The sequence below is a fragment of the Aeromonas sp. S8(2024) genome (assembly GCF_041403085.1).
GTDB classification, from domain to species: domain Bacteria; phylum Pseudomonadota; class Gammaproteobacteria; order Enterobacterales; family Aeromonadaceae; genus Aeromonas; species Aeromonas dhakensis.
The window spans coordinates 1-190,359 of sequence record NZ_JBGLRF010000007.1 but is presented as its reverse complement, the minus strand read 5'-3'; the positions used below and the strand labels follow the sequence as shown (position 1 = coordinate 190,359).

The 190,359-nt window shown below is 63.6% G+C and carries 176 protein-coding genes, 1 tRNA gene, 1 rRNA gene, 3 pseudogenes and 2 riboswitches; of the genes and pseudogenes, 107 read left to right on the top strand and 74 right to left on the bottom strand.

Annotated features, from left to right (window positions below):
* Both rrf and ACB031_RS18120 read left to right on the top strand, forming a co-directional pair.
* Window positions 1-105: ribosomal RNA gene (gene rrf / locus ACB031_RS18125) — 5S ribosomal RNA — on the top strand; the annotation flags it as partial.
* A 98-nt stretch (window positions 106-203) separates the two neighbouring features.
* Window positions 204-280 (top strand) — tRNA-Asp (locus ACB031_RS18120).
* Between the two features lie 255 nt (window positions 281-535).
* On the opposite strand, the pseudogene ACB031_RS18115 reads toward ACB031_RS18120, so the two are convergent.
* From ACB031_RS18115 to ACB031_RS18085, 7 genes and pseudogenes are all read right to left on the bottom strand, one after another.
* Window positions 536-649, bottom strand: a pseudogene (locus ACB031_RS18115) (phosphoribosylaminoimidazole carboxylase); the annotation flags it as partial.
* Between the two features lie 286 nt (window positions 650-935).
* Window positions 936-1,848 (bottom strand): annotated as a pseudogene (locus tag ACB031_RS18110) (IS1595 family transposase).
* A 905-nt stretch (window positions 1,849-2,753) separates the two neighbouring features.
* A complete protein-coding gene (locus ACB031_RS18105; protein WP_005308002.1) occupies window positions 2,754-3,740 on the bottom strand; it encodes a YafY family protein in 987 nt (328 codons plus the stop codon).
* A gap of 304 nt (window positions 3,741-4,044) precedes the next feature.
* The gene (locus tag ACB031_RS18100; RefSeq protein ID WP_010635416.1) at window positions 4,045-4,431 is read right to left on the bottom strand and encodes a SirB2 family protein; all 387 of its coding nucleotides are present in this window, start codon (window positions 4,429-4,431) and stop codon (window positions 4,045-4,047) included.
* Window positions 4,428-6,284, bottom strand: coding sequence for a monovalent cation:proton antiporter-2 (CPA2) family protein (locus ACB031_RS18095; RefSeq protein WP_124250217.1), 1,857 nt, complete (start codon window positions 6,282-6,284; stop codon window positions 4,428-4,430). The genes ACB031_RS18100 and ACB031_RS18095 overlap by 4 nt, the downstream gene beginning before the upstream one ends.
* A 70-nt stretch (window positions 6,285-6,354) precedes the next feature.
* Window positions 6,355-6,954, bottom strand: coding sequence for an NAD(P)H-dependent oxidoreductase (locus ACB031_RS18090; RefSeq protein WP_208201505.1), 600 nt, complete (start codon window positions 6,952-6,954; stop codon window positions 6,355-6,357).
* A gap of 56 nt (window positions 6,955-7,010) precedes the next feature.
* Window positions 7,011-7,856, bottom strand: coding sequence for a LysR family transcriptional regulator (locus ACB031_RS18085; RefSeq protein WP_371140016.1), 846 nt, complete (start codon window positions 7,854-7,856; stop codon window positions 7,011-7,013).
* Between the two features lie 143 nt (window positions 7,857-7,999).
* Between ACB031_RS18085 and ACB031_RS18080 the strand changes: the two genes are divergently transcribed.
* The 6 genes from ACB031_RS18080 (at window position 8,000) to ACB031_RS18055 (ending at window position 16,026) form a co-directional block, all read left to right on the top strand.
* A complete protein-coding gene (locus ACB031_RS18080) occupies window positions 8,000-8,722 on the top strand; it encodes an SDR family oxidoreductase (RefSeq protein ID WP_336289746.1) in 723 nt (240 codons plus the stop codon).
* 87 nt (window positions 8,723-8,809) lie between these two features.
* Window positions 8,810-9,133, top strand: a complete 324-nt coding sequence (locus ACB031_RS18075) for a hypothetical protein (protein ID WP_371140015.1) — start codon at window positions 8,810-8,812, stop codon at window positions 9,131-9,133.
* 47 nt (window positions 9,134-9,180) lie between these two features.
* Window positions 9,181-9,612, top strand: coding sequence for a DUF411 domain-containing protein (locus ACB031_RS18070; protein WP_024942744.1), 432 nt, complete (start codon window positions 9,181-9,183; stop codon window positions 9,610-9,612).
* 224 nt (window positions 9,613-9,836) lie between these two features.
* Window positions 9,837-11,990 carry a S9 family peptidase gene (locus ACB031_RS18065; protein ID WP_043170638.1) on the top strand — a complete coding sequence of 718 codons (2,154 nt, stop codon included), beginning with the start codon at window positions 9,837-9,839 and terminating at the stop codon, window positions 11,988-11,990.
* Between the two features lie 415 nt (window positions 11,991-12,405).
* On the top strand, window positions 12,406-13,377 hold the full coding sequence (locus ACB031_RS18060) for a TAXI family TRAP transporter solute-binding subunit (protein WP_010635409.1): 972 nt from the start codon (window positions 12,406-12,408) through the stop codon (window positions 13,375-13,377).
* Between the two features lie 87 nt (window positions 13,378-13,464).
* Window positions 13,465-16,026, top strand: a complete 2,562-nt coding sequence (locus tag ACB031_RS18055; protein ID WP_371140014.1) for a TRAP transporter permease — start codon at window positions 13,465-13,467, stop codon at window positions 16,024-16,026.
* 316 nt (window positions 16,027-16,342) lie between these two features.
* Here ACB031_RS18055 and ACB031_RS18050 read toward each other — a convergent pair whose 3' ends face one another.
* Window positions 16,343-16,483 carry a hypothetical protein gene (locus ACB031_RS18050; RefSeq protein ID WP_010635406.1) on the bottom strand — a complete coding sequence of 47 codons (141 nt, stop codon included), beginning with the start codon at window positions 16,481-16,483 and terminating at the stop codon, window positions 16,343-16,345.
* 188 nt (window positions 16,484-16,671) lie between these two features.
* Between ACB031_RS18050 and ACB031_RS18045 the strand changes: the two genes are divergently transcribed.
* Complete coding sequence (locus ACB031_RS18045; protein ID WP_005308018.1) at window positions 16,672-17,298, top strand: lysoplasmalogenase; 627 nt, start codon at window positions 16,672-16,674, stop codon at window positions 17,296-17,298.
* A gap of 89 nt (window positions 17,299-17,387) precedes the next feature.
* On the opposite strand, the gene ACB031_RS18040 is transcribed toward ACB031_RS18045, so the two are convergent.
* Together ACB031_RS18040 and ACB031_RS18035 are read right to left on the bottom strand one after the other, a co-directional pair.
* Window positions 17,388-18,941, bottom strand: a complete 1,554-nt coding sequence (locus ACB031_RS18040) for a DHA2 family efflux MFS transporter permease subunit (protein WP_025202374.1) — start codon at window positions 18,939-18,941, stop codon at window positions 17,388-17,390.
* Window positions 18,941-19,993 carry an HlyD family secretion protein gene (locus ACB031_RS18035; protein ID WP_005308022.1) on the bottom strand — a complete coding sequence of 351 codons (1,053 nt, stop codon included), beginning with the start codon at window positions 19,991-19,993 and terminating at the stop codon, window positions 18,941-18,943. The genes ACB031_RS18040 and ACB031_RS18035 overlap by 1 nt, the downstream gene beginning before the upstream one ends.
* 96 nt (window positions 19,994-20,089) lie before the next feature.
* On the opposite strand from ACB031_RS18035, the gene ACB031_RS18030 reads away from it, so the two are divergent.
* A complete protein-coding gene (locus ACB031_RS18030; protein WP_208201511.1) occupies window positions 20,090-20,992 on the top strand; it encodes a LysR family transcriptional regulator in 903 nt (300 codons plus the stop codon).
* A 56-nt stretch (window positions 20,993-21,048) separates the two neighbouring features.
* Complete coding sequence (locus ACB031_RS18025; protein ID WP_005308027.1) at window positions 21,049-21,363, top strand: DUF2007 domain-containing protein; 315 nt, start codon at window positions 21,049-21,051, stop codon at window positions 21,361-21,363.
* Window positions 21,364-21,377: 14 nt separating this feature from the next.
* Here the strand turns inward: ACB031_RS18025 and ACB031_RS18020 are convergent, their stop codons facing one another.
* Entirely contained in the window at window positions 21,378-22,661 is a 1,284-nt protein-coding gene (locus ACB031_RS18020; RefSeq protein ID WP_319870330.1) for a dicarboxylate/amino acid:cation symporter, read from the bottom strand.
* A 208-nt stretch (window positions 22,662-22,869) separates the two neighbouring features.
* Here ACB031_RS18020 and ACB031_RS18015 point away from each other — a divergent pair, with 208 nt between their 5' ends.
* Both ACB031_RS18015 and ACB031_RS18010 read left to right on the top strand, forming a co-directional pair.
* Window positions 22,870-23,115 carry a YecH family metal-binding protein gene (locus ACB031_RS18015; RefSeq protein WP_017764705.1) on the top strand — a complete coding sequence of 82 codons (246 nt, stop codon included), beginning with the start codon at window positions 22,870-22,872 and terminating at the stop codon, window positions 23,113-23,115.
* 100 nt (window positions 23,116-23,215) lie between these two features.
* Window positions 23,216-23,815, top strand: a complete 600-nt coding sequence (locus ACB031_RS18010; protein ID WP_010635400.1) for a YhgN family NAAT transporter — start codon at window positions 23,216-23,218, stop codon at window positions 23,813-23,815.
* A gap of 105 nt (window positions 23,816-23,920) precedes the next feature.
* On the opposite strand, the gene ACB031_RS18005 is transcribed toward ACB031_RS18010, so the two are convergent.
* Window positions 23,921-24,889 (bottom strand): LysR substrate-binding domain-containing protein, encoded by a 969-nt coding sequence (locus ACB031_RS18005; RefSeq protein ID WP_017764704.1) that lies wholly within the window; start codon window positions 24,887-24,889, stop codon window positions 23,921-23,923.
* A 273-nt stretch (window positions 24,890-25,162) separates the two neighbouring features.
* Between ACB031_RS18005 and tatA the strand changes: the two genes are divergently transcribed.
* The 3 genes from tatA to ACB031_RS17990 all read left to right on the top strand — a co-directional run bounded on the left by tatA (window position 25,163) and on the right by ACB031_RS17990 (window position 27,279).
* Window positions 25,163-25,324 (top strand): twin-arginine translocase TatA/TatE family subunit, encoded by a 162-nt coding sequence (gene tatA, locus ACB031_RS18000; protein ID WP_005308036.1) that lies wholly within the window; start codon window positions 25,163-25,165, stop codon window positions 25,322-25,324.
* 14 nt (window positions 25,325-25,338) lie between these two features.
* Entirely contained in the window at window positions 25,339-25,641 is a 303-nt protein-coding gene (locus ACB031_RS17995; protein ID WP_010635398.1) for a YfcZ/YiiS family protein, read from the top strand.
* Between the two features lie 213 nt (window positions 25,642-25,854).
* Window positions 25,855-27,279, top strand: coding sequence for a lytic transglycosylase F (locus tag ACB031_RS17990; RefSeq protein WP_026141109.1), 1,425 nt, complete (start codon window positions 25,855-25,857; stop codon window positions 27,277-27,279).
* A gap of 7 nt (window positions 27,280-27,286) precedes the next feature.
* Here ACB031_RS17990 and ACB031_RS17985 read toward each other — a convergent pair whose 3' ends face one another.
* Window positions 27,287-27,433, bottom strand: a complete 147-nt coding sequence (locus ACB031_RS17985; RefSeq protein ID WP_005308040.1) for a hypothetical protein — start codon at window positions 27,431-27,433, stop codon at window positions 27,287-27,289.
* A gap of 77 nt (window positions 27,434-27,510) precedes the next feature.
* On the opposite strand from ACB031_RS17985, the gene ACB031_RS17980 reads away from it, so the two are divergent.
* Window positions 27,511-28,764, top strand: a complete 1,254-nt coding sequence (locus ACB031_RS17980; RefSeq protein WP_371140013.1) for a phospholipase D family protein — start codon at window positions 27,511-27,513, stop codon at window positions 28,762-28,764.
* A 476-nt stretch (window positions 28,765-29,240) separates the two neighbouring features.
* Here the strand turns inward: ACB031_RS17980 and ACB031_RS17975 are convergent, their stop codons facing one another.
* Entirely contained in the window at window positions 29,241-30,359 is a 1,119-nt protein-coding gene (locus ACB031_RS17975; protein WP_324054274.1) for a fatty acid desaturase, read from the bottom strand.
* 149 nt (window positions 30,360-30,508) lie between these two features.
* On the opposite strand from ACB031_RS17975, the gene fabR reads away from it, so the two are divergent.
* A complete protein-coding gene (gene fabR, locus ACB031_RS17970; protein ID WP_005308043.1) occupies window positions 30,509-31,129 on the top strand; it encodes an HTH-type transcriptional repressor FabR in 621 nt (206 codons plus the stop codon).
* Between the two features lie 20 nt (window positions 31,130-31,149).
* Window positions 31,150-31,515, top strand: coding sequence for a YijD family membrane protein (locus ACB031_RS17965; protein ID WP_005308044.1), 366 nt, complete (start codon window positions 31,150-31,152; stop codon window positions 31,513-31,515).
* 38 nt (window positions 31,516-31,553) lie between these two features.
* On the opposite strand, the gene ACB031_RS17960 is transcribed toward ACB031_RS17965, so the two are convergent.
* Together ACB031_RS17960 and rsmD are read right to left on the bottom strand one after the other, a co-directional pair.
* Window positions 31,554-31,865 carry a DUF1145 domain-containing protein gene (locus ACB031_RS17960; RefSeq protein WP_005308045.1) on the bottom strand — a complete coding sequence of 104 codons (312 nt, stop codon included), beginning with the start codon at window positions 31,863-31,865 and terminating at the stop codon, window positions 31,554-31,556.
* 121 nt (window positions 31,866-31,986) lie between these two features.
* The gene (gene rsmD / locus ACB031_RS17955; protein WP_371140012.1) at window positions 31,987-32,616 is read right to left on the bottom strand and encodes a 16S rRNA (guanine(966)-N(2))-methyltransferase RsmD; all 630 of its coding nucleotides are present in this window, start codon (window positions 32,614-32,616) and stop codon (window positions 31,987-31,989) included.
* Window positions 32,617-32,726: 110 nt separating this feature from the next.
* Between rsmD and ftsY the strand changes: the two genes are divergently transcribed.
* From ftsY to hutH, 10 genes are all read left to right on the top strand, one after another.
* Complete coding sequence (gene ftsY / locus ACB031_RS17950) at window positions 32,727-34,607, top strand: signal recognition particle-docking protein FtsY (protein WP_371140011.1); 1,881 nt, start codon at window positions 32,727-32,729, stop codon at window positions 34,605-34,607.
* Window positions 34,608-34,697: 90 nt separating this feature from the next.
* Window positions 34,698-35,366, top strand: a complete 669-nt coding sequence (gene ftsE / locus ACB031_RS17945) for a cell division ATP-binding protein FtsE (RefSeq protein WP_005308049.1) — start codon at window positions 34,698-34,700, stop codon at window positions 35,364-35,366.
* A complete protein-coding gene (ftsX, locus tag ACB031_RS17940) occupies window positions 35,366-36,322 on the top strand; it encodes a permease-like cell division protein FtsX (RefSeq protein WP_005308051.1) in 957 nt (318 codons plus the stop codon). The genes ftsE and ftsX overlap by 1 nt, the downstream gene beginning before the upstream one ends.
* A 451-nt stretch (window positions 36,323-36,773) precedes the next feature.
* Window positions 36,774-37,628, top strand: a complete 855-nt coding sequence (gene rpoH / locus ACB031_RS17935; protein ID WP_005308053.1) for an RNA polymerase sigma factor RpoH — start codon at window positions 36,774-36,776, stop codon at window positions 37,626-37,628.
* 197 nt (window positions 37,629-37,825) lie between these two features.
* Complete coding sequence (gene can, locus ACB031_RS17930; protein WP_005308055.1) at window positions 37,826-38,485, top strand: carbonate dehydratase; 660 nt, start codon at window positions 37,826-37,828, stop codon at window positions 38,483-38,485.
* A gap of 11 nt (window positions 38,486-38,496) precedes the next feature.
* Window positions 38,497-39,201 (top strand): histidine utilization repressor, encoded by a 705-nt coding sequence (gene hutC / locus ACB031_RS17925; protein ID WP_005308057.1) that lies wholly within the window; start codon window positions 38,497-38,499, stop codon window positions 39,199-39,201.
* Window positions 39,202-39,356: 155 nt separating this feature from the next.
* Window positions 39,357-40,592, top strand: a complete 1,236-nt coding sequence (gene hutI, locus ACB031_RS17920) for an imidazolonepropionase (protein ID WP_005308059.1) — start codon at window positions 39,357-39,359, stop codon at window positions 40,590-40,592.
* Window positions 40,585-41,523, top strand: a complete 939-nt coding sequence (gene hutG, locus ACB031_RS17915) for a formimidoylglutamase (protein WP_371140010.1) — start codon at window positions 40,585-40,587, stop codon at window positions 41,521-41,523. The genes hutI and hutG overlap by 8 nt, the downstream gene beginning before the upstream one ends.
* Window positions 41,524-41,568: 45 nt before the next feature.
* Window positions 41,569-43,278: a urocanate hydratase gene (gene hutU / locus ACB031_RS17910; protein ID WP_017778483.1), complete on the top strand. Its 1,710-nt coding sequence runs from the start codon at window positions 41,569-41,571 to the stop codon at window positions 43,276-43,278.
* 4 nt (window positions 43,279-43,282) lie between these two features.
* Window positions 43,283-44,815 (top strand): histidine ammonia-lyase, encoded by a 1,533-nt coding sequence (gene hutH, locus ACB031_RS17905; RefSeq protein WP_371140009.1) that lies wholly within the window; start codon window positions 43,283-43,285, stop codon window positions 44,813-44,815.
* Between the two features lie 73 nt (window positions 44,816-44,888).
* Here the strand turns inward: hutH and ACB031_RS17900 are convergent, their stop codons facing one another.
* A complete protein-coding gene (locus ACB031_RS17900; RefSeq protein ID WP_005308064.1) occupies window positions 44,889-45,986 on the bottom strand; it encodes a calcium:proton antiporter in 1,098 nt (365 codons plus the stop codon).
* A 208-nt stretch (window positions 45,987-46,194) separates the two neighbouring features.
* Window positions 46,195-47,730: an EAL domain-containing protein gene (locus tag ACB031_RS17895; protein ID WP_195877834.1), complete on the bottom strand. Its 1,536-nt coding sequence runs from the start codon at window positions 47,728-47,730 to the stop codon at window positions 46,195-46,197.
* Between the two features lie 546 nt (window positions 47,731-48,276).
* Between ACB031_RS17895 and ACB031_RS17890 the strand changes: the two genes are divergently transcribed.
* Window positions 48,277-50,205 (top strand): RNase E specificity factor CsrD, encoded by a 1,929-nt coding sequence (locus ACB031_RS17890; RefSeq protein ID WP_005308066.1) that lies wholly within the window; start codon window positions 48,277-48,279, stop codon window positions 50,203-50,205.
* An 89-nt stretch (window positions 50,206-50,294) separates the two neighbouring features.
* Here ACB031_RS17890 and ACB031_RS17885 read toward each other — a convergent pair whose 3' ends face one another.
* A complete protein-coding gene (locus tag ACB031_RS17885; RefSeq protein ID WP_371140008.1) occupies window positions 50,295-51,242 on the bottom strand; it encodes a 1-aminocyclopropane-1-carboxylate deaminase/D-cysteine desulfhydrase in 948 nt (315 codons plus the stop codon).
* A gap of 69 nt (window positions 51,243-51,311) precedes the next feature.
* On the opposite strand from ACB031_RS17885, the gene mshI reads away from it, so the two are divergent.
* The 26 genes from mshI to tldD all read left to right on the top strand — a co-directional run bounded on the left by mshI (window position 51,312) and on the right by tldD (window position 80,234).
* The gene (mshI, locus tag ACB031_RS17880; protein WP_226009138.1) at window positions 51,312-52,175 is read left to right on the top strand and encodes an MSHA fimbrial biogenesis protein MshI; all 864 of its coding nucleotides are present in this window, start codon (window positions 51,312-51,314) and stop codon (window positions 52,173-52,175) included.
* A gap of 100 nt (window positions 52,176-52,275) precedes the next feature.
* Window positions 52,276-52,869: a PilN domain-containing protein gene (locus tag ACB031_RS17875; RefSeq protein WP_371140007.1), complete on the top strand. Its 594-nt coding sequence runs from the start codon at window positions 52,276-52,278 to the stop codon at window positions 52,867-52,869.
* Complete coding sequence (locus ACB031_RS17870; RefSeq protein ID WP_042005497.1) at window positions 52,869-53,516, top strand: MSHA biogenesis protein MshJ; 648 nt, start codon at window positions 52,869-52,871, stop codon at window positions 53,514-53,516. The genes ACB031_RS17875 and ACB031_RS17870 overlap by 1 nt, the downstream gene beginning before the upstream one ends.
* On the top strand, window positions 53,509-53,835 hold the full coding sequence (locus tag ACB031_RS17865) for an MSHA biogenesis protein MshK (protein WP_005308073.1): 327 nt from the start codon (window positions 53,509-53,511) through the stop codon (window positions 53,833-53,835). The genes ACB031_RS17870 and ACB031_RS17865 overlap by 8 nt, the downstream gene beginning before the upstream one ends.
* 70 nt (window positions 53,836-53,905) lie before the next feature.
* The gene (gene mshL / locus ACB031_RS17860; RefSeq protein ID WP_371140006.1) at window positions 53,906-55,636 is read left to right on the top strand and encodes a pilus (MSHA type) biogenesis protein MshL; all 1,731 of its coding nucleotides are present in this window, start codon (window positions 53,906-53,908) and stop codon (window positions 55,634-55,636) included.
* 92 nt (window positions 55,637-55,728) lie between these two features.
* Window positions 55,729-56,619, top strand: coding sequence for an MSHA fimbrial biogenesis protein MshM (gene mshM / locus ACB031_RS17855; protein ID WP_371140005.1), 891 nt, complete (start codon window positions 55,729-55,731; stop codon window positions 56,617-56,619).
* The gene (locus ACB031_RS17850; protein ID WP_371140004.1) at window positions 56,616-57,725 is read left to right on the top strand and encodes a tetratricopeptide repeat protein; all 1,110 of its coding nucleotides are present in this window, start codon (window positions 56,616-56,618) and stop codon (window positions 57,723-57,725) included. Before mshM ends, ACB031_RS17850 begins: the two co-directional genes overlap by 4 nt.
* 32 nt (window positions 57,726-57,757) lie before the next feature.
* A complete protein-coding gene (mshE, locus tag ACB031_RS17845) occupies window positions 57,758-59,467 on the top strand; it encodes an MSHA fimbrial ATPase MshE (protein WP_017778493.1) in 1,710 nt (569 codons plus the stop codon).
* Between the two features lie 53 nt (window positions 59,468-59,520).
* Window positions 59,521-60,741, top strand: a complete 1,221-nt coding sequence (gene mshG, locus ACB031_RS17840) for an MSHA fimbrial biogenesis protein MshG (protein ID WP_010635376.1) — start codon at window positions 59,521-59,523, stop codon at window positions 60,739-60,741.
* A 76-nt stretch (window positions 60,742-60,817) separates the two neighbouring features.
* The gene (locus tag ACB031_RS17835) at window positions 60,818-61,279 is read left to right on the top strand and encodes a hypothetical protein (protein WP_324039802.1); all 462 of its coding nucleotides are present in this window, start codon (window positions 60,818-60,820) and stop codon (window positions 61,277-61,279) included.
* Window positions 61,280-61,357: 78 nt separating this feature from the next.
* A complete protein-coding gene (gene mshB / locus ACB031_RS17830) occupies window positions 61,358-62,029 on the top strand; it encodes an MSHA fimbrial major subunit MshB (protein WP_017783175.1) in 672 nt (223 codons plus the stop codon).
* 14 nt (window positions 62,030-62,043) lie between these two features.
* On the top strand, window positions 62,044-62,511 hold the full coding sequence (locus ACB031_RS17825; protein ID WP_005308091.1) for a prepilin-type N-terminal cleavage/methylation domain-containing protein: 468 nt from the start codon (window positions 62,044-62,046) through the stop codon (window positions 62,509-62,511).
* A 76-nt stretch (window positions 62,512-62,587) separates the two neighbouring features.
* Window positions 62,588-63,082 (top strand): type II secretion system protein, encoded by a 495-nt coding sequence (locus ACB031_RS17820; RefSeq protein WP_025202354.1) that lies wholly within the window; start codon window positions 62,588-62,590, stop codon window positions 63,080-63,082.
* Complete coding sequence (locus ACB031_RS17815) at window positions 63,069-63,629, top strand: prepilin-type N-terminal cleavage/methylation domain-containing protein (protein ID WP_005308094.1); 561 nt, start codon at window positions 63,069-63,071, stop codon at window positions 63,627-63,629. Before ACB031_RS17820 ends, ACB031_RS17815 begins: the two co-directional genes overlap by 14 nt.
* Window positions 63,629-64,459, top strand: a complete 831-nt coding sequence (locus tag ACB031_RS17810) for a PilW family protein (RefSeq protein WP_268037891.1) — start codon at window positions 63,629-63,631, stop codon at window positions 64,457-64,459. The genes ACB031_RS17815 and ACB031_RS17810 overlap by 1 nt, the downstream gene beginning before the upstream one ends.
* Window positions 64,449-64,919: an MSHA biogenesis protein MshP gene (locus ACB031_RS17805; protein ID WP_371140003.1), complete on the top strand. Its 471-nt coding sequence runs from the start codon at window positions 64,449-64,451 to the stop codon at window positions 64,917-64,919. Before ACB031_RS17810 ends, ACB031_RS17805 begins: the two co-directional genes overlap by 11 nt.
* On the top strand, window positions 64,919-68,560 hold the full coding sequence (locus tag ACB031_RS17800; RefSeq protein ID WP_371140002.1) for a DUF6701 domain-containing protein: 3,642 nt from the start codon (window positions 64,919-64,921) through the stop codon (window positions 68,558-68,560). Before ACB031_RS17805 ends, ACB031_RS17800 begins: the two co-directional genes overlap by 1 nt.
* 204 nt (window positions 68,561-68,764) lie before the next feature.
* A complete protein-coding gene (locus tag ACB031_RS17795; protein WP_005308111.1) occupies window positions 68,765-69,805 on the top strand; it encodes a rod shape-determining protein in 1,041 nt (346 codons plus the stop codon).
* Between the two features lie 42 nt (window positions 69,806-69,847).
* Entirely contained in the window at window positions 69,848-70,741 is an 894-nt protein-coding gene (mreC, locus tag ACB031_RS17790) for a rod shape-determining protein MreC (RefSeq protein WP_005308113.1), read from the top strand.
* The gene (mreD, locus tag ACB031_RS17785) at window positions 70,741-71,226 is read left to right on the top strand and encodes a rod shape-determining protein MreD (protein WP_005308115.1); all 486 of its coding nucleotides are present in this window, start codon (window positions 70,741-70,743) and stop codon (window positions 71,224-71,226) included. The genes mreC and mreD overlap by 1 nt, the downstream gene beginning before the upstream one ends.
* Before the next feature lie 51 nt (window positions 71,227-71,277).
* Window positions 71,278-71,865 carry a nucleoside triphosphate pyrophosphatase gene (locus tag ACB031_RS17780; protein ID WP_010635366.1) on the top strand — a complete coding sequence of 196 codons (588 nt, stop codon included), beginning with the start codon at window positions 71,278-71,280 and terminating at the stop codon, window positions 71,863-71,865.
* A 193-nt stretch (window positions 71,866-72,058) separates the two neighbouring features.
* Window positions 72,059-73,528, top strand: coding sequence for a ribonuclease G (rng, locus tag ACB031_RS17775; protein WP_371140001.1), 1,470 nt, complete (start codon window positions 72,059-72,061; stop codon window positions 73,526-73,528).
* On the top strand, window positions 73,529-77,431 hold the full coding sequence (locus tag ACB031_RS17770) for a YhdP family protein (RefSeq protein ID WP_371140000.1): 3,903 nt from the start codon (window positions 73,529-73,531) through the stop codon (window positions 77,429-77,431).
* A gap of 34 nt (window positions 77,432-77,465) precedes the next feature.
* Complete coding sequence (locus ACB031_RS17765) at window positions 77,466-77,786, top strand: Dabb family protein (RefSeq protein WP_005308123.1); 321 nt, start codon at window positions 77,466-77,468, stop codon at window positions 77,784-77,786.
* A 28-nt stretch (window positions 77,787-77,814) separates the two neighbouring features.
* The gene (locus ACB031_RS17760; protein WP_371139999.1) at window positions 77,815-78,636 is read left to right on the top strand and encodes a carbon-nitrogen hydrolase family protein; all 822 of its coding nucleotides are present in this window, start codon (window positions 77,815-77,817) and stop codon (window positions 78,634-78,636) included.
* A gap of 149 nt (window positions 78,637-78,785) precedes the next feature.
* Window positions 78,786-80,234 (top strand): metalloprotease TldD, encoded by a 1,449-nt coding sequence (gene tldD / locus ACB031_RS17755; RefSeq protein ID WP_371139998.1) that lies wholly within the window; start codon window positions 78,786-78,788, stop codon window positions 80,232-80,234.
* A 121-nt stretch (window positions 80,235-80,355) separates the two neighbouring features.
* Here the strand turns inward: tldD and ACB031_RS17750 are convergent, their stop codons facing one another.
* The 3 genes from ACB031_RS17750 to ACB031_RS17740 all read right to left on the bottom strand — a co-directional run bounded on the left by ACB031_RS17750 (window position 80,356) and on the right by ACB031_RS17740 (window position 82,888).
* Complete coding sequence (locus tag ACB031_RS17750) at window positions 80,356-80,559, bottom strand: hypothetical protein (protein WP_005308127.1); 204 nt, start codon at window positions 80,557-80,559, stop codon at window positions 80,356-80,358.
* A 160-nt stretch (window positions 80,560-80,719) separates the two neighbouring features.
* Window positions 80,720-81,436 (bottom strand): MarC family NAAT transporter, encoded by a 717-nt coding sequence (locus ACB031_RS17745; protein WP_371140019.1) that lies wholly within the window; start codon window positions 81,434-81,436, stop codon window positions 80,720-80,722.
* Between the two features lie 135 nt (window positions 81,437-81,571).
* Window positions 81,572-82,888 carry an MFS transporter gene (locus ACB031_RS17740; protein WP_017778512.1) on the bottom strand — a complete coding sequence of 439 codons (1,317 nt, stop codon included), beginning with the start codon at window positions 82,886-82,888 and terminating at the stop codon, window positions 81,572-81,574.
* 232 nt (window positions 82,889-83,120) lie between these two features.
* On the opposite strand from ACB031_RS17740, the gene ACB031_RS17735 reads away from it, so the two are divergent.
* On the top strand, window positions 83,121-83,795 hold the full coding sequence (locus tag ACB031_RS17735; RefSeq protein WP_017778513.1) for an ATPase: 675 nt from the start codon (window positions 83,121-83,123) through the stop codon (window positions 83,793-83,795).
* On the opposite strand, the gene ACB031_RS17730 is transcribed toward ACB031_RS17735, so the two are convergent.
* Genes ACB031_RS17730 through ACB031_RS17710 form a run of 5 tightly spaced genes read right to left on the bottom strand, consistent with a single transcriptional unit; the run spans window position 83,792 to window position 90,273 of the window.
* The gene (locus tag ACB031_RS17730; protein WP_017778514.1) at window positions 83,792-84,994 is read right to left on the bottom strand and encodes an HD-GYP domain-containing protein; all 1,203 of its coding nucleotides are present in this window, start codon (window positions 84,992-84,994) and stop codon (window positions 83,792-83,794) included. The genes ACB031_RS17735 and ACB031_RS17730 overlap by 4 nt on opposite strands.
* On the bottom strand, window positions 84,933-87,593 hold the full coding sequence (locus ACB031_RS17725) for a response regulator (RefSeq protein WP_017778515.1): 2,661 nt from the start codon (window positions 87,591-87,593) through the stop codon (window positions 84,933-84,935). The genes ACB031_RS17730 and ACB031_RS17725 overlap by 62 nt, the downstream gene beginning before the upstream one ends.
* Window positions 87,594-88,664, bottom strand: coding sequence for an ATP-binding SpoIIE family protein phosphatase (locus ACB031_RS17720; protein WP_017778516.1), 1,071 nt, complete (start codon window positions 88,662-88,664; stop codon window positions 87,594-87,596).
* Between the two features lie 5 nt (window positions 88,665-88,669).
* On the bottom strand, window positions 88,670-89,041 hold the full coding sequence (locus ACB031_RS17715; protein ID WP_017778517.1) for an anti-anti-sigma regulatory factor: 372 nt from the start codon (window positions 89,039-89,041) through the stop codon (window positions 88,670-88,672).
* An 11-nt stretch (window positions 89,042-89,052) separates the two neighbouring features.
* Entirely contained in the window at window positions 89,053-90,273 is a 1,221-nt protein-coding gene (locus ACB031_RS17710; protein ID WP_126880974.1) for a PAS domain-containing protein, read from the bottom strand.
* A gap of 139 nt (window positions 90,274-90,412) precedes the next feature.
* Between ACB031_RS17710 and ACB031_RS17705 the strand changes: the two genes are divergently transcribed.
* The gene (locus tag ACB031_RS17705) at window positions 90,413-91,105 is read left to right on the top strand and encodes an AraC family transcriptional regulator (RefSeq protein ID WP_126880975.1); all 693 of its coding nucleotides are present in this window, start codon (window positions 90,413-90,415) and stop codon (window positions 91,103-91,105) included.
* On the opposite strand, the gene ACB031_RS17700 is transcribed toward ACB031_RS17705, so the two are convergent.
* A complete protein-coding gene (locus tag ACB031_RS17700) occupies window positions 91,071-91,490 on the bottom strand; it encodes a nuclear transport factor 2 family protein (RefSeq protein WP_010635351.1) in 420 nt (139 codons plus the stop codon). The two genes, ACB031_RS17705 and ACB031_RS17700, sit on opposite strands and share 35 nt — an antisense overlap.
* A gap of 215 nt (window positions 91,491-91,705) precedes the next feature.
* On the opposite strand from ACB031_RS17700, the gene aphA reads away from it, so the two are divergent.
* Entirely contained in the window at window positions 91,706-92,416 is a 711-nt protein-coding gene (gene aphA, locus ACB031_RS17695; protein WP_024942699.1) for an acid phosphatase AphA, read from the top strand.
* 63 nt (window positions 92,417-92,479) lie between these two features.
* Here the strand turns inward: aphA and ACB031_RS17690 are convergent.
* Window positions 92,480-93,317 (bottom strand): annotated as a pseudogene (locus ACB031_RS17690) (neutral zinc metallopeptidase).
* Between the two features lie 107 nt (window positions 93,318-93,424).
* A complete protein-coding gene (locus ACB031_RS17685; RefSeq protein ID WP_005308154.1) occupies window positions 93,425-93,688 on the bottom strand; it encodes a hypothetical protein in 264 nt (87 codons plus the stop codon).
* A 173-nt stretch (window positions 93,689-93,861) separates the two neighbouring features.
* On the opposite strand from ACB031_RS17685, the gene ACB031_RS17680 reads away from it, so the two are divergent.
* Together ACB031_RS17680 and ACB031_RS17675 are read left to right on the top strand one after the other, a co-directional pair.
* Complete coding sequence (locus ACB031_RS17680; protein ID WP_213344095.1) at window positions 93,862-94,683, top strand: HDOD domain-containing protein; 822 nt, start codon at window positions 93,862-93,864, stop codon at window positions 94,681-94,683.
* A gap of 117 nt (window positions 94,684-94,800) precedes the next feature.
* A complete protein-coding gene (locus tag ACB031_RS17675; protein WP_005308158.1) occupies window positions 94,801-95,322 on the top strand; it encodes a GNAT family N-acetyltransferase in 522 nt (173 codons plus the stop codon).
* A 110-nt stretch (window positions 95,323-95,432) separates the two neighbouring features.
* Here the strand turns inward: ACB031_RS17675 and ACB031_RS17670 are convergent, their stop codons facing one another.
* Window positions 95,433-95,609: a hypothetical protein gene (locus tag ACB031_RS17670; protein ID WP_005308161.1), complete on the bottom strand. Its 177-nt coding sequence runs from the start codon at window positions 95,607-95,609 to the stop codon at window positions 95,433-95,435.
* A gap of 473 nt (window positions 95,610-96,082) precedes the next feature.
* The gene (locus tag ACB031_RS17665; RefSeq protein ID WP_005308162.1) at window positions 96,083-97,360 is read right to left on the bottom strand and encodes a sodium:proton antiporter; all 1,278 of its coding nucleotides are present in this window, start codon (window positions 97,358-97,360) and stop codon (window positions 96,083-96,085) included.
* Between the two features lie 203 nt (window positions 97,361-97,563).
* On the opposite strand from ACB031_RS17665, the gene metH reads away from it, so the two are divergent.
* Both metH and rimK read left to right on the top strand, forming a co-directional pair.
* Window positions 97,564-101,247, top strand: coding sequence for a methionine synthase (metH, locus tag ACB031_RS17660; RefSeq protein WP_371139997.1), 3,684 nt, complete (start codon window positions 97,564-97,566; stop codon window positions 101,245-101,247).
* 225 nt (window positions 101,248-101,472) lie between these two features.
* Window positions 101,473-102,369: a 30S ribosomal protein S6--L-glutamate ligase gene (gene rimK, locus ACB031_RS17655; RefSeq protein WP_005308166.1), complete on the top strand. Its 897-nt coding sequence runs from the start codon at window positions 101,473-101,475 to the stop codon at window positions 102,367-102,369.
* A gap of 233 nt (window positions 102,370-102,602) precedes the next feature.
* Here the strand turns inward: rimK and ACB031_RS17650 are convergent, their stop codons facing one another.
* Both ACB031_RS17650 and ACB031_RS17645 read right to left on the bottom strand, forming a co-directional pair.
* The gene (locus ACB031_RS17650; RefSeq protein ID WP_371139996.1) at window positions 102,603-103,838 is read right to left on the bottom strand and encodes a sensor histidine kinase; all 1,236 of its coding nucleotides are present in this window, start codon (window positions 103,836-103,838) and stop codon (window positions 102,603-102,605) included.
* Between the two features lie 43 nt (window positions 103,839-103,881).
* Window positions 103,882-104,550: a response regulator transcription factor gene (locus tag ACB031_RS17645; protein WP_010635346.1), complete on the bottom strand. Its 669-nt coding sequence runs from the start codon at window positions 104,548-104,550 to the stop codon at window positions 103,882-103,884.
* Between the two features lie 90 nt (window positions 104,551-104,640).
* Here ACB031_RS17645 and ACB031_RS17640 point away from each other — a divergent pair, with 90 nt between their 5' ends.
* From ACB031_RS17640 to ACB031_RS17630, 3 genes are all read left to right on the top strand, one after another.
* Window positions 104,641-105,057 carry a hypothetical protein gene (locus ACB031_RS17640; RefSeq protein WP_162516713.1) on the top strand — a complete coding sequence of 139 codons (417 nt, stop codon included), beginning with the start codon at window positions 104,641-104,643 and terminating at the stop codon, window positions 105,055-105,057.
* Window positions 105,058-105,142: 85 nt separating this feature from the next.
* Window positions 105,143-105,616, top strand: coding sequence for a hypothetical protein (locus ACB031_RS17635; RefSeq protein WP_216973733.1), 474 nt, complete (start codon window positions 105,143-105,145; stop codon window positions 105,614-105,616).
* Between the two features lie 259 nt (window positions 105,617-105,875).
* Entirely contained in the window at window positions 105,876-107,339 is a 1,464-nt protein-coding gene (locus ACB031_RS17630; RefSeq protein WP_201025869.1) for an aerolysin family beta-barrel pore-forming toxin, read from the top strand.
* A 258-nt stretch (window positions 107,340-107,597) separates the two neighbouring features.
* Here ACB031_RS17630 and ACB031_RS17625 read toward each other — a convergent pair whose 3' ends face one another.
* Entirely contained in the window at window positions 107,598-109,121 is a 1,524-nt protein-coding gene (locus tag ACB031_RS17625; protein WP_216973734.1) for an aryl-sulfate sulfotransferase, read from the bottom strand.
* 93 nt (window positions 109,122-109,214) lie between these two features.
* A riboswitch (TPP riboswitch) is annotated at window positions 109,215-109,328 on the top strand.
* Between the two features lie 262 nt (window positions 109,329-109,590).
* Here ACB031_RS17625 and thiC point away from each other — a divergent pair.
* The 7 genes from thiC to ACB031_RS17590 all read left to right on the top strand — a co-directional run bounded on the left by thiC (window position 109,591) and on the right by ACB031_RS17590 (window position 117,078).
* Window positions 109,591-111,633 carry a phosphomethylpyrimidine synthase ThiC gene (thiC, locus tag ACB031_RS17620; protein WP_371139995.1) on the top strand — a complete coding sequence of 681 codons (2,043 nt, stop codon included), beginning with the start codon at window positions 109,591-109,593 and terminating at the stop codon, window positions 111,631-111,633.
* Window positions 111,630-113,237: a thiamine phosphate synthase gene (gene thiE, locus ACB031_RS17615; RefSeq protein WP_371139994.1), complete on the top strand. Its 1,608-nt coding sequence runs from the start codon at window positions 111,630-111,632 to the stop codon at window positions 113,235-113,237. The genes thiC and thiE overlap by 4 nt, the downstream gene beginning before the upstream one ends.
* The gene (locus ACB031_RS17610) at window positions 113,227-114,003 is read left to right on the top strand and encodes a ThiF family adenylyltransferase (protein WP_371139993.1); all 777 of its coding nucleotides are present in this window, start codon (window positions 113,227-113,229) and stop codon (window positions 114,001-114,003) included. Before thiE ends, ACB031_RS17610 begins: the two co-directional genes overlap by 11 nt.
* Complete coding sequence (gene thiS, locus ACB031_RS17605) at window positions 114,000-114,206, top strand: sulfur carrier protein ThiS (RefSeq protein WP_371139992.1); 207 nt, start codon at window positions 114,000-114,002, stop codon at window positions 114,204-114,206. Before ACB031_RS17610 ends, thiS begins: the two co-directional genes overlap by 4 nt.
* 85 nt (window positions 114,207-114,291) lie before the next feature.
* Window positions 114,292-115,059 (top strand): thiazole synthase, encoded by a 768-nt coding sequence (locus ACB031_RS17600; RefSeq protein ID WP_371139991.1) that lies wholly within the window; start codon window positions 114,292-114,294, stop codon window positions 115,057-115,059.
* Window positions 115,056-116,204, top strand: coding sequence for a 2-iminoacetate synthase ThiH (gene thiH, locus ACB031_RS17595; protein ID WP_371139990.1), 1,149 nt, complete (start codon window positions 115,056-115,058; stop codon window positions 116,202-116,204). The genes ACB031_RS17600 and thiH overlap by 4 nt, the downstream gene beginning before the upstream one ends.
* A gap of 334 nt (window positions 116,205-116,538) precedes the next feature.
* Window positions 116,539-117,078: a transposase gene (locus tag ACB031_RS17590; protein WP_371139989.1), complete on the top strand. Its 540-nt coding sequence runs from the start codon at window positions 116,539-116,541 to the stop codon at window positions 117,076-117,078.
* Window positions 117,079-117,306: 228 nt separating this feature from the next.
* On the opposite strand, the gene ACB031_RS17585 is transcribed toward ACB031_RS17590, so the two are convergent.
* Window positions 117,307-117,723: a GNAT family N-acetyltransferase gene (locus ACB031_RS17585; protein ID WP_371139988.1), complete on the bottom strand. Its 417-nt coding sequence runs from the start codon at window positions 117,721-117,723 to the stop codon at window positions 117,307-117,309.
* A 22-nt stretch (window positions 117,724-117,745) separates the two neighbouring features.
* Window positions 117,746-118,381, bottom strand: coding sequence for a Vat family streptogramin A O-acetyltransferase (locus tag ACB031_RS17580; protein WP_371139987.1), 636 nt, complete (start codon window positions 118,379-118,381; stop codon window positions 117,746-117,748).
* 229 nt (window positions 118,382-118,610) lie between these two features.
* Here ACB031_RS17580 and ACB031_RS17575 point away from each other — a divergent pair, with 229 nt between their 5' ends.
* Complete coding sequence (locus ACB031_RS17575; RefSeq protein ID WP_019841013.1) at window positions 118,611-119,192, top strand: hypothetical protein; 582 nt, start codon at window positions 118,611-118,613, stop codon at window positions 119,190-119,192.
* A gap of 78 nt (window positions 119,193-119,270) precedes the next feature.
* Here ACB031_RS17575 and ACB031_RS17570 read toward each other — a convergent pair whose 3' ends face one another.
* Together ACB031_RS17570 and ACB031_RS17565 are read right to left on the bottom strand one after the other, a co-directional pair.
* Window positions 119,271-119,687 (bottom strand): N-acetyltransferase, encoded by a 417-nt coding sequence (locus tag ACB031_RS17570; RefSeq protein ID WP_139399553.1) that lies wholly within the window; start codon window positions 119,685-119,687, stop codon window positions 119,271-119,273.
* A 96-nt stretch (window positions 119,688-119,783) separates the two neighbouring features.
* Window positions 119,784-120,101 carry a hypothetical protein gene (locus ACB031_RS17565; protein WP_371139986.1) on the bottom strand — a complete coding sequence of 106 codons (318 nt, stop codon included), beginning with the start codon at window positions 120,099-120,101 and terminating at the stop codon, window positions 119,784-119,786.
* Between the two features lie 330 nt (window positions 120,102-120,431).
* On the opposite strand from ACB031_RS17565, the gene ACB031_RS17560 reads away from it, so the two are divergent.
* Both ACB031_RS17560 and ACB031_RS17555 read left to right on the top strand, forming a co-directional pair.
* A complete protein-coding gene (locus ACB031_RS17560; protein WP_371139985.1) occupies window positions 120,432-121,361 on the top strand; it encodes a GGDEF domain-containing protein in 930 nt (309 codons plus the stop codon).
* A 436-nt stretch (window positions 121,362-121,797) separates the two neighbouring features.
* Entirely contained in the window at window positions 121,798-123,072 is a 1,275-nt protein-coding gene (locus ACB031_RS17555; protein ID WP_024942174.1) for an amino acid permease, read from the top strand.
* 63 nt (window positions 123,073-123,135) lie between these two features.
* Here the strand turns inward: ACB031_RS17555 and ACB031_RS17550 are convergent, their stop codons facing one another.
* Window positions 123,136-123,774 carry an exopolysaccharide biosynthesis protein gene (locus ACB031_RS17550; RefSeq protein ID WP_043167020.1) on the bottom strand — a complete coding sequence of 213 codons (639 nt, stop codon included), beginning with the start codon at window positions 123,772-123,774 and terminating at the stop codon, window positions 123,136-123,138.
* Window positions 123,775-123,987: 213 nt separating this feature from the next.
* Between ACB031_RS17550 and ACB031_RS17545 the strand changes: the two genes are divergently transcribed.
* Entirely contained in the window at window positions 123,988-124,608 is a 621-nt protein-coding gene (locus ACB031_RS17545) for an outer membrane beta-barrel protein (RefSeq protein WP_371139984.1), read from the top strand.
* A 12-nt stretch (window positions 124,609-124,620) separates the two neighbouring features.
* A complete protein-coding gene (locus tag ACB031_RS17540; protein WP_371139983.1) occupies window positions 124,621-125,127 on the top strand; it encodes a GNAT family N-acetyltransferase in 507 nt (168 codons plus the stop codon).
* A gap of 4 nt (window positions 125,128-125,131) precedes the next feature.
* Here ACB031_RS17540 and ACB031_RS17535 read toward each other — a convergent pair whose 3' ends face one another.
* On the bottom strand, window positions 125,132-125,437 hold the full coding sequence (locus ACB031_RS17535; RefSeq protein WP_017764631.1) for a monooxygenase: 306 nt from the start codon (window positions 125,435-125,437) through the stop codon (window positions 125,132-125,134).
* A 121-nt stretch (window positions 125,438-125,558) separates the two neighbouring features.
* On the opposite strand from ACB031_RS17535, the gene ACB031_RS17530 reads away from it, so the two are divergent.
* Window positions 125,559-125,924: a winged helix-turn-helix transcriptional regulator gene (locus tag ACB031_RS17530; RefSeq protein ID WP_371139982.1), complete on the top strand. Its 366-nt coding sequence runs from the start codon at window positions 125,559-125,561 to the stop codon at window positions 125,922-125,924.
* On the opposite strand, the gene ACB031_RS17525 is transcribed toward ACB031_RS17530, so the two are convergent.
* The 7 genes from ACB031_RS17525 to ACB031_RS17495 form a co-directional block, all read right to left on the bottom strand.
* A complete protein-coding gene (locus ACB031_RS17525) occupies window positions 125,921-126,355 on the bottom strand; it encodes an N-acetyltransferase (RefSeq protein ID WP_371139981.1) in 435 nt (144 codons plus the stop codon). The two genes, ACB031_RS17530 and ACB031_RS17525, sit on opposite strands and share 4 nt — an antisense overlap.
* 125 nt (window positions 126,356-126,480) lie before the next feature.
* Window positions 126,481-127,053: a hypothetical protein gene (locus ACB031_RS17520; protein WP_371139980.1), complete on the bottom strand. Its 573-nt coding sequence runs from the start codon at window positions 127,051-127,053 to the stop codon at window positions 126,481-126,483.
* Window positions 127,054-127,180: 127 nt separating this feature from the next.
* Window positions 127,181-128,218, bottom strand: a complete 1,038-nt coding sequence (locus ACB031_RS17515; RefSeq protein WP_371139979.1) for an acyltransferase family protein — start codon at window positions 128,216-128,218, stop codon at window positions 127,181-127,183.
* A gap of 176 nt (window positions 128,219-128,394) precedes the next feature.
* Window positions 128,395-129,015, bottom strand: coding sequence for a PepSY-associated TM helix domain-containing protein (locus ACB031_RS17510; RefSeq protein ID WP_201989544.1), 621 nt, complete (start codon window positions 129,013-129,015; stop codon window positions 128,395-128,397).
* 65 nt (window positions 129,016-129,080) lie between these two features.
* A complete protein-coding gene (locus tag ACB031_RS17505; RefSeq protein WP_139752199.1) occupies window positions 129,081-131,123 on the bottom strand; it encodes a TonB-dependent siderophore receptor in 2,043 nt (680 codons plus the stop codon).
* Window positions 131,124-131,350: 227 nt separating this feature from the next.
* Complete coding sequence (locus ACB031_RS17500; protein ID WP_371139978.1) at window positions 131,351-132,262, bottom strand: ABC transporter substrate-binding protein; 912 nt, start codon at window positions 132,260-132,262, stop codon at window positions 131,351-131,353.
* A gap of 117 nt (window positions 132,263-132,379) precedes the next feature.
* Window positions 132,380-133,444, bottom strand: a complete 1,065-nt coding sequence (locus tag ACB031_RS17495; protein ID WP_371139977.1) for a porin — start codon at window positions 133,442-133,444, stop codon at window positions 132,380-132,382.
* 220 nt (window positions 133,445-133,664) lie between these two features.
* On the opposite strand from ACB031_RS17495, the gene glpX reads away from it, so the two are divergent.
* Together glpX and ACB031_RS17485 are read left to right on the top strand one after the other, a co-directional pair.
* Window positions 133,665-134,675, top strand: coding sequence for a class II fructose-bisphosphatase (gene glpX / locus ACB031_RS17490; RefSeq protein WP_005308234.1), 1,011 nt, complete (start codon window positions 133,665-133,667; stop codon window positions 134,673-134,675).
* A 166-nt stretch (window positions 134,676-134,841) separates the two neighbouring features.
* On the top strand, window positions 134,842-135,093 hold the full coding sequence (locus tag ACB031_RS17485; protein ID WP_371139976.1) for a YkgJ family cysteine cluster protein: 252 nt from the start codon (window positions 134,842-134,844) through the stop codon (window positions 135,091-135,093).
* Window positions 135,094-135,257: 164 nt separating this feature from the next.
* Here ACB031_RS17485 and ACB031_RS17480 read toward each other — a convergent pair whose 3' ends face one another.
* The 4 genes from ACB031_RS17480 to hemC are packed head-to-tail and all read right to left on the bottom strand — an operon-like array spanning window position 135,258 to window position 139,215.
* Window positions 135,258-136,421 carry a heme biosynthesis HemY N-terminal domain-containing protein gene (locus ACB031_RS17480; protein ID WP_371139975.1) on the bottom strand — a complete coding sequence of 388 codons (1,164 nt, stop codon included), beginning with the start codon at window positions 136,419-136,421 and terminating at the stop codon, window positions 135,258-135,260.
* A gap of 10 nt (window positions 136,422-136,431) precedes the next feature.
* Window positions 136,432-137,508 carry a uroporphyrinogen-III C-methyltransferase gene (locus ACB031_RS17475; protein ID WP_010635313.1) on the bottom strand — a complete coding sequence of 359 codons (1,077 nt, stop codon included), beginning with the start codon at window positions 137,506-137,508 and terminating at the stop codon, window positions 136,432-136,434.
* Window positions 137,505-138,239: a uroporphyrinogen-III synthase gene (locus ACB031_RS17470; protein WP_371140018.1), complete on the bottom strand. Its 735-nt coding sequence runs from the start codon at window positions 138,237-138,239 to the stop codon at window positions 137,505-137,507. Before ACB031_RS17470 ends, ACB031_RS17475 begins: the two co-directional genes overlap by 4 nt.
* Before the next feature lie 46 nt (window positions 138,240-138,285).
* Window positions 138,286-139,215: a hydroxymethylbilane synthase gene (hemC, locus tag ACB031_RS17465; RefSeq protein ID WP_010635311.1), complete on the bottom strand. Its 930-nt coding sequence runs from the start codon at window positions 139,213-139,215 to the stop codon at window positions 138,286-138,288.
* Window positions 139,216-139,537: 322 nt separating this feature from the next.
* On the opposite strand from hemC, the gene ACB031_RS17460 reads away from it, so the two are divergent.
* Entirely contained in the window at window positions 139,538-142,072 is a 2,535-nt protein-coding gene (locus ACB031_RS17460) for a class I adenylate cyclase (protein WP_010635310.1), read from the top strand.
* A 123-nt stretch (window positions 142,073-142,195) separates the two neighbouring features.
* Here ACB031_RS17460 and ACB031_RS17455 read toward each other — a convergent pair whose 3' ends face one another.
* Entirely contained in the window at window positions 142,196-142,849 is a 654-nt protein-coding gene (locus tag ACB031_RS17455; RefSeq protein ID WP_371139974.1) for an alpha/beta hydrolase, read from the bottom strand.
* Window positions 142,846-143,160 carry an iron donor protein CyaY gene (gene cyaY, locus ACB031_RS17450; protein WP_005308252.1) on the bottom strand — a complete coding sequence of 105 codons (315 nt, stop codon included), beginning with the start codon at window positions 143,158-143,160 and terminating at the stop codon, window positions 142,846-142,848. Before cyaY ends, ACB031_RS17455 begins: the two co-directional genes overlap by 4 nt.
* Before the next feature lie 73 nt (window positions 143,161-143,233).
* On the opposite strand from cyaY, the gene ACB031_RS17445 reads away from it, so the two are divergent.
* The 6 genes from ACB031_RS17445 (at window position 143,234) to ACB031_RS17420 (ending at window position 148,056) form a co-directional block, all read left to right on the top strand.
* Window positions 143,234-143,410 carry a lipoprotein gene (locus ACB031_RS17445; protein ID WP_017408874.1) on the top strand — a complete coding sequence of 59 codons (177 nt, stop codon included), beginning with the start codon at window positions 143,234-143,236 and terminating at the stop codon, window positions 143,408-143,410.
* A gap of 20 nt (window positions 143,411-143,430) precedes the next feature.
* Window positions 143,431-144,681, top strand: a complete 1,251-nt coding sequence (gene lysA / locus ACB031_RS17440; protein ID WP_371139973.1) for a diaminopimelate decarboxylase — start codon at window positions 143,431-143,433, stop codon at window positions 144,679-144,681.
* A 65-nt stretch (window positions 144,682-144,746) separates the two neighbouring features.
* Window positions 144,747-145,577: a diaminopimelate epimerase gene (gene dapF, locus ACB031_RS17435; RefSeq protein ID WP_005308255.1), complete on the top strand. Its 831-nt coding sequence runs from the start codon at window positions 144,747-144,749 to the stop codon at window positions 145,575-145,577.
* Window positions 145,578-145,656: 79 nt separating this feature from the next.
* Window positions 145,657-146,337 carry a DUF484 family protein gene (locus ACB031_RS17430; RefSeq protein WP_005308258.1) on the top strand — a complete coding sequence of 227 codons (681 nt, stop codon included), beginning with the start codon at window positions 145,657-145,659 and terminating at the stop codon, window positions 146,335-146,337.
* The gene (gene xerC / locus ACB031_RS17425; RefSeq protein ID WP_371139972.1) at window positions 146,330-147,307 is read left to right on the top strand and encodes a tyrosine recombinase XerC; all 978 of its coding nucleotides are present in this window, start codon (window positions 146,330-146,332) and stop codon (window positions 147,305-147,307) included. The genes ACB031_RS17430 and xerC overlap by 8 nt, the downstream gene beginning before the upstream one ends.
* 38 nt (window positions 147,308-147,345) lie before the next feature.
* Entirely contained in the window at window positions 147,346-148,056 is a 711-nt protein-coding gene (locus tag ACB031_RS17420) for an HAD-IA family hydrolase (RefSeq protein ID WP_371139971.1), read from the top strand.
* An 84-nt stretch (window positions 148,057-148,140) separates the two neighbouring features.
* On the opposite strand, the gene ACB031_RS17415 is transcribed toward ACB031_RS17420, so the two are convergent.
* Window positions 148,141-148,542 carry an STY0301 family protein gene (locus tag ACB031_RS17415; protein WP_371139970.1) on the bottom strand — a complete coding sequence of 134 codons (402 nt, stop codon included), beginning with the start codon at window positions 148,540-148,542 and terminating at the stop codon, window positions 148,141-148,143.
* 40 nt (window positions 148,543-148,582) lie between these two features.
* Window positions 148,583-150,109, bottom strand: a complete 1,527-nt coding sequence (locus tag ACB031_RS17410) for a mechanosensitive ion channel family protein (RefSeq protein WP_043171504.1) — start codon at window positions 150,107-150,109, stop codon at window positions 148,583-148,585.
* Between the two features lie 115 nt (window positions 150,110-150,224).
* On the opposite strand from ACB031_RS17410, the gene ACB031_RS17405 reads away from it, so the two are divergent.
* Window positions 150,225-150,638 carry a hypothetical protein gene (locus ACB031_RS17405; RefSeq protein ID WP_017783688.1) on the top strand — a complete coding sequence of 138 codons (414 nt, stop codon included), beginning with the start codon at window positions 150,225-150,227 and terminating at the stop codon, window positions 150,636-150,638.
* Window positions 150,639-150,647: 9 nt separating this feature from the next.
* On the opposite strand, the gene ACB031_RS17400 is transcribed toward ACB031_RS17405, so the two are convergent.
* From ACB031_RS17400 to ACB031_RS17390, 3 genes are all read right to left on the bottom strand, one after another.
* Window positions 150,648-151,418: a gamma-glutamyl-gamma-aminobutyrate hydrolase family protein gene (locus ACB031_RS17400; protein ID WP_206219338.1), complete on the bottom strand. Its 771-nt coding sequence runs from the start codon at window positions 151,416-151,418 to the stop codon at window positions 150,648-150,650.
* Window positions 151,419-151,779: 361 nt separating this feature from the next.
* On the bottom strand, window positions 151,780-152,589 hold the full coding sequence (gene yidA, locus ACB031_RS17395; protein ID WP_371139969.1) for a sugar-phosphatase: 810 nt from the start codon (window positions 152,587-152,589) through the stop codon (window positions 151,780-151,782).
* 113 nt (window positions 152,590-152,702) lie between these two features.
* Complete coding sequence (locus tag ACB031_RS17390) at window positions 152,703-154,373, bottom strand: DUF342 domain-containing protein (RefSeq protein WP_371139968.1); 1,671 nt, start codon at window positions 154,371-154,373, stop codon at window positions 152,703-152,705.
* Between the two features lie 249 nt (window positions 154,374-154,622).
* On the opposite strand from ACB031_RS17390, the gene ACB031_RS17385 reads away from it, so the two are divergent.
* The 3 genes from ACB031_RS17385 (at window position 154,623) to ACB031_RS17375 (ending at window position 157,678) form a co-directional block, all read left to right on the top strand.
* Complete coding sequence (locus ACB031_RS17385; RefSeq protein WP_362817127.1) at window positions 154,623-155,597, top strand: HlyD family efflux transporter periplasmic adaptor subunit; 975 nt, start codon at window positions 154,623-154,625, stop codon at window positions 155,595-155,597.
* Window positions 155,590-156,519, top strand: a complete 930-nt coding sequence (locus ACB031_RS17380) for an ABC transporter ATP-binding protein (RefSeq protein ID WP_123245759.1) — start codon at window positions 155,590-155,592, stop codon at window positions 156,517-156,519. Before ACB031_RS17385 ends, ACB031_RS17380 begins: the two co-directional genes overlap by 8 nt.
* 64 nt (window positions 156,520-156,583) lie before the next feature.
* A complete protein-coding gene (locus ACB031_RS17375) occupies window positions 156,584-157,678 on the top strand; it encodes an ABC transporter permease (RefSeq protein WP_099360393.1) in 1,095 nt (364 codons plus the stop codon).
* A gap of 77 nt (window positions 157,679-157,755) precedes the next feature.
* Here the strand turns inward: ACB031_RS17375 and ACB031_RS17370 are convergent, their stop codons facing one another.
* Both ACB031_RS17370 and ACB031_RS17365 read right to left on the bottom strand, forming a co-directional pair.
* Entirely contained in the window at window positions 157,756-158,901 is a 1,146-nt protein-coding gene (locus ACB031_RS17370) for a competence/damage-inducible protein A (RefSeq protein ID WP_371139967.1), read from the bottom strand.
* A gap of 58 nt (window positions 158,902-158,959) precedes the next feature.
* Window positions 158,960-160,198, bottom strand: a complete 1,239-nt coding sequence (locus tag ACB031_RS17365) for an HD-GYP domain-containing protein (protein ID WP_005308285.1) — start codon at window positions 160,196-160,198, stop codon at window positions 158,960-158,962.
* Between the two features lie 144 nt (window positions 160,199-160,342).
* Between ACB031_RS17365 and metA the strand changes: the two genes are divergently transcribed.
* Window positions 160,343-161,290: a homoserine O-succinyltransferase gene (metA, locus tag ACB031_RS17360; protein ID WP_005308287.1), complete on the top strand. Its 948-nt coding sequence runs from the start codon at window positions 160,343-160,345 to the stop codon at window positions 161,288-161,290.
* A 6-nt stretch (window positions 161,291-161,296) separates the two neighbouring features.
* Here metA and ACB031_RS17355 read toward each other — a convergent pair whose 3' ends face one another.
* On the bottom strand, window positions 161,297-161,809 hold the full coding sequence (locus tag ACB031_RS17355) for a cyclin-dependent kinase inhibitor 3 family protein (RefSeq protein ID WP_371139966.1): 513 nt from the start codon (window positions 161,807-161,809) through the stop codon (window positions 161,297-161,299).
* 149 nt (window positions 161,810-161,958) lie between these two features.
* Between ACB031_RS17355 and ACB031_RS17350 the strand changes: the two genes are divergently transcribed.
* Entirely contained in the window at window positions 161,959-162,429 is a 471-nt protein-coding gene (locus ACB031_RS17350; protein ID WP_005308292.1) for an Lrp/AsnC family transcriptional regulator, read from the top strand.
* Window positions 162,430-162,486: 57 nt separating this feature from the next.
* Here ACB031_RS17350 and ACB031_RS17345 read toward each other — a convergent pair whose 3' ends face one another.
* Complete coding sequence (locus ACB031_RS17345) at window positions 162,487-164,451, bottom strand: LTA synthase family protein (RefSeq protein WP_371139965.1); 1,965 nt, start codon at window positions 164,449-164,451, stop codon at window positions 162,487-162,489.
* A gap of 259 nt (window positions 164,452-164,710) precedes the next feature.
* Between ACB031_RS17345 and ACB031_RS17340 the strand changes: the two genes are divergently transcribed.
* From ACB031_RS17340 to ACB031_RS17330, 3 genes are all read left to right on the top strand, one after another.
* Entirely contained in the window at window positions 164,711-164,968 is a 258-nt protein-coding gene (locus ACB031_RS17340) for a DUF2442 domain-containing protein (protein ID WP_010635292.1), read from the top strand.
* A gap of 245 nt (window positions 164,969-165,213) precedes the next feature.
* Complete coding sequence (locus ACB031_RS17335) at window positions 165,214-167,181, top strand: TonB-dependent copper receptor (RefSeq protein ID WP_371139964.1); 1,968 nt, start codon at window positions 165,214-165,216, stop codon at window positions 167,179-167,181.
* Between the two features lie 125 nt (window positions 167,182-167,306).
* The gene (locus ACB031_RS17330) at window positions 167,307-168,923 is read left to right on the top strand and encodes an alpha-amylase family glycosyl hydrolase (protein ID WP_371139963.1); all 1,617 of its coding nucleotides are present in this window, start codon (window positions 167,307-167,309) and stop codon (window positions 168,921-168,923) included.
* Window positions 168,924-168,973: 50 nt separating this feature from the next.
* On the opposite strand, the gene ACB031_RS17325 is transcribed toward ACB031_RS17330, so the two are convergent.
* Both ACB031_RS17325 and ACB031_RS17320 read right to left on the bottom strand, forming a co-directional pair.
* Window positions 168,974-169,507, bottom strand: coding sequence for an MgtC/SapB family protein (locus ACB031_RS17325; RefSeq protein ID WP_005308304.1), 534 nt, complete (start codon window positions 169,505-169,507; stop codon window positions 168,974-168,976).
* Between the two features lie 24 nt (window positions 169,508-169,531).
* Window positions 169,532-170,974: a RimK family protein gene (locus tag ACB031_RS17320; RefSeq protein ID WP_371139962.1), complete on the bottom strand. Its 1,443-nt coding sequence runs from the start codon at window positions 170,972-170,974 to the stop codon at window positions 169,532-169,534.
* A gap of 186 nt (window positions 170,975-171,160) precedes the next feature.
* Between ACB031_RS17320 and ACB031_RS17315 the strand changes: the two genes are divergently transcribed.
* The 3 genes from ACB031_RS17315 to ACB031_RS17305 are packed head-to-tail and all read left to right on the top strand — an operon-like array spanning window position 171,161 to window position 172,685.
* Entirely contained in the window at window positions 171,161-171,619 is a 459-nt protein-coding gene (locus ACB031_RS17315; RefSeq protein WP_043170979.1) for a GNAT family N-acetyltransferase, read from the top strand.
* 17 nt (window positions 171,620-171,636) lie between these two features.
* The gene (locus tag ACB031_RS17310; RefSeq protein ID WP_216988753.1) at window positions 171,637-171,882 is read left to right on the top strand and encodes a DUF3624 domain-containing protein; all 246 of its coding nucleotides are present in this window, start codon (window positions 171,637-171,639) and stop codon (window positions 171,880-171,882) included.
* A gap of 56 nt (window positions 171,883-171,938) precedes the next feature.
* Complete coding sequence (locus tag ACB031_RS17305) at window positions 171,939-172,685, top strand: SDR family oxidoreductase (protein WP_017783634.1); 747 nt, start codon at window positions 171,939-171,941, stop codon at window positions 172,683-172,685.
* A gap of 60 nt (window positions 172,686-172,745) precedes the next feature.
* Here ACB031_RS17305 and ACB031_RS17300 read toward each other — a convergent pair whose 3' ends face one another.
* Entirely contained in the window at window positions 172,746-174,218 is a 1,473-nt protein-coding gene (locus ACB031_RS17300; protein WP_201885223.1) for a C69 family dipeptidase, read from the bottom strand.
* A gap of 465 nt (window positions 174,219-174,683) precedes the next feature.
* Here ACB031_RS17300 and ACB031_RS17295 point away from each other — a divergent pair, with 465 nt between their 5' ends.
* Together ACB031_RS17295 and ACB031_RS17290 are read left to right on the top strand one after the other, a co-directional pair.
* The gene (locus ACB031_RS17295; protein ID WP_005308316.1) at window positions 174,684-175,136 is read left to right on the top strand and encodes a hypothetical protein; all 453 of its coding nucleotides are present in this window, start codon (window positions 174,684-174,686) and stop codon (window positions 175,134-175,136) included.
* Between the two features lie 167 nt (window positions 175,137-175,303).
* Window positions 175,304-176,479, top strand: coding sequence for an iron-containing alcohol dehydrogenase (locus ACB031_RS17290; RefSeq protein ID WP_324043694.1), 1,176 nt, complete (start codon window positions 175,304-175,306; stop codon window positions 176,477-176,479).
* Window positions 176,480-176,618: 139 nt separating this feature from the next.
* Here the strand turns inward: ACB031_RS17290 and ACB031_RS17285 are convergent, their stop codons facing one another.
* The 3 genes from ACB031_RS17285 to ACB031_RS17275 all read right to left on the bottom strand — a co-directional run bounded on the left by ACB031_RS17285 (window position 176,619) and on the right by ACB031_RS17275 (window position 178,933).
* Window positions 176,619-177,248, bottom strand: coding sequence for a glutathione S-transferase family protein (locus ACB031_RS17285; protein WP_162518696.1), 630 nt, complete (start codon window positions 177,246-177,248; stop codon window positions 176,619-176,621).
* A gap of 109 nt (window positions 177,249-177,357) precedes the next feature.
* On the bottom strand, window positions 177,358-178,626 hold the full coding sequence (locus ACB031_RS17280) for an O-acetylhomoserine aminocarboxypropyltransferase/cysteine synthase family protein (RefSeq protein ID WP_017781004.1): 1,269 nt from the start codon (window positions 178,624-178,626) through the stop codon (window positions 177,358-177,360).
* Between the two features lie 130 nt (window positions 178,627-178,756).
* Window positions 178,757-178,933: a hypothetical protein gene (locus ACB031_RS17275; protein WP_017764594.1), complete on the bottom strand. Its 177-nt coding sequence runs from the start codon at window positions 178,931-178,933 to the stop codon at window positions 178,757-178,759.
* Window positions 178,934-179,033: 100 nt separating this feature from the next.
* On the opposite strand from ACB031_RS17275, the gene sgrR reads away from it, so the two are divergent.
* Genes sgrR through ACB031_RS17260 form a run of 3 tightly spaced genes read left to right on the top strand, consistent with a single transcriptional unit; the run spans window position 179,034 to window position 181,943 of the window.
* Entirely contained in the window at window positions 179,034-180,767 is a 1,734-nt protein-coding gene (gene sgrR / locus ACB031_RS17270) for an HTH-type transcriptional regulator SgrR (protein ID WP_371139961.1), read from the top strand.
* A 35-nt stretch (window positions 180,768-180,802) separates the two neighbouring features.
* Window positions 180,803-181,198: a thioesterase family protein gene (locus tag ACB031_RS17265; RefSeq protein ID WP_010635278.1), complete on the top strand. Its 396-nt coding sequence runs from the start codon at window positions 180,803-180,805 to the stop codon at window positions 181,196-181,198.
* Window positions 181,199-181,229: 31 nt separating this feature from the next.
* Complete coding sequence (locus ACB031_RS17260) at window positions 181,230-181,943, top strand: hypothetical protein (RefSeq protein ID WP_371139960.1); 714 nt, start codon at window positions 181,230-181,232, stop codon at window positions 181,941-181,943.
* 63 nt (window positions 181,944-182,006) lie between these two features.
* Here ACB031_RS17260 and ACB031_RS17255 read toward each other — a convergent pair whose 3' ends face one another.
* Window positions 182,007-182,750 (bottom strand): lipase secretion chaperone, encoded by a 744-nt coding sequence (locus ACB031_RS17255; RefSeq protein ID WP_371139959.1) that lies wholly within the window; start codon window positions 182,748-182,750, stop codon window positions 182,007-182,009.
* Window positions 182,747-183,658, bottom strand: coding sequence for a lipase family alpha/beta hydrolase (locus ACB031_RS17250; protein WP_371139958.1), 912 nt, complete (start codon window positions 183,656-183,658; stop codon window positions 182,747-182,749). Before ACB031_RS17250 ends, ACB031_RS17255 begins: the two co-directional genes overlap by 4 nt.
* 291 nt (window positions 183,659-183,949) lie before the next feature.
* On the opposite strand from ACB031_RS17250, the gene ACB031_RS17245 reads away from it, so the two are divergent.
* A complete protein-coding gene (locus tag ACB031_RS17245) occupies window positions 183,950-184,375 on the top strand; it encodes a hypothetical protein (RefSeq protein WP_371140017.1) in 426 nt (141 codons plus the stop codon).
* A gap of 21 nt (window positions 184,376-184,396) precedes the next feature.
* Entirely contained in the window at window positions 184,397-185,011 is a 615-nt protein-coding gene (locus tag ACB031_RS17240; RefSeq protein WP_371139957.1) for a superoxide dismutase, read from the top strand.
* A 56-nt stretch (window positions 185,012-185,067) separates the two neighbouring features.
* Here ACB031_RS17240 and ACB031_RS17235 read toward each other — a convergent pair whose 3' ends face one another.
* The 3 genes from ACB031_RS17235 to ACB031_RS17225 form a co-directional block, all read right to left on the bottom strand.
* Window positions 185,068-186,039 carry a vancomycin high temperature exclusion protein gene (locus ACB031_RS17235; RefSeq protein WP_017787416.1) on the bottom strand — a complete coding sequence of 324 codons (972 nt, stop codon included), beginning with the start codon at window positions 186,037-186,039 and terminating at the stop codon, window positions 185,068-185,070.
* A 166-nt stretch (window positions 186,040-186,205) separates the two neighbouring features.
* Window positions 186,206-188,953, bottom strand: coding sequence for a collagenase (locus ACB031_RS17230; RefSeq protein WP_258120266.1), 2,748 nt, complete (start codon window positions 188,951-188,953; stop codon window positions 186,206-186,208).
* Window positions 188,954-189,445: 492 nt separating this feature from the next.
* Complete coding sequence (locus tag ACB031_RS17225; protein WP_005308345.1) at window positions 189,446-189,769, bottom strand: hypothetical protein; 324 nt, start codon at window positions 189,767-189,769, stop codon at window positions 189,446-189,448.
* Between the two features lie 93 nt (window positions 189,770-189,862).
* Window positions 189,863-189,948, bottom strand: a riboswitch (cyclic di-GMP riboswitch).
* Window positions 189,949-190,359 lie beyond the last annotated feature (411 nt).

Genomic DNA, 190,359 nt, shown 5'->3' with positions numbered 1-190,359 from the left:
ATAGCGCAGTGGAACCACCTGACCCCATGCCGAACTCAGAAGTGAAACGCTGTAGCGCCGATGGTAGTGTGGCATTCGCCATGCGAGAGTAGGACACTGCCAGGCACCCAATTAAACGGTGATGTGCAAAATCACGTTACTGGCTGCGAGGATGACACCTCATAAAGAAGCGGCAAAAGCTTTAGCGAAAGCTAACCGAATGCGGAGCGGTAGTTCAGTCGGTTAGAATACCGGCCTGTCACGCCGGGGGTCGCGGGTTCGAGTCCCGTCCGCTCCGCCACTAAATTGAAAGGCCTTCCCTCACGGGAAGGCCTTTTTGCTATCTGGCTTTTGCAAACGGGATGAGGAAACAAGAGACAACCGCCAGGGCTGCGACTTGCCACTGGCAACTCGGTCCCTGTCTGTTGTCCTTTGTGCTTGAGCCGGACTCTGTCCGTCTCCCCGTCCGCTGTGCCACTAACAAGAAGCCCAGTCGACAGACTGGGCTTTTTTTCGTCTTATTTTCCCCGGATTACCTCTTTTCTCCTTACTCACTTCAGTAAAACACGCAGAGCCAGACGGTGGTCATGTCGGGATGGGTCCACTCGACCCTGTGCTTCTGGCGGGCAGGGATATTGATGTGATCCCCCGGACCCTGCTGGATCTGCTGCTATCTTTGTCTCTCTTGCCTGCAATGATATTAGGGGAGAAGGGCACTCCACTGAGTGTCCTGGAAGACTGCAGAGCGCCTCTATGCTCCGTCACGCATACGAAGTGCAGTTTGAATGCCTTAGTGCTTCTTTCAGGCCTTGAGAGAGGTCTTGTCGAAAGACTCAGTCAAGGCATGGGCGAGAGTGACGAGCAGCAGGAACAAGCGCAGGGAAGTGGCATGCACAACATCTGCAGCGTAAGTGATTTGATTGGGTTGCATCTAGTAAAAAGCGCAAAAAGAAAGGCTATGTCCCAATTACGTGTTGTATGGGGTGCCCTAGCGCCTCATGCAAACACATCTTGGTATTTACCTCCCTGCCGTAACGTTCCAGCATCCTGCGCCAGCCCAGATAATTCCTCAGGTAATGGGTCGCCACGCCATGGAATCGCTCCATCCACCCCTTCAACCGCCGGTGATATCCGTTCACATGCTGGATGTGGTATGCCCCGCGCTTGGCTGAAACTGGCATACACCCCTGCACCATCACTGCAGAGCACTGCATCGGGCGCGATGAGTGGCTGCAACACCGCTTTCACCGTCTGCGCATCCAGCCTTTCCAGCTGAAAGTCGGCTTGATGGCCCGCCCTGTCCTGCACCACCATCACCGGGATGTAATCCCGCCCGGTCCCCCGGGTGCGCCCTTTCCCGCCACGATGTCTTGCCGGGCGAGGCAACCCTCGCTGCCCCTTGAACGATTCGAGGAAGAAGGTTTCATCCACTTCCACGATGCCTTCTTCCCGTGTTGCCTGGTGGTTTGCCATCGCCTTCAGGAAGCGGTGACGCCACAAGAAGGCGGTGTTCTTGCAAACACCGCATCGGACGGCGGCCTGGCGGACAGTGAGCCCCTCAATGAGGGCCTGGGCGTAGTCCTCCCAATGCTCAGCCTTACGTAATCTGGCCAAAGGCGTCTTGGTGAGGAGGGAGCTGGTTCGCCGACACTGCTTGCAACGGTAACGACGCAGCCCACGGCTCCAGCCCCAGGGGGCTAGCTGGGTGGCATCCGCCTGACAGTGGGGACAGCCGCAGCATGTGGGTAACTGGGCATGGAGGGACGTAATCGGGTGTGGAGCGGCGAGCTCATGCTGAGCGACACGGCGCTGACGCAGAGTAAGTAATGGAAAGAGGGACAACAGGTGTTGGAAGGCTGGGGTATCCATGATGGAGGTCCTCATGGTGATGACCTACTTCCAGATTAGCCTTCCAACACATAATTGGGACAGCGCCAAAAGAAAAGGGGACGGCAGCTGCCGTCCCCTCGAGTCATTTCGTCCAGTCCCTGAACTGCAACGCTCCCTGCAATCCCTGACTTTATCCTGATCCTTCGGAATATCCCCTTCCCAATCCGTTGAGGTGTCCTGTGGCCATCCTAGCCTGGCAATCGATCCTGATTGCTGCACTCTCTCCATCCTGGAGGTGTCCGTTACCACATCCCGTGGTGTTCCTTGCGTCATCCTGACAGATAACCATCCGGGTTATCTCGCTTCATCCTGAAGCTGTCCTGCTCGCCTCCGGCGAGGTTCCTGTTCGTCCTGAAGAGCAACCATCCTGCTGCTCTGCCTCATCCCGAGGTGTCCTCAACCACGTCCCGCGGTGTCCTGTATTCCCTTTGATAACCATCCTGGCTATCGGCCTCATCCTGAGGTGTTCCCTGCCCACGTCCTGTGGTTTATTCCCTGCTTATGCGCTGCTTCTGCATCCTGCCGAATCAGCTTCGTCCTTGTGAGACCCATATTAAGGGAACCAGAGGGCAGAACAAGGGAGGATCCGGCGTTGTCGGCGTGATGGGAGCGCTTAAACGATCATGCTTGTGATAATAAATTCATATTAATCATGGTGTTAGTTTGTTTCATAGGAAAGCATAAGGATTCAAAGATGGCTTCGCGTACGGTTCGACACAGTGGCCTCTTACAGCGGCGATGGCTGATCTCTCACACGCAAAAACAGGGCGAAAACGATGGTAAAAACAGGCTCAATTCGGAGGGTAAGGCTTAAAAATTAGTTGAATAAATATGCTCAAAAAGAATACAAAAAGCCGGGCTTGGCCCGGCTTTTTGAGAAGGTGTCAGCTGACGCGGCTACCCGGTGTCGGATATGCCTTGCGCAAGGATTCTGGCGCCAGCACTTCCAGGTTCCCGCTCATGTTGTTGAGCCAGGTACGGAACTCCGGAGTGTCCTGCACCTCGGTTTCCACCACCACGCTGCGCTTGTCGTAACGGGTCATGCGCGGGTTGTGGCCGGGGATCTGGCCGTCGACCAGGGTTGGGCAGTTGGCATCGATGCGGCCGACGAAGCGGATCGGCCCGCTGACATCCTGGTACCCCTGATCGCGGATCAGTTTCTGGATATTGAAATCCTTCGGCTGGGTCGCGCTGAAGTTGGTCAGCTCCACGTTCTTGATGTGGTCGAACGGGATGCCGTAGACCTTGGGATCCAGCTCGGACAGGGTGCAGAGCAGGGTCGGCCCCTCCGCCTGGTTCAGAATGCCGAGCGGATTGATGCGGTCATAGCAGAGCCACACGGTGCGCTCCTTGATGACACGCTGGATCTCGGCGCTGAACTTGCGGCCACGCCACAGAGCATCGCGGATCAGGGTGCTGCGGCGGATCTCCGGGTTGCCGGCAAACGGACGCGGTGACTGGTGCACGCTTTCGAGCCAGCGTTCCGCCAGTTCGCTCTGGCTGTCACGGATCACCTGGCTGGCCTTGTCGACCAGTGGGTTCAATTCGGTCAGGACACTGGCGGGCAGCAGCTGGCTGGCCTGGTCGCTCCAGGTTTTCAGCGCCACTGCCAGCGACAGCGGCATGATGTTGGCAAAATCGTTGAGGCCATGGCGCTCGAAGCACCAGCCGTGTGGTTTGCTGCGTTCATCCGAGGTGAGATCGAACAACCCCATGCCGGACATCTCTTCCAGGTCCCGTTGCACGGTACGCAGACTGACATGAATGCCTTCTTCTTCCAGTTTTACCTGGAGTTGGCTGGCGGTCAGCTTGTAAGGGCGGTGCGGGATGCAACGCGCCAAGGTCAGTTGTCGTAACAGCTTCTTACTCATGGTGCATGCCTTCACTGGTTTAGCGTTGAGTGTATCCTAGCCATGCCTTGCGACAGTCTATGTCGCAAGTTTTGCTGCGACAACTGTCGCCATTTTCATACAAACCAAGCTAACTATATGATCACAAAAGAGAACGCTCTCTTTTCTGGCAGCAATTGAGGCTAAAAAATGATGAAAATTCGCCAAATGAAAGTGCTGTCTTACGGATTTGGTGCAGAAGAAAAAACAAAAATGATGGGTAAGCGCAGAATATGATGTGGAGGAGAGGGCTCTCCTCCACCGGGCGGGGATTTTTGCTGTCGGATCAGGCCAGCCAGGACCAGGCCGACTTGGTGATGGCGGCGCCCACCATGTAGCCGAATACCGCCAGAGCAGCGAGGCCGGCCACCAGCTTCTGGCTGCGCGCAGGGCGCTTGAGCGCCATGACGCCGAGGCCGATGTAAACCACCAGAGCGATCAGCTTGGCCATCAGCCAGGGTTGTTGGCCCGGGCTCATCTGCAGGGTCACCGCCAGCACTACCCCGAACAGCAACAGGAAGGTGTCGTTGACATGGGGCAGGATCTTCAGCCACTTCTGCTGCAGGCGGGCACTGCCCCCCAGGGCTAACAGCCAGCGATAGAGGAACAACAGCACGCTGACCAGCGCCAGCGTCATGTGCAGGTGTTTGAGCAGGGGGTAATAGGCAATCATATTGCTTCCTTGTCGTTGTCGGGCAGACCGCTGTTCCAGTTGTGGGCGTGAATGCGCTCCTGTCCTTCCTGATCGTCTTGCAGCAGATCGGAGAGGATGTCCCGGTATTGCAGGCTCTTGTTGATATAGGTGTGTTCGTCGTCCAGGTAGTTGACCTGCTCCCGCAGCAGCCAGTTGTCGTGCTGCTTGAAGGTCTGCCCGGCCCGCCAGGCCTGGTTGGCCCGAAAACCGAGCTGGGTCAGGGCTTCCACCCCCAGATCCACGGCGGAACCCAGGGTTTCCCGATACACGCTGCCCACGCCCTGGCGCAGGATCTCGTGAGCGTGGGGACGATCCTGGGCTCGCGCCAGTATCTTAAGGTGCGGGAAGTGTTTCTTCACCATTTCAATCACTTCGAGTGACGTCGCAGGGTCGTTGATGGAGAGCACCAGCAATTTAGCCTTGTGGGCACCGGCGGCGTGCAGCAGGTCGAGCCGGCTGGCATCCCCGTAGAACACCTGATAGCCATACTTGCGCAGCATCTCGATCTGGCTGGCATCCTGCTCAAGGATGGTGGTACCTATGCCGTGACCGTGCAGCAAGCGTCCCACGATCTGACCGAAGCGGCCGAAGCCGGCGATGATCACCGGGTGCTCCACCAGCTCCGGCTGCTCGTGCTGCGGGACCTCGCTCTGGTTGCGGTAGTCGAACCAGGGCTGGATCACCCGATCGTTGAGGATCAGCAGCAGCGGCGTCAGTGCCATGGAGAGCGCCACCACCAGGGTCAGCAGGGCGATGGTATTCCCTGGCAACACCCTGTTCTGGGCGGCGAACGAGAACAGCACGAAGGCGAACTCCCCCCCCTGAGCCAGCGCCAGCCCGAAGGTCCAGCGCTGGCTCGGCGAGATGCGGATGATGAAGCCAAGCGCCATCAACACCAGCCACTTGAGCAGCATCAGGCCGACCACCAGGGCCGGGATCAGCAGCGGATGTTCGGCAAACAGCCCGAAGTTGATGCCCGCCCCCACCGACATAAAGAAGAGGCCGAGCAGCAGCCCCTTGAACGGCTCTATGTCCGCCTCCAGTTCGTGGCGGTATTCGCTGTCCGCCAGCACCACCCCGGCGAGGAAGGAGCCGAGGGCGGGGGAGAGGCCTACCGATTCCATCAGCACGGCGATGGCGATCACCAGCAGCAGGGCGGCGGCGACGAAGATCTCCCGCATGTGGGACTGGGCGATGGCGCGAAACACCGGGCGCATCAGGTAATGACCCCCCAGCACGATGCCGGAGATGGCGGCCACCACCAGCAGGCCGTGTTGCCAACCGGCCAGCTCAGAGCTGCCACTGCTGGCCACCGGCGCGATGGCCAGCAGCGGCAGGATCGCCAGGATGGGGATGACGGCGATGTCCTGGAACAGCAGCACGGCGAAGGCGGAGCGGCCGCTCTCGCTCTGCATCAGTTTGCGCTCCTGCAGGCTCTGCAGCACGATGGCGGTGGAGGAGAGCGCCAGGATGAGGCCGATGGCCAGCCCCTGTTGCCAGGGCAGGCCAATGAGGTGGGCCACGCCGGTCAGGGCTGCCGTAGTGAGCAGCACTTGCAGGCCGCCGGTGCCGAGAATGGGCCCCTTCAGCTGCCACAGCAGCGCCGGCCTGAGCTCCAGCCCGACCAGAAACAGCATCAGCACCACTCCGAACTCGGCGAAGTGCATCACGTCTTTTTGCTCACCCACCAGCCCCAGCAGGAAGGGGCCTATGATGATCCCCGCCAGCAGGTAGCCGAGCACGGAGCCCAGCCCCCAGCGCTTGGCCAGCGGCACCGCGATCACCGCGGCGGAGAGGTAGATGAAGGCGTCGAACAGCAAACCGTGTCCCATCAGCGGATCCTCCGCGCCGTGGTGGAGGCCGATGAAGGCAGGCCGGGCTGGCGCCCGGATCGAGAGCGGGTCATGGGAGTACCTCCAGCAGATCGCGCAGATAGGGGGTGCCGCCGAGTTGTTCCGGGGTCAGCTGTTCGTCGCGCAGGGCGCACAGCAGCTGGCGATAGTCCTGGCCGCAGCGGCGCAGCGCCTCCGGGTCCCGGATCTTGTGAAAGGAGTGCAGCACGAACGGGGGCAGCCAGCTCATGCCACACAGCTGGGCCGTCTGCTGAAAGGGGAGCAGGAAGTCGAGCAGCGGGCGCTGGTTGTAGCCGGCGCTGCAGTAGGATTCGGGGGCACCACCGGTGGTGATGGCCGACAGCCACTGCTTGCCGTTGAGGGCGTGGGCTTCCGGGCCATAGGCGTAGCCGTACTCCAGCACCAGATCCATCCACTCCTTCATGATGGCGGGGCAGGAGTACCAGTAGAAGGGGTGCTGGAAGACGATGATGTCGTGTTCAGAGAGCAGGGCCTGCTCCCGCTTCACGTTGATGAACATGTCCGGGTAGTGCAGATAGAGGTCGTGCAGGGTGATGCCCTCCAGCCCGTCGATGGCCTGCAGCAGTTGCTTGTTGGCCCGGGAGCTCTGCAGCGCCGGGTGTGAGAAGATGACCAGAATGCGTTTCATGGGGTCCTGACCTGAAGAGGAGTGGATGCCGGCAAAAGATGCATTGCGCAGCGACGTTAGCAAGAAGCGCCGTAGCCCGCCAGCTCCGGGATCAGCTCGCGCAGCGCCGGATTGAGGGTCTGGTGGGCGGGATAGCAGAGGCCGATGCGCCGGAACATCCGGGGCCCGCTCACGGGCACGGTGCACAGACCCGCCTCGTCCTCCACCAGCCCGTCCGGCAGGAAGCTGATGCCGACCCCGGCCAGTACCAGCGCCATCACCAGCCCCTTGCTTTCGGCCTTGGCCACCAGATTGAGGGTGAGCCGATCACAGGCCAGCAGGCCTATGGTCTGCTGATGGGCCTCGCAGGGTGGGCACTCAATAAAATCATAATGTTGCAGCTCGGCCAGTTCGAGTTGCCGGCGGCCGGCGAGGGGATGGTCGCTTCGCACGCACAAGACATAGTCCTCCTCCCACAGCGGCAGAAAGATCTCGTCCTCCCGGCGCAGGGCATCCAGGGTCAGCCGACAGTCGGCAGGCGTCCCGTAATCGGAGAGGGTGAGATCCAGCTCGGGCAGCACCGCCTGCACCTGCTGCAGCAATCCCGCCAGCCGGCGCCGGCTGAGGTCCGGCATGATGGCAAGATTGAGCCGAGCACGCGTCGCCTTCTGGCGAAACAGCTCGGGCAGCCGACGGGCCTCCTCCACCAGCTTGACCGCGTGGGGATAGAGGTAGTGGGCCGGGTCCTTCGCCTCCACCCCCTTCTTGCCCCGAATGAACAGGCTGTCACCCAGGGTCTCTTCCAGCTGGCGCAGCCCCGCCGAGAGGGAGGGCTGGCTGACGTGGCAGCGTTCGGCCGCCGCCGTGATGTTCTTCTCTTCATAGATGGCGATGAAGAAACGCAGCAGTCTCAAATCCAGCATAAGCCCAACCATAGTTTTTTCAGATGATAACCAGCGGAAAACAATATTTATCACTGATGGATGCAGTGACTATAGTGATCCCGTTCCGTGCTGGCCAGCCGCTTGTTTGCTCAAACCGACTCTTGAATCAGAAGGAAAACATCATGTCCAAGCCTCTCATCGTGATCACCGGTGCCTCCGCCGGGATCGGTGCCGCCATCGCCCGCGCCTTCTCCGCTGCCGGCCATCCGCTGCTGCTGCTGGCCCGCCGGGTCGAGCCCATGCAGGCGCTGGGCCTGTCCGATACCCTCTGCATCGGGGTCGACGTGACCGACACCGCCGCCATGAAGGCCGCCATCCAGCAGGCCGAGGCGCAATTCGGTCCGGTCGGCTGCCTGGTCAACAACGCCGGCGTCATGCTGCTGGGCCAGGCCGACGTGCAGGACCCGGCCGAGTGGCAGCAGATGCTCAACATCAACGTGATGGGGGTGTTGAACGGTGTTCACGCCGTGCTGGCCGGGATGAAGGCGCGCCGCAGCGGCACCATCATCAACATCAGCTCCATCGCCGGTCGCAAAACCTTCCCGAACCATGCCGCCTACTGCGCCACCAAGTTCGCGGTGCACGCCCTGACCGAGAACATCCGGGAAGAGGTGGCCGATGTCGGCGTGCGGATGGTGACCATAGCCCCAGGCGCGGTGGAGACCGAGCTGCTCAGCCACACCACGGACGAGAGCATCAAGGCCGGCTACCACGACTGGAAGGATCAGATGGGCGGTGTCATTGCGCCCGAGGTGATCGCCGAGGCCGTGCTCTATGCCTGGAACCAGCCGGCCAATGTCTGCGTGCGCGAGATCGTGCTGGCGGCCACCCGTCAGCAACCTTGATGGGGGCTGACTGGAAGAGGGGGAGGGCTTGACCCTCCCCCTGGGCCAGGGGTTACCATAGGCCACCTTTCGTCAATGAGTCGTCTCATGGTTCTGACCCGTCGCCAACTCACTCGCGCCCGCCGCTGGCTCCCCCTGTGGAGTCTGCTGATGGTGCTGATGTCGTTTGGCAGCAGGGCGGCGACCGATCTCTGTACCCTGACGCCTCATTGCAGCCAGAGCGAACGCACCCTGGAGAAAGCCATGCCCTGCGGCAGCTTCACCTCGGCGCTCGCCATGACGGTGCTCAGCAGTGACAGCCTGACGGTTGCCATGCTGGAACCCGACGCCCCGGATTTCATCTCCCCTTCCCAGTTCATGCCGGATGTCCCGACCGACCGGCTGGAGCGTCCTCCCCGCACCCTGGCTTGAATCTGACCCCCGTTCCCGGGCATGTTTCATTCAATCTGAGGTGAGTTATGTACAAATCCCTGCTACTGGCCGTGCTGGCCGGTACCGTCAGCTTTTCTGCTCTCGCGGCCGAGAAGATGACCGTCTACAAATCCAAGTACTGCGGCTGCTGCCAGGCCTGGAACAAGCACATGGAAGAGAATGGCTTCGAGCTCGAGGTCATCGAAACCGAACAGCTTGCACCGGTCAAACAGCAGTACGGCATCACTCCGCAGCTGGCCTCCTGCCACACCGGCGTGGTCAACGGCTATGTGATCGAGGGACACGTGCCCGCCGCCGATGTGCAGAAACTGCTCAGGGAAAAACCGGCGATCCGCGGCCTGACCATTCCGGGCATGCCCCAGAGTGCTCCGGGCATGGATATTCCGGGTCAGCCCTATCAGGTGCTGAGCATCAGCAATGAGGGCGCGACCAGGGTCTGGTCGAGCTACCCCGGCTGATGAAGACTGGCCGTGAGCAGATACACTTCCATCATGTGAGGCACACCTGAGCGAGCCCGTGTCGCTCACGGTCAGGTATGGGGGCCGCCATCGCGAGATGGCGGCCCTTTTACATCCCGGCGCGGGAGAACTTGCAACTGAAGGCGACAAGGGGCAGATTGGTCCCCTGTCCAAGGAGCCAAGGCTCAGGTCCGCCAACCCTTTTAAAGCGCAAAGGATGCGACATGTTCACCTTTTCCCGAGGGCTTCTGCTGCTGGCTTGCCTGGCCGCCGTTCCCTGTTCATATGCCAATGATGAGTCCGCCATGCCCACACGCGACACCCAGATCCAGCCTCCCGTGGCCGCCAAACACCCCCATACCCTGAAAAAACACGGGGATACCCGGGTCGACAACTACTACTGGCTGCGCGATGACGAGCGCCAGAAACCCGAGGTGCTGGCCTACCTGGAGGCCGAAAACGCCTACACCGACGCCATGCTCAAACCGGTCAAGCCGCTGCGCGACCAGCTCTATCAGGAGATGGTGGCCCGCATTCCCCAGCAGGACGAGTCGGTGCCTTATGTGAAGAACGGCTATCGCTACCAGACCCGCTACGAGCCGGGCAAGGAGTACGCCATCTATTCACGTAGCAAAATTGGTGAAGAGGCTACAAGCCTGCTGCTGGACGGCAACCAGCGCGCCGAGGGCCACGAGTTCTACGCTCTGGGGGCGCTCGAGGTGAGCCGCAACAACCGCTGGCTGGCGGTGGCGGAAGATTTCCTCTCCCGCCGCCAGTACCAGATCCAGTTCTTCGATCTGGAGAGCGGCAAGTGGGCCGCCGACACGCTTCCGAACACCTCCGGCAATCTGGTGTGGGCCAACGACAGCAAGACGGTGTTCTACGTCCGCAAGCACCCCAAGACCCTGCTGCCCTACCAGGTCTATCGCCACGAGCTGGGCACGGATCCCGCCAAGGACACCCTGGTCTACGAGGAGAAGGACGACACCTTCTACGTGAGCCTCTATGCCACCACCTCGGAAGATTTCATCGTCATCGCCCTCTCCAGTACCACTACCGGCGAGGCGCGCCTCATTGATGCCAACGTGCCGACCCAGGCGCCGCGGTTGTTCCTGCCGCGCCAGGTGGATCACGAGTACAGCCTGGATCACTACCGCGGCCGCTTCTATGTGCGCTCCAACAAGGACGGCAAGAACTTCGGCCTGTACGAGACCAAAGAGAGCCCGGTGGAGCGCTGGAAGGCGGTGATCGCCCCCAATCCGGATGTGCTGCTGGAGAGCTATGCCCTGTTCAAGGAGTGGCTGGTGCTGGAGGAGCGCAGTCAGGGGCTGACCCGGCTGCGCCAGGTCAACTGGCAGAGCGGCGAGCAGAAGGAGATCGCCTTCGACGATCCCGCCTATGTCACCTGGCTTGCCTACAACCCGGAGCCGGACACCAGCGCCCTGCGCTATGGCTACTCCTCGATGACCACGCCGTCTTCCACCTACGAGCTCGACCTGAACAGCGGCAAGCGCACCCTGCTCAAGCAGCAGCCGGTGGCGGGCTTCAAGGCCGATCAATATGCCAGCGAGCGGCTCTGGATCACCGCCCGTGACGGCGTGGCCGTGCCGGTGTCGCTGGTCTATCGCAAGGACAAGTTCAAGAAGGAGGGGACCGGCGCAGGCACCAATCCGCTGCTGGTCTACGGCTATGGCTCCTATGGCGCCAGCATGGATCCGGACTTCAGCAGCGCCCGGCTGAGCCTGCTGGATCGCGGCTTCGTCTACGCCATCGCCCACATTCGTGGTGGCGAGGAGCTGGGCCGCCACTGGTATGAGGATGGCAAGCTGCTGAAGAAGCAGAACACCTTCAACGACTTCATCGACGTGACCGAGGCGCTGGTGGCGCAGGGCTATGGTGCCAGGGATCAGGTCTACGCCATGGGCGGCAGCGCCGGCGGCCTGCTGATGGGGGCCGTCATCAACCAGGCGCCCCAGCTCTATCGCGGCGTGGTGGCCCAGGTGCCCTTCGTCGACGTGGTCACCACCATGCTGGACGAGTCCATCCCCCTCACTACCGGTGAGTACGACGAGTGGGGCAACCCGAACCAGAAGCGCTACTACGACTACATGAAGGCCTACAGCCCCTACGATCAGGTCAAGGCGCAGGCCTACCCGAATCTGCTGGTCACCACCGGGTTGCACGATTCCCAGGTGCAGTATTGGGAGCCGGCCAAGTGGGTGGCCAAGCTGCGGGAGCTGAAGACGGATGATAACAAGTTGTTGCTGAGTACCGACATGGACGCCGGCCACGGCGGCAAGTCGGGCCGCTTCAAGGCCTACGAGGATATCGCGCTGGAGTTTGCGTTTATCCTGGATCTGGCCAAGCCAAAAGCATAAGTCACCAAGGTTGCAGCCCTTGCCAGACAAGGGCTGCAAAAGAATCTCCTTTCCCTCTTCCCGCCTGCCGTCCGGTAGCACAACCAATTAATCTTCGATCGGCAAATTAATGATCGGCTTCAAATTTCTGGCGACCGATATCCTTCATTTTGTGTTTTTGTTTGATTTATGTTGGCGCCGTGTGCTTAATCGATGCCGTTATAACTCTTTAATTGGCCCCCTCGGTGCCAATTATCTCTGGTTGGCATGAAGCCGACTGTCTCACCACAGGATGCTGGTGGCTTTTTGGGGAACGCTGGTCGTTCACCCATTTCCTCATCGCGAGGTCACGGACGACCGCCGACGCAGCACGGCGGTTTGTCTTGCATTCGCCCGTGGAACGGGCGAGCTGAATCAATCAAAAAGGATGAACAACATGAAAGGATTATCCCTGGCGTGTGCCTTGTCGGCAGCTCTGGTCGGTGTCTCGTTTGGTGGTCCGGTACAGGCGCAGGAGCGCTTCGTGACCATAGGTACCGGCGGTCAGACCGGTGTCTACTACGTGGCGGGTCAGTCCATCTGCCGCTTCCTCAACCGCGGCGCCGCCGATCACCAGATCAAGTGCAACGCCCCGGCCAGTGGCGGCGGTGTTGCCAACGTCAACGGCATCCGCTCCGGCGAGTTCAACTTCGGCATCATGCAGTCCGACCACCAGTACAAGGCGATGAAGGGCGTCGAGCCGTTCAAGGCCGAGGGTCCGATGGATGACATCCGCGCCGTCTTCTCCCTGCAGAGCGAAGTGTTCACCATCCTGGCCCGCAAGGACGCCAAGATTGCCGGCTTCGACGATCTGAAGGGCAAGCGCGTCAACATCGGCAACCCGGGCTCCGGCCAGCGCGACACCTTCGAAGAGATCATGGCCGTCAAGGGCTGGGACAAGTCCGTGTTCAGTCTGGTCTCCGAGCTCAAACCCGCCGAGCAGGCCTCTGCCCTGGGTGACAACAACATCGACGCCATGAGCTACTTCGTTGGCCACCCCAACGGTGCCATCCAGGAAGCCTCCACCACCACCGACACCGTGCTGGTGCCGGTGACCGGCCCCGAGATCGACAAGTTGCTGGCCGAGAAGAGCTACTACAGCAAGGCCGAGATCCCGGGTGGTCTGTACAAGGGCAGCCCGAACCCGACCCCGTCCATCGGTGGCAAGGCCGTACTCTCCACCAGCGCCAAGGCCGATCCGGAAGTGGTCTACCAGCTGGTCAAGTCCGTGTTCGACAACCTGGATCGCTTCAAGCGCCTGCACCCGGCCTTCGCCGACCTGAAGGAAGCCGACATGATCAAGGTGGGTCTCTCCGCCCCGCTGCATGAAGGCGCGGTGCGCTACTACAAGGAACGTGGCTGGATGTAATCCGGTTGCGGTTTCGGATGTGCCCCAGACTCGCTCCTCCCTCGGGGGGGCGAGTCTCATTTATTGCAGTACCAACAGAGCCACACTATGCAGCAAACACAACAACAAGAGGCGCTCTCGGCCGAGGAGCTGATCGCCCAGGATGTGGGAGCCCGCCTGCCGGTGGGCACCATGAGCTGGATCATCGCGGGTCTTGCGCTGATCTGGTCCCTGTTCCAGCTCTGGATCGCTTCGCCGCTGCCGTTCTCTCTCGGCATCGGTGTTCTCAACGACACTGAAACACGCTCGATTCACCTGGCTTTCGCCATCCTGCTCGCCTATCTGGTGTTCCCGGCCATGCGCAGCTCGCCGCGCGACCGGGTGCCGCTCGGTGACATCGCCCTTGGCCTCATCGGCGCCGCCGTCGCCAGCTACCTGTTCATCATGTATGAGCAGCTGGCCCAGCGCCCCGGCAACCTGACCACCATGGACTTCGTGGTCGCCTGTATCGGCATTCCGCTGCTGCTGGAAGCCGCCCGCCGTGCCCTCGGCCCGGCCCTGGCGGTGATCGCCATCGTCTTCCTGGCCTACAGCCTGGCCGGCCCCTGGATGCCCTCCCTGCTGGCCCACCGCGGGGTGAGCCTGCATGCGCTGGCCAACCACCAATGGATCACCACCGAAGGGGTGTTCGGCATCGCCCTCGGGGTCTCCACCAGCTTCGTCTTCCTGTTCGTGTTGTTTGGCGCCCTGCTCGAGCGTGCCGGTGCGGGCCACTACTTCATCCAGCTCGCCTTCAGCCTGCTCGGCCACCTGCGCGGCGGCCCGGCCAAGGCAGCCGTGGTGGCCTCTGCCCTGACCGGCGTCATCTCCGGCTCCTCCATCGCCAACGTGGTGACCACCGGCACCTTCACCATCCCCATGATGAAACGGGTCGGCTTCTCCAAGGAGAAGGCCGGCGCGGTGGAAGTGGCCTCCTCGGTCAACGGCCAGATCATGCCCCCGGTCATGGGCGCCGCCGCCTTCCTGATGGTGGAGTACGTCGGCATTCCCTATGTGGAGATCATCAAGCACGCCTTCCTGCCGGCGGCCATCTCCTACATCGCCCTGCTCTACATAGTGCACCTCGAGGCGCTCAAGCTCGGCATGCAGCCCATCGGCAACCGTCAGCCGCGCCCCTGGCTGCGTCGCCTGACCGGCTTCGCCTTCGGTGCCGCTCTCATCAGCGGCCTCTCCATGGCGGTCTACTATGGCTTGGGCTGGCTCAAGCCGGCGCTGGGCGACTACGCCCTGCCGGGGATCGGCGTGCTGCTGGCCGCCGCCTACCTGGGACTGCTGAAGATCGCCGCCAGCAACGAGCCGTTGCCGTCGGAAGATCCGGACAAGCCGCTGGACGAGCTGCCGGAAACCCGCGCCGTGCTGCTCTCCGGCCTGCACTTCCTGCTGCCGGTAGTGGTGCTGGTGTGGTGTCTGATGGTGGAGCGCCTCTCCCCGGGCCTGTCGGCCTTCTGGGGCTCGGTGATGCTGATCATCATACTGCTGACCCAGCGCCCGCTGCTGAACTGGCTGCGCACCGATGGCAAGCATGACTACGGCAGCTTCACCGACGGCGTGGTGGATCTGCGCGAGGGGCTGATCGCCGGTGCCCGCAACATGATCGGCATCGGCATCGCCACCGCCACCGCCGGCATCATAGTCGGGGCCGTCTCCCAGACCGGCGTCGGCCTGGTGCTGGCGGATCTGGTGGAGTTCCTCTCCATGGGCAACCTGCTGCTGATGCTGCTGCTGACCGCCCTGCTGAGCCTGATCCTCGGCATGGGCTTGCCCACCACCGCCAACTACATAGTGGTGTCGAGCCTGCTGGCGCCGGTAATCGTCACCCTGGGGCAGCAGAACGGCCTCATCGTGCCGCTTATCGCCGTGCACCTGTTCGTCTTCTACTTCGGCATCATGGCCGACGTGACCCCGCCGGTGGGGCTGGCCTCGTTCGCCGCGGCTGCCGTCTCCAAGGGCGACCCCATCAAGACCGGGATCACGGCGTTCTACTACAGCCTGCGCACCGCGGCACTGCCGTTCCTGTTCATCTTCAACACCGACCTGCTGCTCATCAACGTGGACTTCGCCCACGGCGTGCTGATCTTCATCGTGGCCACCATCGCCATGCTGATCTTCGCCGCCGCCACCCAGGGCTACTTCCTGGTGAAGAGCCGCTGGTACGAGAGCGTGCTGCTGCTGCTGGTGGCCTTCACCCTGTTCCGTCCCGGCTTCTGGATGGACATGCTGCACGACCCGTATCGCGACGCCGCGCCAGCCGAGCTGGCCCAGACCATGGGCCAGGTGGAGGCCGAGAGCACCCTGCGCCTGCGGATGGAAGGGGAAGATGCGGTGGGCAAGCTGCGCCGCTTCACCGTGCTGCTGCCGGTGCCGGATGGCGCGAGCGGTGAGGATCGTCTGGCCAAGCTGGGGATCCAGACCTATGAGCAGGACGGCAAGATCCTGATCGACAGCGTCACCTTCGGCAGCCAGGCCGCCGAGCTGGGGCTGGAGATGGATCAGCAGATCCTGAGCGTCAAGGCGCCCACCGAGCGCTGGCCCAAGGAGCTGATGTGGCTGCCGGGCTTCCTGCTGTTCGGTGCCGTGATCTGGCTGCAGCGGCGCCGTCAGGCACGCTGATCCCGCACCCAATAAAAACGGCGCCACGATGGCGCCGTTTTTATTTACCCCGTGTGGGGTTATTCCTGCGGAGCTTGCTTTTGCGGCAGGTTGAAAGGTTGTTGCTTCACCTGGCTCAGTTCCGGCTGCTCTCAGACTTATTCAACGCGGCACATCATGATATCTATACGGGCCGCGGGAGGGCTTATTCTTGCGGATCCTGCTCCTGCAGCAGGCTCAGGGTCTGTTGCTCCACCTGGCTCAATCCCAGCTGCTCGCAGGCCTGCTCAAAGCTGATTCCCAAGTGACACATCATGATGTCTGATACCGGGAGGGCTTATTCTTGCGGATCCTGCTCCTGCAGCAGGCTCAGGGTCTGTTGCTCCACCTGGCTCAATCCCAGCTGTTCGCAGGCTTGCTCAAAGCTGATTCCCAAGTGGCACATCATGATGTCGATGGCGGGCAGATAGTTTCTCATTGCTTCTTCCATGGTGATCCTCCGAACCCGTTCCTTATGCCCGAACCGGGTGTGCGGGACAATTAGACTTTAGGCGTAGAGTGCTCGTTTGCTGAGCGCCTCTGCCACTGGCCGGGGGAATTTGTTACTCTGCCTGTCAGCAAGAAGATGTTGCCGTATGACTGCGAGCGACACGTGAGGAGCAGGGCATGTTATTGAGTTTCTTGATCATCGCATCGGGCTGGTGGCACATTCGTGCGGCCTACGGCTCAGACTCCCGTCAGTTCTACATCAGCAAGCCGCTGACCATGCTGCTCATCATAGCGCTGGCGTTCGGCTATCAGGGCTATGACCACGACGGCTCCCACGCCTGGATCCTGCTCGGTCTCTGCCTGTCGCTGGCCGGCGACGTGCTGCTGATGTTGCCGAGCGATCGCTTCATCCAGGGGCTGGCGGCATTTCTTGTCGCGCACCTCTGCTACATCGTCGGCTTCGCCCAGGGGCCGCTGGTGCTGAACCTGGTGGATGGCCTGCTGTTGCTGCTGGTGGCCGGCATGGTGTTCGGCCTGTTGTGGGGCAAGCTCGGGGAGATGAAGATCCCCGTCTTCTGCTACATGTTGGTGATCATCGGCATGGCCTGGGTGGCCGCCGGTGCCTGGCACGCCTCCCTCACCGCCGGCAGCGCCGCCGCCCTGGTGGGGGCGCTGATGTTCCTGTTCTCCGACAGCATGCTGGCGCTGGACCGCTTCCGTCGCCCCTTCCCCCATGCCACCGCCTGGGTGATGAGCAGCTACTTCGCCGCCCAGTTCCTGATCGCCGCCTCGCTGGCGGGTTGACTGCGTCGGAGTTGTCTCCTCGCCAAGGGGAGTGTGCAGACAAAAAAACGGGCCTGCCGGCCCGTTTTGCTACTCCCTTCTCACTCTTTTCACGCCTCGACCGGTTCGGCATCCGGCGCCCTCGGGGCCGGCTGCTTGAGCAGCAGCATCAGGGCGCTAGCGATCAGCAGGAAGATACCCATCACGAAGAACACCTGGTTGTAGGCCATGATGGCCGCCTCGCGGCTGATGGTGTTCGACAGCATGGCCTGGGCCTGCAGACGGGCCAGCTCGGGGCCGGAGCCCTGGGCCATCATGCTCTGGGCCAGCTGCAACAGGTAGGCCTGTCCCTCTATGCTGGTGGCGGCCAGGGTACTGCCGATCTGGCTGACATGGGTGCGGGTGTCGTTGTCGATCAGGGTCGCGATGATGGCGATGCCGAAGGCGCCGCCCAGATTGCGCAGCACGTTGAGCAGGGTAGAGGAGGAGGGGATCTCGTCCGGCGTCAGGCTGGCGGTCGCCACCAGGGAGAGCGGCACCATGATGAAGGGCTGCCCCAGCGCCCGCACTATGAGCGACTGGATCAGCTGGGGCCCGGCGTAATCCGCACTCATGTTCATGTTCATGAAGCAGCTGACGGCGAACACCAGAAAGCCGAAGCTCACCAGATAGCGCGGATCTATCTTGTGGGTCAATTTGGGCACCAGTGGCAGCACCAGCAACTGCGGCAGCCCCATCCACATTAGCACCTCGCCGATTTCCAGGGCGTTGTAGTTGTGGATCTGGGTCATGTAGAGGGGCAGCACATAGATGGAGCCCATCAACGCCATGCCGAGCACCAGGTAGGCGAAGCAGGCCAGCGCGAAGCGCGGGTTGTGCAGCAGCCGCAGGTTGACCAGCGGGTGGCGGCGCAGCAGCTGGCTGATGACGAAGAACACCAGCGCCACTACCGAGATGACGGTGAGCCGCACGATGAAGCTGGAACCGAACCAGTCCTCCCGGTTGCCCTCTTCCAGCACCACTTCCAACAGGCCAAGCCCCACCGCCATGGTAAGGATGCCGATGAGATCCACCCGCTTGATCACCTCCCAGTCCACCGGCTTCTTGTCCAGCCCGTGGGCCAGCATGGCCATCACCAGCAGTCCCGGCGGCACGTTCAGGTAGAAGATGTAGTGCCAGGACATCTGTTCGGTCAGCCAGCCGCCCAGGGTCGGGCCGATGGCGGGGGCGAAGGTGGCGCACAGGCCGAACAGCGCCATGCCGGTGGCCCGCTTGTGCAGCGGCAGCAGACTGACGATGAGGGAGAAGGCCATCGGGATCAGCGCCCCGCCGGTGAAGCCCTGCAGCGCCCGAAAGACGATCATGCTGGTGAGGTTCCAGCTGAACGAGCAGAGCACGGAGGCGATGATGAAGGCGCCTGTGGTCCACAGCAGGTAGCGCCGCACACTCAAGCCCCGGCTCAGCCAGCCGCTCAACGGGATGGCGATCATCTCCGCCACCAGATAGGAGGTGGAGATCCAGGAGCTCTCGCTCAGGGTGGCCGACAGGGCCCCCTGAATGTCCTTCAGGGAGGCGTTGGTGATCTGGATGTCGAGGATGGCCATGAAGGCGCCGATGAGGCCCCCCATGACCGCGATCCAGTTGCGGCGTGGTATGGCGTCCATCAGTTGGCGGCGACCACGGGATCAGGGCTGCGGGTATCGACGATCACCTCGGTGGAGAGGCCAGGCAGCAGCTTGCCCGCCAGGGCGCCCGGATCCGGAATGCGGATCTTCACCGGTACTCGCTGCACGATCTTGGTGAAGTTGCCGGTGGCGTTCTCCGGCGGCAGCAGGGCGAACTTGGCGCCGGTGGCCGGCGCCAGGCTGTCGATGATCCCCTCGACCGGCTGATCCGGGTAGGCATCCAGGATCACCTCCACCTTCTGGCCGGGCTGCATGTGGAGCAGCTGGGTCTCCTTGAAGTTGGCCTCGACCCACACCTGCTGCAGCGGCACCAGGCTGGCCACCTGCATGCCGGACTGGACGTAGAGCCCCGCCCGCAGACTGCGCTTGCCAATGATGCCGTCGGCCGGTGCCCGCAGCTCGGTATAGGCAAGCTCCAGCTTGGCCTGTTCCAGCTGGGCGGCGCTCAATGCCAGCTTGGCCTGGTTCTGCTTGGCCTCGGCATCCAGCACCAGCAGCCGCTCGCGGGCGGCCTGCAGGGCCGCTTTGGCCTCCTGCTCCTGGGCCTGATTGACCTGCAGGCCGGCACGCACCTCGTCCAGGCTGTCCTGCGAACTGTAGTGGCGCTGGTTGAGCTGGCTGACGCGGCGCACCTGCTGCTGGGCCCGCACCTGTTCGGCATTGGCCGAGCTGACCTTGGCTTCCGCCTGGCGAATGAGGCTCAGCTGCTGGGTGCGGGTGGCGGCGAGATTTTCCGCCGTCGCCTGGTTGAGGCGCAGGTCGGCTTCGGCCTCGGCCACCTTGGTCTTGTACTCCCGGTCGTCGAGGCGGGCGATGAGCTGGCCGGCCTTCACCGGCTGGTTGTCGGTCACCAGCACTTCGCTGATGTAGCCGGAGAGCTTGGAGCCGATGCCGGTCACCTCGCTCTGCAGGTAGGCGTTGTCGGTGCTCTCGAAGTAGCGGCCGTGCAGATACCAGTAACCGGCAAACAGCAGGCCGAGCAGGGCCAGTATCATGGCGGCCAGCAGGGGGATCTTCTTGTGTTGACTCATGTGGGGGATTCCTGAACTTAAGAGAGGCAGGCTAACACTGGCCAACTGTTTCGATTAGTATCCATTTATGAGATATACAGTTTCACTGGTGCAACAATGGATCTGAACGCTGCATTGATTCTAGTGCGGATCGTCGACAAGGGTTCCTTCACGGCGGCCGCCCAGGAGCTGGGCATGACCAAGGCGACGGTGAGTCGGCGCATCGCCGAGCTGGAGCAGCGCCTCGGCGTGCGGCTGCTCTACCGCTCGACCCGCCAGCTCACCCTGACCGAGGCGGGCGAGCAGTACTATCTGCGCTGCAGCAAGGCGGTGGACGAGCTGGCCCAGGCCGAGCTGATGGTGAGCGCCAGCCAGCAGGAGGTGACTGGCACCCTCAAGCTGGCGGTGCCCATTGAGGCAGGGCAGCTGGTGGTAGGGCGACTGGTGGCGGAGTTTCTGCAGGCCTATCCCGGTCTGCAGGTGGAGCTGGAGCTGACCAATCGCATCGTGGATCCCATCAACGAGGGGCTGGATGCGATCGTGCGGATCGGCGACATGAGCGACTCGAACCTGGCAGCACGGCGGCTGTGGAGCAATGCCCGCCTGATCTGTGCCAGCCCGGCGTACCTGGCGCGCAGCCCCGGCATCACTCATCCCGAGGATCTGGTGCAACATGAACGGGTGGCGGTGACCAGCGGTTTTTTGGCCTCGCACTGGTGCTTCGAGCGGGATGACAAGGAGGTGCTGGTTGACCCTCCCTCCCGCTTTCGGGTTAATAATATAACCTGTGCCCGAGAGGCGGCGAAGGCCGGGCTGGGGCTCGCCTCTCTGCCCGCCATGCTCTGCCACGAGGAGCTGGCGAGCGGGACCTTGGTGTCCGTGCTGCCCGAGTGGCAGCAGCCCAGGGTACCCATTTACCTGCTGTTTCCGGAGCGGCGACTGATGCCGCGAAAATTGCGGGTGTTCATCGATTTCATCGTGGCCAAGGGGGCCGACTACGGCATAGACACCCTGCTGTAGCCGGCCAGAGTCGGTGCCGTGGTAACTGCATCGTGGGGGGATCTGAGGGGGAAGACATGGATCACTGGATCAATCTGTATCGGGCTTCCCATTCGCTGGAGGCCCACGCCCTGAAAGGGGCGCTGGAAGTGGAAGGGGTGCCGGTGCGGCTCAATGGCGAGGCGCTGTCGGGCGCCCTGGGCGAACTGCCGGTGGACATGCTGCAGGTGACCCTGATGGTGCGCGAGCAGGATCGCAGCAAGGCGGGACGGGTCATCGAACGCTATCAACAGCGTCAGGGCAACGGCTGGCTGTGCGGTCAGTGCGGGGAGGAGAACGGCGCCAACTTCGATGTCTGCTGGCGCTGTCACCACGATCCCCACGAAAATTAATCGCTCGCCCTGCCTCAGCGCAGGGTGAAGTCGATGTCCTCCCCCGCGCTGGCGTCGTGATAGGTCGTCAGATCCAGCTCCCGCTCGCTGCGGGCAATCAATACGGAAACCAGAATATCGCCGGAGACGTTGACCGTGGTGCGCGCCATGTCGAGGATCCGGTCGATCCCGGCGATCAGTGCCACCCCCTCCAGCGGCAGTCCCACTGCGGTCAGGGTCAGCGTCAGCAGCATCAGGCCGGTGCCCGGCGTGCCCGCTGTGCCGATACTGGCCAGGGTGGCGATGCTGATGATGGTCAGGTAATCCACCAGGTGCAGATCCACCCCGAAGGCCTGAGCCACGAACAGGGCGGTCACCCCCTGATAGAGGGCGGTACCGTCCATGTTGATGGTGGCGCCGATGGGCAACACCTTGGCGGTGATGGCGGGGGAGACCCCGAGCCGGCGCTCGGCGCAGGCCAGGCTGATGGGCAGGGTGCTGTTGCTGGAGCTGCTGGTGAAGGCCACCGCCTGGGCATCGACGATGCTCTTGAAGTAGTGCAGCGGATTGAGGCGGGCCAGCAGGATCAGCAGGCTGCTGTAGACGCCGAGCACGTGCAGCAGGCAGCCGAGGTAGACGGCGCCGATCACCTTGAGCAGCGGCAGCAGCAGGCTCATGCCGTACTTGCCGGTCATCCAGGCCATCAGGGCGCAGACACCGTAAGGGGCCAGCGCCATTACCATCTGGGTCAGCTTGAACATCCCCTCCGCCAGCGAGGTGAAGAAGAGGATGGCGGGGCGGCCGCGCCGACCGGTGGCGTTGAGGGCGAGGGCGAGGGCCACCGCGAACACGATCACCTGCAGGATCTTGCCATCCACCATGGCCTGCACCGGGTTGCGCGGCACCAGGTGGCTCAGCACGCTGGCCAGGGTGGGGGACTCCGTCATGCCGACCCGCTCATAGGGTCCCATATTGGCACCCATGCCGGGTTCCAGCAGCCAGCCCATCATCAGGCCGATGCAGATGGCGACAGCGGTGGAACAGAGGTAGAGGCCGATGGCCTTGCCGGCGATGCGGTCGAGGGCCTTGCCCTTGAGCAGCGAGGTGAGGCCGGCGATGACCGAACAGAAGATGAGGGGCACCATCAGCATCTGGATGGTGTTGACGAATAGCACGCCAATGGGTTTGAGCAGCAATGCCTGTTCGCTGAAAACGGCGCCGAGCCCGATCCCCGTTAGCATGCCGAGCAGGGTCTTCAACCAGAGCGGACGGCGGGTCCAGATCCGCCAGGGTTTGAAAGCCAGTCCATGGAACAGCATGACGCCAATGTCCTTATATTCGGTCTGCGGTGGCAAAAAGGGGCGTTAGTGTAGCCATCCCCTGCTCAGGTTGCCACATTATCGACAAAGCCGTGACCATCACCAGTGCGGGGGCAGGGAAATCGGCAATTTGTTGGCCTATATCAAGGTCGTCGGCAGTGGGGCAGGATTTAATAGGCATCAAATATGTCTATTCAAGAGGTTTGCAATGACTCAATCGGTACACGGTCACGAAGTGATGGAGATGATGTTGGCGCAGGGCGGCCAGTTCACCCGGGCCAGCCTCAAGCAGGCCATCGACGCACGCTTCGGGGCGGATGCCCGTTTCCACACCTGCAGCGCCAGCGAGATGGATGCCGAGGCCCTGATCGACTTCCTGGCCAAACGCGGCAAGTTCATCGAATCGGAGCAGGGTTTCCAGACCCGCGCCGACAAGATCTGCAACCACGGTTGATCCCCGCCGGCGAGCGCCTGCCGCGCTCGCCGAATCCCGCCGCCTTTGTTATATTCGCCCTCTTTCCCCTCCTCTGTTGAAGGCTTGGCCTGGGCGTTGTATGGATACTTTCTCCGCTGCCGTCATGTTGTTTCTGATCATGGATCCGCTGGGCAACCTGCCGGTCTTTCTGTCGATCCTCCGTCATATCGATCCCAAGCGACGCCGCAAGGTGATGATGCGGGAGCTGCTGTTCTCGCTGGTGATCATGATGGCCTTCCTGTTCGTCGGACAGCAGATCCTCAATTTCCTCAACCTGCGCCAGGAGGCGGTCAGCATCGCCGGCGGCATCATACTGTTCCTCATTGCCATCAAGATGATCTTCCCGAGTGAAGGGGGGGTGACCGGGCTGGCCGCGGGGGAGGAGCCCTTCTTGGTGCCCATGGCGATCCCCATGATTGCCGGCCCCTCGATCCTGGCCTCCTTGCTGTTGCTGGCCAACCAGGAGCCGACCCGGATGGCGGACTGGTCGCTGGCCCTGCTGATGGCTTGGGGCGCTAGCGCGGTGATCCTGATGTTCTACGAGGTCTTCAACAAGCTGCTGGGTGAGCGAGGACTCACCGCGGTGGAGCGTCTGATGGGCATGCTGCTGGTGATGATCTCGGTGCAGATGCTGCTCGACGGGGTGCATCACTACCTGGCGGTGACCGGTCAGAACTGATCGGCCGACAGGCCAATAGAAAAGACACGGGGCTCGACGAGCCCCGTTTTTTTGCCTGTGATCCGGCGTGGTGATCGTCAGGGTCTTGCGGCCCTGTGCCGACAATCAGGCCGGTTCGGCCGCTGTTGGCTCCAGCTTGCCCATGATCAGCGCCAGCAGAGTTTCCCGCAGCCAGCGGTGGCCAGGATCCTCCTCGTGGCGCTGATGCCAGATCAGCAAATGGGAGATGCTGTCCAGCGCGATGGGCAGCGGCAGCGGCACCAGCGGATAGACCTGGGTGGCGTGGCGGGCGTAGAGCCGGGAGAGGGTCACTATCATGTCCGAATGCATGCCCATCCGCAGCGCCGCCTCGAAGGAGGGCACGGTCGCCTCGATGCGGCGATAGAGATCCTGCTCCGCCAGCTTGTGATCCAGCATCCAGCGGTCCCTCCCTTCGCAATAGGTCTGCACGTGGGGATAGGCAAGGTAGCGGGTGAGATCCCACTCGGGTTCGTGCAGGGCGGGGTGGTCGTGCTGCACCAGGCAGGTCAGATCGTCGATGGCGAGCAGCCGCTGGCAGATGGCGTTGGGCAGGGTGTCGAGCCGAAAGTCAGAATTGATGCAGTTTTCCCGCACCGTGAAGGCGATGTCTACCTGGCCCTGGCTCATCTCGGTCAGACTGTTCTCGGTCCACTCCTCGTAGCGCAGCCGGATGCCGGGGGCCTGTCGTTTCAGCTCGCTCAGGTAGAGCGGGGCGAACAGGGTGAAGGCGCTGTCCATGCTGGCGATGACGAACTCCCGCTCGGTGGTGGTCGGGTCAAAATCCGGCGGCTGGATCAGGTTGTCCAGCGACAGCAGGATCGGCTGCAGTTGCTGCTGCAGGCTGAGGGCGCGTGCGGTGGGTTCCAGCCCGTAGGCCGAGCGCACGAACAGGGGATCGTCGAAGGTTTCCCGCAGCCGGCCGAGCGCCTTGCTGACGGCAGATTGGCTCAGATGCAGGCGACGGGCCGCCCGGCTGCCGTTTCGTTCCTCCAGCAAAACTTGCAGGATTATCAATAGATTGAGGTCGATACGCCCCAGCTGTTCCAGCAACATGATATGAATCCTCTTCAATTCTTAGATGAATTTATACCATTTGTTTTCATATCTAGGCGAACTTATGCTCGAAACGTCTCTCGCCTTCAATGGCGGCTGGTACAGGATGTAGTGGTTGAGGGGACAAGTAGCATCAAGCAATACGGCGGCCTTCGGGTCGCCGTATTTTTTGGTGATTTATTTGCAAACTTGCGCCTGTCTTGATTTTGCCCAACAATCTTTGCGCCTTCTTTTGATACAAACGATCGGTATCTATCAGTCAGGAGTATCCCTATGGGACTCGGTGGAATTCATATCTGGCATTTGTTGATCCTGCTCGTCGTCGTGGTCGTGGTGTTTGGCAGCAAACGCCTGGCCGGCGCCGGGGAAGATCTGGGCACCGCCATCAGGGATTTTCGTAAAGCCTTGCGTGACGATGAATCACAGCCGAAATAAGTGGGAGTTGAATGATGTCCGTAGAAGATAAAGTGGAATTGAACGAGACCTGTGACAGCTGCGGCTGCTTCGCCGAAATTGGCACCATCATCGGCGAGGGTGACGATGTGATGGAGCTGGTGATCGAGGCCGCCGAAGAGGCCGATGCCCGCGCCAAGCTGGCCGCCTACGAGGCGCTGGCCAAGCAGGTCACCGCCGAAGCCAAGAGCAGCAGCGAACTGAGCCAGGGCGCCAACGGCGTGATCCTGAAAGCCCGCCTGCAATTCACCTGCACCGCCGAAAAACTCATTTTCGAGATGCGTGCCCGCTCTATCTGAGCCCCCTGAAAACACGGCAGGCTTGCCTGCCGTGCTGACCCTTCTGCTGTGGGTCTGCGTTCTATAGTTAGTTATCCCACAGACGGTTTTGCCCGACGCGAGTCGGCCAACAGAAGGCGATCTCATCATGGTTCAGCGCAGGCTCTTCGCCACCCCTCTCCACGTCGCTCATCACCTCTTTGACCTGCCCGGACAGCCACTGGCGGTGACGCCATGAGGCGGCGCTGGCTCTGGAGCCTGCTCTTCCTGTGGGCGCTGCCGCTGCTGGCGGCGGATCTCAAGCCGCAGCGGCTGCCCCAGCCAGGGGATCTCGCCAGCATATTGCAAAAGAAAGAGCTGAGGGCCCTGGTGGTCTATGAGCGGGGTTTCTTCTTCCTCGACAAGGGGACCCAGCACGGCATCCTGGTCAACCAGCTGCAGGGGTTCGAGCGCTGGCTGAACCAGACCTATCTGGCCAAGGAGAAGATCAAGCTCAAGATCATCTACATCCCGGTGCGCCAGGACAAGCTGCTGGACTACCTCGCCGAAGGGCGGGGCGATCTGGTGGCCGCCAACATGACGGTGACGCCGACCCGGCGCGAACAGGTGACCTTCTCCAACCCGGTGATCGCCCCCATCGAAGAGTGGGTGGTGAGCCAGCACAGCCTGCCGACCTTCAACCGCATTACCCAGCTCTCAGGCCGGCGGGTCTGGGTGCGGGCCAGCTCCAGCTATTACGAGAGCCTGCGCCAGCTCAACTGGCTGTTTCGCGAGCTGGGGCTGCCCCCTGTCTATATCGAAACCGTGCCTGAATACCTGCAGGACGGGGATCTGCTGGAGATGGTGGCGGCCGGCATCATACCGCTCACCGTGACCGACAGCTTCAAGGGGCGGATCTGGCTCGGCATGATCAGCGGGCTGCGAGCCCACAAATTGATCCCGCTGCGGGACAACGGCCGCAGCGCCTGGGCCCTGCGCAACAACAGCCCAGAGCTGCTCAAGGCGGTCAACGACTATCTGGCCGATGCCGGCAAGCGCACTCTTTACAGCGACATGGCCCTGCGTCGCCTGCTGGCTCGCAACGACCAGATGAGCAACATACTGGCGCCGGATCCGCTGGGCCGGTTGTCGACCATCCGCAAGGTGCTGGAGCAGCAGGCCGACAAGTACCGGCTGGACTGGCTGATGCTGGCGGCGCTGGCCTACAAGGAGTCTGGCCTCAATGCCAATATCCGTTCCGAACGGGGGGCGGTGGGGATCATGCAGCTGTTGCCGAGTACCGGCAGCGAAGTGGGCATTCGCGGCGCCCGCCTCGCCAGCCTGGAGGGGAACGTGGAGGCGGCCTGCCGCTACATGCGGTTGATCCTCGACACCTATTTCAACGATCCCAAGCTGGACGTGCTCAACCGCCACCTGTTTGCACTGGCTGCCTACAATGCCGGCCCGAACCGGGTGCAGGCGCTCAGGGCCAAGGCCGAGGCCGCCGGGCTGGATCCCGACGTCTGGTTCGGCAACGTGGAGCAGCTGGTGGCCAACGAGGTGGGGCAGGGGCCCATCAACTATGTCAGCACCATCTACAAGTACTATGTGGCCTACCGCTTCAGTCTGCCCCAGCTGGAGGGCAAGGCGGCCGCCATCGAGGCGGTGGCCCAGCCCTGACGTCCGGCTAGTGCGATGGGGCGGGCGAGGTGAAAGGCTGCCAGGCCTGATCCCTGTGTTGCAGATACCAGGGGGTCAGCTGGCCGCTCGGCGAGGGATCCGGCTCACTGGCCTGCGGTCTGTGACTGATGGCGGGGCGATCCGTGAGTTCCATGGTAAATTCCTTCATCCTGTTGCTACGAGGCCCTTAGCCAGCGTTATGCCATTTCCTCATGACAGGCGGATGACGCCATGATCCCCGCTGAATTCGCCCTGATCGACCAGCCCGAGCTGGCGCTCAAGCTGCGCTGTCAGCTGATCCGCGGCGCCAGAAGCCGGATCCAGGCCCAGTACTACAGCTGGGAGGAGGACAGCAGCGGCAAGCTGCTGCTGTCGGAGCTGCTGCATGCCGCCAAACGCGGGGTGCGGGTGCAACTGCTCATTGATGACCTCTATGCCGGCGACAACCGCTTCCTGGAGATGGTGGCCCACCAGCCGGGCATCGAGATGCGTCTGTTCAATCCCTTCTGGTTGCGCGGCTGGCGGCCACTGACCCTGCTGCTGGAAGGGCTGCTCAGCTTTCGCCGCATCAATCACCGCATGCACAACAAGCTGCTGCTGGTGGATGGCAGCCAGGCGGTGATCGGTGGTCGCAATATCGGGGATCGTTACTTCGGACTCGGTGGTGCCCCCCAGTTCGTCGATCTGGATCTCGCCTGCCGCGGCCCGCTCTGCCAGCGGGTCGAGCAGGGGTTTGATCAATTCTGGCGCAGCCGCTGGAGCCACCCGATCCGCCGTCTGTTGCGCCGCCCGCTGCAACGGGCCGAGGTGCAGGTGGTGAACGACTTCCTGCTGACCCTGAACGAGCCGCAGATCGCGGCCGTCTATGACCTGCCGGCCAGCCTGTTCGATCCCGAGCCCATCCCCCTGCGCTGGCATGCCGGGCGGGCCGAGGTGTGGTTTGACCGCCCCGGCAAGGGGCTGGTATCCCGGCCCACCACGGCGCGCCTGCTCTGGCGCAAACTGGCCGACAATCAGGGCACATTGCGCCTGGTCACCCCCTATCTCATCCTGACCCGAGGTCTGCGCCGCCGACTCAGGCAGCAGCGTCAAGCGGGGGTGACCATCGACATCCTGACCAACTCCCTGGCCAGCACGGATGTGCCGCTGGTGTACGGCGCCTACCGTCGTCACCGCCCCTGGCTGATACGCCAGGGCATAGCGCTGTCGGAGCTGGAGGGGGCATCTCTCAGCCTGCACGCCAAGCTGATCCTGGTGGGGGAGGAGGAGGCACTGCTCGGCAGCTTCAATCTGGATCCGCGCTCCCTGCTGCTCAACACCGAGCTGGTGTTGCATCTGGCCTGCCCTGCGCTGTGCGCCGAGTTGCAGCAGTGGCTGACGACCTGGCAGCAGCGTTCATCCCACTCGGTGGCTGCCCCGCCCTCGACCCTGCGCCGCCTGCTGGCCAGGGTCAGCGACTGGTTGCCGTTGCAGCGCTGGTTGTGAGTGGATCACGGCTTGTGCGAGATCTCGCAAAGCCTTGTGCGCCTTCGAGGATAACGTTTGCCATCCAATGGCGATGGAGTGATTTATCGTATTGTTTTTAATCAGATTGTTTTCTGGTTGAAGTTGGATGAGCGGCAGATGCTTGCATAGATGGCCGAATATATCGGTTTTTTATTTTATTTATCTGCGTAATATTTCAACTGCAAGGACAACACGGCGGCTTGCCGTCGTGCGGAAGAGGGTCGTGAAGGGAATCGGTCGACTGGATCGCTCCAGCCGGAGCCTGCTTCAGATGGGTAGCGGAAACTCAGGAAGCAGGAGAGGAACCCGACGGGACCGGATTCCAATATGGAACATGCTATTTGCGAGGGGGTGACATGCGAGTGTCACCCCATTTTTTATGGCCTGCTGGCTGGGCTGAACAAAAAGACCGCCGATTGGCGGTCTTTTTGTTTGTGTCGTCTGACGGTCTATGATCAGGCGATGCCTGCCAGCAGGCGGCTCCAGTTGCGCTTGGCCACGGTGAAGGCATCGTGCAGGCTGCGATACTCCAGCTGCAGTTTCAGCTGATCGTAACGGGCCAGCGCCTTGCGCTTGCGCTGCTCCAGCAGGCGTTTGCGGCTGGCGTAGTAGTGCTGCAGCTGCTGGCTCAGCTTGTCGTACTCCTCCTGCAGCAGCGCCTGCCACAGCTCCCTGTCGTCCTGTCTGTGCAGCCTGGCCTGGGCCCGTTTCAGCTGCATCTCCAGCCTGGCCTGCTCGATCCGCTCTTCCGGGCAGGCGCGCAGATCCCGTGCCAGCCCGCACCAGGCGGCACTGCGGATCAGCCACTTGGTGGGATCGTACTGCCACCAGCGGATGCCGTTGCGATAGTCGTTCTCGAACAGGTGGTGGAAGTTGTGGTAGCCCTCGCCGAAGGTGAAGAAGGCCAGGATGCCGTTGTCCCGCGCGCTGTTGCGGTCGGTGAAGGGCTGGCTGCCCCAGATGTGGGCCAGCGAGTTGATGAAGAAGGTGGTGTGATGGGTCATCACCATGCGCAGCACTCCGGCCAGCAGCAACATACCGAGCAAATCGCCGTGGACGAGCCCAAGCAGCAGCGGGATGCCGATGTTGGTAGCCAGGGTCAGCGCCAGATAGTGCTTGTGCTGAAAAACGACGATGGGGTTGTTCTGCAGATCCCGCACATTGCTGTAGTCGTGATAGGTGTCACCCTGGTATTCACGCAGCATCCAGCCGATGTGAGAGTACCAGAAACCGCGTCCCGCACTGTAGGGATCCTGCTGGTTGTCATCCACATGGCGATGGTGGCGGCGATGGTCGGAAGACCAGTGCAGGGCCGAGTTTTGCAGGGCGAGAGCGCCGCCGATGGCGAAGATCCACTGCAGGATCGGGTGGGCCTTGTAGGCCTTGTGGGACCAGAGCCGGTGGTAGCCGGCGGTAATGGAGATGCCGCAATAGCAGAACAGCAGCAGGAAGCTGCCCCACTGCCAGAGGTCATAGCCATGGGTCATGCCGTACCAGGGCACGGCGATCAGTGCGGTCAGCCCGGAGAGGGCAAACAGCAGGGTGTTGGTCATGATGATCGGGGGGCGTTCCATCTCACTCGGTTCCTTTCAGCGAACAGCTGTGCGCTATTTTCCATGCAGCCGGAATTGGGGTCAATGGTAAAAAAGTAGGAGACAAACCTGATCCTGGCGCAGCCTTCGGGTTATCATTTGGCCTCGATAACCTGAAGGTGACTGTTTTCGTGGGTATTCGCGCGCAACAAAAAGAAAAAACCCGGCGTACTCTGATCGAGGCGGCGTTCAGCCAACTGTGCGCCAATCGCAGCTTTTCCAACCTCAGTCTGCGGGAAGTGGCGCGGGAGGCCGGCATTGCGCCCACCTCCTTCTATCGTCATTTTCGCGACATGGAGGAGCTGGGTCTGACCCTGGTGGATGAAGGCGGCCTGACCTTGCGCCAGTTGATGCGCCAGGCTCGTCAGCGCATTGCGGGTGGCGGCAGCGTCATCAGCACCTCGGTACAGACGTTCATGGAGTTCGTCGAGAACAACCCGAACATCTTCCGGCTGCTGCTGCGCGAGCGCTCCGGCACCTCTGCTGCATTTCGCCAGGCGGTGGCGCGGGAGATCCAGCATTTCATCGCCGAGCTGACCGACTACCTCGAAGCCACCACGGGGGCGCCGCGGGAAGAGGCCTACATCCAGGCCGAGGCCATGGTGACCATCGTCTTCAGTGCCGGTGCCGACGCCCTCGACATGACCAGCGAGGAGTGCCGGGCCCTGTCCGATCGCACCATCCGTCAGCTGCGCATGATCGCCATGGGCGCCGAGGTCCAGAACCAGAAGCGCCGTGAACCTCTCTCTTAAGTCAAAGGATGGACAGCTCCATGCATGACCAGAACACGATTCCGAAGAAACCCCTGCTGCTGGCCCTGCTCATCGGCATCTGTGGTGATGCCTCCCTGACGGTCTTGTCAGAGTCTGCGGTGCCCTTCTCCTTCTTCCCGATGATCGCCTTCGTGCTGGCCGCCTATCAGCTCTACCAGCACTACCGTCATGTCTCGCTGGAGGGCAACACCCCGGTCTGCATGCTGCTCAGCTTCTTCATCGGCGTGTTCGGCCATTCGGCGCTGGTCAAGGTGCAGTACCCAGAGCTTGGCAGCAACTTCTTCTCGCTGATCATGATGTTGTTGCTGCTGGCTGTGCTCTCCATCAAGCTCGGTATCAGCGTGGGGAAAAAAGAGAAGGAGTGACCAGCACTCCTTCCATCACCACCATGACAGAGCCGGGATTACCCAGCTTTGTTGTCTTCGCCGCGCCGCTTGGCATCGACGATGGCCTGCAGCCTGGCGCGGATCTCAACCATGCCGAACACCCCGAACACCAGCACCTGGGTGAACTCGAGCCGGCTCACCGCGAAGTAGGGCTTGCAGGCTGCCTTGACCATGCTGGCCTGCACCCAGTGCATCAGGATCACGATCACGCCGCACACCGGCAGGAAGCCGTTGAGCTTGCCCGGCAGCGGGGCGATCAGGCTGACCAGCACGCCGAACCAGAAGAACAGGATCAGACCCATCGCCAACAGATTAAACACCCGCTTCATCGTTTACCTCCCGCACATAGTGTTGATAGCAGGCCTGATTTGACCGGCCTGTTTGTCCTTGAGTCGTTGTCCAGATTGACGGGGAGGAGCTCTGTGCCCATCTTCCCCTGCCACCCGGCTGTTAAACCGCGGTGTCATTCTTGAGCTCCCGCAGATAGAGCTGGTAGCAGACCTGACCCGCTTGCTTGCCCTTGAGCAGTTGCCAGCTGGCCGGCAGCGGCAGATCGGCCATCTCCTTCTCCCGCTCCAGATAGATTAGGGCGTCAGGCGCCAGCCAGCCGCGCTGCTCCAGCAGCTCGCACACTTGGGGCAGCAGCTCGCGGCGAAAGGGGGGATCGAGAAACACCAGGTCGAACGGCGTGGCCGGCCCTTGCAGCCAGCTGACGGCATCGGCCTGGATCACCTGACCCTGGCTGCTGCCGAGGGTGGTCAGGTTCTTCTTGATCTGCTCGGCGGCGCCCCTGTCCATCTCGATCAGGGTGACCTGCTCGGCGTAACGCGACAGCGCCTCCAGCCCCAGGCCACCGCTGCCGGCGAACAGATCCAGGCAGCGGGTGCCGCGCACATGGGGAGCCAGCCAGTTGAAGATGGTCTCCTTGACGCGATCCGTGGTGGGTCTGAGTCCTTCCACATCCCTGACCGGCAGTTTGCGGCCTCGCCACTGGCCGCTGATGATTCTTACAAAACCCGATTTCCCCTGCGGGGTTGGGCTCTTGCTCGGGCCGTTACGGCTGGATTTCACTCTGGGCATCGCGTTTCGTCGTCAGAAAATAAAGTGATAGTATAAGGCGGTTCATTTTTATGCCGACCCGCCGAGGGACGGCTATCTTAGCAGTCAGCCTTTGATGTGAGTATTTTTAGATGGCAAAAGGTTTGTTTTCCTGGCTGGGTTTCGGCCGCAAGAAAGAAGAGGCTGAGGCTGTCCAACCACAGACACCGCAAGCCACCCCGACTACCGTTGAGCCCGAAGTCACGGCTCACCCGGCTCCCGTTTCCGAGACGACTGTTTCCGATAGTACGCCGGCCGTCGCTGCTGAAGTGCCCGCCAGCGCACAGAATTCCGTTTTGCACGATGATTGCTGCCCGCCTGCCGAGCTGGACGACCATGGTCCGCTAGTGGTGGAGGAGTGCGCCTCCGATCTGGAGCCGGTGATCGTCAATGAAGCCCTGATCGCCGAAGAGGAGCGCGCGGCTGCCGAGGCGCAAGCTGCCGAAGCTGCCCGGGTTGCGGCCGATCTCAAGGCAGCGGAAGAAGCTCGCCTTGCCGCAGCCGCTCAGGTTGCCGAAGAGGCTCGTATTGCCGCCGAAGTCCGCGCCGCAGAAGAGGCTCGCATTGCCGCCGAAGCCCGCGCCGCGCAAGAGGCCCGTATTGCCGCCGAAGCCCGCGCCGCAGAAGAGGCTCGCATTGCTGCCGAAGCCCGCGCTGCCGAAGAGGCTCGCATTGCTGCCGAAGCCCGCGCCGCAGAAGAGGCTCGCATTGCCGCCGAAGCCCGCGCCGCAGAAGAGGCTCGCGTTGCCGCCGAAGCCCGTGCGGCAGAAGAGGCTCGCATTGCCGCCGAAGCCCGCGCCGTGGAAGAGGCCCGTATCGCAGCCGAAGCCCGCGCCGCAGAAGAGGCTCGCCTTGCTGCCGAAGCCCGTGCCGCAGAAGAGGCTCGTATTGCCGCCGAAGCGCAGGCTGCCGAGGAAGCCCGGATCGCCAAAGAGGCCCAGCGGGCGGAAGATCTGCGCCTGGTGGCCGAGATGGAGGCTGAGGCTGCCGCACTGGCCGCACTGCCACTGGCAGCCAAGGTGGACGACGACACCCAGGACAAGCCGCAGCGGGAGGGCTTCTTCGCTCGCCTCAAGCGTAGTCTGGTGCGCACCAAGGAGAATATCGGTTCCGGCTTCTTCAGCCTGTTCCGAGGCAAGAAGATCGACGACGAGCTGTTCGAGGAGCTGGAGACCCAGCTGCTGACTGCGGATCTCGGCGTCGACACCACCACCCGTATCATCGAGGGGCTGGTGCAGCACGCGGATCGCAAGCAGCTCAAGGATGCCGAGGCGCTCTACGGCCTGCTCAAGCAGGACATGGGCGAGATGCTGGCCAAGGTCGAGCAGCCGCTGGTGATCGACACCGACAAGAAGCCTTACGTCATCCTGATGGTGGGCGTGAACGGGGTCGGCAAGACCACCACCATCGGCAAGCTGGCCAAGCAGTTCCAGGCCGAGGGCAAGAGTGTGATGCTGGCCGCTGGCGATACCTTCCGCGCTGCCGCCGTCGAGCAGTTGCAGGTGTGGGGTCAGCGCAACAACATCCCGGTGATTGCCCAGCACACCGGCGCCGACTCCGCCTCCGTCATCTATGATGCCATCGAGGCTGCCCGCTCGCGCGGGGCCGACGTGCTGATCGCCGATACCGCCGGCCGCCTGCAGAACAAGAGCAACCTGATGGAAGAGCTCAAGAAGGTGGTGCGGGTGATGAAGAAGCTGGACGATGCGGCGCCCCACGAAATCATGCTGACCCTGGACGCAGGCACCGGCCAGAACGCCCTGAGCCAGGCCAAGCTGTTCAGCGAGGCGGTGGGGCTGACCGGCATCACCCTCACCAAGCTGGATGGCACCGCCAAGGGCGGCGTCATCTTCGCGGTGGCCGACAAGTTCCAGATCCCGATCCGCTACATCGGGGTGGGCGAGGGGATCGACGATCTGCGTCCGTTCGTCGCCAACGACTTTATCGAGGCGCTTTTCAGTCGCGAGGAGTGAGTGTCTTCGCGATGAGCAAGCTCGGGCGCCGTGAGTTGAGCGCCCCCTGCCCCGACCCAGGTCGGGGCTTGTCACTGTCAGGGAACCGTTATGATCCGTTTTGACAAGGTCAGCAAGGTTTACAGCGGCGGCCATCAGGCGCTGCAGAAGGTCAGTTTTCATCTGCGCAAGGGGGAGATGGCCTTTCTGACCGGGCACTCGGGCGCAGGCAAGAGTACCCTCCTCAAACTCATCAGCGTAATGGAACGGCCGACCGACGGCCGCGTCTTCTTTCATGGCGATGACGTCAGCCATATCAAGCGGGGGGAGATCCCCTACGTGCGCCGCCAGATCGGCATGATCTTCCAGGATCACCGCCTGCTGATGGACAGAACCGTGTTCGACAACGTGGCGTTGCCGCTGGTGATCGACGGCTACAGCCATGGGGACATCAACAAGCGGGTGGCCGCTGCGCTCGACAAGGTGGGGCTGCTCGGCAAGGAGCGCTACCAGCCGCGCATGCTCTCCGGCGGTGAACAGCAGCGGGTCGGCATCGCCCGCGCCATCGTCAACAAACCGCCGCTGCTGCTGGCGGATGAGCCGACCGGCAACCTGGATCCCCAGCTCTCCATGGACATCATGCGGCTGTTCGAGGAGTTCAACCGCTTCGGCGTCTCCGTGCTGATTGCCACCCACGATCTGGGGCTGATTGCCCGCATGCGCTATCGCACCCTGACCCTCAAGGCGGGTCGCATGTATTCGTCCGGGGAGGAGCTCTGATGGCCATTCGTGCGCGTCACAAACAGCCGCCGCTGCGGCGTTTCATGATGTACTGGGTCGACCACGCCCGCCAGGCCTTTGCCAGTCTGGGGGAGCTGTGGCGGAATCCGCTCGCCTCGCTGATGACCCTGGCGGTGCTGGGGGTCAGCCTGGCGCTGCCCTCCTGCTTCCACGTGCTGCTGAAAAACGCCGAGGTGGTGGAGGGGAGCTGGCAGACCAGTTCCCAGATCTCCCTCTACCTGCGCAAGGATCTGCCCGAGCAGAACATCCTCGACATGAAGCAGCGGATCCTGCTCTATCCGGAGGTGGAGTCGGTCACCTACATGAGCCGGGATGAGGCGCTCAAGGAGTTTCGCGAGATCTCCGGCTTTGGCGATGCGCTCGACTACCTCGACAGCAACCCGCTGCCGCCGGTGTTGAGCGTGATCCCGGATCCGCGCTGGCAGAACCCGGAAGGGGCGGCCGAGCTGCTCAACAAGCTGAGCAACGAAGACGGGGTCGAGCAGGGCAAGCTGGATCTGCAGTGGCTGACCCGGCTGCAGGGGATCATGAACCTGCTGCGCCACACCATCACCGGCATCGCCGTGCTGCTGCTCTCCGCGGTATTGCTGATTGTCGGCAACACCCTGCGCCTGAATATCCTCAATCAGCGTTCCGAGATCGAAGTGCTCAAGCTGGTGGGGGCGACCGATGCCTTTATCCATCGTCCCTTCCTTTATACCGGCATCTGGTTCGGGGTTATTGGCGGCATGCTGGCCTGGTGGCTGACCGAGGTGATGGTGATCTGGAGCGAAGGGGTGGTGAAGGAGCTGGCGGGTCTCTACAACAGCAACTTCCGGCTGGTGGGCATGGGAGCGGTGGACGGGATCAACCTGATCCTGCTGGGGGCCCTGCTGGGGCTGATCGCCTCCTGGTTTTCGGTCCATCGCCACATTCGCGACATCGAACCGTCCTGATTAATTTATCAGCGTTTCAAAGCGCTGGATTTTGCGACCTGGATCAAGTAAAAGAGTGGCCGTTTCTGGCACGGCCACCGTTCTGGGAGTAATCTGGATAGCACCAGTCTTCAGGATCTTCTCTGGATCCTGTGAACCTTCTGATTTATAAGCAGTCTACAATTGCGAAGAATTTATACGGGTGTGGCCCCTATGCCTTGCTCGTCTGACTTGGCAAGCATGTGAAGGTTGCGAGCTCCGCAACAATGGACTTAGCATGCTACTTTTCGGGGGTCCTTCATTGTGACCCCCTTTTTTTGACTGTTCATTCATGATTCATCCTGCCGGCCTAAGATAATTCCGGTTCAGACATGCCCGCCATGTTTGATGCAGGCCGCAGAATGGCGTCCGGTCAGTAGACAGGCCCTCTCAGGGTGTTAGACTGATTCGATTGAAAAGTAAGAGGTAGAACATGGGAACTTCATTGCAGCGCACTATGGCTCTGATTCCGCAAGGTAGTCTGGAAGGCTATATCCAGGCAGTAAACTCGATTCCGGTGCTGAGCGCAGAGGAAGAGCGTGAGCTGGCTGAGCGTTTGCAGCAGGAAGGCGATCTCGAGGCTGCCCGTCAGCTGGTTATGTCGCACCTGCGTTTTGTCGTTCACGTCGCCAAGAGTTATGCCGGTTACGGTCTGCCCCAGGCCGATCTGGTGCAGGAAGGCAACATAGGCCTGATGAAGGCGGTCAAGCGCTTCGACCCGAGCGTCGGCGTGCGTCTGGTCTCCTTCGCGGTGCACTGGATCAAGGCCGAAATCCACGAATACGTGCTGCGCAACTGGCGCATGGTCAAGGTGGCAACCACCAAGGCCCAGCGCAAGCTCTTCTTCAACCTGCGCAAATCCAAGAAGCGTCTCGGCTGGCTGAACCACGAAGAGGTGCAGGCCGTGGCTGCCGACCTCGGCGTCTCCGCCGCCGACGTCACCGAGATGGAAGCGCGCATGAGCAACTACGATCAGGCGTTCGATCTGGTCGGTGATGAGGACGAAGAGGGCGGTTTCGCGCCGGTCCACTATCTGGAGGACAAATCCTCCGATCTGGCGGCCACCATCGAGAACGACAACTGGGACGATCATGCGACCCGTCGCCTGAGTTCGGCCCTGGCCACCCTGGATGAGCGCAGCCAGCACATCATCCGTGCCCGCTGGCTGGACGACGACAGCAAGACTACCCTGCAGGAGCTGGCCGATACCTACGGCGTCTCCGCCGAGCGGGTGCGTCAGCTTGAGAAGAATGCCCTCAAGAAGCTGAAGGATGCGATGGAAGCGTAATCCTGTGCGCCGGGCGGGTTCGTCAGCTTGAGCAGCACGCGCCCAGGCAGCTGAAAGATACGATGGAGGCCTGAGCCTCCTGATGAAAACAGGGCCTGATGGCCCTGTTTTTGTTTGGCGGAGATCTGGTCGGCCTTGCCTTGGTTACCCTTGTGTATGGTATGTTGCCGCCACTGCCACAGTAGGGAGAGCAGATAGTGAAACTCTTGAACGACTTGTTTACCAACAACCGCGAGTGGGCGGAACGGATCAAGGCTGAGGATCCCGAATTCTTTGCTACCCTCTCCGCCCAGCAGGCCCCCGAATACCTCTGGATCGGCTGCTCCGACAGCCGGGTACCCGCCAACCAGCTGATGGGGCTGCTGCCGGGGGACGTATTCGTCCACCGCAACGTCGCCAACCTGGTGGTACACACCGACTTCAACTGCCTCTCGGTGCTGCAATATGCGGTCGAGGTGCTCAAGGTGAAGCACATCATCGTCTGCGGCCATTACGGCTGCGGCGGCGTCAAGGCGGCGATGCAGAACCAGGAGCTGGGGCTCATCGACAACTGGCTGCGCAACATCAAGGATGTCTACTTCAAGTATCGCGAGCAGCTGGATGCCATCGAGGATGAGCACGAGCGCTTCGACTACCTGTGCGAGCTGAACGTGGCCGAGCAGGTGGCCAACGTCTGCCACACCACCATCATCCAGAACGCCTGGCGCAAGGGGCAGGAGCTGGCGGTGCACGGCTGGATCTACGGCATCAAGGACGGTCTGCTGCACGATCTCGATCTCTGCATCAGCGGGCCTGAGCAGATCCCGGACGTCTATCGCGCCTGGCCGGACATGCGTCCGCCCCACCGCCGTCGCTGAGGAGCATTCCGTTGGCACCGGCTCTCTATCTGCAGATCAAGCAGCACATCCTGGACGGGATCCGCGAACGCCACTATCAGGCGGGCGACCGGATCCCGACCGAGGCCGCCCTGTGCGAGCAGTTCACCGTGAGCCGGATGACGGTCAACAAGGCGCTGCGCGAATTGGTGGCCGAGGGCTGGCTGGTGCGCACCGCCGGCTCCGGCAGTTTCGTGGCGGATCGGCGCACCGAGTCGCCGCTGCTGGCCATTCGCAACATCGCCGACGAGATCGCCGAGCGGGGCAGCGAGTACAGCGGCCGGGTGATCCGGCTGCAGCGCCAGGCCGCCGACGAGAAGGTGGCGGTGCAACTGGGGCTGCGGGTCGGGGCGCCCATCTTTCACAGCCTCATCGTCCATCAGGCCGACGGTGAGCCGCTGCAGCTGGAGGAGCGCTTCGTCGATGCGGAGCGGCTGCCGGAGTACGGCGAGCAGGATTTTGCCAGCCAGACCCCCAACCGTTATCTGATGGAGGTCTGCCCCCTCTCCGAGATGGAGCACGTGGTGGAGGCGGTGCTGCCGAGCGCCGGCGAAGCCGGCTTGCTTCAGGTACGGGTCGATACCCCCTGCCTGTTGCTGCATCGGCGTACCTGGTCCGACGGTTATCTGGTCTCCTATGCCCGCCTGCTCTCGCCGGGCTCTCGCTACAAGCTGAGCTCCAAGACCAGCCTTAGCTAATTGTATATACATATCATTTTTGACAAAGCCCGCCTCTGGCGGGCTTTTTTGTGTTTAAGCTCTAATGAACACGCTGTTATCAAGATGTGAACTTGATCCTTTCTTTCCCGTCAGAGATCGGATATAAGTTAATGTATATACATTTAGAGGTTGGTATGAACAAGGAACTGTTGAACTGCGAGCGGGTCTGGCTCAACGTGACACCCGCCACCCTGCGCTCCGATCTGGCTGACTACGGTCTGCTGGAGCCCCATGCCCTCGGCGTTCATGAGGGGAGGATCCACGCCCTGGTGCCCATGCAGGATCTCAAGGGCCCCTATCCCGCCCATTGGCAGGACATGAAGGGCAAGCTGGTTACCCCCGGCCTCATCGATTGCCACACTCACCTCATCTTCGCCGGCAGCCGTGCCGAAGAGTTCGAGCTGCGCCAGAAAGGCGTGCCCTATGCGGAGATCGCCCGCAAAGGTGGCGGCATCATCAGCACGGTGCGTGCCACCCGTGCCGCCAGCGAAGATCAGCTGTTTGAGCTGGCGCTGCCACGGATCAAGTCGCTGATCCGGGAAGGGGTCACCACGGTGGAGATCAAGTCCGGTTACGGCCTCACCCTGGCAGACGAGCTCAAGATGCTGCGGGTGGCCCGCCGACTGGGAGAGGCGCTGCCGATCCGGGTCAAGACCACCCTGCTGGCAGCCCATGCGGTGCCGCCGGAGTATCGCGACGATCCCGACTCCTGGGTCGAGACCATCTGTCAGGAGATCATCCCGGCTGCCGCCGAGGCGGGCCTGGCCGATGCAGTGGACGTCTTCTGTGAACACATCGGCTTCTCGCTGGCCCAGACCGAGCAGGTCTATCTGGCGGCGGATCAATATGGCCTGGCGGTGAAGGGGCACATGGATCAGCTCTCCAACCTGGGGGGCAGTACGCTGGCTGCAAACTTCGGTGCCCTCTCGGTGGATCATCTGGAGTATCTGGATCCGGAAGGGGTCCAGGCGCTGGCCCATCGCGGCGTGGTCGCGACCCTGCTGCCCACCGCTTTCTATTTCCTCAAGGAGACCAAACTGCCGCCGGTCGCCGCCCTGCGCAAGGCAGGGGTGCCGATGGCAGTCTCCTCCGACATCAACCCGGGCACGGCCCCCATCGTCTCCCTGCGCATGGCCATGAACATGGCCTGCACCCTGTTCGGCCTGACCCCGGTGGAGGCCATGGCCGGGGTGACCCGCCACGCCGCCCGGGCGCTTGGCGAGCAGGAGCAGCTGGGGCAGCTCAGGGTCGGCATGCTGGCGGATTTCCTGGTCTGGAACTGCGGCCATCCGGCCGAACTCAGCTACCTCATCGGCGTCGATCAGCTGGTGAGCCGGGTGGTCAACGGGGAGGAGACCCTGCATGGATAAGATCAACGGGATCGACATGTCGGTCTGGCAGGGGCGTCAGGATCCGGAAGACGGTGAACTGGCCCTGCGCTGGCATGACAAGGTGCAGCCCTGGCTGGGACGCGGTGAACCCGGCGTGGTACTGCTCGGCTTTGCCTGCGATGAAGGGGTACGCCGCAACAAGGGGCGCGTCGGTGCGGCCGGTGCGCCGCTGGCGGTGCGCAAGCTGCTCGCCAACACCGCCTGGCATCTGGGCCAGCCCGTCTATGACGGCGGCGACGTGCGCTGCGAGGATGGCGATCTCGACGCCGCCCACGAGCGGCTGGCCGAGCGGGTCGCCACAGCCCTGGAGCAGGGCCAGTTTCCGCTGGTGCTGGGGGGCGGTCACGAGGTGGCGTTTGGCAGCTGGAGCGGCCTCAACCGTCATCTGGGCGGCCGTGGCAGGGTAGGCATCATCAACTTCGACGCTCACTTCGACCTGCGCATGAAGCTGGAGCAGGCGAGTTCCGGCACCCCCTTCTTCCAGATTGCCGAGCAGTGCGCGGCGCAAGGCTCGCCTTTTACCTACGCCTGCCTCGGGGTGGCCGAGACCGCCAACACGGCGGCCCTGTTTGCCCGCGCCGAGGCGCTGGGGGTGTGGCACGAGCTGGACGAGGCGATGACGCCGACCGAGTTGCCAGCCTTGCTCAACGGGCTGGATGCCTTTATCGCCCGCTGTGAGCACCTCTATCTGACCATCGATCTGGACGTGCTGCCTGCCGCCGTGATGCCGGGGGTAAGTGCCCCTGCCGCCCGCGGCGTGGAGCTGGCGGTCATCGAACCGCTGATCGCCCATATCCGGGCCAGCGGCAAGCTCAGGCTTGCCGATCTGGCCGAGTACAACCCGAATCTGGATCAGGACAACCGCAGCGCCCGCGTGGCCGCGCGCCTGGTCCACCAGTTGACCAAGTAGCGGCGCACCGCGCCGCCTGACCGTATCGCTAAACAAGGAGTGTCTATGTCTGTACAACACCAGGATCCCCGCCACGATCCGAGCCGGATCATCCGTGCTCCCCACGGCACCCAGCTGACTGCCAAGAGCTGGCTCACCGAGGCGCCCCTGCGGATGCTGATGAACAACCTGGATCCGGAAGTGGCCGAGCATCCCCAGTCCCTGGTGGTGTACGGCGGCATCGGTCGCGCCGCCCGCAACTGGGCCTGCTACGACAAGATCGTCGAGGTGCTGACCCGCCTCGAGGAGGATCAGACCCTGCTGGTGCAATCCGGCAAGCCGGTCGGCGTGTTCCAGACCCACAAGGACGCACCGCGGGTGCTGATCGCCAACTCCAACCTGGTGCCGCACTGGGCCAACTGGGAGCACTTCAACGAGCTCGACAAGAAGGGCCTGATGATGTACGGCCAGATGACCGCCGGCTCCTGGATCTACATCGGCACTCAGGGCATCGTGCAGGGCACCTACGAGACCTTCTTCGCCGTGGCCAACCAGCACTTCAACGGCGAGCCCAAGGGGCGCTGGATCCTGACCGGGGGCCTGGGTGGCATGGGCGGTGCCCAGCCGCTGGCCGCCACCATGGCCGGCTTCTCGATGATCGCCGTGGAGTGCGACGAGACCCGCATCGATTTTCGCCTCAAGACCCGCTACGTCGACAAGAAGGCCCATAGCCTGGATGAGGCGTTGGCCATGGTCGGGGAAGCCAAGCAGAGTGGCAGCGCCGTCTCGGTCGGCCTGCTCGGCAATGCCGCCGACGTCTTCGCCGAGTTGGTGGCCCGCGGCATCACGCCGGACGTGGTGACCGACCAGACCTCAGCCCACGACCCGATCCACGGCTACCTGCCCCAGGGCTGGAGCGTGGCCCAGTGGCGCGACCTGCAAAAGAGCGCGCCGCAAGAGGTCAACGTGGCCGCCCGCCGCTCCATGGCTCGCCAGGTGGAGGCCATGCTGACCCTGCAGGCCCGCGGCGCCGCCACGCTCGATTATGGGAATAACATCCGCCAGATGGCGCTGGAAGAGGGGGTCAAGAATGCCTTCGACTTCCCGGGCTTCGTGCCGGCCTACATCCGCCCGCTGTTCTGCGAGGGCATTGGCCCGTTCCGCTGGGTGGCGCTGTCCGGCGACCCGGAAGACATCTACAAGACCGATCAGAAGGTGAAGGAGCTGATCCCGGACGATCCCCACCTGCACAACTGGCTCGACATGGCCCGCGAGCGCATCGCCTTCCAGGGCCTGCCGGCGCGGATCTGCTGGGTCGGGGTCAAGGATCGGGTGCGCCTGGGCCTGGCCTTCAACGAGATGGTGAAGAACGGCGAGCTGAAAGCCCCCGTCGTCATCGGCCGCGACCACCTGGATTCCGGCTCGGTAGCGAGCCCGAACCGCGAGACCGAATCCATGATGGACGGCTCCGATGCCGTCTCCGACTGGCCGCTGCTCAACGCCCTGCTCAACACAGCCGGCGGTGCGACCTGGGTCTCCCTGCACCACGGTGGCGGGGTCGGCATGGGCTTCTCCCAGCACTCCGGCGTGGTGATCGTCTGTGACGGCACCGACGACGCCGCCAAGCGGGTCGGCCGCGTGCTGCGCAACGACCCGGCCACCGGGGTGATGCGTCACGCCGATGCTGGCTACGAAATTGCCATCAACTGTGCCGTTGATGAGAAACTGGATCTGCCGATGATTGACGGCGCCAACGGTGTCAAAGGAAAGGTGTAACACCATGTTTGAATTGACTATTACCCCGGGCGAGCTGGATCTCGCCACCCTGCGCCGCGTCAGCCGCGAGCCGGTACACGTTTCACTGGATCCCGCCGCCCTGGCGGGGATCCACGCCTCTGCCGCCGTGGTCACCAAGGTGATCGAGCAAAATCGGGTGGTGTATGGCATCAACACCGGCTTTGGCCTGCTGGCCAACACCCGCATTCCGGTGGAGCAGCTGGACGAGCTGCAGCGCTCCATCGTGCTCTCCCATGCCGCCGGTATCGGCGAGTACATGGATGACGCCACCGTGCGGCTGATGATGGTGCTCAAGCTCAACTCGCTCGCCCGTGGTTTTTCTGGCATCAGGCCACTGGTGCTGGAGGCCCTGATGCGCCTCATCAACGCCGAGGTCTACCCGGTGGTGCCTAAGAAGGGCTCCGTCGGCGCTTCCGGCGACCTGGCGCCGCTGGCCCACATGAGCTGCCTGCTGATCGGTGAAGGCAAGGCGCGCCACAAGGGCGAGCTGATCGACGCCACCACGGCCCTCAAGATTGCAGGCCTGGAGTCCATCGCGCTGGCACCGAAAGAGGGGCTGGCCCTGCTCAACGGCACCCAGGCGAGCACCGCCTTCGCGCTGGAAGGGCTGTTCCACGCCGAGGATCTCTACGCCGGCGCCATCACCATAGGCGCCATGAGCGTGGAGGCAGCCCTTGGCAGCCGCCGGCCATTCGATGCCCGCATCCACGCGGTGCGCGGGCAGCGCGGCCAGATCGACGCGGCCGCCTGCTACCGCCACCTGCTGGTGGACGGCAGCGAGATCGGCATGTCCCACCACAACTGCGAGAAGGTGCAGGATCCTTACTCCCTGCGCTGCCAGCCCCAGGTGATGGGTGCCTGCTTGACCCAGATCCGTCAGGCCGCCGAGGTGCTGGTGTGCGAGGCCAACGCGGTTTCAGACAACCCGCTGGTGTTTGCCGAGGATGAGGACATTCTCTCCGGCGGCAACTTCCACGCAGAACCCGTGGCCTTCGCCGCCGACAACCTGGCGCTGGCCATCGCCGAGATCGGCTCCCTGTCTGAGCGTCGCATGGCGCTGCTGATCGACTCGCGCATGTCCGGTCTGCCGGCCTTCCTGGTCAACAACGGCGGCGTGAACTCCGGTTTCATGATCGCCCAGGTCACCTCGGCGGCGCTCGCCTCCGAGAACAAGACCCTTGCCCACCCGGCCTCGGTGGACAGCTTGCCCACCTCCGCTAACCAGGAGGATCACGTCTCCATGGCCACCTTCGCCGGTCGCCGGCTGGCTGACATGGCCGAGAACACCCGCGGCATCCTGGCGGTGGAGCTGCTGGCGGCAGCGCAAGGGTTGGATTTCCGCGCACCGCTGCGTTCCACCGAGCTGGTGGAGCTGGCCAAGGGCCGCCTGCGCGAAGAAGTCAGCTTCTACGACAAGGACAGGTACTTCGCGCCGGACATCGAGGCGGCCGCCGCCCTGCTGGGCCGTGCCAGCTACAACGACCTGATCCCGGCCGGCGTGCTGCCGAGCCTGTAAGCGGCCATTCAGCCCATGACAAAAGACCGCCCATCGGGCGGTCTTTTCGTTGCTGGGGTTGATGATTCAGCGGTTATTCGTGCTCGAACATCAGGAACAGGTAGACCACGAACAACACCAGGTGGGTAGCCCCGTGCAGCGCATTGGTGCGGCCGCTGCTGAAGGTCACCTTGCACACCATAAGGGTGGTGATGAGCAGCACCATATCGGCGGCGGAGAGGCCCAGACGTACCTCCTGCCCCAGCATGGCGCCGATGAACAGCACGGCGGGCACTGTGAGGGCGATGGTGGCCAGCACAGAGCCGAAGTAGAGATTCATGGCCCGCTGCAGCTGGTTGTTGAAGGCCGCCTTGATGGCACCGACCGCCTCGGGGGCCAGCACGATACAGGCGACGATGAAGCCCCCCAGCGCCGGCGGCGCCGCCAGCACCTTGACCCCGTGGTTGATGGGAATGGCGAGGGTCTTGGCCAGCAGGATCACCACCACCAGATAGGCGAGCAGCAACAGGGTGTGGTAGACGTTGCTCTGCAGCGGGCCGTGGTGCTCTTCGTAATCCTCGTGATCGCTGTCGATGAAGAAGTGGCTGTGGCTGCGGGTCTGGATCAGCAGGAAGACGCCGTAGAGCAGCACAGAGATGATGATCAGCATCCAGGACATGGCACTCGACATGCTGCCGATGTTGCCCCCTTCGGTGAAGTTGGGCAGTACCAGACAGAGCAGCGCCAGCGGAATGATGGCCACCAGATAGGATTTGACCCCGTCCAGATTGAAGCTCTGGGTGTGGTAGCGCCAGCCGCCAAACAGCAGGGTGAAGCCCACCAGGCCGTTGGTCACCAGCATCACCACCGCAAACATGGTGTCGCGGGCCATCACCGGATTGGGTTCGCCGGTCAGCATGACCGAGGAGATCATCACCACCTCCAGCGAGATGACAGACAGGGTCAGGATCAGGGTGCCGAAGGGTTCGCCCAGCTTGATGGCGAGGGCATCGGAGTGGCGCACCACCGAGAAGATGGCCCAGGTGACGATGGCAAGCAGCACAGCCGACACCGGAAGATAGATCCCGAGCGGAGTTGTCTCTGTCAGCAGGTCGCTACCGAGCGTCTTGAAGAAGAGCAGGGTGAGCAGGCCGACGGGCAGGGCAATCTCTTGCCGGATAAATGACTTCATAGGCAGTGGTTCTCATCTCGGGGCGGCGTGAGCCGATGGGTATGGAGCAGGATGGCACGTCACCGCAGTGACGGCCCTGCCAATGATAAAGGCTGTTGTCCGCGCAAGGAAAAAACATTTTGTTGCAAGATATGAGGGGGGCCGCATCCTCACCCGCTGCCAGCACAGAGTCGTGCTCGCCTGTGCGGTCGAGGGGGCAGAGGCTGGCTCAGCGCTCGCCCCCGTGGTTCTGGTACCAGGCCAGCAACCAGATCTTCAGCTTGGTCAGGGCCATGGGCGGGGCATAGACGTAACCCTGGATCAGGTGCACGCCATGCTGGTCCAGATATTCCACCTGATCCTGGCGTTCGACCCCTTCGGCGATCATCTCCATGCCAGACTCGCGGCCAAAGGCGATGGTGGCATCCAGCACGCTGCGCTTGAGATCGTCTGTGCCTATGGTGTCGACGAACATCTTGTCGATCTTGATCTGGCGGATGCCGAGCCGCTGCAGGTAGGCGAAGCCGCCGTAACCGGTGCCGAAGTCATCCAGCTTGAAGTGGTAGCCCCGCTGCTGCAGGGCGCCGATCTCGGCGCTCGCCGTCTCGATGTCGGTGATGGGCTTGCGCTCGGTCAGCTCGAAGGTGAGCTGGGCGGGAGAGGGCCAGCCGTGGCGCAGCAGCAGGTTGCGCAGGTGCGGTTGCTCCAGGTGGGAGGCCACTATGTTGACGCTGACCCACTGGCCGGGGATGAGCTTGGGCAGGTCGGCGATGACTTTTTCCAGCAGCTGGCTGGTCATGGGCAGGATCAGCTCCTGCTCTTCTGCATAGTCGATGAAGGCCCCTGGCGGGATCAGGCCGCCGCCCCGCTGCCAGCGCAGCAGCGCCTCGAATCCCACCACCTGCTGGCTGCGGCTGTCCACCACGGGTTGGTAGAAGGGGACGAACTCCCGCCGCGCCAGCCCGGCCTGCAACAATCCCTTGAGAGAGCGCCGGTAGTTGCGCAGCCCCCAGTAGGCCGCGACCAGCAGGGCCCCGATGGCGGCGCCGCACCAGAGCCCGTAGTAGCGGGCCTGCTGCAGGGCGTACTGCTCGAGCGCCCGGCCGGCCCACAGGGTCTGCCGGATCTGCTCGTGGGGATCGAGAAAACTGAGGCTGAGGCTTTGACTGCCTGCCTCCTCCTTGATGGCGCTGTCGCCGCGGGGGAAGGTCGGGCTGGAGCCCCCCGGTTGCAGCTGGCTGAATTCGAGGTAGAAGCAGTTGGCGCAGGGATATTGCAGCAGGGCGTGGCTCCAGCTGTTGCTCAGCACCCAGTAGACTATGTTGCCGCCGCTGCGGTAGTAGGCGACTATCTCCTGTTCGGTGTTGAAGCGGGCCTGGGTGGCCGCGATCCCGAAAGCATCCTGATTGGGGTAGGGGGGCAGCTCGGCCAGGGTGAAGGGCAGATCCATCCCCAGGCTGGAGCAGCCGCCACCGGAGGCGAGCAGCAGCCCCTGAATGCGGATGTGTTCGTTGTAAAAACGGGGGGCCCGCAGCAACGCCATGTCCTGCTCGCCGCAGTCAAAATGGAACTGCACCAGCTGGTTGCGAATGCTCTCGTCCAGTACCTGATGGCGCTCCACCAGGGCGGCATTGATCTCCTCTTTCTTCTTCTGCAGCAGCTGGTGGGCCAGGGTGCCGCCGAGCAGCTGGCTGAGGGGCAGACTGGCCAGCAGCGGCAGGCAGAACAGCAACAGAGTGAGCCAGAGTGGGGAGATGGTTCGCAAGGGGCACCTGCCTGATGGGCGAATAGGATGCATATGAGTGGCATCATCATAGTGCATTAGCTGCATCGATTTGAGCGGAGGCGATCACACTTGTGTCGTAGATTTATAATCTGCTGATAAATAATGGTTTTATAAAATCGGCTGCTGAAGATTCAATCGCTGACCTGTCATAAATGACAATTGTCCAGCTTATCTGAAGTGGCTAGAGTAGCCGTGCGGTTTGACTCACCGTGTGTTCAATACTCCTGTATCTGTTTTTTTGTCAGTAGCACAGAGTGTTAGTTTTGATATGAGTGTTTCTTTTGGTCCCCTCTGCGGGACCATTTTTCTGCCTGTCATTCGGCCATGGCCCTGAGCCCTGCCTCCCTTTCTCTTCCTTGATCCTCTTTTTTGGCTGCCACCCTGTCCGGGGCTTGGTGTTCTCGCACCTGTTTGGGTATGCTCGCCCGCTTAATTCCAGAAGCGGGATCTTCGTCCATAGGCGCGCTTCAAGGTTGGCTGATACGATGAAGCCACATGGAAGTTGTCGGGCATACGGAAAGGTACATGAAACTGACCACCCAGCTTGTCTCGTTTATTACCCTGTGCGTCATCGCGGCCATGGCCATGGTGCTGCTTGGCGGGGTGTTCAGCTTTCGCGAGCTGGGCATGGAGCTGCAGCAGAAGAAGGTCAACTCCCTGGTGGAGATCATCGACAAGCAGCTGGAGATCGCCGACGATCATCAGGATCTCACCCGCTGGCTGCCGACCCTGCTGCGCTCGGCCCACGTGGTTGAGCTGGAGATCCGCCAGAACAAGCAGCGGATCTACTGGTTTCGCGACGTGCAGCAGCCGACCGACGAAAGCCTGCTGATCCCCTATCACCAGGCCATTCCCCATCAACCCGACATGCAGGCCGACTTCAAACTGGAGCGGCCGTTCAAGGAGTTCGAGTACTCCATCAAGGCCATGTCCGGCATTTCCCTCGGCATCTTCATCGTGGTGTTCGGCCTCTGGTACTCCATCCGCTGGCTGCGTTTGCAACTGCGCGGGGCCGAGCTGCTGGCGGAGCGGGCCCAGCTGATCCTGGACGGCAAGCTCACCAAGCTGGCCCACGATCCGGCCGACGAGTGGCCGCAGTCAGCCAGCCAGGCCCTCGATTATCTGCTGGCCGAGCTGGCGGATGCCCGCAAGGAGCGCAGCCGCTTCGACAACTTCATCCGCAGCAACGCCTTCGTCGACAAGCTGACCGGCATCGGCAACCGGCTGTTCTTCGACAACCGGCTGGAGAGCGCCATCATGGAGGCGAGCGTGATGAGTGGCGGCGTGCTGCTGATCGAGCTGGCCGGGCTGGAGGAGCTGGATCCCGAGCTGAACGGCCGCCAGAGCCAGGATCTGCTGATGGAGGCGAGCGCCTCCATTGCCGCCTTCGTGCGCAAGCACAGCGGTGCCCTGCAGGCTCGCTATGCCGGTCAGGTGTTTGCGGTGCTGCTGCCCAACATGTCGGAGAGCGAGATGGTGGATGCCGCCGGCCAGCTGCACAAGAGTCTGCAGCGGCTGCACTGGCCCGAGGCGGTCAATGCCGACACCGCCGTCTATCTGGGGGCGGTCTGCTATCAGGCCGAGGACTCCCTGCTCAAGGTGCAGGAGGAGGCGGAGCTGGCGCTCAAGAGCGCGCAGCTGCAGGGCCACACCGGCTGGTTCCTCTACGAGAAGCAGCTGGACGAGGAGCAGAGCAGCAAGGGCACGGTGCGCTGGCGCACCCTGATCGGCCGGCGCATCGAGGAGCACGGCATCGACTTCTACGTGCAGCCGGTGCAGCAGGAGCGGGATCAGGTGGTGCTGCAGCAGGATCTGCTGATCCGGATCCATGACGAGCAGGGGCGGGAGCTGCAGGCTGGCGTCTTCATGCCGATGGCGGAGAAGGCGGGGCTGCTGCTGCCGCTGGATCGGCTGGTGGCACAGCAGACCCTCACCCTGTTGCGTCAGCGCTCCGAGCAGAGCTGCCCCATCAGCCTGACTCTCTGCGCCCAGAGCCTGCTGCACCGGGAGTTCCAGCGCTGGCTGTTCTTCGATCTGTTCCAACTGCCGCGCAGTACCAACGAGCGGCTGATCCTGCAACTCTCCGAGGCCCAGGTGACCCGCCACTACGAGGCGCTCAAGCGGCCGCTGCGGGCACTGCGCATGCTGGGCTGCCAGCTGGCCATCGATCATGCCGGCCAGGACGTGGTGAGCACCCAGTACATCAAGGAGTTCGAGATCAACTTCCTCAAGCTGCACCCCAGCCTGGTGCGCGAGATCCACACCCGCCAGGTCAACCAGATGGCGGTACGCAGCCTGGTGGGGGGCTGTGCCAATACCCGCACCCGGGTTATCGCCGTGGGGGTGGAGAGCGGCGACGAGTGGAAGATGCTGCGCCACCTCGGGGTGCACGCCGGGCAGGGCCCCTGGTTCGCCGAGCCACAGCGGCTGGTGCTGGAACCGGCCGGCGCCTAACGGAGGCAAGAGAGGGTCGCTTGGGCGACCCTCTCTTTTTTTGTGGTCAAGAGCGGTGGTTCAGTGCCTGCGCCGCGCCCGACCGTCCATCACAGGCGCCCCTGCTCTCTCAGCCCCGCCAGCCCCTGCATGCCGCCGGTGTGGATGAAGACGATCTTGCTGCCGCGCGGGATGCGACCGGCCGCCAGTTCGCGAAACAGCCCCCACATCGCCTTGCCGCTGTAGATGGGCTCAAGTGGCAGACCAGTCTCGGCGCTGAAGGACTGCACCCACTGCCAGAGCGCCGGAGTGAATTTGGCATAGCCGCCGTCGTGGTGATCCAGCGCGATCCGCCAGCCGGGCGTGTCGGCGGCGGCCGGGTGGAGGCGGCGCACTTCGTTGGCGATGAAGCTGCCCCCCTTGAGCACGGCGATGGCGAGGATCTGTTCCGGATCCCGCTTGCCGGCGATGAGCCCGGCCAGGGTGCCGCCGCTGGCACAAGGCAACACCCAGAGATCCGGCGAGAAGGGCACCTCGTCGACCAGCTCGGCCACCCCGGGGATGGCCAGCGGGCTGCTGCCCCCCTCCGGCACTATCAGGGTCTCTTTATCCTGGAATTGGTCCAGCCAGGCGGGGTCCTGCCGCCGCCGGTAGCTCTGGCGGTCGACAAAAATGAGATCCATGCCCCAGCCTTTCGCCGCGCTCAGGGTAGCGTTGCTGACGGCCTCCGGTTCCCCGCGTATGATGCCGGTAGTACGCAGGCCAGATTGGCACCCGGCCGCCGCCAGGGCATGGATATGATTGGAGTAGGCGCCGCCAAACGAGAGCAGATGGCGCTTGCCTTGCTCCTCGGCATACCGCAGGTGGTACTTGAGCTTGCGCCACTTGTTGCCCGAGATGGCGGGGTGGATCAGATCGTCCCGTTTGCACCAGAGCTGGACATCATGGGCGTTCAACAGCGGGTGCGAGACAGCGTGCAGCGGCGAGGGCAGCAGGGCCGGTTGCAACGGCAACGACAAGCCGGATTGGGGCTGGGGTGGCAATGAGTAATCCGTCATTTATCTGGAGGCTAATGCTCTGTTTATGCTAAGGTTTAATCCATTTTTGGCGGCCAGGTGCGGGTTTCAATGAAACAACTTTTCAGACGTTCGACCCCGGGCGGACAGGTGGGACTCCTGCTGGCCGGCGATCGGATCATGCTGGCTTCGCTCGGCAACCCACCCATCTTCGCCACCCGTGCCATCAACGGCCCGCAAGAGTGGTCCCAGGCCATGGGCGAGCTGTTCAGCCGCCACGGCCTCGCCAAGTCTAAGGTGCGAGTCGCCCTCGCGGCCAGCCTTTATCAACAGGTCCAGATCGACAAGCCGGCGGTGCCCGATGCCGAAATGGCCGGCGCCCTGCCCTGGGCGGTCAAGGATTACGTCAACGAGCCCGTGCTGCAGCTCGCCATGGATTATGTGGACCTGCCCACCCCGCCCGCCGGCCGGCCGCGCATCAACGTGATCTGCGTGCCCAAGGCCCGGGTGCAGCAGCTGGCGGATGCGGTCAATCAGGTGGCGATCCTGGAGGCCATCGTCAGCGACGAGCTGGCGATGACCGCCCTCTACGAGCCGGATCAGACGGTGCGCATGCTGCTGTGGCAGCCAAAGGGGCAGGATCTGCAACTGCTGGTGTTCCATCAGGGGGGGCTCTGCTTCTCCCGTCAGCTGCGTGGTTTCACGGCCCTCGCCGGCGAGCACGAGCCGGAAGCCATGCTGCTCGACTCGCTGGCGCTGGAGATCCAGCGCTCCCTCGATTACCTGGCGGGCCAGCTCAAGCTGCCGGAGCTCGGCCAGATGCAGCTCGCCATCGCCTCGCCCTTCATCGGCACCCTGGTGCGTCACATGGAGCAGACCTTCGGCTTTGCCGTCTCCGCGATGGCCAACAAGGCGATCCTGTCTGGAGTCGAATATCTCTCGGCCTATGCTGCCGCCCTGGGAGGTGAGCAATGAGCGCGCTTACCATGTCGGCTGCCATGGCCAACAAGTCCGAATTACTGTCCGGCGTTGAATATCTATCGGTTTATGCAGCTGCTCTGGGGGAGGATGCCTGATGAAACGTCAGATCAACCTCTATGGCGCCGAGTTTCGGCCCAGACGGCAGTGGGCCAGCCTCAACCAGATGGCGCTGGTGTGGGGCGCTTGCGTGCTGGTGCTGCTGTGCGCCGCCGCCGTCATCGGCTGGCAGCAGCACGGGGTCGAGCGCGAGCTGGCCCAGCTGCGGGCTGAACTGGAGGTCAAACGCGGTGAGGCGCAGCGGCTGGATGCTGAGCTGGCCCGCCACCAGGCCGATGGCCTGCTGCAGCAACAGCTTGTCACCAGGCAGGAGGAGCTGACCGCCAAGCAGGGACTGATCACACAGCTGGGCAGCCTGGCGCTGCAAAAATCCAGGGGCTATGCCGGGCTGATGGCCGATCTCTCGCGGATCCGGGATCCGCAGCTCTCCTTGCAGCGGATCGAGATCGCCGACGGGCGTGTCAATCTGTCCGGTTTCGCCGGCCGCAGTCAGGACGTGCCGGCCTGGGTCAACCGTTTCAGGCAGACCCCCAGTCTGGCGGGCAAGCAGTTTGGTGAATTGACCTTGAGCCGCGACAAGGAGGGCCGGCTGGCCTTCCAGCTCAGCGGCATCGAACGGGAGAAGCCCTGATGAGCCTGAAAGCGCAGTGGCAGGCCTGGGCAGACAAGCTGGCCGCCCTCAGCCAGCGTGAGCGGGTGCTGATCATGCTGACCGGTGTGGTGCTGGTCGGCTCTATCGCCACCTATGGCTGGCTGGATGCCGCCGTCGTGCGGCTGGAACAGGATCGGCTGGCGCTGAGCTCTGCCCAGCGGGATCTGGAGATCATGGATCTCGAGAACCAGGGCAAGCAGGCCAGGCTGGCGCGGGATCCGGATCAAAACGTGCGCACCCAGCTGGCTGGCGTGGATGAGGAGATCGGCAAGCTGGATGCGGCGCTCAAGGCCCAGACGGTGGATCTGATCCAGGCCCACGAGATGCCGGAGGTGCTGGAGGCGCTGCTGTCGCGCTCCGCCAATCTGCACATGGTGGCGCTCACTTCGCTGGCGCCCGAGCCGCTGATGGCGGGCGAGCAGCGCATCAACCTGTTCAAGCACGGCATCCGCCTCAAGCTGGAGGGTGGCTATTTCGATGTCTACCAGTACCTCAAGGCGCTGGAGGCGCTGCCGCGCCACTTCTACTGGAAGCAGTTTGACTATCAGGTGCAGGAGCACCCCAAGGCCGTGGTGGAGATGGAGATCTACACCCTCAGCACCAGTAAGGAGTTCATTCGTGGCTAGATGGTTTCCCCTGTGGGCGTGTCTGTTCACCCTGCTGGCCCAGGCACAGACCGAGGTGTTGCAGGATCCCACCGCTCCCTTGAGCGGCGTCACCAGTGGCGCCAGTGCGACCGGTTCCCGCGAGGCTGGTCTACCCAGGCTGCAGAGCATCATGCTGGGCAACGGCCCGGCGCTGGCGGTGCTAAACGGCAGCAGCTATCGGGTCGGCCAGCAGGTCGAGGGCTATCGCGTGGTGGCCATCAGTGCAGATGCCGTGGTGCTGGAGAAGGGGGGCAAGCGCCAGTCGCTGACCCTGTTTGCCAGCAAGATCCGTATCTGAACGCGCTCCGTCCGGGATGGGCGGGGCCAGGTTTGTCGAGTTTAATTGCAAGTCAGGGCGCACTAATTACATGAAAAAACATCATATCTGCCTGATTTCCGTGGCCGTGCTGACGGCAGGCTGTACCAGCTACCGCCACCCAGAACCCGTGCAGGCCAAGGACGCGCTTCGGCATGCCATGACCGAGCAGAGCAAGGCTGGTGCATTGACCAGCGTACCCAAGTCGGTACAGAGCGAACTGCTGCAACTGAACCGCCCGCCCCAGGCCATCAGCATGCCGGAGCCCAGGCTGCGCATCGCCGCGCACGATGTGGATGCGGTGGAGTTTTTCGGCTCCCTGTTCAAGGGCTCCCGCTACAGCGTGGCTGTGCATCCCGGGGTGGCCGGCCAGATCTCGGTCGAGCTCAAGGACGTGACCCTGACCGAGGTGCTGGCGGTGGTGGGGGACATGTACGGCTTCGACGTGCAGCGCAAGGGCAACGTGTTTCACGTCTACCCGGCCGGGTTGCGTACCGAGACCATTCCGGTCAACTACCTGATGATGTCCCGACGCGGCCTCTCCCGTACCTCGGTCAGCACCGGCGGGGTGGCCTCTAACGACAGCAACAGTAGTAATAACAACAACTTCGATAACGCCAACGGCAATGCCAACAACAACACCAGCAATCGCTCCTCCAATGGCGGCTCGGGCAGTGACGGCAACGGCACCCGCATCGAGACCGACACCAACAGCGACTACTGGACCGATCTGCGCGATACCCTGCAGACCCTGGTCGGCAGCGGTGACGGTCGCGCCGTCATCACCAGCCCGCAGGCGGGCCTGGTCACCGTCCGGGCCTATCCGAAGGAGCTCAAGGCGGTACGCGAGTTCCTCAACCAGTCTGAGAGTCATCTCAAGCGCCAGGTGGTGCTGGAGGCGCGGATCCTGGAGGTGGCCCTCAGCGAAGGCTACGAGCAGGGGGTGGACTGGAGCGGATTGACGGCCAGCTGGGATGGCAACAAGGGTATTCCGACGGTGGCTCAGCCCATCCTGACTGCTCCGGGCAGCGACCCTGCGTACAAGCTGTTGAACGGTGCCGGTTCGCTGGGAACCAGCCTGGTGGGCGCAACAAACCCGATTTTCAAGGCAATTGGTGGCGGTGCCGGTTTTACCATCACGGATGGCAACTTCAACGTGGCGGTCAACCTGCTCAAGACCCAGGGGGATGTGAATACCCTCTCCAGCCCGCGGGTGACGGCGACCAACAACCAGAAGGCGGTGATCAAGGTGGGGACCGACGAGTATTTCGTCACCAACGCCTCCACCACGACCACCACCTCAGGGACAGCGGCACCGATAGTCACGCCCAATGTAGAGCTGACTCCCTTCTTCTCCGGCATCGCGCTGGATGTGACGCCGCAGATCGACGAAGAGGGCAAGGTGCTGCTGCATATCCACCCCTCCGTCATCGACACCGAAGAGCAGAAGAAAACCATCGATGTCGGCACGGCGGATCCCTTGGTTCTGCCGCTGGCCAGGAGTTCGATCCGCGAGTCCGATACCGTGGTGCAGGCCAACAATGGCGACATCATCGTCATCGGCGGCCTGATGAAGACCGACAAGCAGGAGATCGTCAGCAAGGTACCGCTGCTGGGGGACATTCCCTGGGTTGGCGAGGCCTTCACCAACCGGCGCGAAAGCACCAAGAAGGTGGAGCTGGTGATCCTGCTCAAACCGACCGTGGTGGAGAAGGACACTTGGCAGAACGAACTGCAGCGCTCCTCCGAACTGCTCGACAAATGGTATCCCCCCAAGGGGTGACGGCATGAACGCGTATCAGGCTCTGTCCCCTGGTCTGGTGCTGGCGGGTGGTCTGTTGCAGACCGCCCGGCCCTGGCGTGGGAGCTGACGACATGTACCTGAACCACTTCGGGTTGCAGGAGGCGCCCTTCGGCCTCACTCCCAACACCGGTTTCTATTACGGGCTGCCCCCGCACGAGGAGGCGCTGCAGGTGCTCAACTGGGCGCTGGCACAGGGGGAGGGCTTCATCAAGGTGACCGGCGAGGTCGGCACCGGCAAGACCCTGCTCTGCCGCAAGCTGCTGAGCGAACTGGGCTCGGAGGAGCGGCCGGTGCGTCTGGCCTGGCTGCCCAATCCCCATCTCAGCCCGGCCGAGCTGCGCATCGCCCTGGCGCTGGAGCTGGGACTGGCGGTGCGGGATCAGAGCGAGCTGGATCTGACCGACCGCATCCATCGCCACCTCATCAGCCTGCACCAGCAGGGGAGCCGGGTGGTGGTGCTGATCGACGAGGCGCAGGCGCTGCCGGACGAGACGCTGGAGGCGATCCGGCTGTTCGGCAACCTGGAGACCGAGTCGAGCAAGCTGCTGCAGATAGTGCTGTTTGGCCAGCCCGAGCTGGATAGCCGGCTGGCCAAGCCCCATCTGCGCCAGCTGCGCCAGCGGATCGGCTTCTCCTACTGCCTGCGGCCGCTGCGTTTCGATGAAACCCGGGCCTACCTGGAGCACAGATTGCAGATTTCCGGTTATCGCGGGGCCCCGCTGTTTGGCGGCCGGGCGCTGCGCCAGCTGTGGCGCGCCTCGCGCGGCATTCCGCGACTCATCAACATACTGGCCCAGAAGTGTCTGATGCTGGCCTATGGCCAGGGGGCGCGCCAGATCGACGGCCGGCTGGTGCGACTGGCCGTGCGCGACACCGATGACGCCCGCCGCTTCGTGCCGCGGCGCTGGTGGCCATTCGTGCTGCTGCTGGGCTGCGCCCTCGCCTATGGAGTCTGGCAATGAGCGTGATCAATCAGATGCTCAAGGATCTGGAACAGCGCCAGCAGGGGGGCGAGGGGGCCGTCTATGTGCCGCCCGTCCGCCAGCAGGGCTGGTGGATGTTGCTGCTGACCCTGATCTGCGGGCTGGCGCTCGGCATTCTGGGCTGGCGTACCTGGATTTACTGGCAGCAGAGCCAGCGGGTTGTCGAGGCCCGCCAGTTGCAGACGATCGGCGAGCCCACACCGGACGCTGTTGCCCACGCCGTGCCCGCCCCTGTGCCGGCCAGTGCAGAGCAGGAGCCGGTGGATCAGGTGGTGGCGCTGCCGACCCCGCGCCAGCTTGCCCCATCATCGGCCGTCGAGCCGAGACAGGCGCCGGCTGCGCAGGAAGAAGCTGTCGCCGACGAGGCAGACGTAGCTGCCGTCGACGAGGAGGGGCCGAGCGACGAGGAGCTGCAGCCCGACCTCTATGCCGAACTGGCGGCGGAGCAGGAGGCCCCCGCGGCCGCGCCGCGCAAGCCCGGCATCCTCAAGATAGAGACGGTCAACCTCTCCGAGGCCGAGCTGGCCACCCTGGCCGAGCGCAAGGCCACCACCGCCATGGCCAAGGGCCAGCTGCGCGATGCTCAGGACCACTACTATCAGGTGCTGGCCCACGATCCGCACAATCAGGGGGCGCGCGAGCAGTTGGCAGGTCTGCTCTACGGTGAGGGGCGGCTGAGCGAGGCGAGCCAGCTGCTGGAGGAGGGGCTCAGGCTCGATCCGGGGCAGGCGGATTTTCGGCTGCTGCTGGCGCGGCTCGCCATCAGTGGCGGTGATCAGCGCAAGGCGCTGGATTGGCTGACCGGCTACCGGCCCGATCTCGCCAGCAATCTGGACTATTACGCCACCTGGGCCGGGCTCAGCCAGGAGCTGGGCCAGCACACCGAGGCGGCGGATCTCTACGTGAAATTGTTGCGCCAGCAGCCGGATCAGGGCCGCTGGTGGCTCGGCCTCGGCGTGGCCGAAGATGGCCAGGGCCACAGCCAGCGGGCGCTGGACGCCTATCGCAATGCCCAGTTGCACGGCAACCTGGGCGAGGCCTCGACCAGCTGGCTTGAACAGCGTATTGCCCAGCTCGCCCCCTGACGGGCGGCCGGGATCACTTTTTTGGAGTTTGCATGGCACAACCCAGACTGAAAATGCGCCTCGGCGACCTGCTGGTACAAGAGCAGATCATCTCGGATGATCAGCTGCAGCTTGCCCTGCAGCAGCAGCGTCAGACCGGCCGCAAGCTGGGCACCACCCTGATCGATCTCGGCTTCATCAGCGAGGTGCAGCTGCTGCAGTTCCTCGCCCGCCAGCTGGACGTGCCCTTCTTCGATCTCAACAACCTCACCATAGATGCATCGGCGGTGCCGCTGCTGCCGGAAGTGCAGGCGCGCCGCTACCGGGCGCTGGCGGTCAACCTCACCGACAACAGGGTGACGGTGGCCATGTCGGATCCGGCGGACCTGAGCGCCCTTGACGCCATCGCCGCCTTGCTCAGTCCCCGCGAGATGGTGCTGGCGGTGGCCCGGGAAGGGCAGCTGCTGGAGTATTTCGACCGCCTCTATCGCCGCACCCGCGAAATAGAGAGCTTCGCCGAGCAGCTGCACGAGGAGTATCAGGACGCCGGCTTTGAGTTGGGCTCCAGCAATCTGGGGGCCGGCGACGAGGGGGAGGCGACGGTGGCCAAGCTGCTGCGCTCCCTGTTCGAGGATGCGGTGCAGGTGGGGGCTTCCGACATTCACATCGAGCCTGACGAGAAAGTGCTGCGCATTCGCCAGCGCATCGACGGCATCCTGCACGAGAACATCCTGAGCGAGGTGCGTATCGCCCAGGCGCTGGTACTGCGTCTCAAGCTGGTGGCCGGGCTCGACATCTCCGAGAAGCGGCTGCCGCAGGATGGCCGCTTCAACATGAAGGTGCGCGGCCGCGACGTGGATGTGCGGATGTCGACCATGCCGGTGCAGTACGGCGAATCCGTGGTGATGCGGCTGCTGGACCAATCCTCCGGCATCCTGTCGCTGACCGAGACCGGTATGCCGCCGGAGATCCTGACCCGCTTCCGGCGCCAGCTCAAGCGGCCCCACGGCATGATCCTGGTGACAGGGCCGACCGGCAGCGGCAAGACCACCACCCTCTACGGCGCCCTCTCCGAGCTCAACCAGGCCAGCCAGAAGATCATCACGGTGGAAGATCCGGTGGAATACCGGCTGCCCAGGGTCAATCAGGTGCAGGTCAATCCCAAGATCGGGCTCACCTTCTCCCACGTGCTGCGCTCCACCCTGCGCCAGGACCCGGACATATTGCTGGTGGGGGAGATGCGGGACAACGAAACCGTGGAGATCGGCCTGCGCGGCGCCATCACCGGCCACCTGGTGCTGACCACGCTGCACACCAACGACGCCGTCACCAGCGCCCTGCGCCTCATCGACATGGGGGCGCCCGGCTATCTGGTGGCGAGCGCGCTGCGGGCCGTGGTGGCCCAGCGGCTGGTGCGGCGGGTGTGCGAGCACTGTGTCGAGGAGAAGGCGCCGGACGAGGGTCAGGCCACCTGGCTGACCGTGCTCTCCGGCGAAGCGCCGGGGGCACACGTCTACCACAAGGGACGCGGCTGCCAGAGCTGCAACTTCACCGGCTACGCCGGCCGGATCGGGGTGTACGAGCTGCTGGAGCTGGATCAGCCCATGATGGATGCCCTGCGCCGCAACGATGCCGAGGGCTTCGCCAGGGCGGCGCGGGAGCACGAGCACTACCGACCCCTGGCGCTGACGGCGCTCGACTATGCCCGCCAGGGGATCACCTCGGTGGACGAGGTGCTGAGACTGGCCGAGGATCTGGGGTAAGTGATGACCAACTTCATCGGCCATGAACGGGGCCGGCTGGCGCGAGGCACACCATGAGCAGCTTTGCCTACAAGGGGCGCGACAGCCAGGGCAATGCCGTCAGCGGCGTGGTGGACGCGGCCAACGAGATGGCCGCGGCCGAGCAGCTGATGCGTCGCGGCGTGATGCCGACCGAGTTGAAACCCGGCAAGGCGAAGGCGGCCGCCCTCGACTGGTCCCTGTTGCTGGAGCGGGGCGTGCGGCTGGACGAGCTGGTGGTGTTCAGCCGCCAGATGTATGCCCTGACCCGGGCCGGCATCCCCATCCTGCGCGCCATCGCCGGGCTGGAGGAGAGTGCCCACAGCAAGCCGCTCAAGCGGGCGCTGCACGCGCTGGGGGAGGATCTGGGCAACGGCCGGCCGCTGTCGAGTTCGATGCAGGCACACCCCAGGGTGTTCAGCAGCCTGTTCGTGGCCATCATCCACGTGGGGGAGAACACGGGTCAGCTGGAAGAGGCGTTCTTGCAACTGGCCAACTATTTCGAGCTGGAGCTGGAAACCCGCAAGCGGATCAAGACCGCCATGCGCTACCCCAGCTTCGTGCTGATTGCCATCGGCATCGCCATGGTGATCCTCAACATCATGGTGATCCCGGTCTTCGCCGGCATGTTCGCCAAATTTGGCGTCGAGCTGCCGCTGGCGACCCGGATCCTGCTCGCTACCTCCCACTTCTTCGTGCACTACTGGTGGGTGATGCTCGGCGTGCTGCTGGCCATGGTGTTTGGCTGGCGGCACTGGGTCAGCACGGTCAAGGGCAAGCTGACCTGGCACAGATGGCAGCTCAAGTTGCCGATCGTCGGCACCATTATCGAGCGCTCCCTGCTGGCCCGCTTCGCCCGCAGCTTCTCCATGATGCTCAAGGCCGGGGTGCCGCTCAACACGGCACTGAGCCTGGTGGCCGACGCGGTGGACAACGCGCACATGGCGGGGCGGATCCGCGACATGCGGGCCGGCATCGAGCGGGGCGAGAGCCTGCTGCGTACCGCCGGGGCCAGCGGCCTGTTTACCCCGCTGGTGATGCAGATGATCGCGGTGGGGGAAGAGACCGGCCAGGTCGATGATCTGCTGCACGAGGCGGCCGAGTATTACGAACGGGAGGTGGATTATGACCTCAAGAGCCTCACCGCCCGGATCGAGCCGATCCTGATCGGGATCGTGGCGGTCATGGTATTGATCCTGGCGCTGGGTATCTTTACGCCGATGTGGGACATGATGCGGGCCGTGCGTGGCAAGTAACCGGTATCTCTACGGTCACTGAGGCGGGATATGATGCGGGCGGTGTGGATAAGCGGCAGAGCGTGGAGCGAGACGGGTGAGTCGACAGTCACAACAGGATGAGCACTGGCTGGGAGGCTATCGGCGGCTGGCCGTGGTGATCCTGTTGCTGATCATAGTGGCGACCCTGGCCCGGAGCTATCTTGTCCATCGGGAGGAGGCGCTGGCCGTCAGCCTGACCCTGCTGGGGGAGCAGTTTGCCGAGCGAGCCCAGCGCCTGCACGGACTCTGGCTGGAGCAGCGACGTCCGGCCCTGTTGCACGTCGACGGGGTGGCCTGGCAGTTTGATGCGCGGGGTTGGCCGCTGGGTAGCGGTGACCCGCTGACGTCCTCCGAGCATTGCCGCTGGCTGTGGGATCGGCTCATCGGCGCTACGGCCTCAACCCAGCCGCCGGTGCAGGCCCTGGCAAGCCAGGATGGCACCGGATGTGAGTTCGGCTTGGAACCTAATTGGCTGATTTATCACTTTTCTGACGGCAGAGTGCTGGAAAAGCCCTGAATGAGGCTTTTTTTTGCGACCCAGCTAAATGATTTTTTTGTATCTACATGAAATAATGTGGGTTATTACGGAGGGTTCATGACAACAACGCGACTGGTTCCAAAATATGCCGGTGTGGCGAGCCCCCATCGGGCAGCGGGTTTCTCGTTGATCGAACTGGTGATCGTCATCGTCATCCTGGGGATCCTGGCGGTGACGGCCTTGCCCCGTTTTCTCGATGTGACCGACGAGGCCAAGAAGGCCAGCGTGGAGGGGGTCTCCGGCGGGTTTGCTACTGGCGTATCGCTGGTTCGGGCCCAGTGGGAGGCCGAAGGGCGTGCCAAGCAGGACAGCCTCAATACCGTGCTCTATGACGGCTCCCGCTTCTACCTGACCACGCCGACCGATACCCAGGTCAGCAATGGCGAGCTGTCGCCCGGCTATCCCATGGATACTTCGGCGGGCGGTGGCATCGACGTGGATCCGACCAACCTGACGGCCCCGCGCTGTCTCAAGATTTGGGAGGGTCTGCTGCAGAACCCGCCCAAGGCTACCACCAGCTTCAGCGAGGTGCGTGGTAGTGGCAATGACCTGAAATACTATGTCAGTGTGACCAATAACGGCCTGGACTCGGTCTGCCGCTACTATCTGGTCAATAGTTTGAGTAAGGGTAGTGATGGCAAGTATCAGGATCCGCAAGGCAGTACTGATGCATTCATGAGTTTCAGTTACCGTCCGGCTTCCGGTCAGGTGACCACCAACATTAATTGACAGAGGAAAACAAGATGAAAAAACAGGCGGGTTTTACCCTGATCGAACTGGTCATCGTGATCATCATTCTGGGTATCCTGGCAGTGACCGCAGCACCCAAGTTCCTGAATCTGCAGGATGATGCCAGAACGTCCACCTTGAAAGGTGTTGCTGGTTCCTTGAACTCTGCTGGTGCCATGGTTTACAGCAAGTCAGTTCTCAAAGGGAAAGACAAAGAAAGCACTGCTTACGACCTGGATCTGGGCAATGGAAAAACAGTTTCTACGCTGTTTGGCTACCCGGTTGCGACCTCTGCTGCGCTGTCAACTGTTGTTGAGTTGAATAGTACTGAATGGGCGTTTTCCGCACCGACTGGTTCTAGTCCTGCCGCCATCAAAATTTTCCCGAATGGCGTATCTACCACTTCTACCACTTGCTTCGTGACTTACACCGAGGCAACGTCGACTTCAGTACCGACAGCGGTGACCACTGACTGCAATTAATACAATGTTCGGATGAGCAGAGAGAGGTTCTCTCTGCTCATTTTTGATGGGTAAAAATGGTATGCGATCTATTTCAATGAGCAGACTTGGCTTTACCCTGATTGAACTGGTTATCGTGATCCTGTTGCTCGGGATTCTGGCCGCCTTTGCCGTGCCCAAATGGCTGGGCAAAGGCGGCGTTGAAACCCAAACCCTGCGTGATGAGCTGCTGACCCGGCTGCGGTTGGTGCAGACAATCAACATGCATGAACCCGCCGACCGCTGTACCCAGCTGGTGGTGGAGGCTTCCCGTTTTGCCCATATCACGCTGGCGGCGACCGGGGCTGGCTGTCCGGCCCCCGGCCTCATGGCCGGCTGGAGCGACAATCAACGCACCCGTGGCCGTCTTGTCACTCCTTCCGCCGGTATGGCGGTCTCCCTCAATAACGCCAGCAGTTTCGTGCTGCGCTTCGATCAGATGGGCAGGCCGCTCGGGGGTTGTGCCACGGGCTGCACCCTGCGGGTCAGCGATGGCCAGGAGACGGGCGGCATCAAGATAGAGTCGGAGGGCTTCATTCATGAGAGCCCCTGATCGCGGTTTTACCCTGATTGAGCTCATCGTCGGCATAGTGCTGCTGGCGGTGGCCTTGACCGGCATCCTGGGTCTGCTCGTCAACCAGGCCCCCAGCGCGGTGGATCCGGTGCAGCAGGTGCGGGCGGCTCAGCTGGCCCAGCGGCTGGCCGGCGAGATCCAGCAAAAGTCGTTCGACGAGCAGTCGGATCACAATGGCGGTCGTTATCGCTGTGGTGAAGTGGTGGCCGGTGTCACCATTGCCGCCTGCTCGACCCGCTACGGTCCGGATGGTGAACCCACCCCCTATGCGTTCAACGACGTGGACGATTTCGATACCGCCGGCAACTGGCAGGATGCCAGCTTCTACACCCAGAGCGGCGGCATCATCGCCAGCGACGAGTATCGCAACTATCAGGTCAGGATTGCGGTAAGCCCGGTCGACTTCAGCGATGGCACCTTCAAGAGTTGTGCGTCCCCCTGTTCGGTGGGCAAGCGCATCGATCTGCAGATCAAACTGCCGGATGAGAGCGTGCTCGACTTCTCTTTCTATCGGGGCAACTACTGATGCGGACGGCGGGCGGTTTTACCCTGATCGAGCTGGTGATGGTGATCCTGCTGCTGGGGATCATGGCCACCTTCGCCAGCCAGTTCATCGGCATCGGCAGCCAGATCTACGGGGATGCCAGCAGCCGCGAGCAGCTGATGAGTGATGCCCGCTTCGCCATGGAGCGGCTCAACCGCGAAGTACGCAATGCGCTGCCGGGTTCCGAGCGCATCGAGACCCTGGACGGCAGCTGGAGCGACAGCGGTCCCTGCCTGCGCTTCTGGCCCATCAGTACCTCCAGCCGTTACATCGCCCTCAACCGGAATGTGTCCGGCAGCACAACCACCCTCGAATTGGTGATGGCCACCCCTGCCTCGGCCGTCGATCCCTTTAGCCCGGATGCCAGTGCAGTCGCGGTGGGGGATCTGCTGGCCGTCTTCCCGCTGCCCGATGCCAACCAGCCTGCGCTCAGCAATGGTTGCGAGTACGGGCGCTGCGTCGCCAGGGTCACCGAAGTGCTGGCTCCGGTCTCGGGGGCACAGACCCTGCGCTACGCAGCGACCGAGAGTCTGGCCGGCCTCTCCCCTGGCAGCCGGGTCTACTTTGCCCGCGAACAGGTACGCTATTGTGTGCAGGCGGGGTCCATGTACCGCGCCAGCATGGCGCTGAATGGTACAAGCGCGGCCATGCCGCTGGGGATCCTGATGGCCGACTCCCTGCGGGCCGGCTCTTTCTATCGGGAGGCCACGGCCTTCAACAGCGAAGGGGAGTTCGGCGTGCGGTTGGTGTTCGAGCGCAAGGGGGAAGCGGTCACCTTCAACCACAAGCTGGGGGTGTTCAATGTTCCCTGAGCGGCGCCAGAGCAAGAAGATGGGGGGCAGTGCCCTGATGATCGCCCTGTTCGTGATCGTGGTGATGGCCATGCTGGCGGCGGTCATGGGGCGTTTTCTGCTCGACAGCAGCGAGAAGAACACGGTGGAGGTGCGCAGCGTGCGCGCCCTGCTGGCGGCCCAGAGCGGGCTGGAGGTGGCGCTCTATCGACTGTTCCCCAACCGGACGGCGGCCCAGCCCCAGCCACCGGCACAGTGCGAGCCCAGCAGGACGATCAGTTTCGCCGGCACCCCCGGGCTGGTCGACTGTCAGGCGGTGGTGCAGTGCCGCACCCTGGCGACCAGCTTCAACAACGTGACGAGCACCGGCTATCGGCTCGAGAGTGTCGGCACCTGCGGTTTGCGCAATGACCTGACCAGTGCCAGTCCAGACTTCAGGGTGAGCCGTACCCTGATGGTCGAAGCGTATGACGGAGGCTGATGATGAAATGGTTGTGGGCGCTGGCCCTCTTCACTAGCCAGGTCTGGGCCTTCGATCCCATCGATACCGGCACCTTTTTTCCGGCCGTGGTGCAGGGTCATCATGACGACAACAACGATGTTTGCCACCAGATCAGCGGCTATCAGCTGAGCCAGCTCAACAACGCCAAGATCAACGGTACCGGCGGGTTGCCGCTCAACTTCTGCTCCATCCAGCCGGATCAGAACAATACTCCCCGTTGCGATAACGGAGCGGGAGGCTACAAGGTCTGCGCCGTCACCGGCAGCGATATCCGCGGCCTTGCGCTGACAGGCAACAACAAGTTCCCGACCATAGCTGCCAGCAATGACCTGACTTGCTCATCAGGCGCTCAAACTGCCTCCAACGCTGCCTATCGCACCATGAAAGTGGACGGCTGCACCATGACCTTCCCCAGTCGCAGCTCGTATCAGATCAAGACCCTGACTCTGCTTAACAAGGCGACTCTGATACTGGGGGACGGTGACTATTTCATCGACAAGTTGAATATCGACAACGTGACCATTCGCCTCTCCGGTAGCGGCACAACCCGGATCTTTGTCAATCAGGACGTCACTCTGCTCAATACGGTCAGCGTCAACAGCAATGGTCAGGGGAGCCTTGTCTGGGTTAGCTACGGCAACATGGTGCTCGATAACGCCACCACATTTTATGGCTATCTCTACACCGACGGCCGCTTGACCATGAACAACAATGCCACCGTCTATGGCAGGGTAACGGCCGGTTACCTGAGCATGGATGCCCAGTCCAGCATCAACGACTACTCGGTGCCGCCGCCGTTGACCTGCTTTACCGACGGTTTCGACAGCGGCCAGATCAACCCGGACAGCTGGGTGGTGGCCCAGCGCAACAACAGTACCCTGCCATCGGTACAGAATGGCCGCCTGCGACTCACCCAGAACGTCACCGATCAGGCCACCTCGGCGACCTTCCAGCGCCTCTTTCCGGGGGCCGGCAACCTGGTGACGATCGAATTCGATCAATACGCCTATAAGACCTTCGGCACGAGCGGGGCCGATGGCATGGCGGTGGTGCTCTCCGATTCGACCCTAACGCCGCAGCCGGGGGCCTTCGGCGGCCCGCTGGGCTATGGCTACAAGCCCGACCTCAGCGGCTTTGCCGGCGGCTGGCTCGGGGTCGGGCTCGATGAGTACGGCAACTATGCCAACGAGGGGGGAAGTGCCAACCTGGGGTCGCGGCCGCAGGCGGTCTCCATCCGCGGCTCTGGGTCGGGCACCTCAGGCTACAACTATCTCGCCGGTACCGGCAGCTACCTGAGCCCGACCGTCGACAGCGGCACCAACGGCAACCGGCCCCACCGCTATCGCATCACGGTCGACTCCCGGGTGGCTGGCAGCTCGCTGGCCACGGTGGAGCGGGATACCGGGGCTGGCTACAGCTCCCTGATCGGCCCCCTCAACATGGCGAGCCAAGCCGGTCAGGCGGCGGTGCCGGCCAATTTCCTGCTGTCGCTGACCGGCTCAACCGGCTCGGTCACCAACTACCACGAGATAGACAACGTACGGATCTGCGCCCTGCGATCCAGCCCGGTAGGTACCCAGATCGATCACTTCGAGTTCGATCACAGCGGCAATGCGCTGACCTGCAACCCGGAAACCCTCACCATCCGGGCCTGTGCCAACCCGGATTGCAGCGTGCTGATCACCGATCCGGTCAGCGCGACCCTGCTCCCCACCACGACGACCAGCGGCGGCTGGGTCGGGGGCAACGTAGTCAACTTCAGCGGCGGCAGCACAACATTGCAGCTCAGAAACACGACGGCAGGCGCGGTCACCGTGGGGGTCAGCGGTTCGACGCCCTCGACCAAGCCGCTCAGCACCACCCTCTGCCGCTCGGGTGGCGGGGCGCTGAGCAGCTCCGCCTGCACCCTCACCTTTGCCGACAGCGGCTTCATCTTCGATGTGCCCGACACCTACTCGAACCAGCCGCAGACGGTGGCCATCAAGGCGGTCAAGAAGAGCGACGTGACCAAGCAGTGCGTACCGGGGTTTGCCAACCAGAGCAAGAGCATCAAGTTCTGGAGCAGCTATGTCTCGCCTGCCAGCAACATCTACAACAGCAGAATGAGCGTCAACAACAGCGTGATCGGCACCAGCCAGGGCAATGCCACTGCGCTCTCCCTCAGCTTCGATGCCCAGGGGCAGTCGAGCATGACGGTCACCTATCCGGATGCCGGCAAGGTTCAGCTGGATGCCCGCTACGACGGCACCGGCAGTGAAGCTGGCCTGGTGATGCTGGGCTCGGATGCGTTTGTGGCGCGGCCGGTGGGGCTCTGCATCACGACCGCTGCGGCAGCATGTACGGGCAACTATGCCAGCTGCCCGATCTTCAAGAAGGCGGGGGAGTCATTTCAGGTCGACATCAAGGCGGTGGCCTGGGAGTCAGCCAACGACGGCGACATCTGCACCGGCAATCTCGCGACCCCCAATTTCTCGCTCAGCGGCATCGCCCTGAGCAATACCCTGGTGGCGCCGACGCCGGGCAAAACCGCCAGCCTGGGTAAAACCAGCTATGACCATGGCGCCGCGGCCAACGGGACGACCAGCATGGAACAGAGCGTCAGCGAGGTGGGGGTGTTCAGGCTGACGGCGACCCCGCCGACCAATGGCTACTTCAATACCACGGTCCCGCCGAGCCAGAGCCAGCCGGTGGGCCGCTTCATCCCGGCCGACTTCGAGCTGGTGAGCGGCGACATAGTACCGGCCTGCGATCCCTTCACATATATGGGGCAGCCCTTCGGGGTTGCGCTGGATGTGCGCGCCCGCAACCTGGCCGGTGCCCAGACGGCGAATTACACGGGGGATTTCGCCAAGGGCAGTGCGTTTATCACTGTGGCCAACGACAAGGATGGCAAGACCTTGTCGAGCCGCCTGCGCAGCCTGCAGCCGCTGCCATGGCTCGATGGACGAGCCGCCTTTACCGGCAGCAGCGAGTTCGTTCGCGTGTCTGACGTCCAGCCGGATGGCCCCTACAAGTCGCTGCTGTTTGGCCTCTACATGCGGGACAACGATGGCGACAGAAGCCTGATCGCCATGCCCAATTTCAACGATGGGGTGGTGGGTGACTGCGGTGGTGGCAGTTGCAACGCCCGCCTGATCGACACAGTGCCGATGCAGGTCTATTTCGGCCGGCTGCTGGCGAAGACCGAGACCGGGGTGGCATCGGCCGCCTTGGCCGTGGCGCAGCAGATGCAGTATTACGAGGCCGGTGGCTGGCAGCAAAACAGGCTGGATCAATGCACCCTGCTGTCGCTGGCCAATCAGGGCTTCAGCTTCTCGGGCGCAGGCCAGAGCCTCGATTCTGCCAGCAGCGAGCTCAACATAGGGGGCAATCGCAAGATAAAGCTGGGGCTGGGCAGTTCGCCGCCGGGCGGCATGGCGGCGGTGGCCAAAGATGGCGAAATCCTGCTGCAGTTTGGCAAACCCGAGATGGCGGTGCGCATTCCCTACCGGGTGGAGCTAGCGAAACAGCCGACACAACCACTCTGGCTGTCGGATCCCCAGACCCTGCAGGGAGAGGCCATTTTCGGCTCAAGTCGCGGTAATGACAGAATTATTTATCGGCGCGAAGTGATGCATTGAGCGGGGCTGCGGGGGCGCTGGCTGGCCGCCGACCCCCTATCCCCTTGTTTATTAGCGTTTGCCGGCTTGTGCGGGTGAGTGATGACTCGCATTTTTGTCGCGCCCGATGGGCTGGCGACAGTTTGAGCGCTTGCCGATTGGGGTGGGCATTGGTAAAGTTAGCCGGTTTTCTGCACCTCCAAATTCTTAGGATTTCCCGTAGCCATGTTCAAAAAGCTCAGAGGCGTCTTTTCCAACGATCTGTCGATCGACTTGGGAACTGCCAACACCCTGATCTATGTAAAAGATCAAGGGATCGTCCTTAACGAACCCTCAGTTGTCGCCATTCGCCAAGAGCGCGGGAACGCCAAATCGGTCGCTGCTGTCGGTCATGCCGCCAAGCAGATGCTGGGTCGTACCCCGGGTAACATCTCCGCCATTCGCCCGATGAAAGACGGCGTGATCGCCGACTTCTACGTGACCGAGAAGATGCTGCAGCACTTCATCAAGCAGGTTCACGACAACAACTATTTCCGCCCCAGCCCGCGTGTGCTGGTGTGCGTACCGTGCGGCTCCACCCAGGTGGAACGTCGCGCCATCAAGGAATCCGCTCTGGGCGCCGGCGCCCGCGAGGTTTACCTGATCGATGAACCCATGGCTGCCGCCATCGGTGCCGGCCTGCCGGTCTCCGAAGCGACCGGCTCCATGGTGGTGGACATCGGTGGTGGTACCACCGAAGTGGCCATCATCTCCCTGAACGGTGTGGTTTACTCCCAGTCCGTCCGCATCGGCGGCGACAAGTTCGACGAAGCCATCATCAGCTACGTGCGCCGCAACTACGGCAGCCTGATCGGGGAAGCCACCGCCGAGCGCATCAAGCACGAGATCGGCTCCGCCTATCCGGGCGAAGAGGTGCGCGAGATCGAAGTCCGTGGTCGCAACCTGGCCGAAGGTGTGCCGCGCAGCTTCACCCTGAATTCCAACGAGATCCTGGAAGCGCTGCAAGAGCCGCTGTCCGGCATCGTCTCCGCCGTGATGGTAGCGCTGGAGCAGTCTCCGCCCGAGCTGGCTTCCGACATCTCCGAGCGCGGCATGGTGCTGACCGGTGGTGGTGCCCTGCTCAAAGATATCGACCGTCTGCTGATGGAAGAGACCGGCATCCCTGTGGTGGTGGCCGAAGATCCGCTGACTTGCGTGGCCCGTGGCGGCGGCAAGGCGCTGGAGCTGATCGATATGCACGGTGGCGATCTGTTCCACTACGAATAAGACCCAAAGCCGGCCAGCGTGCCGGCTCTTTTTTGACGACCCATGAAACCCATTTTTGGTAGAGGCCCTTCGCTTCAGTTACGGTTGTTTCTCGCCGTCATCATCTCCATTGCTGCCATCGTAGCGGACTCTCGCTTCGGTGTGTTCAGCCACGTCCGCGTCTACCTCAGCTCACTCGTCAGCCCGCTGCAATACATGGCCAATGCGCCAGGCACCCTGCTTGACACCATGTCGACCCAGGTGCAGACCCGGGCCGGCCTCATCGAGCAGACCAAGCAGCAGGAACAACAGCTGTTCACCCTGCGCTCGCGCCTGCTCAAGATGGATCATCTGGAGCACGAGAACCAGCGTCTGCGCGAGCTGCTCGGTTCGCCGGTGCACAAGGAGTCCCGCAAGATGGTGGCTGAGCTGCTGTCGGTGGATTCCGACCCCTTCAGCCATCAGGTGCTGATCAACAAGGGGGCGCTGGACGGTGTCTACAACGGCCAGCCGGTGATCAACGATCAGGGGGTGATAGGTCAGGTGCTGCACGTGGGCTCCACCACCAGCCGCGTCCTGCTCATCACCGACTCCAGCCACGGCATCCCGGTGCGGGTGCTGCGCAACGACTTGCGTGCCATTGCCTCCGGCAGCGGCGAGCTCGACAAGCTGGAGCTGCGCAACCTGCCGCGCAATACCGACGTGCAGGTCGGCGATCTGCTGGTCACCTCGGGCCTCGGCGGCCGCTTCCCGGAAGGGTATCCGGTGGCGACCGTGACCCGCTCCGACTACGTGGAGGGCAAGCCCTTCGCCCAGGTCGAGGCCAAACCGCTGGTGGCGCTGGACCGCCTGCGTTACCTGCTGCTGCTGTGGACCGACAAGAAACCGGAAGTGCATGACGATGAAGAGGCCCCGGCTACCGCGCCGGCGCCTTCTGCTGCGGGAGCGACGCGCTGATGTTACAACCCGCCAGCGGCAGGATCTGGATCTGGATCTCGATCCTGCTGGCCTTGAGCCTGTCGATCCTGCCGCTTCCTTTCCAACTCGAACCCTTCCGGCCTGACTGGCTCGCCATGGTGCTCATCTACTGGGCACTGGCGTTGCCGCACCGGACCAACGTCGGTACCGCCTGGGTGGCGGGCCTGCTGCTGGACGTGCTGCTTGGCAGCACCCTCGGCGTGCGGGCCATGGCGATGGCCATCACCACCTATCTGGCGGCGTTCCAGTTCCAGAAGATCCGCAACTTTTCCCTCTGGCAACAGGCGCTGATCATCGGCTGCCTCTCGCTGGTGGGCAAGGTGACCATCTTCTGGGCCGAGCACCTGTTCAGCCGGGCCAGCCTCAATTTCGCCTACTTCTGGTCGACCCTGAGCACCATGCTAATATGGCCCTGGGTTTTCCTGGTCTTGCGCAAGGTGCGCCGGCGCTTCAATATCAAGTGAATGTGAGTAAAAACAACTAATTGTAACCGTACCTCATCTCATCAAGCGATTATGAACAAGCACAACGAACTGCAACTCTATCTCGCCTCGGGCTCACCCCGCCGCCACGAACTGCTGACTCAGCTGGGTTACCGTTTCGAAGTCCTCAAGCTGGATGTGCCGGAACAGCGGGAAGAGGGTGAAAAGCCCCAGGATTACGTGTGTCGGCTGGCCCGCGACAAGGCGATGGCCGGCGTGGCCGCCGCGCCCACGGCGCTGCCGGTATTGGGGGCCGACACCATAGTGGTGCTGGGTGACAGGGTGCTGGAGAAGCCCTCCGATCTGCTCGATGCCAAAGACATGCTGGAAGCGCTCTCCGGCAAGGTGCATCAGGTAATGACGGCGGTGGCGCTGGCCACCCCGGAGCGCTGCGACGTGCGACTGGTCACCACCAACGTGGCCTTTCGCAAGCTGGACGAGGCCGAGATCGAGGCTTACTGGCGTACCGGCGAGCCCTGCGACAAGGCCGGCGCCTATGCTATCCAGGGCATCGCCGGCAAGTTCGTCAGCCGCATCGAGGGGAGCTACAGCGCCGTGGTCGGCCTGCCCCTGCTGGAAACGGATCTGCTGATCAAGCATCATCTGGAACAGGTCCGCTAATCCCGTCGCCGCCGTGGTCAGCGCCGCCCGCCTCACTGGCCGGCATGGCATTCGAACAGGGCGGCCAGAATTTGAAGCCATCACAGGCAAGGCATAGGTCGGTGACAACCGCCGGCTGTTTCTTACTGCGTTACTCACCGGTTGCGCGCCGGTTTGGCTGCCAGAATTTAAAACTAGAAAGGCAAGGTAACTTATGTCGGTAGAACTGCTGGTAAACGTCACCCCCTCCGAAACCCGGGTCGCCCTGGTCGAGAACGGTCTGCTGCAGGAAGTGCACGTGGAGCGTCAGGCCAAGCGCGGCATCGTCGGCAACATCTACAAGGGCAAGATCAGCCGGGTGTTGCCCGGCATGCAGGCGGCCTTCGTCGACATCGGCATGGACAAGGCGGCCTTCCTGCACGCCTCCGACATCGTGCCCCACACCGAGTGCGTGGCGGTGAAGGAGAAGGAGCAGTTCCAGGCCGGCAACATCGCCGAGCTGGTGCGCCAGGGGCAGGACATCATGGTGCAGGTGGTGAAAGATCCGCTAGGCACCAAGGGGGCCCGCCTCACCACCGACATCACCCTGCCGTCCCGCTATCTGGTGTTCATGCCGGGCAGCGCTCACGTGGGTGTCTCCCAGCGCATCGAGTCCGAGGCGGAGCGCGAGCGCCTCAAGCGTACCGTGGCCGGCTATGTGGACGAGCTGGGCGGTTACATCATCCGCACCGCCGCCGAAGGGGTGGGTGAGCAGGAGCTGGAGCAGGATGCCGCCTTCTTGAAGCGCCTGTGGCGCAAGATCCTGGAGCGCAAGCAGAAGTATCCCCCCTGCAAGATCCTCTACGAGGATCCCAGCCTGGCCTTTCGGGTGGTGCGCGACTTCGTCGGCGCCGAGCTCGACAAGATCCGGGTCGACTCGCGCCAGAGCTTCGATCAGCTCAAGCGCTTCACCGAGGAGTACGTGCCTGAGCTGGCCGGCAAGCTGGAGTACTACTCCGGCGAATCCCCCATCTTCGATCTCTACGACGTGGAGAACGAGATCCAGCGCGCGCTGGAGCGCAAGGTAGAGCTCAAATCCGGCGGCTACCTCATCATCGACCAGACCGAAGCCATGACCACGGTGGACATCAACACCGGGGCCTTCGTCGGCCACCGCAATCTGGAAGAGACCATCTTCAACACCAACGTCGAGGCGACGGCGGCCATCGCCCGCCACCTGCGCCTGCGCAACCTCGGCGGCATCATCATCATCGACTTCATCGACATGCAGTCCGAGGATCATCGCCGCCGGGTGCTGCACAGCCTGGAGCTGGCGCTGTCCAAGGATCGAGCCAAGACCAACGTCAACGGCTTCTCCCAGCTCGGCCTGGTGGAGATGACCCGCAAGCGTACCCGCGAGAGCCTGGAGCATGTGCTCTGCTCCGAGTGCCCCGAGTGCAAGGGGCGCGGCCGGGTCAAGACGGTGGAGTCGGTCTGTTTCGAGATCCTGCGGGAGATCATCCGGGTCAACCGCGCCTACGACGCGGATCAGTTCACCGTCTACGCCGCCCCGGCGGTGGCCGACTATCTGCGGGGCGAGGAGTCCCACAGCCTGGCCGAACTGGAAGTGTTCATCGGCAAGCAGGTCAGGGTGGTGAGCGAGCCGCTCTGCGGGCAGGAGCAGTTCGACGTGGTGATGATGTAATTGGTCTATCGCTGGCTGAGTCGGGGCTGGTTGGCCCTCGGGGTCTTCTTCGTGCTGCTGGCCATCCTGGTCAGTCTGGTACGCGTTGGCGGCCCCCTGCTCAATCAGCACAGACAGGCGCTGCTCGATACCCTGCTGGCCGACAGCAAGCTGGAGGCCAGCGTCGATCGCATCGGGCTGGACTGGACCCAGCGCGGCCCGGCCCTCGAGCTGCAGCAGCTGGTGATCGCGCCGAACTCGGGTCGCTTCGCCCTGCGCCTTGGCAAGGTGTGGGCCCACCTCGACTTCTGGCGCTCCCTCAACGAACTCAAGCCGGTATTTGGTCAGCTGATCCTGAGCGATGGCGACATAGCGCTGGATTTAAGTCAGCCCGCGGAGCCGGAAACCGGTGACGGCAGCGACCAGCAGCAGGCCCTGCTGCGTTTTCTGCTGACCCAGCTCTCCACCTTCGATATTCACGACACCCGCCTCAGCCTCACCACGGCGCTGGGGGAGGTGCGGGCCCTCGACATCGCCCAGCTGCGCTGGCAGAACCGCGGCAAACGCCATCAGGGGGTCGGCAAGGCCTATCTCATCAATGGGGTGGGCGAGAGCACTCTCGATCTCATCGTCGACGTGGATGCCCCCCAGGTACGGCTCGATCGGCTCAAGGGCCAGCTCTATCTGGGGGCCCGCCAGCTCGATATCAGCCCAATGCTGGCGCGCACCCATGCCGGGGAGCCCAAGGTGAGTGGCCAGCTCGACTTCCAGCTCTGGAGCGAGTTCAAGGCCGGTCAGCTGGGGGACTCGCTGCTGGCGTTTGGCGACAACTACCTGATCTGGCAGGATGAAAAAAAACAGGGTGACCTGCACCGGCTCGGGCTGCAGGGGGGCAAGATCCAGCTGCGCCGGGACGGCAAGGAGTGGCAGTTTGCCAGCCACGACGTCACCTTCAAGCTCGACGGCAAGCCCTGGCTGCACAGCCGGCTGCAGCTCGAGCGAGTCGGCGATCGCATCCAGGGCTATGTGCCGGCCATCGATCTGGACCAGATCGCCAACCTGAGCCAGCTGGTGTCGGGGATTTATCCTGAACTGACCGAGACCCTCAAACGCACCCGCCCGACCGGCAAGATTGAGGATCTGATCCTGCAGGCGGATGCCGGCTGGCAGGGGCTCTCCGTCAGCGGCCAGTTCTCCCACATCAGGGTCAACGCCTGGCACGACGTGCCCGGCGTGCGCGACCTCAACGGCGAGTTCTGGCTCACTCCGACCGGCGGCAGCGCCAGGCTGCAACTGGCAAACGATGCCATAGACCCGGCCCGCCACTTCAAGGAACCGATCCCAGTCGATCGTTTCTCGGCGCGGCTCGACTGGTGGCAGGTGCCGCAGGGCTGGGTGCTCTATGGCCAGGATCTGGTGCTGGACAACCCGGATTTGAGCCTCGCAAGCCGCTTTCGGCTCGAGCTGTTCGAACACCCCTTCCTTGCCCTGACCGGCCGCATCGACGTCAAGAATGCGGCCAACGCCGATCGCTACTATCCGCTGCAGGTGATGGACAAGAGTCTGGTGGACTACCTGAGCGGGGCCATCAAGGGGGGCAAGGCCAAGGGGGCTGACCTGCTCTGGTATGGCGAGTTCCGCGACTTCCCCTATAGCAAGGGCGAGGGCATCTTCCAGGTGGCGGTGCCACTCAAGCAGGCCTCCTATGAATTCTTCCCCGGTTGGCAACCGCTCACCGACCTGCAGATCGATCTGCTGTTCCAGAACGCCAGCCTCGACATGAACAGCCGCGCCACCCGGCTCGGCAAGGCCAGCTCCGACTCGGTGCACGCCTGGATCCCGGATCTCTACCCGGGGGCCCACCTCTACGTGGATGCCAAGGTTGAGGGCGAGGGCAAGGCCATCAGCGACTATCTGCAGGACTCGCCGCTCGGCGGCTCGGTCGGTCAGGCGCTGCGGGAGGTGGAGATCCGCGGCCCCATGAAGGGCTCGGTCAAGCTGGATATTCCGCTGGATGGCGAGAGCGAGGTCAAGGCCAGCGGCGATGCCCTGTTCAGCAACAACAAGGTGCGGATCACCAGCCTGGATCTGCCGCTGGAGCAGGTGCAGGGGCGGCTCGAGTATGACAACGAGCAGACCCGTTTCAGCAACCTCAAGGCGAGCCTGTGGAACCAGCCGCTTACCCTCGACTACCAGGGCCGCCAGCAGCCCAATCGCTATCAGGTCGATCTCAAGTTCAAGGGGCAGTGGGACAGCCGCCGCCAGCGCCAGGACATCCCGGCGCTGGCCATCCTCAAGGGGCGCAGCAACTGGGCCGGCAGCCTGGGGCTGACCCTGCCAAGCGATCAGCCGTTCAGCTTCCAGCTGGCGCTGGACTCCAACCTGCAGGGGATGGGGCTGGATCTGCCCGCGCCGCTCGCCAAGGCAGCCGACAGCCGGCTGCCGCTCAAGGTGACCGCCCGCGGCCGCGACGGCAGTGCCGACATCCGCGCCGTGCTGGGGGCCGACGTCGACATGCAGAGCCGGCTGGTGTACGGCGACGGCGTGCCCTACCTCAGCCGGGTGCGGGTGGACGTGGGTCAGCCCGGTGCCCGGGTGCTGCGCGACCGGCCCATGCTGCTCGCCATCAACCAGCAGCAGGCCGACGTGGCCGGCTGGCTGGCCCGTCTCAAGCAGTGGCTGCCGGCCAGCACGGCGCCGAGCGGCAATGCGGTGGTAGGGCCCGCCTTCTTGCCGCAGGAGTGGTGGGTAGACGGCCAGCTGGCCCGCGCCGACATCGGCAGCGCCAACCTCAAGGCGGTGCACTTCACAGTGGGGCCGGTCAATCAGGCCACCGAGGTGATGATCGACAGCCCGGACGTGATGGGGGTGGTGCGTCTGCCGGTCTCCGATCGCCAGCCCATCGATGCCAAGTTCGCCCGTATCTACTGGTCCGGCAAGAGTTCGGATCTGAGCCCGGATCCCGATGCCAGACAGGACAAGGCCATCATGGATGCCATCCCCTGGCTCACCTTCAGCTGCGTGGATTGCCGCTTCGGTGAATTGCCGCTGGGGGAGGTGAAGGGGGAGCTGATCCCGGGGGCCGACAAGCTGAGCCTCAAGGGGCTGGAGATGCGGCTGGCGGGCAGCCAGCTGAACGGCAGCGCCGAGTGGCTGGCCGGGGCGGACGGCATGCAGACCCGTGCCCGCGCCCACATCAGCAGCAACAACAGCGAGCTGTTGCTCAAGCGGCTCGGCTACACCTCGCCCATCGGCGATGCACCCGGCAAGATGGCGCTGGACTTGAGCTGGCGCGACGTGCCCTACCGGCCGAACCTGCCGACCCTGGCCGGCAAGGTCGACTACCAGCTGGAAGGGGGCACCCTGCGCGAGGTCAACGACAAGGGGGCGCGATTGCTCTCCCTGCTCAGCCTTGACTCATTGCTGCGCAAGCTGCGCCTCGATTTTCGCGACGTGTTCGACAAGGGCTTCTACTTCGAGTCCATGTCGGCCTCCGCCAGGATCAAGCAGGGGGTGGTGGAGAACGACGACTTCTACATGAAGGGGGCGGCCGGCAACCTGCGCGGCGAGGGCATCGCCGACCTGGTGCGCTGGCGGCTCGACTACGAGCTGAGCTTCTCGCCGAACCTGGGCGGCACCCTGCCGGTGGTGGCGGCCTTCTCGCTGACCCCGATCACCGGGCTCTACGTGCTGGCCCTCTCCAAGCTGCTGGAGCCGGTGGTGGACGTGGTCACCCGCATCGATTTCCGGGTCTCCGGCCCGCTCGACGATCCCAAGCTGATCGAGGCGGGACGGGATCGGGCCCGCATCAAGCTCAACCAGCAGCAGAAGGAGGCGGTCGACGCGGTGGCCCCCAACCTGCCGACGCAGGAGGTGACCCCCTTCCTGCTGACCCCCAAACACGCGGGGCCCGCCCAGCGCTGAACGAGCGGCCCGGCACCATCACAAGGAGTGAGCCATGATCCGACATATCCTGCTGATCGCCTTCAAGCCGGGCACTCTGCCCGAACAGATAGACGCGGTGCGCGCGGCCTTTCTCGCCATCCCCCATCAGGTCAGCGGCGTGCTGGCGGTGGAGTGGGGGCGGGACGACAGCCCGGAGGGGCGGGCCGAGGGCTTCACCCACAGCGTGCTGATGACCTTTGCCGACGAGGCGGCCCGCCAGCGCTATCTGCCCCACCCGGATCACGATGCCCTCAAGGCCATCTTCCGCCCGGTGCTGGAGCGCATCATAGTGCTGGATTACACCCTGCAGGCTGGCGATGCGGTCAGCATCTGACACTAGCAACAACGACAAGGAGCACGTCATGTGGTTAGCCGCAATACAGCTGGTATCAGGCCGTCACTGGCAGGATAACCGGGAGCAGATCGCCGCCGAGCTGGCCCTGTTGCCCAGGGAGCGGCCGCTGCTGGTGCTGCTGCCGGAGAACTTCGCCCTGTTTGGCGAGCGGCAGGGCTATCTGGACGGGGCCGAGACCATAGGTTCAGATCTGGGCGGAGCAGCGCCGATCCAGCAGCAACTGGCCGAGTGGGCCCGTGATTATGGCATCTGGCTGGTGGCGGGAGCCATGCCGACCACCATCGCCGGTTCCGACCATATCCACACCAGTACCCTGGTGTTCGATCCCAGCGGCGAGCGCAAGGGCCACTACCACAAGATCCACCTGTTCGACGTGGACGTGGCGGACAATCACGGCCGCTATCGGGAGTCGGAGACCTTCAGCCCCGGCGAGGAGCCTGTGCTGGTGGACTCCCCGTTTGGTCCCCTCGGCCTCTCTATCTGTTATGATCTGCGCTTTCCCGAGCTGTACCGCCGGCTGGCCCGCGCCGGCGCCCGCGTGCTGCTGGTGCCTGCCGCCTTCACCGCCGTGACCGGCGAGGCGCATTGGGAGCCGCTGCTGCGGGCCCGCGCCATCGAGAACCAGTGCTACGTGGTGGCCGCCAATCAGGGCGGCACCCACGAGACGGGGCGCCAGACCTGGGGCCACAGCATGGTGATCGACCCCTGGGGCCGGGTGCTGGCCAGCCTGGACAGCGGGCGCGGCACCGTGCTGGCGCCGCTGGATACTGGGCTTATGGACGAACTGCAACGCACCATGCCGGTGTTGGGCCATGCCCGTCTGCTATGAACATGTGCAGGTTCGATTCGCCCTGTGGCGGGGGATCGGACGCTTGCAAACCCGATGGTGGGTTGGACGTCCACTGACGTTTCACCAAGTGAACCCAGGGTTGGGGATTTAACCGTTACGACATCTCGCATCGAGAGTGGAGAGAAAGATTGAGTCTATTGAGCCAGGTTAGTGCCTCCCTGTTGGCCCCGAACGATCTCGACGAAGGGCGCCTGCAGCAGTTGCTCGGCAGCCTGATGAGCCATCAGGTGGAGTTCGGCGACCTCTATTTCCAGCGCAGCTGGCACGAGTCCTGGATGCTGGAGGACGGCATCGTCAAGGATGGCAGTTACAACATCGATCAGGGGGTCGGGGTGCGCGCGGTCAGCGGCGAGAAGACCGGCTTCGCCTACTCGGACGAGCTGAGCCTGCTGGCGCTGCAACAGTCGGTGACCGCCGCCCGTGGCATCGCGGCTGCCGGTGCGCAGGGCCAGGTGAAGGCGTGGGCTCGCACCGAAGCAAACCTGCTCTACCCGGCGCTGGATCCGCTGCAGACCCTCGACAAGCAGCAGAAGATCGCCCTGCTGGAGCAGATGGACAAGTTCGCCAGAAGCCTGGATCCCGCCATCAATCAGGTGATGGCCTCCATCAGCGGTGTCTATGAAGAGGTGCTGGTGGCCGCCACCGATGGCACCCTGGCCGCCGACGTGCGCCCGCTGGTGCGCCTCTCGGTGACCGTCATCGCCGAAAAGGGCGAGCGTCGCGAACGCGGCAGTGCCGGTGGCGGTGGCCGCTTCGGCTACGACTATTTCCTCGAACTGGACGGGCTGGAGAGCCGGGCGTTTGGCTATGTGCGCGAGGCGGTGCGCCAGGCGCTGGTCAACCTCGATGCCATCGATGCGCCGGCCGGCACCATGCCGGTGGTGCTCGGTGCCGGCTGGCCCGGCGTGCTGCTGCACGAGGCGGTGGGCCACGGTCTGGAGGGGGATTTCAACCGCAAGGGCTCCTCTGCCTTTGCCGGCCGCATCGGTGAGCAGGTGGCCTCCAAACACTGCACCATAGTCGATGACGGCACCCTGCCGGGTCGGCGCGGCTCCGTCTCCATCGACGACGAGGGGACACCGGGCGGCTACAACGTGCTGATCGAGAACGGCATTCTCAAGGGCTATCTGCAGGACAAGCAGAACGCCCGTCTAATGGGCGTGCCGCTCACCGGCAACGGCCGGCGCGAATCCTACGCCGCCCTGCCGATGCCGCGCATGACCAACACCTACATGCTGGCGGGTCAGTACGATCCGGCCGAGATCATCGCCTCGGTGAAGAAGGGCATTTACGCCCCCAACTTCGGCGGCGGTCAGGTGGATATCACCTCCGGCAAGTTCGTCTTCTCCGCCTCCGAGGCCTACCTCATCGAGGATGGCAAGATCACCGCGCCCATCAAGGGGGCGACCCTGATCGGCAACGGCCCCGAGGCGATGAGCCAGGTTTCCATGGTGGGCAAGGATCTCGCGCTGGATCGCGGGGTCGGGGTCTGCGGCAAGGAGGGACAGAGCGTGCCGGTCGGTGTCGGCCAGCCCACCCTCAAGCTGGATCTGCTCACCGTGGGCGGCACCCAGTAAGGGCAGTGAGCGGTACTCCCGTGATCGCCAAACCCCCGGCCAGGTGCCGGGGTTTTGCTATCCGGGATCATGGGAAACAAAAAGCCCCGGCAAGGGCCGGGGCTGCAGATACGGGGCTCGGTCAGTTGACTGAAATGGCGCGGGCGTCGATGAAGAAGCGCGCATTGCCTTGTTGGTCGACCCTGATCTGGGCAACCAGACGATCGCTCTGTTTGTACTCCCACCGGCTCTTGATCCGGGTCAGCGCGGGGCTGGCGGCACCGACCACGTTCAGATATTCATGAAACAGGCTGTAGCTTCCAATCTCGGTCAGCATCTTTTCCATTTGCACATCTCCTGAAGTGAGTGGGTGTCCATCCACAAACCTACCAAGCACACTCTGAATCGAATCTGTATAAAAAACAAACTAACTCATTTGTGTGTCAGCAACATGATCAGGCGCAAGATCAGCGCCGATTTTTGCGCATTTATGACACCGTTTTCAGTCAGGGCTGGCGCGGATCCTGCAGTTGATCAAGGGTGCCGGATACGTGTGGCAACGTGGGTGCCGCTTGTACCGCCGGCGCACTGTGGAACACCGGATCCTGGGCTACCTCCTTGATGCCGTTGATGCAGAACTGCATACCCATGCAGACCAGCAAGAAGCCCATGATCCGGGTCATGGCGTCGATGCCGGTGGCGCCCAGGATCTTGCAGACCGGATCCGCCAGCTTGAGCACGCCCCAGCTGAGCAGGCTCATCAGGGCGAAGGCGGTGACCATGGCGGCATAGATGGTGAAGCGGTTGTATTCGTCCGGCAGTTCGGCGATCTGGGCCGCGCCGCTGATCACCAGCGCCATGGTACCCGGCCCGCACATGCTGGGCATGGTGAGCGGCACGAAGGCGATGCTCTGGTTGATGTCGACCCCGTCCGCCTGGCTGGGGGCCGGGAACAGCATGCGAAAGCCGATGAAGGCGATGATGAGACCGCCGGCCAGGCGCAGGCCAGGAATGGAGATCCCGAACAGATCCAGGATGGAGGAGCCGATGAAGAAGCTGACGCAGAGGGTGCAGAACAGATAGATGGCGGCCAGGTTGATCTGGCGGCGCACGTGTTCGCGCGACATCCCCTTGCTCAGCCCCAGCAGCAGGGTGGCCGTGGTGGGTGGGTTGACCATGGGCAGCAGCGCCAGCAAGGCGAGAAATACGACCTGAAAGAACATCATGAACCTCGAATGACTGGGGGGCGGAGTAGTCCCGGGCCGTCGAGGGGCCCGAGAGGGAGGCTATCTTATGTCGGCCGACCTGAACACAGGCGGTATGAAAAAAGCCCCGCACTGGGCGGGGCTCGGGAGGGTTCAGGCGGCCTGCGGCGCGCTCTGGCGCTGACTGCGCTGCTGCAGCCAGAGCCACAGGCCGATGGCAAAGCCGAGCACCGACAGGCTTACCACGTAGTGGGAGGGGGCCAGCATGTCGCTCTTCATCCACAGGGTCACCAGCATGGGGGTGAGGCCGCCGAAGATGGCGTAGGCCACGTTGTAGGAGAACGACAGCCCGGAGAAGCGCACCACCGCCGGGAAGGCGTTGACCATGACATAGGGCACGGCGCCGACGATCCCTACCGCAAAACCGGCCAGGATATAGAGCGGCACCAGCTGGCTGGTGTCACTCGCCAGCCCGTGATAGAAGGCGTAGCTGGCGCCGGCCAGCAGCAATGAGCCCAGCATGAAGGTGGGGCCGCTGCCGAGGGCGTCGATCAGCCGGCCATAGACGATGCAGCCGAAGGTGAGCGCCAGAATGGCCAGCGAGTTGGCGGTCAGCGCATCGGCCGGGCTGATGCCGTGCACCTTCTGCAGGTAGGTGGGGGTCATCAGGATCACCACCACTATGCCGGCGGAGAGCAGCCAGGTGAGCAGCATGGAGACCACGACGCTGCCCTTGTGGCTGCGCAGCACCGTCTTGAGCGGCAGCTCTTCCGCCAGCGCCTTGTTGGCCTGCATCTCGGCAAAGACCGGGGTCTCGTGCAGCCAGCGGCGCAGGTACATGGCGACGATGCCGAACACCCCGCCAAGCACGAAGGCCAGACGCCAGCCCCAGTCGCTCACCTCGCTCGGGCTCATGCCGCGGTTGATGGCGGTGGCCACCAGGGAGCCGAGCAGGATGCCGGCCGTCAATCCCGCGGTGAGGGTGCCGCAGGCGACCCCGATCCGGCGGGCGGGTACGTGCTCCGCGACGAACACCCAGGCGCCGGGCACTTCACCCCCGATGGCGGCCCCTTGCAGGATCCGCAGCAGCAGCAACAGCAGGGGGGCGGCGATGCCGAGCACGGCGTAGGTGGGCAGCAGGCCGATCAGCAGGGTGGGCAGCGCCATCATGATGATGCTCAGGGTGAACATCCGCTTGCGGCCGATGAGATCGCCAAAGTGAGCCATGATGATGCCGCCCAGCGGGCGGGCCAGATAGCCGGCGGCGAAGATGCCAAAGGTCTGGAACTGGCGCAGCCACTCGGGAATGTCGGCGGGGAAGAAGAGCTCGCCGATCACCACGGCGAAGAAGACGAAGATGATGAAGTCGTAAAATTCGAGGGCACCGCCCAGCGCCGCCAGGCTCAGGGTCTTGTAGTCCTGTCGGTTGAGGGGACGGCTGTGGTCGTAAGCTTGCGTGACTGTCGTCATATCCTTATGTTTCCCATCGTCTTTTTAGTTATTGTTCCCCATCCTTGCAGGGGACACGCTCACTACCGAGGGTATGCTTTTGCATCCCGACCTGTAAATCGCACAATTCGCAACACTGTCTTGCAGCTTTTTGGTGCAGCAAGGCGAGGGCGGGCACCGCGCCCGGGGCGAATGACAACCAAGGTGCGCCGGCTGGCCGCCAGTGCCCGGCCACCGGATTGCTGGAGATATCATGACGAAGACCAAGGTGCTGCTCTCCTGGAGCAGCGGCAAGGACAGCGCCTGGGCGCTGCACACATTGCGGCAGGATCCTGCCATCGAGGTGGTGGGGCTGTTCACTACCCTCAACCAGGCATTCGAGCGGGTGGCCATGCACGGGGTGCGCAAGCAGTTGCTGCTGGCGCAGGCCGAATGCGTGGGATTGCCGCTGACCACCATCGACCTGCCCTGGCCCTGCAGCAACGAAGATTACGCCCGCATCATGACCGACTTCATCGCCGACGTGGTGGCGCAGGGGATCCGCCACATGGCGTTTGGCGATCTCTTTCTCGAAGACGTGCGCGCCTATCGGGAGCGGCAGCTGGCGGGGACGGGGATCACACCGTTGTTTCCGCTGTGGGGCAGCAAGACCGACGAGCTGGCGCAACAGATGATGGCGGCAGGGCTCAGGGCCAGGATCAGCACCCTGGATCCGCGCAAGCTGCCTGCCACCCTCGGCGGGCATGAGTTTGATGCGGCCTTGCTGGCGACGCTGCCCGACGGGGTGGACCCGTGCGGCGAGAACGGCGAGTTTCATACCCTGGCCTGGGATGGCCCCATGTTCCGCCAACCGCTGGCCATCCGGACCGGCGAGACGGTGGAGCGGGACGGCTTCGTCTTCACCGATCTGCTGCCCGCCACCGCCTAGTCGCGGTTGGGCTCCCGTTCGCCCTTGTCGTCGTTGTAGCGCAGGGCGATCTCGTGGAACTGCTGGTGGATGGAGGCAAAGGCGTCCGTGATGTCGGGGTCGAAGTGGTTGCCCCGTCCGGCCAGTATGATGGGCACCACCTCCTGGTGGGACATGGCGGCCTTGTAGCAGCGCTTGCTGATGAGGGCGTCGTACACGTCGGCCAGCGCCATCAGCCGGGCCGAGAGGGGGATCTCGTCGCCGATCAGGCCGTAGGGATAACCGGTGCCGTCCCACTTCTCGTGGTGGTAGCAGGCGATCTCCTTGGCCAGCCGCAGGAACTCCACCTCCACCCCGAGCGCCTCCTCGGCATGGACGATGGCCTCCTTGCCGAGGATGGAGTGGTGTTTCATCTGGGCAAACTCCTCTTCATCCAGCTTGCCGGGTTTGAGCAGGATGCGGTCCGGTACGCCGACCTTGCCGATGTCGTGCAGGGGGGCCGACTTGAACAGCAGATCTATGGTCTTGGGGGTCAGCTCGGCATGGAAGCGGGGGTGATCGCAGAGGGTCTCCGCCAGCAGCCGCACATAGTGCTGGGTGCGCAATATGTGGTTGCCGGTCTCGTTGTCGCGGGTTTCGGCCAGCGAGGCGAGGGAGTGGATGGTGATGTTCTGGATCAGCTCGTTCTCCCGGGTGCGCCGCTCCACCTCCTGCTCCAGATAGGCGTTCTGATCGTGCAGCAGATCCCGCGCCGCCTTCAGCTCCAGGTGGTTTCTGACCCTGGCCAGCACGATGGCGGGGGAGATCGGCTTGTGGATGTAGTCGACGGCCCCGAGTGCCAGGCCGTGCGCCTCCGCGCTCTCCTCCACCTGGGCGGTCAGGAATATCACCGGGATCTCCCGCGCCTGCGGCATCTCCTGTAGCGCCTGCATCACCTGGTAGCCATCCATCTGGGGCATCACCACGTCGAGCAGGATCAAGTCCACCCGGGGGCCGGTCGAGAGGATCTCCAGCGCCCGCTGGCCGCTGATGGCTATCTTGACCCGATAGTGGGGGCTGAGCAGGGCGCTGAGCAGGGAGAGGTTCTCCGGCGTGTCGTCGACCACCAGCAGGGTGGGTTTGGTATCTGGATCCAGCAAGTTGAGCATGATGGTGCCCTCACTCTTGGTTGAACAGATCGGGTCTGAGGGCCCGGACTTGTTGCAGATGAGCCAGTGCATCGTCGAAACGAAAACGGCTCATGGCCTCACCGATGGCTGACGCCCTCTCCCCCAGCAGGGGGGCGAGCCGGGCCTGATGGCGCTGAAACAGGGTGAAGGCTTCGGCATCATCCTCCAGCAGCAGCCCGGTGAGCCGGTTCAGTAGGGGAGCGGTATCGATCTTCTCCTGCTCGGGCTGCTCGGGTACTTCGTCTGGCAGCAACTGCAGCAGCCCCTGCGCCAGTTGTGCTTGCAGTTGCAGCCCCTGTTCGGCCAGTGGCAGCAGAGCGGCAGCCTCGTCACCCCGGGTGATGGCGTTTTCCAGTGTGGCCGCGATCTCCTGCAATGATTCGGCGCCCAGGGTGGCCGCTATTCCCTTGAGGGTATGGGCATGCCGGTGTGCCTCTTCCCGTTCGTCTGCCTGCAAAGCGGTCAGCAGGCTTGCCATGGGTTGCGTACCCTGCTGGGCGAAGCGCAGCAGCAGATCCTGATACCAGCCCCAGTTGTTCATCAGCCGCTGCAAGGCCCGTTCGGCATTGAGCCCGAGCTCGCACAGCTGTGGCAGCAACGACGATGCCGGGGGCGGTTGCGACGTCTTGAATCTGGCCCCGACCTCGCGGCTGAAGGAGGTTGCCCAGCGTTGCAGGGCGTCATAGAGCTTGTCGGGATCGATGGGCTTGGCGATGTGATCGTCCATGCCGGCGGCGAGGCAGCGCTCGCGATCGCCGGCCATGACGTTGGCGGTCATTGCCAGGATCGGAATGTGCTGCCCGGTTCCCTCTTGCTGGCGCAGTTGCCGGGTAGCGGCCAGCCCATCCATCACCGGCATCTGCATGTCCATCAGGATCAGGTCGTAGGGAGCCTTGGTCGCCATATCCAGTGCGATGGCACCATTGCTGGCCACGCTCACTTTGGCGCCCACCGCCTGCAGCAGCTCCAGCGCCACCTGTTGATTGAGCTCGTTGTCTTCCGCCAGCAGGATCTGCAGGCCGTCGAAGCGATAGTGATGGGTCGCCTGATGCTTGAAGGAGAGGATCGCTGCCTGTTGCCCGAACAGGCCGATGACGGTATCGAACAGCACGGAGGCGCAGACCGGCTTGACCAGTACCCGATCAAAACCGGCAGCATCGGCCTCGCGAAAGATCTCCTCGCGCCCGTAGCCGGTCACCATGACCCGATAGGGGCGCCGGCCCGCACCTCGGGCGATGAGACGACGCCCCGTCTCGATGCCGTCCAGTCCCGGCATGCGCCAGTCCAGCAGCACCACCTCATAGGGGGTTCCCTGCTGCTCGGCATCCGCGATCATCTGCAGGGCCTGTTGGCCGGACTCCGCAGTGTCCACCACAAAGCTCATGCCGCGCAGCAGGGCGGCCAGTATGGTACGGGCACTGGCGCTGTCGTCGGCCACCAGCATGCGGCGGCCGCGCAGATCCAGGCTCGGCAGATAGCGGGATCTGCGCCTGCCGCGGCCGAGCCTGGCGGTAAACCAGAAGGTGCTGCCCTGGCCCGGCTCGCTCTGCACGCCCACCTCGCCCCCCATCAGGCCCGCCAGCTTGCGGCAAATGGCAAGGCCAAGCCCGGTGCCGCCGTACTTGCGGGTGGTGGAGCTATCCGCCTGCTGGAAGGACTGGAACAGCCGCTGCTGCTGCTCCTGGCTCATGCCGATCCCGGTATCCTGCACCGAGCAGTGCAGCAGTACCTCCTGCGGCAGCTTCTCCAGACAGCGGACCTTGACCAGGATCTCTCCCTGCTCGGTGAACTTGACCGCGTTGTTGGCGTAGTTGATGAGGATCTGGCCGAGACGCAGGGGATCGCCATAGAGCAGGGTGTCGAGCTGGTGGTCGACCTCGAACAACAGCTCTATGCCCTTGGCTTCTGCCTTTTCACCCACCAGGGTGGCGAGGTTTTCCAGCACGTGGTCGAGATCGAACTCGATCCGTTCCAGATCCAGCTTGCCCGCCTCGATCTTCGAGAAATCCAGGATGTCGTTGATGATGCCGAGCAGGTGCTGCGCGGCACGCTGGATCTTGCTGACATAGTCGAGCTGCTGCGGATCGAGCCGGGTCTGCAGGGCGAGGTGGGACATGCCGAGGATGGCGTTCATGGGGGTGCGGATCTCGTGGCTCATGTTGGCGAGAAATTCGCTTTTGGCCCGGGTCGCGCTCTCCGCCAGTTCATAGGCCTGCTCCAGCTCCTGGTTCTTGGCCTGCATCACTGCAAACAGCTCTTCCCGAGTCGGTTCGGCGAACTGCTGCTGCATCTGTTGTTGCCGCCCGGCATCTGGCCAGTGCGGCAACCGGCAGACCAGGGCGAGGAGATTGTCGGCGTGCACCTCCAGCCGGATGCTGCCCGGATGCATGTCGGCAGGGGCGGGGGAGAGCGGGACATCGGCCGTGAGGGTGAGCCATAGCTCCTGCGCCTCTGGTTCCAGCCACAGCTGCAGTTGCAGTGGATCCGAGGTCGTCATCAGCTGGCGCACCAGCTCTGAGGTTGCCCCTGCCAGCGGGGCAACGAAGGTCGGCGATTTGTCGAGGCAGGTGAGCACCTGGATCACCTTGCGCCGGGCGGTGAGGGCCGCCGCAGGGCCGGACAACAGGGTTTCACCGATCAGTTGCCGCATCTACTTCTCCTCTGCCGGCAGCACGCGCAACACGATGCAGCTGGCATCGTCGGTGCTGCGGCCGCTGTGGGCGATGACCTGGTGGGCCAGCGTGGCGGGCTCGGCGGCAAGATCCAGTGCGCCGTCGCGCAGGTTGAGGGATTCGCTGATGCCGTCCGAGTAGAGCATCACCACGTCTCCGGCGATGAGGGGCTGGCGCTGCAGCAGGGGGGTGGGGAAACGCTCTCCCAGCACCCCGTCGCGGGAGATGCCGCGCCAGGGGTCGTGACCGCGCAGACAGATGCGAGTATTGCCGATGCCGGCATAGCTCAGCTCACCCCGCTCGCCGTTGATCAGCGCCACGCCGGCGGCGGCGCCCCGGGTTCCGATGCAGCGCTGGTGCAGCATTTGCAGCAGACGGGTGGGTTCCTGCTCACGGGTCTGCTGCAACGTTGTCTCCAATACCTGTACCAGCTGGTTGGCAGCGGCGCCGTGGCCGCTCACGTCGATCAGGACCAGCGACACCCCCTCGGGCCCCGGCCGGATGAACGCCAGATCGCCGGAGACCCGCTCCGGATAGCAGGGGCGGTTCTCGCTGGCCCATGCCAGGCCAAGGCCGGCGTGCAGCTGCCCCGTGCACGAGAGGGGAGACACCGGCCTTGGCTCCACAGGGGCCGCACCCAGCCACTTGCGGGCCTGCACCAGGGTACCCCCCTCCGGCGGGGTGCTGATGGTGAGTTCAGACATCATGCGCTGCACGCCGGGCAGCCCCAGCCCCAGGGTACCCGAGGTGCTGTAGTGCTCTTGCATGGCTTGATGTATGTCGGGGATGCCTGGACCCTGATCGCGGGCGATGATGTCGATGCAGGGGCGTCCTCTGGGATGGTGGAGGGTAAGGGTGATCTCCCCCCGTTCGGCATACTTCAGGATGTTGCTGCCAAGCTCGGAGACCACGGTGGAGAGCATGGTGCGATCCACCTCGGAGAGGTCGGCGATGAAGGGGAGGCGACGCACCGCCATCACCGTCAGGTGCAGATCGATGTCGTGACGCAATGGGTAGCGGGCCTGCTGGGTGCTCAGCTCCTGCTCCATGGAGCCTACTCCTCGCCCTTGAGAGTACGGGCATGGGCGAAGGCGTCGTCCATGTCGAGAAAGCAGCGTAGCGGCCCCGGCTCGGCGTCGGCCAGCGCCAGGAAGGCGGCGATCCCCGCATTCAGCCCCACCAGCAGGCAGACGGCTCCCAGCAGGCGGCACACCTCGGCCAGTTTGCGAACCTGCAGAAATTCGTGGTGATCGAGCAGCATGACCCCGGAGAAGTCGAGCAGCACCGCGTGCTGGCACCCCTGCACCAGCCGCAGGGAGAGTGCCTGCATCAGTTGCTGCATGCCTTCGTCACCGAGGTCTGGCCGCATGCTGACGACGATGCAGCCAGCCACGTCGGCGATGCCCAGATCGTTGTTGAGCAGCATGGTCGGCGCTCCTAGAGGGTGGATCCGACCCGCTTGAGGGCTATCTCGAACGCATCCCGCAGGGTCGCCGTGGTACGGATGTCACCGACCGAGACCCCCAGCTCCACCATGGTGCGGGCGATGGCTGGCGAGACGCCGGAGATGATGGCCTCGCACCCCATGAACTGGGTGGCCTTGGTGATCTTGATCAGCTGATTGGCGACGCCGGTATCCACGGTGGCGACCCCGGCGATGTCCAGCACGAAGACCCGGGCCCGGGTCTCGGCTATCTTGGTCAGCGACTTGTTCATCACGTCGGCGGTGCGCATGGAGTCGATGATCCCTACCAGCGGCAGCAGCAGGATCCCGTCCCAGATGGGGGTCACCGGGGTCGACATCTCCTGCAGCGACTTGTGGAGCTCCTCGCGTACCCTGGCGGCCTCTTCGGCCTCCTCCATGGCGCGTTTGAGCTGGTGATGCTGCTCCACCTGAGCCGTGATGTCGGTGGCAAACTTGACGATCTTGCTAGGTTTGCCGGTCAGATCCAGCACCGGGTTGTAGGATCCCTGGATCCAGACCTCCTGCCCCTGCTTGCCAATTCGGCAGAACTCCCCTGCCAGGTATTCGCCGCGGCGCAGGGTCTCCCAGAAGGCGCCATAATCGGCCGACTGGGCATAATCAGGGTCAACCAGCAGCCTGTGGTGCTTGCCTTTCAGCTCCTCCAGCTGATAACCCACGATCTCGAGAAAGCGCGGGTTGGCATCGAGAATGATGCCATCCAGCGAGAACTCCACCTTGCCCATAACCCGGCTCAGGGCGTTGAGCTGCCCCTCGAAGTTGGCGTTGAGCTGTTTCTGCTCGGTCAGATCCATGCTGTATTCGATGATCCGGCTCAGCGCGCCCTGCTCGTCCAGCAGGGGGCTGCAACTGCCCCGCAGCCAGATGTCCCGGCCGTGCCGATCCAGCCGGTGAAACTCTCCCTCCTGCTCCCTGCCCGCCTTCAATGCCTCCCAGTGGGCGGCATGAGCAGGCGAGTCGAGCACGTCGTGCGGCAACAGCATGGCGTAATGCTGGCCCTTGAGCTCGCTTAGCTGATAGCCCATGATGGCGAGAAAACGCGGGTTGGCGTCCAGGATCTGCCCGTCAGGAGAGAGTTCGAGTCTGGCCATCAGCTGGTCGATGGCATCGAGCCTGGCCTGGGGTGAAGAGGGAGTCGCTGTGTTCGGGTGGGCAACGGCGGTGTGCACGTCCATGGCATCTCCAATAAGGCGCAATTGACTTGAATGTCACTAGAAAGCGTACAGCAGTTATAGCCCACCGGGGCGAGAGCGTGGGACAAGAAGTGCCGAAAGAACCTGTCTGCGGGCGGGCCCTGGGCCTGGGGGCTTCGTCATGAACCTCCTGTATCGCGACTACCCCCAGGGCGCGCTCACGTCCCTTCACTGTCACGACGGCCCGCAGTTTTGCTACCTGCATCGGGGCGGCGGCGTGATCAGCAGTCAGGCGACAGGCGTGCTGCTGGTGGCGGGTCAGCTCTGTCTGATCCCGGCCGGGCTGGCCCATGAGTTCAGGGTGCTGCGCCACTCCCAACTCAGTCTGGTCTATCTGGATGACCTGGATGGAGGGGGCGAGTTGACGACCCGCCAGGTGAGCCCGCTGTTGGCCGGCCTGTTCGATCGGCTGGCAGACATGGCGGAGCCGGGCCTCAGGGATGCCTATCTGACGGTACTGGCAGCCGAACTGAGACAGACGCCGGCGGCGACCGGATTCATGTTGAGCGCGGGGCTGGATGTGCGTCTGCTGCGGGTGCTGGAGCAGGTCTGCAGGCACCCTTCCATCGAATACGGGCTGGCGGAACTGGCTGCCGGTTCAGGGGCCTCGGTGCGCACCCTCAACCGGCTGTTCAGCCAGCAACTGGGCTGCAGCTTTCGACAATGGCGGCAACAGGTGGTGATGGGGCGAGCCCGCCAGTTGCAGCAACAGGGCCAGCCGCTGTCGCGGATAGCCCTTGAACTGGGGTACGGGGATTTCAGCGCCTTTTCTCACGCCTTCAATCGCTGCTTGCGGGAATCGACGGGGCCGTGAGACGGGAGCCGAGATCCCGGTCGGCCGGCTCCCCCGCCAGCAGGCAGGTCAGCTCATCGGTGTGACTCAGGCGCTCGCCCTGAAAGGTAAACAGGGCGCTCACCTTGCACTCGATCCGTGCGCCGTCGTGACGCCAGGCCCGCACCCGATGCAGGGAGTGCACCCGGTTTCCCTCTGCCAGCAGCGAAACAAAACGGATCTCGCAGCGGGCCAGGCTCTGGCGCAGGGCCAGCAGGTGTTGTTCGAAGGCGGCGCGATCCAGCCGCTGCTCATCCACCAGCTGGACATAGTCCGGGCAGAACCAGTGATCGAGTTCGGCCGGGGTGAAATCGGGGTCGCAGATGACCCGGTTGAGGCAGGCTTGCAGCCGTTGCTTGTAATCCATGATGGGCTCCTGAGTGGATGGGAGCGGCCAGTATGGGGCCTGTGGTCTGCTTCGGCCTTGGCGTCTACGCCATCCTGTTTGGCGATTGCGCCAAGATGGGGGCTTGCGGTAGTGATGCGTGCCACCTGGCCCTGTTTTGTGGCTGGTTTCACGGTTTTCGGTGGCGGCATGGGGCAGGATCGGCCCCCTGTTTCCTTCATGTGACGAGTCGTATCATGTCCGCATTGCCCCGTTTTGCCCTGCTTGCCTCCCTGGTTGCCGCCAGCCTGACCCTGCCTGCCGTGGCCGTCGAAGCTCCGGCCAGCCCTGTCGGTGTCACTGCGGTGACCCTGTCCCAGCAGGCGCCCATTCACTGGGTGTCGGTGGCGCAGATTGCCAGGAGCCTGGATGGGTTGCCGCCGATGGCGGTCGGTTTTGACATCGACGACACCCTGCTCTTCTCCAGCCCGGGGTTTTATCGCGGCAAGCAGGAGTTCTCCCCCAACGACGAGAGCTACCTGAAGAACCCCGCCTTCTGGGAGAAGATGAACAACGGTTGGGACGCCTTCAGCGTGCCGAAAGAGGTGGGCAAGGCGCTCATCGCCATGCACCTCCAGCGCGGCGATCACATCTATTTCGTTACCGGCCGTTCGGCCACCAGGACCGAGACCGTCAGCCAGACCCTGCAGCAGACCATGAACATTCCGGCCGACCAGCTCAACCCGGTGATCTTCGCCGGTGACCAGCCGGGCCAGAACACCAAGGTGCAGTGGCTCAAGGAGAAGCAGATGAAGGTCTTCTACGGCGATGCCGATGGCGACATCAAGGCCGCGCAGGAGATCGGTATTCGCGGCATCCGGCTGCTGCGCGCGGCCAACTCCACCTACCGGCCGCTGCCGCTGGCTGGCGCGTTAGGGGAGGAGGTGATCGTCAACTCCCAGTACTGATGTTCATCCCTGCATGAGAAAAGGGGCCGGATCCTGTCAGGATCCGGCCCCTTTTTTGGGCGTCTAGCGGGCGGCGAAGGTGTTGCAGCTGGCGGGCTTGCCGCTGTCAAAGCCGCGCTTGAACCAGGCGTAGCGCTGGGCCGAGCTGCCGTGGGTGAAGCTGTCCGGGACCCTGGCTCTGCTGCTGCAGACGATCGTCGCCGATGGCCTGGGCGGCGTTGAGCGCCTCCTCCAGATCACCGGTTTCCAGCACCTGTTCCCGCTCCATGTAGTGGCCCCAGACACCGGCAAAACAGTCGGCCTGCAACTCGAGTTTGACCGATAGCTTGTTCTGCTCGGCCCGGCTCAGCCCCTGCTGCTGTTCACGCATCTTGCGCTCGATGCCGAGCAGGTTCTGCACGTGGTGGCCCACCTCGTGCGCCACCACGTAGCCCTGGGCGAAGTCGCCGTCGGCTCCCAGCTTGTCGCGCATCTCCTGATAGAAGGAGAGATCGATGTAGACGGTGCGATCCGCCGGGCAGTAGAAAGGCCCCATCACCGACTGACCCTGGCCGCAGCCGGTACGGGTTGCACCGCGATAGAGCACCAGTTTGGGGGCCTGATAGCGGTTGCCGCTCTGCTGGAAGATCTCGCCCCAGGCATCCTCGGTGGAGGCGAGCATCACCGAAGTGAACCTGGCGAGGGGATCCTTGGCCGGCTGAGACATCTCCTGACGCTGGGGCGGGGTCTGGGATGCCGGCTCGTTGAGCAGGGGGGAGAGATCCACCCCGTAATAGCCGGCCACCATGACCACCACCAGCAGGATCAGACGCCCCTTGCCGCCGATGGGGAGCCCGCCACCGCCCCCCTGCTGGCGTCTGTCTTCCACATTGTTGCTCTCGCGGCGATCTTGCCAGCGCATATGCTTGCTCCCCTGCTGTCCGCTGGCAGTAATGATAATGGCTGGCGGGACGGCTTGCCTAACGGGAGCAGGCCGGCGGTCGGGTTGCCGCCGGCGGGCAAGAAGGTTTATTCGGCCCAGGGCATCTCGGGCAGGGAGTCCAGAAACTGGCCGTAGCGCTCGAGGTTGAAGGGGCCCTGATCCGCTTCCATCGCCATCAGCTCGGCCCCCAGGGCGCAGGCGATATACTGCAGCGCCTCCTCGCGCGGGGTGCCCTTCATCACCAGCCGCATCAGGGTCGCCTTGACCTGCAGCGGGTGGCCGTCGCTGAGCTGGTTGTCGACCATCTCCAGCAGGGTTTGCTCGTCGAAGAACTCGGTGGGTTCGCTCATGTGCTGTGCCTCGTCATGTCATAAGGGATGCCAGTATAGCGATATAGCCATTAACACATTGAAATATTTCGATAAAAACATTTCTGTATGGGCTGTTTTTGTTACTCATAATTAATGTGGGTTTGCGGTCTGCAAACGACAACCATCATGAAATCGCATGGACGGATACCAATATGCCCACCATAGATTCACTGTTATCCAAGCCCCAGAACCTGCCCAACGTGCCCGAAGTCATGCGCGAACTGGTGCAGACCTTCAACGAGAAAGAACCGGATATCCTGTTGATTGCCAAGAAGATCAACAAGGATCCCGTGATCTCCGCCAAGCTGCTGCGGCTGGCCAATTCCGCCAAGTTTGGCGGCAGTCGCCAGGTCGCCACCGTCAACGAAGCCGTGGTGCGGCTCGGGGTCGACGTGGTGCGCAACATGGTGTTCGCCTGCGGCCTGACCGGCTCCATCGGTGCCGTGCCCGGCATCGAGCTCAAGCATTTCTGGGGCAAGGTGTTCGACGTGGCCGAACTGGCCAGGCGGCTGGCCAAGCTCAAGGGCATGAAGGGGGAGGAGGTGTTCACCTGCGCCCTGCTTTACGACATGGGGCGGCTCATCATGCACGTGGGGCTGCCGGAGAACATGGTGAACCACATCAAGGATCTGGAGCCCAGCAAGGGACGCGCCAAGGCCGAGGAGCTGGTGGTCGGCTTCAACTATGCCCAGACCGGGGCCGAGATGGCCAGGCGCTGGCAATTCCCCCTGAGCATCTGCCATGCGGTGGAGTACCACTACAACCCCTTGCTGGCCAAGGAGTTCTCTGCCGAGGCTGCGATCATCCATCTGGCCATCGCCCTGGCGGCGCAGTCGGATGTGGGGGAAGCGGTGCCGCCCGAATGGCCAACCCAGGTGGCCGAGCGGCTCGGCCTCTCGTGGCCAGATTGCGCCGCCGTGTTCGTCGCGCTGCGCGAGCAGGGCAACGGCTATGCCGGCTTGCTGGCGGCCTGACGCCACCCATTTCATCGACCAGGGCCGCACCGCGGCCCTTTTTCATGGTGACGGCCTTGCCAATGAGCAGTTGCGGGGGCAGTCTTGGGGCCTGTCTCTTCTAAGCGAGCCCTTGTCATGATCCTCTCCGAGCGCCTGGAACTGCGTGAACTGGCGGTTGCCGATGCCCCCTTCATTCTCGAACTGCTCAACGATCCCGACTTTCACCGCTACATCGGCGATCGGGGCATCCGCACCCTGCAGGATGCCGAAAACTACATCCAGCAGGGGCCGGCGGTCAGCTATGCCCGTCACGGTCACGGTCTCTACCTGGTGGCAAGGCGCAGCGACGGCGCCAAGCTCGGCATCTGCGGCCTGATCAAGCGCGATACCCTGCCTTGTGAAGACATAGGCTACGCCTTCCTGCCCGCCTGGCGCGGTCAGGGTTATGGCATCGAAGCGGCGCAGGCGGCGCTGCAGGATGGTCGGGAGCGGCTCGGCATCGAGCGAGTGGTAGCCATCGTCACCCCGGGCAACGCGCGTTCAGTGGCGCTGCTGGCCAAGCTGGGGTTGGTGCAGAGCCGGTTGGTCAAACTGGCCGAGGATGCGGATGAGTGTCTGTTGCTGGAGGCTGAAGGGGTAGAGGCTTGCCCGATCTGAGGGGCTGCGGCATGGCTGGCAGGATATCAGCAGGGCCGGGGGAATGAGGCAAAGAGGCCGCCGTGAGTTGCGGCCTGTCTGCATCGGGCGCTGCCGGTGGGCAGGCAGGATCAGTTGAGCTCTTCGATGGAGAACTCGCCGGCAATGCCGTCACAGGAGACGGCGAAGCCGCCGCTGAAACGGGTGCTGAACTGGATCAGAAACGCATCATAGTCGTGCTCTTGCACGGGCAGGTTGATGGGCTTGCTGCGACGCAGGGGTTTGCGAGTTTGTACGCTTTTCATCATGGTATTTCTCTATATAAATTAAGTTTTTGCTCCTTGTATTGGCAAATGTCAGGTCGATGGGCGCGGCCAGCTGTAAGCTGACGGGCGCGCAGGAATACCCAGCCCGGTTCAGGGGCGTCTGCACTTTCAAGGAATGCGCCAAGGACCACGCGGATGCATGATGCTACTTGGGAGTGGGCAGATCGGGTCTGCACCGTGAGAGCCGGGCAACGCAGGCGGACAGCCTGAACGGTTCTCAGGGCGAGTAAATCAGAAGAAGGTTATGCGGGTACTGACAGGATTCATCGTGAGGTGAAGCATTGCAGGGCAAACATAAACAGGGCTGATTAACTAGCCGGCGCGCATTCTCTCCTCGACATGGGTAAAAAGCAAACAATTATTTGCAGTTTTTCCTTCACGGCCGTCTGTCGGCCACAAAAAGGGCTCCCTAAGGAGCCCTTTTTTTCATCATCAGGTGACCATCAGCCGATGGCTCAGTAGTCGCCGCAGGCCTTCTTGGCTGCGGTGATCATGGGGGTGATGGTCATGCCCTGTACCACGATGGAGAACATCACCACCGAGTAGGTCATCACCAGGATCACCTGGCGCAGGTCGACGCCGTGCTCCGGCAGCATCATGACGCCGGACGGCAGTGCCAGCGCCATGGCCATGGCAAGACCGCCGCGCAGACCGCCCCAGGTGAGGATCCGCACCGAGAACTTGTTGTAGCTGCGGAACTTGCGGAAGGCCACATAGGGCAGCGACACGCTGATAAAGCGTGCGGCGAGGCAGAGCGGCACCGCGATGACCAGCAGGATCCAGTCTTGCCAGGCCAGATCCAGCAGCACCAGCGCCAGACCGATCAGCAGGAACAGCAGGGCGTTGAGGAACTGGTCCATCAACTCCCAGAAGTGATCCAGGTGATGGCTGCTCTGTTCGGAGAAGCCGCTGTGACGGGTCCAGTTGCCGATCATGATGCCGGTCACCACCATGGCCAGAGCGCCGGAGACGCCGATCATGTTGGCGAAGGCGAAGCCGGCGGTCGGGATGCAGAGGGTCAGCAGCAGCTCCAGCGAGCCGTCATCGGTGGCGCTGATCATCACGTGAGCGATGAGACCCAGCACGGCACCGAACAGGATGCCGCCGAGGGCCTCATGCAGGAACAGGCCGGCCACGCTGCCGAAGGTGGGCTCGACGCCGCCAAAGGCCACGGCAAACACGGTGGCGAAGATGACGAGGCCAACACCGTCGTTGAACAGCGACTCCCCCTCGATCTGGATGGCGATCTGGGGTGGTGCCTTCATCTTCTTGACGATGGCCAGCACGGCGATGGGGTCGGTGGGGGAGATCAGGGCACCGAACAACATGCAGTAGACCAGCGGCACGTCCCAACCCAGCAGCTTGGCGATGAACCAGAAGCCATAGCCGATGAGGAAGGTGGAGAGCAGGGTCGCCAATATGGCCAGAATGGTGATTTCCCACTTCTGGCTGCGCAGGGCTTTCAGGTTGATCCCGAGACCACCGGCGAACAGCAGGAAGCCCAGGATCCCCTTCAGCAGGAAATTCTGGAAGTCGATGCTCTCCATGGTCTTGACGGCCAGGGGTTCCAGATTGAACCAGCCCAGCTTACCGAACAGCACCATCAGCGCGGAGATCAGCATGGAGCCCGCAGTGATGGCGATGGTGGTCTGGATCTTCACAACATACTGATTGGCAAAGGCGATAAAGATCGCCAACGCTGCCAGGAAGCAGAGTGTGTAGTAGACGCTCATAGTTATTTTTCTCTTTAGTAAACAGCAAGCACGTATCCCTATTGAGGACGGGCATAGGGTACTCTTGGGTCACATGTTACTCATTACCCATTTGTGAGTATATAGAGCGCCGATATAGACAGATAGACGGCTAGATTTCCATTTGATTTGTTTGCTGTTAGGATGCTGTTTACGCAGTTGCATGGATGTAAGAGGAACGAGCGGTGTCGAACAAAAAGTCGGATGTGACAAACAAGCTGGAAGCCTGTCTCAAGGAGCGGATCCTGATCATCGACGGGGCCATGGGCACCATGATCCAGGGCTACAAGCTCGGTGAGGCGGACTACCGGGGGGAGCGGTTTGCCGACTGGCATACCGACATCAAGGGCAACAACGATCTGCTGGTGCTGAGTCGCCCCTCTGTCATTCGCGAGATCCACGATCAGTACTGTGCCGCCGGCGCCGACATCCTCGAGACCAACACCTTCAACGCCACCCGCATCGCTATGGCCGACTACGAGATGGAAGATCTCTCGGCCGAGATCAACCGCGAGGCGGCCCGGCTGGCCCGCGCGGTGGCGGATGAGTGGACCGCCAAAGAGCCCCACAAGCCGCGCTTCGTGGCCGGGGTGCTGGGGCCCACCAACCGCACCGCCTCCATCTCGCCGGACGTGAACGACCCCGGCAAGCGCAACGTCACCTATGACCAGCTGGTGGCCGCCTACACCGAATCGACCCACGCCCTCATTGAGGGCGGTGCCGACATCATCCTGATCGAGACCATCTTCGATACCCTCAACGCCAAGGCGGCCGCCTTCGCGGTGGACCTGGTGTTCGAGGAGCTGGGCTACAGCCTGCCGGTGATGATCTCCGGCACCATCACGGACGCCTCCGGCCGCACCCTCTCGGGCCAGACCACCGAGGCCTTCTATCATTCGCTGCGCCACGTCAGACCCGTCTCCTTCGGCCTCAACTGTGCGCTGGGGCCCGACGAGCTGCGTCAGTACGTGGAGGAGCTCTCCCGTATCAGCGAAACCTTCGTGAGCGCCCACCCCAACGCCGGGTTGCCCAATGCGTTTGGCGAGTACGACCTCGACGCTGCCGAGATGGCGGAGCATATCCGCGAGTGGGCCCAAAGCGGCTTTCTCAACCTGGTGGGGGGCTGCTGCGGCACCACCCCGACCCACATCCGCGCCATGGCGGACGCCGTGGCGGGCATCAAGCCGCGCGCCTTGCCGGATCTGCCGGTGGCCTGCCGCCTGTCGGGCCTGGAGCCCCTCATCATCACGGCAGACTCCATGTTCGTGAACGTGGGTGAGCGCACCAACGTCACCGGCTCGGCCAAGTTCAAGCGCTTGATAAAAGAAGGGCTCTACGACGAGGCCCTGGACGTCGCCAAGCAGCAGGTGGAAAACGGCGCCCAGATCATCGACATCAACATGGACGAGGGGATGCTGGACGCCGAGGCGGCCATGGTGCGCTTCTTGAACCTCATCGCCGGGGAACCGGACATCGCCCGGGTGCCGGTGATGATCGACTCCTCCAAGTGGGAAGTGCTGGAGGCCGGTCTCAAGTGCGTGCAGGGCAAGCCGGTGGTCAACTCCATCTCCATGAAGGAGGGGGTGGACAAGTTCATCGAGCAGGCGAAACTGCTGCGCCGCTACGGCGCCGCCGTCATCGTGATGGCGTTCGACGAGGTGGGGCAGGCCGATACCCGCGCCCGCAAGTTCGAAATCTGTCAGCGCGCCTACCGCATCCTGGTGGATCAGGTGGGCTTCCCGCCGGAAGACATCATCTTCGACCCCAACATCTTCGCGGTGGCGACCGGCATCGACGAGCACAACAACTACGCGGTGGACTTCATCGACGCGGTGAAGGACATCAAGGAGAACCTGCCCCACGCCATGATCTCCGGCGGCGTCTCCAACGTCTCCTTCTCGTTTAGGGGCAACGAGCCGGTGCGCGAGGCGATCCACGCCGTCTTCCTCTACCACGCCATCAAGAACGGCATGGACATGGGGATCGTCAACGCCGGCCAGCTCGCCATCTATGAAGACATCCCGGCCGAGCTGAAAGAGAAGGTCGAGGCGGTGGTGCTCAACCTCAATGACAACGCCACCGAGGAGCTGCTGGCCATCGCCGAGAAGTATCGCGGTGCCGGCGCCCAGGCCGAGGATCCGCGGGAGCAGGAGTGGCGCAGCTGGCCGGTGGGCAAGCGGCTCGAACACGCCCTGGTGAAAGGCATCACCGACTTTATCGAGGAGGACACCGAAGAGGCGCGCGCCGGGGCCGAGCGGCCGCTGCACGTCATCGAGGGGCCGCTGATGGACGGCATGAATGTGGTGGGCGATCTGTTCGGCGCCGGCAAGATGTTCCTGCCCCAGGTGGTGAAGTCGGCCCGGGTGATGAAGCGGGCGGTGGCCTACCTGCAACCCTACATCGAGGCGGAGAAGTCCGGCGGCTCCAGCAACGGCAAGATCGTGCTGGCCACCGTCAAGGGCGACGTGCACGACATCGGCAAGAACATCGTCGGCGTGGTGCTGCAGTGCAACAACTTCGAGATCATCGATCTCGGGGTCATGGTGCCTTGCGAGACCATCCTCAAGACGGCGCGGGAGGTGGGGGCTGACATTATAGGTCTGTCGGGCCTCATCACCCCGTCGCTGGACGAGATGGTGCATGTGGCGAAAGAGATGGAGCGCCAGGGCTTCAAGCTGCCGCTCTTGATCGGCGGTGCCACCACCTCCAAGGCGCACACCGCGGTGAAGATAGAGCAGAACTACTCCGAGCCCGTGGTCTATGTCTCCAACGCCTCCCGCGCAGTGGGGGTGGCCCAGAGCCTGTTGAGCGAGGATCTCAAGGAGGCGTTTGTCGCCCGCATCGACAAGGAGTACGAGATCGCCCGCGAGCAGCACGCCCGCAAGCAGCCGCGCTCGCGCCCCATCACGCTGGCGGAGGCCCGCGCCAACCGCCATCAGCTGGACTGGGTGGGGTATGAGCCACCGGCGCCCCGGGAGCTCGGCGTACAGAAGTTCGAGAATGTGCCCATCTCGGTGCTACGCCCCTACATCGACTGGACGCCGTTTTTCCTCAGCTGGGAGCTGGCGGGCAAGTTCCCCCGCATCCTGGAAGATGAAGTGGTGGGGGAGGAGGCAACGCGCCTCTTTGCCGACGCCAACGCCATGCTGGATCAGCTGGAAAAGGATCAGAGCGTGCGCTGCGCCGGCATCGTCGGCCTGTTCCCCGCCAACGCCGTGGGGGACAGCATCGAGGTCTACACAGACGAGTCGCGCACTGAAGTGAAAAAAGTGCTGCACCACCTGCGCCAGCAGAGCGAGAAGCAGGGCTTTCCCAACTACTGTCTGGCGGACTATGTGGCGCCGAAGGAGAGCGGCAAGCCCGACTGGATCGGCGCCTTTGCGGTGACCGGCGGCATCGGTGAAGAAGCCATCGCCAAGGCCTACAAGGCGGATCACGACGACTACAACGCCATCCTCATTCAGGCGGTGTGCGACCGTCTGGCAGAGGCCTTTGCCGAGTACCTGCATGAACAGGTGCGCAAAGTGCACTGGGGCTATGCCCCGGACGAGGCGCTCTCCAACGAGGAGCTGATCCGCGAGAATTACCAGGGCATCCGCCCGGCCCCCGGCTACCCGGCCTGCCCGGAGCACACCGAGAAGGGGAGCATCTGGGAGCTGCTGGACGTGGAGCAGGCCATCGGCATGCAGCTCACCGAGTCCTACGCCATGTGGCCGGGGGCGGCGGTGTCGGGCTGGTACTTCTCCCACCCCGACAGCAAGTACTTCGCGGTGGCCCAGATCCAGCGGGACCAGGTGGAGGACTACGCCGTGCGCAAAGGGATGACCCTGGCAGAGGCCGAACGCTGGCTGGGGCCGAACCTGCACTGAGGCGTCGGCCTGATTGATCCTCGCTGAAGGAGGCGGCATCCAGACCCGGGAGACAGACCAGTCTGGTGCTGTCGTTTGACAAGCGGGTGACAGCGGGATGGCAGCGCACGTTTCTGTGTGGTTTGTCTTGTTGTCAGGAGAAACAATTGGCGTTGTCTTGGCGCTGTGGCACTTTATACTCTCCCGCCCCATCCTGCCCAGGCACTGCCTTCTAGCGGAATTGTCATGAAGATCGCCATTTTATCCCGTGAGCCGAAAAACTACTCCACCCGCCGTCTGGTCGAGGTGGCGCAGGCGCGCGGTCATCAGGTCGAGGTGCTCGACACCCTGCGCTGTTACATGAACATCGCCTCCCACAACCCCTCCATCCACTACGAAGGACGGGAGCTGGAGAGCTATGATGCGGTGATCCCGCGCATCGGGGCCAGCATCACCTTCTACGGCACCGCCGTGCTGCGCCAGTTCGAGATGATGAACACCATGGCGCTCAACAGCTCGGTGGCCATCTCCCGCTCCCGCGACAAGCTGCGAGCCATGCAACTGCTCTCCCGCCACGGCATCGGCCTGCCGGTGACCGGCTATGCCCACAGCACCCACGACGTGCCCGACCTCATTACCATGGTGGGCGGTGCGCCCCTGGTGGTGAAGTTGCTGGAGGGAACCCAGGGGATCGGCGTGGTGCTGTGCGAGACTCAGAAGGCTGCCGAGAGCGTGATCGAGGCCTTCATACAGACCAACAACAACATCCTGGTGCAGGAGTACATCCGCGAGGCCAACGGCGCCGACATCCGCTGTCTGGTGGTCAACGGCAAGGTGGTGGCCGCCATGCGCCGTCAGGCCCAGCCGGGGGAGTTTCGCTCCAACCTGCATCGGGGCGGCACCGCCGAGGCGATCAAGATAAGCCCGGAAGAGCGGGCCACCGCGGTGCAGGCCGCCAAGATCATGGGGCTGGACGTGGCCGGGGTGGATATCCTGCGCAGTGCCCGCGGCCCGCTGGTGCTGGAGGTCAACTCCTCCCCCGGCCTGCAAGGGGTGGAGGCTGCCTCCGGCAAGGACGTGGCCGGCAAGATCATCGAGTTTCTCGAGCTCAAGGCGAGTCGCAAGCACAAGCCGGCGGAGTGACGCCAAGCCTGCCGCCAACGCATTGCAAACAGGGCGCCTTCGGGCGCCCTGTTGTTATCTAGCGGGTGCCGCAGTCCCCTCTCCCGAAGGGGGGAGGGCACGCTCGGTGGTGCTGGGCCATCGTCGTTAGTCTTCGGTTGTCACCGCGAGCTGTGATGGCTTGCCAGGGGGAGCCTCCCTTCTCCCGCTATTTTGAATTGACGGGAAGAAGGGCCGGGGATGAGGAAGGAGCACTATGCCTTATCTTGCGCGGGGTCGCTGGGGATCATCACCAGCCTGGCGCTGAAGATGCCCTCTTCCAGCCGGGTCTCTATTTGCCAGCCCAGCTTCTCGCAGATGCGCTGGATGATGGTGAGGCCGCAGCCGTAGCCGAGGATCTGATCCGGCGCGGCGGCGGTGGGGTTGCTGATGGTGAGCAGGGGGCCGGCCAGCTCGATGTCGATGTGCCCCTCGGCGTAGCTAAGGGCATTCTTCAGCAGGTTGCCGAGCGCAATGGCGAGCAGAGAGAGGGGGGCCAGCGCCTCGCTCTCATCGTCCAGCTGCAGCCGGATATCCAGCTCCTCCCGCTGCAGCAGCGGGGCGAGACGGGCCAGCTCCCGGCGAATGAGCGGTGCCACCTGTTGGGGCGGGCGCTCCACCTCTTCCTTGCGGCCCAGCAGCAGAAAAGTCTCGGTGAGTAGCGCCATCTCGTCGGCGGCGGCGCGGATGCGGGTGGTGGCGCGGGCGGCGGGGGCGGGCAGATCGCTCACCTTGCCGAGCAGGGCGGCCGAGCCCTGGATCACCATGTTGGGGGTGCGCAGCTCGTGACTGGCGAAGCGGCTGAACTCCTGCTCGCGGGCAAACACGGCAGCCACCTCCTGCTTGCCGGCCAGCAGTGCCAGCTCTATGTCCCTGAGCTCCTGCCAAGGGGCATCGGGTACGAAGTCCGCCTGATCCGGGGTGAGGTGAGCAACCCGCTGCTGCAGCCGCTGCAGCGGCCGGGTGATGTGGCGCACCAGCCAGATGCCGAAGCCGATGCAGCCGAGCAGCAGGGTCAGCCCGATCAGCCGGGTGGCCAGGTGCAGCTGATCCTCGTAGGGATCCAGGTAGTCGTCGGCGTCGTCGTTGAACACCAGATAGAGCAGCCCCTTACCGGACGGATGGGGCCGCACTAGGAAGTGTTTGTCCTCGTCCCCCAGCACGTGTTCGTAGAAGCCCGGGCTTCGGTAGGGTTTGAGCCAGACCGGCAGGCGGCCGGCCTCGGTCCAGTAGCTGGAGAACTGGCGCGGGCTGGGGGCGGGGGCCGCCATGCCGAGCCGCAACCAGTCGTCGCTGTAGCGGGTCACCTCCGCCTCCAGCCAGTGGCGCAGGCTGAGCTCCTCCATCTTGTCCTCGGCCACCACCATCAGCAGGCTGATGATGATCAGCAGCAGCAGGCCGGCACCGCTCAGGGTGAGGATCAGGCGACGGCGCAGGCTGGGCAGGCTCATGACGGCCTCCCTGCGGGCAGGTTCAGGCCGCGCTGGCGGCCCGTCATGGGGTCACCAGTCGATAGCCCTGGCCGTGCAGGGTTTCCAGCATGGGAGCAGGGAAGGGCTTGTCGAGGGCGTTGCGCAGGGCATAGATGTGGCTGCGCAAGGCGTCGGAGTCGGGCTCCTCGTCGCCCCAGACGGTGTCGAGCACCTCCTGGCGGGTGACCAGCGCGGGGGCCCGGCGGGCCAGCAGGGTGAGGATCTGGAACGGGATCTTGCCGAGCTTGAGCTCGACCCCAGCCCGGGTGGCGCGGCCGCTGGCGGGATCCAGGGTCAGCTCGCCCACGCACAGGGCCCCCATGTCGCTGCGGGGGCCGCGCAGGGCCAGCGCCTGCAACCGCACCTCCAGCTCCTCCATGGCGAACGGTTTGACCAGGTAGTCGTCGCCGCCGGCCTTGAAGCCCGCCAGCTTGTCATCCAGGCTGTCGCGGGCGGTGAGAAACAGCACTGGGGTTGGGATCCCCTGCTCCCGCAGGCGGGCCACCGTGCTGAGACCGTCGAGGCGCGGCATCATGACGTCCATGATGATGACGTCGAAGCGCTGCTCGGCCAGCAATTGCAGGGCGGCCTGGCCGTGATAGGCGCAGTCCAGCCGGTGGCCCGCCAGCTCCAGATAATCCATGATGGTTTCCGCGACCTGGGGATTGTCTTCCACCACCAGTATTTTCATGCTTTGATCTCCTGGTCTTGACCGCCATTTCACGGTCATCTCACACCGGATGAGGCATCCTGTGTGGCAGTGTAACCCCGAGGATCCCCGATGAAGAAGTCTCTCTGCACTCTCCTGCTGCTGATCTTGCTGCCATTCGGCGCTGCGCAGTCGGCGGAGTTCAAATTGACCGGCCGCACCACCTGGCAGCTGGGCCAGCTGATGGTCAACGGCATCCCCTTTGTGCTCGACGAGCAGACCCGTTTCAAGGACGGGCTGAGAGAGGACGATCTCGGCGGCACCTGGGTCGACCTGGAAGGGGTGGTCGAGGGCGATCTGCGGCTTATTCGGGAGGTCGAGAAGCTGGAGGAGGATGACGAGATGGATCTGGAAGGGCCGGTGGAACAGGGGCGGATCTGGGGTTATGTCACCTCGGACGACAGTCTGGCTCCGTTCGAAGGACGCTGGCTGGAGCTGGAGTGCAAGTTTGACGGCATGCGCCTGAGCCGCTGCCGCGAGGATGATTGACGCACGACAAGACGAACCGGGCGGAAAAAACCACTCCCCGGGCCCATAGTTAAACCTCGCACGGTTTGACCATGGGCCTTTTGCTATGACACGCACCTCCCTCCTGCTGCTGGCACTGCCGCTCTGCGCTCTGGCCGCCGATGGTGAACTCTGGCTGGTGGAGCTGGAACACAACGATGGCCTGCGCCTGCAGTTTCAGGGGGCTGAGGTGGAGCTGGGGAGCGCCCCGGTCTGGCGGCTTGGTGAGCCGTGGCAGCACCCCTTGCGGCCGGGTGATCACCTGGCCCTGCAGGTGACTGATGGGGTGGCTACCCGGATTGAGCTGTTGGCGGCCGGATCTCCGGCGATATCAGGCCATTGGCAGCGGGCAGAGGATCGTTTGCGATCCTTCGATGGTCGGCACCTGGTGCTGGCTACACTCGGCACCTTGTCGCTCGACCGAAATGTGCGTTGGGTCAACGGTTCGGCTACCGACTTGCACGAGGGTAGTGCGCTGGTGCTGCTGCGTTCTGCAGATGGAATTTTACGTGAGATAACCATAATTAATCCGGAAGAGTAATTCAGGAACTTCTTATTTAATAAACGCCGTCATGTCCTGATTGATATTAAATTATCCTACCAGAACAATTATGATTAATCCCTCAATAAAGTTGCCGCTCTAATTATTTTCCCGCCTTATATATATTTTGTTTGTCATTGATGAATTTTGGTGGTTTATTTTGTCTGTGGCGGGGCTCATTGGAGTTCATGCCTGTCAAAATGAAAGGTGTTATTTCTGCATAATAAAAACTATCGTCTGTCTGAAAGAGGAATAAATGATGAATAAAATAATAACAGCCAATCTGGCGCTGTTGGCATCTTCATTGATGCTCGTCCAGGCCCAGGCGGCTGAGCCAGTCTATCCTGACCAGGTCAAATGGTTCGGTCTGGGGGAGGGGGTCTGTGCCAGCGGCTATCGCCCCCTTACCCGTGATGAAGCCATGAGCATCAAGGGCAATCTGGTCAGCCGTATGGGACAGTGGCAGATTACCGGGCTGGCCAATCGCTGGGTGATCATGGGACCTGGATATAATGGAGAAATAAAACAGGGAACGGCGGGTGAAACATGGTGTTACCCCAACTCCCCTATCTCTGGAGAAATTCCTTCCCTCTCCGCATGGAATATTCCGGCAGGTGATGAAGTCGATGTGCAATGGCGAATGGTGCATGACAAAGATTATTTCATCAAACCTGTGAGTTATCTTGCCCACTATTTGGGATACGCCTGGGTGGGCGGGAATCATAGCCCCTATGTCGGGGAAGATATGGATGTGACCAGGCTCAGCGATGGCTGGTTGATAAAGGGAAATAATGATGGTGGTTGCTCTGGATACCGTTGTGGGGAGAAAAGTTCCATCAAGGTGAGCAACTTCTCGTACACGCTGGAGCCGGATTCCTTCAGTCATGGCCAGGTTACCGAGAGTGGCAAACAGCTGATCAAGACCATCACCGCCAATGCGACCAACTACACGGATCTGCCTCAGCAGGTGGTAGTTACCCTTAAGTATGACAAGGCCACCAACTGGTCCAAGACGGATACCTACAGTCTCAGCGAGAAGGTCGGCATCAAGAAGACGTTCCAGATCCCGCAGGTTTCCAGCACTGAATACTCGGTCGAGATTTCTTCAACCCAGAGCTGGGCCGAGCAGAAGGGGGGAGCGACCACCGAGACCGTGTCGGTCGAGGCTCGTCCCACTGTGCCACCCCACTCCAGCGTGCCGGTGCGCGTCGCTCTCTACAAGTCCAACATCTCCTACCCCTATGAGTTCAAGGCCGAGGTGAATTATGACCTGACCATGAAGGGGTTCCTGCGCTGGGGAGGCAATGCCTGGTACACCCATCCGACCAATCGTCCAACCTGGGAGCATACCTTTGCCGTTGGCCCGTTCCGCGACAAGGCCAGCAGCATCCGTTATCAGTGGGACAAACGCTACATCCCGGGTGAAGTGAAGTGGTGGGACTGGAACTGGACCATCGGCGAGTATGGCCTGTCGACCATGCAGAACAACCTTGGCCGCGTGCTGCGTCCGACCCGGTCGGCCGTGACCGGCGACTTCTATGCCGAAAGCCAGTTTGCCGGCGATATCGAGATTGGGCAGCCCCAGACTCGCGCCGCAGCGGCTGTTCAGCAACGAAGCGCTTCTGCCGAAGGGGTGGCTCTCACCGCTCTGGAACTGGATCAGGATACGCTTGCCAGCGAAGGCTTTGGCAATGTGACCCTGACCATTACTCCAGCTCAATAATCCTCTTTAGCAGGCCACTTCATGGGGTCTGCTGCTGACGCTTGCGGTGAACCATTTTTCCATTGGGGAGACCTGGGCTCTTGCTATCTATGTCGCCCGGTTTTCTTGGCCTTCGATGATGCGACTTGCTGACGGAATGATTGCGGGTTGAGCTTCAGCCGGACTGAAAACGGGGACAGAGTGGTAGCGAATAGTGTCGTCTGACCGGGTGGAGATGCATAGCTAAAGCAGCGCCACTGAGTGGCGCTGCTTTTCCTGTCACTGAAAGTGCATGTTTTCGAGAGGGATCTGGATGGCGTTCCAGGAGGTGGCACAGGGGATTGCACTTGGATAGGTAAACTCGAAGAGTTTCTGCTTCTCCTTGTTTATGCCTTGAATGATAACCCTGGTCCGGTTGTCGGCTGCTGCATAGTTGATGAGATAATCCCCTTGAGCTGCCAGCTTGTCTTCATAGATGCTGGAACAGATATCGGAATAGATGCCATCGTCAAAACTCCAGACCACTTGAGCCGTCTTGCTCTGGCTGTCGATAGCAAAGATGGCGGTCTGGCTGGTGGCCAGATCTATGCCGCTCGGGGTGCCGATAGGGTTGTTGAAACTCCTTCGCCCGTTGTTGAACAACATCAGTTTGCCATCCTTGGTCATGGAGATGGCATGCTGTCCTACCGGCGTCTGTCCGGAGGAGAGCGACAACGCCAGCTTCTGCAGGGAAGGATAGGAGTACCAGTGTTTGGTTTCATCACCAAGCAACCAGATCAGCTTGCCGGTGTTGTAGTCCAGTTTGACGACAAAATTTTCCCGGCTGGAGACTACCAAAGTGTCATCGGACGGGTCATAGGTAGCTGCGTTCATGTGGAACCAGTCAGCACCGTTTCTGACAAAATTGCTGGGGTCGTCCCCCTCTTGCAACATGTATTCAGAAAATATCTTGCCGAGATCCCACTCCTTGATGACCTTGCCGTCAGTATCTATTTCACTGAGGAAAGATTCTAATTTCAGTGCACCATCAGTGGTTCCATCCAGTTCAATCAATATTCCATGCTTGCCCTGATCAATATTATGATGGAAATAGGCGTCACTTCCCATTTGGGTTCCATTGATTGATATCGGAGATGTTTTTCCATAAAGTGATAACGAATTTATACTTATGTTTTTTACATGCCCTGTAATGAACTTACCTTCTTTGAAAATAGTTGACATAGAGTCATCTTTTACATCGGCATCCCAGCGAACATTACCATCAATATCCATGATAATGGGGTTTTTAAGGCGACTTTTTAAATAAAAGTAGCTATAGGTCGGTGTGGCAGAGGGTTTGATACTGATGCCTACATTGTCATAGACACCTGCGCTGTCGACATAGGTATCGGTGGCAATTGTCTTTTGAAATGCATAGTTACTGGCATCAACAAACTGAATGTTGACCGTCACTTCATTGGTATAGGCGCTGTATAAACCAAATATGGGAAGCTGAACTCTGTTGCTGGATGCATCATACAGCCCATTGGTTAAAATATATTGCCAATCATAAGTGGCTGTTATCGGTTTGGCATAGCTGCCTATTTTTTGATTGATGGTGAAAGAGATGCTTTTAATTTTACTGTTATCCAACCCTGACAAGTCCAGTGCCGAAATAAAAACGGAGTCATGAATGTCATTTTCAACAACTTGGGTTGCAGGATCATACTTGAATTGTTCCGCCAGTGTTTTACTGTTGTCACTTCCTCCGTTACAACCATATAGTCCGAAACATACGAGGCTGAACAAAAATGACTTTTTCATGTACATAGCAAACACCATCCCTGTGTTAATGAACTGTCCCCAGTGTAGCGAAAAAATCATGGTTGAGTAAAAAAATAAGCCATATATACTGGCGCCATCTTGTCGGAGTGCTGACCGTCGAACGACGCTAAGCTGAGACCGTTAATTCGGGATCCGTGGAACCTGATCAGGTTAAGACCTGCGAAGGGAAACAAGGGTAACTTGCGGGTTACCGCGCCGGGGAAGGAGCACCTTCCCGCCAGCCAGAGGCAGACCGCATCTGACTGGTACAGGCGCACAGGGGGAGGCTGTCCCATCCGGTTGTCCATAGGGCGCCGGGTTTCCAGACTAGGGAAACACGGGACGGCAGAGCTGGGAAGAGCCATGCCCGACTCACTCCCCCGAGCACACCCCGCCGCAAGTTCATCTTCTCCTCGAACTCCAGACAAGCAAACACCCATAACTTCAACCAGTTAATGTGAGTTTTGCTATGTCTACCAATGTTTCTGATACCAATAAATCCAGCCGCCGCGAGCAGCGCTCCAGCGCCCAGACCTTTATCGACAGCCTCAAGGGGATGGCTCACCCCAACTCCCGCCGCATCTTTATCCAGGGTTCTCGCCCCGACATCCGGGTGCCTTTGCGGGAGATCCAGCTGGCCGATACCTTTGTCGGCGGTACCAAGGAAGCCCCCCAGTTCGAGCCCAACGAGCCGGTGCCGGTCTACGACACCTCGGGCCCCTATGGGGAAGAGGCTGCCCCCATCGATGTGCGCCGTGGCCTGCCGCGTCTGCGCGAGGAGTGGGTGCTGGAGCGCGCTGACACCGAGGCGCTGGAAGGTCTGAGCTCCACCTTCACCCAGGAGCGCCTGGCCGACGAGGGGCTGGATCACCTGCGCTTCGAACACCTGCCGAGCGCTCGCCGCGCCAAGCCGGGTCGCCGGGTCACCCAACTGCACTACGCCCGCGCCGGCATCGTCACCCCCGAGATGGAATTTATCGCCCTGCGCGAGAATATGGGCCGCGAGCGGGTTCGCTCAGAGCTCTTGCGCACCCAGCATCCGGGTCAGGGCTTTGGCGCCAGACTGCCCCAGAACATCACCCCCGAATTCGTGCGCGATGAAGTGGCCGCCGGCCGCGCCATCATCCCCAGCAACATCAACCACCCGGAAGCGGAGCCCATGATCATCGGCCGCAACTTCCTGGTGAAGATCAACGCCAACATCGGCAACTCGGCGGTCACCTCCAGCATCGAAGAGGAAGTGGAGAAGCTGGTCTGGTCCACCCGCTGGGGCGCCGACACCGTGATGGATCTCTCCACCGGTCGCTACATCCACGAGACCCGCGAGTGGATCCTGCGCAACAGCCCGGTGCCCATCGGTACCGTGCCCATCTATCAGGCGCTGGAGAAGACCAACGGCATCGCCGAGGATCTCACCTGGGAGCTGTTCCGTGACACCCTGCTGGAGCAGGCCGAGCAGGGGGTGGACTACTTCACCATCCACGCCGGCGTCCTGCTGCGCTTCGTGCCCATGACCGCCAAGCGCCTCACCGGCATCGTCTCCCGCGGCGGCAGCATCATGGCCAAGTGGTGCCTCTCCCACCACAAGGAGAACTTCCTCTACGAGCACTTCCGCGAGATCTGCGAGATCTGCGCCGCCTACGACGTCAGTCTGTCGCTGGGTGACGGCCTGCGTCCGGGCTCCGTCTATGACGCCAACGACGAGGCACAGTTCGCCGAGCTGCGCACCCTGGGCGAGCTCACCAAGATCGCCTGGGAGTACGACGTGCAGGTGATGATCGAGGGCCCCGGCCACGTGCCCATGCACATGATCGAGCGCAACATGACCGAGCAGCTGGAGCACTGCCATGAGGCGCCCTTCTACACCCTGGGCCCGCTCACCACCGACATCGCCCCGGGCTACGATCACTTCACCTCCGGTATCGGCGCCGCGCTCATCGGCTGGTACGGCTGCGCCATGCTCTGCTACGTGACCCCCAAGGAGCATCTGGGGCTGCCCAACAAGGAGGATGTGAAGCAGGGGCTGATCACCTACAAGATCGCCGCCCACGCCGCCGATCTGGCCAAGGGTCACCCGGGCGCCCAGATCCGCGACAACGCCATGTCCAAGGCGCGCTTCGAGTTCCGCTGGGAGGATCAGTTCAACCTGGCGCTGGATCCCGACACCGCCCGCGCCTACCACGACGAGACCCTGCCCCAGGAGTCCGGCAAGGTGGCCCACTTCTGCTCCATGTGCGGGCCCAAGTTCTGCTCCATGAAGATCACCCAGGACGTGCGCGACTATGCGGCGAAACTCGAAGCGGTGGAGATCAAGCTGGTGGGCATGGATGGTCAGCAGGAGCGGGTGGTGGCCGAGGTGGAGAGCGGCATGGCCCGTAAGGAGACGGAGACCTTCAAGCAGGCCGACGTTGAGAGCGGCATGGCGCGGATGGCGGAGACCTTCAAGGAGACCGGCGGCGAGATCTACCACCAGGCGGCGACCCTGAAGCAGGCCGCAGGGGAGGAGGCGTGAGCAGCGAGCGCGGGGCTGTCAGCCCCGCCGACCTGTCCGCGGTGACGCAGGCCCGTCCCGTGGTCTGGACCATCGCCGGGTCAGACTCCGGCGGCGGGGCCGGCATTCAGGCCGACCTGCACACGATGCATGACCTCGGCGTGCACGGCTGCTCCGTCATCTCCGCCATCACGGCCCAGAACTCGGTGGCGGTGAAGATGGTCGACCCCGTGTTGATGCAGACCTTCACCGCCCAGATCGACGCCCTGGGGCTGGATCTGCCACCCGCTGCCATCAAGGTCGGCCTGCTGCCGACCCGGCTGCACGTGGAGGTCCTGGCCCGCCGACTGGCAGCCACCCCGGCCCCCTTCGTGGTCTACGACCCGGTGGCCATCGCCAGCACCGGTACCCCCATGGCGGAGCCCAATATGCTGGCGGCAGTGCGCGAACAGCTGTTGCCGCGCCTCTCCTTGATCACCCCCAACGGCCCCGAGCTGGAAGCCCTGACCGGCTTGCCGGTCAGCAGCCCCGAGCTGGTGCGCCTCGCCGCACGGCGGCTCCGTGAACTCGGCGCCCGCGCCGTGTTGGTCAAGGGGGGGCATCTGGAGTGGAGCGGGGATCTCTGCCTCGACTACTACCAGGATGAGACCCGCGAATTCTGGCTTGCCGCGCCGCGCCTCGATACCCGCCACGGCCACGGCACCGGCTGCTGCTACGCCAGCGCCATCGCCGCCGTGGTGGCACAGGACTACCCGGTGGAGGACGCCATCACCCTGGCGCGTGCCTACCTGCAACAAGGCTTGGCGGCTGCGCAGGGGGTGGGCGCGGGTCCCGGCCCCATCGCCCATCTCGGCTGGCCCGCCGATCTTGCCCACTTCCCCCGCGCCGTGCTGGCGGGGTCAGCCCTGGATCGCCGCTTCGGCCTGTATGAGACAAGCGGTGCCCGCCTGCCGCAGGGCCCCTTCGCGCCGACCGAACACAACCTCGGCCTCTATCCGGTGGTGGATTCGGTCAAGTGGCTCAAACGCCTGCTGGGGGCCGGGGTCAAGACGATCCAGCTGCGCATCAAGGACCTACCCGCTGCCCAGGTGGCGCCGGCCATTCGTGATGCGGTCGCGCTCGGTCGCCGTCATGGGGCGCGCCTCTTTATCAACGACTACTGGCAGCAGGCCATCGAGGCGGGCGCCTGGGGCGTACACCTGGGGCAGGAAGACATGGAGACCGCCGATCTCGCCGCCATTCAGGCCGCTGGGCTGCGCCTTGGCATCTCCACCCACGGCTACTTCGAGCTGATGCGCGCCCGCGAGCTGGCCCCCTCCTATATCGCACTCGGCCATATCTTCCCGACCAGCACCAAGGCGATGCCTTCGCGCCCGCAGGGGCTGGCGCGGCTGCACCGCTACCGCGCCCTGATGTGCGACTGGCCGACAGTCGCCATCGGCGGCATCAGCGAGGAGCGGGTGGCGGCGGTCAAGGCAAGTGGGGTCGGCAGTATCGCCCTGGTCTCGGCCATCACGGCGAGCGACGACTGGCAGGGGGCGACCGAGCGGCTGCTGGCCGCAGTGGGAGCGGGGGATGAGCCGCACTCGGCCACAGCCATAAGGGAGGTGGAACATGCTCTCTGATGCCGCGTCTCTCAGTGACGAAGAGTATTTGCGCTACGGTCGCCAGCTGATGCTGGCGGAAGTGGGCGAGGCCGGTCAGGCGCGGCTGAAAGGCAAATCCGTGTTGATTGTGGGCCTCGGCGGGCTCGGCTCGCCGCTGGCCCTCTATCTCGCCGGGGCTGGTGTGGGCACTCTGTGGCTCGCCGATGGCGATACGGTGGATTCCAGCAATCTGCCGCGCCAGATCCTGTTCGACTCTGATGCGGTCAACCACTCCAAGGCGGAGCTGGCCCGCGAGCGCTTGGCCGCCCACAACCCGCTGGTGGAGCTGATTGCCATCAATCAGCGGCTCGATGCTGCCAGCCTGCCGGAGTTTGTGGCCGAGGTAGATCTGGTTGTCGACTGCTGCGACAACCTGGCCACCCGCCAGGCCATCAACGCCGCCTGCGTGGCCCAGGGCAAGCCCTGGGTCTGTGCCGCTGCGGTGGGCTGGCAGGGACAGCTGATGGCACGAGTAAACAGCGATCACGCCTGCTACGCCTGCCTCTATCCGCAGGATACCAAGGTGAGCCAGAGCTGCGAGACCAGCGGCGTCACCGGCCCATTGGTCGGGGTGATGGGCACCTTGCAGGCGCTGGAGGCACTGAAACTGCTGCTCGGGATGCCGAGTCCGGTTGCCGGCACATTGCGCCGCTTCGATGCGCTGGCCCATCAGTGGCAGACCCTCACGCTGGCCCCCGACCCCGATTGCCCGGTTTGCGGGCAGCGCAAGGAGATCACCCCATGACCTTGACCATTCGACTCAACGATAAAGCCCAGTCGCTGGCGGCGGGGCAGAGTGTCGCCGACCTGCTGGCGGCGCAAGACGTTAATCCACAGGGGGTGGCGGTGGCCCTTAACGGCGCCGTGCTGCCCCGTGGCCGCTGGGCCGAGACCCCGCTCAATGACGGGGATGAACTTCACCTCTTCACCGCCATTGCAGGAGGCTGACCCATGATGCTCGCTGTCCCATCTTCGAGCGTTCTGCCTTGCGGCGGAGCCTCATCTCTTCTTATCGCAATGGCAGGAGGCTGACATGCTCAAGATTGCCGATCACACCTTCTCATCGCGCCTCTTTACCGGCACCGGCAAGTTTGCCCGCCCGGACCTGATGGCCGCCGCCATAGCGGCGAGCGGCTCCCAGCTCGTCACCATGGCCATCAAGCGGCTCGAACCGGGCAAGGCCCACGACGATATCCTGAGCCCCTTGCTGCAACTCGGGGTCAAGCTGCTGCCCAACACCTCCGGGGCCAAGACCGCCGCCGAGGCGGTGTTTGCCGCCCACCTGGCCCGTGAGGCGCTGGGGACGAACTGGCTCAAGCTCGAGATCCACCCCGACCCGCGCTATCTGCTGCCAGACCCCATCGAGACGCTGAAAGCCGCCGAGCAGCTGGTGAAAGAGGGCTTCGTGGTGCTGCCCTACTGCGGCGCCGACCCTGTGCTGTGCAAACGGCTGGAAGAGGTGGGCTGCGCCGCCGTGATGCCGCTCGGCGCCCCCATCGGCTCCAATCAGGGGCTGGTGACCCGGGAGTTTCTCTCCATCATCGTCGAGCAGGCCAATGTGCCTGTGGTGGTGGACGCGGGCATCGGTGCGCCGAGCCATGCCGCCGCCGCCTTTGAGCTCGGCGCCGACGCCGTGCTGGTCAACACCGCCATCGCGGTGAGCGGCGACCCGGTTGCCATGGGCCGCGCCTTCGCGTTGGCTTGTGAGGCAGGCCGTATCGCCTATAAGGCGGGTCTGGGGGCGCGCGGCGTGCAGGCCCAGGCCTCCAGCCCGCTCACCGATTTTCTGGGGGCCCTATGAGCGTGCACTTCGACCCCATCGAGGGCGTGAGTTTTCTCGATAGATGGCAGGCGCTGGAGTGGCACGACGTGGGGATGCAGGTACGCGCCAAGACCGCTGCAGACGTGGAGCGCGCCCTGAGCGCCCCGCGCCGCACCCTGAGCGATTTTATGGCGCTGATCTCCCCGGCCGCCGAGGCGTATCTGCCTCGGATGGCGGCCGAGGCCGAGCGGCTGACCCGCCAGCGCTTTGGCAACACCATCGGCTTCTATGTGCCGCTCTATCTGTCGAACCTCTGCGCCAACGACTGCACCTACTGCGGCTTCTCCATGAGCAACCGTCTGAAGCGCAAGACCCTGAGCCTGGAGGAGATCGAGCGCGAGTGCCTCGCCATCAAGGCTCGGGGCTTTGACAGCGTGTTGTTGGTGACCGGCGAGCACGAGACCAAGGTGGGGCTCGCCTATTTTCGCGAGGTGATGCCCATCATCCGCCGCCACTTCAGCACGGTGGGGATGGAGGTGCAGCCCCTCTCGCAAGACGAATACGCCGAGCTCAAGACCCTCGGCCTCGATTCGGTCATGGTCTATCAGGAGACTTACCACGCCCCCACCTACGCCCGCCACCACCTGCGCGGCAACAAGCAGGACATCGCATGGCGCCTCGCCACGCCGGACCGGCTGGGCCGTGCCGGCATCGACAAGATAGGGTTGGGGGCGCTGATCGGCCTCTCCTCGGACTGGCGTGCCGACAGCTATTTTGTCGCCGAGCACCTCACCTGGCTTGAGCGCAACCACTGGCAGAGCCGCTATTCCCTCTCCTTCCCGCGCCTGCGTCCCTGCACCGGGGGGCTGGAGCCGGAGGTTGTGATGTCGGATCGCCAGCTGGCCCAGCTTGTCTGCGCCTGGCGCCTCTTCTCGCCGACTTTGGACTTGTCCCTCTCGACCCGCGAATCACCGGCGTTTCGCAACGGCGCGGTGCGTCTTGGCATCACCCAGATGTCGGCCGAGTCGCGCACCCAGCCGGGAGGCTATGCGGACGGCGGTGAGGAGGAGCTGGAGCAGTTCGCCATCCACGACGACAGGCCGGTGGGGGAAGTGGCCGCCGCCGTGCGCCAGGCGGGGTTGCAGCCGGTGTTCAAGGACTGGGAACCCTTCCTGGGCCGATAGGGGCGGCCACGTCCCCCTTTGCAGGTGGCATCCCGGCGTTCAGCCAAACTCCGTGCCTGTGGCAAGCAGGCACGGCTGTGCCGTGCAGGACGCGAGGCCGCTCGCTCGACATCCTGTCTCGCGGCCTGGACAAGCGGGCTCGCCTCAGCGAATAAGAGGGGGAACCAAAACTGTGCCCACCATCACCTCAGGGGGTAGTCGTAGGGTGCAATAAGCGGAGCGTATTGCACCGCTTTTGTGGCAAGAGGTGCAATTCACTTTGTTTATTGCACCCCATGTTTTGCTTCGTTTGAACCACATTTAACAGCATGGTTGATTGTGAGGTCGGCAATACATGGCGAATTACAAACGGGAATGGCAACCGGGAGGAACCTGGTTTTTTACGGTTGTGCTGGCTGAACGTCAGAACAACCATCTACTGGTCGAGCGGATCGATCTGTTGAGGTCAGTTGTCAGGGAGGTGCAAGAGAGTCATCCATTCCGGATCCACGGCTGGGTTGTCTTGCCCGAACATCTGCATGCCTTGCTGGAGTTGCCGGAAGGGGACACCAATTTTCCCCTGCGATGGCGGCAAATAAAGAGCAAGTTTTCACGAGCTATCCCCAATTCAGAGGCTCGCACAGAATCTCGTTGGCAGCGTGGCGAGCGGGGTATTTGGCAGCGACGTTATTGGGAGCATCTGATCCGCGATCAGGAAGATTTCAATCATCATCTCGATTACATCCATATCAATCCCGTCAAACATGGGCTGGTAACTGCCCCGAAAGATTGGCCATATTCCACCTTCCATCGTTGGGTTCAGCAGTGCAGGTATCCATCATCTTGGGGAGATACCGCCACGCCAGAATATGAAATAACACACGACGATAAATAATCGGCATTAACGTGGTTAACGTAGGGTGCAATAAGCGGAGCGCATTGCACCGCTTTCGTGAGGATAGAGGTGCAATTCACTTCGTTCATTGCACCCTACGGTATTACGGTACAGGTCAATGCCTGCGTCGCCTCAATAGCTTCGCGTGCCGCTCGGGCAAACTCGCCGGCATCGCCCGGCTCGAAGGGTCGGATCACGTCTGGGCATTGGTAAGGAGCGGGAAGGTCATCAGCGCTCCTGCTTTTTCAGAAAGTAACTCACATGCCCCGGCGGCATATCGGGCAGCTGGCCAAAGACTTCGTAGCCCTGTTTCTGGTAGAAGGGCAGCGCCTGGAAACTGGTGGTTTCCAGATGGTAGTGGGCGATGCCTTGGCTTCTGGCGTACTGCTCCATGGCGCCGAGCAGGCGGGCACCCCAGCCAGCTTGGCGGATGGCGGCATCGACCCAGAGCCCCTCGATATGGAGCCAGCCCCATTTTATCTCCCCCAGAATGCCGCCCAGCACCACCTCTGCTTCATCCTTGATAAAGCTGGCGATCCGCTCGCGATGGAGGGGGCCGGTAACGGCCTCGTTGAAACCGTTGAGGCCGCGGCGCAGGGCCTCGAACTCATGGTCTTGGGGCGGCTGTGGTGGGGTTAACTGCATAGTGCTTCCTCCTTGATGGTGGCTATGGGGTGACGGCTTCCAGCTCGGCGATCTGTCCGCTGCTGATCAGCGCCACGTGCTGGCTGATCCGTTCCACCGGCCAGTCCCACCAGGCGAGGGCGTTGAGGCGCGCTATGGTGTCGTCATCGAAGCGGTAGCGGATCACCTTGGCGGGGTTGCCGCCGACGACGGCGTAGTCGGGCACGTCAGCGGTGACTACGGCGCGGGCGGCGATGATGGCGCCGTTGCCGACCTTCACCCCCGGCATGATCAGGGCGTCATAGCCAATCCAGACGTCGTTGCCAACCACGGTATCCCCCTTGTAGGGGAGGGTGCCAGGTTTGGGGGCGGCACACTCCCAGCCGTTGCCGAAGATAAAGAAGGGGTAGGTGGAGAGGCCGGCGCTCTGGTGGTTGGCGCCGTTCATGATGAACTTCACCCCACGGGCGATGGCGCAGAACTTGCCGATGATGAGCTTGTCGCCGATGAAGGGGAAGTGGTAGAGGACGTTGCGCTCGAAGTCCGCCGAGTCCTCGGGGTCATCGTAGTAGGTGTAGTCACCCACCTCGATATTGGGTCCTTTGATGGTGTTCTTGATAAAACACACCTGGGGGAAGCCCGCCATGGGGTGCGGGTTGGCGGGGTCGGGTCCGTGCATGGGGTGCTCCTCTGGTGTCTGGGGTCAGGCTACCCTAACGGAACCGGGTGGGGCCGTGCCACCCTTTTGTGCGCTGCCGGTTCGCCAGCCTTTGTCGCCCCCTGACCATGTGCGCATCGACCCGGGGCGGGTTTGTCTCTAGCATGGAGGGGAGGCGGAGCCTGGCTCCGCAAAATGGACTGGATTGTTGGCGAAGTTCGTCCTGCGAACTTCAGGCGGAGAGAAAAAGATGAAGCTGCGTTCCTTGTTGATGGTGGGGGCCCTGATGCTGGGCGGTTGTGCGGTCAATCCCTACGGCGGCACTCAGGCCCCGGTGAGCGAGCCGGATGCCCCCGTGGTGCAGCCGGACAAGCCGGTGACCAAGCCGGATGCCGGGGCGCCGCTGCCCAAGCCGGTGGCGCCGACCGGGTTGGCGCTGGCCATGGCTGACGCCTTTGTACAGGCCCCTGAGGTGCGCGAGCTGGCGCAAACCGGTCAGCCGGTGCTGCTGCTCACCCCGCCCCAGAACGGCACCGGCGAGCCGGTGGACACTCGCGCCATGGCGGCGGCCATGAGCAAGCGCATCCAGAGCAAGAGCGGTTTTCGCTTTGTCGACCCGGGTCAGGTGGCGGCCATCACCGGCCAGCTTGAGTATCAGCAGGGCAGGATGAACCCGGCCTCCCTGGTGCGGCTCGGTCGCCAGACCGGCGCCGGTTACATGCTCTACGGGGATCTGGTGGCCGAGGGCAGCCGCTATCGGTTGTCGATGACTCTGATGGAGCTGCGCAGCGGCGAGCTGCTCTGGAGCGGCAGTCGCTCCGCCAGCCACTGATCAGCCAGCGGCCGATCAAAAAGAGGGTTGAGTGCCTGTGCACTCAACCCTCTTCTCATTCCAGCCCGCTGGTAGGGGTCAGGACTCCATCTTCCTCAGAAAATAGGTGATGTGCCCAGGTGGCATGTCCGGCAGTTCGCCAAAGACCTGGTAACCCTGCTTCTGGTAGAAGGGCAGCGCCTGGAAGCTGGTGGTTTCCAGATGGAAGTTGCTGATGCCCTTGCTGCGGGCGTACTGCTCCATGGTGGCGAGCAATCGACCGCCCCAGCCATCCTGGCGGATGCGCTCGTCAATCCAGAGCCAGTCCACGTGCAGCCAACCCCACTTGAGGTCGGCGGTGATGCCGCCGTGCACCTTGCCCGCTTCATCCTTGATAAAACTGGCGATGTGCTCGCGCAGGTGGGTGCCGGCCTGGCTGATGTTGTAGCCCGACAGGCCGATGCGCAGCGCGTCGACATCCTGCTCGGCAGGGGGTTGGGGCGGGGTCAGGTGCATGGTCTCTCCAGAGCCGGATCAAGGGCCTCTATCAATAACCGTTCAGACTCAATCTGGTCAAGCCATTGCCCCTTCCCGGCTGCCGCCGGCCCGGCGTCACAGCTGCGGGAAGTAGCAGGCGGCCATGTCGACCGGGTGATCGGGGCTGCCGGGCAGGTAGAAGTGCCAGCCCGCATCGGTGAAGGCGCGCAGCTCGCTCTCCACGAACTTGAGGGCGAGGCTGAGGGCCTGCAGGGCATCGACGCCATAGATGAAGGTCTTGTTGCCAAGGCCGTCCAGCTTCACCTTGCAGCGCCAGTCGCCGCAGGCGGACTTGGGATCCGGCTCGGGGGCTCCGATGGCAACCTTCACGGTCAGCTGTTCCCCCTCGATGCTGATGGCATCGAAGCGCGCTTTCACTATGGCTCTCTTCATCTGGACGATCCTTTTCCGGGGCCGGCGTCTGCCTGGCCGGGCTGATGGGGGGTGAGTCGGCCGGGAGGGCAGACTCAGGAAGGTCAGCCTAATGGATACGGGCGCCACAGACAACGGGCGCAGCGGCGGCTTGTGAGGTGGCTTGAAGATCCATGATTGCTGCTCTTTTGATCAGCGGGCGGCGGGGCAAGCGCTATTTTCCCGTATTGCTTGATGCGCATCCATGAATGGCCGGATTCGCTGCTGGTTCGGCGCCGCACCCGGCCCGATAATTGGGGCAGGCGGCCAGCCCGGCGTGCGCCTCTCGTCCCCCGGATCCAAGGAAACCGCATGGCACTTTCGGTCGAGCAATTATATGAAGTGATGGCCCAGCTGCCCGATCCCGTCTTCATCCTGAGCGAAGACGGCTACTACATCGAATATATTGGCGGGGTGGAGCAGCAATCCTATCAGGATGGCAACCCGCTGGCGGGCAAGCGACTGGCCGATGTGCTGCCCGCCGACATGACCCGCTGGGTGATGGAGCAGGTGACCCTGGCGCTGGATTCGGGCCGGGTGCAGGTGGTGGAGTACGAGCTGGCGGCGGTGGAGGTGGAGGGGATCGACGCCTCGGTCGGACCGCAGGGGATGCAGCGCTTCGAGGGCAAGATTGCCCCGCTGCCCTCCCGCTACGACGGCAAGCGGGCGGTGGCCTGGGTGACCCGCAACATTACCGGCCAGCACGAGCTGCAGCAGCGGCTCAAGCTGCAGAGCGAAACCGACCAGCTGACCGGTCTCTACAACCGCCGCTATTTCTTCGAGCACTGCCGGCAGCGGAGGGAGAGAGAGGCCCCCTGCAGCCTGGTGATGCTGGATATCGACCACTTCAAGCAGATCAACGATCGCTTCGGCCATCAGCAGGGCGACCGGGCGCTGCAGCGCTTCTGCGACTGCGTGGTCGCCCAGCTGCGGGCGGACGATCTGTTCGTGCGCAGCGGCGGCGAGGAGTTTCTGATCCTGCTGCCCGGCATGAGCGAGCCGGATCTGCAGGCGCTGGCGGAGCGGATCCGGGCCGCCGTGGCGGCGCTGCCGGCGGATCCGGTGGCCTTTACCGTCAGCTTGGGCACCACCCTGGTGCAGCCGGGGGAGGAGATCAACCAGGCGCTGGCCCGCGCCGACGAGTGGCTCTATCGGGCCAAGCGGGCGGGTCGCAACCGGGTCGCTCACTGCCCTGCGGGTGGCCGTCGCAAGGAGGCAAAACAGGGGAAGCCAACCCCCTGATATATGGCGGCAGGACCGGCACCAATATATCGGCGGCGGTCGGGGTCATTCATTGCATAATTGGCTGATATTGTCGGGCTGATGCTGTTAATATTAACGGGCCACTCTCTGGCCTTATTCAAGTTGTTGAGCAACTCATCGAGGTTTTGTCGTTATGTTATCAGACGGAGCTGAATTGATTATCTTGAGGCCAAAATGACACATCTTATTTCCTTTTGAAACAAGCTGATTCAAACAGTCATGAATTATTAACCTTGACCTTTATGGCGATTTCAACGATGGTAGCGTGGCATCCCCGTTTCCTCTTGGTGATCATGTTGATCGCAGGCGGGCTTGTTTTTTCTACGATCCGGTCGATATGCCACGGCATGTCGCCACGCCTAATTACACGGGCCAATAAAATATAAGATGACAGATTAATAAGGTGTATATCGCAATGAGTGTTGCTATTGCTGAGAAGAGTAATTCCGCATCAAAGTTGAAATGGGAGAAAAGTGATTCGGTATGGACCATGGGCTTATATGCCACTGCAGTCGGTGCCGGTACACTGTTTCTCCCAATTACCGTTGGCAGTAATTCGCCGGTTATTTTGCTGTTTATATTATTGATGGCATTTCCGCTTTCTTATTATTCCCATCGGGCATTGAGCCGCTTCGTATTATCCAGCTCCCACCGGGAAGGGGATATTACCCACGTGGTAGAAGAGCACTTCGGTGCGCGGGCAGGCAAGCTGCTGATGCTGGTCTATCTGATGGCCTTCTACCCCATCATTCTGGTCTACAGCATCTCCATCACCAACGCGATCCAGAGCTTTGTGGTGCACCAGCTGGGCAATGCCGAGATCCCGCGCGGCCTGCTGGTGCTGGGGGTGATGCTGGGGCTGCACCTGGTGCTGCTGGCGGGCAAGCAGATCGTGGTGTCAGCCATCAGCGTGCTGGCCCTGCCCATGGTTGCCTTCCTCATCGGCCTCTCCATCTATCTGCTGCCCCAGTGGAGCCTCTCCTACTTCAGCGAGAGTCAGGGGGTGGACTGGCGCGACCCGGCGTTCTGGAAATCCCTCTGGCTGATCGTGCCGGTGATGGTGTTCTCGTTCAGCCACGCCCCCATCATCTCCTCCTTCAGCGCGGCGCAGAAGAAGCGCTGTCAGGCGAGCGCCGACCAGCGCGCCAAGCGGATCATCAAGTGCAGCAGCCTGCTGATTTGCGGCAGCGTGCTGTTCTTCGTGGTGAGCTGCGTGATGAGCCTGAGTCAGGCCGAGATGGCGCAGGCCCGCATCGACAATATTTCGGTGCTGTCGGCGCTGGCGAACAAGTTCTCCAATCCGCTGATCGCCTACGTGGGGCCGCTCATCGCCATTCTGGCCATGTCCAAATCCTTCCTCGGCACCTCCATGGGGGTGAGCGAGGGGACGGTGAGCATGGTGAACGGTGCCTGTCAGGGGCTGGGGCTGTCGCTGCGTGAAGCGACCATAGCGCGGGTCTCGTCGGTCATTCTGTTCGTGGTGACCGGGGTCATCACCTACTTGAACCCGAACGTGCTGGAGATCATCGAGAAGGTGAGCGGGCCGCTCATCGCGGTGATCCTGTTCCTGCTGCCGGCCTGCTCCATCTATCGTCTGCCTGCCCTCCAGCGTTATCGCGGGGCGAGCACCCTCTTCGTGCTGGTGATCGGGCTGCTGGCCATCTCGGCCCTTATCTACGATCTGCTGTAACGGCGGATCCCGCACAAGTCAAAAAGGGCGACCCAAGGGTCGCCCTTTTTCTTGGTGTTGCCGTTAGCCAAGCAGGGTGGAGACGCTCTGGCCGGCCATCAGCAGGCCGATGGCCAGGGCGCTGAACCAGACCAGGGTGGCGCTCACCAGCAGGTAGCCGCTGGCGACGAACAGGCCGTCGCGCTGCAGCATGCCGATGGCAAGCAGCAGGATGGCCCAGGCCGGCATGGCGTTGGTGAAGGGGATGGCCCCGAGCGGCAGCATCAGCAGCAGGGCCGCCAGCATGATCAGCAGGCCGTTGCAGCGGTTGATGGTGCTGCTGCCGGTCAGCAACAGCAGGCGCGGGCGGATGAAGCGATCGATGCGGGCCAGCAGATCCGCCCCCTTGTGCAGGGTCGGTTTGAGCTGCTCGGCGGCGAAGCGGCGCTCCATCAGGATGGCGGGCAGCCAGGGCACCCGGTTGAGGGTGATGCCGATGCCGATAAACAGGATCAACAAGCCAAACGGAGTGCTGACGCCGGGGATGGAGACCGGCAGCAGGAAGGGGACGGTGAGCAGCACGCAAAACAGCAGCATGCCCTGTTCGCCGACCAGGGCCAGCATCTGGCGCAGGCTGATATGGCTATCCTCGATGGCGTGGGCGGTGGCCCGCAGGGTGTCGGAGAGCTTGTTCTGGGGGTCGTTGAGTTGCGCGGCAACCATTCCCTGTGTCCTTCTGGTGAGTGGCACCGGCCCACCATGAGCCGGTTGCCGGCCAGCATACGGGGCAGAGGTTAATCGGGGATGAATAACGGGCGGGACGGCCGAGTGTGATCCTTGCGGCGAAAACGGCGCGATACAGGCTGGGTTTAGGATAGGGGCCAGGGGGCTCTGATATGCTTGACGGGCACTGGTGCAGCGCACGGAGGAGCCGTGATGAAACGAGCAGGGATCATGATGATGGGGCTATTGTTGCCGCTGGGGCAGGCCTGGAGCGCAGAGGGGGAGGCCGCCCCCGGCTGGCAGGTGACGCCGTTCTTCGGCTACAGCTCGGCCATCGACTTCGAGGCCAATGACGACCCCCAACCGACGCCCGTCGCCACCCGGCTGGAGTCCTTGCAGGGGGAGCGCTCCGGCAGCTGGGGCCTGTTCATCAGCAGGGAGGTGGACGACCCCGGCATGATAGAGCTGCTCTACAGCCACCAGTCCACCCGCCTCTCCCCCGATCAGCCGGAGCGGTTGACGGTGGATACCCTCCACTTCGCTGGGGCGCTCACCCTGTTGGACAACCTGATGGCCCCCTATATCGGCGCCGGGATCGGGGCGACCCGCTTTGCCGCCTACGACAGCGAGGTGGCCCCCTCCATGTCGCTGGCGCTCGGGGTGCAGCCGCGCCTGACCGAGCATCTGGCGCTGCGGGCCGAGGTGCGCGGCTATGGCTCGCTGGTCAACGACAACAGCCAGTTTCTCTGCAACCCGGACCAGTGCGTGTTCAAGGTGCGCGGCGAGCTGGTTACCCAGTGGCAGGCCAATATCGGCCTGACTCTGCGCTTTTGAGCCCCTTGCCCCTTGCCACCCCTGCCTCATGCACTGCCCTCGCTGTCGACCCCGCGGCTGCTGCTGCGGGCATTCGATGCCGGGGACAGTGCCGATCTGTTCGCCATCTACGGGGACTCCGAGGTCATGCGTTTCGTCGGCGAGCCGCCGTTTCCCACCCTCGTCACCGTGGCGCAGATGCTGGCGAGCGTGGAGCGGTTGCTGGCCGCCGGCGAGTCGCTGGAGTGGGGGCTGGTGGCGCGCGACAGCGAGCGCCTTATCGGCACCTGCGGCCTGCACAGCTTTGCGGGGAATGCCGGTCTGCGCCAGGCGGAGGTGGGCTGCATGCTGGCTCGCCGACACTGGGGAGAGGGGTGGATGGCAGAGGCGCTGACGGCCTTGATCGCCTATGCCCGCCGGCTCGGCCTTGCCACGCTGGTGGCGGATATCGAGCCGGACAATCTGCCCAGCCAGCGGCTGTTTGAGCGGCTGGGCTTTGTCTGGCAGCAGGATGGCTGCTACCGCCTGGCGCTGGGCTAGGGGATCACAGCAGACCGCGGGTGAGGCGGCTGAGGGGCTCGTTGACGTCGAACAGCTTGAACTGCACCGCGCTGGCGCCCATGGCGAGCACCCGTTGCTCGTGCATGGTGGCGTAGGCGAGGGCGCTCGCCTCATCCTCGAACAGATAGATGCCACCCGCCTCGCCGGTGCGCGGGTTTTCGGTCCAGATCTTGGAGATGAAGCCCGGCTCCCTGGTGATGGACTCGGCCAGCGGCATGGCCGCGCTCGTGAGGGCCGGCCCCATCAGCTCGGCGGGGAAGTTGAAATGGATCTGCAGCAGGCTGGGCATGGTGCACCTCTGGTGGGTGTTGATTGACGGAATCCGCATCATAGGAAGCCGGCAACTTGGCTGCAAGAAGGCACATTTTCGTGGCATAGTTACCGCAAAGTAACCACTCGCGAGCCATCCCTTGTCCTCACTGCCCTGTCCCGCCTACCGGGTGCTGCGCCTGCTGGCCGGCAAATGGAAACCGGCCATCCTGTTTCATCTGCGCGCGCAGACCCTGCGCTTTGGCGACCTGCGTCGCAGCCTGCCCGAGGTGAGCCAGAAGGTGCTCACCGCCCAGCTCAAGGAGCTGGAGAGCGACGGCGTCATCATCCGCACCCTCTATCCGGACGTGCCGCCCAGGGTGGAGTACAGCCTGAGCCCGCTCGGGATCGCCCTGATCCCCCTGCTCCAGCAGATGCACGACTTCGCGCTGAGCCACGGCGATCTGCTGGCGCTGAGTGAAGCGGAGGCGGCCCGCGCCGACCCCCATCTCGGCGAGCCCAGTTAATCCTGCGCCGGCCAGACCATTACCCACTCGGCGCAGCCGGTGTGGGGATCCACGGCGTCGGCCGCGACCTGAAATCCTTGCGCGCGATAGAAGTCGCACGCGGTCCGGTTCTGCTGATAGACCTGCAGCCGCAGGGTCGGCAACTGCCCCTTGGCGTGCTCGAGCAGGGCCTTGCCCAGCCCTTTCCCCTGCTGCGCGGGGGCCACGAAGAGGGCGGCCAGGGAGCCCTCGTGCAGGGAGTAGAAGCCAAGCAGCTGGTCACCCAGGCAGAGCACCTGGCTGTCGGCGGCGGGCAGGTAGATCTCCCGCATCGGCGCCAGGTTGGTGTGCCAGTAAGCGGGCTCGATGAAGTGATGGGCCTGCAGGGAGGCCTCCAGCCAGATGGCGAGGACGGCCTCGGTGTCGGCCGGGGTGAAGGGGCGGATCTGCATGGGTGTCTCGTCTGGATTCGTCAAAAGAGGGGCATGGTAGCAGCGCAGGCTCTGCCGTCACCCGCCAGCGGGCAAAAGTGGAGCCCCCGTAACAAAAAAGGCGACCCGCAGGTCGCCTGTTGCCGTTAGCCGGCGTAGGGGAGGGAGGAGTGGTGCAGCACGATGCGTATCTTGCCGTCGTCCCCCTTCTTGAAGCCCCAGGTCTTGTCGACCGTGGTCTGCTTGTTGTCCCGGTCGGTCAGGTGCACCTTGCCCATGGTGAGGGCCATGTCGCCGTTGATGTAGACGGCGGCATTGCTGTAGTCGTAGCTCTGCCAGTTCTTGAGGGCGAAGCCGCTGTCGGCGGGATAGGCCTTGTTGTTGCCGACGAAGTAGGCCAGCGCCCCCTCCCGGTTGATGCGAAAGGTCTGCTCGCCGCCGGCCAGGGTCGGCTTGAACAGTACCGGCCCCTGAGCGTAGCCGTAGGCGCTGTCGAGCACGGCGCCGGCGGTGGCCCTGGCCTTGTCGATGCCGCCGCTGCGGTAGTCGTCGCTGATCTGGATCAGGGCCTTGCCCCAGGCATCCTGGGCGGCCTTGATCTCGGCTTCGGTGATGTTGTTGTTGGCGATTTCGGCGGCGCGGAGGGAGCCGCTGGCGGCGAGCAGAACGAGGACAAGGCCGGCTCGCTTGGTAAACAGGGTCTTGGTGAACAACGTCATGGGATGATGACTCCTGGGTTCGCGTTTAAGGAGTCCCGGAGTTTATCTATCCGCGATGAATAAAAATTGAACCCATCATTCAGCCTCGAGTGGGGAGGGATCTGCCTCCCTCCCATCCTCATCCCCCTCAGCGGGCCCGCAGCAGCCAGCGACTGGCCGGGATCGCCGCCAACAGCCGATAGCCGAGCAGGGTGAGCGCCAGCAGCGCCGGCACCTTCAGCAGCTCCCACCACAGCTGCTTGCCCTGCGGGCCGAAGATCATCAGCCACACCACCAGCATCATGTGCAGGCAGTAGAGGCCCAGCACCTTGGGGGCTTGGCGTTCGAGCCAGCTGCCCTTGCCCCAGCCCGGGTTGGCCAGCAGCAGGCCGAACAGCCCCAGCGCCCAGGGAAGCGAACCCAGCAGGAAGTCGTGGCGGTTGAGGGGCACGGCGGCCAGGTGCAGCAGGCCCCAAGCCTCCAGGGCGTAGAGCCCCATCCCGGCCGCCATCAGCAGGGCGCAGCGCCTGGCATCCGGCTGCCAGGCGCGCAGGCGCAGCTCGGTGCCAAGGGCCACGAACAGCAGCGAGAAGAAGGGGCCGTTGCGGGTCAGCAGGGCCCACTCGCCCCCCAGCAGCGGTGGGCCATAGGAGCCGCCGAGCAGGGCCAGCCCGTAGAGCAGGACGCCCAGCAGCAGGGCCAGCCGGGGCAGACGGGCCTGCTGGCAGAGCGCCAGGAGCAGCACCGCCAGCATCAGGGCGGGCAGGAACCAGAGGTGGATCATGCCGCCCACCCACCAGGCGTTGAGCGGATCCCCCAGCTGCATCTGCCACTGGCCTGCCATGGCCGGCAGGTAGCCCTCGCTCACCGCCGCGAGCGGGTTGAAGGGGATCAGTAGATAGAGCAGGCTCCACGCCAGCCAGAGCCCCAGCAGGGGGCGGCAGTAGCGCAGCGCCACCGTCAGGGGACGGCCTGTGGCGAGAGCGGGTTGCAGAAAGTAGCCGGCGCAGAGGAAGAAGAGCGGCACCGCGAAGCGGCAGAGCTGGTTGATGATGGCCCCGAGCAGGGGGTAGGGCGTGCCGTCCCACAGGGTGGGGTCGAAGGGGTTGCTGAAGGGGGATAGGTGAATGGTCATCACCGCCATGATGGCCACTACCCGTCCGCATTCGATGCTGGAGATGCGCATGCTGCCTCTTGCCGCAGGGATTGAGGGCGCACCCTAGCAGCTGCGGGCGACCCCCATCCAGCCGCCAGGCCGGCAACTGTGAGCCCCATCGGCGACCGGTTACCCTTTGTTACCCGAGGTGCAGGCAAGGTTACCGCCGCCGAGAGGCCGATCCCGTTTTGTCGTCGGTAAACGCCCTAGAGCAGGGCCACCAGCACGGTGACCAGGGCGCCCAGCAGCAGCAGGGCGATGCCGCGCGCAGCCGGGCCGTGCAGCTTGTTCCACATCAACAGGCTGGTGAGGGCCAGCAGCAGCATGGCCAGCGCCGCCAGATCCCCCACCAGCTGCCACGGCAGGCCGGTGCCCATGCCACGGTGCAGCCGGTTGAGGCTGGCGGCGAAGTTGGCCTGCTGCAGTTCGGTGCGCACCAGCAGGGTGCCTGCCACATAGCTGGCGGCCACGCTTTCGCTCAGGGTGACGCCGCGCATCTCCCAGCGGGCCGGCAGGGTGAGCGGACCGTCGGGGGTGGGCAGGGTCTGGGACGGGGTGAGCTGGACGCGCCCCTCCTCGAACCCTGCTGGATAGCGTTGTTGCAACAGGCTTTTCAGCTCATCCGGGCTGGCCAGCGGCGCGCTCAGTACTATCTCTTCACTGGATTTATCGGTGTGGGGGCCGGGCAGCGGCAGCACGGCCCTGTGTTGCAGCCAGAGGCCGGTGAGGCCGTAGAGCAGCATCAGGGTGAGGGTGGCAAAGCCGGCCCAGGCGTGGATGCGGCGCACCCACTTGTTGTTGTGCAGGGGGAGTTTTCTGCGTCTCATTGCTCGGTGCTTCATAAAAATCTGGCCAGCAGGAGCTGGCCAGAGGGATCGGGAAAAGGGGGGGATCAGAAGCGGTAGGCGGCGCTCAGATGCAGCTGACGGGGTGTGCCCGGCATGATCTGGGAGGCGCTGGTGGCACTGACGAAGTAGTCGTGATCGGTCAGGTTCTCCACACTCAGCTGGGTTTCCCACTGCTGCCAGCGGTAGCCGGCCCGGGCATCGAAGCGGGCGTAACCGGGCAGGGTGGTGGTGTTGGCGTTGTCGGCGAAGCGATCGCCCACCGCGGTCACCCCGGTCTCGCCGAACCAGCCCTGCTTGCCGCTCTGATAGCCGGCGAACAGCTCGCCGTTCTGGCGGGAGACGTTCATCGGCCGCTTGCCTTGCAGATCGGCGTCCGCCTTGACCTGCTCGGCATCCTGGATGGCGATGCCGCCGCGCAGGTAGAGCTCGTCGGTCAGCTGGGCGCGGGCGCTCAGCTCGATCCCCTCGGTGCGCTGCAGACCGGTGAGGATCACCTTGGTGGGATCCAGCGGATCCTTGCTGCGCTTGTTGTACATCTCCAGCCGGTAGAGGGAGAGGGTGGTCGCCAGGCGGCCATCCAGCCAGTCGCTCTTCACGCCGCCCTCGTACAGCCGGGTGTGCTGAGGATCCAGATTGTTGTTCTTGTCGCCCGGGGTGATGCCGATAAGCTCCCCGCCCACCGGGGTGAAGGTCTTGCTGTAGGAGGCGTAGAAGGCGTGCTCCTCGATCGGGTTCCACACCAGGCCCAGGCGCGGGCTCAGGCTGGTGACCGAGACGGTCTCCTCCTTGTTGAGGTCGTTGCGGCGGCTGGTGACGGTGAAGTCGTCGCGGCGCAGACCCGCCAGCAGGTGCCAGTCGCCCAGACTGAGCTGATCCTGCACATAGAGGCCGTAGCCGCGCACCTTGTGATTGGCGTCGCTGGAGAGCTTCATGGCGCCGTCGTAGGTGGGCAGGGAGCCCGGATCATAGAGGTTGCCGGCCGGGATCGCGGTGGCGTTCTGGTAGAGCTTGGGGGTGCGCTCCTGCCAGTTCTGCTCGAAGCCCACCAGCAGGCGGTGCTCGACGGGGCCGGTCTGCAGCTGGCCTTCGACCTCGGTGTTGCTGATCAGGCTGTTGGCCTTGAGATCCTGTTGCCAGCGGGCGCGGGTCACCTTGTCACCCTTGACGCTGGTGACATAGGTGTTGTCGAACTGGCTGTCGAGGCTGGTGTAGCCCAGCTGCTGGCGCAGTTGCCACTGATCGTTGATGTCCCAGCTGAGGCGCGAGCGGGTGGACTGGGCCACGTCGTCGATGAAGTCGCGGCGGGTATCGCTGTAGACATACTCCTTGGGCACGTCGGCCGGCCGGCCGTTGACGCCGGGGATGCCGCGATCCGGGGTGCGGTCGTGCTCGTTGCGCTCGTACTGCAGCAACCAGTTCAGCTTGTCGTTGATCTCCCAGTTGACGGAAGGAGCCAGCAGGGTGCGCTTGCTGGTCACGCCGTTGCGAAAGCTGTCCTTGTCTTCCTGAGCCAGGTTGAGGCGCACCTGCACCTGCTCACCCGCTTCACCGTTCAGGTCGGCAGCCAGCCGGCGGCTGTCGAAGCTGCCGACTTGGGCGCTGAGGCTGGACTCCAGCCCCTTCTGCGGTTTCTTGCTGACCCGGTTGACGATGCCGCCGGTGCTGCCACGGCCATAGAGCACCGCCGCCGGCCCCTTGAGCACTTCGACCCGCTCGGTGTTGCCAAGGTCGCGGGTGTACTGCATGTCGTCGCGAAAACCGTCCAGATAGAAGTCGTTGCTGGCGCTGAAGCCGCGGATGTTGACCCCGTCGAAGCGGGTGTCACCGCTGGCGTTGACGCCGGGGATGCCGGTCAGGGCCTCGCTCAGGGTGGGCTGGCCGAAGGCGGTCAGCTCGCTCGCCTTGACGCTGTCGATGGCCTGCGGCACCAGCTTGGCCGGGGTGTTGGTACGGGTCGCGGTGGCGACCTCTTCATGTTGGCTGCGTTTGCCGACCACTGTCATGGTCTCGTCTTCGGCGTGCGCGCCGGCGCTCAGGGCCAGCAAGGCGACACTCAGCAGAGTGCGCGGGTGGTGAGGTGTGTGCATGTTGCGTGTTGACTCTTGAAGAAGCGACCTGATGGTCTGAACTTGTTGATTTATTTGTAATTATTTTGTTCTCTCTCATTTGAGAGGATGCTAATGATATTGATTTTCATTAGCTGTGCAATAGAAACATGTTTTGATGATGGGGCTGGGTATCGGATGGCTCGCCCTGCCGGCAGGGGGCCCTGTCGGCAAGGTGACGGGAGGAGAGAAGAAGGGGGATGAGGGGCTCAGTGGTCGGCGGCGGAGGGGGCGATCCCGGCCAGCTGTTTGCCCAGCACCAGCCGCGGTGCCGGGTCGGTCTGCAGCGGGATATCCTGCAGCGGGGTGCCCTGCAGGTTGCGGTGGATGATGTTGGCCGCCATCCGGCCGAGGGCCTGATAGCTGCTGATGGTGCCGATGGTGCAGCCGTGCTCCACATAGAGCTCGGCGCTGCAGATGGTGGGGATGCCCGCCTCGTTGAGGGCGGCCAGCAGCTCGGGGGCGATGGAGAGCAGGTAGCTGTCGGCGGCGAGAAACACGATGCTCTCTTTGGCGCCGCGCTGCAGCCGCTTGAGCTCGTTGGCCAGTCGCCGCTTGTCCGGTGCGATGCGCCAGGTGGTGAGTTCCCACTGGTAGCGCCGGGCCTCGCGCAGCAGCATCTCGCCGGTCAGCAGGGTGTTCTGCTCGCGGGGGTTGAACGGCAGCAGCAGCCCCTTGCTGGCGGGCAGATAGCGGCGGGCGTTGGCGAGCTGCAGCGCCATCGGCACCATGTTGCTGGTGCCGGCCACCATCCGGTTTTCCGTCTTGTCGTCGGACAGGAAGCCGGCCCCGACGGGGTCGGACACTATGCTGAAAATCAGCGGCTTGCGGTTGCCCACCAGGCTCTTGACCATGGCCGTGGCGGTGGTGCCGAAGCAGTAGATGTAGTCGTAGTCGGCGAGGGAGGGCAGCAGCTGCTGGCGCAGCAGGGTGGCCAGCGCGGTTCTGTCCTGATTGGCGTTGAAGGTGACGAAGGTGGGGTGATGACCGAGCCGGTTGAGCTCGTCGCGAAAGCCGCGCTCGGCGTCCGTTTCGCCGCGCCACAGCACCATGGCGATGGTCAGCGCCTGAACGGGCAGGGCGCAGAGCAGGCAGCAGCAGATGAGCAGGCGTAGCGGCATGATGATCTCCTCGTCTTGGCTCTGTTGAGCCTAGATCATGGAGGGCCGGGCGCGTCGGGGCGGACCAAAAAGAGCGCGCCGGCATCAGCCGGCGCGCGCAGTGCAGAGGGGCCCGACTTAGAAGTCGTAGCGGGCCGCCAGCTGGAAGTCATCCTTGACGTTGAGCTTGCCGCTCTCTTTGCTGTCGAGGTTGTTGATGCGGTACTCGCCGATGACACGCAGGTTCTTGTTGAACTTGTACTGGGCGCCCAGGGTGTAGTAGTCGATGGAGTCGTAGTCAGCCTTGCCGGACTGCTCCACCTTCTGCTTGTTCCACAGCGCCATCAGGCCGAAACCGTTCTCGAAGTTGTAGCCCAGCGCCCCTTCCCAGCCGGTGTGATCCTTGCCGGTGGCCAGGAAGTCGCTGCCGTCCGCATAGCTCAGGGCGGCGTAGACTGCCTTGTTGTCGTACTTGGCGGAGAGCAGCCACAGCTTGGCATCCTCTTCTCCGTTCTTGTCGCGGATACCCACGTTGTAGGCGGTACCCAGTGCCAGATTGAACGGGAAGGTGTAGGCCACGGCGGCGCCGTAGGCGGCATCGCTGTCCTTGCTGGTGGTCTCTTCGGTGTCACCGCCGTCGAACTTGTAGCTGGTATCGATCTGGAAGCCGTTGAACAGACCGGAGTACTTCAGCACGGAACCGGCACGGTTGGTGGCGAAGGTGTCGGTCTTGGCGCCGAGGGCCTCGTTGCCGTAGCCGTCGGAGAGGGAGACGTCAGTCCAGTCGGCCAGGAAGCCCGGGGCCCCCTTCTGGCGACCGAAGGTGATGTTGCCCCAGTCGGCGCCGACACCGGCGAACGCCAGACGGGTGCGCAGGTTGTCGGAGTTCTCGCTGATGGTCTTCTCGCTGTCGTTGATGTACATCTGCACTTCGTACTGGGCCAGCGCCTTCAGTTGGCTGTTGATCTGGCTGTCGACCTTGGCGCCGAAGCGGACGAACTGGTTGGCGCCCTGCTTGTCGCTGTACTCCTGGGTTCCGTTCGGATGGGTGCTGTCGACCCCTTCCTTCTTGTCACCGAAGAACTGGCCGGCGTAGATGCGGCCGTACAGATCCAGGGTGGTGGTGTCATTCTTGTAAACTTCAACGGCTTGAGTCTGGAAGGCCGCGGTGAGAGCCAGTGCCACTACAGTCAGCTTTTTCATCTTAATCCCTTGTGTTGCAAGCTTTGTTGTAAAAGACGGGGGCCATGCTAGGCAGGGGGGATGACAGCGGGGTGACACTCTCGTGAAGTGTCGGTGGCGGTTTGATGTCAAATTGGTGAAAGGGCCGTGTTTTGTGTGACGAACCGCCACTTTTGCGCGCAAAGGTTTGCCCTTGTGGTAGAATGCCGCCCGTTTTCGAGCTCCAAAGGTTGGATATGCGATGAGACGTGAACTGGCAATCGAGTTTTCCCGAGTGACGGAAGCGGCTGCACTGGCTGGCTACAAGTGGCTCGGACGTGGTGACAAGAATATCGCCGATGGGGCGGCCGTTGCGGCCATGCGCCATATCCTCAATCAGATCCAGATCGATGGTGAGATTGTGATCGGCGAGGGTGAAATTGACGAAGCTCCCATGCTCTACATCGGCGAGAAGGTGGGCACCGGCATGGGCGACGCGGTGGACATCGCGGTCGATCCCATCGAGGGTACCCGCATGACCGCCATGGGTCAGGCCAATGCCCTGGCCGTGCTGGCCGTCGGCGACAAGGGCTCCTTCCTCAAGGCCCCCGACATGTACATGGAGAAGCTGATCGTGGGTCCCAAGGCCAAGGGTGCCATCGACCTCGATCAGGCCCTCGAGCTGAACCTCAAGGCCGTGGCCAAGGCGCTCGGCAAGCCGCTCTCCCGCCTGACCGTGATCACTCTGGCCAAGCCGCGTCACGACAAGGCGATCAAGGAGATGCAGGGGCTGGGCGTGCGGGTGTTCGCCATTCCCGACGGCGACGTGGCCGCCTCCATCCTCACCTGTCTGCCGGACAGCGAAGTGGACATGCTGTACGGCATCGGCGGCGCACCGGAAGGGGTGATCTCGGCGGCGGTGATCCGTGCGCTGGACGGTGACATGCAGGCCCGCCTGGTGCCCCGTCATCAGGTCAAGGGCGACAGCCCGGAAGTGCGTGCGCTGGGCGAGCAGGAAATTGCCCGCTGCGAGGCGCTCGGCATCGACGTGAGCAAGGTGCTCAAGCTGGAAGACCTGGCCAAGAATGACAACGTCATCTTCTCGGCCACCGGCATCACCAAGGGGGATCTGCTGGACGGCATCACCAGCGACGGCGTCATGGCGACCACCGAGACCCTGCTGATCCGTGGCAAGTCGCGGACCATCCGTCGCATCAAGTCGATCCACTTCCTGGACCGCAAAGACAGCGTGGTGCGCGACATCATCCTGTAAGCCGGATGCGCGTGGGGCACCCCCCATGGTACCGCCTGAAAAGCCCGACGCTGTCGGGCTTTTTGTTGCCGGTCGGCAAGGGCTATTTCATGGTGTGGCCGGGATAACAGTGAGGAAAATCCCCGCCCTTTGCTACACTGGCGCACCCTGCCGAGGAAAGCATTACATGGAATGTCGTCAAGGTTGCGGTGCCTGCTGCATCGCCCCCAGTATCAGCAGCGCCATTCCCGGCATGCCCGACGGCAAACCGGCTGGCGTGCCCTGCGTGCAGCTCGATGCGCACTTGGGCTGCAAGATCTTCGGCCAGCCCGAGCGCCCGGCGGTGTGCAGCGGTTTTCGTCCCATGCAGGACGTGTGCGGCTACCACCGGGAAGAGGCCATCTGGCTTATCGGTGAGCTGGAGCGCATGACGGCCTGAGTCTCATCCTCTTCCTCAGGGAGAGGGTGGTTGCTGGTTTCCCCTCATCCCCGACCCTTCTCCCGCGAGGGGAGAAGGGAGGGCAGCCATCCAGAGCAATCCCAATAATCCCAACAAAAAGAGGCCGCAACTGCGGCCTCTTTCTGTTTCGCGACGAACGGACGTCAGACGTCGGCCAGCTGCAATGCCTGGCGATAGTACTCGTTGGCCTTGTTGGTGAGGCGGCGCTTGTCCATCACCTGACCCAGAGCGTGGTAGACGGCGGCGTTCGGCGCTTTTGCGGCCTCCTGCTCCAGCAGACGCTGGGCCTCGTCCAGCTGACCGGCCAGCAGGTAGACCTGGGCCAGCGCCGCGTCGACGCCCGGCTGATCCTGGATCTTCTGCAGCAGGGTCAGCAGGGGCTGGTAGCTGTCGAGCTTAAGCTTGGGCAGGCGGGCCAGCAGCTGGGGCGAGACCTGCTTGCGCAGTGCATCCAGCCACAGCTCGGCCGCTTCATTATCGGCCCCCAGCTGGCGTAGGCGATCGCCATAGGCGGCCAGCAGCTCGGGATCCTGGCGCAGCTTGCGCGGCAGCGCCTGCCACACCGGGCGCAGGGTATCGAGGGTGCCGCTGGCGGCGCTGAGGCGGCCGCGCCAGGCCTGTTGCAGAAGATCCTCTTCCTGTTTGGGGGTGAGCTTGCCCACCTTGTGCAGCGCCGGAATGAGGTCGATGAGGGCGGTCCAGTCCTCGCGGGCCAGGTGCACCTGGCGCAGCTGATCCAGCACCATGGGGTGGCGCGGGTTGAGGGAGTAGACGGACTCCAGCATGGCCAGCGCGGTGTCGTACTGGCCCTGCTCGATCTGCAGCTGGGTCTGAGTCAGGGTCAGCGCCAGTTCGGCCTTGGGATTCTCCTCCTGCGCCTTTTGCAGGTATTGATCCCGGCGCACGTCATCGCCGCGGGCCTGGGCCGCCTTGGCGGCGCTCAGGTAGTTGAGCAGCGGGGTGTCGCTGTTGCTGGCGCCCTTGAGCATCAGCTTCTCGGCCTGGCTGTAGTGCCCCTCGGCCATGGCCAGAGTGGCGGCCACGGTCTGCTGGTTGGCCTTGCGGCGCCGGCGCGAGCCATACCAGCCCAGCGTCTTGCGGCGCAGGCCGAATACCCGGCCCAGCACCCACTCGACAATGAGCAGGAGACCGTAGAACAGCACCGCCAGGATCACCGCGCTGGTGACCGAGGACTCCACCGTGTAGTTGCCCAGCGAGATCAGCACATAACCCTTGTTGCCGGAGGCCTGCGGGCCGAAGATGAGGCCGGCCACCATCACGGCTACCAGTACAATCAGACGAATCATGGTGCCCTCCTCAGTTGCTGGCCAGAATGCGCTGCAGACGCTCGGTCAGCACCTCTTCCAGCATGGCCTGGGTCTTGAAGCGATCCGGGTAGTTGAACTGGATCTGCTCCCCCTTGAGCTTGTCCAGCTCGGACTGCATGTAGTGGGTGGCGCTGTTGTCGGTGTCAAAGTACTGGGTCAGCCAGCGCTGGGCCTTGTCCAGGCTGTCGTCATAGAGGGCCTGCTGCTCGCGGTAGACGGCGAGCTGGGCCTGCAGCAGCTTGGTCTTGAGGTTCTCGCGCAGGAAGATCTCCTGCTGCGGGGAGAGCAGGGCCTCCACCGCGCCATCACGACGGCGGATGGTGATGAAGTTTTCGGTGAACTTGACCCAGTTCTTCTTGAGATTGCTCTCCCACTCGTCCGGATTGGTGCTGACGGCCTGATCGGGCTCGGCCTTGGCTTCCGGCATGCTGACGGTGGAGAGCGGCAGCAGCTCGATCTGATCGGAGAGGGCGGCCAGCTTCAGGGTCAGCCCCTCGCGGTCGATGCGCGGCATCCCCTTGAGCTGGGCGATGTCTTCGGCCAGCGCCTTGCGGATGGGCATCAGGCTGGGGTCGTTGAGCGCCTTGATGCGCTCATCGGCATTGCCGAGCAGGGTGATGGCGGAGACGAGGTCGTGTTCCAGCCAGAGCTTGCGACCGGCCATCCGCACCAGGTATTCGGATTCGGCCAGCATCCAGTCGTTGGGGCGCTTGTCGTTGAGATCCAGCACCCGGGTCTGCAGACCCTTGAGCTCGTCCTGCAGCAGTTGCTGCTGCTTGCCGAGGGCGGCCAGCTGTTCGCCATCCTTGCTGTTGCTCTGATCCAGTTTGGCCATGGCGTCAGCCAGCTGTTGCTTGAGGGCGCCAAGTTCGGCCTGCTGGGCCACCGCGTTCTGGTGGCCATGCAGATAGAGTCCGCCGGTCAGGCCGAGAGCCAGCAGGATGGCGATACCGCCGAGCACTGCACCCGAGCCGCCCTTCTTGTTGTTGGTGACCTGCTGGCCGGGTTGCTTGTTGTCGGCCACGGAGGCCGCGGCACTCGGCTGGACTTCTTGCTGTTCAGTCATTCCATCTTCCTCAGTTCCAGAGCGGCCGTCAGGGCCTGGTTGGATGCACCCTGGGCAATCGTGATATGGGTAAAGCCCGCCGCCGTGGCCAGCTCGGCCACCCGCGGGCTGGGGACCACCAGCAGGCGGTCGTGCAGCCAGGGCTGCTGCCGGTCCGGGACCAGTTCCAGCAGCCGTTGCAGCAGTTCGCCACTGGTAACGAGCAGGCTGTCGAGCCCGGCCGCCTGCCAGTGGCGGGTCAATGCGTCCCCGTCCAGAGCGGGGTAGTGGCGCTCATAGGCCGCACAATAGTGCACCAGTGCGCCGCGTGAGGCCAGTGTCCGGGCGATGAGATCCCGGCCGCCATTGCCGCGCAGGATCAGCACCCGCTTGCCGTTCACCTGTTGCAGACCGGGCAGGGTCAGCAGCCCCTCGCTGCGCGGATCCTCCGGGCAGGCTGCCGTGATGCCGACGGCTGAAAAGGCGTCCGCGCTGGCCTGGCCGACTGCAAAGTAGTCAATATTTGGCCAGGTCTGACCAGTTTGCAACAGAAAATGATGAGTGAAATTAACTGCATGCATGCTGACGGCGATGACGATGTCGGCCTGGGGCAGCAGTTCGGGCAGGCGCTGCAGCTCGCCGCCTGCCACGGTTTCCAGCAGCGGACAGCAGAGCGGTGCGTGGCCGTGCTGGCGCAGCAGTGCTACCAGTTCGGCAGCCTGGGCGGCCGGGCGCACCACCAGCGGGACCATCAGGGCTGGCTCCGGCATGGCGGCCATGCTTCGAACTGGTCCGCACTCATGCTCGGTAGACCTCGGCCAGGATGGCATCGGCACCATCGGCCAGCAGGCGCTGGGCCAGGGTGTGGCCGAGGGCCTCGCCGTCGGCCAATGGGCCGCGGATCTCGTCGCGGATGACGCGGCTGCCATCCGGGCTGCCCACCAGGCCGCGCAGCCACACTTCCTCTCCCTCTACCAGGGCGTAGGCCCCGATGGGGACCTGACAGCCCCCCTGCAGGGCACGGTTCATGGCGCGCTCGGTCAGTACCCGGATCCGGGTCTCGGGGTGCTCGAGCGGTGCCAGCAGGGCGTGCAGCTCGTGATCGTCGAGGCGGCATTCGATGCCGACCGCGCCCTGGCCATTGGCGGGCAGGCTCTGTTCCGGCTCGATGAAGGCGGTGATGCGGTGCGCCATCTCCAGCCGTTTCAGGCCGGCGGCGGCGAGGATGATGGCGTCGTATTCTCCGGCGTCCAGCTTGGCGAGACGGGTGTTGACGTTGCCGCGCAGGTCGCGAATGACCAGATCCGGGCGTGCCGCACGCAGCTGGCACTGGCGACGCAGACTGGAGGTGCCGACCACGGCGCCTTGCGGCAGCTCGTCAATGGCGGTGAAGCGGTTGGAGACGAAGGCATCGCGCGGATCTTCGCGCTCGCAGATGGTGTGCAGGCCGAGCCCCTCGGGGAACTCAACCGGTACGTCTTTCATGGAGTGCACGGCGATGTCGGCCCGTCCCTCCAGCATGGCTGTTTCCAGCTCCTTGACGAACAACCCCTTGCCGCCGACCTTGGCGAGCGGGGTATCCAGGATCTTGTCACCCTGAGTGCTCATGGGGACCAGCTCGACCTGCAACTCGGGGTACAGGGCTTCCAGCCGGTCTTTGACGAAGTTGGCCTGCCACATGGCCAGGGGGCTCTTGCGAGTGGCAATTTTCAGGGTTCGGGCTGCCATATCAATCAGTTGTTTCATCTTTAGAAGGAAAACGATCTTACCACCCTTTGCAGGGGCTTTCATGGCACAGCCGGCAAAAGCGGGGCCAAGTTCAAAAACGGCCGCTGAAAATGATTTTCATTAAACTAAAATGCAAGGTTAATTGATTGAAATTTAAAAAAATTATTGCTTTCCAATGATACTGTTTAGTGACTTGTCATAAATAATCCGGCGATTGTGTGCGGGCTTGTTTACCACCGCTGTTTGCATTGTTAACATGATCACACTTTTTTGACGTCTCCCCGTTTTGGTGCGTCATTTATCACCTCGTATAGGCAGGGCATTGCTGGTAAAACTCGACACGCTGGTGGCGCGCTACGACGACATCAATCGTCTCAAGACGCAGCGGGCGTTAGGTCTCATGAGTCGCTACGGGCAGCAGGTCTTCCAGCTGTTACCCGTCATGCTGCACTTCAATCACCCCCTGCTGCCCGGTTATGTGGCGGGGGATGTGCCGCACGGCATCTGGAGTTTTACCGCCAACGACGCCCAGCAGGCCTTCATCGAGGATCTCTGCCAGAACGCCAACTGCCAGAACGGCCTCACCACCCATGACAAGTCGATCCAGGGGCTCTACTCCATGGGCAGCACCTCGTCCATCGGTCAGTGCTGCCATTCGGATCTCGACATCTGGGTCTGCCATGTGGCCGGTCTGTCGCAGGAGCGGCTCGCACTGCTGGATCTCAAGTGTCAGCAGCTCTCCAAGTGGGCCGAGCAGCGGGGGGTCGATCTCAACTTCTTCCTGATCCCCGAGGACAAGTTCCGCCAGCGCAACGACGCCCAGATGCAGGGGGAGAGCTGCGGCAGCGCCCAGCACCTGCTGCTGCTCGACGAGTTCTACCGCAGCGCCATGCACATCGCCGGCAAGCGGTTGCTCTGGTATCTGGTGCCGGCCGAGTATGACGATCACTACGACGACTACGTCAACGGCCTGTTTGCCCACGGCAAGCTGAGCCAGGATGACTGGCTCGATCTGGGGGGCTTCAACCGCATTCCGGCCGAGGAGTACTTCGGCTCCGCCCTCTGGCAGCTCTACAAGGGGATCGACTCCCCCTACAAGGCAGTGCTCAAGTCGGTGCTGATGGAGGCCTACTCCCACGAGTACCCCAACACCCGCCTGCTGTCGGTGACCAGCCGCGACTGGTTCCAGCACAACGAGGGGATGCACTACCGGCTCGACAACTACTGCCTGATGCTGGACAAGGTAACCAACTACCTCAAATCCATCGGCGACATGCAGCGGCTCGATCTGGTGCGCCGCTGTTTCTATCTCAAGGTGTGCGACGGCCTGAGCCATCCGAAGGAGGATCACTCCCCGGCCTGGCGCCGCGAGCTGATGACCCAGCTGGTGGACTACTGGGGCTGGAGCCGGGAGCGGCTGCAGCATCTGGATCACCGCCAGGAGTGGAAGGTGGAGGACGTCAAGGTGGCCTACGCCGAGCTGCTGGAGGCCCTGATGCAGAGCTACCGCAACCTGATCCAGTTTGCCCGGCGCAACAACATCAGCGAGTCCATCAACCCGGAAGACATCGGCATACTGTCGCGCAAGCTCTATGCCGCGTTCGAGAGCCTGCCGGGCAAGGTGCAGCGGATCAACCTCAAGATAGCGCCGGACTTGAGCGAGCCGGATCTCAGCTTCGTGCAGGTGCCGCACGGCCGCCTGAACCGCGCCGGCTGGTATCTCTACAAGCATTCGCTGGAGCCGGTGGACATCATCGGCCGGGCGCCGCTCGAATATAACGGCTACATCAGCAAGCTGGTCTCCTGGGCCTATTTCAACGGTCTGCTGACGCCCCAGTCCCGGGTGCACCTGTTCAACCAGGGCTCGGATCTGCACATCGACAACCTGCACCAGTTCTGTCGCGATCTCTCCGGCACCTTCCCGGTCAAGTATCCCCGTGCCACCAACCTGGCCCTGAGCCGGCCGTGCGAAATTCGCCAGCTCTCCATCTTCCTCAACCTGGAGACGGATCCGACCAGCCACTGGGTGGGTCAGGTGATCGAATTCGACGCCAACGCCGCCGATGTCTTCTCGTTCGGCCGCAACCTGGAGTGTCTGGTAGGGTCGGTGGATCTGGTCTATCGCAACTCCTGGAGCGAGATCCGCACCCTCCACTTCCAGGGGGATGAAGCCGTGGTTGATGCCCTCACCACCATCCTCGGCAAGATGCACCAGGATGCCGCCGCTCCCGAGATGATCGAGGTGTTCTGCTACAGCCAGCACTTCCGCTCCCTGGTGCGCAGCCGCTTCCAGCAGTTGGTGGCCGAGTGCATCGAGCTACGTCTGGCCCGCGACAAGCAGCAGCTGGTCAAGACGCTGGCGCTCGGCAAGGAGAAGTACGGCATCTTCTTCGAGCGGCGCGGGGTGTCGGTCAAGAAGCTGGAGAACGCGGTCGACTTCTACCGCCACATCTCCCACAACAAGCTGGATCACCTGCCGCTGCGGCTCGACAAGACCCACAGCCAGCACCTGCCTGGCATCGTCGACGCCTACGCCAGCGAGGGGCTGGTGCAGTTCTTCTTCGATACCCGGGACGCGGGCACCAACATCTATATCCTGGACGAGGCGAACCGGGTGGAGATCTACCAGCACTTCGCCGGCAACAAGGATGAGCTGGTGCAGGGGGTGAACCGTTTCTACACCTCCAGCCACGAGCGCTTCAGCGACGCGGGCCAGTTCAGCAACTTCAACCTGCCCCAGTACTACGAGATAGTGCAGATCAATGGCGAGCTGGAGGTGATCCCCTACCGCAGCCAGGGTCAGCTGCGCGATGGCGGTCAGGGGCGCGAGCTCGGCTCCGCCGCAGGCGCGGGGTAGGGCAGGGGCCCGCCCGGCGTGCGCGCAAGCGCCCCGGTCTCGGCCCCCTGCTGCACAGGATCATCGCCCATATCGAATGAAAACGGCCTGCATCTGCAGGCCGTTTGGTTATCGGGAACTGGCTCAGCCCGCGAGGCGGGCCAGCAGCCACTGGCGGATGTCGTCGAGCTGCGGGCGGCAGATCTCGTGGCGCATGGGGTACTCGTGCCACTCGGGACTGAGCCCCGCCGCTTCCAGCCGGTTCTTGGCGTCCCAGCCCATGGAGAGGCTAACCACGTCGTCATAGATGCCGTGCATGTAGCAGATGGGCAGGCTGCGGGCGGCCTCGCTCATCTCACCGAGCAGGGCGTCGGGCGCCGCCAGATAGGTGGACATGCAGAGCAGGCCCGCCAGCCGCAGCGGCAGGCGCAGGGCGGTGAAGGAGGCAATCACGCCCCCCTGGGAGAAGCCGGCCAGCACAATGCGCTCGGGGGCGAAGCCCTCGGCCACCAGTTGCTCGATCAGCGCGGCGATGCGGGCCGCAGACTCCCTGACGTGGGACTCCACGGCGCGATCCGCCGGATCCTCGAAGCTTCTGATGTCGTACCAGCCGCGCATCTTGTAGCCCATGTTGATGGTGATGGGCCGCTCGGGCGCATCGGGCAGCAGGTGACGCACCGGCAGGTCGGCGGGCAGGGCCAGCGCATCCACCAAGGGGGCCAGGCCGGCGCCGGAATCCCCCAGCCCGTGCAGCCAGATCACCGCATGACGGGCATTGGCAGGGTGCAGGTCGATCATGGGAACTGGACGGGCTCGCCCGCCTGGGAGCTACAGGCCTGGCTCAGCAGGGTCTTGAGCTCGTGGCCGAAGCGGTTGTCGATCCAGCTCTCCCCTTGCAGCTCGAAGTGGAAGCCGTTCTCGCGGGTGGCGACCCAGATCTGGTGCAGGGGCTCCTGCTTGTTGATGATGACCTTGGTCTTGTTCTCGAAGCTCAGGGTCAAGACCCCGCCAGCGCGTTCGCAGTCGATATCCGGATACCCCTCGTCGATGGTGTCTTCCACATACTGGAAAAAGGCGTCGGTCAGGGCGTGATACTCGTGATCCTTCATCGGTTTATCCTGTTGCTTTTAACAATGTGAGTGCGATTATAGAGGGCCAAAAATTTTTTCGCAGCGAACCATTATGATTACCCAGCTTACCAAGTGTCTGCTTGCCACTCTTCTGTCTCTTGGTTTGGCCGCGTGTGGCCTGACGGGACCGCTCTATATGCCACCCCCCGAGCAGCCCCAGACCCAGAGTACACCGCAAGCACAGACGCCTGCGACCGCCGAGGCAGCCCCAGAGGCCGCGCCGCAATAATTTAGGAAGGAACCGCCCCCTTGGATCACTTTAACTACGACGCCGACGGCCAGCTTCAGGCCGAACACACCTCGCTGCAACAACTTGCCGAGCAGTATGGCACTCCGCTGTACGTCTACTCCCGCGCCACCCTGGAACGTCACTGGCACGCCTTCGACAAGGCGGCGGGCGACATCCCCCATCTGATCTGCTACGCGGTCAAGGCCAACTCCAACCTGGCGCTGCTCAACCTGCTGGCCCGCCTGGGTTCGGGTTTTGACATCGTCTCCGGCGGCGAGCTGTCGCGGGTGCTGGCGGCGGGCGGCGATCCGGCCAAGGTGGTCTTCTCCGGCGTCGCCAAGAGCGAGGCCGAGATGCGCCTCGCGCTGGATAAAGAGATCCTCTGCTTCAACCTGGAGTCGGAAGCCGAACTGGAGCGTCTGAACCGGGTGGCGGGCAGCATGGGCAAGAAGGCCCGGGTGTCGGTGCGGGTCAACCCCGACATCGACGCCGGTACTCATCCCTATATCTCCACCGGCCTCAAGCAGAACAAGTTCGGCATTCCCATCGAGCTGGCGCCCGCCATCTACCGCAAGGCTGCGGCGATGGAACATATCGAGATCGTCGGGGTGGATTGCCATATCGGCTCACAACTCACTGAATTGAATCCCTTCATGGAGGCGGCTGACAAGCTGCTGCGGCTGATCGACGGCCTGGCGGCGGAAGGCATCCACATCCACCACCTGGACGTGGGCGGGGGCCTGGGGGTCAACTACGGCGCCGAACAGCCACCCCATCCCAGCGAATATGCCGAGGCGCTCAAGCAGAAGCTGGCGGGCCGGGATCTGACCCTGCTGTTCGAGCCGGGCCGTGCCATCGTCGCCAACGCCGGCGTGCTGCTGACCCGGGTCGAGTACCTCAAGCCGGGCGAGAGCCGCAATTTCGCCCTGATCGACGCCGGCATGAACGATCTGCTGCGCCCCTCGCTCTACGGCGCCTGGATGAACATCATCGAGGTGGACAGCCGCGCGAGCCACGAGCAGGCGGTTTACGACGTGGTCGGCCCGGTGTGCGAGACCGGCGACTTCCTCGGCAAGGAGCGCACCCTGGCGATCGCCGAGGGCTCCTTGCTGGCGGTGCGTTCCGCCGGTGCCTACGGCTTTACCATGTCCTCCAACTACAACACCCGTCCGCGCGCCGCCGAAGTGCTGGTGGACGGGACGCAGTCGTTCCTCATCAGAGAGCGCGAGCAGTTGGCGGATCTCTGGCGCGGTGAGCACTTGCTGCCCTGATGGTTGATGGATTTCTCTAAGCGTTCCTCCGGGTGAGAGCGTGAACAAGGGTACAGGAACGCACGATGTTGATAGATTTTTCCAAGATGCACGGCCTCGGGAACGACTTCATGGTGGTGGATGGCGTCACCCAGAAGGTGTTTTTCAGCAATGACGTCATCAAGAAGCTGGCGGATCGCCACTTCGGCATCGGCTTCGACCAGCTGCTGCTGGTGGAGCCGCCTTATGATCCCGAGCTCGACTTTCACTACCGCATCTTCAATGCCGATGGCAGCGAGGTGGAGCAGTGCGGCAACGGTGCCCGCTGTTTCGCCCGCTTCGTCCGCCTCAAGGGGCTGATCAACCGGGATCGCATCGCGGTGAGCACGGCGCGCGGTCGTATCGTGCTGCAGCTGGAGGGGGAGAACCAGGTCACGGTCAACATGGGGGTGCCCCAGTTCGAGCCGGGCAAGATCCCGTTTCGGGCCCAGAAGGCGGAAAAAACCTACCTGCTGCGGGCCCAGGAGCATACTGTGATGTGCGGGGCCGTCTCCATGGGCAATCCCCACTGCGTCATCGAGGTGCCTTCGGTGGCCGATGCGCCGGTGGAGACCCTGGGTCCCATCATGGAGCGCCATGAACGCTTTCCCGAGCGGGTCAACGTCGGCTTCATGGAGACGGTCAACGCCAGCGAGATCAAGCTGCGGGTGTTCGAGCGCGGGGTGGGCGAGACGCTCGCCTGCGGCACCGGCGCCTGCGCCGCCGTGGTGATCGGCATCAGCCAGGGCAAGCTCAAGGAGCGGGTCACCGTCACCCTGCCGGGTGGCAAGCTGACCATCGCCTGGAAGGGGCCGGGTCAGCCGGTCTACATGACCGGGCCGGCCGAGCACGTGTTTGACGGCCAGATAGAGTTATAGGCACGGGCGGGGAGCCCCCGCACTGCCAAGCACTAATGTCGGGGCCCTTGGCCCCTTTTTCGGATGGACCAACCAAGTTATGAGCGAACTCAAACGGCAGGAACCACTGGTGGATGAAGCCACAGTGCTGGAGTACCTGGCCCGTTATCCCGAGTTTTTCCAGCGCCACGCGGCCATGCTGGACCGGATCCGCATTCCCCATGAACAAAAGGGCGCCATCTCCCTGGTGGAGCGCCAGCTTGACCGCCAGCGCGAACGCATCGAGCAGCTGGAGCAGGAGATCACCGAGCTGATGGGGATCGCCAGCGAGAACGAGCGGATCTTCCGGGTCTATGCCGATCTTTACGGCGAGCTGTACGGCTGTCGGAGCCTGTTCGAGGTGAGCGCCGTGATGGGCAAGGCGTTCGTGCAGCGGCTGCGACTGACCGGCCTGCGGCTCTGGCTCAGCCCGAAAAAATTCCAGTTGAGCGGCCCCGAGCAGAAGTTCATGGCGGAGGGCAAACAGCTCGAGCAGCTGCTGGGTCAGCGCCTGCCCGGGCAGGATTATTACTTCGGCCGGCTCAACCAGAGCGAGAAGCAGGCGCTGTTCGGTCACGACGTGCTGGTCAACTCGGTGGCCCTGATGCGGCTCGGCGATCTCGGCGTGCTGGCCTTCGCCAGCTCGGATCCGAGCCACTTCACCCCCCACAACGATACCCTGCTGCTGGGTCAGCTCGGCCGCCTGCTGCAGCTGCGCCTGCCCGAGCTGGCCCGTGGCTAAGGCGCCAGCCAGCCCCTCCACCAAGGCGGCGCCTGCCGCCGAGCTCCTGCCGGCCGCGCTGGCGGGGGAGCTCGCGGCCTTCATCGAATACCTGCGGGTCGAGCGCCAGCTCAGCCCCCACACCCGCAGCAACTACCAGGCCCATCTGGAAGCCATGGCCGCCGAACTGGTGAAGCTCGGGGTCGATGACTGGGCCCGGCTCGAGGCGAGTCAGGTGCGCAGCCTGGTGACCCGGATGCACAAGGCCGGTCTTGCGCCCCGCTCGCTCGCCACCAAGGTCTCCGCCCTGCGCAGCTTCTGTGACTGGCAGGTGCGCCAGGGGCGGCTGGTCGCCAATCCTGCCCGCGGCATCGTCACCCCCAAGCAGGGGCGGCCGCTGCCCAAGAACCTGGACGTGGACGAGATGTACCAGCTGCTCAACATCACCGACGAGCAGGATCCGCTGGCGGTGCGGGATCGCGCCATCATGGAGCTGATGTACTCCTCCGGCCTGCGCCTCGCCGAGCTGGTGGGGCTCAATCTGGCGGACGTGAAGCTCGACGAGCGTCAGCTCAGGGTGACCGGCAAGGGCTCGCGGGAGCGGGTGCTGCCGGTGGGGCGAATGGCGGTGGAGTGGCTGCAAAAATGGCTCAAGCTGCGCCCCCTGCTGGCCGGCGACGAGCAGGAGGCGCTGTTCGTCTCCAAACGCAAGCAGCGCCTGTCGGCCCGCTCGGTGCAGGAGCGGCTCGACGGCTGGGGCAACAAGCAGGCGCTCAACGCCCATGTCCATCCGCATAAGCTGCGCCACAGCTTCGCCACCCACATGCTGGAGTCCTCCGGCGATCTGCGGGCGGTGCAGGAGCTGCTGGGGCACGCCGATCTCTCTACCACCCAGATCTACACCCACCTCGACTTCCAGCACCTGGCCAAGGTGTATGACAGCGCCCACCCGCGGGCGAAGCGGGATCCCGCTACCCCGGACGACGAATGACGGGGGCCGGGTAGCCGGCCCCGACAAGAGGAGAGACCATGCAGTTCTATCGCCGCTGGCAGCCGGTGGCCGCCATCTCGTTTGACCTCGACGACACCCTCTATGACAACGGCCCCGCCATCGAGCGAGCCGAGCAGTGGATGCTGACCCATCTGCGTAGCGAATACCTGGCCACCGCCATGCTGGACAGGCCGCGCTGGCTGGAGCTCAAGCGCAACCTGCTGCTGGAACAACCGGCGCTGCGCGACGACGTCAGCCTGGCGCGCCGGCATGGCATCCAGGCCGCGCTGATGGCCGGAGGCATGGCCGAGACCCGGGCCGCGCAGGAAGCTGAGTCGGTGTTCGCCGCGTTTCTGGCCGAGCGCTCGAAGATAGAGGTGAGCGACGAGACCCATGCCCTGCTGGCCCGGCTGGCGGCACGCTACCCGCTGGCGGTGATCACCAACGGCAATCTGGATCTGGCCCAGGCTGGCCTCGCGGATTACTTCACCCTGGTCTGCAAGGCTGGTCTTGGCAGCAGAATGAAGCCGGCGCCGGACATGTTCGTGCAGGTGCAAAAGACCCTGGGGCTCGCCCCCGACCGCATTTTGCACGTGGGGGACCACCCGCAGACCGACGTGCTGGGGGCCAGGCTGCACGGCTTCAAGGCCGCCTGGCTCAATGAGCATCAGCAACCCGGAGAGCGGCTGCAACTGCTGCCGGACGTGGAGCTGGCCGCGCTGGGCGAGCTAGCCGACCTGCTGCTCTAGTCAGACCTCACCAGCCGCCATGCATCCCTTGTCGGCCGCTCATTCACTGTTGGTCGAAACCGATACTCGGTCATGCCGGAGCAGTCACTCGCTGCGGCAAATCAGACCACGGAGATCGTAAGGGGCGGGCTGGTTGACCCGGCAGTAGCCAATCCCGGCGGGCAGCGCCTGTTGCAGGGTGATGGCGGTCTCCTGGTAGTGGCAGACCAGATAGAAGGGGCGCGGATTGTGGCGATCCAGGCTCCAGTAGTGGATGGCGTGGCTGTCGCCGTTGTCCGGCTTGAGCTGGGCGCGCTCGTCGGGGTCGCCGTCGAACAGGGCCAGGTTCTCCAGCCGGTGGCGAAGAGGCTGGTGCTGCTCCCCCAGCTCGTTGCGGGTGACGGCCTGCCACCCCTGGGTTGTCCCAAGCAGTTGTTGGCGGGTCTCGATGGTGGCGGGGCAGTCAAATTGCAGGGTGGCGCTCAGGGCCAGCGCGGTCAGCAGCATGCAACACGTCCGAATGGAAAGTATGGGCTCCCATGCTACGTCATCGCCCGCCAAACAGCGCCATCAGTTTGTCCAGCAGGTCCCGTGGCGGGGCGATCTGCTTCATGGCCTCCGCCTCCCGCGCCAGCAGCTCCTGCTGCTCCTGCTGACGGGCGCTCAGTACCTTGTAGAGCGGCTCGAGCAGGGAGCCGCGCTGGGCCACCAGCTCTTGGAACATGGCCTGATTGATACGATAGGTTTCGACGGTCCCCTGGGCCCGCACCGTAAACGGGCTGGGCTCGCCGGTGAGCAGGCTCAGTTCGCCGAAGAAGTCGCCGGCATTGAGGGTGCCGAGCGGCAGCTCGCGCCCCTCCACCTCCACCAGCATCTGGGCATCCCCCTTCACCAGCACGAACAGCCAGCCGGAGACCTCCCCCTGGCTCAGCATCCGATCGCCGTTGACGAAGGGGGCGAATTTGACCTGATCCGCCAGCCGCAGCAGCTCCTCCTCCTGCAGCATGGCGAACAGCGGCAGGCGGCGCAGGGTGTCGGTGCGCTCGGCGGTATGGCGCTTGTGGCGCTGATCCTTGTGATCCTGATCCGAGGTCATGAAGACGTTGAAGATGGGCGGGGTGAGGCGCCGGTCGTTGCGGCGCAGGGCGGCATCGATCAGGGTGCGCACCGCAGAGTCGGTGGGGTCGTCCACCGCCAGATCGGTGAGCCAGTAGCGCACCGCGTAGCGGGCAATGCCGTTCTCCACGTTCATCAGCAGGCAGTCCGGCTGCGGGCTGGCGGAGACGTTGCGGATGCGGGTCTCCCGCAGTGAGTGTTCCACCAGGGCGATGATCTGGGTGGGCAGGGTGTCCAGGGTGATGTCGAACCAGACCCAGCGGCGCCACTGCAGGGGGGCGTCGCGGCGCCGCCCGAGCACGGTGAAACGTTGCTTGAGCAGGTGGCTGTTGGGGATCACCACAGTCTCCCAGTTGCGGGTCTCTATGGTGGTGGCGCGCCAGTTGATCTCCACCACCCGGCCCTGGGTGGTCTCCACTTGCAGCCAGTCGCCGATGGCGATGGAGTTGTCGAGCTGGATTGAGACCCCGGCCAGCAGGTTGCCCAGGGTGTCCTGCATGGAGAAGGCGATGACGGCGGTGATGACGGCGGAGGTGGTGACGATCTCGCCGAGGGCCATGCCGGAGGCGTAGAGGCGGAACAGGCACCAGCCGATGTAGCCGACCGTGATGACGATGTCGGCGATGATGCGCGGGATGCGGATCTGGCACAGGGGCAGCAGAAACTGGAACAGCAGGATCCCCCAGATCTTCACCAGCACCAGCCCGGCCAGCAGGCTGGAGATCTCCACCAACCAGTGGCGGGGCAGGGGCAGGCGAAACCAGCCGCCTTCGAGCTGGATCAGCAGGATCACCACCAGGCTTATCATCACGAAGCCGAGCTCGCTCACCAGCTCACGGCGGCGACCCGGGCTGCGCAGGAAATGGGTGAAGAGCAGGAACAGGGTCAGCAGGGTCCAGAACGGGTGGTCGCCAATCCACAGCAGGGTAGGTAGCGCAACGAGGTTATCGCCAAACATAGCAGCCCCTTATCATTGGTTATTTCCAGCATAGTTGGTTTCAATCCGCTAAATGGATGCGGGGTTGAGGCAATTTCTTTATGCTGGGCACCTGTCTGACAAGGGAGTGGAGCACGTGCGCAAGTGGAGCAAGGTGGCCTGGATTGCCGGGGCCTGGCTGCTGGTGGGTTGTGATCAGCTGGCCGACAAGTATCGGGTCGAGTTTCGTGATGGATCCTGGCGCGAGATCGCCATCACCCCCTTTTCAGACGAGGCGCGCTGGCGCGAGGGGTGCGCCACCGGCGAGGTGCTGAGCGACATGACGCTGCCGCTCAAGCGCGGCAAGACGGTCAACGGCCGCGAACAGCTGCTGATCGGCGGCGAGCTGTTCGAGCTGGACGACAACGCCCTCTACCGTAGCAACGGCATGGTGTTCGGCCACACGCCGGATCACATCCAGCGCGGGCTCAAGGGAATGGATGTGTGCCGTACCCTGCGCCCGTCTCGCGGTGCGCTGCCCAAGCTCAAGGCGCGCGGGTTCGGCGACTAGCCGGCGTCGTCAGACGCCGCTCAGACGGGCCCGGCAGGCGTCGCCAAAGGCCTCGAAGATCTTGATGGAGTGAGGGTTCTGACTCGCCTTCCACTCCGGATGCCACTGCACCGCCAGCAGGAAGGGGGAGAGTGCGGGGGCGTGGATCGCCTCGATCAGCCCGTCTTCGGCATGGGCCAGCGGCACCAGTCCCTTGGCCAGGGTCTTGATCCCCTGCCCGTGCAGCGAGTTGACCGGGATCGATGGCTGTCCCATCAGCTCCGCCAGCCAGCTGTCCGGCACCAGTGTCACCTGATGGCTCTCACCATACTGGTCATCCACCGGATCGTCCGCATCCTCCCGATGATCGTCATAGCCCGGTTCGCTGTAGACCTTCTGGTGGATGTCTCCCCCCAGCGCCACGTTGATCTCCTGCATGCCGCGGCAGATGCCGAGGATCGGCAGGCCGCGGTCGAGGGCGGCGCGTACCAGCGCCATGTCGAACAGATCCCTGTCTCTGTCTTGCTGCTTCTCCGGGGTGAGGTTCTCCTGGCCGTAGAGGGTTGGATCTATGTTGGATCCGGCGCCGCTCAGATAGACCCCATCCGCCAGATCCAGATATTGCGCCAGATCCTCGGTGCCGCAGCAGGTGGGCACCAGCAGGGGGACGCAGCCGCTGATCTCTACCAGCGGCTGAATGTATTTGTGGGTCATCACCTGATAGGCGTGCCCATTGCGGGGCTGGGCGCCCATGGTCATCAGTACGACGGGTTTACGCGGGGTGTGGGTGCTGCGAGTCATGATTCACCTTGGCTGTCCTTAGCGGTCCTGCGCCTTGGGCAGACCCTTGCCGGCGCAAGGGCATGCCTCAAGGCATGGTCGTGGGATCGGGGTCGTGCCGCAGTACCAGAATCGTCGGTCAGCCTGGGCAACGACAGCCTGGATCCTGATCCCAGTCTGCCAAGGCCGTTCAATATGTCAAACAAAATGATGCCGAAATGTTAAATATATTCTGCGCTCGGCTGGCTTGAGTCCCATTAAAAGGGGGTTGTAGCGAAGGGGAGGCGAGGGGAGGATATTGTTGTGGTGGATATATTAAACATGTGGCCCGCTGCCCGGACAGACCCAGACAGCAAAAGGGGCCCGCAGGCCCCTTGTCGACTCAGGCGTTCAGGATGAAATGCTCGATCACCTGGGCGACCCCGTCTTCATCGTTGCGCCCCGTGGTGTGCTGGGCCAGCGCCTTGATGTCGTCGGTGGCGTTGCCCATGGCCACCCCCAGCCCGGCGTACTCGATCATGTGGTGATCGTTGCCCGCATCCCCCACCGCGATGACCTGGGAGGCATCCAGCCCCAGGTGCTCGGCCAGGGCGGCGACGCCGGTCCCCTTGTTGCTCCGCTTGTTCATGAACTCGAGGAAGTAGGGGGCGCTGCGCACCACGGTATAGCGCTGGTAGAGCTCGGCCGGCAGCTTGGCGATGGCCGGGGAGAGCAGCGGCTCGGGATCGATCAACATCACCTTGAGGATCTGCTCGTCGGCGGGCAGGGTGGCGAAGTCCAGCAGCTTGATGGGCATGCCGATGAGGCGGGATTCGTGCTCGGTGTAGGGGCTGACCCTGGGGCTGATGAGCCCCTGGCTGACCGAGAAGCCGTGCACGTTGACGCCCAGCTCGTCGGCCAGGGCGGCGATGGCGCTGGCGTCGCTGCCGGTGAGCAGCTGGCTGCGGATGATGCGCTGATCGGCCACCTGCTGCACCAGGGCGCCGTTGTAGCAGATGACGTAGTCATCCTGACCGGTGAGGCCGAGCTCGGCCAGATAGCGGCTCATCCCCTCCAGCGGGCGGCCGGAGGCCAGCACGACCGTGACTCCCCTGGCGCGGGCGGCGGCGATGGCCGCATGGGTGCGGGGGGAAATCTGGCCCTGGGAGTTCAACAGGGTGCCATCCATATCCAATGCGATCAGCTTGTACATCTCTCACTATCCTGCAGTCTGGCTGGCCCGCACTATGGGGCCAATGGGAGAGGGAGTGTAGCGAAATTCACCGTCCGGATCACGGCCGGAGGTGTACGACGGGGCGGCAGCGCTCACTTGTGGGGTTCGTAAGGGGTCAGCTGCAGCTGATCCTCGCGGATGGCGAAGTGGATGGGGCCGTGCTCTATGTCGACCCGGTAGTGGTGGTGGGCCATCTCCACCTCGACCCCGGGGAAGGCGTGCTGGGTGGCGATGATGTCCATCTCCGCCATCAGTTTCTGCAGCTCTTCCTGCGCCGCCTCCAGCTGCTCGTCGAGTTGCTTGCTCTCCTCGAGCCGCTGGACCCGGATCAGTTTGATCTTCTGCAGGGTCTGGGGATTGCGCTTGTCGCTCGGCAGCTGCAAGAGCTTGAGCAGCAGATCCTGCAGCTTGTCCAGCTGCTCCCGGCACTCCTGCTTGCGCTGGCGCAGCGCCTGCTCCTGCTCCTTGTGGGTGAAGTAGCCGCCGAGGATCTGCAACCGGGTCTGGTTGTGGGCCGAGGCCCCCAGGATCGGCGCCATGATGAGGCGGTTGGCAATGCTGATGCCCCCCAGCAGGTGGCCCTTGCGCATGGCGCTGTCGCCCACCTTGAGGTCCTGGCCGCTGCGGCTGTAGCTGTGGCTGAGCTGGGTCAGGACGTGGATGTCGCCGCCGGCCTCCAGCTTGGCATACTGGGCATAGCTGGCATGGATCTCCCCCTGGGCGTTGAGGTGGCAGAGGTACTCGTTGCTCTGCTCCAGCTTGCGGCCGATGACGCCGTTGCGCACCGTGATGGTGCCGCCCGATTCGATGTAGCCCCCCTCCACGAAGCCGCCGATCACCACGTCGCCGCTGGTCTTGACCTTCATGCCGGGGGTGACGTCCCCCGCCACGATCAGTGCCCCTTCGAAGATGATGTGGCCATGGCGGATATCCACCTGCTTGACGCTCAGCACATCGTCCACCTTCATGCCGCTCTTCTCCTGGCGGGGCAGGCCCGGGCGGCTGGCCAACAGCAGATTGGGGTCATCCGGCGAGATGAAGGTGCCTTCGCCGGCCACCATGGGGCTATCCTTGCCATGTTTGGCGGGCAGCTCCTGGCCGGTGACGGTGAAGCCCGGCACGCCGGTGGTGGCCGGGTGGCGGCGCATCAGCTGGGCGCCGGCCTTGACGGTGAGCATGGTGCCGAGGTCGCGCATGTCGACCCGGCCGTGATCCAGCTCCTGGGGCTTGAGAATGCGCTCGGCCGGGGTCTCCACCAGCCGCTCGAAGCGGGTGTCCTGACCGTTGACGGCGGCCTTGCCCTGCGCCACCGGCAACCTGAGCAGGGTGCCTGGCGTCGCCTCCTTGGCCGCCAGCACGGCGGCGGCGATGAGCTGGGGTTGTACCCCCTGCTTGATCTCGCTGGCCTGGATCGCCTGCTCCAGCTGTTCGCTGGTGAGGTATTTGCCACCCCAGTCGGCGGTGATCTGGGCGGTGGCGCTCATCCGATCCTTCTCCACCAGCAGCAGGACGCTGGCATCGTGGCGCTGGGCGATGGGCACCGGATTGCCGGGCAGGGGGGCGGCAGGATCATTGAACAGGGTATTGAGCAGGCTGATGGCCTGCTTGATCCCCTCCGCCAGCGGCTGATAGCGGCGGCAGTTGGAGGCCAGCAGCAGGGCCTGGATATCGTTTTCCGAGATGGGTTTGGTCAGCCCCGGCGCAATGCGCAGGCAGGCGTATTCCATATCGGCTGACAACAGTAACCACTCTGTGCTTAACACCGGATCCCTTCCCTCGCTGGCATCCCTGTCGGGACGGCTGCCTGTTTCCAGTTAATCGGCATCTTGTTAAAAATGCTAATCATCAACATAGTGCTGGTCTGCAGTATCCAGACATTTCTCCTTTTTGGTCAATGAGCTAAGCACAAATGGGTGAACTGGAGCGAGGAAATGAAAAGTAACAGCGAGTATGCTGACGGCACCGGGAGTCCGTCTGCAGGCCACCACTGGCCGTCGCCCACCGCGAAAGGAGTGTCAACCTTGCGTCATTGTCTGCTGCCTCTGGCCCTGACGGGCCTGCTCAGTGCCTGCCAGCCGCAGGCCCCCGCCACCGCCCTCGGTACCCTGGAGCGGGATCGGGTGCTGCTCACCGCCACCGCCGGCGAGATCATCCGCGCCCTGCCGGTGGCAGAGGGCAGCCGGGTGGAGGAGGGCACCCTGCTGGCCCGCCTCGATGACAGGCGCCAGCAGGCGGTGCTGGCCCAGGCGCGGGCGCGGGAGGCCCAGGCACGGGCCGCCCTCGCCCGGTTGACCAATGGCGAGCGGCCGGAAGACATCGCCGCCGCCCGGGCCAGCCTCGACAAGGCGCAGGCCGCCGTCAGGGAGAGCGAGCGCAACTTCGAGCGGGTCGACCGGCTGGTGCGCCAGAAGCTGGTGAGCCCGGCGGATCTCGACAAGGCCCGTGCCCAGCGCGACAGCGCCCTGGCCGAGCAGGATGGCGCACATCAGCAGCTCGACAAGCTGACGCGGGGTGTGCGGCGTGAAGATATCGACGAGGCGCAGGCCGCCCTGCAGGCCGCCGGTGCCGAGGTGGCGCTGGCCGAGCGGGAGCTGGCGGATCTCTCCATCGTCGCCACCCGCAGCGGCCGGCTCGACAGCCTGCCCTATCACCTCGGCGAGCGGGTGGCGGTCGGTGCCGTGCTGGCCGCGATCCAGGCAGACCAGGCCCCCTATGCCAGGGTCTATGTGCCCGAGCCCTCCCTCGCCGGCTATGGCGTCGGCCAGCCGGTGCGGGTGCAGGTGGACGGAGTGGCCGAGCCCTTCACCGGCCGGCTGCGCTGGATTTCGAAAGAGCCGGCCTTCACCCCCTACTACGCCCTCAACGAGCGGGATCGGGCCCGACTGGTCTACCTGGCGGAGATCGATCTGCCGGCGACGGCGCAGGATCTGCCGAGCGGTCTGCCGCTGCAGGCCGAGCCTGCCGGTGCAGGGGCCGGCCATGAGTGAGCTGGCGATCCGGGCGCTGGGGGTGAGCCGCCGCTTCGGTAATTTTCTGGCGGTGGACGGGCTGGATCTCTGCGTGCCCAAGGGGCAGATCCACGGCTTTCTCGGCCCCAACGGCTGCGGCAAGTCCACCACCCTGCGCATGCTGACCGGCCTTCTCACCCCTTCGGCGGGGGAGGTGGAAGTGCTGGGGCTGAGCATCCCCCGCGAGGCCGAGACCCTGCGCCGGCGGATCGGCTACATGACCCAGAAGTTCTCCCTCTATGACGAACTGACCTGCTGGGAGAACCTGGAGTTCATGGGGCGGATCCACGGTCTGGGGGGCGCCGGGCTGGCCGCCCGCCTGCACGAACTGCTCGCCACCTATGAGCTGGCGCCGCTGGCACGGCAACGGGCCGGTGCCATGAGCGGCGGCCAGAAGCAGCGGCTGGCGCTGGCGGCGGCGGTGATCCACCAGCCGGCGCTGCTGCTGCTCGATGAGCCCACCTCGGCGGTGGACCCGCAGAACCGGCGCGATTTCTGGGAGAAGCTGTTCGACTTGAGCGAAGGGGGCACCACCATTCTGGTCACCACCCACTACATGGACGAGGCGGAACGCTGCCACCAGCTGGCCATCATGGAGGCGGGCCGGGTGCGGGCCCAGGGGGCGCCACAGGCGCTGATGGATGCCATGAGCACCCGGGTGGTGGAGGTGCAGGCTGCCGATCTGCGGCTGCTCAAACAGCAACTGGTGCAGCTGGCGCCGGTGCGCTCCGCCGCCCAGCTCGGCCAGCGCCTGCGGGTGCTGGTGGACAAGGAGCTGGCGGAGCCGGTGGCCTGGCTGCAGCAGGCCTGTCCGGCGCTGGCTGGCGCCACCTTGGCGCTGGTCAGGCCGAGCCTCGAGGATGTATTCGTCAGCTGTACCGGTCAGGAGCCGAGGGCATGAACGGCTGGCAAGGGCTCTGGGCCATGACCCGGCAAGTACTTCGCCAGCCTGCAGGAGCGAATCGATGAACAGTCTGCGACGGCTCTGGGCCATTACCCAGAAAGAACTGCGCCAGCTTGCCAGAGACAGGCTGACCTTTGGCATGGTGGTGATGATCCCGTTGATCCAGCTGCTGCTGTTCGGCTACGCCATCAACACCGACGTGCGCCAGATCCCGGTGGGACTGGTAGACATGAGCCAGAGTGTGCCGGGCCGGCTGCTGGTGGAGGCGGTGAAGGCGAGCCAGGTGGTGCACATCAAGCAGCAATATGTCGGGGTGCAGCAGGCCGAGGCGGCGCTGACCCGGGGCGAGGTGCGCGCCGTGCTGGTGCTGCCCGCCGATCTGAGTCGTCGGCTCAGCGCCGGCGAGACGGCGGGCCAGTGGCTGGTGGATGGCTCGGATACCATGATCGCCGGCGCCCTGCTCGGCCTTCGCAACATGCCGCTCTCCGATCTGAAACCCGACCTCAAGCCGGTACCGCCCACCTTCGAGACCGTGCTCTACTTCAACCCGGCGCGCCGCTCGGCGGTCAACATAGTGCCCGGCCTGCTCGGGGTGATCCTCACCATGACCATGATCATGTTCACCTCGGCGGCCATAGTGCGGGAGCGGGAACGCGGCAATCTGGAGCTGCTCATCACCACCCCGGTCAGCTCGATGGAGCTGATGCTGGGCAAGATCCTGCCCTATATCGGGGTGGGGCTGATCCAGGTGGCCATCATCCTTGGCCTTGGCCACTTCATCTTCGCGGTGCCCATCAACGGCGCCCTGAGCCAGGTGCTGCTGGCGACCCTGCTGTTCATCGCCGCCAGCCTGACCCTGGGGCTGCTCATCTCCACCCTGGCGCAGACCCAGCTGCAGGCGATGCAGATGACGGTGTTCATCCTGCTGCCCTCGATCCTGCTGTCGGGCTTCATGTTCCCCTACGAGGGGATGCCGCTGCCGGCCCAGTGGATTGCCGAGGTGCTGCCGGCTACCCACTTCATGCGGTTGATCCGGGGCATAGTGCTGCGCGGCGGCGAGCTTTCCGAGCTGCTGCCGGACGTGCTCTGGCTGGCGGGTTTCACCCTGCTGGTGCTGACCCTGGCCGCCCATCGCTTCAAGAAGAGTCTGGATTGATGCCCCGCGAGGGGTGAGAGCCTGGCTGCTAGCTGCTAGCTGCTAGCTGCTAGCTGCTGGCTGCTGGCTGCTGGCTGTTAACGGCTGGCGGTGCGGGCCAGGGTGCGGTAGTCGCCGAGCACCGGCAGCCCCAGCAGGTGGCGGCGCAGCATGTCGAGGGCGGCGAAGGCGAGGATCCGGCGGCCGCTATCGGGATCCGGGTGGCTGACCTTGAGGGTCTGGCCGTGCAGTTGCCCGTCGGCGCAAAGCAGCAGCGGCACGCCGTCCGGACCAGAGCTGCCTATGGTCAGGCTGAGGGGGGCCGCGGGCGCCGCCAGTTGCATCAGGTCATCGCTCAGGGTGTGGCTGAAGCCGGCCGCCAGGGCCGGGTGCTCGTGACACATGGCCAGCAGGGCGCCCCGGCTCTCCCCCTCCAGCAGCGTCAGCGCTCTCTCTCCCAACAGATCCAGGATCTGCCGCGCCGGTTCCTCGTCTCCCCGTCCCACCAGCCAGGGCTCGATGGCCGTGAGCAGCCGTGCCTCGGCGGCGTCCATGTCCGCCGTGCTGGCGTCGTGGCCGATGAGCTTGAGCTCGATGAGCGGCATGGAGGAGCGGTAGCCGAGCTCGATGCCGGCGGGCCAGGGGGCGGCATCCAGCATGTCGCTGAGGGCCGACTCCGAGACGCCAAACGTGTAGAAGCGACGCAGCTCGGTGTCACTCTCTGCGCCGGCCAGCGCCTTGAGGCGCGGCAAGATCTGTTCGCGTACCATCTGCTTGAACTCGAACGGCACGCCCGGGGTGAAGAAGAGCCTGCTTGGGCCCGCCTGCACCAGGAAGCCACAGGCGGTGCCCACCGGGTTGTCGAGGATCTCGCACCCCTGCGGCAGCCAGGCCTGCTTGGCGTTGCTGGCGGGCATGGGCCTGCCGCGGCTGGCGTAGCGCGCTTCGATAATGGCGAGCCAGTCGGGGAAGAGGGTGAGCGGTTGGTCGAAGGCCTCGGCGGCGGCCTGGGCGGTGAGGTCGTCGGCGGTGGGGCCGAGCCCGCCGCACACCAGCACCACCTCGGCGCGGGCGGCACTCTCTTGCAGCACGGCTTTCAAATCGGCGAGGTTGTCCCCCACGGTGACGCGGCGGCGCACCTGCCAGCCCTGCTCCAGCAGGAGGGCGCTGAGCCAGGCGGCGTTGGTGTCCACCACCAGGCCCGTCACTATCTCGTCGCCGGTGCTGATGATTTCGATGCGCATGAAGGGCTCCTCGGGGCTGGCGGTGGGGCTGGGGCGGCCACCTGGGTGGCCGGGTCAATCAGGGCTTGTTGTGTTCGAAGTAGTAGCTGATGCGGGTGCGCGGGTTGAGGTACTCAAACACCGCTGGCGGCAGCCGCTTGGGATGGATCACCTTGGCGATGGAGAGCTCGGCCTGCTGCAGGTCGATGATGGCCGCCTCCTGGCGCGGAATGCGCGGATCGTACACCAGCACCGAGGGGTAGAGCAGGCGAGAGGTGTTGACCGACATCACCAGCCCCACCTGACCGTTGGAGAGCTGCACCACGCTGCCCGGCGGGTAGATCCCCATCAGCCGGATCAGCATGCCGAGGTAGTCCGGGTTGAACTGGGCCTTGCGCTGCTTGTAGAGACCGCTCAGGGCCGAGTAGGGCACCTTGGCCTGCATGTGGCAGAGGTTATCGTACTCGTTGATCAGCGAGACTATCTGGGTCAGCGGGTCGAGCTGCCCCTTCTTGAGCCCCTCCGGCCCGCTGCCGTCCAGGTATTCGTGGTGGTGCAGCACTATCCCCTTCGCCTCGGCTGGGAAGTCCTTGGCCAGGTTGAGCAGATCCAGCCCGTAGCGCGGGTGCTGGGCCATCAGGTTGCGCTCGGGTTTGGTCAGCGGCTCGGTCTTGCGCAGGATCTGGCTCGGGATCTTCAGCTTGCCGATGTCGTGGAACAGAGCCCCCATGCCGACCCGGCGGATTTCGTCGGCCGACATGTTGCACTCCTTGGCCAGCAGCATGCTGAGCACGCTGACGTTGAGGGAGTGGAAGTAGAGGTTGTTGCCATCCTCGCTGTCGGAGACCAGGTGCAGCACCATCTCGTCCACCGACAGCAGCTGCTCGGTCATGGCGTTTATCAGCTCCTGCGCCTCGCCGATGGCGTTGAGGGGGCGGGACTGGATCTTGCCCATCACGTTGCGCACCTGGGCCAGCGACTGCTGGAACTGCTTCTCGCACTGCTGCAGGTCGCGCCGATACTGCTGCAACTGCTCGATGCGGCGCTCCTTCTCCTGCTGCATCTCGGCCTGACGCTGGGCCGTGTCTGGCGCCTCCTGCGGCTGGGCCTGAACCTGGTTCAGCGGCTTGGGCGGGGCGTCGCTCTTGTCCGGGATGATGGTGACGAGCTTGAGACCGAGCCGGCGAATGAGCTCGATCTCCTCTTCGTTCTTGAGTTTGAAGCTGGAAAACAGGAAGGGGTGTTCGCGCCAGCCAAGTGGCAGAGAGACGTAATTGCCGACTTGCAGCCGGTCTACTGAAATCTTGATACCTGTCATTGTCTTGGATGCGAGAGACACATTGAGCCGTATGCTAGTCAAAGGTGGGGGTGAATACAAAAGGTATCTGATGACAGGGTAGTCGCTTTATTATAGGCTTCTGGATGTCCAGACATATTTACCGATGCAGTACAGGGAGTAAGCATGCCGATCAAGATCCCGGATCAGTTACCCGCCGCCGAAGTGCTGGGGCAGGAGAACATCTTCGTGATGACGGAGTCCCGGGCCGTCACCCAGAACATTCGCCCGCTGCGGGTGCTCATCCTCAACCTGATGCCCAAGAAGATAGAGACCGAGATCCAGCTGATGCGGATGCTCTCCAACTCGCCGTTGCAGGTGGACGTGGATCTGCTGCGCATCGACGATCGGGAGTCGAAGAACACCCCCCAGGCACACCTGGAAAACTTCTATCACGACTTCGAACAGGTGCGGGGCAACAACTACGACGGCATGATCATCACCGGGGCGCCGCTCGGGCTGGTGGAGTTCGAGGAGGTGGTCTACTGGCCGCGTGTCGTCGAGATCATCGAGTGGTCCCATCAGCACGTCACCTCCACCCTGTTCCTCTGCTGGGCGGTGCAGGCGGCGCTGAAGGCTCTGTACGGCATGGAGAAGCAGACCCACGGCGAGAAGCTCTCCGGGGTCTATCGTCACCACAGGCTCGATGAACACGAGCCGCTGCTGCGCGGTTTCGACGACGAGTTTGTGGCGCCTCACTCCCGTTATGCGGCGTTTGACGGAGACCTTATCCGCGCCAACACAGATCTGCAGATTTTTGCCGAATCGGCAGAGGCGGGGGTCTATCTGGCGGCCACCAAGGATTGTCGCCAGGTGTTTGTCACCGGCCATCCCGAATACGATGCGCTGACCCTGGATGGCGAGTATCAGCGGGATCTGGCCGCCGGGCTTGAGCCCGTCATTCCGGTCAACTACTACCCGAACAACGACCCGAGCCAGACCCCGCGCGCCAGCTGGCGCAGCCACGGCCACCTGCTGTTTGCCAACTGGCTCAACTACTACGTCTACCAGCTCACCAGCTATCGGGTGGAGGATATCGGCAAGGTCTTCACCTACGACCAGGGTGGCAAGTAATCAGGCTTACTGATCCAGCCGCTCGACCAGCTGGTCGAGCCATTGGCGGTGGCAGGCCAGGGTGAATGCCTTGGGTCTGTGAGCCTTGATGGCGGCCATCGCCTCCTGTCGGGGCTGGCCCAGGCTCATCAGCAGAGCCGCCGCCACCAGCCCGGTGCGGCCGCTGCCGCCCTTGCAGTGGATGGCCAGGTGCTGCCCCTCGCGCAGCAGGGCCAGTAGCTGCGGCAGCGTCTGTTGCCAGGCGAGCTCGAAGGTGGCGTCTGGGGCCTGGTCATCCTCGATGGGCAGGTGAAACCAGCGCAATCCCTCGCGCTCGACCGTCTCGCCCAAGTGGGCCAGCTCGAGGCGGGCCAGTTCGGCGTTAGTCATCAGCGTGATGACGGCGCGGGCGCCGGCCAGCCTGAGCTGATCGAGGGCCAGCGGCAACGCGACCTGCTGAGTGCCGGGGCAGGGGGTCAGCAGCAGCTGGCCGTCGAGGCGCGGCACCTCCTGGCTCCAGAAGGGGTGGGAGGGGTGCATAAAGCTCCTTATGAAGCCAGTGGCGGCGGGCGTGAGCCGGTTTTTGAGTGCGCCAAAGCATAGGGGGCGCGGCCCCGATGTCAATCTGCGTTGTGTTCAGCCCGGTTTACGGGCAGAGTCTAAAAAATTGAGCGGTTCAAGGAGTAAAGATGAGAAACCTGGATCAACTGGATTTGGATATCCTGGCCCATCTGTTTCGCGATGCGGGCATGACCAACAAGGATCTGGCCGCGCTGGTCGGGGTGGCACCGTCCACCTGTCTGGAGCGGGTGCGCAAGCTGCAGCAGGATGGGGTGCTCAAGGGCGCCCACTGCGAGGTGGATTACCAGGCCCTCGGCGGTCACATCCAGGCCATGGTGTCGCTGCAGCTGGCCCGCCACAGCCGCCAGATCATCGATGCGTTTCGCGATGCCATCCTGGCGCTGCCCGAGGTGATCAGCCTGTTCCACATGGGGGGCAAGGATGACTTCCTGGTGCATCTGTGCGTCTCTGACACCGAACACCTGCGCAACTTCGTGTTCGATCACTTCACCTCCCGCGAGGAGGTAGTGCACCTCGAGACCTCGCTGGTGTTCGAGCACAAGTTCAGCCGCTCGCTGCCCTGCTTCCTCAACACCTGATTCCCCGTTTGACCCCAACAAAAAACCCGCCAATCGGCGGGTTTTGTTTTATGGCGCTCAGTTCAGCACGGTGCGGGTGTCCGGCGCCGTCCGGTAGAGCCCCTGCTGATAGGCGAGGCTGCCCCAGAGCGCGAGGCCGAGGGCCGCATCCTTCATGGTGGCCGGCTGCGGCGCCGGGGTGAGTGTCTCTGTCGCATCCTCATAGATGAAGCCTTCCGGCGCTCGTTCCGGCTGCAGGATCACCACGTCCTTGCCGCGCATCAGGGCGAAGTTCTTGTCGTACTGCATGATGGCACGGCCCGGCCAGTCGGCGGGCATGCGGGTCAGATCCTTGCCGAGCATGGGGTAGTCGGCGCTGATCCCCATCAGGGAGAGCAGGGTCGGTGCCATGTCGATCTGGCTGACAATGCGGGGATCCTGTCTCGGCGCTATGCCGTCACCCACGATCACCCCCGGAATGTGGAAGCGGGGGATGGGCACCAGGCTGGCGCCGCTGACCCGGCTGTCGTGATCGGCGATGACCAGGAACAGGGTGTCCTGCCAGTAGTCCGACTGCTTCGCCTTCTTGAAGAACTCGCCGATGGCGTAGTCCGCATACTTGGCTGCGTTGTTGCGGGTCTGTTTGGGCTGCTCATAGAGGGCGATGCGATCGTCGGGAAACTCGAACGGATCGTGGTTGCTCGAGCTGAACACCAGGCTGAAGAAGGGTTTTCCCTGTTTGTGCAGGGCCTGGAAGGTCTGGTCGGCCTTGGCCATCAAGTCTTCGTCAGAGGCGCCCCAGGAGCCCTCGAACACCGGGTTCTTGAAGTCTTTCTGCTCGACTATGGTGGTGAAGCCGTTGCCGAGGAAGAAGCTGCGCATGTTGTCGAAGTGACTCTCGCCGCCGTAGATGAAGCTGGTGTCGTAGCCCCGCTGCTTGAGCAGATCGGCGATGGTGAAGAAGTTGGTCTGGCTCTTGCCAAGCTTGACCACGGCCTGGGCCGGGGTCGGCGTGAAGCCGGTCAGCACCGCCTCGATGCCGCGCACCGAACGGGTGCCGGTGGCGTAGAGCTGCTCGAATGCCCAACCCTCTTTCGACAAGGCATCGATGTTGGGGGTGAGCGGCAGGCCGCCGAGGGAGCCGACGAACTGGGCGCCCAGGCTCTCCTGCAGCAGGATCACCAGGTTCTTCGGCTTGCCGCCGTAGCTGGCCTCGTTGAAGGTCTGGCTGGGCAGGGTGTCGGAGCTGAATTCATGGGATTCGCGGCCGCTCTCCTGGCGAACCAGATCCAGAATGCGCTGGCGGGGCAGCTCGCCGTAGAACTGGCTGGCATCCTCCTCGGCCCGCATCTGCTTGATGGCGAAGAAGAGGGAGTAGGAGGAGTTGACGGTGAGCGCATTGACCAGGGGATCGCTGGCAAACGCCACCATGGCCGGGTTGAGGGCGCGGTGACCCAGGCTGGAGCGGGCACCGAGAAAACCGATGGCCAGGATCAGCAGGGCAAACGCCGGACGCAGATACCAGCGCGGGAAGCTGATGCCGCGCAAAAGGCGGCCGCTCAGCCACCAGCCGCCCGCCAGCACGGCGCAACTGAACACCAGCGCCAGCAGCAGCTCGCCCTTGCGGCCGGCCCACAGCATGGCGAACACCTCTTTGGGATAGATGAGGTACTCCACGTAGAGGCGGTTGGGCCGCACCCCGTACTCGGTCACGAAGGAGGGGGTGGAGATCTCCAGGAAGAGCAGCAGCCAGAGCCCCAGGGTCAGCCAGACCCGGATGAACTGCAGCCAGGCACGGCCCACGGCATGGGGGCCGGCCAGCAGCAGGGTGAACACGGCGGGCACGCCCCACAGCCAGCAGAGGGTGGCGAAGTCGACCCGCACGCCCTGCAGCAGCATCTCCTGCCAGCCGGCGACGGCGTCGACCCGCTCCAGCTGCCAGAGGCCGAGGGCGAGCCGGCTGATGGAGAGAGAGACGAGCGCGATCAATGAAAAAACGGCGATGGGCCAAAACGGTCCCAGCCATCGTCTGATAGTGGTCATTGTTGTTCCTACAAGCCTGTTTACACCCGTCCACGGGCGCATTGTTTTTATATTGCAGGGTTATGACAGTGGTGGCGGGCAAAGGTTGCGTCGGAAGCGTGCGAAAGCGCAACTTTTGGCACGTTTTATGATTTTTCTGTGATGGCGGACAAGGGTTGCAGACAGCAGAAACGACTGGAAAAACTGTGATCCTGCCTGCAAAGCGAGGGCGGGGGCTTATCTATAATGGCGCCGATTTTTCTCAATCGGAGCCGAAGGGATGCCGGTCTTTATCGATGTGGAATATTTGCAGGGGTGGAGCCTGTTCGTGGTGCTCTCGGACGGTACCACAGGGGCGCTGGATCTCGCCCCCTGGCGCACTCAGCCGCTGTTCGCAGCGCTGGATTCGGAGCGACGCTTCGCCCGGGTCTTCATCAATCGTCACCATCAGCTGGAGTGGCCCGCCGGCTGTACCCTGTCGGCTCACGAGGTCTATCACCTGATCAAGCCCATCGACGAGCGGGAGGCCTTCAGCTAACTCCCTGTTTTTGTGAGCCATCACAAGATTCCTGTAACGGGAATGTTTGAGCGTTTGCCTTCCTCACCCAATTTGGGTAAAACCTGCGCAACATTTTGCCAACCCTGGCCTGGTTTCGCTTCTCAGGGCTTGCCGCCACCGTGCCGCAGGCCTTTTTTGCAGCCTGACGGCAAACCTTCCAGCAACTGAATGGTTTGGCAGTTGGAATTAAAACAACAAAATAAACAGAGAGATAAGGAAAGAGTATGGCTTGTCATATGCGCATCCCGCTGGCCCTGCTGGTGGGCGGTCTCGCCTGTCACGGCGCCGCCGGTCAGGAGGCCGTCCAGCAACTGGAACCCATGGTGGTGGTCGCCAGTCGCCCCGCCAGCACCCTGGAGGTGACCCTGGATCCCAAAAAACCGGGCTCCCCCATGCCGGCGGCCGATGGCGCCGGTTACCTCAAGAACGTCACCGGCATGAGCATGGTGCGCAAGGGGGGCCTGGGTGGCGATCCCGTGCTGCGGGGGATGGGCATGTCCCGCCTCAACGTGCAGATGGATGGCGGCATGCTGGCCGGCGGCTGCGGCGGCCGGATGGATCCGCCCACCGCCTACGTCTTTCCTCAATCTTTTGACCGGATCCGGGTGCTGAAGGGGCCACAATCCCTCGAGCAGGGAGCGACCCTGGCGGGGACCGTGCTGTTCGAGCGGGACAGACCCGAATTCACCGCCCCCGGCGTCAAGGCCGAGGCGTCGGCGCTCTATGGCAGCTTCGGGCGCGACGACCAGATGCTGGATGCCACCGTGGGGGCGCCGCAGGGCTATCTGCGCGGCCAGTTCACCCACTCCGACAGCGATGACTACCGTGACGGCCACGGCGACAAGGTGCGCTCCTTCTACCGACGCGAGAACGGCACCGCCCAGCTTGGCTGGACGCCCAGCGAGCACACCTGGCTCGAACTCACCGCCGAGCGCAGCAACGCCCGCGCCGCCTATGCGGATCGCACCATGGACGGCCCCATGTTTGACCGCGAATCCTTCGGCCTCAAGCTCAGGCAGGAGCAGATCACCACCCACTGGCAGCGCAGCGAGCTGACCCTGTGGGACAACGACATCGACCACATCATGGACAACTTCAGCCTGCGGCCGAACAGCGGCATGAAGATGCTCTCCAACCCGGATCGGCGCAACACCGGCGGGCGCTGGGCCAACGACATCGCCCTGCCGGCCGACTGGCTGCTGACCGCCGGGTTCGATGCCAACCGGGATCAGCACAGGGCCCGCAGCGGGGTGGATTACGCCAGCCAGCCGCGCCAGCGCACCCTGCGTTTCGAACAGCAGGGGGGCTTTGCCGAGCTGGGCCGTCAGCAGGGGGCCCACAGCTACAAGGGGGGCTACCGGCAGGACAGGGTCGAGACCACCCGTTACGGCGCGGGGGATCAGACCCTCTACAGCGATACCCTGACCCTGGACAGCGGCTTTGGCCGCTATGAATACCAGTGGTCGCCGGCCTGGTCGAGCTACCTGGCCTGGGGTCAGGCCAAGCGTGCGCCGGACTACTGGGAGCGCAGCAAGGACAGCGTGCCCTTCACCCTCAACCCCGAGCGCAGCCGCCAGTGGGATGCGGGGCTGGCCCTGCGCAGCCGAGATCTGGACCTGACCCTCTCCCTGTTCAGCGCCGACATTCAGGACTACCTGCTCTATAACAACAAGTCGAACAAGGTGCGCAACATCGATGCCCAGACCCGCGGCGGCGAGCTGGAGGGGCGCTGGCAGTTCGCCGAACAGTGGCGCCTCGATGGCGGCCTGGCGGTGGTCTACGGTGAAAACCGCAGCGACAACAAGCCGCTGGCCCAGATGCCGCCCCTCGATGGCAAGCTGGCGCTGGGTTGGCAGCCGGCCGAGGCGTGGAACCTGACCCTGCTGGGCCGCGCCGTGGCCGCCCAGGATCGGGTGGATGTGGGCGCCGGCACCGTGGCTGGCCAGGATCAGGGGGAGACCCCGGGCTTCTTCACCATGAACCTGAGTGCCGCCTGGCAGTTCCACCCGGGCTGGCAGCTGTCGGCCGGGGTGGACAACCTGTTCGACACCTTCTACTACGAGCACCTCTCCAAGTCGGTGCACGCCAGTCAGGCCGGGCTGGGCTACGAGCAGGTAGGGCGCATCCCGGAGCCGGGCCGTGCTTACTGGCTCTCCCTCAGCTATCGCTTCGCCTCGGCTGGCGTGCTCTGAGCAGGGATTGGGTAACCGGCTGAATCGGGTAACGTTTTCAGTCACAGACCCGTGCGGGCTGGGCCGCTATCATGGCTCCAGTGCGGCGCTTTGGGCGTCGATACCACCACAGCGGGAACATAACAATGAAACAAGGAACGTTGCGTCGTGGCGGCCTCATCGGGGCCGCCCTGTTACTGACGGCTTGCGGCAGCGGAGGCGGGAGCGGCTCCAGCAAGCCCCAGCCCCCGGTCACCAACCCGCCGCCGGCCACCGCCAGCCGTGCCTGCTACGGCAATGATCAGCCGGCCTGCAACCTGCGCACCTATCAGGTGATGGTGGAGTCCTTCGTCGACGGCGACGGCAGCGCCAACTACGGCGTCGGCTACGGCCCCTCCCAGCACAACGGCGATCTGCAGGGGGTCATCGACAGCCTGGATCACATCAAGAGCCTCAACGTCAACGCCATCTGGCTGACCCCGGTGTTCGACTCCTGCGCCGGCCAGGGCGGTGACGACAAGCTGGATGCCACCGGCTACTTCGCCTGCGACTTCTTCAACGTGGACCCCAACTTCGGCAGCAACGCCCAGCTTAAAAAATTGGTGGACGGGGCGCATCAGCGCGGTCTCTACGTCTTCCTCGACGGGGTGTTCGGCCACGTGGGCAAGGTGGGGGTGAGCAAGCCCTCCCCCGAGGGGCGCCTGCCCGCCCTCAAGAGTGGTGGCGCCGGCTACCCGGGCCAGCTGGTGGATTACAGCCAGCCCGAGAGCATGGCCTACTTCAAGGAGGTGGCCCGCTACTGGGTCGAGCAGTACGGCATCGACGGCTGGCGCCTCGATCAGGCCTATCAGCTCGATCTTGACGACTGGCGCGCCATTCGCAGCGAGGTGGAGCGGGCCAGCGCGGCGCGCAAGGCCGCCGGCCAGCAGTGGGGCACCCTCGGCTATATGGTCGGGGAAGTGTGGAAAGGGGCCGACGAGATCCGCGCCCAGGCGTATGGGCCGAGCGACAACCCGGCGCTCTCCTCGGCGTTCGACTTCCCGCTGCGCTACGGCCTGGTGCAGGCACTGGCGGTGGAGGAGTCCGGCAAGGGCGGGCAGGGGGCCAGCGTGCTCGACGCCAGCTGGAACAAGGTGGAGAACTACCCGGACCACGCCATGCCCAACCTGATGCTGGGCAACCACGATCTGGTGCGCTTCGGCGATCTGCTGGAGCGCGGCAACTTCAATCCGGCGGACTACTGGCAGCGCCACAAGGCGGCCTTCAGCTTCCTGGCGGCCCGCTCCGGCCCCATCACCCTCTACTACGGCGAGGAGTTTGGCGACGAGGTGCCTGGCTTTGCCAAGCAGGTGGGCGGCGACTGCGCGGCCCAGGGGCTCTGTGACGATCACGTGGCCCGCAGCGATGGCAAGGTGCCCGGTGTCACCGGTTTCGTGCCGAGCAGCGAGCAGAGCGAGCTGAAACAGTGGCTCAGCCAGCTGCTGGCCCTGCGCGCCGCCCACCCCGCCCTCTATCAGGGGGAGCGGGTCAAGCTGGTGGCCGAGGGGAGCGTTTATGGTGACATCAAGCAGACGGCGGCAGAGCAAGTAGTCTACCTGCTCAACGTATCCACCACGCCCCAGAGCTATGCGGTGCCGGCCAGCAAGCTGCGCAGCGGCAGCGCCCTGGTGGATCTGCAGAGCGGCGAGCGCCTGGCCATCGGCGGCAGCAGCGTGACGGTGGACTTGCCGCCGCTGAGCGGCCGCTTCCTGCTGGTGCGCTGAGGCTGGTAAACAACAAGGGCTTCGTGATGGAGCCCTTGTTCATTGGGACGTTACTTCTCGATGCCGCTGCCGAGCTCGTCCTGATGGGGATCGGCCCGGCCGTTGCCATTGCCGTGCCGCCAGCTCTCCAGCCGGTTGTGTACCCCGCGGCGCAGGCCTTTGAAGCTGGTCTCCAGGTAGTCCACCCCCACCAGGATGGAGAGGGTGACGCCGGTGAGCAGCAGCGCCTGGTGCAGCATCTGCATGCCGATGAGGGCGCCGAGGGCCGCCAGCATCCAGACGGTGGCGGCGGAGGTGACCCCCAGTACCTGGCCATCCCGGGTCATCATCACCCCGGCGCCGAGAAAGCCGATGCCGGTGATGAGCTGGCCCAGTACCCGCGCCTGATCGGCGCTCTGGGGGCTGACGGCGGCACCGATGGCAAGAAAACAGTAGGTGCCGAGGATGATGAGCGAGGAGGTGCGGATGCCGACCGGCTTGCCGCGCAGCTGCCGCTCCAGCCCCACCAGGGTGCCGCACACCAGACAGACCAGGATGTTCTCCCAGCCAAGGGGCGCTATGTCCCACCAATCAGTCGTCATCATATCCACCTCTGCTCTCGATGCTTGTTATCCGGCCGCGCTCTGCCCCCGGTTTTCCAGCCGCTGGCGGAAGGCCCGGGCGAGGCGCTCGTAGAGGTCCTTTGCCTCTCTGTCCTCAATATCGCCACGTATCCAGGGATTGTCGATGATTTCCAGCAGCACGCAGTCACGCCCCTGCTGGCGCAGATCGACCCCGAACAGGCCGTTGCCGAGCTGATGGACGGCGCGGCGGGCGGTCTGCAACACCCGCTCCGGCACCTCGTTGAGCGGCAGTGCCTCGATGCGGCTCATGTCGAGGGGGTGTTTGCGGCGGCGGATGCGGTTGCCGGGTTCGGGCCGGAAGCGGCGGCAGGCAAACAGCGGCGAGCCGTCGAGAAAGCCGATGCGCCAGTCAAACTCGGCGGGGATCCGGCTCTGCACCAGCAGCAGGGCGGAGCGGCCCAATCCCTCATCCAGCAGGCGGGCCAGCTGCTGCTCGTCGCTGGCCATGGCCAGATCGCGCCCCTGCGCCCCGTCGGGCACCTTCACCATCAGCGGCAGGCCGAGCCGCTGCACCAGCTCGTCCACGTGGTGGCGGCCGCGGCGGGTCACCACCATGGTGGGGGGCATGGGCACGCCGCTGCGCACCATCAGCTCGTAGAGGTAGAGCTTGTTGCTGCAGGCGAGGATGGCGCGGGAGCTGTCGATCACCGGCATCTTGAGCTGCTCGGCGCGGCGGGCAAATTCGAAGGTGTAGTGGCCGACCGCCGTCTCGGAGCGCAGCCAGAGGGTGTCGAACTCCGGCAGCCGCTCGATGGCGGACGGCGCCAGGATCTCGGCCCGGATCCCCTGGGCCGCGGCCGCCTTGATGAAGCGCTCCAGCGCCAGCGCATCGCTGCTGGCACGACCGTCGTTGGGGTCGACCAGGATGGCGAGCTGGTAGAGCGGCGCCGCCTGCTCCTCGTCACCTGTACCTACCAGCGCCTGGGCGTGGTGCAGCATCAACTCTTTCTCGCTTGGGCTCAGCTCCAGCGGCGACAGGCTCTGCTGCTGGCGCACCGACCAGCCGTGACGGCCGCGCTTGAGGGTCAGCTCCTGCAGCGGCAGCTGGCTGAGGCCGTAGTAGTAGCGGGCCAGGCCGGCCAGCTCGCTCTGTTCGCACTGGCCGAAGATGGCGCGCACCCGGATCCGATCCTCGCTCTGCTGGGCCAGCCAGCCCTGCAGCTTGCGCCACAGCTTGGCCGGCGGCTGCTGGGGTTGCAGCTGGCTGATGGCCTGCAGGCCCGGCAGGCAGTGATGACCGCGGGCCTGGGCCAGCAGCGAGCAGTAGTAGCCGGCGCCGAGGTGCTCCAGATTGCGGCAGAGGTTGATGATGCGGGGGCGGCCGCCGGTGGTGGGCACCCCGTGTTGCAGGTAGGTGCGGGCGGTCAGCAGATAATCGGCATGGCAAGGCCAGTCGCCCAGCTCTTCGACGATGACGTAGGTACTCATTTTTTCGGCTCCACAGATGAAACTGCCTTAAGCGGCAGGATCCCCAGTGGGCTTCGATGCACCGACAAGCACGACAATGGCGCGAGGGGAAACAAGAGGTTACAGTGCCTAATATGCCGCCTTGGTAACTTGTGATACAAGTCGCATTTTTGGTGATGAAGATAAATAACCGAACAAGGATTCCCTGTGTTGACCGTGCGCGCGGCCCGGACCGATGATCTGGGCGCCATCGTTAAGCTGGAACGCTACTGTTTTCCCCCCGAAGTCGCCTTTGGCCGCAGCCGCTGGCACTATCTGCTGACCCAGGCCAAGGGGCGTACCCTGCTGGTGCTGGACCAGCAGGAGCAGCTGATGGGCTACCTCTGTTTGCTGGAGCACAGGGGCTGGGATCGGCTGATCATCCAGACCCTCGCCATCCGCTGGACCATCCGCCGCCAGGGCTGGGCCCGCCGCCTGCTGGAGCAGGTGATCCGGGAGGGCAAAGAGGCAGGCTGGGGGGCGATCCGGCTGGAGGTGGGCGATGCCAATGAAGAGGCGCAGGCGCTCTACCGCGGGCTGGGTTTTCGGCCAAGGCAGAAGCTGCTGGATTATTATGGCCACGGTCAGCATGCCCACCGGCTGGTGCTGGCGCTGAAGCAGGCCTGAGTGAAGGGAGAGAGGGGATGAGCTGCGACAACTGCCTCGCCACTGCCATCAGGGCCAAGCTGGGGCGCTGCCCGGTCTGCGCCGGCCAGACCTTCGCCATCGGCCTGGTCGGCTGGCTGGTCTGGTGGTGGTGTGGCGCCGACACCTCGGTCAACGCCCTCACCGGCCTGCTGTTCGCGCTGGGGGGCTCGGGCCTGTTCCTGCTCCACCTGCTGGTGTTCATCTGGCGCAGGGCGAGCGGGAGTGAATTGAGCGATGAATAGATCAGATTGATTTCAAACAGATAAATAACAATAGCGCTGTAGAAATGGAGGTTCAGATGATTGCAATGGTAACGGGCGCCTCGTCCGGGTTTGGTGAATCCATCAGCCGTCAGCTGGTGCAGGCGGGCTACAAGGTGATCGGCACCGGCCGCCGCGGCGAACGGCTGGCCGCCCTGGCCGACGAGCTGGGCGCCCAGTTCCTGCCGCTGGTGTTCGACGTGCAGGACAAGGCGGCCACCCGCGCCGCCATCGACGGGCTGCCGGCCGAGTGGCGCGAGGTGGATCTGCTGGTCAACAACGCCGGGCTGGCGCTGGGGCTGGAGCCGGCCCACAAGGCAGACCTTGAGGACTGGGAGCAGATGATCGCCACCAATATCAGCGGCCTGACCCTGCTCACCCGCCTGCTGCTGCCGGGCATGGTCGAACGCAATCGCGGTCACGTCATCAACATCGGCTCCATCGCCGGCACCTACCCCTATCCGGGCGGCAACGTCTACGGCGCCACCAAGGCGTTCGTGAAGCAGTTCAGCCTCAACCTGCGCGCCGATCTGGCGGGCACCGCCATCCGCGTCACCAACGTGGAGCCTGGCCTGTGCGGCGGCACCGAGTTCTCCAACGTGCGCTTCCACGGTGACGACGCCAAGGCGGCCACCGTCTATCAGGGCGTGCAGGCGATCCAGCCGGAAGACATCGCCAATACCGTGCTCTGGATCAGCCAGCAGCCGGCCCACGTCAACATCAACAGCATCGAGATCATGCCGGTGGCGCAGACCTTCGGCCCGCTCCATATCAGCCGTCGCTGATGGCTGCTGCGGATGAAACAAGAGAGGCTCCCCTGGGAGCCTCTCTGTTTTGGGGCCTGTTTACAGGCTCATGATCTTCTTGAACTCCTCCGGCGAATACTTCTGCTCGGTGCGCTTGGTGAGATCCGTCATCAGCTTGTAGCGCAACTCTTTGGCCATCTGATAGCTCTTCTCCAGCTGGCTATAGGAGTAGTCGGATGCCAGCCCGATGGCGGTGGCCTTGTCGCCGGCATAGGCCTGCTTCAGGCTCTGGTCGAGCAGGGCCACCTCCTTGTAGAGCTTGCTGCTCTCCTTGCTCCAGACGCCGCGCAGCAGCGGCAGGTATTTGTCCGGATCGGCGCTGGCCAGCGCGGTCAGGCTGCGGAACTGCCAGTAGGCGGAATCATCGGAGTAGCTGTCGCTGCCGGAGCGATAGGGCAGGGGATAGGACTCCAGGGTGTTGTAGAGCGGCACCATCACGGATTCGGCCAGCACGCCGTAGCTCTGCCAGATCAATCCCTGCAGCTCTTTGGGCATCTCCTTGCGCAGCTGGATGACGTGGGATTCGAGCTGGCGATCGATGCGGATCGGCCGCTCTGCCTTGCCCGCCAGCGGCGTGCCCTCATAGGTGGCGCTCAGCAGTTTGGCGACGTCCGGCACGGCGATGGGGGCATCCGGCTTCATGAAGAGCGGATATTGCGCCTGGCGGGTTGGCTGCTTGTGAGAGGCCGTCAGCATCTTCTGGCCGAGCCACTCCCGATCCACGTTGTAGGGGTCGGCAATCACCCCGAATGCCTTGGCGAAGTTGAACTCTTTCGGGTCGGCGTTATCCAGCAGTTTGTGCTCGCGTACAAACTCCAGCAGTCTGGGCGAGTGCAGCACGTCGGCGCCGTCGAGATTGACGCCGTGGATGCGCAGGCCGTTGGCCACCATGGCGTAGCTGTCGTCCGGCACCCGCACCGCGATCCAGTGGTGGCCGGAGCCGATCTCCATCAGCCAGGCCTCGTTCACATCCGCCAGATAGAGGCTGTTGCCCTCACCGGCGCCATATTGCTCCACATAGCGGCCGAGCAGCTCGACCCCCTCTTTGGCCGTCCTGGCCTGCGGCAGGATCAGGGTCGGGATGATGGCCTCGATGACCCCCTTCTCAATCAGTGGATCGGCCTTCTGGGCCTTGTCGTTGACCTCGGCGCTGGTGGTGGCCGAGATGGCGACGTTGGCCTCGTTGATGCCGCGCTCCTCGTAATACTTGCCATCCGGGTCGCTGCCGGCGGCATCCCAGTCACGGATGGCGGAGTAGGCCAAGAAGGCCTTTGGCATCGGCACTTCCAGCCCGTTACCCAGTTTCCAGATTGTGCCCTCGTTTTGCTGCGCGGGCCGGAAGGCCAGGTACTTGTTCCAGTTGTTGACGCCAAAATCCTCGTTTCTGGCGATCATCACGCTGCCATCGGCACTGGCGCCCTTGCCGACGATGAGGCCGGTACAGGCGTCGGCACTGGTGCCAAGCAGGGTGAGCAGGGTGGCGGATAGAAGACTCAAGGTGTGTTTTTTCATGGTTATGCCCGAAAGGTTGCGGTGGATGCGCGTCAGGGGGCGGGAGAAGCTGCCGGGAGTGACCGGACTGGGTCGGGGATCCGACGGTAGACAGGTCTGCATCTGGTTGATTTCGCAAACATATCATCCATAACGCTGCTTGCTTGCCCGATGGTGCGCCAAAATTGTATGCCTCGCTGGTTGTTTGTTTTGTGATCGACAAGGCGTTCCTGCTGTTTATGTGGCGAGGAGTTTTATAGGCAGTTGTATGTGTCGGAAATCGGGAGGAAAGCAGCGGATGGGTCATGATTCTGACGCCACATCAGGTCCGTGACCGGCTGCGGGCTCGCCACGGTGGGGATCTCGCCCAGCCTGACAAGTTGGCCTGCAACTTGCTGGTTTTATTGCCAATGATGGGGCCAGGCGCCTCATACCATCGAATCAGCGACCTCGTCATGCCGGTTTGGCATGCAGACTGGAGCCCCCATGGATATCAAACCCTACAGCCAGCAGCTTGCCCAGAGCGCCTCCAACAATCGCGCCCTCGCGACCCTCAGCAGCGCCGACAGCGGTCAGGGTGGCGGCGGCTGGGAAGATCTGGTCAACCTCTCCTCCCAGCGGATAACCGGCCAGGCCCAGCAGGCGCTGACCTATGAACACCTGGCCAAGAACAGCAAGCTGCCGCCGGCGCTCGACATGAGCTCCGACAAGGGGGGCGTGCTGCAGCAGCTGGTGGACAAGGCGCTCGGCTTTGATCGCAAGCAGTTCAACGAGATAGAAGAGAAGCTCAAGGCGATTGCCGACAACAAGCAGCTGAGCGCCGAGGAGCGGGCGGAGCAGAGCAAACCGTTGAACGAACAAAGGGACGCCATGCTGCAAGACGCCATGGACCGCCTCACCGGCAAGAAGAGCAGCAAGGAAGAGAGCAAGAGCGCCTGAGCAGCGGAATGACTCGAACGGCAATCCATGGTCAGCGGGGGCAAGCCTTTGCCCCCGCTGACCACAGTGAATGATCTGCCCTGCCGGCAACCCGCATCCGCGGTGCAATGTGAGGGCGGGTCTGCGTTCTTTGACCTGTGGGGGCCACAGGCGCACAATCCCTCTGCATGCATTCAACCGAGGGCTTTGCCGTGTACAACTTCCAATATGCCAACCCCACCCGCGTCTGTTTCGGTGAAGGCCAGATCGCCAAACTGCCCGAACTGATCCCGGCCGGCAGCCGCCTGCTGGTGCTCTACGGCGGCGGCAGCATCAAGCAGAACGGGGTCTATGACCAGCTGACCCAGGCGCTGGCAGGCCGGGAGTGGCTGGAATTTCCCGGCATCGGCGCCAACCCCCAGTACGATCAGCTGATGGAGGCGGTGGATCTGGTCAAGCGCGAGCGCATCGACTTCCTGCTGGCGGTGGGTGGCGGCTCAGTGGTGGACGGCAGCAAGTTCGTGGCCGCCGCGGCCCGCTTCGAGGGGGACGATCCCTGGGAGATCCTGCTGCACAAGGCCCCCATCAAGGCGGCGCTGCCGCTCGGCTGCGTGCTGACCCTGCCGGCCACCGGCTCGGAGAGCAACCCGGCCGCCGTGGTGAGCCGGGGGGAGGCGAAGCTCTCCTTCATGAACCCGTTGGTGCAGCCGGTGTTTGCGGTGCTGGATCCCACCACCACCTACAGCCTGCCGCCGCGCCAGGTGGGCAACGGGGTGGTGGATGCCTTCGTCCATATCCTCGAGCAGTACCTCACCTTCCCGGTGGGGGGCGAGGTGCAGGACCGGCTGGCGGAAGGCCTGCTGCAGGTGCTGGTGGACAACGGCCCGCGGGCGCTGGCGGAGCCCACCAACTACCAGGTGCGCGCCAACCTGATGTGGGCGGCCAGCCTGGCCCTCAACGGCCTCATCGGCCGCGGTGTGCCGCAGGACTGGTCCACCCACGCCATCGGTCACCAGCTCACCGCCCTGCACGGGCTGGATCATGCCCAGAGCCTGGCGGTGGTGCTGCCCTCCCTGCTGCGCGAACAAGCGGCCCAGAAGCAGGAGAAGCTGGCCCAGTTCGCCGAACGGGTGTGGCACTCCAGCCGCGAGGACAAGGCGCTGCGCATCGAGGAGGCGATCATCCGCACCGAGCAGTTCTTCCAGCAGATGGGGGTGGGTACCCGTCTCGCCGACTATGGCCTGGATGCGCGCTGCATCCCGGGGATCTGCTCCAACCTCAAGCTGTTCGGCCTGACCGCCCTCGGGGAGCAGCAGGACATAGATCCGGACAAGGTGGCGCGGATCCTCTCTCACGCCCTCTAGGCCTGAGGCCCTTGGCCAAGGGGCGATCCGGACAACAAGTGCAGCCAGGATCCTCTCCCACGCTCTCTGATCACCGGCTGGTCAACGGAAAAGAAAACGCCCCGATCATCGGGGCGTTTTGCATGGTGGCGCCGGGCGCTTATTCGGCGCTGCGGTCCAGCTCTCGCTCCAGCGCCGCCGCCTTCTGGCGGGCCGGATGAGTGTTGAGCCGCTGCCAGTAAGCCTGCAGGTGCGGGAACTGAGCCAGCTGGCCGCTCTGGGCCAGCAGATCCACCAGGAAGGAGTTCAGGATGTCGGCGCCGGTGAGGCGATCGGCCACCAGATAGCGGCGGCTTGCCAGCACCTCGTTGAGATAACCCAGCACCTTGGCGCACTCGGCTTTGGCGTAGTCCGGCAGGAAGCGCATCGGGCTGCCGTCCTTGCGCACGAACATGTCGAGCAGCAGCGGCAGAATGCCCGAGCTCTCGGCGAAGTGGAGCCACTGCAGGTACTCGGCATAGTCCGGGCTGTCAGCGGCAGGTGCCAGCCGGTCCGGGGCGTGGCGGGCGATCAGGTATTCGGTGATGGCACCGGATTCTGCCAGTACCCGGCCGTCAAACTCGATGACCGGCGACTTGCCGAGGGGGTGGACGGCCTTGAGCTCGGGCGGTGCCAGAAAAGTGGCGGCATCGCGCTGGTAGGCCTTGATCTCATAGGGCAGGCCCAGCTCTTCGAGCAGCCAGATGATGCGCTGGGAGCGGGATTTGTTCAGGTGGTGCAGGACTATCATGGATACCTCGACGCAGTGACAAGAAGCGGTAGTACGCAGCGGCGCGGCGACGGGTTCACCGCTGCAGCTAAAAAAAAGCGGGCTGATGCCCGCTCCCGCACCGTTTGCGTCAGGCCTCCAGCGCCTGATCCAGATCCGCCAGTATGTCCTCGATGGCCTCGATCCCTACCGACAGCCGGATCATCTCAGGTTTCACCCCGGCCTTGGTCTGCTCCTCTTCGCTGAGCTGGCGATGGGTGGTGGAGGCGGGGTGGCAGGCCAGCGACTTGGCGTCGCCGATGTTGACCAGCCGCTTGAAGATCTTGAGCGCATCGTAGAAGCGCACCCCCGCCTCGTAGCCCTCTTTCAGGCCGAACGAGAGGATGGCGGAGGGGCGGCCGGCCATGTACTTCTCCGCCAGCAGGTAGTGGGGGTGACCCGGCAGCCCGGCGTAGCTGACCCAGGCCACCTTGGGGTGGTGCTTGAGGTGGTGGGCCACCTGCAGGGCGTTGTCCACGTGGCGCTCCATGCGCAGGCTCAGGGTCTCCAGCCCCTGCAGCAGCAGGAAGGCGTTCATGGGGGCCAGCGCCGCGCCGGTATTGCGCAGCGGCACGGTGCGCACCCGCCCGATGAAGGCGGCCGGGCCGAAGGCCTCGGTGTAGACCACCCCGTGGTAGGAGGGCTCGGGCTGGGTCAATTGGGGGAAGCGCTCGGCGTGATCCGCCCAGGGGAACTTGCCCGAGTCGACCACCACGCCCCCCAGCGAGTTGCCGTGGCCGCCGACATATTTGGTCAGGCTGTGCACCACGATGTCGGCGCCGTGCTCGATAGGTTTGCACAGCACCGGGGTGGCGACCGTGTTGTCGACGATGAGCGGCACGCCGCGGGCGTGGGCCACCTTGGCCAGGGCGGCTATGTCCACTATGTTGCCGGCCGGGTTGCCGATGCTCTCGCAGTAGACCGCCTTGGTCTTGTCGTCGATGAGGGCGGCGATGGCCTCGGCGCTGTCATCCTTGGCGAAGCGCACCTCGACCCCGAAGCTTGGCAGCATGTGGGCGAACAAGGTGTAGGTACCGCCATAGAGCTGGGGGGTGGAGACGATATTGTCACCGGCGGCGGTCAGCGCCTGGATGGCGTAGGTGATGGCGGCGGAACCGGCCGAGACCACCAGCGCGGCTATGCCCCCCTCCAGCGCGGCCATTCGCTGCTCCAGCACATCGTTGGTGGGGTTCATGATGCGGGTGTAGATGTTGCCAGGCACCGCCAGATTGAACAGATCCGCCCCGTGCTGGGCGCTCTCGAACTCGTAGGCCACCGTCTGGTAGATGGGCACGGCAACGGCCTTGGTGGTGGGGTCGTTGGCAAAGCCGTGGTGCAGGGCCAGGGTCGCATCTTTCATCACACACTCCTTGTTGGATGTTGCTGGATAGCAGTCATAGATGGATAGACGTCCAATTTATCAGGCCCTTGGCCGATGTAAACCATCAGATCCGGCAAACCAATCTCGTCGGGGCGTGAGGGAGGCCGGCTCAGAGGCGGCGGCGATACTCCTTGTCGTCGATCTGGTGCATGTCCCACTGCATCAGACGGTTGAGCTGGCTCATGGGATCCTCGATCAGCGGCAGCGGGCGGGGCAGGATCCGCTTGAAGTAACGGCGCAGGATCTGCTGGATCCGGTTCGGTTTGATGGGGTTGGCGTGGCTCATGATGGTGCTCCTGTGCTGTGGTTCTCACGTTCGCCAGCAGTATTGAGCTAAAATGCGGAAGTAAAAACTGATGACTTTCAGAGCAAGGATTTCCTCTTTTATGCCCACCAGCCGCCTCTACCAGCAATTCCAACGGCTCGCCCAGCAGCTCGGCTGCGACGAGCGGGAAATCAGCCTCGCCGAGGTAGCGGATCTGCTCTGCTGCACCCCGCGCAACGCCCGCCTGCTGCTGCGCCGCATGCAGGAGCAGGGCTGGCTCGGCTGGTCTGCCGAGGCCGGGCGGGGGCGGCGCTCCCGCCTCACCCTGCTGGACAACCAGGAGAGCCTGACCCGGCGCCGACTGCGGGAGCTGCTGAGCCAGGGCCAGCTGGCTCAGGCGGTGCGGCTGGCGGAAGATCGCCTCGATCTGCTCACCCCGCTGCTGATCGAACAGCTCGGGCAGGCCACCCGGGCAGGGCGCCAGATCCTGCGGGTGCCCTACTACCGGCCCTTGCCCCAGCTGCTGCCCACCGGGCCGCTGCGCCGATCCGAAATCCACCTGAGCCGGCAGATCTTCAACGGCCTGACCCGGCGAAATGAGGAAAATGGGGAAATCGAGGGGGATCTGGCCCACCACTGGGAGTGCCTCGGCCCCTGTCACTGGCGCTTCTACCTGAGGCCGGCGGTGCGCTTTCACCACGGCCGCGCCCTGACGGTGGAGGACGTGACGGAGAGCCTGCAGAGCCTGCGGGATCGTCCGCTGTTCGCCCATCTGGCGCGGCTGGAGAGCCCCTGGCCGCGCACCCTGGATCTGTACCTCGACAGCCCGGATCCCCTGCTGCCCCACCTGCTGGCGGAGCCGGTGGCCGTCATCCTGCCGCGCGAGCTCAAGGGGGAGGCGGGCTTTGCCCTGCAGCCGGTGGGCACCGGCCCCTATCGGGTGACCGCCAACGATCCCATGCACCTGTGCCTGGAGGCATTCGACGACTACTTCGGTCTGCGCGCCCTGCTCGACGAGATCGACATCTGGATGCTGCCGGAGCTGGCGGAGCGGCTGGAGAGCCACCTGCAACTGGGGCGTGACAGCCCGGAGCTCGGCACCATGCGTGGCGAGTCCGAGCTCGAATCCGGCTGCTACTTCCTGCTGCAGGATGAGCGCTCCGGCGCCCTGCAGGATCCCGCCCTGCGCCAGTGGCTGGCCGGCCTGCTCAACCCCATCGCCCTGATGGCGCGGGTCGCCCCCGAACTGCAGCGGGGCTGGACCAGTGCGCTGGGTCTCTTGCCCCACTGGCGGGAGGCGCAGCCGGTCCCGTTGCCGGCGCCGGCCGGGCGGCCGCGTCAGCTGGTGCTGGCCTGCTTCAACCAGCACCTGGAGTTCAACGAGTGTGCCAACGCCATGAGCAGCCTGCTGGCCGAGCAGGGCATCGCACTCGAGGTACGCACTCTGGATTACGGCCGCTGGGTGAGCGGGGCGGACGAGGACGTGGATCTCTGGCTTGGCACCCTCAACCTGGAGCACGAACACGCCTTCGCCCCCTACGCCTGGCTGCAGGGGACCCCGCTGCTGCGCAAGGTGTGGGGCGGCCAGCATGGCCTGTGGCAGGGGCTGACGCAGTGGCGTGCCAGCGGCGAGGAGCCGGGGCCGCGGGCGCTGCTGGCCAGCGTGCAGCGGCAGGGCTGGTTCGTGCCGCTGTTTCACCACTGGCTGGAGCTGGAGAGCCGGGTCGGCGTGCACGGGGTGCGGATGACGGCGCTCGGCTGGTTCGATTTTCGCAGCGCCTGGCTGCGCCCGGAGCTGGCCGTCGGTGCCGGGGAGGAGATGGGGGAGCTTGAGTCCAGAGGCGGGCCGCGTTAGCCTGAGCGCGGTCCAACGACAAGGAGTCGATATCCATGCTGGAAATGCAGATCCAACCCCGTTTTCAAGAGACAGATGCCCTCGGCCACATCAACAACACGGTGCCGGCGGTCTGGTTCGAGTCGGCCCGCGACCCGCTGTTTCGCATCTTCTCCCCCGAGCTGGATGTGCACAACTGGCATCTGATCATCGCGGGCTACACGGTGCAGTTCAAACGGGAGCTGTTCTACGGCCAGCAGGTATTGATCAAAACCGGGGTCCGCCGCATCGGCTCCAGCTCCTTCACGCTCTGGCAGGAAGCCTGGCAGGAGGGCGAACTGGCGGTGACCGCCGAAACCACCCTGATCCATTTTGACTACCAGTCCCGCCAGTCCATCCCCCTGGGCGATCGCCACCGGGAGGAGCTGCGGGTCTGGCTGATAGAAAGCTAACCTTGGCCCTTCGGCCAATCACAGGACACTTATGCGCAATACCGTGATCGCCCTGAGCCTCGGCCTGGGACTGGGGCTTTGCTCCCTGCCTTCGATGGCGGCCTCCCTCGCCGAACAGTTCTCCCTGATGGAAAAGGGGGCCGAGAGCGCCCTCGATACCCGTCTGTTCAGCCACGACGGCATAGACATCAAGGCTTGGGTGGATGGCGCTCCCGTCATCATCGCCGTGCCCATCATGAATGAGCAGGGCAAGCAGGAAGGGGAGAGCCGTTACTACTTCAAGGGCGGCAAGTTGTTCGGGGTGAAGGAGCCCGCCGCCCAGTTCGCCTTTGACGACGGCGGCAAGCTGACCCGGTGGCTGGACGAGAAGGGACAGCCCGCCGAGTTCGTCAGCAAGATGAGCATGCAGCAGCGGGAAGTCTGGCTCACCAAACGGGCGGCCGAGCTGGGTCAGCTGTTTGCGCCGAGCGCCGCCGAACAGAAGGCGGTCAAGGGGGGCGTCAAGCTCAAGGGGGCGGAGCTCGCCCACTGGCTCTGCAACGGCAAGCTGATGGCGCTGGCAGGTGGCGACAAGGTGACCTTCGAGCAGGCCAAGCTCAAGACCCGCGCCGAGGGCATCGAGGGGGAAGTCTCCCTGCGCCGTGACAAGGGGTGGCAGGATCTGAGCCTCAAGTGCGAGGTGCAGGGACCCCAGGTGACCCGCCTCACCTGGCAGCCGCTGCCGGGGGCCAACAAGCCGCAGTAAGCGCGGCAGTATCAAGCAAGGGGCCCAGATGTGGGCCCCTTTTTATTCTGGTTATTGTGGCGGTCACTCGCCCAGCCTGAGCCGGGTGAGGGCTTCCACCCGTCGCCACTGGCCGGGCTCGAACCAGCGCGCCAGGATCTCCGGTTGCTGTTCGGCCCGCCGCTCGGCGGGCAGGGGCTTGATCTCGGCCAGATAGCCGGCCAGCTGCTGCTCGAACCCCTGCTGGCTTTCTGTCAGCTGGTGCAGCCGGTCCGCCGCCTCCGGCCCCAGCTGCTCGCGCACTACGGCATCACGCTCGGCCGCCGGCAGCCGCTCCAGACTCTGCAGGTCGCCGAGCAGGCGGCTGTTGGCCTCCGCCTCCCGAAACCACTGGGGCTGCTCCGCCAGCCAGAGTTCGAGCTCGCTCGCCAGCAGCGGCTTGTCGGTATCGCTGGCCTCCGCCAGCGCCTTGCGGCGCAGGGTCCACTGCTCCATCAACCGATCCTCGGCAAACAGCTGCTCCTGTTCAGCCGGGGTGAAGCTCTGCTGGCGCAACTGCTCGCGCTCGTCGAACAGCACCTGCAGGCTGGCCAGGCCCGGATCGGTCGGCACCGTCAGGCTGCTTTCGGCGGCAAGAAAGGCCTCATAGCGAGCCTGCAGCGAGTGCTCAGCGGACGAAGAGGCGGCCTGCCGGGCGAGGGGGGAGGCCGGCTCGGCCTCTTGCGCCAAGGGGGCGGCCGAGTCGGGGCGCGGGGCGGGCCACAGCTGCCAACCCCCCAGCAGCAGGGCCGCTCCCAGCAAAGCGGCCATCAACCAGGCCTTGTTCATAACCCCAGTCTCTGCAGGCGGTTGGCGTGCTGGCGATAGAGGCCGACCGGGTCGGTTTCGAACAGGTGACGAATGCCAAACGACTGGTTCACCTCGTCTAGATGGTTCATCCGGTAGTCGGTGCCGATCACCTTGCCGAGGTGGCTGCTGCACACCCCGACCAGGCCGTCGTTGGGCTCCTTGAAGAAGCTGCCGGTCAGCGCCAGCGCCGGATCCACCGGATCCAGGATGTTGGTCATGGTGCCGCGTCCGCTCCAGGAGAAGTAGTAGACCCCGTTGGCAGCCTGCATGGGCCCTTCGCCGCAATACTGGCTGGGTAGCCCTTCCGGATAGCGCTGGTTGAAGCGCTGGGCACCGGCGCTGGTGAGGGCGTCGAGGGCGGCGAGGGGATCCTGCGGCAGCTGGCTGCCCCCGGAGAGCAGCGAGATGACTCCGGACAGGGCCGAGGCGGCGGCCACCGCCAGCTTCTCGGCCACCGAGCCCGGTGCCACGTTGGCGCGCACCAGATCGGCGATCTCCGAGCCGTAATTGACCCCACCCACGCTGGTGGCGGAGGCGACCAGTTCGGGAGCGACCGAGGCGACGTAGCGAATGGTGGGGCCGCCGTGGGAGTGGCCGATGAGGTTCACCTTCTCCGCCCCGGTGATGGCGAGCACCTGCTGCACCTGTTTGAGCAGCTGCTCACCGCGCAGTTCCGAGCTCTGGGTGGCGGAGATCTGGGCCACGTAGACCCTGGCGCCATCCCGGGTCAGGGCCTGGGGAATGCCGTAGAAGTAGTCGACACCGAGCAGCTTGTCGAAACCGAACAGACCGTGCACCAGCACTATGGGGTAGCGGGTCTGGGTATAACCTGCCGCCTGGCCCAGCATGGGCAGGGCGCACAACAGCACCAATAGCCATTTTTTCATCTTGTCCATCCTTGTGAAGAGAGACTGCCGCAGCGGCAGCCACCGGCATCATGCCGATACCGACCAGCATGGCGGAACGGGACGTTTGCATCTGTGCAAATGATCACCAAACAGACAGATTCAAAAAAGCCCTACCCATATGGGCAGGGCTGTTGGCTGTGCCGGCACAACTATCCCTTGTGTTCGCCTCTCACATAAGTTAAATAATAATTATTATCATTTGTGGTGTTGGAGCCTATGTCGGCAAGCTGGGTAAGAGGTTGGGTAGGGACGGGGGAGAGCGACAGCAGCATGGTGCACTGGAAGGTGCAGACCATGAGCGGCAACCGCCATTTCGATGCCGGTGAGCACGCCAAGGCGCTCTCCTGCTATCAGCAGGCGCTGTGGCTGGCCCGCCAGCAGTTTGCCGACTGGCACGATGTGGACGAGGCGGTGGCCGCGCTGGTGGTGGCCCACCACAACCTGGCGGATCTGCTGGTGGCGATGGCGCTGCCGGAGCGGGCCGCCGACCTGCTGTGTCACATCCACGACTGCCTGCTCGCCACCAGCCAGTCCCCCGCCAGCTCCGCTGCCCTGCGGGATGCCGCCCTGCGCCACACCCGCAGCACCCATACCGAATTGCTCGCCTTCGTGCGCAAGCACGGCAGCCACGACGGCATCCGCCGCTGCCTCGGCCAGTGTCTGTGCCAGACCGAGCCAGCCCCGCAACTGCATTAATCACAATAAACAGAGGTGACCATGAGCCATACCCTGCCTGCCCTTGCCTATGCCTACGATGCACTGGAACCCCACATCGACGCGCTGACCATGGAGATCCATCACAGTCGCCATCACCAGACCTACATCAACAACCTCAATGCGGCGCTGTCCGATCACCCCGAACTGGCAGCGTTGCCGGTGGAGGAGCTGCTTGCCCGCTTCGACAGCCTGCCTGTCCAGGTACAGGGGGCGGTGCGCAATCACGGCGGTGGTCACGCCAACCACAGCCTGTTCTGGCGGGTGATGAGCCCGCAGGGCGGCGGCGAGCCGACCGGTGAGCTGGCTGCGGCGATCCAGCGGGATCTGGGCGGACTGGAGGCCTTCAAACAGGCCTTTACCCAGGCCGCCCTGAGCCGTTTTGGCAGCGGCTGGGCCTGGCTGGTGGTCGATGGCAGCGGCAAGCTGCAGGTAGTGAGCAGCGCCAACCAGGACAGCCCCCTGCAGGATGGGCTGGTACCCATTTTGGGGCTGGATGTGTGGGAGCACGCCTACTACCTCAAGTACCAGAACAAGCGCCCCGACTACATAGCCGCGTTTTACAAGGTGATCGACTGGAACGAGGTGGCGCGGCGTTACGTGGCGGCGCTGGCCTGATCGCCGGAAATACCAAGCCCAATGAAAGAGACCCGCCTGATGGCGGGTCTCTTTTATTAGGGGGTCTGCACGCTGCCGGTTGGCGGCGCCGCGCTGGTGGCCTGGGCACTGCTGGTTGGCGTTGCTGCACTGGTGATGGCTGGTTTGTCCGCAGTGGTGACTTCGCTCGGCACGGCGGCGCTGGTGGCCAAGGCACCGCTGGTTGCGCCCGCCGCACTGGTGGCAGTTGCAGCACTCACCATCGCTGCCGGCTTGGCCTTCGGCTGATGAGAGGGCGGCTTGATGGGCAGGCAGGGCTGGCTCGCCCCTATGGTGCTCAACGCCTGGCAGGGAACCGGGCCGCCGATGACGATGGGCTCGCCGAGGAACTTGGGCCCCTTGTCCAGCACGTAGAGGTCGAGCAGCCCCATCAGGCGGGCGAACACCTCGCGTACCCGGGTCTTGATGCCCTGATAGGCGCTGGGATCCACGGCGTTGAAGCCGACCGCCTCGATACCGAAATGGCGGGCGATGAAGATGGCGCGCTCGTTGTGAAAGGCCTGCGAGACCACGGTGAAGTGGGCCTGGCCGAACACCTCCTTGGCCCGGACGATGGAATCCAGAGTCCGAAAACCGGCATAGTCGCTATAGATGGCGCTGGCCGGAATGCCGGCCTGGATCAGGGCCCGCCGCATCTGGCGCGGTTCGTTGTACTGCACGGTGGCGTTGTCGCCGGAGACCAGGATGTAGTCCACCTTGCCGTTGTTGTAGAGCTCGGCGGCGGCCTTGATCCGGTATTTGAAGTAGTGGTTCGGGCTGCCGCCAATCAGGTATTTGGAGGTGCCGAGCACCAGGGCGACCCGGTTGTAGGGCACCGCATTGACGTCGTCATAGGTGTAGTGACGGGCGTCCGAGACGGTCCACTCGCTGTAGCCAAGCAGGGCGGCGGCAGAGGCCAGCAACAGGCAGAGGCAGGCGAGCAGGATCTTGGCAAACTTCTTCATGCGCGGTGCGGTTCGGGTCTGAAGTAAGAGATGACAGGGGGTCATTCTATTACAAGTTGCCGCCGCGCGTCAGGCTTGATGACCGCAGATGGCGTCACTCGGGCAGAGGTTGTCGCATGGCGGGAGTGGCTAACTGATTGATCCTGTGCTGCTTATCATCCTCCAATAAAAAGGGCGGCCATGGCCGCCCTTGGGTATTGATGCCAGCGCTTCAGTGGGAAGAGTCGTTGGCCTTGCACTCGTCGGAGTCCTTGTTGGCTTCCCACCAGGGCAGCAGCTCGCGGCCGAGCCACTGCTGGTAGGCCTCGCTGTCATTGGCAATCAGCTGGTCCAGCTCGGCTTCGAAGGCGCTCATCGCCTGCTGCTGATCCGGGTTGCGCAGGGCCTGGGCCATGGCCAGCCAGCTGGCGCCGCGACCGGTCTCGTTCAGGAAGCGATGCACCGTGTAGGACCAGGAGTAGACCATCTCGCCACCCTTGTCGTAATCCAGGTGCAGGATGTCGGCCAGGGCAGGACGATCCCCTGCCGGGCGGCCGGCGACGTTGTCCAGACCGCGGGCGAAGCACTGGCCGTGGGCGATGAATTCCGCCAGCCCTTCCGACCACCAGGTGGTGCGGTTGAGCGGGTAGTGGCCGAAGCTGCCGTACTGGTTGAAGCGGCCGTCCAGGTAGTGCACGTACTCGTGGCGCAGGTTCCACACCTGGAACGCAGGACGCTTCCACTCCGCCTCGTAGGCGAAGAAGCGGGCCTGGTTGCCGGGGCGAGCCGGATCTCCCTCAATGTAGATACCGCCGTTGTCGGTGGAAACGCCGCCAAACAGGGCGCTGCCGTAGCGTTTCCAGTCGGCGGAGGAGTCGAAGATCACCAGCTCCAGTGCCTCGTTGTGATCGTCCGCCACCGGCTGCCAGCCGGTTTCCATCTGCTGATGGAACTGCTGCTCTTCGGCGCCCAGTTCACGGCAGATCCCCTCGGCCTGATCCATGGTCAGATCCTGGGCCCGCAGGCGCAGGGTCGGCGAGCAGGTGTGCTCGAACGGCAGCACGTCCTCCACCCGGATCGGGGTGCAGAGCCCGGCAAAGTCACCGCTGATGCAGGCTTCGCTGGTGCGGTCCGTGTAGGTCAGGTAGTAGGTGGAGAGGGTCAGCGACATGTCTTCCAGCAGATCCTGGCTCTGCTGACCACCGGGGATCAGGTCGTGGTGGCGAACGAGGGCGATGACGGAGTCATCCAGCAGCCTGCGGTAGCCGTCGAGCTCGTCCGGGCGGGTATAGCGGGCGACCCGGTAGAGGCGGGTGTAGGCATCCAGCACGTTGTTGAGCAAGAACAGATCGGCGCCATCCCGCCCTTTCCACAACGCGAGCTCGCTCATGCCGAGGGCGTGCAGCTGCTTGCGCAGCTCGCCATCCTGCGCTCGGAAGTCGTTGGCGAAGGGATCACTGTAGTCGCTGGCGAAGTCGAGGAAGTTGAGCAGATCGAACAGGCCGGTCGCCCAGGCGTGCTGGCCGTTGATCTCGCTGGCATGGCGGGTGCTGTAGGCCAGCATCTGGTTGAACTCACCGAGCAGGGTGCCAAAGCGGCTCTGCACTGCCGGGCTCTTGAACTGGCCGTGCAGGGCGATGCTCCAGGCACCGATCACGGAGCCCACCTCATCGGTGGCTTGCTCCGGGAAGAGCAGCGGATGGGCACCGAGCGCGGTCAGCGCCTCGGCCAGCGCCTCGGCGGCGGCCGGGCCGTCTTCCTTGTGCTTGCCGTAGTTGTGGTAGTTGTGGGCACGCACGTATTCCAGCAGCAGCTTCATGGCCGGATGGGCCGGCTGATTGGCCGCCAACAGGCTCTGGATGCCGCGGGACACGGCCAGCAGCTTGGCATCGTCGTGACCATAGTTCTCCTGCCAGACAGGGGCGGGCTGGCCACTGGCATCCTGCACTATCCTGGCCGCTTCGGCGTCCAGCAGATCGGTATCGGGCAGATCCGGCTCGGAGCAGGCGCGGCCGTCGGCACGGCGGCAGTCGAGCTGCTCCTCCTTGCTGGCCAGCATGATGGGGCGATTGAGCACCCGGCTCTCCTGCCATTCGGTTGTTTCCGGCAGGGTCTGCCATTCGCTGCCCCCCACCGGGTATTGATAGCCGGTGTCCTTCAACACCACCTGCACCTCGCTGCCGGCGGGCAGGGTCTGGCGGCACACCCGATAGCTGATGGTCTTGTCCCCTTCCTGACGGGTCTGGGGTTCATCGCACTCCTGCTGGGTCTTGGCCTGTTCCAGCAACCAGGTGTACTGGCGCCAGACGTGCAGCTCGCTCACCTGACGGGCGGCCTGGCTGCCCGCAACCGGCTGCAGGCGGAAGAAGATCTGCTCGAGGCGGCCATCCCGCTCGTTGGGGGTCTCCTCCAGTACCTTCAACTGCTGCCAGTTTTGCGGCTGGTACTGCCATGCCTGCTCGGCGCAGCGCCCTTCGGCGTTGAGCTCGCAGCGATCCAGCTCCTGCTCGCTGTGACCCAGGATGACCCGTTCCGCCAGCGGCAGACGATCCTGACGCGGCGCGGTCGGGGTACCTGCCAGGGGCTCCCAGCGGCCCTGCCTCATGCCGTAGCCAAAGTCATAGCTGCTGGCCGGGACGGCCTTGCCGGCCGGCACCACCTCTTCACAGCTGAGGTAGCGGATCTGCCAGCCCTGCTCGATCTTGAGCTGGGGTTCGCCGCACTGCTGTTCTGCCAGTGCGGCCAGGTTGGCTTCGCTCCAGTCGAAGCGACGATACACCCTCAGCTGTTGATAGGGGGCGTCGGTGCTGCGGGCGCTCAGCTCGTAGGTCACTTCGGTGAGCTGATCCCCCAGCTGACGGCTGGATTCACCTTTGAGTTGATACTGTTGCCAGTCGGAGGGGGAGTAGTTGGCCAGCGCCGAAGTGGCAAGCAGGCCCGGTGCTGCCAGCAGCAGCAACCTGGTACCCAGATTGTTCATTTTTATCCCTTTGCTTGATTGTCTGCGTGATTGACGCGTGCAATCTATTCAGCTCCAAAAGGATATCAACCCACCAATCAGGCCATATAAATCATTTATTTAGATTGAATCAAAACAAAGTGAGCCCCATTGGGGGCCTGGTTGATAGCAAGGACTCATCTGCCATCTGGGGGGGATCTCAGTCTGAGGCTGGCAACTGTGATCAAAGTCTCGTTTGAGATGTGCTGGTCATGCGGCGTCGCGACAATGCGAAGCCGGCTAACACGCAGAAAAAGTGCTGACTTGCCTGGGCAGAACGTTGGGGAATGTAGTGAAGAGAGACCTGGTGGTGCTCGGTATGAATGCAGGGAAATAGGAGGGGAAGTGAAGATAGTGGCGAACGGGCGTTATCAGCCGCTGCCTGAGCATGGCAGTGGGTGCTCACCCTTCACGGTGCGAGCAGAGCCGCCCGAGGCAATGAACAACCTCGGGCGGGTGATGGAAGTGACGGGCTCAGAGGTAGCTGACGGTCACTATGGCCATGTTGCTGCTGCCGGCAGACAGCTTGTACTGCATGGTGCTGCTGATGGTATTGAGGCTACCGGCTTGCTGCAGGCTGGCCAGATCCATGGTCTGACGCTGGGTGCCCGAGTAGCAGGTCACGCTGTTGTCGGCGAAGTCACAGGGGGCTTCGTAGATGGTACCGGTGAAGGTGACGCTGCCATCGTAGGCGGAGGCAGTAGCTGGCAACAAAGCGGCACCCAGCAGCATGGCTGCGGCGGCAGAAGAGGCAAAACGGATGGCGCTGTTGCGAACGGAAGCGGTGGAAGTGTTCATTTTTATGTCCTTTTCGTCACATGTCGTTGTACGAAAAGGGCAACGCAATCAAAGAGAATGACACAGATACAGCTGATGACATCGCTCTTCTCAGATGGCAGCTCCGCTGTCTTAGGTTATGAACCCTTAGACCGGTGGCTTTGCGTCCCGACCTTTCGATCGGTTTGCCCTTTACTCTATGTCTAGATGATAACATCGCACTTTGAGAAATCAATCACCATAAAAAAGTGTGAGGTATCGGTCACAAATAGTTTTTTATTCTCCGCGGTTCAGGATAAACGGCTGGTTTTCCTTAATGTTTTTTTGAATGAATATCCTGAAAAATTCATTCTTATCTCCCTTGCCATTATGGATAACGGGCGAGCTCAGTATTTTTATGTCGATCACAAACATAGTTCAGCATGACCTTGGGAGTGAACAGGGGGATAATAAAAGGAAGCTTGTTGGTGTTTCCCTTCACAAGTGGAACCTGGTTAGAATGATTACCTGATTACCTGATTACCTGATTACCTGATTACCTGATTACCTGATTACCTGATTACCTGATTACCTGATTACCTGATTACCTGATTACCTGATTACCTGATTAC

Bases quoted from the DNA above. Each gene is read 5' to 3' on its own strand.
- ACB031_RS18105 (WP_005308002.1), bottom strand. From the start codon at position 3,740: ATGAGTAAGAAGCTGTTACGACAACTGACCTTGGCGCGTTGCATCCCG.
- ACB031_RS18100 (WP_010635416.1), bottom strand. From the start codon at position 4,431: ATGATTGCCTATTACCCCCTGCTCAAACACCTGCACATGACGCTGGCG.
- ACB031_RS18095 (WP_124250217.1), bottom strand. From the start codon at position 6,284: ATGGGACACGGTTTGCTGTTCGACGCCTTCATCTACCTCTCCGCCGCG.
- ACB031_RS18090 (WP_208201505.1), bottom strand. From the start codon at position 6,954: ATGAAACGCATTCTGGTCATCTTCTCACACCCGGCGCTGCAGAGCTCC.
- ACB031_RS18085 (WP_371140016.1), bottom strand. From the start codon at position 7,856: ATGCTGGATTTGAGACTGCTGCGTTTCTTCATCGCCATCTATGAAGAG.
- ACB031_RS18080 (WP_336289746.1), top strand. From the start codon at position 8,000: ATGTCCAAGCCTCTCATCGTGATCACCGGTGCCTCCGCCGGGATCGGT.
- ACB031_RS18075 (WP_371140015.1), top strand. From the start codon at position 8,810: ATGGTTCTGACCCGTCGCCAACTCACTCGCGCCCGCCGCTGGCTCCCC.
- ACB031_RS18070 (WP_024942744.1), top strand. From the start codon at position 9,181: ATGTACAAATCCCTGCTACTGGCCGTGCTGGCCGGTACCGTCAGCTTT.
- ACB031_RS18065 (WP_043170638.1), top strand. From the start codon at position 9,837: ATGTTCACCTTTTCCCGAGGGCTTCTGCTGCTGGCTTGCCTGGCCGCC.
- ACB031_RS18060 (WP_010635409.1), top strand. From the start codon at position 12,406: ATGAAAGGATTATCCCTGGCGTGTGCCTTGTCGGCAGCTCTGGTCGGT.
- ACB031_RS18055 (WP_371140014.1), top strand. From the start codon at position 13,465: ATGCAGCAAACACAACAACAAGAGGCGCTCTCGGCCGAGGAGCTGATC.
- ACB031_RS18050 (WP_010635406.1), bottom strand. From the start codon at position 16,483: ATGAGAAACTATCTGCCCGCCATCGACATCATGATGTGCCACTTGGGA.
- ACB031_RS18045 (WP_005308018.1), top strand. From the start codon at position 16,672: ATGTTATTGAGTTTCTTGATCATCGCATCGGGCTGGTGGCACATTCGT.
- ACB031_RS18040 (WP_025202374.1), bottom strand. From the start codon at position 18,941: ATGGACGCCATACCACGCCGCAACTGGATCGCGGTCATGGGGGGCCTC.
- ACB031_RS18035 (WP_005308022.1), bottom strand. From the start codon at position 19,993: ATGAGTCAACACAAGAAGATCCCCCTGCTGGCCGCCATGATACTGGCC.
- ACB031_RS18030 (WP_208201511.1), top strand. From the start codon at position 20,090: ATGGATCTGAACGCTGCATTGATTCTAGTGCGGATCGTCGACAAGGGT.
- ACB031_RS18025 (WP_005308027.1), top strand. From the start codon at position 21,049: ATGGATCACTGGATCAATCTGTATCGGGCTTCCCATTCGCTGGAGGCC.
- ACB031_RS18020 (WP_319870330.1), bottom strand. From the start codon at position 22,661: ATGCTGTTCCATGGACTGGCTTTCAAACCCTGGCGGATCTGGACCCGC.
- ACB031_RS18015 (WP_017764705.1), top strand. From the start codon at position 22,870: ATGACTCAATCGGTACACGGTCACGAAGTGATGGAGATGATGTTGGCG.
- ACB031_RS18010 (WP_010635400.1), top strand. From the start codon at position 23,216: ATGGATACTTTCTCCGCTGCCGTCATGTTGTTTCTGATCATGGATCCG.
- ACB031_RS18005 (WP_017764704.1), bottom strand. From the start codon at position 24,889: ATGTTGCTGGAACAGCTGGGGCGTATCGACCTCAATCTATTGATAATC.
- tatA (WP_005308036.1), top strand. From the start codon at position 25,163: ATGGGACTCGGTGGAATTCATATCTGGCATTTGTTGATCCTGCTCGTC.
- ACB031_RS17995 (WP_010635398.1), top strand. From the start codon at position 25,339: ATGTCCGTAGAAGATAAAGTGGAATTGAACGAGACCTGTGACAGCTGC.
- ACB031_RS17990 (WP_026141109.1), top strand. From the start codon at position 25,855: ATGAGGCGGCGCTGGCTCTGGAGCCTGCTCTTCCTGTGGGCGCTGCCG.
- ACB031_RS17985 (WP_005308040.1), bottom strand. From the start codon at position 27,433: ATGGAACTCACGGATCGCCCCGCCATCAGTCACAGACCGCAGGCCAGT.
- ACB031_RS17980 (WP_371140013.1), top strand. From the start codon at position 27,511: ATGATCCCCGCTGAATTCGCCCTGATCGACCAGCCCGAGCTGGCGCTC.
- ACB031_RS17975 (WP_324054274.1), bottom strand. From the start codon at position 30,359: ATGGAACGCCCCCCGATCATCATGACCAACACCCTGCTGTTTGCCCTC.
- ACB031_RS17965 (WP_005308044.1), top strand. From the start codon at position 31,150: ATGCATGACCAGAACACGATTCCGAAGAAACCCCTGCTGCTGGCCCTG.
- ACB031_RS17960 (WP_005308045.1), bottom strand. From the start codon at position 31,865: ATGAAGCGGGTGTTTAATCTGTTGGCGATGGGTCTGATCCTGTTCTTC.
- rsmD (WP_371140012.1), bottom strand. From the start codon at position 32,616: ATGCCCAGAGTGAAATCCAGCCGTAACGGCCCGAGCAAGAGCCCAACC.
- ftsY (WP_371140011.1), top strand. From the start codon at position 32,727: ATGGCAAAAGGTTTGTTTTCCTGGCTGGGTTTCGGCCGCAAGAAAGAA.
- ftsE (WP_005308049.1), top strand. From the start codon at position 34,698: ATGATCCGTTTTGACAAGGTCAGCAAGGTTTACAGCGGCGGCCATCAG.
- ftsX (WP_005308051.1), top strand. From the start codon at position 35,366: ATGGCCATTCGTGCGCGTCACAAACAGCCGCCGCTGCGGCGTTTCATG.
- rpoH (WP_005308053.1), top strand. From the start codon at position 36,774: ATGGGAACTTCATTGCAGCGCACTATGGCTCTGATTCCGCAAGGTAGT.
- hutI (WP_005308059.1), top strand. From the start codon at position 39,357: ATGAACAAGGAACTGTTGAACTGCGAGCGGGTCTGGCTCAACGTGACA.
- hutG (WP_371140010.1), top strand. From the start codon at position 40,585: ATGGATAAGATCAACGGGATCGACATGTCGGTCTGGCAGGGGCGTCAG.
- hutU (WP_017778483.1), top strand. From the start codon at position 41,569: ATGTCTGTACAACACCAGGATCCCCGCCACGATCCGAGCCGGATCATC.
- hutH (WP_371140009.1), top strand. From the start codon at position 43,283: ATGTTTGAATTGACTATTACCCCGGGCGAGCTGGATCTCGCCACCCTG.
- ACB031_RS17900 (WP_005308064.1), bottom strand. From the start codon at position 45,986: ATGAAGTCATTTATCCGGCAAGAGATTGCCCTGCCCGTCGGCCTGCTC.
- ACB031_RS17890 (WP_005308066.1), top strand. From the start codon at position 48,277: ATGAAACTGACCACCCAGCTTGTCTCGTTTATTACCCTGTGCGTCATC.
- ACB031_RS17885 (WP_371140008.1), bottom strand. From the start codon at position 51,242: ATGACGGATTACTCATTGCCACCCCAGCCCCAATCCGGCTTGTCGTTG.
- mshI (WP_226009138.1), top strand. From the start codon at position 51,312: ATGAAACAACTTTTCAGACGTTCGACCCCGGGCGGACAGGTGGGACTC.
- ACB031_RS17875 (WP_371140007.1), top strand. From the start codon at position 52,276: ATGAAACGTCAGATCAACCTCTATGGCGCCGAGTTTCGGCCCAGACGG.
- ACB031_RS17870 (WP_042005497.1), top strand. From the start codon at position 52,869: ATGAGCCTGAAAGCGCAGTGGCAGGCCTGGGCAGACAAGCTGGCCGCC.
- mshL (WP_371140006.1), top strand. From the start codon at position 53,906: ATGAAAAAACATCATATCTGCCTGATTTCCGTGGCCGTGCTGACGGCA.
- mshM (WP_371140005.1), top strand. From the start codon at position 55,729: ATGTACCTGAACCACTTCGGGTTGCAGGAGGCGCCCTTCGGCCTCACT.
- ACB031_RS17850 (WP_371140004.1), top strand. From the start codon at position 56,616: ATGAGCGTGATCAATCAGATGCTCAAGGATCTGGAACAGCGCCAGCAG.
- mshE (WP_017778493.1), top strand. From the start codon at position 57,758: ATGGCACAACCCAGACTGAAAATGCGCCTCGGCGACCTGCTGGTACAA.
- mshG (WP_010635376.1), top strand. From the start codon at position 59,521: ATGAGCAGCTTTGCCTACAAGGGGCGCGACAGCCAGGGCAATGCCGTC.
- mshB (WP_017783175.1), top strand. From the start codon at position 61,358: ATGACAACAACGCGACTGGTTCCAAAATATGCCGGTGTGGCGAGCCCC.
- ACB031_RS17825 (WP_005308091.1), top strand. From the start codon at position 62,044: ATGAAAAAACAGGCGGGTTTTACCCTGATCGAACTGGTCATCGTGATC.
- ACB031_RS17820 (WP_025202354.1), top strand. From the start codon at position 62,588: ATGAGCAGACTTGGCTTTACCCTGATTGAACTGGTTATCGTGATCCTG.
- ACB031_RS17815 (WP_005308094.1), top strand. From the start codon at position 63,069: ATGAGAGCCCCTGATCGCGGTTTTACCCTGATTGAGCTCATCGTCGGC.
- ACB031_RS17810 (WP_268037891.1), top strand. From the start codon at position 63,629: ATGCGGACGGCGGGCGGTTTTACCCTGATCGAGCTGGTGATGGTGATC.
- ACB031_RS17805 (WP_371140003.1), top strand. From the start codon at position 64,449: ATGTTCCCTGAGCGGCGCCAGAGCAAGAAGATGGGGGGCAGTGCCCTG.
- ACB031_RS17800 (WP_371140002.1), top strand. From the start codon at position 64,919: ATGATGAAATGGTTGTGGGCGCTGGCCCTCTTCACTAGCCAGGTCTGG.
- ACB031_RS17795 (WP_005308111.1), top strand. From the start codon at position 68,765: ATGTTCAAAAAGCTCAGAGGCGTCTTTTCCAACGATCTGTCGATCGAC.
- mreC (WP_005308113.1), top strand. From the start codon at position 69,848: ATGAAACCCATTTTTGGTAGAGGCCCTTCGCTTCAGTTACGGTTGTTT.
- mreD (WP_005308115.1), top strand. From the start codon at position 70,741: ATGTTACAACCCGCCAGCGGCAGGATCTGGATCTGGATCTCGATCCTG.
- ACB031_RS17780 (WP_010635366.1), top strand. From the start codon at position 71,278: ATGAACAAGCACAACGAACTGCAACTCTATCTCGCCTCGGGCTCACCC.
- rng (WP_371140001.1), top strand. From the start codon at position 72,059: ATGTCGGTAGAACTGCTGGTAAACGTCACCCCCTCCGAAACCCGGGTC.
- ACB031_RS17765 (WP_005308123.1), top strand. From the start codon at position 77,466: ATGATCCGACATATCCTGCTGATCGCCTTCAAGCCGGGCACTCTGCCC.
- ACB031_RS17760 (WP_371139999.1), top strand. From the start codon at position 77,815: ATGTGGTTAGCCGCAATACAGCTGGTATCAGGCCGTCACTGGCAGGAT.
- ACB031_RS17750 (WP_005308127.1), bottom strand. From the start codon at position 80,559: ATGGAAAAGATGCTGACCGAGATTGGAAGCTACAGCCTGTTTCATGAA.
- ACB031_RS17745 (WP_371140019.1), bottom strand. From the start codon at position 81,436: ATGTTCTTTCAGGTCGTATTTCTCGCCTTGCTGGCGCTGCTGCCCATG.
- ACB031_RS17740 (WP_017778512.1), bottom strand. From the start codon at position 82,888: ATGACGACAGTCACGCAAGCTTACGACCACAGCCGTCCCCTCAACCGA.
- ACB031_RS17735 (WP_017778513.1), top strand. From the start codon at position 83,121: ATGACGAAGACCAAGGTGCTGCTCTCCTGGAGCAGCGGCAAGGACAGC.
- ACB031_RS17730 (WP_017778514.1), bottom strand. From the start codon at position 84,994: ATGCACTGGCTCATCTGCAACAAGTCCGGGCCCTCAGACCCGATCTGT.
- ACB031_RS17725 (WP_017778515.1), bottom strand. From the start codon at position 87,593: ATGCGGCAACTGATCGGTGAAACCCTGTTGTCCGGCCCTGCGGCGGCC.
- ACB031_RS17720 (WP_017778516.1), bottom strand. From the start codon at position 88,664: ATGGAGCAGGAGCTGAGCACCCAGCAGGCCCGCTACCCATTGCGTCAC.
- ACB031_RS17715 (WP_017778517.1), bottom strand. From the start codon at position 89,041: ATGCTGCTCAACAACGATCTGGGCATCGCCGACGTGGCTGGCTGCATC.
- ACB031_RS17710 (WP_126880974.1), bottom strand. From the start codon at position 90,273: ATGGACGTGCACACCGCCGTTGCCCACCCGAACACAGCGACTCCCTCT.
- ACB031_RS17705 (WP_126880975.1), top strand. From the start codon at position 90,413: ATGAACCTCCTGTATCGCGACTACCCCCAGGGCGCGCTCACGTCCCTT.
- ACB031_RS17700 (WP_010635351.1), bottom strand. From the start codon at position 91,490: ATGGATTACAAGCAACGGCTGCAAGCCTGCCTCAACCGGGTCATCTGC.
- aphA (WP_024942699.1), top strand. From the start codon at position 91,706: ATGTCCGCATTGCCCCGTTTTGCCCTGCTTGCCTCCCTGGTTGCCGCC.
- ACB031_RS17685 (WP_005308154.1), bottom strand. From the start codon at position 93,688: ATGAGCGAACCCACCGAGTTCTTCGACGAGCAAACCCTGCTGGAGATG.
- ACB031_RS17680 (WP_213344095.1), top strand. From the start codon at position 93,862: ATGCCCACCATAGATTCACTGTTATCCAAGCCCCAGAACCTGCCCAAC.
- ACB031_RS17675 (WP_005308158.1), top strand. From the start codon at position 94,801: ATGATCCTCTCCGAGCGCCTGGAACTGCGTGAACTGGCGGTTGCCGAT.
- ACB031_RS17670 (WP_005308161.1), bottom strand. From the start codon at position 95,609: ATGATGAAAAGCGTACAAACTCGCAAACCCCTGCGTCGCAGCAAGCCC.
- ACB031_RS17665 (WP_005308162.1), bottom strand. From the start codon at position 97,360: ATGAGCGTCTACTACACACTCTGCTTCCTGGCAGCGTTGGCGATCTTT.
- rimK (WP_005308166.1), top strand. From the start codon at position 101,473: ATGAAGATCGCCATTTTATCCCGTGAGCCGAAAAACTACTCCACCCGC.
- ACB031_RS17650 (WP_371139996.1), bottom strand. From the start codon at position 103,838: ATGAGCCTGCCCAGCCTGCGCCGTCGCCTGATCCTCACCCTGAGCGGT.
- ACB031_RS17645 (WP_010635346.1), bottom strand. From the start codon at position 104,550: ATGAAAATACTGGTGGTGGAAGACAATCCCCAGGTCGCGGAAACCATC.
- ACB031_RS17640 (WP_162516713.1), top strand. From the start codon at position 104,641: ATGAAGAAGTCTCTCTGCACTCTCCTGCTGCTGATCTTGCTGCCATTC.
- ACB031_RS17635 (WP_216973733.1), top strand. From the start codon at position 105,143: ATGACACGCACCTCCCTCCTGCTGCTGGCACTGCCGCTCTGCGCTCTG.
- ACB031_RS17630 (WP_201025869.1), top strand. From the start codon at position 105,876: ATGAATAAAATAATAACAGCCAATCTGGCGCTGTTGGCATCTTCATTG.
- ACB031_RS17625 (WP_216973734.1), bottom strand. From the start codon at position 109,121: ATGAAAAAGTCATTTTTGTTCAGCCTCGTATGTTTCGGACTATATGGT.
- thiC (WP_371139995.1), top strand. From the start codon at position 109,591: ATGTCTACCAATGTTTCTGATACCAATAAATCCAGCCGCCGCGAGCAG.
- ACB031_RS17610 (WP_371139993.1), top strand. From the start codon at position 113,227: ATGCTCTCTGATGCCGCGTCTCTCAGTGACGAAGAGTATTTGCGCTAC.
- thiS (WP_371139992.1), top strand. From the start codon at position 114,000: ATGACCTTGACCATTCGACTCAACGATAAAGCCCAGTCGCTGGCGGCG.
- ACB031_RS17600 (WP_371139991.1), top strand. From the start codon at position 114,292: ATGCTCAAGATTGCCGATCACACCTTCTCATCGCGCCTCTTTACCGGC.
- thiH (WP_371139990.1), top strand. From the start codon at position 115,056: ATGAGCGTGCACTTCGACCCCATCGAGGGCGTGAGTTTTCTCGATAGA.
- ACB031_RS17590 (WP_371139989.1), top strand. From the start codon at position 116,539: ATGGCGAATTACAAACGGGAATGGCAACCGGGAGGAACCTGGTTTTTT.
- ACB031_RS17585 (WP_371139988.1), bottom strand. From the start codon at position 117,723: ATGCAGTTAACCCCACCACAGCCGCCCCAAGACCATGAGTTCGAGGCC.
- ACB031_RS17580 (WP_371139987.1), bottom strand. From the start codon at position 118,381: ATGCACGGACCCGACCCCGCCAACCCGCACCCCATGGCGGGCTTCCCC.
- ACB031_RS17575 (WP_019841013.1), top strand. From the start codon at position 118,611: ATGAAGCTGCGTTCCTTGTTGATGGTGGGGGCCCTGATGCTGGGCGGT.
- ACB031_RS17570 (WP_139399553.1), bottom strand. From the start codon at position 119,687: ATGCACCTGACCCCGCCCCAACCCCCTGCCGAGCAGGATGTCGACGCG.
- ACB031_RS17565 (WP_371139986.1), bottom strand. From the start codon at position 120,101: ATGAAGAGAGCCATAGTGAAAGCGCGCTTCGATGCCATCAGCATCGAG.
- ACB031_RS17560 (WP_371139985.1), top strand. From the start codon at position 120,432: ATGGCACTTTCGGTCGAGCAATTATATGAAGTGATGGCCCAGCTGCCC.
- ACB031_RS17555 (WP_024942174.1), top strand. From the start codon at position 121,798: ATGAGTGTTGCTATTGCTGAGAAGAGTAATTCCGCATCAAAGTTGAAA.
- ACB031_RS17550 (WP_043167020.1), bottom strand. From the start codon at position 123,774: ATGGTTGCCGCGCAACTCAACGACCCCCAGAACAAGCTCTCCGACACC.
- ACB031_RS17545 (WP_371139984.1), top strand. From the start codon at position 123,988: ATGAAACGAGCAGGGATCATGATGATGGGGCTATTGTTGCCGCTGGGG.
- ACB031_RS17535 (WP_017764631.1), bottom strand. From the start codon at position 125,437: ATGCCCAGCCTGCTGCAGATCCATTTCAACTTCCCCGCCGAGCTGATG.
- ACB031_RS17525 (WP_371139981.1), bottom strand. From the start codon at position 126,355: ATGCAGATCCGCCCCTTCACCCCGGCCGACACCGAGGCCGTCCTCGCC.
- ACB031_RS17520 (WP_371139980.1), bottom strand. From the start codon at position 127,053: ATGACGTTGTTCACCAAGACCCTGTTTACCAAGCGAGCCGGCCTTGTC.
- ACB031_RS17515 (WP_371139979.1), bottom strand. From the start codon at position 128,218: ATGCGCATCTCCAGCATCGAATGCGGACGGGTAGTGGCCATCATGGCG.
- ACB031_RS17510 (WP_201989544.1), bottom strand. From the start codon at position 129,015: ATGAGACGCAGAAAACTCCCCCTGCACAACAACAAGTGGGTGCGCCGC.
- ACB031_RS17505 (WP_139752199.1), bottom strand. From the start codon at position 131,123: ATGCACACACCTCACCACCCGCGCACTCTGCTGAGTGTCGCCTTGCTG.
- ACB031_RS17500 (WP_371139978.1), bottom strand. From the start codon at position 132,262: ATGCCGCTACGCCTGCTCATCTGCTGCTGCCTGCTCTGCGCCCTGCCC.
- ACB031_RS17495 (WP_371139977.1), bottom strand. From the start codon at position 133,444: ATGAAAAAGCTGACTGTAGTGGCACTGGCTCTCACCGCGGCCTTCCAG.
- glpX (WP_005308234.1), top strand. From the start codon at position 133,665: ATGAGACGTGAACTGGCAATCGAGTTTTCCCGAGTGACGGAAGCGGCT.
- ACB031_RS17485 (WP_371139976.1), top strand. From the start codon at position 134,842: ATGGAATGTCGTCAAGGTTGCGGTGCCTGCTGCATCGCCCCCAGTATC.
- ACB031_RS17480 (WP_371139975.1), bottom strand. From the start codon at position 136,421: ATGATTCGTCTGATTGTACTGGTAGCCGTGATGGTGGCCGGCCTCATC.
- ACB031_RS17475 (WP_010635313.1), bottom strand. From the start codon at position 137,508: ATGACTGAACAGCAAGAAGTCCAGCCGAGTGCCGCGGCCTCCGTGGCC.
- ACB031_RS17470 (WP_371140018.1), bottom strand. From the start codon at position 138,239: ATGGTCCCGCTGGTGGTGCGCCCGGCCGCCCAGGCTGCCGAACTGGTA.
- hemC (WP_010635311.1), bottom strand. From the start codon at position 139,215: ATGGCAGCCCGAACCCTGAAAATTGCCACTCGCAAGAGCCCCCTGGCC.
- ACB031_RS17455 (WP_371139974.1), bottom strand. From the start codon at position 142,849: ATGATCGACCTGCACCCTGCCAATGCCCGTCATGCGGTGATCTGGCTG.
- cyaY (WP_005308252.1), bottom strand. From the start codon at position 143,160: ATGAAGGATCACGAGTATCACGCCCTGACCGACGCCTTTTTCCAGTAT.
- ACB031_RS17445 (WP_017408874.1), top strand. From the start codon at position 143,234: ATGATTACCCAGCTTACCAAGTGTCTGCTTGCCACTCTTCTGTCTCTT.
- dapF (WP_005308255.1), top strand. From the start codon at position 144,747: ATGTTGATAGATTTTTCCAAGATGCACGGCCTCGGGAACGACTTCATG.
- ACB031_RS17430 (WP_005308258.1), top strand. From the start codon at position 145,657: ATGAGCGAACTCAAACGGCAGGAACCACTGGTGGATGAAGCCACAGTG.
- ACB031_RS17420 (WP_371139971.1), top strand. From the start codon at position 147,346: ATGCAGTTCTATCGCCGCTGGCAGCCGGTGGCCGCCATCTCGTTTGAC.
- ACB031_RS17415 (WP_371139970.1), bottom strand. From the start codon at position 148,542: ATGCTGCTGACCGCGCTGGCCCTGAGCGCCACCCTGCAATTTGACTGC.
- ACB031_RS17410 (WP_043171504.1), bottom strand. From the start codon at position 150,109: ATGTTTGGCGATAACCTCGTTGCGCTACCTACCCTGCTGTGGATTGGC.
- ACB031_RS17400 (WP_206219338.1), bottom strand. From the start codon at position 151,418: ATGACTCGCAGCACCCACACCCCGCGTAAACCCGTCGTACTGATGACC.
- yidA (WP_371139969.1), bottom strand. From the start codon at position 152,589: ATGTACAAGCTGATCGCATTGGATATGGATGGCACCCTGTTGAACTCC.
- ACB031_RS17380 (WP_123245759.1), top strand. From the start codon at position 155,590: ATGAGTGAGCTGGCGATCCGGGCGCTGGGGGTGAGCCGCCGCTTCGGT.
- ACB031_RS17375 (WP_099360393.1), top strand. From the start codon at position 156,584: ATGAACAGTCTGCGACGGCTCTGGGCCATTACCCAGAAAGAACTGCGC.
- ACB031_RS17370 (WP_371139967.1), bottom strand. From the start codon at position 158,901: ATGCGCATCGAAATCATCAGCACCGGCGACGAGATAGTGACGGGCCTG.
- ACB031_RS17365 (WP_005308285.1), bottom strand. From the start codon at position 160,198: ATGACAGGTATCAAGATTTCAGTAGACCGGCTGCAAGTCGGCAATTAC.
- metA (WP_005308287.1), top strand. From the start codon at position 160,343: ATGCCGATCAAGATCCCGGATCAGTTACCCGCCGCCGAAGTGCTGGGG.
- ACB031_RS17355 (WP_371139966.1), bottom strand. From the start codon at position 161,809: ATGCACCCCTCCCACCCCTTCTGGAGCCAGGAGGTGCCGCGCCTCGAC.
- ACB031_RS17350 (WP_005308292.1), top strand. From the start codon at position 161,959: ATGAGAAACCTGGATCAACTGGATTTGGATATCCTGGCCCATCTGTTT.
- ACB031_RS17345 (WP_371139965.1), bottom strand. From the start codon at position 164,451: ATGACCACTATCAGACGATGGCTGGGACCGTTTTGGCCCATCGCCGTT.
- ACB031_RS17340 (WP_010635292.1), top strand. From the start codon at position 164,711: ATGCCGGTCTTTATCGATGTGGAATATTTGCAGGGGTGGAGCCTGTTC.
- ACB031_RS17335 (WP_371139964.1), top strand. From the start codon at position 165,214: ATGGCTTGTCATATGCGCATCCCGCTGGCCCTGCTGGTGGGCGGTCTC.
- ACB031_RS17330 (WP_371139963.1), top strand. From the start codon at position 167,307: ATGAAACAAGGAACGTTGCGTCGTGGCGGCCTCATCGGGGCCGCCCTG.
- ACB031_RS17325 (WP_005308304.1), bottom strand. From the start codon at position 169,507: ATGATGACGACTGATTGGTGGGACATAGCGCCCCTTGGCTGGGAGAAC.
- ACB031_RS17320 (WP_371139962.1), bottom strand. From the start codon at position 170,974: ATGAGTACCTACGTCATCGTCGAAGAGCTGGGCGACTGGCCTTGCCAT.
- ACB031_RS17310 (WP_216988753.1), top strand. From the start codon at position 171,637: ATGAGCTGCGACAACTGCCTCGCCACTGCCATCAGGGCCAAGCTGGGG.
- ACB031_RS17305 (WP_017783634.1), top strand. From the start codon at position 171,939: ATGATTGCAATGGTAACGGGCGCCTCGTCCGGGTTTGGTGAATCCATC.
- ACB031_RS17300 (WP_201885223.1), bottom strand. From the start codon at position 174,218: ATGAAAAAACACACCTTGAGTCTTCTATCCGCCACCCTGCTCACCCTG.
- ACB031_RS17295 (WP_005308316.1), top strand. From the start codon at position 174,684: ATGGATATCAAACCCTACAGCCAGCAGCTTGCCCAGAGCGCCTCCAAC.
- ACB031_RS17290 (WP_324043694.1), top strand. From the start codon at position 175,304: ATGCATTCAACCGAGGGCTTTGCCGTGTACAACTTCCAATATGCCAAC.
- ACB031_RS17285 (WP_162518696.1), bottom strand. From the start codon at position 177,248: ATGATAGTCCTGCACCACCTGAACAAATCCCGCTCCCAGCGCATCATC.
- ACB031_RS17280 (WP_017781004.1), bottom strand. From the start codon at position 178,626: ATGAAAGATGCGACCCTGGCCCTGCACCACGGCTTTGCCAACGACCCC.
- ACB031_RS17275 (WP_017764594.1), bottom strand. From the start codon at position 178,933: ATGAGCCACGCCAACCCCATCAAACCGAACCGGATCCAGCAGATCCTG.
- sgrR (WP_371139961.1), top strand. From the start codon at position 179,034: ATGCCCACCAGCCGCCTCTACCAGCAATTCCAACGGCTCGCCCAGCAG.
- ACB031_RS17265 (WP_010635278.1), top strand. From the start codon at position 180,803: ATGCTGGAAATGCAGATCCAACCCCGTTTTCAAGAGACAGATGCCCTC.
- ACB031_RS17260 (WP_371139960.1), top strand. From the start codon at position 181,230: ATGCGCAATACCGTGATCGCCCTGAGCCTCGGCCTGGGACTGGGGCTT.
- ACB031_RS17255 (WP_371139959.1), bottom strand. From the start codon at position 182,750: ATGAACAAGGCCTGGTTGATGGCCGCTTTGCTGGGAGCGGCCCTGCTG.
- ACB031_RS17250 (WP_371139958.1), bottom strand. From the start codon at position 183,658: ATGAAAAAATGGCTATTGGTGCTGTTGTGCGCCCTGCCCATGCTGGGC.
- ACB031_RS17245 (WP_371140017.1), top strand. From the start codon at position 183,950: ATGGTGCACTGGAAGGTGCAGACCATGAGCGGCAACCGCCATTTCGAT.
- ACB031_RS17240 (WP_371139957.1), top strand. From the start codon at position 184,397: ATGAGCCATACCCTGCCTGCCCTTGCCTATGCCTACGATGCACTGGAA.
- ACB031_RS17235 (WP_017787416.1), bottom strand. From the start codon at position 186,039: ATGACCCCCTGTCATCTCTTACTTCAGACCCGAACCGCACCGCGCATG.
- ACB031_RS17230 (WP_258120266.1), bottom strand. From the start codon at position 188,953: ATGAACAATCTGGGTACCAGGTTGCTGCTGCTGGCAGCACCGGGCCTG.
- ACB031_RS17225 (WP_005308345.1), bottom strand. From the start codon at position 189,769: ATGAACACTTCCACCGCTTCCGTTCGCAACAGCGCCATCCGTTTTGCC.